Here is a 226,595-nt window from a genome sequence, read left to right as displayed (position 1 = left end):
GCAGTCGCGCCGCCACGCCCGCGCCGACCGCTGCCGCGTCGCCCGCGATCCTCGGCAGCAGGTCCATCCGCACGGTCACCCGGTCGCGGCCGTCCTCGTCCCGGTCGATGACGACCTGGTACCCGAGGCAGCCCCGGACGCCGTCGAGGACGGCGGACTCCAGCTCGGCCGGCTGCAGGGTCGCCTCGCCCAGCCGGATGCGGTCGGCCACCCGGCCGACGACCTCGACGACCGGGCCGGGCAGCGGGGAGTCCGCGGGCGCGTCCTCGATCCGTACGAGGTCGGCCGTGCGGTAGCGGATGAGCGGCTTGACGCCGTCCACGAGCATGGTCAGGACCAGCTCGCCCTCGCCGCGGTCGCCGAGCGGCGCGCCGGTGTCCGGGTCGACCAGCTCGGCGATGTAGTTCAGCTCGGACAGGTGGAGCCGGCCGGTGTCGGCGCCGGTGGCGATGCACAGCGCCTCCTGCGAGCCGTACAGGGTGGGGTGGACCGTCGCGCGCGGCCAGATCGACGCGACGTTCGCGGCGAACTGCGGGGTGCAGATCTCGCCGAGCACGAGGAACATCGCGACCGGCAGCCGGGACAGGTCGTACCCGTAGTGCAGGGCGGCCTTGGCGAGGCTCAGGCAGAGCGCCGGGGCGCAGACGATCACCTCGACGCCCAGCTCCTCGATGAGCCGCAGCGCCTTGCGGAAGCCGACGCGGGGCGACTCGGGCCAGATCTTCACGTGGCAGGCGCCGAGCGACGCGGTGACCGCGGTGAACACGTCGCCGAACGCGTACAGCTCCGAGGGCCCCATGAGCCCGACGACCGGCAGGCGGTCGCCGAACCGGGAACGGAAAAGCCGCCGCCACGACTCCTCGACCGCGGAGTTGCTGGTCAGGATGTCGCGGACGCCGCGGGGGCAGGGGGTGGACGGGCCCGTCGTGCCGGTCGTCTCGTAGAAGATGCTGGCGTCCGCCGGGCTCCCCGACAGCACGTCGTACATCTCCCTGCGCAGGTCGTCCTTGGTGGTGAACGGCAGGGCGGACAAAGTCCGCGGGGTGACCGCGCCGACGTCGATCCCGGCCAGGTGGCGCCGGTAGAACGGGGAGCGCTCGGTGACGTGCCGCAGCACGGCCCGCAGGCGCTCGGCCCGCCAGCGCGACCAGTCGCCGGGGGTCATCTCGCCGGCGTGGAAGCGGTCGAGCACGCGCTGGTAGTCCCGCCAGAACGCCTCGTCGCCGGCCGGCTGCCGCAGGACGGTGGTCTCCGCGGCCGGCAGCGCCGCCGGGAGGAGGCCCGCGGCGGGCGGGGGCGTCACAGGTGCTCCCGCAGTTCGTCGAGCGCCAGGCCGACCCGCTCGTTGCGCTCGCCGACGCCGAGGACGTCCCGCCGCCCGGTGAGACGGCGGTGCTCGTTGAGCAGGTCGATCATGTCGATCATGCGGTCGACCATGCGGGCGACGTTCGTCAGGCCCTCCTCGTCCTTGGCCGCGTCACCCCGGTGCAGGGCGTGGACCTCGGCCGGGAACCCGCTCCCGACGACGATCATGCGGTTGAGCAGCGCGTTGACGGTGAGCTGGGCCCAGACCTCGCCCGCGCTGTAGCGGCGGGCCACCGCGACGATCCCGGCCACCTTGTTGGCGAGCGGCCGGTCGAAGCGCAGGTAGCCGACGCCGGCCCGCTCGATGAACGTCTGCATGAGGCTGGCCGTGCCGAAGCCGTGCACGGGCGCGGCGTAGATGATGCCGTCGGCGGCGATCATCTTGTCCACCACCCCGGGCACGTCGTCGGTCTGCTCGCACCGGATCGTGCGGTCGTTGCAGTCGCCGCACGGGCCGCAGCGCAGCATCCTGATGTTCCGCAGGTCGACGGCCTCGAAGTCGACGCCCCGCTCGGCGGCGACCGACGCGGCGTGCCGCAGCACGTCGGCCGTGTTCCCGTCCCTCTCGGATCCGTTGATCGCGACGATCTTCGGCGTTGCGGTCACGATGGTGTGCCTCCTCGGCGAGCGCGTGCGGCGCCCGCACCGGCGGGCGCCGTGGTGGTCGTGAGCTGTCAGAGGGGATCCGGTGTCCGTGCGCCGGGGAGGTCCCCTCCCCCGGATGTGCCGCGAGGCCGCCGCCGGCTCCCGGGCGCGCCGGGAACCGGCGGCCGGCCCTCGCGATCGCGGTGTCCCGCCTGGCCTCCCGCGCGGTCAGCCCTCCGCGGGGGCGAGCGCGGCGCCCGGTTCGCGCGCCGCGCGCTCGCGCCGGCCGCGCAGCCGCTGCACCGGGCGCTCGATCAGGTAGTGGCTGGCCGTGGCCACGATCACCGTGCCCACCATCACGTACGCCAGCAGCGGCCAGAACCCGACGTCCCCGCGGAACGACTGGGAGGTGCCGGGGTGGACGCCGAAGATGCTGGCGTTCTTGAACCAGAGGTGGATGAACGGCACGTGCCACAGGTAGATGCCGTACGAGATCTTGCCGAGGTAGCGCACGGGCGGGGTGGTCAGCGTGGCGTCGATGAGACGCGACCGGGCGCCCGGCACTGTCAGCGGGGTGACGATCAGCACCGCGAACGCGAACAGCAGCGTGTGCATGATCAGTTCCTGGCCGAAGGCGCCCCAGGTGCCGGCGCCGGGCTCGCCGAGCGGCTTGGGCACGTTGACGACGAACACGACCAGGGCCCCGAGCCACAGCAGGTTGGGGTGCTTCTTGACGAACCGGTAGAGCCCGGGCGTGGTCCCGCTGACCTCCGCGTACGCGGACACGGTCGCGAGGGCCATGCCCGCGGCGAAGAACCCGATGTACCCGAACGGCCAGAAGTTGAAGTACCACACGTAGGCCGAGGTCGCGGGCAGGTAGGCGAAGGCGATCCACGCGTGGCCGATGAGGGCGATGGCGGCCAGCGGGACCAGCATGCGCAGCATCCGCGTCCGCGTGTCGGCGGCCCTGCGGGCGTACCGGTTGACGACCACGGCCAGGATCGGCAGCGACACGTAGAAGAACGCCTCGGCGGGGACGGTCCAGGTCGGCTCCATGCCGATGAGCCAGTTCGCCGGGTCGACCGTGAACAGGAAGTGGAGCAGCAGGACGGGCTTGAGGACGTCCCACACACTGCCGATGCTGAAGAAGTTGAAGATCAGCAGGGCGACGGCGGTCAGCACCCAGTAGCCCGGGATGATCCGCAGCACGCGGCCCCACAGGAAGCGGCCGGCGGACGGCCGTGGGGTGCCCGCGAGGATCGAGCGGGCGAACGAGCGGTACAGCAGCAGGCCCGACAGCACGAAGAAGGGCGGCAGGCAGACCTCCAGCCCCTCCGTGATGAAGCCCCAGATGCCGGCGCCCTTGTCGTTGATGTGGTTGCTGACCCCGGCCTCGTAGGCCACGTGGAAGACGACCACGCCGAACGCCATGAGGCCGCGCAGGCCGTCGAACCTTGGTTCCCTTCTCGCGCCGGGCGACGCCACGCGTGGCCCGCTCGACGCCTCAGTTGCCACCATTCGGTGTCTCCCGTCATGTATGCATCAGCTCGACCGACGTCGTTCCGGCCAGTCCATTCACGGGCAAAGGGGAATCTGCCGATCCTGACCTGGCCATCCTTACGTCAGAGCTGCATGACGGACATCTCCTGAAATGCTTGAATAGAGACCTTACGGAGCGCCCTATTGGCAAGTAAGGTAATGACGCTACTAATAGGAGACAATCGCTCTAAATAGCCCCAATACCGCATTTTCAGAGATGTGCGGCCGAGCCGTCCGGCGTAACGATGTCGGAGCCAGGCTCGGCGGATCGACCGTTGCCTTTCGCGGCCGAGGCCGGGTCCGGCCCTGACCTCAGGGAGACGTGATGGCATCGTTCGAGCGAGTACGCCCTGACGAGCTGGAGTACTGGAACCGCAGGGCGGAGACCATGCCGCGCCAGGACCTGGCGGAGTGGCAGTGGCGTAAATTGCGGCGCGCCCTGGAGCGCGCGAGGAAGCAGTCGAAGTTCTGGAGCGAGCGCCTCCCGGACGACATCCGGTCGCTGGACGACTACGTCGCGCGGGTCCCGCTGCTCCGCAAGTCGGAGATCATCGCCGCCGAGCAGGAGGCCCCGCCGTACGGCACGCTGCCGTCCGTGGACCCCTCGCTCGGCATCCGGTACCACCAGACGAGCGGGACGAGCGGGGACCTCCCCGTCCGGACCTTCGACACCCCCCACGACTGGGTGTGGGGCGTCGACGTGTGGTGCACCGTCCTGTACGGCATGGGGGTGCGCCCCCAGCACAAGGGCCTGGTCGCCTTCGGGTACGGCCTGTTCATCGGCTTCTGGGGGATGCACTACGGGCTGGAGCGCATGGGCTGCACGGTCGTCCCGGCCGGCGGCCTCGACTCGCGGACCAGGGTGAAGCTCCTCGTCGACCACCAGATCGAGGTGCTCGGCTGCACGCCGAGCTACGCCATGCGGCTGCTGGAGACCGCCAAGGAGATGGGCGTCGACCTCGCCGTGGACGGCAACGTCCAGATCATCATGGCGGGCGGCGAGCCCCGGCCCGAGTCGACGACGCGGGCCATCTCCGAGGGCTTCGGCGCGCGGGTGTTCAACGCGGCCGGCACCACGGAGTTCGGCACGGTGTCGATGTTCGAGTGCCCGTCGCTGCACGGCGGCTGCCACATCATCGAGACCGCCATCATCGAGGAGGTCCTCCACCCCGACACCCTGCGCCCGGTGGACTACGGCGAGGAGGGGATCCGGGTGACCACCGGCCTCGGCCGCGAGGGCATCCAGCTGTTCCGCCACTGGACCGACGACCTCGTGGTCAAGCGGCCCTGGCACGAGTGCGGCTGCGGCCGGACCTGGGACTGGTACGACGGCGGCATCCTGGGCCGCCGCGACGACATGCGCAAGATCCGCGGCGTCTCGGTCACGCCGGTGATGATCGAGGACGTGCTGCGCGGCTTCGACGAGGTCGGCGAGTACCAGACCGTGCTGCGGACCGTCCGCGGGCTCGACACCATCGTCCTGCGGATCGAGCCCAAGGCCGATGGGGGCCTCGACCTCGCGGCGCTCGGCGAGCGGGTCAGCACCGCGGTCAAGCGCGAGATCGGCATCCGTCCCGACGTGGAGTACGCCGAGCCCGGCACGCTCCCCCGTTTCGAGGTGAAGGCGGCGAGGTTCCATGATGAACGGTCGGGCTGAGCTGTCGGCGGACCAGGAGCAGCGGCTCCTTGAGTGCCACGCCGCGCTGACGCGGCTGGCCGACGAGTGCGAGGTGCCCGCCGTCCTGACGGCGGTGCGCATGGCGGCCACCGAGCTCCAGGTGGCCGTCGAGGGTCAGGGCCTGGACTGACCCGGGCCCCCGCGGCCCCTCCGGACGAGATCCCGCACCGGCCAACCCCCCGTCGCCGGTGCGGGATCTCTGCGTCACCCCCCGATCGGGCCGATCAGCCGGTCGTGCAGGCGCGGCCGTTGAGGGTGAAGGCCGTGGGAGACGGGTTGCTCCCGGAGTGCGTCCCGTTGAACCCGATGCGCACGGAGGCGCCGGGCTTGAGCGTCGCGTTCCAGCTGAGGTTGGTCGCGCTGACGCCCGTCCCCGACTGGGCCCAGGTGGCCGACCAGCCCGACGTCACGTGCTGCGTGGACAGCGGGAACGCGAACTCCAGCCGCCACCCGTCGATCGCCGTGCCGCCCGTGTTCGTGACGAGGACGTCGGTGGTGAAGCCGCTCTGCCAGCTCCACGCCGTGTAGGTGACGGCGCAGCCCGAGGAGGGCGGAGGCGACGACGGCGGCGGAGACGAGGGTGGGGGCGACGACGGCGGCGGGGACGCCGGAACGCCGGGAACGGTCAGCGGCTCCGACGGGTTGCTCAGGTCCTCGGACGTGCCCCGCGACACCACCTGGAAGGCGTAGGTGGGCTCACTGCCGGTCGACACCATGGTTCGCGGAAGGGAGGTGGAGTCCACGTGATCCCAACCGGTGGAGGAGCGGCGGAACACCTCGAAGTACGTACCGGCCGGGTTGCCGCTCGAGTTCCACGACAGGAACCCGGTGGTCGGCTCCCCCGGATACGGGTCGAACCTCAGCGCCGTCGGTGTCTGCACCGGCATTGTGGGAGTCGGGCTGGGGATGGGCGGGTAGGCCGTCGCGTTGGCGCGGACGAGGAGGCTGGCCAGGCTCCGGTTGCCTGCCGCGTCGACGGCCACCACGGAGAACAGGTAGTTGCGGCCGTGGATGAGACCGCTGACGACGGCGGTGACCTCGTCGGCCGAGGTCGTGATGCTGGCGTTGACGCGGCTGAAGTCGTTGTTCGTCTGGCCGTGCGTCCAGGCGTACACCTCGTACCCCGTGACGCCGACGTCGTCCGTGGACGGTTTCCAGGCGAGGCCGGCCGCGCCGTCGGTCTGGACGTAGCGGGAGGTGAGGCCGCCCGGCGTGCTGGGCGGGGTGGTGTCGGCGGTGACCGCCGCGACGGGGGTGCGCGCCGCGCCCGCGGCGGGGGTCAGGCTCGCGCCGGCCAGGGCCGCCGTGGCTGCGGCCGCACAGGCCGCGAGCAGCAGGCCGCCGCGCACGGCGGCCTTGCGGGGACGGTGAACGGGCATGGGACCTCTTTCATCCGGGCGGCCGTGTCCCCCGGACCGGGCCGCGGCGTGCAAGGTCGGAAATGGTGCCGTCGCGCAGGGAAGGGGCGCTCCTCGGGCCCGCCGGCCGGTGAGCCGCACGGTGCCGGGCGCGCGCGGCCGTTCTTGGCCGTCACTCCCCGTTCGTCCTCCACGCCGGAACGGTCGGCGGACCGGTGAGGACTCTCTTCAGATCATGCGATGCGCGGGTGGCGCGGTCCAGCCTCCGCGTTCCCGGATCACCGTCTCCACGGCCGTTCCCCAGGTCAGCTCCGGCTGCAGCGGATGAATGTTTCAGCCCGTCCCGCGGATTCCGTCCTCAGGCGACGCGGTCGGCGATGTGGCGACGGCCCTGGTTGCCGCGGGTGAGCAGGTCGGCGAGGCTTCCCGACCGGAGGCGGCCCGAGGCGCGCAGCGCGGAGGCCGCCTCCGCCAGGTCGCGCACCACGTCCTCCAGCACGGCGGCCACCTGGTCGGCGTTGTGCTCCAGGATGTCGCACCACAGCACGGGGGCGCCGTTCGCGATCCGCGTCGTGTCCCGCAGCCCCCGCCCGGCGAGCGACAGGACCGTCTCGTCGGCGGCCGCGAAGCGGGCGGCGAGCGCGGCCGACACCAGGTGCGGGGCGTGGGACACCTCCGCCACCACGCGGTCGTGCTGGTCGGGGGCGAGGATCCGGGCCCGTGCCCCGCAGGCGCGCACCAGTTCGGCGGCCACGCGGAGGGTCTCGGCCGGCAGCGCCGGATGCGGGCACAGCGCCCAGGGACGGCCCTCGAACAGGTCGGGGTGCGCGGCCGCCGGGCCCGACAGCTCGCGGCCGGCCATCGGGTGGCCGGGGACATAGGCGGACACGTCGCATCCGGCCAGCTCGGCCTCGGCCAGGATGCGGGCCTTGGTGCTGGCGACGTCGGTGTAGACGACGCCGAGCCCGCGGTCCTGGGCGTCGCGCAGCACGGCCGCGACGGTGGAGGGCGGGGTGGCGACGACCACCACGTCGGCGGGCGGGTCGCCGGCGGCCAGCGGCGCGCCCGCGCCCATCAGCCTCGCCTGGGCCAGGGCGGCCGGGTCGCGGTCGGCCAGCGCGACGTGGGCGCCGGCGCGGCGCATCGCGAGCGCGATCGAGGTCCCGATGACGCCGGTGCCGATGACGGTGACGCGGCGGAGGGCGGTCGTTTCCATCGGTGCTCCCGTGATCCCTCGCCCTCGCCCTCAGCCGGCCACCAGCTCGCCCGCGGGCTGCCGGCGGCCCATGAACGCGGTGAGCTCCGTCACCGACCGGGCCAGCTCCTCCAGGTCCTCGTGGACGAGGGCCTGCGGCCCGTCGCACAGGGCGATCTCGGGGTGGGGGTGCACGTCGACGATGACGCCGTCCGCGCCGGCGACGACCGCGGCCCGGCTGAGCGGCAGCACCAGGTCGCGCCGCCCGCCCGAGTGCGACGGGTCCACGATGACCGGCAGGTGCGACAGCCGCTGCACGACCGGCACCGCCGAGATGTCGAGCGTGTTGCGGGTGGACGGCTCGAACGTCCGGATGCCGCGCTCGCACAGCACGATGTCGAGGTTGCCGCGCTGGGCGATGTACTCGGCGGCCATCAGCCACTCCTCGATCGTGGCGTTCATGCCGCGCTTGAGCAGGACCGGGCGGCCGGCCTCGCCGACGGCCTGCAGGAGCGCGAAGTTCTGCATGTTGCGGGTGCCGACCTGCAGCATGTCGGCGTACGACGCGACGGTCTCGACGTCGTGCGCGCCGACGACCTCCGTGACGACGGGCAGGCCCGTCTCCTCGCGCACCTCCGCGAGAATGCGCAGCCCGCGCTCCCCCAGCCCCTGGAACGCGTACGGCGAGGTGCGCGGCTTGTACGCCCCGCCGCGCAGCAGGGTGGCGCCGGCCGCCTGCGCCATGCGGGCGGCAGCGAGGGTCTGGTCGAGGGTCTCGACGGCGCAGGGCCCGGCGATCAGCGTGACGGTCCTGGGGCCGATCGGCACCCCGGCCACCCTGACCGTGGACCGCTCGGAGTGGTGCTCCCGGCTGACCAGCTTGTACTTCGCCGATATGCGCACCACGTTGCGGACGCCGGGCATGCCGCGCAGGTTCAGCGTGGCGAACTGGTCGACGTCGCCGACCAGGCCGATGATGATCCTGCTCACTCCGCGGCTGACGAACGCCTCGCCGCCGGCCGCCTCGACGAGCTCGACGATCGCCTGGATGTCCCAGGGGGTGGCGTCCGCGGCCATCACGATAACCATATGTGCACCGACCTTTCTTCGCCTTTTCTCGCTGCCGTGTGTTTCTCGTACTTTGATTTTCTGACGCGGACGGCCGGTGGGCCAGGCGAAGGAAAGGCAGTAAGTTGCCCGCCGGCAACCGCTTCCTGTCATTTCCGCGGAGCGGCGGGCGGGCGCGCCGCCCTCCCCGTCGCCGGCCGGGCCGGGGCGCCCGGCCGGGACGCGCGAGGGCGCCGCGGTCGCGGGGTGGGGCCGTGGGGACGGCGGCGCTCAGTGCTGCAGCACGGCGAACTGACCCGGCGTGCGCCCGGCTCCCGCCGGCCCCCGGTACGCCTGAGCGATGTCGAGCCACTGGTCGGCGTCGGCGCCGACGGCCGACACGTCGAGGTCGTCGCGGTGCCGGCGCCGCGTCACGAGCAGGCAGAAGTCGGCGGCCGAGCCGACGACCCGCTGCTCCGCGTCGGCCGGCCCGAACTCCCACACCTCGCCCGAGGGGGCGGTGAGCTCGTAGCGGAACTGGACGTCCGGCGGGGTCAGGCCACGGGCCTGGTAGCCGAAGTCCCTGGTCAGCACCGCGAACAGGCACAGGTGGCGGATGCGGTCCGTCCGCTCGAAGCGGGCCCCCACGGCGTCGGCGATGTCCTGCCCGTGGGCGAAGACCTCCATGAATCCGGCGCAGGCCAGCACGGCAGGCGGGAGCGGGTTGACCAGCCACGGCACCGTGGCGTCCTCCGGGACCGCGCCCAGGGCCGCGATCGTGGACGCCCTCTGGGCGCGCCAGCGGGACACCAGGTCGTCCGGGGAGAGGCCGGCGTACTCGCCCAGTGCGGCGTTGACGGCGGCGTCGAAGCCGTTCTTGGCGCGCGCGGCGATCGCCTCGAACGCCGCGGGGTCGGCGGCCGCCGCCCCGGCGATGCGGAAGATGAAGTCCAGGTGGGCGACCTGGTCGGCCACCGTCCAGCCGGGGGCGGGAGTGGGCCGCGCCCACTGCTCGGGCTCGAGGCCGGCGACCAGCCGGTCGACCTCGTCGGCCTCGGCGGTCAGGTCGCGGAGCACGTCCTCCAGATACGTCACTTGCCCGTCCTCTCGCTCGCGAATCGTCGGTGGGCGCTCGTCGCCGCGGCGGGCGTCCGAACGCCGTCCGCGGGGTGCGGCGGCCGGGAGGGCGCGGGAGTTCCGGCCGGAAACCGCCGCCGGATTCAGCATGCGTCGCGGCGGGAAACGCGGCATCTCCGGGCGTGCCATTCCTCGCGCCTTTTCCCGTGCCCCGATTTCGGCCCGAATTCCACCCGCAATTCCACCCGAATTCCACCTGGATCGCGCCCGCACTCCGCGCCGATCCGCGGGCGAATTCGCGCGGCGGGCGGGCGCCGTTCTGCGCCGGGGCGGCTCAGGCGGTGGCGGGCGCGGTGAGGGGCGCGGTGGCGGGCGCGGCGGCGGCCAGGGTCCACGCGCCGGTACGGCGCGCCGCGGCCATCGCGGCCCAGGAGGTCAGCTCGACCAGCGCACTGTCCGAGGGCGCGGTGCGGCGGTAGTCCGCCACCACCCAGTCGTCCACCTGGTAGGAGGCCATGGCGGTCAGCAGGGCGAGCCGGCCCGCGGCCCGGTCGGCCTCCGGCAGGCCCGAGAGCGGACCGGCGGCCCAGGAGCGGCCGAGACCGGGCGGGGATCCGTCCCAGGCGGCCAGCGCCGCGCCGACGAGCGCGCGGACCGACTCCGGCACCGAGCGCTCCCCCGCCGCGTCGACGGCGGCGGCGGCCCGGGCGAACGCCTCCGCGAGCACGTCGCCGCCGGCCGTCCAGGCCAGGTCGGAGGCGGCCGGCGCGGGGGCGAGCAGCTCGACCGACAGGCCCGGGGTGGCGGCCCGGCGCGCGGCCGGGCTCATGACCAGCCCGAACAGCCGCATGAGGCCGGGACGGGCGCGCGCGGGCACCTCCGGCGGCAGCGGCGAGTCGCCCAGGAACACGTTCACCATGCGGTTGAGGTACTGGAAGGCGACCGCGACGGCCACCAGCTCCCTCGCCTCGTCAGGCGGCGACGGCAACCGGCTCGCGACGGCGGTGTCCCGCCGGCCGAGGTCGCGCGCCCATTCGGCGACCCGCCGCACACCGGGATCGGGGATGTCGGCCGGCCGGCCCTCGGCCAGCTCGGCGGCGTACCGGCCGCGGGCGAGGCCCCGCAGGGTCGCGCCGTGCACCTGCACGCAGTACGGGCAGGAGTTGCCGAGCGACACCACGGTCGCCACGACCTCCTTGAGCGCCCTGCTCGCCGCGCCGGACGCGAGCAGCGACTCGCGCAGCACGGCCCAGGCGGCCGCGAGGACCCCGGGGGCCGGAGAGTGCAGGACGACGGGCGGCGCGAGCATCCCGAAGTCGCGCTCCACCTGCGCGTACACCGCGGCCACCGGGTCCGGGGCGCCGGACGGCCGCACCGGGGTCACGTGGCGCACCTGCGCCAGGGCTCCACGCAGCGTCGCGCGGCTGAGGATCTCGCCCATCGCCGTCTCCTCTCGCTACTTGCGCATCAGGCTGGGGACCAGGTCGGCCACGCCGCGGCGGCCGCTGGTGGCGCCGGACGGCGCCGGGGCGCCGTACGTCACGTCGACGCCGCGCTCCTGGGCGGCCCGCACGATGCCGGGGACGGCGCGCTCGGCGAGGGCGGCGATCGTCATCGCGGGGTTCACGGTGAGCGCGCCCGGCACGGCGGAGCCGTCGGTGACGAAGATGCCGGGGTGGCCGCGCAGCTCGTTGCGGTCGTCCAGGGCCGAGGTGCCGGGGTCGTCCCCGATGCGGCACGACGACAGCGGGTGGACGGTGTAGGCGCCGACCACGTCGTTCGTCCACGCGGTGACCTCGGCCAGGCCGTCGCGCTCCAGGATGTCCTTGCACTCGGCGTCCGCCATCGCCCAGGCCCGCAGCGTGGTCTCGTGGGGGTCGTAGCGGAGGCGGCCGAGCCCGAGCATCTGCTGGGAGACGCGGTCGGCGTTGCCCGCGGCCGGCGGCGGGCCGAACACGCCCTCGTTGTCGTCCTCGATCATCTGGAAGATGATGAGCCACGACTGCCAGCGCTTCAGCATCTCCTTCTTCCGCGCGCCGAACCAGGTCGGGCCGCCGGTGTCGGCGACCTGGGCCAGGATCGTGCCGAGCCCCGGCGGGAAGTAGAGCTGCTCCAGCGAGTAGCGGGTGTACTCGGGCAGCGAGCCGTCGAGCCGGTCCCAGTTGGCCACGCACGGGCCCTTGCCGATCTGGTTGGCGGCGTAGGCCAGGCCGTCGTCGCGGCTGAGGCCGAGCACCTCGCGCACCCGGTCCTCGTTCAGGACGGCGGTGTTGAGCCGTTCGCCGTTGCCGGAGAAGTAGCGGCCCACGGCGTGCGGCATGGTGCCGAGGTCCGCCTCGCTGCGCTGCAGGATGACGGGGGTGGCCCCGGCGCCCGCGGCGAGCACGACCACCTTGGCGTCGATGGTCCCGCCGGCGGACCGGATGCGGTAGTCCTCCCCGTCGATGAGGTCGTAGTGCACCCGGTAGCCGCCGTCCTGCGTCCGGGTGATGCGCTGCACCTCGTGCAGCGGCCGGATCTCGGCGCCGTGGGCGAGGGCCGCGGGGAGGTAGTTGAGCAGCAGCGACTGCTTGGCGTCGAACCGGCAGCCGGCCATCATCCAGTTGCAGTTGGTGCAGCTGCCCCGGTCGATGGCGGCCGGGACGGGGTTCGCCGTGCGCCCGGCGTGGTCGCAGGCGGCGGCCCACAGGCCCCCGGCGTACGTGACGTCGTTCCAGTCCTGCTTGGTGATCGGGATCGCCTCGGCCACCCGGTCGTACCAGGGGTCGAGGGTGTCGCGGCTGACCGAGGCCGGCCACATCCGGCGCCCGATCGAGCCGTGCCGCTCGAAGACGAAGCGCGGGGCGCGCGGCATGGCGGCGAAGTAGACGACGCTGCCGCCGCCGACGCAGTTGCCGCCGAGGATGCTCATCCCGTCGCCCACGACGAAGTCGAAGATCCGGGTGTACGACGAGCCCAGCATGAAGTCGTGCTCGAAGTCCTTCGCGGCCAGCCACGGGCCGCGCTCCAGGATCACGACCTTCGCGCCCCCGGCGGCGAGGTGGTAGGCGGTGATGGCGCCGCCGAAACCGCTTCCGACCACGAGGACGTCCGTGCGCTCTGTGCTGGTCATGCGGGGCTCCCTGAGGGGGTCGTGTCCGGGTGCAGGCGGGCGAGCGGCCGGCCGTACGAGAACCGGGGGAACCGCCACAGGCCGTCGGGGCCGGGAGCGGTGACGCCCATGGCGGTCAGGCCGGGGTGCCCCGCCGCGATGGCCTCGGCGGTGTGCATGTGGGCGGCGGAGTCGTAGGCCATGTTGCTGAACAGGGTGAGCATCACCCAGAACTGCTTCTCCGGGTGACCGGGCGCGGTCAGCCGCTGCACCAGGGCCGTGCGGTGCTCGAACGGCAGCGCCACGAACGGCGGGACCGACGCGTCGAGGTCGAGGCCCTGCTCGGCGGCGTACGCGGTGGCGTGGTCGTTCAGCAGGAGGGCGAGGTCGTCGAGTCCCTCGGACACGCCGGTGGCGTCCCACTCCAGCAGCTCGATGGCGCCGGCGGCGACCGCGCCGCCCCCGGGCGCCGCGCCGGCGACCGCCCTGTCACCGGGGTGCCGCTTCTCGCCCGGGACGATCGTGTCGGCGAAGGCCTCCAGGGTGACGGTCCTGGGCTTCTCTTCGGCTGAGGTGCGCGGCGACATGGGCGTTCCCTCGTGTCTCAGTTCGACTCAGGTCCCCTTCATGGTCCGGCGGGGGTCGCGCCGGGCGCATCTTCCGCATTGCCCTCCGGGTCCCGCGGCAGCCCCGCGGCGTCCGCGGGGTCCTCGTCGGCGGCGAGCTGGGCCCGCAGGGAGGCGCGCAGGGAGGCCAGCGCCCGCACGGTCTGGCTGCGCACGGTCGAGCCCTCGCTGCCCAGGGCCGAGGCGGTCTCCTCGACCGTTCGGTCCTCCCAGTAGCGCAGCACCACGGCGGCGCGCTGCCGCGGCCCCAGGCCGGCGAGGGCGTTCATCAGCAGCAGCCGGTCGAGCACGAGCCCGTAGGGGTCGGGTGAGGGGTCGGGCTCGGGCGGCAGGTCGTGCAGGACCTCCCGCGACCAGCGGTGGGAGCGGCGGTCGCTGATGATGAGCCTGAGCATCACGGTCCGGGCGTATCCCGCGATCTTGTCGCGCTGCCGCAGCGTGTCCCACCGCCGGTGGAGCGCGATCAGCGTCCGCTGGACCAGGTCGTCGGCCTCGTGCCAGTCCGCTGACAGCAGGAACGCGGTACGCCGCAGAGCGGGCCTGGCCTCCCTCACGTAGCGCGAGAACTCGTCGTCGTGAGCCTCGGCCATCTGCTCACACTCCAAAACGGCCAACGCGTCCCAGGCACCGCACGTCGGATGGGTCGGGAATGGGTGGCGGGTGGCGGCGCTCGCGGCGGCGTGCCCGCAGTCCTGGGCCAACGCTCCCAGAATTGGCCGCGCCCACCTGGAGCCACAACCCCTATCGGGACGCCCCCCGCCCTTATCCGGAATGAGGGGTCCCTATATCCCCGCGCACCGATTCCCCGCCCTGACCGGCGCGCATACGATCGCCGAGTGGCGGCCGAGGAGACGGGCAACGGGAGATTGCTGGCGATCAGCGACCTCCACGTCGCCTACGCCGAGAACCGCGCCGTGGTCGAGGATCTGCGACCGCGGAGCGACGGCGACTGGCTGCTCGTGGCCGGCGACGTGGGCGAGCGCATCGCCGACGTCGAGTGGGCGCTCGGGCTGCTCAAGGAGCGCTTCGCCACGGTGGCGTGGGTCCCGGGCAACCACGAGCTGTGGACCACGCCCGGCGACCCCGAGCAGCTCAGAGGAGAGGAGCGCTACCGGCGGCTGGTGCAGATCTGCCGCCGGCTCGGCGTGCTCACTCCGGAGGACCCCTACCCCGTCTGGACGGGCGCGGGCGGGCCGGCGACCGTCGTCCCGCTGTTCCTCCTGTACGACTACACCTTCCGCCCGCCGCGGACGACCCGGGAGCAGGCCCTGGCCCGGGCGTACGAGTCGGGGGTGGTGTGCACCGACGAGTTCCTGCTGCACCCCCACCCCTACCCGAGCAGGGAGGCGTGGTGCCGGGCACGGCTGCGTGAGAGCGAGGCCCGTCTGGACGACCGCGACCCCGGGCTCCCCACGGTCCTGGTCAACCACTTCCCGCTGCTGCGGGAGCCGACCGAGGTGCTGCGCCACCAGCCGCTGGCGCAGTGGTGCGGCACCGAGCACACGGCGGACTGGCACCTGCGCTACCGGGCCGCCGCCGTGGTGTACGGGCACCTGCACATCCCCAGGACCACCTGGCACGACGGCGTGAGGTTCGAGGAGGTCTCCCTGGGGTACCCGCGCGAGCGGCGACCCCACCACAGACAGGGTCGCGTGCTCCGGCAGATACTCCCCGAGCGGAGGGCGGCGTGAGCGCCCCGCCTCGCCCCCGCGCGTCCCGGCGCGCCGGCCCGGGGACCGTTCCACACGGCCATAGGGAAGGTTCGCCAGGCCGTACGGAATTCTCCGCCGCCTTTGCCGGCGGAGCCTCCAGGAAACGCGCGAACAATTCCTCAGAAATCCGCGCCGCCGTGCAGCGTTCCGCGTCCCCCGCCGCGTGTAATAACCGAACAGGCGATTAGCCGGCATCGGCGACGAAGCCGGTCGATTCCGCTCGGAATTGCCCGCGGATCCGCGTGGACCCCGCACCGGCCAGCAAGTTCGCCATGCACGTGCACACCGTGACCGTCCGGTCACGGCCTATTGCCGACTGATTCCCGTCGAATTCGGCCGGCGCCTCCGATGCACAGGAGGAGCAATGGACGACGTAATAACGGAGGCCGTCCTGCGGGTTGTGGAAAGCATGCAGGAGAATCTCGGGGAACAGCTCACGATCGATGAGATGGCGCGCACCGCCATGTTCAGCAAGTTCCATTTCTCCCGGGTCTTCCAGCGGGTGACCGGCCTGTCGCCGGGGCGTTTCCTGTCCGCCGTGCGGCTCCGCGAGGCCAAGCGGCTGCTGACCGCCACCACGCTGACCGTGACCGACATCAGCCACCGGGTGGGCTACTCGAGCGTGGGGACGTTCAGCTCCCGGTTCACCAGCAGCGTCGGAGTGTCCCCCACCCGCTACCGCCACCTCGACCGGCTCACCGCTCCGGCGGCCGCCGCCAACCGGCGCCCCGCCCAGGTGCCGACCGCCATGACCGTCCGGGGCGACATCTCCTCTCCCCTGGAGGGGCGGCCCGTCTTCGCCGGGCTGTTCCCCGACCGGATCCTGGAGGGCTGGCCGGTCTCCTACACGGTCATCCACACCCCCGGGCCGTACGTGCTGGAGGACGTGCCCGAGGGGCGCTGGCACCTCATCGCGCAATCGGCGGCGGACGGCCACGAGGGCGCCCTCAACCTCCCGGCCAGCGGCGACGAGGCCCTGTGCATCGGCCGCCACGGGCCGATCACGGTCCAGGAGGGCGCCGGGCCCGAGCAGGCCGACCTGGCCCTGCGGCCCATGAGCGCCTTCGACCCGCCGGTCCTGCTCGCGCTGCGCGAGCTGCTGCCGGCCGGCCTCTCCCCCGCCCTCGCCGTGGGCCGCTGACCGTCCCTCCGGCCGGTCCCGCGCCACGCCGGGAACGGGGGCGAGCCGGTCAGAGGGGGAGGTCGACCGCGACCTCGTGGTGAGCGACGCGGTCCTCCCACCGGGTCAGGGCGCGGCGGGCGGCGTCTTCCAGGACGGCCTGCTCGGGGTCCTCCCCGGCGAACCCGCGCACATCGTCCATGCTGGCGAAGAACGTGACGGAGGTGAACGTCACCTCGTCGCCGTCCTGCCGGCGGAGCAGGCGGGCTCCGCGGAAGCCGGGGACCTGCCGGAGGTGCTCCGCCACGTCGGACTCGTAGTGCCGCTGGTAGTCGTCGGCCTTCTCCGCCGAGGCCCAGCCCCGCCAAACGCGCGCGATCATGCGCCGCACCCGACCCTTCCGTATCGACTGATCCACTCCCTCCAGCATGCCCCGGCGCTCCCCCGGCAGGTGGCCGGTTCCGGAAACGGAGACGGCCGCGGCGGGCGCCGCGGCCGTCGGGGACCGTGTCTCACTCCGTCGTCACTCCCCGGGCGGCTTCCCGGCGGAGCGGACCGTCATCGGCAGGCCGCCCTTGACCCGGAGCGAGAGCATGGGCTCCGGGACGGCCGGGCGGCCCGGCAGAGCCTCCAGGCGCAGCTCGCGGGCGACCATGGCGATCACGAACGTCGCCTCCATCATCCCGAGGTGGTTGCCGACGCAGAACCGAGGCCCGGCGCCGAACGGGATGTAGGCGTAGCGGGGGCGGGTCACCGGCCTGTCCGGGTCGAACCGCTCGGGGTCGAACCGGTCCGGGGCGTCCCAGAACGCCGGGTGCCGGTGCAGCGTGTACGGGCTGACCAGGACGTCGGCGCCCGCCGGGACGTGGTGGCCGCCCACCACGTCGTCGCGGAGGGCCTGGCGCGGCAGGATCCACACGGGCGGGTAGAGGCGCATGACCTCCTCCACCACCATGGCCGTGTACCGCAGCCGCTGGAGGTCCTCGTACCTCGGCAGGCGGTCGCCGAGGACCTCGACCGCCTCGGCGCGCAGCCGCTCGCGCACCTCGGGGTGCCGGTCGACGAGGTGGAACGTCCACGACAGCGTGCTCGCGGTGGTCTCGTGGCCGGCGAGCAGCAGCGTGACGAGCTCGTCGCGCATGCGCAGGCGGCCCACCCGCGGGTCGGTCTCCTCCCGGACGGAGGCGATGAGGCGGGACATGACGTCGTCGCCGCCGGGCCGCGCCTCGCGGTCGGCCACCAGGTGGTTCACGACCCGCTGGAGCTCCCGGCGGGCCCGGCGGAAGCGCAGCTGCTTGGGCAGCGGCACCCACATCGGGACCATGCCGAGCGACACCATCTCGAACATCGCCTGGTCCTGCACGGCCTCGAACGAGTGCCCGATCGAGCCGAAGGACCCGAGGTCGGAGTCGAGCAGCGTGTGGCCGAGGACGCCGAGCGTGAGCCCGGTCATCTCGGCGACGACGTCCACCGGGCCGCCGCCCTCGTGCGCGCGCAGCCGCTCGACGAGGGCGGCCGCCTCCCGGGCGATGGCCTCGTCCTGCCGGGCGATCCGCTTGTTCTGGAACGCCGGCTGGATCATCCGCCGCTGCTTGCGCCACAGCTCGCCCTCGCTGGTCAGCAGGCCGTCGCCGATGGCCCGGCGGGCCTGCACCAGGCCGATGCCCTTGTGGTAGTTGCCGCTGTTGTCGGCGAGGACGTGCTTGGCGTGGTCGGGGTGGTTGAAGAAGTACAGCGTCTTCGGCCCGATGGACAGCTTCACCGCGTCGCCGTACGTCGCGGCCTGGGTCATCAGCCCGAGCCGGTCGGCCACCAGCTTCCGGAACAGCCCGGGCCCCGCCCAGAAGGGCGGGCCCGGGTAGTCCTTCCGCGACTGGGGCGGCCCGTCCGGCACGGCCGCGCCGCGCCGCCGGGTGAGGGTCATGCCGTCACCTCGCTCCAGTCGGGCATGACCTGGCGGAACCTGCTCTGGTAGACGACCAGGGCGTCACCCGCCGGGTCGTGGTCGAGCCACAGGACCTTCCCGATGAAGACCGTGTGGTCGCCTCCGTCGTACTCGCGCCACAGCTCGCACTCGAAGCGGGCCAGGGCGCCGCCGAGCAGCGGTGTCCCGGTCAGCGGGCCCGGCACCCAGTCGACGCCGTCGAACTGGGCCGCGCCGAGCGTCCGGGAGCGGTCGGCGAAGTGGCGGGCCTCGGTCTCCTGGTGGGAGGCGAGCACCGACACCCCGAAGAACCCGGTCTCGGTGAGGCACCCGTGCATGACGGCGGCGCGGTCCACGCAGATCAGCAGGAGCGCCGGGTCGAGGGAGACGGAGGTGAAGGAGTTGGCCGTCATGGCGTGCGGGATGGGGCCGCCGGTCGTCACCACGGTGACGCCGGTGGCGAAGGCCCCGAACGCCCGCCGCAGGTCCTTGCCGTCGACCGCCTGACGGAGGGGGATGGAATCGTGCATGGTCACGCTGATGCCTCCTGGCTCGCTGTCTCGATTGCCCTAGGACGCGTACTGCTCGAGCGCCCTGACCAGGGACTCGGGGACCCGGGAGGGGACCGTCCTGGCGTTCGGCCCCCGCATGCAGGCCACGCGCTGCCTGCCGCGGGCGATGAGCGTCTCGCGCTCCCGCCCGTCCTCGGCGCGGTCCAGCCGGACGTAGTCGAAGCTGAACTCGATCTGGGTCTGCGTGAGGTCGACCAGGCGCATCCTGATGGACAGCTCGCTGAAGGCCGTGATCTCGGCGAAGAACTCGCAGTCGACCTTGAGCGTGAACAGCTTCAGGTCCTCCTGGACGTCGGCCAGCACGTCCGGAGCCCGCTCCTTGAGGAACATCTCCCGGCAGCGTCCCTGCCAGCGCAGGTAGTTGACGTAGTAGACGTTCCCGACGATGTTCGTCTCCTCGAACCCCACCGTGTGGAGGTATTCGAAGTACTTGCCCATGGTTACGACCGCCCTTCGGTGAGCACTGCGATCACGACGGGGTCGGGGGCGTCCCGCAGGGTCGTGACGAGCGTCGCGATCCGCAGGCCGTCCGAGGCCAGCACCGCCCAGGCGTCCCCCGCGCCCGGGAGGACGGCGAGGGGGGCGGTCGCCGGCAGGCCGGCCCTCTCCAGGCACTCGACGGCGGCGAGGACGCGGGCGCCGGCGCCGCCGGGGCCCTCCCCGGTCACCGCGGCGACCTGTCCGGTGAGCGGCGCGCGCGTCCCGAGCGCGTCCGCCCACTCCTGCTCGGTCCGGTCCGCGACCGGGACGACGGCGCAGCCCAGCGGGCCGGGCGCGGCGACCGCGAGGGTCACCCCGGACGCGTGGGCGGCCGACAGGGCGGGTCCGCCCTCGACGGCCGGCCGTCCGTCCTCGTCCCGGACCACCTCGACGGGCCGGCCCAGGGCGCGTCCGGCCGCGAGGGCCGTGCGGGCCGACCGCTCCGCCTCGCCGTCCGGGCCCGCCGGGTCGTACGGCTCGACGGCGACGGCCACGCGGGCGCCGGTGAGGTCCTCCAGCGTCCGCTCCAGGTACGACCCGAGCAGCGGGGCGATCCACGGGCCCCGGCCGTCCTTCTTCCGCACGGCCTGCAGGCGCAGGCCCTCCCACCGCTCGACGACGGCGCCTGCCGCGTCGCGGACGGCGATGTCGTAGATGTAGGTGTCGCCGTCCCGGGAGCGCTCGGTCGCGCAGTAGCGCAGCACCCCCGACTCGGCCAGCGCCGGGCCGCCGCCGTGCCCGATCGACAGGTGCAGCCGCTCGATCGCGGTCGGGAGCAGGGTGGCGTCGGGCACGCAGACCTGGTTGCCGTGCATGAGCGCGTCGCGCATGCCCGGGTCGCCCAGGAGCAGCTCGGCCGGCAGGTAGGGGGCGAACCAGCCGGGCGCGTCGAGCGCGGCGACGTCGGCGTCGACGTGCCGGGCGGCGGCCCGGTGGTACCCGAGCAGCCGGTGGAAGCGGCCGCCCTGGAACAGCACCTCGCCGTACATCTCGTTCTCCGGGTCGAGCGGCACCGGCGGCAGGCCCTCGGCCTGGTCCGGCGGCCCGTCGGGGGCCCTCTCGCCGGTGAACCGCACCCGCGCCCGGAAGTGCTCGACGTCGAAGCCCGTCTCGGCGCTGCGGATGGCGACCTCGGCCGTGTCGTCGGCGGTCAGGACGGCGCCCACGCGGATCGTGGTGCTGCCCTCCGGCGGGATGATGACGGGCCGCAGGAACTCGGCCCGCTCGATCACCGTCACCGCGCCGTCGCCACCGCGCGCGGCGGTGGCCACCTGCGACATGGCCTCCATCCCCAGGACCGCGGGGAACAGGAGGTTGCCGTCGAGGAGGTGATCGGCGAGGTAGAGGTCGGTGCCGGCGTTCATCTCGACCTCGGTGACGAGCTCGACGCCGTGGTAGCGGATGAGCGGGGTGCCGACGAAGCGCAGCAGCGGCAGCTCGGGCGCCTCCCTGCGCACCGTGCCGACGCCCTCGGCGCGTCCGCTGACGACCACCACGGCCGGCGCGTCGGGGTCGGCGACGAGCCGGCGCATGATCTCCACGCCCTGCTCCGGCGAGATCGGCGCGATGCCCTTGCGGACCAGGCCGTCGACGACGGACAGCCGCTCGCCCATGCCGACGTCCGACCAGACCGACCACTCCATGCAGATCGCCCGGCAGTCCGGGTGCCGCGCGGCGAACTCCTCGGTGAGGCCGGCCAGCCACTCGTTGGCGGTGGCGTAGTGCGCCTCGCCATGGAGGCCCGCCCGGCCGATGATGCTGCCGAAGGTGACGAACAGGCGCAGCGCGTCCGGATCGACGGCCGCGAGCACGTTGCGCAGCCCGCCCACCTTCGGGGCGAACGTCCTGCGGAAGGCGTCGGCGTCGAGGCCCGCCAGCCCGCCGGGCTCGTTGCGCCCGGCGCCGTGCAGCACGCCGGTGACCTGCCCCAGCGCCTCCTGGATCTCGTCCACGGCGCGGCGGACCTGCGCGGCGTCGGTGACGTCGGCCCGCGCGTAGTGCACGGCGACGCCGGCGTCCGCCATCCTCCGCAGGTTGGCGGCCAGCTCGGGGTCGGCGGCCGGGTCGGAGCGGCCGAGCACCGCGAGCCTCGCCCCGCTGTCCCCGGCCACCGCCAGCGCGCACTCGGCCGTGATGCCCTTGCCGCCGCCGGTCACCAGCAGCACGTCGGACGGGCCGAGCGGCTGCCGCTCCCGGGCGGGCCGCACGGGCAGGGCCCGCAGGGTCGGCACCCGGCGGGCGCCCGACTCGTCGTAGTGGACCTCGGCGAAGTCCTCCGTCGCGGCGACCTCGGTCACCACCCGGTCGGCCGCGTCGGTCCCGGCCGGGACGTGCACGATCGTCGTCCGGACGTGCGGGGCCTCCAGCCACAGCGTCTTGCCCAGCCCGGCGGCGCCGTTGCCGTGCTGCACGAGCACGAACCGGGTGCCGCGCGGCCCGGCCAGCGCCGCCTTCGCCCCGAGGTGCGCGTGCTGGACGTCCTCCTCGGCGCATTCCGGCGGCAGGCAGACGAGCACGCCGTTCCCGAGCCGCGCGCGCTCCAGCGCGGCCCGCAGGGCCTCGGCGGCCGGGGAGCCCCCGGGAGCGAACACCTGCCAGGTCCCGCTCTCCTCCGCGGCGGTGCGGGCGGGCGCGGGCACCTCGTCCAGGTCGACCGCGAACGGCCGGGCCCAGGAGGCGGCCGGGGCAACGACCTGCGCGGCCGCCTGTCCCCCGTTGCCCACCAGCGCGTCGAGCGCGTCGGCCAGCTCGCGCAGGCTCGCCGTGGCCAGGTTGGTCGGGGCCTGCCCGGCCGGGACGCCGAGCCGCTGGGTGGCCTGGTCGATGATGTGCATGACGGTGACCGAGCTGAGGTGCAGCTCGTCGAGCGGCCGGCTGTCCTCGCCCACCATCTCCAGCGGCAGCTCGGCCCGCTCGGCGGCGAGCCTGCGCAGCAGGTCGATGCTGGACGCGGCACCCTCGCCGTCCTGAACCTCGGTCGCGGCCGCCGGGGACGCCGCCGCGGCGGGCTCCTCGGCGCGGCGCACGGCGGCGCGCAGCTGCACCTGCGGGGCCTGCTCGGCCGGGCTGGCGAAGAACGAGAACTCGGCGCCGACCTCCAGCGGCCGCACGAGCCGGCCGTGGAACAGCTCCTCGTGCAGGACGGGGGCGCCGACGACGTAGGCGGCGCCGGCGACCCGCAGCAGGCCCGCGATCGACTCGTCGTCGGTGTCGAGCGCGACGGCGGGCACGTCGGTCGCGGCGGAGGCCAGGGCGGTGAGCACCCGGCCCGGGCCGACCTCCACGAACAGGTCGATGTCCTTGGCCGCCAGCTCCACCGCCTGGGTGAACCGCACCGGCTCGGTGATCTGCCGGCGCAGCAGCGCCGGGATGTCGGCGTCCGGCCGGAGCGCCTCCGCCGTGACGGTGGAGACCACGCGCCGGGCCACCCGGTCGAACGGCTCGCCGGCGAGTCGCTCCCCGAACGCCTCCGCGGCCGGCTCGACCAGCGGCGAGTGGAAGGCGTGGGACACCGGCAGCGAGGTCCAGGTGAGCCCGGCCTCGGCGGCCCTGCGGCCCACCTCCTCCACCGCCGCGACCGGTCCGGCGACGACCGTCTGCTCGGGGCCGTTGTAGCCGGCGATCACCACGGGCAGGCCCGCGACGAGGTCGGCCACCGCCGGGGGGGCGGCGCGCACGCCGGCCATGGTCCCGGCCTCGGTGCCGTGCTCGGTCATGGCCCGGCCGCGGTCGCCCGCCAGCCGGAGCAGGGCCTCCTCGTCCATCGCCCCGGCCCAGTGCAGGGCCGACAGCTCGCCGAGGCTGTGCCCCACGGCCACCTCGGCCTCGACGCCGAGCAGCGACAGGGCCCGCAGGCCCGCCGTCGACCCGGTGACGATCCGCGGCTGGGCGACCGCGGTGGCCACCATGTCGCCGGCCGTCGGCAGCGCCGCCCGGACGTAGATCTCCTCGACCTCGGCGAGGCGGCGGCGCAGCGCGCCCCCGCTGGTGCCGCGGCCGGAACCCTGCCCGGGGAACAGGAAGCCGATCCTGCCCGGCCCGTCGGCCCGGCCGAGGAACGCCCGGCCGTCCGGGGCGAACAGGCGGTTCTCCCCGCCGTCGAGGGCGTTGACGACCCGGCCCAGCTGCCGCTCGGCGTCGTCGGGAGACGACACCACCACGGCCGCCCGGTACGGCAGGTCGCGCAGCCGCCGCTGGAGGGTGGCGGCGAGGTCGGCCAGCTGGGCGTAGGACAGCGCCGGCACGAAGCCTGCCAGCTCCACCAGCCGCTCCCGGAGGTCCTGCGGGGACGCGGCGTCCACCAGCAGCAGCTCGGCGTCCTGCAGGGAGGCGGCCAGCGTCCGGGTGCGGGAGGGCAGCGACCGGCGGCGCGGGCCGCTCCTCTCCAGCACGACGTGGGTGTTGATGCCGCCGAAGCCCATGGCCGTGATGCCGGCGCGGACCGGCAGGGCGTCGGGCCAGGGCTCGGCCTTGCGCAGCACCCGCAGCGGGGCGCCCTCCTGCGTGAGCACCTGGTGGGGCTCGACGCACCCGATGGCCGGCGGGAGGACCTGCTCGTGCACGGCCATGGCGGCCTTGATGAGCCCGGCCACGCCGGCGGCGGCCTTGGCGTGGCCGATCATGCCCTTGATCGAGGTCACGGCCGCGGGCGGGGCCGCCGCGTCGGCGTCCGCCCGGGCGGTCGACAGCGCGGTGAGCTCCGTCATGTCGCCGACGGCCGTGCCGGTGCCGTGGCCCTCGAACAGGCCGACCGTCTCGATGCCGAACCCGGCCCGCTCGTACGCCCGGCTCAGGGCGAGCCGGTAGCCGCTGACCTCGGGCCGCGTCATGCCGCCCCGGCCGTCGGACGAGATGCCCCACCCGGCGATGGTGGCGTACACGCGGCGGCCCGCCTCGGCGGCGTCCTCCTCGCGCATCAGCACGACCATCCCGCAGCCCTCGCCCGGCCAGAAGCCGTTGGAGTGCCGGTCGTACAGCCGCATCTCGCCCTTCGCGAGGGCGCCCGTCTTGGCGAAGCCGATGATCTCGAAGGGGTCGATCGACAGGTCGACGCCGCCCGCGAGGGCCACGTCCAGGTCGCCGTCCAGCAGAGCCTTGCACGCCGTCGTCACCGACAGCAGCGACGACGAGCAGGCGCCGTCGACCGTGTAGCCGCCGCCGTTCAGATCGAAGTGGTTGCAGATCCGGCCGGCGATGGTGTTGGACAGGCCGCCCGCGAGGGTGTCCTCGTCCACGCCGGGGAACGGGCTCTTGTAGGTCGCCTCCAGGTCCTCCAGGAACGCGGCCAGGCGGTCGTCGTCCCAGCCCTGCTCCTTCAGCACCGCGCCGACCGTCCTGCGGACGTACGGCCAGCGCAGGCGCAGGATGTTCGCCCGGGTGAACTCGCCGGTGAGGGTGTTGCCCACCACGACGCCGGTCCGCTGCCGCGGCAGGCCCTCCGCCTTGGGGAAGCCGGCGTCCTCCAGCGCCCGGCCCGCCATGTCGAGGGCGAGCCAGTGCGTGAGGTCGGTGGACCGGTACGTGCTGCCGGCGATCTTGTAGCCGATCCGGTCGAACGTGTAGCCCTCGATGACGGCCGCGTTGCGCGCGTAGAACTTGTCCGGGACCGACGGATCGGGATCCCAGTAGTCCTCCAGGCGCATCCGTTCGTCGGGCAGACGGCGGAAGGCGCGGCGACCGGCGAGAGCGTTCTCCCACAGCTCTCTCGGCGAGGCGGCGTCCGGGTAGCGGCACGCCATGCCGACGATCGCGATCCTGCTCATACGGACGCCGCCTCTTTCCCGTTCAGCGAGGCGGGGCCGGCCGCGACGGCCACCGGGGCCGCCATCGGCGACGGGGCCAGCGCCGGGTCGGGGGCCTGCGCGGGGGCGGGCGCGGCGGCGGCCTGCTGGCGGGCCTTGTTCACGAAGTGCAGCGCCCAGAAGAAGCCGCCCCGGATGGCGCAGACGCCGGCCGTGGCGAAGAACAGCGCGTACGAGATGTGCACCGCGGTCAGGAGGCCGTACAGGAGGGCGACGCCGCTGCCGAAGGCCATCTGCGAGGCGGGCTTCGACGGGCTCGTGCCCGGGTCGGTGATCATGTAGTTGCTGAACAGCACGAACGCGACGCCGGTCATCATGCCGAGCGCGGCCGGGATCGACGTGCCGAAGAAGATCCCCCGTACGACGGCCTGGAGGGCGAAGGTGCCCACCCATCCGACGATGAGCGGCATGCGGCCGGTCAGCTTGCCGTTCAGCATCGTGCCGCCGAGGATGATGATCGACGGGACCAGCCAGTCGATCCAGGTGTCCACGTTCTCCGTGAAGTGGTACGGCGGGGCGATGCTGGCCCAGGGGAAGACCAGCAGGATGACGGCGATGCCGAAGTTCGACGGGTTCATGAAGTGCCGCATCCGGCCCTTCACCGGGGCCCGCAGCACCCACTTGGCGCCGACGGCGACCACGACGCCGAAGATCAGCACGAGGACCTGGTCGTTGACGTAGGTCAGCATGTTCATGGCCAGGCTGGTGATGTGCGCCGGGTACAGGAACTCGACGAGTCCCCGCAGGCCGTTGCCCTTGTAGCGGGGCGCGCGTCCCTCCGCCCGGGCGCCGATCCACTCGAGGCCGATCTCGGTGGTGTAGCCGGTGGCGAGGGCGAGGAAGGGCCACACCCACGGCTGCTCGAAGCCGAGGACGGTGTACCCGATGATGTTGAAGACCGAAATCGAGATCGCGAAGTTCCTCAGCGCGATGACCACTTTGGGGTCGTGGCGCGGCCCCGCGGCGGGTGGGGTGTTCTCAGCCATGTGGATCACTTCTCCTTGGCCTGCAGACCGAGCTCCAGCGAGTGGCGGCCCGGGGTCAGCTGAAGGTCCTGTTCGCGCACCTGTCCGGTGCGGTCGCGCCACTGCAGGTGCACCTTCACCGGCCCGGTGACGTTCTGGCCGAGGCCGAGGTGCACGTCGGTGGTGCGGCGGCCGGAGTGGCCGCTGCTGCCGTCCACGCGGCCGATGTACATGCGGCCGTCGGCGGTCATCGCGCAGACCTGCGCGCCCGTGGCCGGCGAGCCCGGCGCGGGGAAGCGGCCGGCGACCGGCGTCTCGGCCCTGGTCAGGTGCAGGTCGAGGTACGCGCCCTGGGAGGGGCTCTGGTTCTGGTAGAAGATCGGCGCGTCCCACTGGCGGGCCACGGCGAAGTCGAGGCGGCCGTCGCCGTCGGCGTCACCGGTCGCGATGCCGCGGGTGGGCACCGGGACGGCGAGACCCAGCTGGGGGGCGAGGTCGGCGTAGCGGCCCTCCGGGCCCTTCACGAAGAAGTGCAGGGTCTGGTTGCCCGCGATGTCGTCGCCGGCTCGCGCGTTCGGCCACCAGGTCGGGTTCTGCAGCAGCTCGTCGTTGGCCGTGGCCAGCTCCTGCAGCTGCGGCCACCGGTCGGTGTAGCCCTTCACGAAGCCGGTCGCCTGGGCGATGGCCGGCTCGCCGCCGTTGTTGAAGTCGTCGATCTTGACGTCCCAGCCCCAGCCGGACCACGCGGTCTGCGACGGCCCGCTGCGGTCCACGTACGGCGCCACGCCGTCGCGGAGGCTCGCGCGCATCTCGGTCTGGTCCTTGGCCGTGGAGACGAACTCGAAGTTGCTCTCCTCGATGCCCCAGGAGGTGGTGATGTTGCTGACGAACATGTCGTAGACGCCGTCGTGGTTGAGGTCGCCGAAGTCGACGCCCATGCCCTTGAACGAGTCGTGGCCGACCGTCTTCGACTTGGGGATCAGCGGCGAGCGCACGCCCTCGACGAGCGACAGCTTGATGTGGCCGGGCGTGGAGCGGTTGTAGAACATCCGGTCCGGGCCGAAGTCGTTGGCCAGGTACAGCTCGGGGAGCTGGTCGCCGTCGAGGTCGTTGGCGGCCGCGCCGAGCTCCCAGCCCTTCGAGGCGTCCTCGGGGAGGACGTGGTCGAGCCTCTGGTAGGCGATCGACGGCTTGTCGCCGCCCTTGGCTCCGGTCCAGCGGAAGAAGTGGTCCTCGCCGCCGTTGTGGCCGTTCGACATCGAGTGGTTCATGTGCACGCCGCCGTTGGCGGTCGGGTCGAGCACCGGGCCGTCGGCGAAGTAGTTGCCGATGAAGATGTCGTCGTGCCCGTCGCCGTCGAAGTCGGCCACGGTCGCCGCGTTGGTGTTCCACTGCGGGCCGGTGTACACGCCGTTGGTCGAGTTGGGGCCGGGCACCAGCTCGGTCGGCTGGTACGTCGTGGCGGACAGCCCGGACGCGCCCGCCTTAGCGAGGTAGACGATGGGCGTGCGGCCCCACATGTAGACGAGCAGGTCGAGCCGGCCGTCCTCGTTGTAGTCGCCGGGGACGCAGCCCATCGGCGCCATGTGGTCGTTGACGGGCAGCGGCGCCGGGTTCAGCGCGAACGGCTTGTACCGGTTCGCCTTGGCGCCCGGCGTGGGCGTGACGACGACCTGGTCGATCCGCGTGTCGACGAGGCACAGGTCGTTGGACAGGCCGTCACCGTCGAGGTCGTTCATCGCGATCGCCGCGCCGACCGAGGAGATCCAGGCGTCGATGTGCGTGTAGTCCTTGTTGACCTTGCGGATCGACTGCTGCGGGTAGCCGCTCGGCAGCGCGATGGACAGCGGCTTGAACGAGTACTTGCTCGCCATCTCCGCCGTCTGCGCGGCGGAGTACGACGGCAGGCGGGCGATCAGGAAGACGCTCGTGACCAGGACGAGCGCCACGATGCCCGGCAGCTGCCTGCGCAGCCAGCCAAGGGTCGCGGTCACTGGGTAACACCTCCAAGGGAAACGAATTCGGCGGCGATGCGCTGCCGCCACGCCTCGTAGGCGGTCCGCTCGCCGTCGTCCACCGGCTGCGGTGGCCGCACCTGCTGGGTGATCAGGGCCGCCTGCTCCGCCGTCGTGCCGCAGAAGATCTCGCTGGCGAGCCGGGTGTGGTCGCCGAGCAGCCCGGCCCGCACCCTCGCCTCGGCGGCGAAGGCCGATCCCTGGGCGACCTGGGAGCGGTGCACGCCGGCGCGCTCCCACAGCTCCCGCAGCTCGTCCTCGGGCGCCCCGCCGGCGTACGTGGCGGCCAGGCCGGCGCCCGCGTAGAGGTCCGCGTGGCGGTGCGCCGGGTACCGCTCGATGAGCGAGACGGCCACCTCGGGGTCGGTGCCGCCGACGAACCACAGCGCCCGCCCGATGCCCTGGTCGATGGCCCGGTTCGCGTACGGCCGGGTGCCGTCGGCGGGCCAGGGGAAGGCCGGGTCCTGGTACTGCCCGGTCACGTACTGCTCGGTCCTGAAGTACGCCTGGTGGAAGCCGTAGCCGTCGAGCACCAGCCAGCGCAGCAGCGGGTCGAGGGACTCGGCCTTGGGCCACAGGAACCGCGGCAGCCGGGCCATGGCCCAGCCGATGCCGACGTAGACCATGTAGACGTGCTTGTCGCCACGGCCGGCCAGGAACTCCTCCGTCTTGCGGCCGCGGCCGAAGGGCAGCGCGTCGAGGATGGCGAAGGCCATGCCCGCGCCCTCGTAGGCGAAGCCGCGGAAGCGCTCCGGCACCTGCTCCAGGCGCTCCTCGGCCTCGGCGGTCGTCCGCGCCTCGGCCGCGTACGCGTACCCGGTGAGAAAGGTCTCGCCGACCTTCTCCAGCAGGTCCCGGGCCTCCGGGCTCTTCACGTGGAATCCGCGCGTGGACATCTTCGTCTCGGAGATGTCCGGCGTCATGATTCGGCGTCTCATTGAACGCAGAAAGCTCGTCAATTCCGTACCGCCCTCCGGTCGGCCCTTTCTTCAACGGGTGATCTTTTATTATTCGAATTTATTCACACGTATCGGGCCGCGGGCCACTTCAAGAGTGCCCACTTGTGCCGATCCATAAATCGACGACATGGCGGAACGAACGCGCGGCGAATTCGCCCGCGTTTCGAGAACCGCCGTGAACGGTGTTCCGCACGGCGGAGGCGCCGTCCGCCCCCGCCGGGAGGGTCAGCCGGCGACGCGCTCGGACGCCGCGACGCGGGCGCGCACGGCGGCCCGCCACAGCTCGTACGCCGGGACGCCGCCGGAGGGGGCGGGGTCGACGGCGGTGTCGTCGGCGAGCGCGGCCGCGTCCGCGACCGACAGGTCCGCGAGCGCCGCCGTCGCGACCTCGGTGTGGCCCGGGACGAACCCGGAGTAGCTGCGGGCCTTCCCGGCGAACACCGAGCCCTGGGCGAGCTCGGCCCGGTGCTCCCCGGCATCCCTGCGCAGCTCGGCGAGGCCGGCGGCGTCGCAGCCGCCCGCGAAGGTGGCGGCCAGGCCGACGCCGCTCCACAGGTCCGCCTGGCGGTGGCTCGCGAAGCCGCGCACGGCCGCCGCCACGCCCTCGACCCGCCCGCCGTGGATGAACCACAGCGCCCGGCCGATCCCCTGGTCCACGGCCCGCAGGAAGTACTCCGGCGAGCCCTCCCAGGCGTACGGCGCGGGGACGCGCTGCTCGTCGACCCACCGGCGGGTGTCGAAGTACGCCCGGTCGAACCCGTAGCCGTCGACCGCCAGCCAGCTCATGGTCGGGTAGTACGGCGACCCGCTCATGTCGGGCACGACCTTCTTCCAGAGCGGACGGGGCAGGCGGGCCATGGCGAAGCCGATGCCGATGTAGGTGAGGAAGATGTGCGGCCGCCCCGGGCCCGTCATGAGGTCACGGGTGCGCGTGCCCCGGCCGCCGCCCATGGCGTCGAGCACGGTGAAGGCCATCGTGGCGCCCTCGTAGGCGAAGCCGCGGAACTCGGCGTCGACCAGGCTCAGCCGGCGCTCGACCTCCCACTGGTCGCGCGCGTCGATCCCCCACTCGAACCCGCAGATCACCGATTGCGGAATGGCCTCCAGCCGGCGGGTGGCGTCGGTCGGCGTGACAGGAAATCCGCGCACCTCGAATGTCACGTCGGCCAGGGACGGCGTGAGCAGGAGCCTGCGTACGGAACCGAAAAACGTTGGCATGAAAAGGCCGCCTCCTCAAGCTTCACATCGCATTCCGGCGGTCGCACGCCGGCGGCCGGACCATTCCATGGTCATATGCGAAGTCCTGGGAAACATCTCCCGGATTGCGACACCAAGACCGGGTCCCGTTTGCCGGGTGATCTTTTGTTTCGTCGTGACGACCCTCGCGGATCGGCCGGTTCCCGCTGAGTCGCGGGTCACGCCTTCTCCGCCCGGATCGAGTACGTGAGGGGGATGCGCGGAGCGCCCTCGGGATGCCGGTAGACGTCGCCGTCGTGGCGCTCGAGCGACCGGCGTTGGAGGTAGAAGGTGTGGTCGTGCTCGTGAAGAAACCGGATCCGTAGCCCGGCTCCGGCGATCGCGGAGACGACGGTCGACAGACTGTGCCGCCACTCGACGGTCTCGTTGTCCTCGGTCACCGCCGCCTCATCGGCGTACGTACCAGCGCCTCCCGAGGCTTCCGGACCTTCGTTGAAGTAGTCGTGCGTGACCGTGCTTCCGGTCTCGTCGTCGAGGACGAAGCTGAACGGGTGGAACTCCGCCAGGTACAGACACCCGGCGGGAGCGAGCAGTTCGGCGACCACCGACGCCCAGCGGCTGATGTCGGGAAGCCAGTTCAGCGCCCCGAAGCTGACGTAGACGATGTCGAAGGTCTCACCCTCGACGGCCGAGACGGCGTCGTAGACGTCCGCGGTCACGAAGCGTGCGTGGATGCCGAGTTCGGTCGCGAGTCGTGCGGCCGCCTCGATCGCGGGTGGAGAGAAGTCCAGCCCGGTGACCTGGGCTCCTCGTACCGCCCACGACAGCGTGTCCCGGCCGAAGTGACACTGCAGATGGATCAGGCGCTTGCCCCTGACATCGCCCACCTCGGCTGTCTCGAAGTCCTTCAGCGAATCGGGCCGGGCCCGGAACCCCTCCATGTCGTAGAAGGCCGCGCCCAGATGAATGGGCACCCGCTCGTCCCAGTACGCCTTGTTCAACTCCCGCCAGCGCCCTGCCTGGTCACCCATGAATCCGGACGATATACGGAGGCGGGCCGGCCTCCTACCGCCCGTCCTTCGTAGTGGCGGCGGGGCCTCGCGTCTATGTCTCCGCGTCCGTGGCCGGCGCCGTCGTCCGCGTCGCGCGGACCGATCGCAGGATGACGAACATGCAGGCCGTCCCGGCCGTACCGGCTCCACAGATGACCGCGTACGGGGGAACCCACGCGGCGACGGCGCCGCCGGCGACCACGCCGAGCCCCTGAAGGGTCATGAGCCCGGCGCCCAGCAGGGACATGGCGCTCCCCCGCACCGCCGGAGGCACCGCTTGCACGAACCACTGGTCCATGCCGAGCGTGTAGGCGGCGCACAGCCCGGTGAGCAGCAGGAGCGCGACCGCGAGCGGCCACGGCGGATGGACGGCGAACGCGACCATCGGCAGCATCGACCCCGCTGCCAGCGGCAGTGCGATCCGCTCGCGGGCGGCCGCCCCGAGCAGGGTGCCGGCCAGCACCTCGCCCACCGCGGTCCCCGCGGGCATCGCGGCCATGAGGAGCCCGAACCCCACCGAGCCCGCACCCGCGGCGTCCGCGAAAGGCGCGGCGGTTCCCTCGGCGACGATGAAGAACATCGGCGGGATCCACCACATCAGCAGCAGCGCGCGGACCCGGGGGATGCCGAGCAACCGCCGCGCGGAGGCCATCGAAGTGCGCATGATCGCCCCGCCCCCCGATGCCCGGGCCGGGCGGCCACGGGTGCCCAGACGCAGGAGCAGCGCGGAGCCGAGAAAGGCACCGACGGTCACGTGCAGCGCGGCGCGGGGTGACAGCCATACAAGGGCCAGTCCGCCGAGTCCGTAGCCGATGATCTGGGACCCCTGCGAGACCGTCCGCACCAGCGAGCGGCCCAGGACGTACAGGTCACCGGACAGGATGTCGGCCAGGCTCGCCGCCCGGGTGCCGGTGAACAACGGCGACATCATCGCGACGGCGAAGCGGAGGACGAACAATCCCGCGAGCGGAGTCGCCGGAACGGCCATCAACGTCACGCAGCCGGCCGAGAGCAGGTCGCAGGCCACCAGCACCCGGCGGGCGGGATATCGGTCGGCGATGCCGGAGAACAGGATCCCGCTGAGCGCGTAGGGCAGGAAGCCGAGGGCGAGGACGAGCGCCGTCAACGGCGCCGAACCGGTCCGCCGGAACACCAGCACGGCCAGCGAGGCGTCGGCGAGGACGCCTCCCAGCATGGAAAGGACATGGGCCGTGAAAATCGCCCGGAATTCCTTGACCGCGAACACGGCGCCGTAACCGGCTGTGACGCGTGCTCGGCTTCGTGAGGCCGCTGAGGCGTCCCGCGACTCGGCCGTGGAGGAGGGTTCTGCCATGCGGTGGTTCGCGCTTCCCTGTCATGACGGTCACGGCAGGTTCCCGCGGGCGCCGAGGCCGGGTCCGAGGGGCGGCACGTAGGCACTGCGCCCCTCGGACCCGACGCGACGATCTCGTGACCGAATCGGACTGAGATCAACTTGTTGGGTCGTGCCTGTCTACCGCGGGAACCAGCCCAGGGGGTACGAGGTCATGGCGATTCACCTCCCCACAGGTAGGAAGTCTTCTGCCGCGAGATGCTCCGGAGCAGTGCGTCAGCGGCGAGCGCGGGCGCGACATGACCTCCGGTAACCTGAACAACCATGTTCGGGTTTCACCCTAGCACTAAGTCGTACATCCGTGTTCGGAATGATGCGTGACGAGGGTCACAGCGCGCCGGTGAGGCCGGCCGGCGGCGCGGCGGGCACGCCGAAGCGCATCGGGCGAAAAGGTCTGGCGCCTTGTGACCTGGCGGTGACCGTGCCGAGCCACGGCAGGTGCGACGAGGGCTTCCCGGTGACGCCGGCGGTTACGGGGCCGGCGTGGGGACGGCCGCGCCGGGCGCGGTGAGGGCGGCGAGCAGTGTCGCCGAGACGACGCGCGCGGCGTCGCCGGCGTCCAGCCTGCCGGCGGCGGTGTCCTCCGCCGCGGCGTGCATCAGGCTGAACACGGTCGTGACGAGCCACCTCTCGGGCAGGTCGTCGCGGAAGACGCCGGCGCGCCGCCCGTTGTCGACGATCGTCTGGACCCGTTGCAGGGTCCGGTCGTGCACGGCCCGGATCCGTTCCGGGGGCAGTTCGCGCTGGGCGGCCTGAAGCACGGAGTGGAACTGGTGCACGATCTGCCAGGAGGCGCCGACGAGCCGGGTCAGCGCCTGGCCCGGGTCACCGGTGGTGTCGGTCGCGTCGAGCGCGGCGTCGGACTGCTCCATCGTGCGCGTCAGGACGGCGTCGACGAGGTCTGCCCGGGTCTTGAAGTGCCCGTAGAGCGTGACCCGGCCGACCCCCGCCGCCTTGGCGATGTCGGCGACGCTGGCGTCGGCGTCGCGGGCCAGGCAGAGCTGGGCCGCGTCCAGGATGGACCTGATGTTGCGCCGGGCGTCCGCTCGCCGCTCGGTCTGCGCCGCGGGGGCCTGCGCGGACCCCGACCTGTCGCCGGCGCCGCGCGATGTGGCTGCCATCTTCCGCTCCCGTGCTCCCCGAGCCCACGTTCCCAAACAACTCGAACAGTCTAGTTCACGTTGCCACCCGCGTGCCGCTTCCCCGCCCTGACGGCGACGTCCAGCGCTCCGCAAGGAGCACTAAGTCGGACGCAGATGTTCGATTTGATGGTAGCGTCAAAACCTGAACATATGTGTTCATGTTGGCGGCTGATCGACCTCGCCGTCGACACGCCAGGGTCCGTCCCGTACGGCCTAACCATGCCTGTGAACCGGAGACAGCGAGGAATACATGCGCACATCGCCCAGACGACCGTGACGACGCCTCCGCGCCGGCCTTCCTGACTCGCCGCCACATGCTCGGCGCCGGGACCGCCGCCGCGGCGAGCGGTCTGCTCCGATTCCCGCCCTCGGCGCATGACGGGCAGCCGCGATCGGCACCGGCCCCTCACATGAAGGTGGTGCGGACGCCGGAGTCCCGATTCCGTAACCTGGCCGACTACCCGTTCGAGCCGCACTACGTCCACGTCGACGCCGGCGACGGCTCCGGTGTCCGGCTGCGGATGCATTACGTCGACGAGCGGCCGGCTGCCGCGGTGAGGCCGTCCGGGCAGACGATCCTGCTGCTGCACGGGGAACCGTCCTGGAGTTATCTGTACCGGCACGTGATCCCGCCGCTCGTGGCCGCCGGGCATCGCTGCGTCGCCCCCGACCTGGTCGGCTTCGGCCGCTCCGACAAGCCCGCGTCCCGTTTCGCGTACACCTACCAGCGTCATGTGGACTGGCTGCGCGAAGCGGTGTTCGACAGGCTCGACCTGCACGACGTGACCATGGTGTGCCACGACTGGGGTGGTTTGCTGGGCCTGCGACTGCTGGCCGAGCACCCCGGACGGTTCCGCCGTGTGGTGGCGACGAACACCTATCTGCCGACCGGGGACCAGGACGTCGGCCGGGCCTTCCACGCGTGGACGCAGTACAGCCAGCGGGCCGACCCGTTCGACGCCGGCTCCGTCGTCGAGGCGGGCACGATCGGCGAGCTCAGTCCGGCGGTGAAGGCCGGATACGACGCGCCGTTCCCGGATGAGACCTATCGGCAGGGCGCCCGCCAGTTCCCCCTCCTGGTGCCCATCACGGCCTGGGACGAGGCCACCGTTCCCAATCGCAACGCGTGGGCCGTGCTGCAGACACTGTCCACACCGTTCCTGTGCGCGTTCAGCGACCACGTGATCCTGCTGCCGCAGGCGCCGAACACCGACGACCCGAGCTACGCCGTCCCCAATCCCGACCAGTGGTTGCGCGAGCGCATTCCGGGCGCCCACGGCCAACCGCACACCACCATCGCCGACGCGGGCCACTTCGTCCAGGAGGACCAGGGCCCCAGGCTCGCCGCGATCGTCAACGCCTTATCGAGTCGACGCTGTAGGGCCGGCCGCGACCGCCATCGTCAGGCGCTTTCACCCGTGGGGACGCGCCTGGCACACTGAGGACGCCCGGACCCGCTGAAGCCGGAGGGTGACCCCGGTCACCCTCCTGTTGGACCCAAGGGGTGAAGGATGGCGGAGGACGACGGGACCGCGCTGGTCCCGGTGCGGATCGGGGAGACGCTCGTCTATGTGACGGTGCGCGGGCGGCCGGCGGGCCAGGACCCGGCGGCCCTCGATGAGGAGGACATCGCGTTCCGCCCGCCCCGCTTGGAGGACGCCCTGGACGGTCTGATGGGCGTCGCCAGGGCCGTCGGAGAACGGCTCAGGCAGACGGAGGCGTCCTCGGCATCCGTGGAGTTCGGCTGTGACTTCACCGTGGAGTCCGGGTCGTTCGTCGCGGTGGTGGGCAAGGCGTCCGCCACCTCGGCCTTCAAGGTGACCTTGGAGTGGGCCGGGCCCCGGTCATGAGCCGGTCATGAGCTGGGAGGCGCTGCTGAGACGGGCGACCGTGGCGCTCGCGGCGCCCTCGTCCGGCGGCGCCGCGGAGGGCACCGGCTTCTTCGTCGCCCCCGGAGTGGTGGCGACCTGCGCCCATGTCGTCGCCGGCCCGGGTGAGACGCCCGCGCCGGTCGTCCACGGCCGGGTGGTCGCGCTGGACCTCGACGTCGAGCTGAGGAGCGATCCGGAACGCTGCTTCCGCGACCCCGCCACGGGTCTGGACCTGGCACTGCTGCGGGCGCACCGCGATGTGGCCGTCGCTCCCGTGGCGACCTCGTCCGCCATGCGGCCCCACGACGTCATGTGGACCTTCGGCCACCCGGCGGGCGCGTTCCGCGGCGGGCAGCACGCCACGTTCACCTACCAGGGCGACTCGCGGCGCAGCCGGGACGAGGCCTTCGAACTTCCCCGCGTGTACGGCACTCCTGTCGGCCGCGGCTACAGCGGAAGCCCGGTGGTGGACACCCGCACCGGCGGTGTGTGCGGCATGCTGTCCACCTCCGACATGGCGGGCAGCGCCCACCTGATTCCGATCTCGGCGATCCTGGCCCGCTGCCCTGAGGCTCGCTACGACGGCGAGGGCGCCGCGCCGTACCTGGACTGGCTCGCGTCCCTCACCGACGAGCAGGTGACGGCGGGCGGATGGCGCTTCCCGGGGCCCCGGCTGGCCGCCTACCTGGCCGCGGCGGCCGCCCGCGCAGAGGACCACCCCTATCCCGGAGTGCTGCCCGGCACCCCGAGGCCGCCGTTGTCGCAGGTCTACGTGCGCCACCACACGCAGCGGTTATCCGATGCGGCCCCGCCCGGCGAGGGAACCGGTGCCGAGCCGGCGGTGGACGGCACGATCCCATCGGGGCCGATCCCGCCGCGCCGCGAGCGCACGCCCGCGGAGGACGTCCTGGTCGCCGATCACGACGTCGTCGTGATCGGCGGTCCCGGTGCGGGAAAGTCCAGCCTGCTGCGCACCACGCTGATCGACCTGGCCACGCGCTGGCTGGCGCGGCGCGAGACCGGCGAGCGGGTAGGACCGTCGATCGGCGCCCCCGTGCGGCTGCTCGCCGCCGACCTGACCGGTCCCGGGGCGCTCTCCACCAGGATCGCCGCCGCCGTCGCGGCCGATCTCGGCGGACTTCTGCGCGCGGACCTGCCCGCCGAGGTCTTCGCGGCCCCGCCGCTGCCGGGCGAGCGCTGGCTGGTCCTGGTGGACGGCCTGGACGAGGTCCTCGACGCCGAGCGCAGGGCCGCGGTGCTGGCCGCGCTGCGCGCGCAACGGGAGGGACCGTACCGGTTCGCGGTCGCCAGCAGGCCCCTGCACGGGCCGGAGCTGGCGGACCTGCTCACCGTGGCCCCCGGCGACACCTATGAGCTGCTGCCCTTCGACGCCGGGCAGTTGGCCGACCTGGCGCGCGGCTGGCTGGCCGGCTCACCCGACCCTGAGACGGCCGTCCGTGACTTCATGCTCCGCGTCGCCGACATCCGCCCTCCGGCGCTGGTCCGCAGTCCCTTGCTGGCGACCATGCTGTGCCAGCTGTACATGGCCGACCCGATCCGGCCGCTCCCGAGAGGACGGCACGGCCTGTACCGCGCGTTCCTCGACCTGCTCGCCGCCCACGCCCATTCCGGCGCCTCCGGGCTGATCGCCCAGGCGCGGTCGGTCCTGGACCAGTACGGCACCGATCCCGGCGAGGTGGTGCGGCGGGTGTTCGACACGCTGCCCCGGCTGGCTCGGACGCGCTGGACCCAGGAGGACGGACGGCCGGCGGCGACGATCGTCGCTCAGTGGGTGGCGTCCTCGCGCCCGCCCGCGATGCGGCACGCCGAATGGGAGGACCTGGTCCGGGCCGTCCTCCGGCGGAGCGGCGTGCTCACGGAACGGGCGGGCGATCTGGACTTCCTGCACCAGACCCTGATGGAGTTCCTGTCCGCCCGGGCCATCGCCGCCGACCCGGTGGCCAGTGAGGAACGGTTCCGCGAGCTGTTCGGCCGCCGCGGCAAGCGGATTCCGTCGCCGTACGCGTTCGACTCCCACACGCTGTTCCTGATCGGGTTCTGGCAGGCCGATCTCGCCTACATGGTGCGGCTGGAGAAGGCCTTGCTGAACGTCGCGTCCTCGTGGGCACGGCTTCCCCCCGTCTGGCCGTTCCTCCGCACCGCGTGGCGCTCGTACTGGGAACCACGCAGGCGGTACCAACAGAGCCGGTTGAGCAAGTATGTCTCCCAGCGCGACCTCGACGCCCTCTCCGTGATCGCCGAGATCGTCGCCGACGGCTTCGTCCCGCTGGTCCCGGCCACGGTGCCGATGACTACGGACGGCCTGGCGCGGGTGCTCAACGTCCGAGACCAGAGCACCGACATGGAGGTCAAGGCAGCCCGGCTGCTGGCCGACCTGGGGGATCCGCGCGGCCGTGAGAAAATCACGAAGGTCGCGGCCAATACCGGTGTGTTCGAGCCGAGGCGCGTCGAGGCCGCGCTGACGCTGGCCCGCCAGGGCGACCCGCAGGGTTCGGAGATTCTCGCCGAGATGGCCGGCGACACCGATCTGTGGTTGTCCTGGCGGATCCAGGCGGCCGGCGCCCTGGCGGAACTCGGCGACCCCTCAGGCGTGAGCCGCCTCATGGCGCTGTTCGAGGCGTCGGAGCGCGGATTCCACCGGATCGAGGCCGCGTTTCAGCTCACGGAGCACGGTGATCCGCGTGGCCCCCGGCTGCTGGCCGAACTCGCCGCCGACTCCGCGTTCGACCGCGACTGGTCGGCCTACTACCTTCCGGTCCTGGTGAAGCTCCGTCTGCCGCGCCACAGGGAGATCCTGGAAACGCTGGCCACGCCGTCCCCGGGCACCTACCTGCCAAGGGACGAGCAGTGGCAGTCCGTCGACGCGGCGGAACTTCTCGCCACGCTGGACCCCGCGCGGGGAATGGCGAAGCTCGCCGCGATAGCGGGAGACGAGAGATTCAGCAAGATCCACCGCCAACGGGCCCGTGCCGCCGCCCAACGAACACACGAGGGCGGATAACCGTTCCGTGGCCCGGTCCGCGCCCGCGCCCGCCCGCGGCGGGTTACCGGGGGCGGTGTCCGGGGCACGCGCTGTGGCGGCCTGTCCCGTCCAGGCCGCTGTCTCGTCCGTGGTACCTGTTCTCCCGGCAGCCCCAGGACGCCGTACGGTCCCGGACGTCAGCGGATGACGGCGGCGCGCCAGGCGCCGGGGCCCGGGACGACGGGGCCGCGCAGCAGGCGGGCGCGGCGCGCCCGGTCCTCGGCCGCGTCGCGCGCGTCCTCCTCCGTCCGGGAGGCGGCCGCACCGGCGCTGATCACCATGAGCAGCGCGGCGATCTCCTCGGGCGTCGGGTTCCCGCGAACCACCCGGATCAACGGCGCGTCGTCCATCGGACCTCCCGCGACTCGGCGACGCCTCGAGCGTCGCCCGCGTGGGCGGGCGGCCGCATCCTCCCGCGTGCGCACCCCGCCCGCCTCTCACGGCCCCCGGTCGCCGCGGCCTCGGCGTCGGCGTCGGCCGAAGGGACGGGACGAAGGCGTCGCTCAGGCGACGGCGTGGTCGCCGAACTCCAGGCTGGACGGCAGGTCGGCCCGCTTGCTGATGTTGAGCTTGCGGTACGTCCGCGTCAGGTGCTGCTCGACCGTGCTGATCGTGATGTAGAGCTTCCCGGCGATCTCCCGGTTCGTGTACCCGGCGGCGGCGAGCGCGGCGACCCGGCGTTCGGCGTCGCTCAGCACCTCGACGGGCTCGGGGGACGGCGGCGCCGGCACGTGGATCGGCTCGGGCCGGCTCGGCAGCGCGAGGGTGAGCGGATCGGCGCGGCACTCGACCGCCATCGCGTGGGCCCGCGTGGCGATCAACGCCGCCCGCCGGTTCTCCCCCAGGGCATTGCAGGCGTCGACGAAGTCGCACAGCGCCCGGGCCAGCTCGTACCGGTCCCCCGCCTCCTGCAGCAGGTCGACGGCCTGGCGCAGCAGGACGGGCCGCTGGTGGAGGTCGGAGACGGCGGCGAGCAGCCGGGTCGCCACACCGCGCTCGCGCGGGCTGTCCGGGCCGCAGCGGGCGAGCTGGGCCTCCACGAGCAGGCGGGCCTGGTCGGGCCGCCCCATCCGCAGGAGAGCCTCCGCCGCCTCCGCGCGCCACGGCACCAGGCCCGGCGCGTCGAGGTCCCAGCTCGTCATCAGCTCGCCGCACAGCTGGAAGTCGCGCAGCGCCAGCGCCGGAAGACCGGCCGCCATGCCGTACCGTCCCCGGGCGTGCAGGTACTGCAGGCCGTACCGGGTCTGGAACACGGCCTCCCCCACCGGCTGGTCGAGATGCTCGCGCGCCGCGTCGTAGCGGCCCATCGCGGTCTGCGCGAGGACGAGGCTGCCGAGCGGCCCGCCCACGGTGACGCCCCAGCTCGCGGGCGGGACGGCGGCGAGCGCGGCCCGGGCGTGGTGCTCAGCCCCGGGCATGTCACCCTGACGGATCGCGATCTCGGCGCGGACCGCGGCCAACCGGGCCAGACGGCTCGGGGCCTGCGCCGGCGGCGCCTCGCCCGTCAGCAGGTCCCACCAGGAGGCGGCCCGGTCGCTGTGGCCGCCGTACGCGAGGGCGAGCAGCGCGCTCTCCACCGTGTCGGTCGCCGCGTCCGTGGCCGCGTGCCCGAGCCGGCTCGCCTGGAGCACGCGCTCGACCGCCTCCACGTCGCCGTCCCGGGACCCGTGGGACAGCGTGTCGCTCAGCGCGCGCGCCGACTCCAGCCGCCGCAGGGCCGACGGCGACAGCGCCGGCAGAGGGGGCCGCAGCGGGGCCCGCACGGAGTTCCCCAGCGGGGCCGGCACGAGCGCAGACGAGGCGTGCCCAGGGTCGCCCCCCTCATACGGCCCCGAGGGGTGCGGCTCCGCGACATGCGGCCCCGCGCCATGCGGCCCGGGAAGGTACCGCTCCGGCGTGTGCGGCCCGGAGGAGTGCGGCCCGGAGGAGTCGACGGCACACGCTTCCCCGCCGAGCAGGTTCTCCAGGAAGGGCGGATGGGTGGCGCGCAGCCACAGCCGGGTGACGGCGAGCTCCACCGTCGTCTCCATATCGGCCGCCGTGGAGGGCGCGGCCGTCTCGGAGGGGGCCGCCCACCCGGAATCCGCCGCCCCGGAAGGGGACGCCGCCCCTAAGGAAGCCGCTCCCGTGGAGGGCGGGGCCGTCGCGGACGGGGCCGCCGTCGCGGGGCCGGTGCCGTGGGGCGCGGGGGCCGCGGCGGCGCGTTCGACGCGGGCCAGCACGTCGCGTGCGTCGTCGAACCGGCCGTGCCACAGCAGCGCGCGGGCGAGGACGACGGCGTCGCTCCCCCGCAGGCCGCCGCGTCTGGCGGCGTCGGCCAGGTGGCCCAGCTGGGCCGCGGGCGTCCCCGGATCCAGCCGCCACTCGGCGGCCACGAGCAGCATGCCGATCCGGAGGCGGCGCTCGTCGTCGCACGCCCGCCACGCGAGCCGCAGATAGTCGGCGGCGGGGCGGGCCCGCCCGGCGCGAAGCGCGCATTCGGCGGCCTCGACCAGCACCGGGACGGCCCAGGGAAGGTCCGCCGTCCCGGCGTCCACCAGATGCCGCGCCACGACCTCGGGCGCGGCGCCGGCGTCGTGGGCCAGCTGGGCGGCCCGGCGGTACAAACCGGCCCGGTCGGGGGCCGCGAGCTCGGCCAGCACGGCGGCCCGGGCCGCCTCGTGCCGGAACCGGCCCCGCTCCACCAGGCCACAGGAGGTGAGCGCGTGCAGTTCCCGCATGACGTCCGCGGGTCCGACACCGAGCAGCCCGGAGAGCAGGTCGGGGCCGCCGAGCACGGCGAGGGCCCGGGCCGCCCTGAGCGTCGACGGCGCGGCGCGGTGCAGGCAGGCCAGTACGGCGGCCGTGTAGCGCTCACCCGTGACGAGCGTGCCGGGAGGGACCCCTCCCGAGGCGCGCACCGCGTCCCGGTAGTCGTCGGCCAGCGCGCCCACCAGCAGCGGGTTGCCGCCGCTGGCCGTGTGCCACTGCTCGCCGAGCCGTTCCGCCGCGTCGCAGTCCACCAGCCGGGCGACGTGGGAGACGACGCCCACCGGGGAGAGCGGGGCGAGGCGCAGCCGCCGGCAGTGCGGCTGGCGCAGCACCTCCGTCTCGAAGAACTCGTCCGGGCCGCCCTGGTCGGAGCAGCCGAAGACGGCGAGGATCCGGGAGACCCGCAGGCGCCGCGACAGGTAGGCCAGGCAGAGCAGCGAGGCCCGGTCGGCCTGGTCCACGTCGTCGACGACGACGAGCAGCGGGTAGCGCTCCGACAGCCCGAGCAGGATGCCGCACAGGCCGTCCACGATCCGGGCGTCCACCTGCTGGAGGGTGTCCGCGGCGGGCCCGGACGCCGGCGCGCTGCGGGCCCCCTCCTCCAGCAGGGCGGCCGCCCGCTCGCGCTCCCCGCGGACGAGCGGCGCGTCGCGGACGAGTTGGCCCAGCACGCCGAACGGCAGGTCGCGCTCCATGCGGGAGCCGGTCGCGGTGACGGGCAGCGCGCCGTGCTCCAGCGCCTGCTCCGCGAACGCGTGCAGCAGCGCGCTCTTGCCCGTGGCGACGGCGCCGCCGACCAGGGCGATCCTGCCCCTGCCCATGACCGCGCTGGCGAGCAGGCCCTCCAGGGCGGCGATCTCCTCGTCTCGCTCTACCAGGACCATGACCGGCCTCCGTCGCGGATGCGCGCGTGACACAACACGGGCTCAGAAGGGCAGGGTGCGGCCGGACGGGGTGCGCAGGTCGAGCGGGCCCCGCACGCGGGTCCCCCCGCCGCGCCGCCCGGGCCTCCTGCACTGGATCCGCCGCATCGCGCGCCACCTCTCCGTACGGCCTCCGTGTGGCGGAGGCGACGCAGGCAACGCTAGGGACGGCCGCCTTCCCCGCGTTATCGCCGCGCTATCGCCGGGTCCGGCCGCGTCGTGCCGCTGTTGGCGGACCCGGGGCGTCGCCGCAGGTCACGACCCGAAATAGGCCGAATAGGAGTACGGCGAGAGCATGACCTGGATCTGATAGGAGTCGGTCTCGGCCCGCATGCGGAACGTCAGCGCGACCTCCGGATAGGCGGCGCTCAGCCCGAGACCCACGAAGTAGCGGTCGCTGTCGAGGACGATCCGGTAGAGCCCGCGCTCGAACCTCCGCCCGCGCCATGCCTGGACGCGGCCCTCCCGGTCGGTCTCGGCCTCGGCGACCGAGTTCCAGCCGCCGTTGTCAGCGTGGTCGAGTCGCGTCCGGACGCCGGCGGCCGATCGGCCGTACACGCCGTCCAGCGCTTGAACAGCAATGCCCATGTCCACGCCACCTTATCCGCCCGGTACGCCCCCAGGGGCCGCTTTTGTGTGCCGAACCCGGCACCTGCGCGGCACGCACCCGCCCGGGACGCGGTCCAGCCTCACGCATTCCGCTATCGGCGTCCCATCGGCCCTCTATCGCCATATGGACGAGAGATCGGGCCGTACGACCCGGTGAATGCCCCGCACCCTCTCAACAAATCCCGATATTTATCGGAAAAGATCCGAAAAAATGCGTTTACCACGTGTGTGACCTGCGGTGATGGCGAGCGAGAAGCGCGCCGATAAGGAGCGGATGGCGGCCCCTGTGAAGGTGAGCACAGATCGACCGAACGCCCGGCAAAACCCCACTTACGCGACACGACACGAGGTAGGCAGAAATGAGCGAGACCTTCGGCAGCCCCGCCTTCCGACTCACCTTCTCCGTCGCCATCGCCGTCCTCGTGGCCTGCCTCGGCCTCGTCGCGATGAGTGCGCCGGCCGCCGCCGACTCGGGTTCGCTGACCGTCACCGGCACGCCGACCCCCGTTCCCACGCCGATCGCCACGACCGACGGCACCCCCTGGGACTGAACGCGCAGGCGGCCGGCCCGCAGCAACGGCCGGGGACGGATGTCCCCGGCCGTTTTCCATGTCCTTTTTCCGTAACTAAGTGCTATTAAGAGCAATGTCCGGAATAAACGGACGAGCATCCGCCTAGCCCTCGTCCATCAACAGGGGTACAATCCGCACGAAAGAGACATCGCGTACAGAGCGACTCTGGGTGGTGGCGGCGCCATCACTCACCCGGGGGGGAACCGGGGTCACCGGAAGGAGCTGACTCCACGGCGATTGTCGGCACCGGCGGTGCGCAACACGGTTTTCGCGCTTGATGTCTAGGGACGGCCCCAATACGGCGGAGCCTATCATTACGACGCCTTAATGTATTGGGGACATCGGCCCGCCACCTGTCGCATCCGGGGGGCGGAGACCTCGACGAGCACGACCGCGGTTGTCTTCAGGGAGATGCGGTGGAGTTTCGGGTTCTGGGGGCGCTGGAGGTCGACGCGTCGGGGAAACGCCTGGACCTTGGGGGGATCAGGCAGCAGACCGTCCTCGCCATACTGCTGCTGGACGCGAACCGGGCCGTGACCACGACCCGTCTGATGGAGGCGATCTACGGGGACGACCCGCCCACGACCTCGCGGGCCCAGGTGCAGATCTGCATCTCGGCGCTGCGCCGGATGTTCGCTACAAACGGGGAGTCGAGCCTCATCACGACGCGGCCACAGGGGTACGCGATCCACGTCGAGGACGAGCAGATCGACTCCCACCGGTTCGAGAACCTCGTGCTCCAGGCCCGGCGGGCCCGCGAGAGCCGCGCCTACGACGCGGCCGTCAAGCACTACCGGGAGGCGCTGGCGCTGTGGCGCGGCCCGGTGCTGGAGGGCATCGAGAGCAGGATCGTGCAGTCGGCCGCGGCGCGGCTCACCGAGCACCGCATCACGGCCAACGAGGACTGCGTCCAGCTGGAGCTGGAGCTCGGCCGCCACCACGAGCTGGTCGGCGAGCTGACCAGGCTGGTCGAGGATCACCCGCTGCGCGAACGGCTGCGCGAGCAGCTGATGCTGGCGCTGTACCGGTCGGGACGGCAGGCCGAGGCGCTGCACGCCTACCGCGAGGCCCGCGCCACGATGATCGAGGAGCTGGGCATCGAGCCCAACGAGCGGCTCCAGCAGCTGGAGTACGCCATCCTCACCTGCGACGAGCGCCTCGACCTGCCCGAGCAGCCGGTGCAGGTGACGCTGGACCCCCCGGTCGCGCTGCCGAGCGTGCCCGGCATGCTGCCGACCGGCATCGCCGACTTCACCGGGCGGGCCCGGCAGGTCAACGAGATCCGGCAGCGCCTGATGAGCGCGTCGACGCGGGCCGCCCGGTTCGCCGTGCCCATCATCGTCATCGTCGGCAAGGGCGGCATCGGCAAGTCCACGGTCGCGGTGCACGCCGCGCACAGCGTCGCCGACCACTTCCCCGACGGCCAGCTGTTCGCCGATCTGCACGCCGGCGTGAGCCGGCCGGTCAGCCCCGCGCAGGTGCTCGAACGGTTCCTCCGCGTGCTCGGCGTGCCGGGAAGCGGCCTGCCCGAGGGGGTCGAGGAGCGGGCCGAGATGTACCGCGCCCTGCTGGCCGACCGGCGGATGCTCATCGTGCTCGACGACGCGGGCAACGAGGGCCAGGTGCTGCCGCTGCTGCCGGGCAACCCGGCCTCGGCCGTCATCGTCACCAGCAGGAGCCGGCTCGCCGGGCTGGCCGGGGCCATCCACGTGGACCTCGACCTGTTCGACTCCGACCAGTCGATCGACCTGCTGTCGCGCATCGCCGGGGCCAAGCGGGTGCAGGGTGAGGCCGAGGACGCCGCCGAGCTGGCCGAGCTGTGCGGCCACCTTCCGCTGGCGCTGCGCATCGCCGGCGCCCGCCTGGCCGCCCGTCCCCACTGGAGCATCTTCCAGCTCGTGGAGCGGCTGAAGGACGAGACCCGCAGGCTCGACGAGCTCAAGCACGGTGAGATGGGGATCAGGGCCAGCATCTCGCTGACGTACGAGGCGGTGAGCGCGGACGCGCGGCGGCTGTTCCGCCGGCTGGCGATCCTCGACTCGCACCTGTTCTCGGCCTGGACCAGCGCCGCGCTGCTCGACCTGCCGCTTCCCGACGCCCAGGACCTGATCGACGACCTGGCCGACGCGCAGCTCGTCGAGACGACGGGGGTCGGACGGGGCGTGCACACCCGCTACCGCTTCCACGACCTCATCCGGGTGTTCGCCCGGGAGCGCCTGGCCGCCGAGGAGTCGCCCGCCGAGCGCAACGCCGCGCTCGCCCGGGTGCTCGGGGGGCTGCTCTACCTCACCGACGCCGCCCGCAGGCGCGAGTACGGCGAGGACGTCCTGGTGCAGAACGACGCGCCGAAGTGGCCGCTGCCCGAGAGCCTGGTGGACCGGCTGATCTCACCGCCGCTGTCGTGGTTCGAGCGCGAACGGCTGTTCCTCGTGTCGGGCATCCGCCAGGCGGCCCAGGCCGGGTTCGTCGACCTGTGCTGGGCGCTGGCCGCCAACGTCGTGCCGTTCTTCGAGTCGCGGGTCTACCTGGACGACTGGCGGGAGACCCACGAGATCGCGCTGGAGGCCACCCGGCAGAGCGGCAACGCCCGCGGGCAGGCCGCGCTGCTCTACTCCCTGGGCTCGCTGTGCATCAGCGAGCAGCGGTTCGTCGACGCCCAGCGCAGCTTCGAGGCGTCGGTCGAGCTGTTCCGGCAGGTGGGCGAGGACCAGGGGGTGGCCCTGGCGGTCCGCAACCTCGGCTTCCTCGACCGGATGAACGGCCGCTTCGACGCCGCGATGAAGCGCTACCAGCAGGCCCTGGAGATCTTCCGCACCACCGGCGACCAGGTGGCCGCGGCCTACGCCCTGCAGAACCTCGCCCGGCTCAAGCTGGAGTGCGACGACCTCGACGGCGTCATGCCGCTGCTGTCGGAGGCCCTGACGCTCAGCAAGGCCGGCGGCAGCAGGCGCGTGTGCGCGCAGGTGCTGCACCGCATGGGCCACCTCCACCTGCAGTCCGACGACCTCACCCAGGCCGAGGAGGCGTTCCGCGAGGCGCTGGCCGTGGTGCGGGACATCGGCGACCCGACCGGCGAGGCGTACGCGCTGCACGGGCTGGGCATGGCCCGGATGCGGCGGGGCAACTTCGCCGAGGCCGAGAGCGCGCTCCGCCAGGCGCAGACGCTGGCCGGCACGTCCCATCACCAGCTCGCCGAGGCGCGGGTCCTGGTGGGGCTCGGGGAGCTCGCGATGGCGGACGGCGACCCCGCCCAGGCCGTCACCCGGCTGCAGGAGGCCGTGACGCTGTTCCGCAAGATGCAGGCCCCGCTGGACGAGGCGCAGACGCTGGTGACGCTCGGCGAGGCGCTGCTCGCGCTCGACGAGGACGCCGCCGCCGACGCCGCGCTCAACCGGGCGATGGCGTTGAGCGAGCGCATCGACCCACGGGTCGGCGCCTCCATCCGGAAGGTGCGGCAGGGCCGGCTGGAGTCGCGGGCCGCCGTCACCGACCCCCCTTCCCGCCGGTGACCGCGGCCCCGCCCGCGGGATGGGCCCGGACTGCGGGCGTGGTCCTCGCCCTACCCCGCGGACGGTGCCCAAACGGCGAAACATTCGTAGAGGAAAAATTTTCCGTACGGTCAGTGTCAGATCCCCGGGGACGGGCAGCGCGGCAGGTATGAGTGAAATCGCCTCCGAAGTGCTCGTCCGGCGGCTGGCCGACTGGGGTGTCGACACGGTCTTCGGGCTCCCGGGTGACGGGATCAACGGGATCATGGAAGGTCTGCGCCGCCAGTCCGACCGGATCAGGTTCGTGCTGGTGCACCACGAGGAGGCGGCCGCGTTCATGGCGACCGCCCACGCCAAGGCCACCGGGCGCATCGGCGTCTGCCTGGCCACCTCGGGTCCCGGCGGCATCCACCTGCTGAACGGGCTGTACGACGCCAAGCTCGACCACATGCCGGTGCTCGCGATCACCGGCATGCAGGAGACCAGCGTGCTGGGCACCGGCTACCAGCAGGAGGTCCACCTCGAGCAGCTCTTCGCCGACGTCGCGGAGTACAACCTCGTGGTCGACAACCCCGCGCAGCTGCCCGGCGTGGTGGACATCGCGGTCCGCACGGCGTACGCCCGGCGCGGCGTGGCCCACCTGTGCCTGCCGAACGACGTGCAGGTCGCCCCGGCCGACGAGGACCCCTACCAGCACGTGGCGCCGGCCCGACCCCCGGCGACCGCGCCGATCTACCTGTCCCCGCCCGGCACGCCGCGACGCGAGGATCTCGAGGCCGCGGCGAAGGTCCTCAACGGAGGCGCGAAGCCCGCGATCCTCGCCGGAGCCGGGGCCCTGCACGCGCGCGACGAGGTGCTGGCCGTCGCCGACGCCCTGGGCGCGCCGGTCATCAAGACGCTGCCGGGCAAGGCCGTCATCCCCGACGACTCGCCGTTCGCCGTGGGCGGCATCGGCCTGCTCGGCACCCGGCCCGGCGAGGACCTGGTCGAGGACTGCGACACCCTCCTCATGGTGGGCACCAACTTCCCCTACACGAAGCACCTGCCCGAGCCGGGCAAGGTCGCCGTGGTGCAGATCGAGGCCGACCCCGTCAGGGCCGGGCTGCGGCTGCCCACCCAGGTGCCGATGGTGGGCGACGCCAAGGAGGGCCTGGCCGCCCTGCTGCCGCTGCTGCGGCGCCGGGACGACCGCTCCCACCTGGAGAAGTACCAGGACGCCATGCGCAAGTGGCGCGAGGACATGGCCGCGCTGGTGTCGCCCAAGCGCAGCCCGATCGCACCGCAGTACCTCATCGGCTGCGTCGACCGGGCGGCCTCCGACGACGCCATCCTGACCTGCGACTCCGGCACGATCGCCACGTGGGCCGCGCGGCACTGGACGATCCGCGGCCGCCGTGAGTTCTACCTGTCGGGCAACCTCGCCACGATGGCGCCCGGCCTGCCGTACGCGATCGCGATGCAGCTCGCCCACCCCGGCCGGCAGGTGATCTCGTTCATCGGCGACGGCGGCTTCGCCATGCTGATGGCCGAGTTCCACACGGCCGCCCGGCTGGGGCTGCCGATCACGGTGGTGGTGAACAACAACGACTCGCTCGGCCAGATCCTGTGGGAGCAGATGGTGCTCGGCTATCCCGAGCACGGCGTCCGGTTCGGGCTGCCCGCGACGGACTTCTCGGCATGGGCGCGGTCGTGCGGCGCGTACGGCCGCAAGGTGACCGACCCGGCCGATGTCGACGAGGCCGTGCGGCAGGCACTCGCCCACGACGGGCCGGCGCTCGTCGACGTCGACGTCGACCCGAACGAGCCGCCCATGCCGGGCAAGGTGAGCCACGACCAGGCGATCAAGTTCGCGGAGGCCTTCCTGAAGGGCCAGCCGCACAAGGCGGCCATCGCCACCACGCTGTTCAAGGACAAGATCTCCCAGCTCGGGAGGTGACCGGCCGATGACCGCCCAGGCCTTCGTCCCCACGCCGGTGACCCGGCGGCCGCGCGAGCCGTACGTGCGGGTGCGCGAGCTGGAGCGCGACCTCGCGGCCCGCGTGGACGGCGAGGTCCGGTTCGACCCGGGCACCCGCGGCGCCTACTCCACCGACGGGTCCAACTACCGGCAGGTCCCGATCGGGGTGGTGGTGCCGCGCAGCGTGGAGGCCGCGGCGGAGGCCGTGGCGGTCTGCCGGGAGCACCGGGCGCCGATCACCTCCCGTGGCGGCGGCACCAGCCTGGCCGGGCAGACCTGCAACGCGGCCGTCGTGATCGACTGGTCGAAGTACTGTCACCGGCTGGTCTCCGTGGACCGGGCGGCGCACACCTGCGTGGTCGAGCCCGGCATCGTGCTCGACACGCTCAACCTGTTGCTGCGGGACACGGGCCTGATGTTCGGGCCCCGCCCGTCCACCCACTCGCACTGCACCCTCGGCGGCATGATCGGCAACAACTCCTGCGGCTCGACGGCGCAGGCGTACGGCAAGACCGCCGACAACGTCGCCCGCCTGGAGATCCTCACCTACGACGGACTGCGCACGTGGGTCGGCCCGACCGGCGGGGACGAGTTCGAACGGATCCTCGCGGAGGGCGGGCGGCGCGCCGAGATCTACCGCGGCCTGCGGGACGTCGTCGGCGCCCACGCCGGCGAGATCCGCCGCCGCTTCCCCGACATCCCGAGGCGGGTGTCGGGCTACAACCTCGACCAGCTGCTCCCGGGCGGCGACTTCGACCTGGCCAGGGCCCTGGTCGGCTCCGAGGGCACGCTCGTCACCGTGCTGCGGGCCGAGCTGCGGCTGGTGCCGGCGCCGAAGGCCGAGAGCCTCGTCGTCCTCGGCTACCACGACATCGCGGTGGCGGGGGACGCCGTCCCGCGCATCGCCGCGCACCGCCCGCTGCAGCTGGAGGGCGTGGACGACAAGCTGGTCGGCTACGAGCGGCGCAAGGGCATGCACCCGGAGGCGCTCAAGGAGCTGCCGGAAGGCGGCGGCTGGCTGATGGTCTCCTTCGCAGGCGACTCGCGGGAGGAGGCCGACGACAGGGCGAACGCGCTCGTCGACGACCTGCGCGGCAGCGATCACGAGCCGCACGTCGCGTTCTTCGACACGGAGCTGCTGGAGAAGGAGCTGTGGGAGGTCCGCGAGTCGGGCCTCGGCGCCACGGCCCGCGTCCCCGGCATGCGCGAGACGTGGGAGGGCTGGGAGGACTCCGCGGTCCCGCCCGAGCGGCTCGGCGACTACCTGCGCGACCTGTGCCGGCTGTTCGAGGAGTTCGGGTACGGCGACGCCTCGCTGTACGGGCACTTCGGGCAGGGCTGCGTGCACACCCGCATCCCGTTCGACCTCGTCACCGCCGACGGCGTGCGCGCCTTCCACGCGTTCCTCGAGCGGGCCGCCGACCTGGTCGTGTCGTACGGCGGCTCGCTGTCGGGCGAGCACGGCGACGGGCAGTCGCGGGGGGAACTGCTGCCGCGGATGTTCGGCCCCGCGGTCATGACCGCGTTCGAGCAGGTCAAGGCCGTCTTCGACCCCGATGACCGGATGAACCCCGGCAAGATCGTGGCGCCGTACCGGGTGGACGAGAACCTCCGGCTCGGGCCCGGCTGGACGCCGGCCGAGCCGGACGCCCGCTTCGGCTACCCGGCCGACGAGGGCAGCTTCCAGCGGGCCGTCATGCGGTGCGTGGGGGTGGGCCAGTGCCGCCGGCCCTCCGGCGGGGTGATGTGCCCGTCGTACCGCGCGACCAGGGAGGAGGAGCACTCGACGCGCGGCCGGGCGCGGCTGCTGTTCGAGATGCTCGACGGTCACGCCGACTCCACCGTCCGGGACGGCTGGCGCTCCGGGGCCGTGCGCGACGCCCTCGACCTCTGCCTGGCCTGTAAGGGATGCAGCCACGACTGCCCCACGGAGGTCGACATGGCCACCTACAAGGCCGAGTTCCTGTCCCACCACTACTCCGGGCGGGTGCGCCCGGCCGCTCACTACTCGATGGGATGGCTGCCGGTGCTGGCCCGGCTGGCCGCGTTCGCGCCCCGTGCCGTCAACGTCCTCACCCACACGCCGGGGCTGGGCGCCCTCGCCAAGCGGGCCGGGGGCATCGAGCCCGCCCGTCCCGTGCCGTACTTCGCCGATCTTCGCTTCAGCGACTGGTACCGGCGCAGGGGCCCGCGCGGCGACGGCGAGCGGGGGACGGTGGTGCTGTGGCCCGACACGTTCACCGACAACCTCGCCCCCCACATCGGGCGGGCCGCCGTCGCGGTCATGGAGTCGGCGGGCTACCGGGTGGTGCTCCCGCCGCGCACCCTGTGCTGCGGCCTCACCTGGATCTCCACGGGACAGCTCGGCGTGGCCAAACGGGTGCTGCGCCGGACGCTCCGCACGCTGGCGCCCGCGCTGCGGCGGGGAACGCCCATCGTGGCCCTGGAGCCGAGCTGCGCCGCCGTGTTCCGCTCCGACGCGGCCAACCTGCTCCCGCACGACCGGGACGCCGTACGGCTGAAGGAGCAGACGCGGACACTCGCCGAGCTGCTCACGCGGACCGACGGGTGGCGGCCGCCGCGCATCGACAGGGACGCCGTCTCCCAGCCGCACTGCCACCACCACTCGGTGCTGGGGTACGACACCGACAGACACCTGCTGCGCAGCGCCGGCGTGCGCCTCGACGCGGTGGGCGGGTGCTGCGGGCTGGCCGGCGACTTCGGCTTCACGGCCGGGCACCTCGACGTGTCCCTCGCGTGCGCCGAGAGCGAGCTGCTCCCGGCCGTCCGCGACGCCGGTCCCGAGACGCTGATCCTCGCCGACGGGTTCAGCTGCCGTACGCAGATCGAGCACGCGGGCACCGGACGGCAGGCGCTGCACCTGGCGGAGCTGCTGGCCTCCGCCATCCGCGGGGACGACCTGGGCCCCTACCCCGAGCGGCGCATCGCCCGGCGGCCCGGACGCCCCCGGGTCCTGGGCCAGAGATGAACGTGGAGGAGAGCATGAGCCCCCTGATGAGCCTCCCGACCGGCAGGCCCGGCGGCCCCGCGTGGGAGGACGCTCCGCGGGAGAGCGACGACCTCGTGCCGGAGCGCGGGCCTGATGACGGCGGTCCTGAGGACCGGGCCGTATGGGAGGGCGAGCCCGAGGACGGCGGGCCGGAGGGCGCCGCGCGCGGCGGGGACGACCTGGCGGACGCGGCGTGGCGGGTCGAGAAGGCCTCGCTCGCGCTGGTGGAGATGACGCTCAACGCGGTGGCCGAGCAGAGCGAGTTGTCGCTGACCCAGCTGCGCGTGCTGCTGGCCGTGGACCGGCACGGTCCGCTCAACCTCAGCACGCTTGCCGCACGGCTCGCCATGTCGATCTCGGCCGCCGGGCGGCTGGTGGCCCGGCTCGACGCGGCCGGCCTGGTGGCCCGGCTGCTCGCCCCGCACAGCCGGCGGGAGATCAGCATCACCGTGACCCCGCTGGGCCGGCGGTCGCTGGACGAGCTCCGCGCCGCCCGCCGGCGGGACATCGCCGCGGCGCTGGACATCCTGTCGCCCGCCACCCGGCGGACGCTCGCCGACACCCTCACCGAGCTGACCGCCGCCGCCGGGTCCGTGAGGCCCGGCGGCGACGGCCGTCCCTGACAGGCCCGACGGAAGGACTGCGTCATGCGCGCACTCACGGTCGTCCCGCGGACCGGCGGCTCGCTCGCGGTCTCCGACGTGCCGGAGCCGGAGGCCGGGCCGGGTGACCTGCTGGTCGACGGGCTCGCGGTCGGCGTGTGCGGCACCGACAAGGAGATCGCCGCGGGCGACTACGGCTGGGCGCCGCCCGGGCGCGAGCGGCTGGTGATCGGGCACGAGTCCCTGGGGCGGGTGAGGCGTGCCCCGTCCGGCAGCGGCTTCTCGCCCGGCGACCTCGTCGTCGGCCTGGTCCGGCGGCCCGACCCGGTGCCGTGCGGGGCCTGCGCCCACGGGCAGTTCGACATGTGCCGCAACGGCCGCTACACCGAGCGGGGCATCAAGGAGCTCGACGGGTACGCGAGCGAGTCGTGGGCCGTGGAGCCGGAGTACGCGGTGCGGCTCGACCCCGGCCTGGCCGAGGTCGGCATGCTGATGGAGCCCACCTCGGTGGTCGCCAAGGCGTGGGAGCAGGTCGACAAGGTGGGGGCGCGGGCCTGGTTCGAGCCGCGGACGGCCCTGGTGACGGGCGCCGGGCCCATCGGCCTGCTGGCCGCGCTGCTCGGCGTGCAGCGCGGGCTCGACGTGCACGTCCTCGACCGCGTCACCACGGGCCCGAAGCCCGCCCTCGTCGCCGATCTCGGCGCCACCTACCATTCCGGCGCCTTCGACGAGGCGGTCGCCGGGGCGCGGCCGGACGTCGTGATCGAGGCGACCGGCGCGGCCGACGTCGTGTTCGACGCGATCGCCACGACCGCGCCGTACGGGATCGTCTGCCTCACGGGCGTCTCCCCCGCCGGTCGGCGGATCACGGTGGACGCCGGGACGCTCAACCGCGAGATGGTGCTGGAGAACGACGTGGTGGTCGGCTCGGTCAACGCCAACACGGGCCACTACGCCACCGCGGCCGCCGCGCTCGCCGAGGCCGACCCCGCGTGGCTGGTGCGGCTGATCTCCCGCCGGGTCCCGCTCGACCGCTTCGCCGAGGCCTTTGCCCACGAGGAGGACGACGTCAAGGTGGTCGTCACCCTCGCCGGATCGTGAGGACGAGGCGAGACGGCGGTCCGCGCGTCTACCCGAGGAACTCCCGCAGCGAACGCGGTTCGCGGCCCAGGATGTCGGCCACGGTCGTGGTCGTGCTCGCCCAGCGCCCGTCGCCGATCTGCGCCATGAGTTCGGCAAGGTCACGGGCCGCCTGGGCGGGCATGCCGCGCTTCTCCAGGTGAACGGCGGCCTCCCCCACCGACAGGTCCACGTGACGCACGGCCCGGCCGGATGCCCGGGTGAGCTCGGCGGCGACCTCGTCATGCGTGGGCGCCGACGGCCCGGTGAGCTCGTACGTGGCGTCGGCCCCGACAGGACGCGTCAGCAGCACGGCCGCGACCGCCGCGATGTCACGCGCGTCGATGTAGCCGACGCGGCCACCGCCGTACGAACCGAACATCCGCCCCTCCTCGTCGACGTCGCCCGCGAGATTCTGCATGAAGCCGACGGGCGCCAGGATCGACCACGGCACTCCCGACGCCTTGAGATGCTCGTCGACCTGCCCGTGCATGCCGAACCCGAGCAGGCTGCCCGACGTCACGCCGCGCACGGAGACGGTCACCACCTGCGCCACACCCACGGCCGCCGCCCGGTCGATGACGGCCTGGTGCGCTCGCACGAAACCCGGCCACAGCGAGCTGTTCAGGAAGAGCCTGTCACCCGGCTCGAGCGGGATGCTCTCCGGCCGCTCCAGGTCGCCGACCACGTAGTCGCATCCCAGCTCCTCGCCCTGGTCCGCGCGCCGCACCACGGCTCGCGCGGCACCGCCGAGCTCCTCGATCAGCGCGCGCCCGATCGTGCCTGTCGCACCCGTCACCACAATCATCGCGATCCCCCTAAGCGGAATGTCAGTTTCCGGTTCTATACTAAGTGGAAGCCGGTCGTCCAGTTCTGGGGGAGTTTCCATGCGCGCCGACGCCCGCCGCAATCGGGACAGGATCCTCGAGGCCGCACGCGACGCGGTGGCCGAGCGGGGCGCCGACGCGCCGATGGAGCTGATCGCCCGCCGGGCCGGCGTCGGCGTCGGCACGCTCTACCGCCGTTTTCCCGACCGCGCCGTGCTGCTCGCCGCACTGGCGGAGCAGTACGTCCACGAGCTCATGGACGGCCTCGACCGCGCCGTGGCGGCCGAGCCTGATGCCTGGGCGGCCGTTCGCGCCTTCGTCGTCCACAGCGTGGAGAAGGGCCGCGGCGCCATCGCGGCCGCACTGGCCGGGACCTCCGCGCCGCAGGCGAGGCAGGCACTGGTGCAGCGCCTCGACGCGTTGGTACGGCAGGCGCAGGCGGACGGTGCGATGCGTCCGGATGTCGGCACCGGCGACCTCATGGAGCTGCTCAACGTGTTCGCCTGCCATCCGGGCGTCATCCCGGAACGCTTCCTGCCTCTCCTGCTCGACGGCCTCAGCCGGCGTTAGCCGCGCCGCCGGCGAAGCCCCCTGTGAGCTTTCTCAGCCCATCTCAGCTTCGCCACAGGCTCTCCCTCATAAGTTGCGAAACATGACGGACGCACGGCGTATCACAGAACCGCTCCGCTGGTCGGATCATGACTGAGATCGCCCGTACGGCGGATGTGTCATCACCCGGCCGGCGGCGTCGGCGGTCGTCCTGGACCGGGTACGCGGCCTTCGGCTGGGCGGTGGTCTACGGAACGTTCGGCCTGGTCTCCGCGCTGACCGGGACCGCGCTGTTCTACCGCGCCACGGAGCCGCTGCCGGTCGGCCTGAACTGGGCCGTCGTGGCCGTGGCCGTCCCGGCGGCGACGGCGACCCTGGCCGGCCTTCGGCCGTGGGGCCGGCGGATTCCCCGGCCGGTCCTTTCCGTCACGCTGGCGGGCCTGTGCGTGGTGTGCGGCCTGGCCGCATTCGGCCTGCTGATGGACGTGATCACCTTGGTCTTCAACCAGACCGTCGACAGCTGGACGGCGACCGGCAACCGGGCGCTCGCCGCGTCCGGCGTGGTGCTGCTCATCGCCACGGCCCGCTCCCACCGGTCCTCCGCGTACGGGACCTGCCCGCGCTGCGGCGCCGTGCACACCTCCTCCACCGCACGGCGCAGGCCGGAGCCCACGGCCGCTCCACGGCGCGTCCGCCTGCTGGCCTATGCGGGCGCCGCGGCGTTCCTGCCGTACGCGGCCATGAAGACGACGTGGGCGCTGGGCGGGACCTTCGCCGGCGTCAGCGGAGCGCAGATGCTGGCGACAGCCGAGCGCAACGGCGCCTCGGGGGTGTGGCTCACCCTGGCGCACTGGGGCGTCGACGCGACGGCGCTGCTGGCCGCGCTCGGAGTGTTCCTCATCCTCGGCCTGGTACGACCGTGGGGGCAGGTGTTCCCCCGGTGGACGCTCGCCCTGCGCGGCAGGCGGGTGCCTCGCTGGCTGCCGCTCACCCCCGCGCTGATCGGCGCCGCGACGCTCGCGCCCTACGGCACGGTCGGCGCGGTCTACGCCGCGCTCGGCACGGTGGGTGTGGTGACCGTCTCCCGGGGGGACCTCCCTACCCCGGGCGACGCCCTGCTGGTGACCTGGTTCGGGCTCGGCGCCTTCGCCGTTTACGGCATCGCACTGAGCGCGGCCGCCTGGTCCTACCTCCGCCGCACCCAGCCGGTCTGCGCGAGCACCGAAGCGGAGGTCCCGTCATGAATCACGTCGTCCCGGTTGTGCTCGACGTGTAGGGACCGGCGTCACCACGCCCCGAACGGCTCAGTGGTCGCGGTCGGCGGCGAGGCGGGCGAGGGCCTCCAGCTCGGCCGCGGCCCGCGGCTCGGGCTCGGCCGCCCGCAGCCGGTCGAGGGCCTCGGCCAGCAGGTCGTCCACCGCCGCGACGCTCCACTCGCGGCCGCCGGCCTCCTCGACCAGCTCCGCGGCCCTGGTCAGGTCGCACGGCGACAGCGGCGGCTCCTGGTGGTAGAGCTCGGCGAGCTCGGCGCCGGCCGGCGTCCCGGACGTCAGCGCGGCCACGACCGGCAGCGACTTCTTCCTGCTGCGCAGGTCCGAGTGGACGGGCTTGCCGGTCACGGCGGGGTCGCCCCAGATGCCGAGCAGGTCGTCGACGACCTGGAACGCCAGCCCGAGCCGTTCCCCGAACGCCGCCAGATTCGCGGCCCGGCCGCTCGTGGCGCCGCCGTACAGGGCGCCGAGGGCGCAGGCGCACCCCATGAGGGCGCCGGTCTTGCCCTCGGCCATCCGCAGGCACTCGGCCAGCCCCACGTCGGTCCGCAGCTCGAAGTCCACGTCGGCGCTCTGGCCGTCCAGCAGCGACTGCACGCACGCCCCGAGCACACGTACCCCCTCGCCGGCCCGCCCTCCCCTCGTCACCGCGGTGAAGGCGAGCGACAGCAGGGCGTCCCCGGCCAGGATGGCGGCCGTCCGGCCGAACGCGCTCCAGGCCGTCGGCCGGTGGCGCCGGGTGGTGTCCCCGTCGATGACGTCGTCGTGGACCAGGGAGAAGTTGTGCACGAGCTCGACCGCGACGGCTGCCGGGACGGCGTCCCCGGCCTGTCCGCCGGCGGCCTCCGCGGCGAGCAGCACGAGCGCGGGACGCAGCGCCTTGCCGCCGTCGGCCTCGATCGGCCGCTCGCGCTCGTCCCACCACCCGAAGTGGTAGCCGGCCACCCGCCGCATCGGCGGGGCGAGCGTCGCCACGGCCTGCCGCAGGGGGAGGTCGAGCAGTCCCCTGGACCAGCCCAGCACCTCGTCCGCGCGCCGCACGTCCGGAACGGCGGCCGCCCGCCCGTCCGGGGCCGGGGTCTTGCGGGAGTCAACGGTCACAGCCATCACCACCCATCTGTCGGGTCAGGAAGCCGCCCGCCCCGGCCGCGTCCGCGGGCCCCGTGGCCCGATCCGGGACGCCGTGCCGGGACCTTCTACGTACCCCCGGATCCCGGCGGGGGCACCCGTACCGGGATCCGGGGGTCTCGTCGCCCTCAGCGTCGAACTCAGCGCCGAACCTCAGCGCCAGGCCCTCAGGGCCCGGCAGTCAGTGCCCGATCTCGACATTCTCCAGGACGCCGAGGGCGTCGGGCACGAGAACGGCGGCGGAATAGTAGGCGCTCACCAGATACGAGATGACGGCCTTCTCGTTGATGCCCATGAACCGGACCGACAGGCTGGGCTCGTACTCGTCCGGGATGCCGGTCTTGTGCAGGCCGATCACCCCCTGGTCGTCTTCGCCGGCGCGGAGGACCAGGATCGAACTGGTCCTGGCCTCGGTGACGGGGATCTTGTTGCAGGGCAGGATGGGGACGCCGCGCCAGGCGGGCACGGTCCGCCCGTGCAGCTCGACCGGGGCCGGGTAGACGCCGCGCTTGGTGCACTCCCGGCCGAACGCCGCGATCGTGCGGGGATGCGCGAGGAAGAAGTGGGAGCTCCTCCGCCGGCTGAGCAGCTCGTCGAGGTCGTCGGGCGTCGGTGGGCCGGTGCGGGTGTAGATGCGCTGCTTGAGGTCGGCGTTGTGCAGCAGGCCGAACTCGCGGTTGTTGACGAGCTCGTGCTCCTGCCGCTCCCGCAACGCCTCGACCGTCAGGCGGAGCTGCTGCTCGACCTGGTCCATCGGCTCGTTGTACAGGTCGGCGACGCGGGTGTGCACGCGCAGGACCGTCTGCGCGACGCTCAGCTCGTACTCCCGTGGGGTCGCCTCGTAGTCGACGAACGTGGCCGGCAGATCGGGCTCGCCGGAGTGGCCCGAGGCGAGCTCGATCGCCGCCTCGCCGTGCCGGTTCTGCGGGAGGCGGGGGCCCGACCGGTAGCGCTCCAGATGCGACCGCAGGGAGTCCGACTGGGCCATGACGCTCGCGAACACCTGCCGGGGCAGGACCATGACCGTGCACGGGGTCGTCGCCCGCACGGTGAACTCCCACCGGTCCGCCTCGCCGAGGAGCGCCTGCTCGCCGAAGTAGTCGCCGTCGGCCAGCACCCCCAGCACGACCTCGTCGCCGTACGGCCCCTCGCCGAGCCTGGTGACCTTGCCGTGCGCGATCAGCACGATCTGGTCGGCCGGGCCGCCCGCCTCGACCACGGCGTCCCCCGGCTGGAACTCCTGCTGGACGAACCGGCCCGCGAGGGCCTGGAGGACCTCCCCGTCGTCGAAGCCCCGCAGCGCGGGAAGCTCGCACAGCTCCGCGGGGATGACCTCGACCCGGGCTCCGGTCGAGGTGAAGCTGACCCGGCCGTCGCCCACCGCGTAACTGAGCCGGCGGTTGACCCGGTACGTGCCGCCGGGCACCTGCACCCAGGGGAGCATCCGCAGCAGCCAGCGCGAGGAGATGCCCTGCATCTGCGGCACGGATTTGGTCGTCGTCGCGAGATTTCGCGCCGCCGTCGTGCCGAGGCTCGTCCGCGCGCCGTTCACGGCCGGGTCCACCGTTTCCGTCACAACCCCCACCACCATTCTTTTCCGGTTACGGCATAACGGTCCGACAGCTTTTTCGCCTGCAATTTCAGGGGCACAGGGAAATCGCCGGTGAATGTCGTTTCGGGAGAGCGAGATCGCTGAACAGCTCCGATTATGTGCGGCGGCCTTTCCGCGTGTCAATTCCGAACTTCAATTCGCTGAGCTGCCCGTATGCCAAAACCCGAAATGGCGGCGTTTCCCCGGAAAAGCGCCTCTGAAATAACCCGAAATGTCAGGCGGAGGCGGTGCGTCCGGCCCTGCTCGGCACAGGGGGTTAGGGTTGGTCCCGTGGAGGAACCCACCGGCCGGCATGGCCTGAAGGTGACGACCCTCGGCCGAACGGACCTCGAGGTGACGCCCGTCGGACTCGGGCTGGCCGCCATCGGCCGTCCCGCGTACATCACGCTCGGCCGCGACGACGACCTGGGCGAGGACCGGGACGTGGCCGCGATGCGGGACCGGACGTGGGCGGTGCTCGACGCGGCAAGGGAGGCCGGTGTCCGGCACGTGGACGCCGCCCGCTCGTACGGCAGGGCGGAGGAGTTCCTCGCAGGTTGGCTCGCCGCGCGCGGCGTCGCCCCCGGCGAGCTCACCGTGAGCTCCAAGTGGGGGTACGAGTACGTCGGCGGCTGGCGGCTCGACGCCGAGCGCCACGAGGTGAAGGACCTGTCCGCCGAGCGGCTGCGCCGCCAGTTCGGGGAGACCAGGGCGCTGCTCGGCGACCACCTGTCGCTGTACCAGATCCACTCCGCCACGGTCGAGAGCGGCGTGTTCGACGACGAGGAGGTCCTCGACGGCCTGCGGGCGCTCCGGGCGGAGGGTGTGGCCGTCGGGCTGTCGACCACCGGCCCCCGCCAGGCGGACGCGGTGGACCGGGCGGTCGCGACGGGGCTGTTCGACACGGTGCAGTCGACATGGAACCTGCTGGAGCGCTCGGCCGGCGACGCCCTGGCCCGGGCCCACGCTGCGGGCCTCGGCGTGATCGTGAAGGAGGGCGTCGCGAACGGGCGGCTGACCGCGCGCGCCGCGCCCGGGCCGCTCGCGGCCGCCGCCCGCGAGCGCGGCGTGACGCCGGACGCCGTGGCGCTCGCCGCCGTCCTGGCCCGGCCGTGGGCCGGCGTGGTGCTCAGCGGCGCCGCCTCCGCCGGCCAGCTCCGCGACAACCTCGCCGCCGTGGACGTGGCATGGGACGACGACCTCGAGGAGAGGCTGGCCGGCCTGACCGAGGATCCCGGCGCCTACTGGGACCGCCGCGCCGCCCTCGCCTGGTCCTGACCCCCCTCAGTGCGGCGTCAGTGAGCCTGGCGGCGGGGACCGAGGCCGTCGAGCAGGGCGTCGAGCGCGCGGTCGAACCGCTCCTGGTGGTCCTCGGGGGTGCCGAGCCCGGCGCGGAGGGCCTCCGCCAGCACCGGGTACTCCCCCGGGTCCAGACCGCCCATCGTGCCCTCGATGTCCGGCTCGTCGTGTCCGGGCGTCCGCCCGGCCTCGGCCAGCGTGTGCCCGATGACGAACGTGGCCACCGCGTTGACGAGCTGGAGCGCCTCCAGCGCCTGGAACCCCTCGGCCCGCAGCGCCGCCGCCATCCGTTCCACGGTCGCCAGGCCGCCGGGCGCCAGGACCGGCCGGGTGGCGACCAGCGGCAGCAGGGCGGGGTGCGCCAGCAGCTCCCGCCGGATCGCGACCGCGAAGGCGCGCGACCACTCCCGCCACGGGCCCGCCGGCTCCACGGTCACCCGTGAGACCACCGCGTCGATGAGGCCGTCCAGGACGGCGTCCTTGTTGGGCACGTGGTAGTAGAGCGTCCATCGCCTCCACGCCCAGCTCCGCGCCGAGCTTGCGCATCGACAGCGCCGCGATGCCCTCCCTGTCGACCAGGGCCAGCGCGGAGCCGGGCGCCGCGTTCGACGCCATCGCGCAGCAGCTCGACGCGTTCGACCCGATGCACATGAAGGTCGAGGAGATGATCGCCGAGGGGGACCGGGTGGCCGTGCGGCTGACGATGTCGGGCGTGAACTCCGGCGCCCACCCGCGGATGCCCGAGCCCACCCATCGCGAGTTCACGGTCGAGGCGATCTTCCTGGTCACCCTGCGGGACGGCAGGATCGCCGAGATGCGGGCGGTGAGCGACCGCCTGGGGCTGTTCCTCCAGCTGGGCTGGGACTGGCCGCAGGCCGGCTGACGCCCGCCGTCCCAGGCTGAGGGCGACCGAGGCGACAGGAGGGCCGGATGCCTGCTTGGACGAGCCGTTCTTCATGAACGCCACCCTCACCCGGGACCGGTGACCCCGGGCACGCCTCACTCGGCGGCCAGGACGGTCGCCACGCGGAGCCGTCCCGCCGCCCGGCTCGGCCACACGGCGAGCAGGTTGGCGACGAGCAGGGCCGCGGGTGCGACGAGCAGCAGGGCCGCCGGCGCCGAGGGAGGCACGTACTGGAGGGGGGTCTGGTCCGCGGCCGCCCGCCAGACGGTGCGGCCGAGGGCCACGCCCAGCGGGACCCCGGCCGCCACGCCCACCGCCGCGAGCACGCTCGCCTGCGTCACCAGGATGAGGCGGGCCTGCGGACGGGTCATGCCGAGGGCGCGCAGGACCGCCAGGTCGAACCGCCGCCGGCGGACGGCCGTCGCCAGCGCGTGGCCGGTCGCCCCGGCCGACAGCAGCGCGAGGAACCCGCCGAGCAGGTCCGGCAGCGCGGCGATGTCGCGGATCTCGGTGATCTGCGGCGGGGGCGTGGCCGGGAGGCCGACCGTCACCCTGTCCCCGTCCTTCACCGTGGCCGCCGCCGCGCCCAGCCGGGGGACCACCGCGGCCGGGTCGGTCCCGGGGCGCAGCGCGATGTGCCCGACGTGCCACATGAAGGGAAGCGGAGCGCCGGCGACGAGGCGGTCGTACGTGGCGGGCGTGACCCAGCCGCCCTGCGTGTAGCCGCTCTGCAGTCCCGAAGGCAGGAAGCCGACGCCGGTGACGGTCATGACCACCGGCTCGCCTCCCCCGGCGGTCACCCGGCCGCCGATCCGCGTGCGCAGCTGAGCCGCGGTCACCGTGCCCAGTGCGATCTCGCCGGGACGTTCGGGCAGGCGACCCTCCAGCAGCACGGCCGGCAGCGGTTCGCCGACGGGATCGTAGGTCAGCACGGGGAAGGTCGCGCCGCCCGCCTGGACGACGGAGATCCTCGAGTCGTTGACGGCGGCGACCGCGGGATCGCGCGCGATCGCCGCCAGCAGCGGCGCGGCCCGGACCACGTCGTCGCCCCCGAAGCCCAGGTAGACCTCCAGGCGCTGGGTCTGCCCGAAGCGCGCGGGATTGCCCGCGGCGTCCGACACCCCGGCGGAGAAGGTGGACGCCGCCATAACCCCGAGCACCCCGGCCACCGCTCCCACCAGCGCGGGCCGCACCGGGACCGCCGTCCGTCCCCTCCCGGGCTCCAGCGCGAACCGAGCTCCCACGACCAGCGGCAGGGGCAGGCCCGCCCCCGCCGCGGCCTGGGCGATCACGGATCGCCGGCCCGCGACGGCGGGACCGGCCGCCCGCGCGATCGCCGCGGCCGCGGCGGCTCCCGCTCCCACCAGCAGGACGACGAGCGCTCCGCCGAGCGTGAGCACCGGAACGTCCGCGTCGAGCCCCGGCGCGGGCTCGTGCAGGGCGGCGCTGCCGATGGGGGTCCAGTTCGACGCGACCACGGCGGCCGCCGCGCCGAGGAGGACGCCCGCCGTCCCCGCGAGGGCGGGCCCCGCGGACGCCGCCGCCACCTGCTGCCGCGGAGTCATGCCCACGGCCGTGAGAGGGCGGAGGTCGGCCATCGCGGCCGTGCCGTAGCGGGCCATCGCCTGGCCCACGAGGACCACCGCGGCGGCCGCCGCGACCGCGGCGAAGATCATCAGGCTGGCCGACTCGTAGCCGTTCACCTGGCGCCGGTGCGCGACGACCATGGCGTCCAGGTCCTCCATGTCGGTGTACGAGCCCGTCGCCGCGGCCACGTGCGCGCGGAAGGCGGGAATCGCGGCGGATCCGCCCTTCAGCCGGGCCAGGCCCTCGAAGGGGATGTCGTCGTGGGGGCCGACGATGTCGGCGCGGTACCGGGCGAGGAGGGCGGGTGAGGCGATCACCCCGCCCGCGCCGCCGGGGCTCTCGGCGAACCAGGACGACCGCACGACGCCCACGATCCGCGCCGGGATCGCCGGTCCGCCCGGCCGCGTCCCGCCCCCCGGTCTGTCGGTGGCGGCGGCCTGCTCCGGGGTGGTCAGTCGCAGGGTGACGCGTTCTCCGACGCCCTTGCCGCTGACCTCCCGGAACAGCGGCGTGACCACGACCTCGTCGACCCGTCGCGGGTCGGGAAGCCGTCCGTCGAGGATCACCGGAACCTCGATCGTCCGGAACAGATCCGCGTCGGCCGGCGGGAGGGTCAGGCCGCTCCGGCCGTCGGGGACGTCGTCCACGCCGAACGCCATCGCGGGGAAGGTCGTGAGCGCCTCGACCTCGGGCAGGGCGCGGATCGCGGCCCAGAACCGCGCGTCCGAGTCGATGGGCCGGATCACCACGGTGGCCGACCTGGTGGCCGCCGCAAGCCGGTTGGCCGCGGTGTCCCCCCTTCTCGCCGCCGCGACGGCGGCGAGGACGGTGCCCGAGACGAAGGCGACGAGCAGCGCGAGCACGGCCAGCGACCGCAGGCGGCGGCGCAGTTCCAGTGACAGCCAGAAGGACAACCATCCGAACCCGGTCCCCCCGCCGTCCGGGAGCGGTGTGGCCGCACGGTGCATACCGGGATTACACGCCGCCGCCGAACCGCCGGCCAAGGGTGCTGGCACCCGTGAGGGACGCCCAGGACGACCGGGCTCGCCAAACCGGGACACATCAGTTACCGAGGAAAGATACGGACAGATCACCCCTTGCGGGACCAATATCCAAAGGGTGTATGTTTGCAGCCGCAAGCGACGGAAGCGGAGGAAGCCGGTGTGAATCCGGCGCGGTCCCGCCACTGTCACCGGGGAGCGATCCTCACCACGCCACTGCCCCACCGGGCGGGAAGGCCGAGGGGAGCGTCGATCCGGGAGCCAGGATACTCCGGCCGTCGACCCTTCGACCGGGGGCGCGGACCCCCAGGGAGGACACGCCATGGCCGTGTCAGGCCTGCGCGCGGGCGCCTCGCTCCCGGTGCCGCGCCCCGTTTCCTGAGATGCCGTCCGGCGGCGCCCTCGCCGCCCGTCCCCGCTCTCACTCCCTCGCCGCCCGTCCTCGCCTTCGTCGCCCCATCCGTACGGCACGGCGCGCGTCAACCGCCCGTACGGCGTCGCGGAGGCGGTCGCGATGAGCGGCGCGCTGCTGGTGGCGGGGACCACCTCCGACGCCGGGAAGAGCGTGCTGACGGCGGGGCTGTGCCGGTGGCTGGCCCGGCGCGGCGTGCGGGTGGCGCCCTTCAAGGCGCAGAACATGGCGCTCAACTCGATGGTCACCGCGGACGGCGGGGAGATCGGCCGCGCCCAGGCGATGCAGGCCGCGGCCGCGCGGGTCGAGCCCGAGGCCGCGATGAACCCGGTGCTGCTCAAGCCCGCCGGGGAGCGGCACTCCCACGTCGTGGTGCTCGGCCGCGCCCACGCGGACGTCGACGCGCTGTCCTACCGCGAGCACAAGACGCGCCTGCTCGACGTGGCCGTCGACGCGCTGAACGGCCTGCGCCGGCGGTTCGACGTGGTGATCTGCGAGGGCGCCGGCAGTCCGGCCGAGGTCAACCTGCGCGACCGCGACATCGCGAACATGGGGCTCGCCCGCGCCGCCGGCCTGCCCGTCCTCGTCGTGGGGGACATCGACCGCGGCGGCGTGCTGGCGCACTTCGCGGGCACCCTCGCGGTGCTCGACCCGGCCGACCAGCGGCACCTGGCGGGGTTCGTGGTCAACAAGTTCCGCGGCGACCCGGCGCTGCTGCGGCCCGGGCTCGACTGGGTCCGCGCGGCGACCGGCCGCCCGTGCCTCGGAGTGCTGCCCTGGCTGTCGGGGCTGTGGCTCGACGTCGAGGACTCCCTCGACCTGGAGAGCCGTCCCAGCCTGCTCACCCCGCCCGTCGGCCGCGACGTCCTGCGCGTCGCCCTCGTACGGCTGCCGCGGATGTCGAACGTCACCGACGCGGACGCCCTGGCGGCGGAGCCGGGGGTGAGCGTGCGGCTCGTGACGTCGGCCGCGGAGACTGAGGAGGCGGACCTGGTCGTCGTCCCCGGCACCCGGGCGACCGTCTCCGACCTGCGGTGGCTGCGCGAGCGCGGGCTGGACGGCGTGCTGCGCCGCCGGGCCGCCGAGGGACGGCCGGTGCTCGGGGTGTGCGGCGGCCTGCAGATGCTCGGGAGCGTCATCGACGACGAGGTCGAGAGCCGCGCCGGCCGGGTCGAGGGCCTGGGGCTGCTGCCGGTCCGGACGGTGTACGGCCCGGACAAGGTGCTGGCGCTGCCGAGGGGCCGCTGGCGCGGCCACGAGGTCGCGGGCTACCAGATCCACCACGGCAGGGTGGAGGTCGGCGGGGGCGAGCCGTTCCTCGACGGCTGCCGCGTGGGGCAGGTGTGGGGCACGACCTGGCACGGCCTGTTCGACGAGGACGGCTTCCGCCGGGCCTTCCTGTCCGAGGTCGCCGCCGTCACCGGCCGCGACTGGCTCCCCGGCGACACGACGTTCGCCGAGCGGCGCGAGGCCCGCCTCGACGCGCTGGGCGACCTGGTCGAGGAGCACCTGGACACCGACGCCGTCTGGCGCCTCATCGAGGGCGGGGTGCCCGCCGGCCTGCCCACGGTCTCCATGACCCTCACCCCCGCCAAGGAGCACGGATGACGATGCTGCTGCTGTCGGCCGCCGACACCGAGCTGCTCGCGGCGCGCCGCGGCGGCGCGGCCTGGCGGGTGGCCAACCCGGCCAGGGTCGCGCCCGGGGACGTGCCGGCCCTCGTGGAGGGCGCGGACGCCGTCGTCGTCCGGCTGCTGGGAGGCCGCCGGTCGTGGCCGGAGGGCCTCGACGCCGTGCTCGCCTCAGGCCTGCCGGTCGTCGTGCTCGGCGGGGAGCCGGCCCCGGACGCCGCGTTGATGGCGCTGTCCACCGTGCCGTCCGGCGTCGCCGCCGAGGCGCTCGCCTACCTGGCCGAGGGCGGCCCGGACAACCTGCTCGAGCTGTACCGCTTCCTGTCCGACACGCTGCTGCTGACCGGTGAGGGCTTCGCCCCGCCCCGCGCCACCCCGGCGTACGGGGTCAGGCCCGGGCGGGAGCGGCGCGGCGGCCGGCCGCTGGTGGGCGTGGTGTACTACCGGGCGCACGAGCTGTCGGGCAACACCGCGTTCGTGGACGACCTGTGCGACGCGGTGGAGGCGGCGGGCGCCGACGCGCTGCCGGTCTTCTGCGGGTCGCTGCGCGGCGCGGACGCCGGACTGTTCTCCCTGCTGCGGGAGGCCGACGCGCTGGTCGTCACCGTCCTGGCCGCGGGCGGGGCGGTGGCGAGCGAGGCCGTCGCGGGCGGGGACGACGACGCGTGGGACGTGGGGGCGCTCGCCGCGCTCGACGTGCCGGTGCTCCAGGGACTGTGCCTGACGACGTCCCGCGCCGCCTGGGCCGCGTCGGACGCCGGGCTGTCCCCCATGGACGCGGCCATGCAGGTCGCCGTGCCGGAGTTCGACGGGCGGCTCGTCACCGTGCCGTTCTCGTTCAAGGAGGACGGCCCGGACGGCGTGCCGGTCTACGCCGCCGACCCTGAGCGGTGCGCCCGGGTCGCGGGCCTCGCGGTCGCGCACGCCCGGCTGCGCCACGTGCCCAACCGGGACAAGCGCCTGGCCGTCGTGCTGTCCTCCTACCCGACGAAGCACGCCCGGGTCGGCAACGCGGTCGGCCTCGACACCCCGGCCTCGGCCGTGGTCCTGCTGCGCGCGCTGCGCGAGGCGGGGTACGACGTGGGCGACGCCCCCGACGACGGCGACGCCCTCATCCACGCGCTCATCGCGGCCGGCGGCCACGACGTGGAGTGGCTGACCGAGGAGCAGCTGAGCGCCTCCCCGGCCCGCGTCCCCCTGGCGGCGTACGACTCGTGGTTCTCGGAGCTGCCGGCGGAGCTGCGGGACGCGGTGACCGCGCACTGGGGCCCGCCGCCGGGCTCGCTCTACGTGGACGGCGACGACATCGTGGTGGCCGCGCTGCGGTTCGGCAACGTGCTGGTCGCGATCCAGCCGCCGCGGGGTTTCGGCGAGAACCCGGTGGCCATCTACCACGACCCCGACCTGCCGCCGAGCCACCACTACCTGGCGGCGTACCGGTGGCTGTCGCGCGAGTTCGGCGCGCACGCCGTCGTCCACCTCGGCAAGCACGGCACGCTGGAGTGGCTGCCGGGCAAGGGGCTCGGCCTGTCGGCGTCCTGCGCCCCGGACGCGGCGCTGGAGACACTGCCGCTGGTCTACCCGTTCATCGTGAACGACCCCGGGGAGGGCACGCAGGCCAAGCGGCGGGCGCACGCCACGGTGGTCGACCACCTGATCCCGCCGATGGCCAGGGCCGACTCGTACGGCGACCTCGCCCGGCTGGAGCAGCTTCTCGACGAGCACGCGACCGTGGCCGCACTCGACCCGGCGAAGCTGCCGGCCGTGCGCGCGCAGATCTGGACGCTGATCCAGGCGGCCCAGCTCCACCACGACCTGCACGTGGACGACCGGCCGGACGACGCCGAGTTCGACGACTTCCTGCTCCACGTCGACGGCTACCTGTGCGAGATCAAGGACGCCCAGATCCGCGACGGCCTCCACGTGCTGGGCGCGGCCCCGGCGGGCGAGGCCCGGGTGAACCTCGTGCTCGCCGTGCTGCGCGCCCGGCAGGTGTGGGGCGGCGCGGCCGGCGCGCTGCCCGGGCTCCGCGAGGCGCTCGGGCTGGCCGAGGGCAAGGAGGCCAGGGGCGAGGTCGACCGGTTCGAGGAGGAGGCGCGGCGGCTGGTCGCGGCCATGGAGGAACGGGGCTGGGACCCCGGGGCCGCCGCCGAGGTCTCCCCCGCCGCCGACGTCGCGCGGGTGCTGCGCTTCGCCGCGACCGAGGTCGTCCCCCGGCTCGACCGCACCACCGACGAGGTGGCCCACCTGCTGCACGCCCTCGACGGCGGCTACGTGCCGGCCGGGCCGTCCGGGTCGCCGACGCGCGGGCTCGTCAACGTGCTGCCGACCGGCCGCAACTTCTACTCCGTGGACCCCAAGGCCATCCCCTCGCGGCTCGCCTGGGAGACCGGCGCCGCCCTGGCGGCCTCGCTGGCCGAGCGGTACCGGGCCGACACCGGCGGCTGGCCGCGGACGGTCGGCCTCACGGTCTGGGGCACCAGCGCGATGCGCACCCAGGGCGACGACATCGCCGAGGTCCTCGCGCTGCTCGGCGTCCGGCCCACCTGGGACGACGCCTCCCGCCGGGTGACCGGCTTCGAGGTCATGACGGCGGAGGAGCTGGGCCGCCCCCGCGTGGACGTGGTCGTGCGGATCAGCGGCTTCTTCCGCGACGCCTTCCCGCACGTCGTCGCGCTGATCGACGACGCCGTCCGGGCCGTCGCCGCGCTCGACGAGCCGGCCGAGGTCAACCCGCTGCGCGCGCACGTCGCGGAGGAGGTCGCCCGGCACGGCGACCACCGCCGCGCCACCAGCCGCGTCTTCGGCTCCCGGCCCGGGGCGTACGGCGCGGGGCTGCTGCCGCTCATCGACGCCCGCAACTGGCGCGACGACGCCGACCTGGCCGAGGTCTACGCCGTCTGGGGCGGCTACGCGTACGGCAGGGGCCTCGACGGCCGGGAGGCCAGGGCGGACATGGAGGCGGCCTTCCGCCGCATCGAGGTGGCCGCGAAGAACCAGGACAACCGCGAGCACGACATCGCCGACTCCGACGACTACTTCCAGTACCACGGCGGCATGGTCGCCATGGTCCGGCACCTGACCGGCGCGTCCCCAGCGGCGTACGTGGGCGACTCGCACGTGCCCGACGCCGTGCGCACGCGGACGCTGGGCGAGGAGACACGGCGGGTGTTCCGGTCCCGCGTCGTCAACCCCCGGTGGATCGCGGCGATGCGGCGCCACGGCTACAAGGGCGCGTTCGAGATGGCGGCCACGGTGGACTACCTGTTCGGCTTCGACGCGACGGCCGGGGTGGTGGACGACTGGATGTACGAGTCGCTCGCCCAGTCGTACGTCTTCGACCCCGGGGTGCGCGAGTTCATGCGCCGGTCGAACCCGTGGGCGCTGCGCGGCATCGCCGAACGGCTGCTGGAGGCGGCCGAGCGCGGCCTGTGGGCGGACCCGTCGCCGGAGACCCTCGACGGCCTCCGGACCACCTACCTGGAGATGGAAGGCGACCTGGAGGCGGGCGCATGACCGTGACGTACCCGTTCAGCGCGGTGGTCGGGCTCGACGACCTCAAGCGGGCGCTGCTGCTGAACGCCGTGTCGCCGTCGATCGGCGGGGTCCTCGTGCGAGGCGAGAAGGGCACGGCCAAGTCGACCGTCGTGCGGTCGCTGGCGGCGCTGCTGCCGCCGGTGGCCGTGGTGACGGGGTGCCGGTTCTCCTGCGACCCGGCCGCGCCCGACCCCGCCTGCCCCGACGGCCCGCACGACTCGGCGCCCGGCGTCGTCCGGCCCGCCCGCCTGGTCGAGCTGCCGGTGGGGGCGAGCGAGGACCGCGTCGCCGGCGCGCTCGACCTCGAACGGGCCCTCACGGAGGGCGTCAAGGCGTTCGAGCCGGGCCTGCTCGCGGCGGCCCACCGCGGGGTCCTGTACGTGGACGAGGTCAACCTGCTCCACGACCACCTCGTCGACCTGCTGCTCGACGCCGCCGCCATGGGCACGGCGTACGTCGAGCGGGAGGGCGTCTCGGTGCGGCACGCCGCCCGCTTCCTGCTGGTGGGCACGATGAACCCCGAGGAGGGCGAGCTCCGTCCCCAGTTGCTCGACCGGTTCGGCCTGGCCGTCGAGGTACGGGCCAGCCGCGACCCGGGCGAGCGCGCCGAGGTGGTGCGCGGGCGGCTGGCGTACGACGCCGACCCCGCCGGGTTCGCCGCCGCCCACCGGGAGCGGGACGCCGATCTCGCCGCCCGGATCGCGGCGGCCCGCGACCGCCTGCCCCGCGTGACGCTGCCGGACCACGCGCTGCGCCGGATCACCGCGGTGTGCGCGGCCTTCGACGTGGACGGCCTGCGCGCCGACCTGGTCATGGCCCGTACGGCGGTCGCGCTGGCCGCCTGGGAGGGGCGGGACGAGGTGAACGCGGACGACGTGCGGGCGGCGGCCCGGCTCGCGCTGCCGCACCGCCGTCGCCGGGACCCCTTCGACACCCCCGGAGTGGACGAGGACGACCTCGACCGGGCGCTGGCCGAGGCGGAGGCCGCGAGCGGGCCCGAGGGCCCGGCCGGCGACGACGGCCCCGGGCCCGACGACGACGGCCCGGGCAGCGGTCCCGGCGGCGGCCCGGGCGGCGGCTCCGACGGTGGTTCCGGCGACGGCCCTGACAGTGGACCCGGCGGCGGCCCGAGCGGCGGTTCCGGCGACGGCTCCGGCGGCGGTTCCGGCGACGGCTCCGGCGGCGGTTCGGGCGGCGGGCGAGGCGTACCGGGGCCCGGCGGCGAGGCACGCGGCGAGGGGCGCTCCTCCGCTCCCGGGCAGGAGGCCGTCGCCCCCTCGGCGACGTACCGGCCGCGGCTGCTGGCCCCCCGCACGGTGGGCGAGGAGGGCCCGGCCGGGCGGCGCGGGCGCACGACAGGCGGGGCCGGACGGGCCACGGGCGCACGGCCGCCGTCCGGCCGCCTGCGGCGGCTGCACCTGGCGGCGACCCTGGCCGCCGCCGCGCCGCACCAGATCGGACGCGGACGCGACCGCGGCGGCCTGCTGCTGCGCCGCGACGACCTCCGCGAGGCGGTCCGCGAGGGACGGGAGTCGAACCTCGTGCTCTTCTGCGTGGACGCGAGCGGCTCCATGGCGGCCAGGGCGCGCATGCGGGCCGTGAAGGGCGCCGTGCTGTCGCTGCTCCTCGACGCCTACCAGCGCCGCGACAAGGTGGGCCTGGTGACGTTCCGGGGTGAGGACGCCACGGTCGCGCTGCCGCCCACGTCGAGCGTCGAGCTGGCGTCGGCCCGTCTCGCGCGGCTCCCGACCGGCGGCCGCACCCCCCTCGCCGCCGGGCTGCGGCGCTCGGCGCGGGTGCTGGCGGCCGAACGGCTGCGCGACCCGCGCCGCCGCCCGCTGCTGGTGGTGGTGACGGACGGCCGCCACACCGCGGGGCCCGACCCCGCCGGCGTCGCACTGCGCCTGCGCGCGTCCGGGGTGGGCGGCGACCCGCTCGCCAGCGTGGTCGTCGACTGCGAGCAGGGACCCGTACGGCTCGGCCTCGCGGCGCGGCTCGGGGCCGCGCTCGGCGGGATCGTGCTGCGGCTCGACGACCTGGCGGCCGACGGCCTCGCGGGCGTGGTCCGCGACGTGAGGAAGGTGGCGTAGATGCCGCAGGGCAGACCGGCGACGGTGCCCGACGACGGGCTGACCACGCGCGAGCGGCGCAACCGGCCGCTCGTCATCGTCCACACCGGGGAGATGAAAGGGAAGTCCACGGCGGCGTTCGGCCTCGCGCTGCGCGCCTGGAGCCAGGGCTGGCCCATCGGCGTGTTCCAGTTCGTGAAGAGCGCCAAGTGGCGGGTCGGCGAGGAGGCCGCGCTGCGCGCGCTCGGCCGCGTCCACGGCGAGACCGGCGAGGGCGGCCCGGTGACCTGGCACAAGATGGGCGAGGGCTGGTCGTGGATCCAGCGCCCCGGCGCCGAGGCCGACCACGCCGCCGACGCCCGGGAGGGCTGGGCGCAGATCAGGCGCGACCTCGCGGCCGAGACCTACCGGTTGTACGTCCTCGACGAGTTCACCTACCCGATGAAGTGGGGCTGGGTGGACGTCGACGACGTGGTGGCGACGCTGCGCGACCGGCCCGGCCGCCAGCACGTGGTGATCACCGGGCGCGACGCCGACCCCCGGCTCGTGGAGGCGGCCGACCTGGTCGTGGAGATGACGAAGGTCAAGCACCCCATGGACGCCGGTCAGAAGGGCCAGAGGGGGATCGAATGGTGACCGTCCCCCGGGTGGTGGTCGCCGCCCCCGCCTCCGGCGCCGGGAAGACCACGGTGGCCACCGGGATCATGGCCGCGCTGGCGGCCAGGGGCCTGCGGGTGTCGCCGCACAAGGTCGGTCCCGACTACATCGACCCCGGCTACCACGCGCTCGCCACCGGCCGTCCCGGCCGGAACCTCGACGCGTTCCTCACGGGCGAGGGCCTGGTGGGCCCGCTGTTCGCGCACGGCGCCCGGGGCGCGGACGTCGCGGTCGTCGAGGGCGTCATGGGGCTGTTCGACGGCCGGGGCGCGACCGGGGAGGCGTCCACCGCCCACGTCGCCCGGCTGCTGCGCGCGCCCGTGCTGCTGGTCGTGGACGCGTCGTCGCAGTCGTCGTCGGTGGCGGCGCTCGTGCACGGGTTCGCGACGTACGACCCGTCGGTGGAGGTGGCGGCGGTGGTCCTCAACCGGGTGGGCTCGCCGCGGCACGAGGAGATCCTCCGGGAGGCGCTCGCCACCTTGGGCATGCCGGTCGCGGGCGCGTTGCCGAGGGACGCGGGCGTCCACGTGCCCTCCCGGCACCTCGGGCTGGTGCCCGCCGCCGAGCGGGAGGCGGAGGCCCTGCGGGCGGTGGCCGCGCTCGGCGCCCTGGTGGAGCGCCACTGCGACCTGGACATGATCGTCCGGATCGCCTCCGCCGCGCCGCCCCTCGCCGTCACCCCCTGGTCCGCCGCCGAGGCCCTGCGGCAGGACGCCGGCGCGGGACGACGGCCGGTGGTGGCGGTCGCGGCGGGGGCCGCGTTCACGTTCTCGTACGCCGAGACGACGGAGCTGCTGACAGCGGCCGGGGCGGAGGTGGCGGTCGTCGACCCCCTCGCCGACGAACGGCTGCCCGAGGGTGTCCGCGGCCTGGTGATCGGGGGCGGGTTCCCCGAGATGCACACGGCCGACCTGTCGGCCAACGTCCCCCTCCGGGCCGAGGTCGCCCGGCTCGCGGCGCGCGGGCTGCCCGTCTGGGCGGAGTGCGCCGGGCTCCTCTACCTCGCCCGGTCGCTCGACGGGACGCCGATGTGCGGGGTGCTGCCGATCGAGGCCCGGATGACCGGCCGTCTCACGCTCGGCTACCGCGACGCCGTACGGGCCGACGGGTCGGCCGTGCGGGCGCACGAGTTCCACCGCACCGTCTGCTCCCCCGCCGCCGGCGAGCCCGCCGCGTACACCCTCGACGGCGGGCGGCGCGAGGGCTTCGTCCGAGGCGGGGTGCACGCGTCGTACCTGCACGTCCACTGGGCGGGCGCGCCGCGCCTGGCCCGCGACCTCGTGGCGGCCGCCGCATGAGGCCGGCGCTGGTGGGGGTCGGCGTCGGCCCCGGGGATCCCGACCTGGTCACCGTGCGGGCCGTCCGGGTGCTGCGGGACGCGGACGTGGTGGTGGTGCCGGTGGCCGACACCGGCGAGGAGGGGCGCGCCGAGCGGATCGTCCGGGCGCACGCCGAGCGCGAGGTGCGCAGGCTGGTCTTCGCGCTGACCGACGGCCCGCGGCGCGACGGCGCCTGGGACGCGGCCGGGGCGCAGGTCGCCCGCGCGTTCGCCGAGGGCAGCCGCACGGTCGCCTTCGCGACGATCGGCGACCCCAACGTCTACAGCACGTTCACCTATCTCGCCGCGACCGTGAGGACGCTCGTGCCCGAGGTGGAGGTGCGCACGGTCCCCGGGATCACCGCGATGCAGGCGCTCGCGGCCGCCAGCGGCACCGTGCTGGTCGAGGGGCGGGAGTCGCTCGCGCTGATGCCGCTGACCGCCGGGGTCGACGCGCTGCGCCGGGCGCTCGACGCCCACGACACCGTCGTCGCGTACAAGGGCGGGCGCGTGCTGCCCGAGGTCCTGGAGGCCGTGCGCGACGCGGGCAGGCTCGCCGGAGCCGTGTACGGCGCGTCGCTCGGGCTGCCGGACGAGGACATCCGTCCCGCCGCCGGCCTCGACCCCGGCGCGGCCGGGCCGTACCTGTCGGCGCTGATCGTGACCCCACCGAGGACGGGCCGAGGAGGCCGGCTGTGACGACCGACGCGACCCCCCAGGACAGCGGACGTCCGGCCCGCCCCCCTGCCGCCCCGGGCGCGACGGGGGGTGGCGGCGAGGGCGGGCGCGGGTCGGTGACGTTCGTCGGCGCCGGGCCGGGGGCGGCCGACCTGCTGACGCTGCGCGGGGCGGCCGCCATCGGACGCGCGGACGTCGTGATCTGGGCCTCCAGCCTCGTCCACCCCGGCGTCCTCGACCACGCCCGCGCGGACGCGCGGATCGTCGACTCCGCGGCGGTGCCACTGGAGGAGGTGGTCGCCCTCTACGAGGAGGCGGCCCGCGACGGCCTCGACGTGGCGCGGGTGCATTCGGGCGACCCCGCCCTGTGGGGGGCCGTGCAGGAGCAGCTCGACAGATGCGCGGCCCTCGGGCTGGCCACCGAGATCGTGCCCGGCGTGTCGAGCTTCACCGCCGTCGCGGCGGCCGTGGGCCGGGAGCTCACCGTCCCCGAGGTCGCGCAGTCGGTGGTCCTCACGCGCCTCGAGGGCGGCAAGACGCCGATGCCCGAGGGCGAGACCGTCCGGGGCTTCGCCGCGCACGGAGCGACGATGGCGCTGTTCCTGTCGGCCGCCCGCTCGGCGCAGCTCCAGCAGGAGCTGCTGGCGGGCGGGTACCCGCCGGAGACGCCCTGCGTCGTCGGCTACCGGGTGACGTGGGAGGACGAGCTCGTTCTGCGCTGCCGCCTCGACGAGCTGGCCGCCACGGTCCGCGCCCACCGGCTCTGGAAGCACACGCTCGTGCTGGTCGGGCCCGCGCTGGACGCCGAGGGGAAGCGCTCGCACCTCTACCACCCCGGGCACTTCCACGGGCACCGCCGCCCCGACCCCGTCGCGCGCCGCGCCCTGCGCTCCGGGGGCGCGTCATGACCGAGCCCCCCGGTCCGGAGCCGCGCACCGGGCACCCGGCCGAGCAGGCCGAGCCGGATGCCGCCGAGGCCGACGCCGGCCGGCCGGAGCTGCGCGAGCCGGACCTGCCGCGCACGATGCGGGTGCGCAAGCGGGCGCTGCGCACCGGGTGGACGACGGGCACGTGCAGCGCCGCCGCGGCGAAGGCGGCGAGCATCGCGCTCGCCCACGGCGACACTCCCCCGCTGGTCGACACCCCGATGCCGGGCGGCGGCCGGGTGGAGCTGCCCGTCGACTCCTACGACCTGGGCGACGGCCGGGCCACGGCGGTCGTGGTCAAGGACGCGGGCGACGACCCGGACGTGACGCACGGCGCCCACATGACGGCGACGGTGTCATGGCGGCGCGAGACCGGCATCGAGCTGGACGGCGGCGTCGGGGTGGGCGTCGTGACGCGGCCCGGCCTCGGGCTGGAGGTCGGCGGGCCGGCCATCAACCCCATGCCGAGGGCGCAGATCACGCAGGCGGTGGGCGAGGTCCTCGACCTGGAACGGCACGGCGTACGCGTGATCATCAGCGTGCCCGAGGGCGAGCGGATGGCCCGCAAGACGACCAACGCCCGGCTCGGCATCCTCGGCGGGATCTCGATCCTGGGCACGACCGGCGTCGTCCGGCCGTTCTCGACCGAGTCGTGGCGCTCGTCCGTCGTCCAGGCGATCAGCGTGATGGCCGCCCAGGGCGAGCGGACGCTGGTGCTGTCGACCGGGGGCCGCACCGACCGGGCGGCCATGCGGCTGCGACCCGACCTGCCCGAGGTGTGCTTCGTCGAGGTGGGCGACTTCACCGGCGCCGCCCTCCGGCGGGCCGTCGAGGCGGGGCTGTCCGAGGTGGTGTTCGTCGGGATGGCGGGCAAGCTCGCCAAGCTGGCGGCGGGCGTGCTCATGACCCACTACACCCGGTCGAAGGTGGACCGGGGGCTGCTCGCCTCGATCACCGGGCGGGCCGGCGGCGACGAGGCCCTGATCGGGCGGGTCGCCGAGGCCAACACCGCCCGGCACGCGTACGAGCTGTGGGAGGAGGCGGGCCTGCTGGAGCCGGCCGCCCGCCTCGTCTGCGTGCGGGTGAAGGAGGTCCTGGAGCGTTTCACCGAGGGCGCCCTGGCGGCGACCGTCGTCATGGTGGACCCCGACGGGCACGCCCCGGTGGCGTCCAGCGAGGGGGCCGTCGCGTGACCCGCGGACGGGACGCCGGGGCCGCGGGCGCGCCGGTCGCGGTGATCGGCGTGGACGGGCGGCCGCTCGCGCCGCGGGCGGCCGCGCTGCTGGCCGGGGCCACGCTGGTGGTGGGCGCCGCCCGGCACCTGGACGCCCTCCCTGTGCCCGACCGGGCGGCCCGCCACGTGCTGGGCGACGTGACGGCGGCCCTGGAGGCGACCGGCCGCCACGAGGGCCGGGCCGTGGTGCTGGCCTCGGGCGACCCGGGCTTCTTCGGCATCGTCCGCCTCCTGCGCGAGCGCGGGCTCCGGGTGGACGTGGAGCCCGCGGTGTCGTCGGTCGCGGCGGCGTTCGCCCGGGCCGGGCACTCCTGGGACGACGCGGTGGTGGTCAGCGCGCACGGCCGGGACCCGCGCCGGGCCGTCAACGCCTGCCGCGCGCTGCCGAAGGTCGCCGTGCTGACGGCGCCCGGCTGCGGCCCCGCCGAGATCGCCGGGGCCCTGGGGGACCTGCCGCGGGTGCTCGTCGTCGCCGAGCGCCTCGGCGCCCCCGGTGAGCGCGTCACCACGTGCACCCCGGACGAGGCGGCGGCGCGGACCTGGGCCGACCCGAACGTCCTGCTCGTGCTGGCCGCGGACGCGTCCCCCGGCAGGGGCTGGGCGTCGCCGCGCCGACTGACGCCGTCCCGGTGGGGGCTGCCCGAGGAGTCGTACGAGCACCGGGACTCGATGATCTCCAAGGCGGAGGTGCGGGCGCTCGCGCTCGCCCACCTCGGGCCGGGGCTCGGCGACCTCGTGTGGGACCTCGGCTGCGGCAGCGGCTCGGTGGCCGTCGAGTGCGCCCGCTTCGGCGCGGCCGTGGTGGCGGTCGACCGGGACCCGGCCCAGTGCGAGCGGGCCCGCCGCAACGCGCGCGACCACGGCGTCGAGCTGAGCGTGGTGCGCGGCGACGCCCCCGCGTGCCTCCCCGACCTGCCGGACCCGGACGCGGTGTTCGCCGGGGGCGGCGGGCCCGCCGTCGTCGCCGCCGCGGCCGCGCGCGGCGCCCGGTCCGTGGTCGCGGCGCTCGCCGCCGTCGACCGGGTCGCGCCCGTGCGGGACGCCCTCAGGGCGGCCTCGTACGAGGTGGGGGGCGCCGCGCTCACGGCGTCGCGGTTCGGCGGCCTGCCCGACGGGTCGACCCGCCTCGTCGCGGCCAACCCGGTCTTCCTCGTGTGGGGGCACCGATGACCAGGAGGGAGACGGCGTGACGACCGGACTCGTGACCGCCACCAGGGCCGGCCGTACGGCGGCGGCCCGGCTGGCGGAGCACTGGGCGGACACGCGGCACTACGCGGTGGCCGACCTCGCGCGGGCGTGGCGGGAGTGCGACGAGATCGTCTGCTTCCTGGCCGTCGGCGCGGCCGTACGGCTCATCGCGCCGCTGCTGGGCGACAAGCGGACCGACCCGGGCGTGGTGTGCGTGGACGAGGCGGGCCGGTTCGCGGTCGCGGTGGCCGGAGGGCACGCCGGCGGGGCGAACGGCCTCGCGCACCGGGTGGCCGACGCGCTCGGCGCGCAGCCGGTCGTGACGACGGCGACCGACGCCACCGGGACGAGCCCGCTCGACGCGATCGGCATGCCGGTCGAGGGAGACGTGGCCGCCGTGACGCGGGCCATGCTGGACGGCGACGAGGTGGCGCTGGCGTCCGACGCCACGTGGCCGCTGCCGCCCCTCCCCGTCACCGCCGCCGGGGAAGGCCGCGGGGCGCCGTGCGTGCTCGTCACGGACCGGCTGGTGGAGACGCCGAGGCCGGCGGTCGTGGTCCGGCCGCCGAGCCTCGTGGTCGGGGTCGGCGGCAGCCGCGGGGTGACCGCGGAGGAGGTCCTCGAACTGGTCGCGGCGACGCTGGACGAGGCCGGGCTGGCCGCCGCCTCGGTCGCGCGGCTGGCCACGGCCGACGTGAAGGCAGGCGAGCCCGGCATCGTGGCCGCGGCCCGCGCCCTCGGGGTGCCGCTGGTCGCCCATCCCGCCGGCCGGCTGGCCGAGGTGGACGTGCCCAACCCGAGCGAGGTCGTGCGGGAGGCGGTCGGCACGCCGAGCGTCGCCGAGGCGGCGGCACTGGCGGACGGCGGCGACCTCGTCGTCCCCAAGCGCAAGTCGGCGATGGCGACCGCCGCCGTCGCCCGCATCCGCCCGCGCGGGCGGCTCGCGATCGTCGGGCTCGGGCCGGGCGCCCGCGACCTGCTCACCCCGCGCGCCGTGGCGGAGCTACGGCGGGCGAGCCACGTCGTGGGGCTCGACCAGTACGTGGCCCAGGTCCGCGACCTGCTGCGGCCGGGCACCCGGGTCGTGGAGTCGGGGCTGGGCGCGGAGGAGGAGCGGGCCCGGTCCGCCGTACGACTGGCGCGGGAGGGCCACGCCGTGGCGCTCCTCGGCAGCGGCGACGCCGGGGTGTACGCGATGGCCTCGCCCGCGCTGGAGAACGCCGACGACACGTTCGACGTGGTGGGCGTGCCCGGGGTGACCGCGATGCTCGCCGCGTCGGCCCTGCTCGGCGCGCCGCTCGGGCACGACCACTGCGCGATCAGCCTGTCCGACCTGCACACGCCGTGGGAGGCCATCGAGCGCAGGGTCGCCGCCGCGGCCGAGGCCGACCTCGTCGTGGCGTTCTACAACCCCCGGTCCCGCGCGCGGGGCTGGCAGCTCCCCCGGGCGCTGGAGATCCTCGCCCGGCGGCGGCCCGCCGGGACGCCCGTCGGGGTGGTGACCGACGCGAGCCGCCCGGGCGAGAGCGTCGCGCTGTCCACCCTCGGCGACCTCGACGTGGAGACGGTGACGATGCGCAGCCTCGTGATCGTGGGCTCCTCCCGCAGCCGCGTGGTGGCCGGGCGGTTCGTGACGCCGCGGGAGTACACGTGGCAGCGGTGACGGGGACCGCCTCCCGGGGCGCGGCGGCGGGCTACGCGGTGACGGCCGCCTGCGCGGGATGCGGGGCCTGCCTGCTCACCTGCCCTGAACACGCCATCCGGCCCTCCCACGAGGGGGGCCTGGTGGTGCTCGACGCCCTGTGCAGCCGGTGCGGGGAGTGTGTCGAGGTCTGTCCGGTCGACGCGGTCGTGGAGGTGCGGTCATGAATCCGGCGACGTACGCGCATGCCAGGTGGACGGCGGGAGAGCGGATGCGGATCGGCGGCATCGTCGCCGTCGTCGCGGTGCTCCACATCGCCGGCTGGTCGCTGTACCTGTACTACGCCGACGGCCTCGCGGGGGCCGGGGCGTTCGCCGGGGCGGGGACCCTCGCCTACAGCCTCGGCATCCGGCACGCCTTCGACGCCGACCACATCGCGGCCATCGACGACACGACGCGGCTGATGCTGCAGCGCGGCCGCCGCCCGGTCGGCGTGGGCTTCTTCTTCGCCCTCGGCCACTCGACCGTCGTCCTGGCGCTGGCGCTGATCGTCGCGATGGCCGCCGGCGCGGCCGGGCACGACGTGGAGAGCTTCCGGCGCGTCGGCGGGCTGGTCTCGCAGGTGGTCGCCATGGCGTTCCTGCTGCTCGTCGCGGTCCTGAACGGCCTCGTGCTCACCGGCGTGGCCGGGCTGTGGCGGCGGATGTCCCGCGGCCGGATCGACCGCGACGAGCTGGAGCTGATGCTGCTCAACCGGGGCCTCATGAACCGCGTCCTGGGCAGCCGCGTCCGGGGGCTGATCCGGTCGTCGTGGCACATGTACCCGGTCGGCCTGCTGTTCGGGCTGGGCCTGGAGACGGCCAGCGAGGTGACGCTGCTCGCACTGTCGGCCGGCGCGGCGTCGCAGGGCGGGCTGCCGACGCTGGCCGTGCTCACGCTGCCGCTGCTGTTCGCCGCCGGGATGACGGCCTGCGACACCGCGGACAGCCTGCTCATGTCGCGGGCCTACTCGTGGGCCTACCGCAGCCCCGCGCGCCGGCTCTACTACAACGCCGCCACGACCGGGATGACCGTGCTGGTGGCCGCGTTCATCGCGACCGTGTACCTGGCCGCCCTGGTCGCCGACGCGACCGGTATGGGTGGGCCGCTCGCGGCGTACGCCTCGCTCGCCGACCACTTCGAGGTCCTCGGGTACGTCATCGTGGCGCTGTTCGTCGCCACGTGGGCGCTCGCCGCGCTGGTGTGGCGGGTGTCCGGACTCGGGCGGAGGTACGCCGAGTGAGGGCCGTCCACCCCATCGAGGCCCGGTCGTACGAGATCCTCCGCGCGCGGGTGGACACCTCGGGCCTGCCACCGCTGACGCGCGCCGTGACGGAACGGGTGATCCACGCCAGTGCGGATGTCGGCTACCTCGGCGACCTGGTGATGTCCGCGGAGGAGCACCTGCGCGCCGCCGCGGCCGCGCTGCGCGGCGGGGCGCCGGTCGTCACCGACGTGGAGATGGTGGCCGCGGGCGTGACCGCAGTTGCCCCGGTCTGCCGGGTGCGGGAGGCCGCGGCGGGCGGCGGCCTGACCCGCAGCGCCGCCGGGATCCGGCTGGCGTACGCGGAGGTCGGGCCGGGGGCGGTCTGGGCCGTCGGCAACGCCCCCACGGCGCTGGAGGAGATCCTGCGCCTGGACGTGCGTCCCGTGCTGGTCGTGGGGCTGCCCGTCGGCTTCGTCGGGGCCGCCGAGTCGAAGCAGGCCCTGCGCGAGTCGGGGCTGCCCGCCGTCAGCAACCGCAGCGAGAAGGGCGGATCGGCCGTCGCCGCGGCCGCCGTCAACGCACTGCTCTATTGGGAGGGGTCATGAACGAGGCGACCGCGCACGGGGGCCCTGCGGTGCTCCTCGTCGGTCATGGGACGAAGGACGCCGCGGGGGTGCGCGACTTCCACCGGCTGGTGGAGATCGTGGCCGGACGGGCGGGCGTCCCGGTGGCCGGAGGGTTCATCGAACTGTCCCGCCCGCCGCTGCGCGAGGCGGTCGCGTCACTGGTGGCGTCCGGGCACAGCCGGCTCGGCGTGGTGCCGCTCGTGCTGGTCGCCGCCGGGCACGCCAAGGGCGACATCCCGGCCGCGCTGCAGCGGGAGGTCTCCCGGCATCCGCGCCTCGGGTACGCCTACGGCCGCCCGCTCGGCCCGCACCCCGCGCTGCTCGACCTGCTGGAGGACCGGCTCGACGCCGTCCTCGACCCCTCCGAGCGGTCCGGCACCACGGTGGTCCTGGTCGGCCGCGGCTCCACCGACCCCGACGCGAACGCCGAGCACGTCAAGGTGGCCCGGCTGCTGTGGGAGGGCCGGGGCCTGGCGGGCGTGGAGCCCGCGTTCATCAGCCTCGCCTCCCCGTCCGTGCCCGCCGCGCTCGAACGGGCCCGGCTGCTGGGCGCCCGCAGGATCGTCGTGCTGCCGTACTTCCTGTTCAACGGCGTGCTCCCGGCCCGTACGGCCGAGCAGGCGCTGGCGTGGGCGGCCGGCCGTCCCGAGGTGGACGTCCGCTGCGCCGACGTGATCGGGCCCGCCCCGGCACTGGCCGACCTGGCCCTGGAGCGGTACCGCGAGGCGCTGCGCGGCGACATCCGGATGAACTGCGACACCTGCGTCTACCGCGTCTCCCTCCCCGGGCACGAGCACCGGGTGGGCGCGCCCCAGCACCCGCACGACCATCCCGACGACCCGGCGCACGTCCACGCCCACGTCTGATCCCCGTACGGCCCCTTGACCTGAACCTTGGTTGAAGTTGGAGGGTGGACGGGACATCCCAGGAGTACGAGGAGTGACCTGTGCACGCTGTGCGGCAGTACGCGTTCGGCCCGGCGGAGAACCTGCGCTGGGAGGAGGTGCCGGACCCCGAGCCCGGCGCCGGGCAGGTGCGGATCGCCGTCCAGGCGTCGGGCGTGCACCTGATCGACACGGTGATCCGTGCGGGGGTGGCCCGCGGGCCGATCCCGCTTCCCGACCTGCCGATGACCCCGGGCAGGGAGGTGGCCGGCGTCGTCGACGCGGTCGGCCACGGCGTGGACCCGGAGTGGCTGGGCCGGCGGGTGGTCGCGCACCTCGGCCTGGCGAGCGGCGGCTACGCCGAGCGGGCGCTCGCCGACGTGACCGCCCTGCACCGGCTGCCGGACCACCTGGACGAGACGGTCGCGGTGGCGATGACCGGCACCGGCCGCATGACGATGGGCATCCTCACCGTCGCCCCCATCGAGCCGGACGACGTCGTGCTGGTGACCGCCGCGGCCGGGGGGATCGGCACGCTCCTCGTGCAGGCGGCCGGGAACGCGGGCGCCCGGGTGGTCGGCGTGGCGGGCGGCCCGGCCAAGGTGGAGCGCGTGCTGGCGAACGGCGCCGGCGCGGCGGTCGACTACACGGTCCCCGGCTGGCCGGACGAGGTGCGCCGCGCGCTGGACGGGCGTGAGATCACGGCCGCCTACGACGGCGTCGGCGGGGAGGCCGGCCGGGCCGCGCTCGACCTGCTCGGGGCGGGCGGACGGCTGACCCTGTTCGGGTTCTCGTCGGGCGAGCCCACCCGGTTCGCCTCCGATGACCTGTTCGCGCGCGGCCTCACCGTGTCCGTCGCCCTCGGGCCGCGGATCCTGCGGCTCCCCGGAGGCCTTCGCGCGCTCGAGGAGCGGGCCCTCGCCGAGGCGGCGGCCGGGCGGCTCGTCCCGGCCGTGCAGACGTTCCCGCTCAAGGACGCCGCCTCCGCGCACGCCGCCCTGGAGTCCCGGGCCACGATCGGCAAGGTCGTCCTGGTCCCGTAACGCCCGGCCCGCGGCTGAGTCAGCGGCGGGCGGTGAGGACGACCTCGGCGCGGACGCCGACCTCGTCGCGGAGCCTCAACGCGCCGAAGAACGCCGAGTAAGGCGTGATCCCCCACTCCGACTGGACGACGGTCGCCGAGGCCACGGCGCGATCGCCCGCCAGCGAGCCGGTGACCGTGACCGGCCGCGTCACGTCCATGATCGTCAGGTCTCCCTCGACGCGGAACGCCCCGGGCCCGCCCTCGACACGAGTGGAGCGGAACGTGATGAGCGGATGGCGGCCGGCCCGGAGGATCCTGTCGCGGACGGTTCGCTCGATCTCGGCCCGGTCGCCCGCCGTCAGCGGCTTCACCCCGCCCGTCCCCTCGCGGACCTCGAACGACCCGGCCTCGGCCTCGACCCTGACCGAGGAGGCGGCCGGGTCGGCGGGGTCGACGACGGCCTCGCCGCTCCAGCGGGTGACCTCGATGAGCAGGTCGTGCCCGGCCTTCGCGCCGAAGCCCGAGCGCGCGGTGGTCACCAGGAGCCGGCCGGTCTCCGGCCCCAGCGCGTACGCTCCGGCGGCAACGCCCACGCCTCCACCCTAACCTCACGGCCGCGGGCCGTCCTTGCCCCCGCCGCCGGCCCGGTGGGATCGTGGCGGATCGGCCGACCGACGGAAGGGGATCACCGCCATGACCGACCCGGTGACGTACGCACTGGTTCCGATCGGGTTCGTCCGTTCCGGCCTGACGACGCGGGCCGAGGCCCCGCGGCAGGGACGCGAGGGGGCGCCGGAGGCGTGGCTCGAGATCGACCCGGCGTACGAGGAGGCGCTGGACGGCCTGCGCCCGGGGGCGGAGGTGCTCCTGCTCACCTGGCTGCACCAGGGCGCGCGCGACGTCCTCAAGGTCCGGCCGCGCGACGACCCGGGCAACCCGCTGACGGGGGTGTTCGCGACCCGCTCCCCGGACCGGCCCAACCCGGTCGGCCTGCACCGGGTCACCGTGCTCGACGTCGCGGCCGGCAAGGGCCTGCTGGTGCGGCCCCTCGAGGCCGTCGACGGCACGCCCGTCGTCGACATCAAGCCGGTGCTCGACTCCGCCGAGGGGTGACGACGGCCCGCGGGCCGGTCAGAGCCGGAGGAACGCGAGGTCGACGGCGTCGGCCATCGCCCGCGCTCCCGCGTCGTTGGGGTGCAGGTGGTCGCCGCTGTCGAGGTCGGGGCGGATGGCGTCCGGCTGGTCGGGGTCCTGCACAGCGTGCGCGACGTCCAGCACGGCGTCGAAGACACCGCTGGTGCGGATCCAGTCGTTGACGACCCGCCGGGTGGCCCGGCCCTCCGGCGTGTCCACGCCGGGATAGATCGTCCCCGCGTACGGGCCCATCGTCGCGCCGACGATCACCAGTCCGGCCTCGTGGGCCCGCCGGGCCAGTTCGGTGAACCCCGCGGTGAGGACGTCGGCCCCCGGCGGCCGCTCCCCGGCGAGGCCGGGCAGCCCGAGGTCGTTCAGCCCGAAGTGGGTGAGGACGTGGGTGACCCCCGGCACGGCCAGGACGTCCCGGTCGAACCGCCCGAGCGCGCGCTCCCCCACCTCGTCGGTCAGCAGGCGGTTGCCGCCGAGTCCCTGGTTCACGACCCAGCCCCGCGGCAGCCGCGCGTTCAGCAGGTTCGTGAAGCGGCGGTTGGCGCCGTGCGTGGTGCCGGTGCCCTCGAACCAGGAGTCGCCGAACGCGACGGCCACGTGAGTGCCCTCGGGCGCGAGCACGTCCACCCCGGACACGAAGAACCGGGAGTCCACCTCCTCGGCGTCCGGGAGGACGGACCGCGACACCGCGTCGCCCTCCACGACGTAGCCGGTCTCCAGCGGCGTGTGGGAGAACGTGGCCGGGCCGGTCTCCCCGGGCAGGTACAGGCTCACGGCGAGGTCCGTCCCCGCCTCGACGGCCAGCGCGACGAGGTCGCTCACGACCTCGCCGTACGCGGGGACGGTCACCTCGGCCGCCCCGCCGAACGTCAGCGGGGCGTCGGTCTCCGGCAGGATCTCGCCGCCCGCCTTCCGCACGGCGACGCGGGCGGCGGCGACCACGAGCGGCCGGTCGCCGTACCGGTTGGTGAGCAGCACGCGCAGCGCCTCTCCCCCGCCGTCGAGGTGGAGGATCTGGCGGAGCGTCTGGTCGCGGAACCCGCGGGACGGCTTGAGCACGATGGTCTCGTGCGGGCTGAGGACGGCGGAGCGGAAGGCGGCGGTCCAGGAGGGCGTCATGGCCGTCATGAACATCACCGCGGATGTTGATGTTCCCGGCGTACGGTACAAAGCCCGCACGCAGCCGTAAGACGCGGCCCGCGCCCCTCGTCTACCGTCGGGATCACCCGAACGGAGGGCGGAGCACGATGGATCACGACGACGCGGCCCTGTCTCTGGCGCCGGTGGTGCCCTGCTCGGATCTCGGCACGGCGGTCGCGGCATGGTCGGCCCTGCTGGGCACGGCGCCCACGTTCGTGGACGGCGGCCGGTGGGCCCAGTTCGACCTCGGGTCGGGGCGGCTGGCGCTGTCCGGCGACGACCGCGCCACGGCGGCCCCGTCCGTGATGGTCAAGGTGCCGGACGTGCCGCGGGCCCGGGAGCGGGCCGTCGCGCTCGGGCTCGACGTGGGCGAGGTCGAGGAGGGGCCGCACGAGCGCCGCTGCGCCGTCCGCGGACCCGACGGCTGGGACGTGGTCTTCTACGCCCCCGCGTGACCCGGATCGCCCGCCGGGAGACGCCGTACGGCTCCCGCCCCGGAGGACGGGAGCCGCAGGGTCCGGGGCGTCAGCAGTAGCCGAGCATGGTGGTCAGGGTGGACTTCTCGGCGCTCTGCAGGGTGAGGTTGTAGTACCACTTCACCTGGATCCAGGCCCGGGCGTACGTGCACCAGAACGAGGTCAGGGACGGCTTCCAGGTCGTCGGGTCCTGGTCGCCCTTGGCCTGGTTGACGTTGTCGGTCACGGCCCACAGTTCGGGGCCGCCGAGGTCGTTGGCGTACGCCTGCCGCTGGGCGGTCGTCCACGCCCACGCGCCGGACCGCCAGGCCTCGGCCAGCGGGACCATGTGGTCGATGTCGACGTCGGCGGCGCTGGTCCAGGTGGCGCCGTCATACGGGCTGTACCACCGGCCGGAGGTGGCGGCGCAGGAGGAGTCGGTCACGACGCCGGTCCCGTCCCGCTTGAGCACGGTCTCCCGGGTGTTGCACGTGCCGGAGATCGTGATCCAGTGCGGGAACAGGTCCCGGTTGTAGGTGGACTGGTGGGACTCCGCGGCCACGGTGAGCGAGGCCAGCCGGGACGCCGCGGTGCTCGCGGAGGGGATGTTGGGCGGGGTGGCGGAGGCCGGTCCGGTGGTGAGGGAGAGGGTGACGGTCAGGGCCGCGACGGCGGCGACCAGGCCGGCGAAGGCTCGCTTCACGAGCGTCTCCTTCTGCCTGCTCCTCCGGCCAGGTGGGGGGACTGGACGCGAACGGAGAAGTCAGACAGCTCGGAGAGTTGCTAAATCTGACAAGCGCTGAAATATCACCCTGTGATCATCAGATTTGACCGGATTTGTCGGATATAGACCGTAACTTAGCGACAAATCGCACCTAGCTGCCGATACCCCCGAGGGGGCGTGGAGAGCCGCCGGTTCCCCCTGCCGTACGGGATGTGAAGATCTCGTGAACCCCCGGCGATCCCGGATTTCCGCGCGTCCGGAACCCCGGCCGGGGGCGACCGTCTCCCCGCCCACCCGGGCGGGAGATCCACCAGGAAACCGGACATACTGGCCGTATGGACCGCGCAGCCGGCCTGGGCGAGTTCCTGCGCTCACGGCGTGCCCGCATCCGCCCGCACGAGCTGGGAGAGGCGGCCTCTCCCGGTCGGCGGCGGGTGCCCGGGCTGCGGCGGGAGGAGCTGGCGCGGCTCGCGGGCGTCAGCGTCGACTACTACACCCGGCTGGAGCAGGGCCGCGGCGGCAATGTCTCGCCGGAGGTCCTCGACGCGATCGCCCGGGCGCTGCGACTCGACCAGACCGAGCGGGCCCACCTGTACGACCTCGCGGCCGTCACCCACGACCGTCCCCGCCATCCGGCGGACGGCCCCCAGCGGGTCGGCGCGGAGACGTACCAGCTGCTGCACGCCCTCGACCGGGCCGAGGTCCCGGCGGTGGTGATGGGCCGGCGCCAGGACGTGCTGGCCGCGAACCTGATGCACCGCGCGCTCGTGAACGACTTCGAGAGCCTGCCGCCGCGCGAGCGGAACATGGGCAGGTTCCTCTTCCTCGATCCGCGGACCAGGGAGCTGTACCCGGACTGGGAGACCGTCGCGGGCGACGTCGCCGCCCTGCTCCGCTTCGATCTCGGCCGCCATCCCCGCGACCCGCTGCTGCGCGCGCTGATCGACGAGCTGTCCGCGGCGAGCGAGGACTTCCGGCGGCTGTGGGCCGACCACAGGGTCCACGAACAGGTCCACGGGACCAAGCACATCCGCCACCCGGTCGCCGGCGAGCTGACGGTCACCTTCCAGGCCCTGGCGCTGCCCGCCGAGAACGATCAGTGGCTGTTCGCCTACACCGCCGCTCCCGGCTCCCCCGACGCCGAGGCTCTGGCCGTCGTCGCCGACACCTTTCACCGATCTCCCTCGCCGCCCTTTACGTCGTAGATCAATAGCCTCGGGCGCGGCCGCTGAGGAGGTACCCGATCGGGCCGACGGGCTGGACGAGCGCGGGACGGGTCATCGCCCGTCCGCCGGGTGCGGGACCACGGCGACCGGGCAGTGGGCGCGGTGCAGCACGCCGTGGCTCACCGAGCCGAGCAGCGCGCCGCCGAAGTCGCCGAGCCCCCTCGTCCCGACCACCACCAGGTCCGCGACCAGCGACGCCTCGGCCAGGGCCGGGATCGGGTGGCCGCACACGGCCGACTCGACCAGGGGCACGTCGGGGTGCTTCTCCCGCCAGGGCGCGAGCCGCATGCGGGCGGCCCGGGTCTCGTTGTCGACGACGTCGTTCATCGCGCCGCCGTAGCCCACGCCGTACGGGGAGAACATGGGCATCTGCCACGCGTAGACGGCGTGGACGCGGGCGCGCCGGACCCGGGCCTCGTCGAAGGCGAACTGCAGCGCGGCCTCGGAGTGGGAGGAGCCGTCGAAACCGACCACGACCTCGTGGTACTCGTCCCGCGGCCGCCGGCGCACGACGACGACCGGGTTCCTGGAGTGGCCCGCGAGGCCGAGCCCGACAGAGCCGAGGATCAGCCCGGCGAAGCCGCCCCTGCCCCTGCTGCCGAGGACCAGCGCGTCGGCCGACTCCGACTCGCGCCTCAGCCGCTCGACGACCGAGCCGGTCAGCACCTCGGCCGTCACGGACACGCCGGGCGCCCGCTCCCACACGCGGTCGGCCGCGGCGTTCAGCACGCTCTCGCCGTGGTCCTCGTACGGCGTGTCCGGGCCGTGCCCGTGGAACGGGCGCTCGTGCGCCACCGGCTCCCGCACGTGCACGATCCGCAGGGCGGCCCTCCGGCGGAGGGCGTCGTCCGCCGCCCAGTCCAGAGCGGCGGTCGCGGGTTCGGAGCCGTCGACGGCGGCGACGATCAGTCCGGCCATGGTTGTCCTCCTCCTGCTCTCGCCCCCATCGAAGCGCCTGCGGAGGCCGCCCGCAGCGGACGAAGGTCCCGAACGGGAGGGACTTCCGCCCGCTCCGATCTTCAGCGCGACGAGGCGCCGGGAGCGCGGTCAGCCGAAGGCGACCCGGCCGAGCCGGCCGTACGTCTGCTGAAGCCGTTCGAACGGCAGGTGCGGGACGGTCGCCTCGTGGAACTCGGGCAGCGTGAGCACGAGCTCCTCGCCGTCGAGCCGCAGCCCGGCGGGGCCGACCTCGTCGTTCACCTCGCGTGGTCCGCCGTTGTAGAAGCGGCCGGTGCCGTACTGGATCCGGACGGCGCGCACGCCCGGCCTCGCGTCGGCGATGACGGCCCCCATCGGGACGCCGTCGTCGGTGGGGTCGAGCGAGGTGTGCGCGTTCCCCGCGACGACCAGCGTGCGCGCGGCGAGCCCCAGGACCCGGTGGGCCATGGCCGAGTCCCGGGCCGACCAGTCGTCCCCCGCGCGCACCGCGCCGTCGAACAGGGTCACGGTCAGCGGGTCGTCCGCGTGGAGGACGGCGAAGTGGCCCGCGGTGACCCGGCCGTCGCCGAACCACCACAGCGGATGGTCGACGGGCAGGCCGCGCCGCAGGAACCCGGCCAGCTCCTCGCTCCACTCCAGCGCGATGGCGTCGACCTCCAGCAGGCGGGTGAGCGCCCGGATCACCAGCGGGTTCTCCCGGACGCCGTGGATCTCGCCGACCAGCAGCAGTCCCGACTCCGCGAGAGACCGCCGGGCGGCGGCGAGCGCGGCGGGCTCGGCCTGCAGATCGAGGTCCTCGACCTCGAACTCGGCGATCGCACGCACCAGATCGTCCATGGTCTCCACGGAGGGCATCCTCCCGATTATGTTCGGGCAGCCGAACCGGTCAAGTCGGGACGGGCCGTCGCACGGGACGGCCAAGCCGCCGCAACCGCGGGCCGCCGTGCCCCCCCGCCGCCCTCCCGCCGCGCGCTCGTCGCCGTACGGGGCGGCGACCTCGGAGAACGTCGCTCCGGCCCACAGGAGAGGCCCTGGCGCGAAGACGACATGGCGGAAGTCCATGGGACGGGCGGCCGTTCCCGGGCATCCTCTAATCAGAGACCCGACGACAGGGCGGGAGGCGGACCATGCCGCGCGACGCACGCCCGCGGGCCGCGGCCGCCGTGGCCGCGCTCGCCCTCGCGACGACCCTCGCGACAGCCGGGTGCGGCGCGGGCGCTCCGGAGGCCGCCTCCTCGGGCGGTACTGCCGCTCCCCCGGTCACCGGGTCCCCTGCCACGCCCACCCCGGCCGCGCAGGCCACGCCCACGCCGGGGACCACCGGTCCCGCGTCCTCGTCCGGCGGGCCGTACCTGGTGGCCGGGCGCTACCAGCCGCTGTGGCCGTTCGGCGACCAGGCGGAGGCCCGCGCCTGGCAGGAGGCCTACCGGTCCGGCGGCCACCAGCCGTGGCACCTGGACGCCGACCGCACGGCCCTCGCGTTCACGCAGGGCTACCTGGGGTTCGGCGGCGTCGACACCGTGGTCCACCGGACCGTCGCCGGGGCCCACGCCCGGATCGCCGTCGGCTTCCGGCCCGAGGAGGGCGGCGGGATCTCCACGGCCGCGGTGATCCACCTCGTCCGGTACGGCTCCGGCGGCGACGCGCCGTGGGAGGTCGTGGGGACCGACGACACGACCTTCTCTCTCACGACTCCGGCGTACGGCGCCGTGGTCGTCTCGCCGATGCGGGCCGGTGGCCGGATCAGCGGTGTGGACGAGAGCATCCGGGTCCAGGTCAGGGCGCCCGGGTCGGACCGGCCCCTCGGCGAGCACTGCTGCGTCCCGGCCGGGGGGACGGACCGTCCCTGGACGGCCACCGTGGCGTTCCGGGCCGTCCCCGGCCGGACCCTGACCGTCGTCGCCGCGACCGGCGGGCACGTGGCCGCGGTCGAGCGGTTCGCGGTCACCGGCGTCCGGTCGGCGTGAGCGACCGGCCTCCCGGCCGCCCGTCGCCGCCCGTCAGTGGCCCCGGCGGATCCACTCCTCCAGGTGGGGGCTCTCCGCGCCGACGGTCGTGTCCGCGCCGTGGCCGGTGTGCACGACCGTCTCGGGCGGCAGGACGAGCAGCCGGTCCCGGATCGACGCGACGATCAGGCCGAAGTCCGAGAACGACCGGCCGGTGGCGCCGGGGCCGCCCTGGAAGAGCGTGTCGCCGGTGAACACGGCGCCCAGTTCCGGGGCGTGGAAGCAGCACGCGCCGGGGGCGTGGCCCGGGGTGTGCAGCACCTCCAGCCGGGTCCCGGCGACCTCGATCACCTGCCCGTCGGCCAGGGGGCCGTCCGGGTCCCGGTCGGGATGGGTGAGCCGCCACACGGGCAGGTCGTCCGGGTGGAGCAGGACGGGCGCGCCGGTGGCGTCGGCCAGAGCCGGGGCGACCCTTACGTGGTCGTCGTGGGCGTGGGTGGCGAGAACGGCGAGCACCCGCCGGTCCCCCACCAGCTTGAGGATCGCCTCCACGTCGTGGGGGGCGTCGAAGACGACGCACTCAGTGTCGTCGCCGACGACCCAGACGTTGTTGTCGACGTCGAACGTCTGGCCGTCCAGGCTGAACGTGCCGGACGTGACGGCGTGGCCGACCTGCGGGCTCATCGTGCGATCACCACCGAGCGGAACATGCAGACGATTATGCCCGCGCGTCCGCCGCGGGCGATCAGGGGGGCGCGACGGCGGCCCGGTACGCGGCGGCGATGCCGTCGGCGGCGGCGAGCAGCGGGTCGGCCAGGCGGCGCAGCTCCCGCACCCGCCGGGAGGGCAGCACGACGCCGACCGCGGCCACCGGCCGGCCGTCCACCAGGACGGGCGCGCCGGCCGAGCAGGAGCCGAGCGTCATCTCCTCGTGGGCGGTGGCGTACCCCCGGAGACGCACCTGGGCCAGGTCCCTGGCCAGGCGGCCGGGCTCGACGATCGTGTGCGGGGTCGGCCGCTCCAGCGGGCGGGACAGGTACGACGTCACGAACCACGCCGGCTCGTGAGCGAGCAGGGCCTTCCCGGCGGCCGTGGGATGCATGGGCAGGCGGCCGCCCCGCGGCACGATCGGGACGTCCCGGGTGCCGTACACGCTGTCGACGTACCGCACCTCGATGCCGTCGCGGACGGCGAGGTGGACGTTCTCGCCCGTGCCGGCGAACAGGTCCTGCAGCCAGGGGCGGGCGATCTCCTGGAGGGGGTCGGGGGCGAGCCGGCCCAGCTCCCAGATCAGCCGCCCCACGCGGTAGCGCCCGTCGTCGCCGCGGCGCACGGCCCGCCACGACTCCAGCTCCGCCACCAGCCGGTGAACGGTGCTCAGCGCCATGCCGCTGCGCCCGGCGATCTCCGTCAGCGTCAGGCGGGGGTGCGCCGCGTCGAACGCGCCGAGGATGGCCAGGACGCGGGAGGTCACCGAGCGTCCCGGGTCGCGGGCCCCTCCGGACATGGCCGCCCCTCCCCCGATTCGGCCGTTTCTTCCACCCAGTGGAAGCCCCAGCCTACGCCTCGCCATCCGCCCTCCGGATGCTCCTGTGCGAACGGGGAGGACGGTGGCCGCCTGCCTAGGTGTGACCGGGCCACGACGGCCGCCGGGAGCACGTCCTACCGTGAGGACATGGAGGGTGGAAGCCCACTCGGCGACTTCCTGAGGGCCCGCCGGCGGAGCACGAGCCTCGACGACGTGGGGCTGGCCCAGGTCGGGCCGCGACGCCGCACGCCGGGACTGCGCCGCGAGGAGGTGGCGATGCTGGCCGGGATCAGCATCGACTACTACACCCGGCTTGAGCAGGGCAGGGAGCGCAACCCGTCGGACCAGGTGATCACCGCGCTGGTGCGGGTCTTCCGGCTCGGCCCCGAGGCGGCCGAGCACCTGCAACAGCTGGCCCGGCAGCCCGCGTACCGGCCCAGAGGCGTCGGGGAGCACGACACGGTGCACCCCAACGTGCTGCGGATCATGCACGGCTGGGACATCGCCCCCTCGTTCGTCGTGAACCGGCGGCTGGACGTGCTGGCCAGGAACCGGGTGGCCGACGCCCTGTACGAGGGGCTGGAGCACCGGGACAACCTGCTGCGGCTGGCCCTGCTCAACCCGGCCGCCCAGGGCTTCTACCTCGACTGGGAGCTGGACACCACCTCGAAGATCGCCCACCTGAGGGCGACGGCCGGGCGGAACTGCGACGACCCCTTCCTGCTGGAGCTGGTGGAGGAGCTGTCGGAGAAGAGCGAGTTCTTCCGCCACATGTGGGCCCAGTACGACGTGCGGGCCAGGACGCGGGCGCCGGTGCGCCTCCACCATCCGGAGGTCGGCGACGTGGTCACGACCATGGAGGTGCTGAGCATCGACGGCTCTCCCGGGCAGAAGCTCGTGGTCTTCCAGGCCGACGCGGGCAGCGCGTCGGAGCGGGCGCTGTCGGTCCTCGCCGGGCGGCCGCCCCCCGCCGCCCGTGCCGCCCAGGCGGCGGCCACCCCGGTCGCGGAACGCGAGGACGCGGCGGCCACCCCGGCCGCCGGCCCGGAGCGCGAGGACGCGGCGGCGCCGGAGAAGCAGCGCTGCGCCCCCGTCAGCCGCCGAGGCCCGACAGGAGCGCCGTGAGCGTCGCGCCGAGAGGCGCGTCGAGGGCCACCAGGGCGTGCGCGTCTCCCCGGGTCGCGCCCCGGTTGACGATCGCCACGGGGATCGCCCGCTCCGCCGCGTGCCGGACGAACCGGTACCCGGACATCACGGTCAGCGACGACCCCAGGACGAGCAGCGTGCCCGCCCGCTCGGTCAGCGCGTAGCAGGCCCGCACGCGGGACGGCGGCACGTTCTCCCCGAAGAAGATCACGTCCGGCTTGAGCAGGCCGCCGCAGCCGAGACAGTCGACGACGCGGAAGTCCCTCACCTGCTCGTCGGTGAGCACGACGTCGCCGTCCGGGTTGATCTCGCCTGCCTCGGCGTCCCACCGGGGGTTGGCCGAGCGGAGGCGCTCCTCCAGCAGATACCGCGACGTGCGCTCGCCGCACGACAGGCAGACGACGCGGTCGAGACCGCCGTGCAGCTCGATCACCTCGCGGGCGCCGGCCGCCTGGTGCAGCCCGTCCACGTTCTGCGTGATGATCCCCGCCAGCAGGCCCCTGTCCTGCAGCTCCGCCACCGCGTGGTGGCCCGCGTTCGGGGCGGCGCGGGCGATCTGCCGCCAGCCCAGGTGGCTGCGCGCCCAGTAGCGCCGTCTGGCGGACTCGCTGCGGACGAACGTCTGATAGGTCATCGGGTCGGCCCGCCGCGCGCGGCCGGTCTCCCCCCGGTAGTCCGGGATGCCGGACTCGGTCGACAGGCCCGCCCCGCTGAGGACCACCACGTCGCCGTCGGACACGAGGTCCGCCAGCATCCCGAACCCGTCGCCGCCGGCCGCCTCCACCGGCGGCGCGCCGCCGGGCCCTCCGTACACCGCCCGAATCACTCCTCCATGGTGCCCGACGACGGAAGTGCTCCGCTTCGCACCCGGGGGCCCGTTCGCGAGGATTCACCAGGCAGGTAGGTTCGAGCGGTGAGCGATCTGGACATCCGACCGCAGGTGACGAGCTGTGGGGGCCGGGCCGGCGTGGCCGCGACCCCCGTGCGGGAGCTGCTCCCGGGCCGCGAGGTGCCGCTCGGGAACGACACCGTGGTGCGCCGCCTGCTGCCCACGCTGGGCCGCCGCATGGTCGGCGCGTGGTGCTTCCTCGACCACTACGGCCCCGACAACATCGCCGAGCAGCCGGGCATGCAGGTGCCGCCCCACCCGCACATGGGCCTGCAGACCGTGAGCTGGCTGCTGGACGGCGAAGTCCTGCACCGCGACAGCCTGGGCAGCGCGCAGACCCTCCGGCCGGGCCGGCTCGGGCTGATGACCGCCGGCCGGGCGATCGCGCACTCGGAGGAGTCGCCCGCCGAGCACGCGCCGATCCTGCACGGCGCACAGCTGTGGGTCGCCCTGCCGGACGCCGCGCGCGGGGTCGCGCCGCGGTGGGAGTACCACGACGCCCTCCCGGTGCTGGAGGACGGCGGCCTGCGGGCGACCGTGATCATGGGCGAGATGGCCGGCGCCGCGTCGCCGGGCACCGCGTACACGCCGCTCGTCGGGGCCGACCTCGCCCTGTCCGGCGACGCGCGGCTGCCCCTGGAGCCCGACTTCGAGTACGCCGTGCTCACCGCCTCCGGCGTCGCCTTCGTCGACGGGGTGGAGGTGCCGCCCGGCTCTCTGATCTACCTGGGCTGTGGCCGGTCCGAGCTGGCCCTGCGGGCCGCGGTCCCGAGCCGTCTGCTGCTGCTCGGCGGCGAGCCGTTCGAGGAGCGGATCGTGATGTGGTGGAACTTCATCGGCCGCAGCGGCGAGGAGATCGCCGCGGCCAGGGAGGACTGGATGACGGGCGACCGCTTCGGCGCGGTCCACGGCTACCGCGGCGCCCGCATCCCGGCCCCGGCCCTGCCCCCCTCGCCGCTCAAGCCCCGCGGCCGGGAGCGCTGACAGTGACACAAGGTTGTCCGAAAAGATCTATTTCGGGTGTCATGATGAGGTCATGCTGGAGGCGGCGGGGCTGACCCCCGTGGAGGAGGACCTTTACCGCGCCCTGGTCTCGTCGGTGGAGGCCGGCGTCGCCGAGCTCGGCGCGCGGCTCGGCCTGCCTGCCGGGCAGGTCGAGGAGGCGCTGCGCTCGATGGGCGACCGGGGGCTGACGCGGATGACCGGGCCCGGGCGCTTCGCGCCGGCCGACCCAGAGGTCGCGCTGGGCGCGGCGCTGCTCCACCGGCGGCAGTCGCTCGACTGGGCCCGCCGGGCGGTGGACCAGCTGGCGGAGCAGTACCGCGGCAACGTCCGCCGCCGCAACGCGCACGCCCTCGTCGAGCTGGTGCCCGACCGGTCCGCGATCCGCGAGCAGCTCCGCCACATCCAGGACAACGCCCGCGACGAGGTCGTCGCCTTCTGCCGGGTCGCGCCCGTCGTGATGAACGCGGAGGAGAACGACGCGGAGCTCGCCGCGCTGGGCCGCGGCGTGCCGTACCGGGTGATCTACGAACGGGCCCTGCTGGAGGAGCCCGGGATGCAGGCGAACGTGGCGTTCGGGGTGAAGCTCGGGGAGCAGGCCCGCGCCGTGCCGGTGCTGCCGGTGCGGATGATGCTGGTCGACCGGGAGGTCGGCCTGCTCACCCTGGTCCAGCAGGCCGAGGCCTCGGAGCCGACCGCGGCCCTGATCCGCGGCAGCACGCTGCTCGACGCGCTGCTCGCCCTGTTCGAGTCGTACTGGGAGCGGGCGACGCCGCTGCGGATCCTCGACGACGGCGCACTGTCGATGGAGTCCGTCTCCTGCCCGCTCGGCTCCGACGATCTCTACCTCCTGTCCCTCCTGGTGGCGGGGGTGCCGGACAAGTCGATCGCGAGCCAGCTCGGGATCAGCCAGCGGACCGTGCAGCGCCGCGTCTCCCACCTCATGGCCGAGGCGGGCGCGCACACCCGGATGCAGCTCGCCTGGCACGCCGCCCGCGAACGGTGGCTGTGAGGAGGCTGTGCGGGGCCGGGAGGTCCCGGCCCCGCACACCTCACCCGGTGCTCACCCCAGCTCGTACGCCCGGACGACGGTCTGGCGCACCTGGTCGCCCGCCGTGTCGGACGCCGTGACCCGCAGGGACGCCTGCCACCCGGCACGGGCACCGGCCGGGCCGGCCACGGCGGTGTACCTGCCGCCGCCCGCGGACCGCACGGGCAGGCGCGTCCAGGTCGCCCCGTCGTCGTACGACAGCTCGGCCGTGAGGTCCTTCACGGTGAGGCCGGGGGCCGGGCTGCGGACGGCGAACCCGAGCGTGACCGGCGCGCCCTTCGGGACACGCCCGTACAGGTCAGCCGGGACGTCGTAGTCGACCTGCAGCAGGGGCAGCGGCTCCGGCCGGGTGGTGTGGGCGGACCGGAAGGTCCACGCCGTGTCGGTGGCGACGGCGTGCGTCCACTCCTCCGACGACCGCTTCACCGACAGCTCCAGCCGGTACTCCGCGTTCTCCGGCACGGCGGGGAACGCGCCCCGGGCCTCGTCGCGCTCCTCCACCTGTGTGCCGTCCCGGTAGAGCCGGGCCGCCGTCGTGTCGGCCTCGTCTCCCGTACGGGCGTAGCCGTAGTGGCCGGCGGAGTCGGTGAACTCCGGCACGTCGACCGTCAGCGTGTCGCCGTTCCGGGTGGGGACGAGCCCCGGCACGCCCGCCGGGACGGCCGGCCGCACGACCGGGCCGAACCAGCGCTCCCCGGCGACCTTCCCGCCGGTGTAGCTCCGCGGGGGCTCGGTCAGCCCCGGCCGGAGGCCGGACATCTCCTCCCACGAGTACAGGTGCTTGACCACGTGCTGCCACTGCGTGTCGCCTGCCGTGACGTACTCGGCGCGCTCCAGGGGCGTGCGGACCACCCGCTGGATCTCCATCTGGTTGTCGAGGGAGTAGTCCTGCCACGGGCGCCAGCCGAACCGCTGCTCCTTGGCCCAGCCGAACCCGCCGGACTCCTGGTAGGCCGTGTCGATCCGGGTCGTGTTCGCGTCGGTCACCGCGTACACGACGTGGTCGGGGACGCGGCCGCTCGACACCTGCATCACGTCGTACAGGTACTGCTGGGCCGGGGGGCCGGACAGCTCGATCACGGCGTGCCCGCCGCGCGCCTCCCGCACGAGCCGCTGCCCCACGTCGTTGGCGACGACGACGGCCGGCAGCGGGTAGCGGTCGCCGACGGGCGACCACGCCTGCCAGGCGGGGAAGTCCGGCTCGCCCACCACGATCACGGCGGCCGCGCCCGCGGCCCCGGCGGCCGCGATCCGGTCCTCCCAGTAGCCCCGGTCCGGCGGCGCCACGACGACCGCGCGGCCGCGCGCCTTGACGCGGGCCAGCTCCTCCGGCGTGCCGGAGCCCGCGTAGACCAGCGGCCAGCGGTGGGCGTCCGTCACCTCGGGCGACCGGTTGAGAGGGAGCACCGGCAGGGACTCCGTCGAGCCCGTCAGCCGGGCGGACACCTGGGGCGAGCCGAGCTGCCAGCGGGAGGCGAACTCGAACGTCCCCTCGGAGACCGGCTTCGTCGGGGTGACCGCCAGCCGGTCGACCGACGGGAAGTCCATGGCGCCCTGGCCGATCCTGCGGTTCCCGGACGTCCGGTAGGTGAAGTAGGTGAACACGCCCGTCTGGACCACCGGCTTCGGCGTCGTGATCGTGACGGGGACCGCCGTGCGGGCGTCGAGCACCACGTCCATGTCGCCGGTCACCTTGAGCTCCGGCATCACGACGAGGCTGTCGACGGGATGCGGGCCGGAGCTGGGGTCGAAGATCGCCTGGGTCATGTACGTCCCCTCGGGCACCTCGACCGTCGTGCCGGCCTGCTCGTCGAGGATGTACGTGAAGACGTCGTCGAGGGACGAGGCGCCGAACATCGTGACGACGCCGACGCGTGAGGGCTTGCCGTCCCGGTCGACCGCCGTGAAGTGGACCTTGTGGACCGGCCCCCGCTTGCTCAGCCCGAGGGTGGTGTGCAGCGTGGTCGCGCCGTCGTCGGAGACCGCCGTGACGTAGCCGCCGTACCGCCCGTCGGGCAGCGCGCCGAGGTCGGCGCGCACCGCGACCTGGGCCGTGGCGCCCGGCTGCACGGTGACCTCCGGTGAGCCGAGCGTGAGCGCGCCGGCGGGCGCGGGGGCGCCGCCCGGCTCGGCGAGGGCGGCCGTGAGTGTCAGCCGGACCGGCGCCCGGCCCGCGTTGGCGTACGTCACGGTGCCGTCGACGACGGCCGGGCCGCCGGCCTCGTGCGCGCCCAGGTCGAGCGCGCCGGTCGCGGTGACCTCCTGCCGTACGGCACGGGCCACGTCGAGCCGGCCGCCGCCCTGCTCGTAGACGGTCGGCCCCTCGATGGTCTTCGCGGCGTCGACCAGGGCGTCCTTGATCCGTCCCGCCGTCCAGTCGGGATGCCGCTGCTTCACGATGGCCGCCGCCCCGGCGACGTGGGGGGTCGCCATCGACGTGCCGGACAGGGCGGTGTAGTGGTCGTCCACCGGGCTGCCGAGCGACGTCCCCGCGGCGCGGGCGGCGACGATGTCCACTCCGGGCGCGGTGATGTCGGGCTTGAGCCCGCCGTCGAGCCGCGGGCCGCGGCTGGAGAACGAGGCGAGCCGGTCCTCACGGTCCACGGCCCCGACGGTCAGCGCGGCGGTCGCGGTCCCCGGGGAGCCCACGGTGTAGTCGGCGTCGCCGTCGTTGCCCGCCGCGACGACGAACAGGGTGCCCGTCTGCTCGGTGAGCGTGTCGACGGCCACGCTGAGCGGGTCGGTGCCGTCCGTCGGCCCCCCGCCGAGGCTCATGTTGACCACGGCGGCCCCGGAGGACGCGGCCCACTCCATGCCCTCGATGACCTGCGACTCCGTGCCGTACCCCTCGTCGCTCAGCACCTTGCCGACGAGCAGCTTCGCGCCGGGCGCCACGCCCGTGAGCCTGCCGCCGGAGGCGGTCCCGAGCCCGGCGATGATGGAGGCGACGTGCGTGCCGTGCCCGAAGCCGTCCTGGACCGACGGGTCGGCGGTGAAGTTGCGGGTGCCGGCGATCTTCGCGGCCAGGTCGGGGTGGCCGAGGTCGACGCCGGTGTCCAGCACGGCCACCTCGACGCCGGTGCCGTCGAACCCGGCCTTCCACGCCTCCGGCGCGCCGACCTGCGGCACGCTGTGGTCCAGCGAGGCCCGGACCCTGCCGTCGAGCCAGATCTTCCGCACGCCCTGTCGCAGGGAGCCTCCGGCCGTCCTCGCGGAGGGCTCCACGCTCTGCCAGAAGTCCGCCAGTCTGCTCTTGTCGGCCGCCACCGCCTCGCCGTGGACGCTGCCGAGCTCCGTCCCGTCTCCCAGGCCGGGCAGCGCCGACGTCCGCGCCCCCTGGTCGCGGACCAGCACGAGCGGCAGCGTCTTCGACCGCTCGTCGTCGTAGCCCTGGTCGATCAGCTCGCCGACCTCGAACAGGCGCGGGTCGAGCACGTGCTCAGCCAGGTACGGCACCATGTCGGCGGGCGTGATCCGCAGGACGCCGTCGACCTCCTGGTAGTAGAAGCGGGTGCCCTCCCTGCCCGCGCCCGGCCTCACCTCGGCCGTGTGCCGGCCGCCGGGAAGCTGCTCGACCGTCACCACGTCGCCGGTGATCAGCGTGACGTGGTGCACCGCGTCGGGGGGAGGCGCCGCCGCGGCGGCGGCGGAGGACTGGGCCGGTGAGACGAACACCGGCAGTGCGGCCGTGGCCGCCAACAGAAGCGCGCGCCAGCGCATGGGTAGGAGCCCTTTCGTGATCAGAATTGCCGATCACGAGAGTGGGGCCCGCGGACCCGCCACCGCCATGCCCAGGACCTGCCGAAACCACGACATGTCGCCAAAACGACAGGGCGGTCGGGTCACCCGGGAAGGGGGGACGCGAGGCGCTGCTGTTCCTCTTCGACGATCTGGCGGGCGATGGCGTGCTCGGACACGTCGATCGCATCGGGGGTCGACTCGGCGACGTCGCTGCGGCGGGCGTACGCGTCGAACAGGCCGGTCTTGCGGCGGAGGATGGCGAGCAGGCGCTCGTCGACGCTGTCGGCCGCGAGCAGGCGGTGCACCTGGACCTTGCGGACCTGGCCCATCCGGTGCACACGGGCGGCGGCCTGGGTCTCCAGGGTGGGCTTGACCTGGGGCTCGCAGAGGACCACGACGGACGCGGCCTGCAGGTTGAGGCCGGTCCCCCCGGACTGGATCTGGGCGAGCAGCACGGCGTGGCCGGGGACCGCCGCGAACGCGTCCACCACCTCCTGGCGTGCCTCGGCCGGCACGTCGCCGGTGATCGGGCCGTGCGCCCGGGGCCCGAGCGCCTCGCCCACGGCGGCCAGGACGTCGCGGAAGAAGGAGAAGACGACGACCTTGAGGCCGTTGCCCTCGGCCTCCTCGACGATCTCGACGAGCCGCTGGAGCTTGGCCGACTCCTTCGGACGGGCGTAGGCGGCCCGGCGCATGGCCATGAAGTTGCCCGCCTCGACGGCCTCCCGGTAGGCGGCCCGGTCGCCCGGGCTCAGCTCCTCCCACTCGTCCGCCTGGACGAGGTCGGGCAGCTCGGCGAGCACGTCCTCCTGGTTGCGGCGCAGGTAGACCGGCGCGACGGCTCGACCGCGGGCGGTCGTGGACATGACCAGCCGGATCACTCTTTAAGCGTTTCGGAGCCCCGGCATCCATGCGCCCGGGTACGCCATGGATACGTACCTCGTGAGATCCCGCACGCTCAGCTTCCTGCCCCGGCCTCCGGCGGGTGGCCGGCGCGGGCGGCGCGGAGGCGGAGATAGCGCTGCTCAGGGAGGTTGAGCGTGCGCCGCGCGGCCAGCTCGTAATGCGCGCGCGCCGCCTCGTGGTCGCCCGCGAGGTCGAGCAGGTGAGCCCGTACGGCGTGCAGGCGATGATGGTCGGCGAGCGCGGGATCCGCCTCGGCGGCGGCCAGATGCCGGAGCCCGGCCCGTGGCCCGTACACCATGGCGACGGCGACGACGCGGTTCAGCGTCACCATCGGCCCCGGCGCGACGGCGTCGAGCAGGCCGTACAGCGTGAGGATCTGCGGCCAGTCGGTGTCCTCGGCCCGAGGAGCCTCGTCGTGCACCGCCGCGATGGCGGCCTGCAGTTGGTAAGGCCCCACCGGGCCGCGGGGCAGAGTACGGCTGATCAGCGCGACGCCCTCGGCGACGGCGGCGGCGTCCCACCGGCTCCGGTCCTGGTCGGCGAGCGGGACCAGCGCGCCGTCCGGGCCGACCCGCGCGGGGCGACGGGCGTCGGTGAGCAGCATGAGCGCCAGCAGCCCCGCCACCTCGCCGTCCCGGGCCAGCAGGGCGTGGAGCTGCCGGGTGAGGCGGACGGCCTCGGCGGTGAGCTCGACGCGGTGCAGCGCCGAGCCCGAGCTGGCCGTGTACCCCTCGTTGAAGATGAGGTACAGCACTTCGGTGACCGCCGCCATCCGGGTGGAGCGCTCGTCCGGCGGAGGCATCCGGAACGTCGCGCCGCTTGCCCGGATCGTCTGCTTGGCGCGGCTGATCCGCTGCGCCGCAGTCGCGGGAGGCACCAGGAGGGCGCGGGCGATCTCGGCGGTGCTCAGCCCGCCGACGGCCCGCAGCGTCAGCGCCACCTGGGACGCCGGGGTGAGCGACGGATGGCAGCACAACATGAGCAGGGTCAGCGTGTCGTCGGAGGCGGGCGCGGGGTCGGGCTCCGGCGGGGCCAGCAGGGCGGCGGTCTCCTCGCGGCGGCGCCGGGCCGTTTCGTTGCGCCACAACTCGGTCCACCGGCGCGCGGCGACCTTGACCAGCCAGCCCGGCGGGTTGGCCGGCACCCCCTCGGCGGGCCACTGGACGGCCGCCGCCAGCAGCGCCTCCTGGACGGCGTCCTCGCACGTGCCGAAGTCGCCGTACCGCCGCACGAGCACGCCGAGCACCGCAGGCGCCAGGGTTCGCAGCAGCTCCTCGACCCGGGCCGGCTCGCAGGTCTGACGGGCGCCGCTCACACGTCGAGGACGGCGTGCAGGTCCATGACCGGGCGGACCTCGATCTCGCCGTAAGGGGCCAGGCGCGCCGCGTGGGCGAGCGCGCGGTCCATGCTGTCGCAGTCGACCAGATAGAAGCCCGCCAGATGCTCCTTGACCTCGGCGAACGGCCCGTCGCCCGCGACCGTGCGGCCGTCGCGCACCATGACGTGCCTGGTCATCGACGGGTCGGCCAGCGCCTCGGTGACGATCAGCTCGCCGGACGCGGCCAGGTCGCCGGTGAGGGCCAGGTGACGGCGGCCGACCTCCACCTTCTGGGCCTCGGTCAGCGCGTCCCAGGCGGCGGGGTTGCTGTGGATGAGGATCACGTACTTCATCGGCGCCTCTCGTCGTCCGGAGCGGATCGCCCCCACCACCATGTCGAAACCGGCGCCCCGGTTTCTACACCCCTTCGCGAAAACCTCGCCGAACCCGGGCTCCTCGCCAGGAACTCACCACCGGACCCGAGAAGGGACGCCTTTCATGACCGCGGAGACTTCGAAGACCCCGGAAAGCCCGAAGACCACGCAGAGATCGGACGCCGGGCCGCCGCTCGCCGCGCCGGATCGCCGGCGGTGGCGGGCACTGGCCGTGCTGGGCCTCGTCCAGTTCATGCTCGTCCTCGACCTGACGATCGTGAACGTCGCCCTGCCGCGCATCCAGCATGACCTCGGCTTCTCCGGACCGGGCCTGGCCTGGGTGGTCAACGGGTACGCGCTCATGGCGGGCGGCCTGCTGCTGCTCGGCGGGCGGCTGGCCGACATCTACGGCAGGCGGCGGCTGTTCCAGGCCGGGGTGGCGGTCTTCGCGCTCGCATCGGCCGTGTCGGGGGCGGCGGCCGGCGCGGGGATGCTGGTGACGGGACGCTTCGCGCAGGGCGTCGGGGAGGCGCTGGCCGCGCCCGCCGCGCTCGGCCTGATCGCCCTGCTCTTCACCGAACCCGGCGAACGGGCGAAGGCCCTCGGCATCTGGGGCGGGCTCACCGGCCTCGGCGGGATCGCGGGGACGATCATCTCCGGGGTGCTGACCGACCTGGCATCCTGGCGCTGGATCTTCTTCATCAACCTGCCGGTCGCGTTGGTCGTCCTGGCCCTCGTGCCGCGCCTGGTGACCGAGAGCCGGACGGCCCGCGACCACCGCCGCCTCGACCTCACCGGGGCGGTCACCGCCACGACCGGCCTGGTGGCGATCGTGTCGGGCCTGCAGCAGGCCGCCACCCATCCGTGGGGCTCGTGGCAGGTGCTGGCGCCGCTGCTCGGCGGGCTCGCCCTGCTCGCGGCCACGGTCCTGGTCGAGGCGCGCTCGGTCGCGCCGCTGATCCCGCGCCGGTTCTTCGCCGACCGCACCCGGGTGACGGCCAACATCCTCAGCCTGCTCAACACGGCCGCGTTCTTCACGTTCGTCTTCCTGCTCACCTTGTACGAGCAGCAGGTGCTGGGGTACTCGCCGCTGCGGGGCGGCCTGTCGTATGTGCCGTTCGGGCTGGCCATCGGCGCGGGCATCGCCTTCGGCAGCGCCCTGCTGCCGCGCGCCGGGGTGCGTGCGCTCCTGGTCACCAGCTTCGCCGGCCTCGCCGCAGGACTCCTCATGACCCTCCGCCTCGACCCGGACGGCTCGTATGTGGGCGGGGTCCTGCCCTGCATGCTCGTGGTCGGCCTGTTCACCGGGGTGACGTTCCCGGCGCTTCTGGACGCCGCGCTGCACGGCGTCACCGGCGAGGACTCCAGCGTGGCCTCGGCGGTGCAGAACACCATGCAACAGGTGGGCGGCGCGATCGGCCTCGCCTGCCTGGCCACCCTGGCCTTCCGCCACACCGGACCCACCCCGTCCGGCGCGACTGCCGTCGACGGCTACCATTCGGCCTTCCAGGTGGCCGCCGCCGTCCTCGTCGTGGGCGCCACCGTAGCCCTGACGCTCTCCCCCCGAAAGCGAACGCCGTAAGGGCGCCGCCCGCACCCGGGGCCTGCGCCGCCGGCGCACGAGCACCTCGTCCGTCTCGTCGACGGCGGCCTGGTCGACGAGCTTGACACCGCACTCGCCCGCCAGGCCAGGCTCGGGGGCGGCGGCCGCCACATCGCCGAACAGCCTCTCGCGTACGGCCACGCCGCCGCCGAGGCTATCTGGGTCCTGCGCAACACCCTCGTCGGGTGGGTCCGCGTCCTGGAGGCCGGCGTACGCCCGACCGGCCCGGACCTGCCGTACGTCGTGCGTGCAACGGCTCGTGCGAGCTGATCCGGGCGCGCGCCCTACCGGACGACACCCTGCCCGGCATGGCGCCTGGCTCGCCCGCCGGGTCGAGACCCTCCGGCACATGCCCGAGGGCTCCGAGGCCGTCGACGAGCTCACCGTGGCCATGGCAAACGCCGAGGCCGTCGTCTTCCCCTCCGGCGACGCCCTGTACGTCGGGCCATGCGCCGGCGAGGTCGACGGCGCGGTGTGCGGGGCCGACGTGTACGCGCCGGAGGGCGCGGCCTGTTGCCGGAGGGCGCGGCCTGTTCTACCTGCCGAGCCTGCGGGTCCGCCTACCGCGTGCACCAGCGCCGCCAGTGGCTCCTCGATGAGGCCGAGGAGGTCCTCGGCACGGCCACGGAGATCGCCCCAAGCCGTCCGCGTTCGCGCGGTGCGGCGGCCCGGGCATGTCCGGCCGAACGGATCGCGCGAGCCTTCCACGAGGCCTATGAGAGCCTCGCCCCGCACTTCGGCTACCAGACGCGCGAGGAGTCCGCGGTGCCGTGAGAGCAGGTCCCCGATCGGAACAAGGCGCTGATGATCGCGGTCACCGAGGTCCTGCACGCCAACGGCACGATCAAGGTCACCTAGACCGGCGGATCGGGAGCTGAGCACCGGTCGGGCTGATGATCTCCGTCACCTCGGTCACCCGGATCCGCGTGCCCGCCGGCACCGTCCGGACGACCTCGCCGCGACGCACGAGCCGGAAAACACCGGTCTCCTGGTCCTTGACGACCTCGTCGGCGTTCACCTGCTCGGTCTTGCCGGGCGTCAATTGGAAATAGTAAGTAGGCATTTCTGACCTTTTCCTGAGTTCGCTTCCCTCCCATTATCACGGTAAACGGCGGCGAATCCTAACGGCGTATCAAATACGCGATTCACAAATTTGAGGAGAAATCGATGCCGCTGCCCAGCGGCGGCACCTGGCCGCCGAAGAACCTCGCCCCGATCTACGACCAGTTCAACGTCTGGTCGACCTGGCACGAAGGCGACCCGGATGCCCTGGCCGGCCTGTACGGCGACGGACCGGACCTACCCGATCAACCGGCCCTCGACCTACCGGGGCGGCGTCGTTGGCACCCTCGCCCGTTTCTTCTGGGGAGCGCCGACCCCGCGCGGCGAGAAGCGCACGAAGCTCCATGTCCCCCTGCCTGCCGACCTCGCAACCACCGGCGCCGACCTGCTCTACAGCGAACCCCCGTCGATCACCGTCGAGGACCACGACACCGGCACTCGGTCTCGGCCTACCAGGCGGGCATCACGAAGATCCCGACCGACACCGAGGACCCCGAGGGCGACAAAGCCGCCAGAAGCAGCGCGCTGGAGCGGAAGATCCGCGCGACGAAGGAGCAGCGGGAGGGCGCGCTCACCCCCGAGGCGAAGAAGGCCGCGAACACCAAGGTGGGCGCCGCACAGGCCGAGCTCCGCGCGCACCTCGCCGCGAACCCAAAGCTCAGAGGTTGCCATACCGCGAGCAGATCGGCGGCGGGAACGTCCCGAGGACCGGCGGACCGTCCGGCGGGCCGGTTGGCGACCTGGAGCCTCCGGCGCAGCCGACCCTGGACGGCGGGCCCGCTGCCCGGGCCGCGGCCGAGGCTGCTCCGGAGCCGCCCGCGGCGCGGCCGCGCGCGGTGCCCGGGGAGACCGCGATCGACGACGCGAAGCCCGCGCGGCGTGAGGACGCGGCCGCGCAGCAGCGGGCGGCCGAGGCCGCGGCCCAAGCTCGCCGCGAGGCCCAGCGGCCACGGATCGGCGACCTCATCCCCGCCGACGGCCCCAAGGTGTCCGCCGAGGAGCGGAGCCGCGTGAAGGACGAGTTCTTCAAGGTGATCGCCGGCAAGTATGCCGGGCTGACGGTCAAGCCCGACGCCATCGCGATCAACCGGTCGAACGAGCAGGACTGGGTGATCGTCAGCGGGGAGATCAGGAACAGCGCCGGCGAAGAGGTCGGCTTCTTCTAGCGGGTCTTCTACCGGGACCACGACAGCAGTCTGTTCGTCGAGCACTCCCTCCTGACGCTCGGCGAAGAGGTCCGCGGGCAGGGCTTCGCGTCCGGGTTCAACGCCTACCTGGAGCGCTGGTATAGGCAGTCAGGCCTCACCCGGATCCAGGTGCACGCCGACATCGACGTCGGCGGCTACACCTGGGCAAGGCGCGGATTCGACTGGGCGGACGAGGACACCGCCGACAAGATGTTCGAGGCCTTCGAGAAGTACCTCGACAAACACCCAGACGACCCGGCCGCGGACAAGGGCCGGGATATTCTGCGTTAGTGGCGCGAGGAGCCGTTCGGAACCCGCGGGTACCCCACGCCCTACCAGCTGAGCCAGGTCGGCCGCACCGAGGGAGCTGACCTGTGGCTCGGCAAGCGGTTCATGCTGGGTTCGGACTGGTATGGAGTGAAATGGCTCCGGTGAAAGCGACAAGGCCGTCGGCCGAGCGCATCGCTCTCCTCGCCGCGCTCGCTGACGTGCACGCCGAGTGGGAACGCGAGCACCTGGCCGAGGCCGAATTCCACCCCGAGGGCCGCAAGGCGGGCTCGGACTATCAGCAGCACTACCTGGACGTGAACCCGCCCGTCGAAGCCGAGGACGAGTTCCACCGGCGCGCCCGGCAGGCCATGGGGCTGTCGCCGGACGACTGATCAGCCAGCGCCTACCGGCACCACGCCTTGACCAGCGACACGATTTGCCGGGCCTGGGCCGTGGACGGACACTGTGGCGTCGCCCCCGGTGAACCTGACCTGCGCGTTGTGCACGATCATGCTGTTCGGCTTGCCTTCGAGGATGTCCGTGCAGGTCGACTGACCGCGGCGCACCACCCGGTCCTCGTTCACGACGAGTCCCTGATCGATCACGCCGAGGGCCGCGAGGTAGGCGGCCCGCTTCGTCCCGGTCAAGTCGGGCACGTCCGGCACCGCGAGCTCCGTGTTCTTCGGCTGCTGGGCGGCGCTCGTCGCGGCCGGCGCCGGCTTCCCAGATGAGTCGCCCAACGCCTGGAGGATCGCGCCGCCCAACGCGAGCACGCCGAGGACCACGATGACCCACGTCTTCGGCCCGCGCCTCTACTGCGGCTGGTGCCCGCCCGACCGGTATGCCTGTGACGGGGGGCCGTACGGCTGCTGCTGCGGCGGCTGGTGATACGGCCTGACGTGCTGTGGCTGGTGGTGCCCGGATGGCTGCTGCATGATCCGGACGGTAGATGCCGAACCGCGGATTTGTCCGGCGAACCGTTCCAATTGGGCCCCGGAGGATTTCCCGCGACCTGCCGGCCGCGGGACATCCGGGTGGTCAGGGGTTGAGCGTCTCCTGAGAGACGTACGGCTCGACCCGTTCCGTGGCGTTGCGAGGCCACCCCTGGCAGAGCCGGGGACAGAACGGACCACTGAACCTGAAGACGCGCTCGACCGTCTGGTTCGGGACCTCGACGAACACCTTGACCTGATCCGCGCCACAGCGCGGGCATTGTGCACTCATGCCGCGCAGGGTACGCACTCGAACGGCTAACGTCGCGGGCTCTCCGACCTGCGGTTTCACGCTCTTCGCTCGCCAGGGGCGAGCGATTCACCGGCTCGGCCTGGCGCCGAGCTCCACCCCGCGAGTCCCCTGGAGGGTCCGCATGACCGTGCCCACCCCGCCCGCGCCGGCACCCGCCGCTACGCCGCCGGCGGCACCTCCCGTCGCCGCCTCCTGCCGTCCCGCCCCTCCAGCCGCCAGCCCAGGCGCCCGTCCCGCAGCCGCCCACCTGGACACCGCCACAGCCGCAGAATCCGGCCAGCGACGATGAGGACCTGACCCGGCTCCCGCAGAAGTGGCAGAAGCACATCCGGGACCTGCGCGACGAGTCCGCGAAGTACAGGACGTCGGCCCGTGCGGAGACCGTGCTCCGGCACGCATACACCGCGGCGGCCGCGCACGGCGTCAACCCCGACGCGCTCCTCGGCTCGATGACGTTCGCCGAGCACGCGAAGAACCTCGACCCCAGCTCGGCCGACTTCTCGGCGCAGCTGGCCGAGGCCATCAAGGGCGCGCTCACCGCGAACCCGTGGATGGCTGCGCAGGCGGCCGCCCCGACGCCGCCGCCTGTCCCGGCCGCAGGCGGCGCGGACTTCCAGGGCGCCGGCGGCTCCGGCGCGACGTCCCTTGACCAGCAGATCGCCGAAGCCGAGAAGGCCGGCAACCACGCGCTCGCGATCAGCCTCAAGCGGCAGCGCAGCGCGCTCCCACCCCAGTAAGGAGACAGCCCCATGTCCGGAATCACCGCGATGGACACGACCTTCAACCTGCCCAACTAGACGGGCGATCACTCTTTCCTCATGATCAACCGCGATTTACGATGCTGCGGGTTGTTCACCCCAATTTCTGGTGTTTTGCGGCGTAGCAGCGGTCAGGAGAACCATGCGACAGCAGACGCAGACCGGTCCGGACGGGACGATCAGTCTCGAGGAGCTCCCGATGTCCAGGGACCGCACCCGGCCGTACGCCATGCTCAGAGAGGCAGGACCGGTCGTGCGGCTGAGGAACGGCGGCTACGTCGTCACGAGCCGGGAGGCCGCCGACCACGTGCTGCGCCACCCCGAGGTTTTCTCCTCGGAGCGGGCGTTCGCGACCCTCGGCAGCCCCGTCCCGCTGCTGCCGATCGCCTCCGACCCGCCGGCCCACACCCGCTACCGCCGGCTCCTGCAGCCGTTCTTCACCCCGCGCGCGGCTGCGCGGCTGGAGCGGTCGTCGCATGAGCAGGTGAACGGCCTCATCGACCGCATCGAGGGCCGGGACTCCTGTGAGGTCGTGGCCGAGCTGGCCCGGCCGTTCCCCGCCCAGGTGTTCCTGACCCTGTTCGGCCTGCCCGAGGAGGACCGCGACCGCCTTCTGCTGTGGAAGGACGCCATCGTCGGCGCCGCCGACCTGTCCGGGGCCGCCGCGCCGCCGCCCGAGGTGCAGGAGTCGGCCGCCCAGCTCTTCGCGTACACGGCCGCGCACGTGGCCGCCTGCCGGAACGGCACGGGCGGCGGCCTGCTCGCCGACCTGTTCGCGGCCGAGGGCGACGAGCCCCTCACCGACACCGAGGCACTCGGGATGTGCTTCCTGTTCATCATCGCGGGCATCGACAGCGTGACCTCGGCGCTCAGCCTGATGTTCGCCAAGCTCGCCGCCCGGCCCGACCTGCAGGCGCGGATCGCCGCCGACGAGTCGTTCATCCCCCTCGTGGTGGACGAGATGCTCCGCGTGGACCCCGCCAACTGCGTCCTCCCCCGCGTCGCGACCCAGGACGTCGAACTGTACGGCCACCTGATCCCGGCGGGCGCCAGCGTGGGGGTCGCCCTGGGCGCGGCCAACCGGGACCCGGCCGACCTCCGCGACCCGGACGCGTTCGACCCCGACCGCGCCTACAACCACCTCACCTTCGGCGGCGGCCCGCACCGCTGCGTCGGCGTCCACCTGGCCCGGACGGAGTTCGCCGTGGTCCTGCGCGAGTGGCACCGCCGCATCCCGTCGTACGGCCTGGCGCCCGGCTACGAGCCCGAGGTGGCCTGGCCGGCCGGCGTCATCGGGCTGGAGCGGGTCCCGCTCGTGTTCCCCGGCTGACAGCGGAGGTCGCCGGCAGCGCCCGGACCGGGCGTCACCCGGGACCGGTGAGCCAGGCGGCGAGGACGTCCACGCCGGCGCCCCCGGCGGGCAGCTCCGAGAGGCCCGCGCCGAGCGGGCGGGCGGCCAGCACCCGCCGGGCCGTCTCCGGCGACAGGCCGGCGTGGGCCAGACAGGACGCGGCCTGCCCCTCGGGAAGCGCGTTGAACCAGCGCAGCCCGGCCTCCCGCCGGGACGCGGGCTCCGGGACGCCGACGAGCCGGACACGGGAGATGCCGCCGTCCGGGTACGCGTCGACCCGGACGGCCGACACCGGGGCCGTCGGCTCGGGCAGCGTGAAGACGTGCCTGGTGTCGGGCTGGATCCGCAGCCGGCCCGTCAGCGGGAACCAGCCGTCCCCGTCGGCGCCGCCGGACGCCTGAGGCACGGAACCCACACCGGGCACGTGACCGTGCAGCTCGACCTCCGCGGTGGCGTTGTACTTGAAGTGGGCGGTGTCCACCACGATCTGCCGGAGGCGGCCGGTCGCGGCCAGCCGGACGACCGCGAAGTCGTGACCGGAGTCGCGGCGGCGGCTTGTCTCCCAGCCCTCCCCCATCGTCCGGGCCCGGCCGGGGCGGTTGAGCAGCTCCGCCGACGTGTAGAAGTCGTCGCTGCTGGCCACGACCAGGCCGCCGTGTTCCTGGCTCGCCAGGTCCACGGTCAGGCCGTCCCACTGGCGGGGGTCGGGCACCACCTCCCCGATGACCCGCAGGCGGGCGACGCCCCCGTCCGGGTGGATCGACAGGCGCACGTGGGTGAACCGCCGGGGGTCGGCGACCGGGAACACGTTGTGCGCGTCCCCGGTGAGCGGGCTCAGCGGCACGATCTCCACCCATTCGGCGTCCGGGCCCGTGAGGTCGCCCACGCCGGGGTGGCCCTCCATCCCGCAGGCCTCGATCCGGCAGCGCGGCGGGTAGTTGCCGGTGAAGAAGCTGGTGTCCACGTCGACGGACCTGACGACCCCGGGCGCGCCGAGCCGGACGACGGCCCAGTCGTGGCCGGGCTCGCCGCGCCGGCGCCGGGTCTCCCAGCCGTCCACGATCTCGCCGCGGTGGTCGTACCTGCCGGGGACGAAGTCCGCCGCCTGGGGGACCAAAAGGTTCTCCTTGAAACCGAACGACTCGTCGCTCGCGGCGACCACGCCTCCGCCCAGCCACCGTGAGGCCAGGTCCACCGCCGCGCTCATCGCGCCGCCGTGGTGAGGTACCGGGACAGGGGCCACGCGCGGATCTCCTTCGGTTCGGGCGGAGCGTAGGTGCAGACCTTGCTGGTCCGCAGGCCGAGGCCCACGACCGCCTCGGCCAGCCGGACTCCGGCGGCGACGCCGTCGACGACGGGCACGCCGAGCCGCGCGGTGATCGCCGCGTCGAGCCCGGCCATGCCGCCGCAGCCCAGGCAGATCACCTCCGCGTGGTCGTCCCGCACGGCCCGCTCCGCCTCGGCGACCACCGCCTCCGTCGCGGCGGCCGGGTCCCGGTCCACGTCCAGGGTGGACAGGCCGCAGGCGCGGACCGAGGCGCACCGGTCGGCGAGCCCGGCCAGCCGCAGCCGGTCCTCGATCGCGGCGACCGAGCGCCGCAACGTCGTGACGACCGAGTAGCTCCGCCCGATCATCTGCGCGACGTGGGCCGACGACTCGGCGATGTCCAGCACGGGCACGTCCACGATCTCCTGCACGCCCTCGCGCCCGTGCTCGCCGAACCCGGCCAGCACCACCGCGTCGTACGGCTCGTCGAAGGTGAGGACGAGGTCCATCACCGCGACGGCGGACAGGTGGCTCTCCATCGCGCAGTCGATCGCCTCCGGCCCGTACGCCGGCTGGACGGCGACGACCTCGGTCCCGGGGGAGGCGGCGCGCCGGGCCGTCTCCGCGATGGCGGCGGTCATCGACCGCGAGGTGTTGGGGTTGATCACGACGATCTTCATGGGGTGTCCTCCGGGCGGTGCGCCGTGGGGGTGAGCAGGCGGCCGCAGGGCCGGGAGGGATCCACGTCCCGCCCGCGCAGCCAGGTGCGCCGCACCACGCCGTGCAGGCGGCGGCCGGCGTACGGGGTGACGGGCTGGCGGTGGTGGAGCTCCTCGGGGCGGACCGTGAAGGTCTCCTCCGGGGCGAGCACGCACAGGTCGGCGTCGTACCCGGGGGCGATCGCGCCCTTGCCTGGGAGCCCCGCCAGGCGGGCGGGACGCGCGCTCATCCACTCGGCCAGCCGGGCGAGCGGGACGCCGCGCAGCCGGGCCTCTGTCCAGACGACGGGCAGCGCGAGCTGGAGCGAGGAGACGCCGCCCCAGGCCGTCCCGAAGTCCCCGGTGTCGCGGTGCTTGAGCCCGGCGGCGCACGGTGAGTGGTCGGAGACGACCAGGCCGAGCGTCCCGGCGGCGAGCGCGGCCCAGAGGGCCTCGCGGCCGGCCGCCTCGCGGATCGGCGGGCAGCAGGCGAACTCCGTGGCCCCGTCGGGGATCTCCTCGGCCGTCAGGGCCAGGTAGTGCGGGCAGGTCTCCGCGGTGACCCGCACCCCGTCGCGGCGGGCCGCCTCAATCAGCGGCAGCGTTCCCGGGGCGGACACGTGCACGACGTGGGCGCGCGCCCCAGTAAGCCGCGCGGCCTCGACGACGGTCGCCACGGCCGCCTCCTCCACCGCCGGCGGCCGGGACCGGAGGAAGCCGGAGTAGCGGCGCCCCGCGGCCGCCGGGCTCCGCCGCAGCTCGTCGGCGCTCTCGGCATGGACGAGCAGCGGCGCGTCGAACCGGCGCAGCTCGCGCATCACGGCGACGAGCCCGGCCGGCGAGACGGGCGGGAGATCGGGGGCGCCGGCGTCGGCCAGGAAGCACTTGAACCCCGCGACGCCCGCCCGGTGCAGGGCCGCCAGCTCCCCGAGGTTGCCCAGGTGGGCGCCGCCCCAGAAGCCGATGTCGACATGGCACCGCCCGCGGGCCGCGTCCCGCTTGGCCTCGAGGGCCGCGACGTCCGTCGTGGCCGGGACGCTGTCCACCGGCATGTCGACGAGCGTGGTGATCCCGCCCGCCGCCGCGGCCCTCGTCGCGCTGTCGAAGCCCTCCCAGTCGGCGTGCCCGGGCTCGTTCACGTGGACGTGCGGGTCGACCAGCCCCGGCAGCAGCACCTCGTCCTCGCCGGTTTCGGCGACCGCCCGCGCCGACCGGGCCGTGCCCTCGTCGTACGGGCCGACCGCGACGATCCGGCCGTCCCGGACGGACACGGCAGCGGGGGCCTCGGTGCCGCCCACCACCGCCCTGCGTGCCAGGACCACCAGGTCCGGGGGCGCCGCGTCGTCCACCGTCACCCCCGGGGGGCCGGCGCGACGCCGGGGGCGCCGGCGACCAGCCGGTCCAGTAGGCGCACGGCCTCGTCCACGTCCTCGGCCACGGGCGCGAGCCGCAGGTCGTCGGCCCCGACGACGAGGTCGGCGGCGAGAGCATCCCGCAGACGCCGCCACCGGGGACCCAGCAGCAGGAGCCGGGCCGCGCCGGGCTCGGTCTGAAGCGCGGACCAGACGACGGCGGCCTCCGCGAGCGTGCCGATCCCGCCCGGCAGCGCCACCACCGCGTCGGCGGCGAGCAGGTGGCGCAGCCGCTCGGAGTAGTCGGCGGCCCACAGCAGCTCCGTGCACCAGGGGCTCGGGTCGAGGCCCGCCCAGGCCGTCATCGGCAGCCCGACGACCGCGGCGCCGGCCTCCCGGGCTCCCCTGGCGGCGGCGCCCATCAGCCCGCCGTACCCGCCGGTCATCACCCGCCAGCCGCGGCCGCCGAGCGCGGCGCCCAGGGCGAGGGCCTCCCTCCACGCCGGGTCGGGCTCCTCCAGGCGGGCGGAGCCGACGACGGCCACCGTCGTCGCCCTGGGGCGCTCCGGACAGGCGTCACCCGGCGACGAGCTGGTAGCCACGGAGCCCCTTCTTGGTGGAGAGCGTGATGAGCGCGCCGCGCAGGACGCCCTCGGAGTACTCGCTGCCGGGGTTGATCGACCGGGAGCCGGCGATCACGGCTTCGCCGCGCGACTCGTGGATGTGCCCGTGCAGGCCGAGCAGCGGCCGGTACGTGGCCATAGCGTCGCGGACGGCGCTCGATCCCACGCCGGTGATGACCGGGCTGCCGGACCTCATGACCGGCCGGAACTCGTCGTCGAGCGCCATGGCCTGGTCGATCGGGGTGTCCTTCGGCGGCACGTGCAGGTTGAAGATCGCCTTGGACATGTCGGGGACCCTGGCCGCCTCGCGGGCGATGCGCTCGGCGAGCTGCTCCTCCGGCAGCTCGCGCGGCGAGTTCCAGGGCGTCGGGTTGGAGAAGCCCACCGAGATCATGGTGAAGCCGCCGGGCAGCTCCACGAGCCGTCCCTCGGGGTTGACGAGCATGTCGGACGAGCCGAGCACGTCGTCGACGAACAGCGGGTCGTCGTTGCCGGGCGCGAGCAGGCACATGATGCCGGTGCCGGCCAGGCGCTCCTCCGCCAGCGCCATCCACGCCGACAGCGTCTCGTGCATGTGCGTGCGGAACGTCTTGTCGACCAGCTCGGGGTGCTCCCGGAACTCGGCGATCTCGTCGGGGGTGGTGTCGTAGGCGTAGAACCCGGCGTCGGCGATCGTCTTGCGGAGCGCCGGCAGCTCCTCGGCGCCGACCTCCCTGTCCCGGCCGAACAGGTGGGAGGTGTACCGGCCGCCGGGGCCCTCGATGACGGGCACCAGCATCTTGCCGGTGATGTCCCCGCCCATGATGAGGACGTCGGCGCCGTAGAACTTCCCGGCGTTGACGAACTTGCGGAAGCAGCGGTCGGATCCATGGATGTCGGTGGCGAAGAAGATCTTCAAGTCACGGCCGCGCAGCACCGATCGGCCCTCCGATCTCGTCGGGTAGCTCGTACCAGGGGATGCGGCGGCCCACCGCGGCGCGGGCCCGCCACCTGAAGGACTTCGGCGCCGCGGCCAGGCGGTCGGCGATCGCGCCGGCCCGCGCCGTCGCGGTCTCCGCGTCCGGGGGCGCGAGCAGGTCCGCCGCGAGGGCGGGCAGCCGCGCCAGGTTGTCGGTGAACGTGGTGTACCAGCCCCAGTCGCCGCTGGTCACCTGGACGAGCCGGTCGGCGCTGACGTGGTCGCAGTCCCCGTCGGCGGGGACGTCCGGTGCCGCCACCTCGTGGGTGAGCAGGATCGTCAGCGCGTCCGTCAGGTCCTTGACGTTGACCTCCACCACCTGGAGCTTCGTGAGCAGCAGGTCGGCCGGGGACAGCGTCGCGGGATGCAGCCGGAGCCGGTCGGCCAGGTCGAGGCTGTGGCACATCTGGAAGCCGCCCACGAACACGTCGAGCTTGCGGTCGTTGGCCTCGTCGGTGAACAGCATGCGGCGGTCGCCGCGCATGTTGTTGAACCGGACGTTCGGCACGTAGCCGAGGTCGGCCAGGGCCGCCCGGAAGGCCTTGCCCTCCTTCGGGTGGACGACCAGGTCGATGTCGCCGTAGCCGCGCCGAAGGGGCTGCGGCACCTCCCGATGGCGGTGCCGGGCGACGGCGAGGCCGCCGATGAGCCGTACGGCGAGGCCGCGCTCGGTGAGACCGGCGAGGACGCGGCCCGCCTCGGCCTCGATGTCGGCCAGCGGCGTCGGGGCGCTCATGCCGGCTCTCCGATCACGACGCGGTGGATGGTCTCGTAGTGCTCCGTCCTGACCGCCTCGCTGGGGAAGTTGTAGCTCTTCTTGCCCAGCGCCTCCGCGAGGTGGAACCCGAGCAGGCTCAGCGGGAGCGCGGCGAGCAGCGGGGAGAACTCCTCGGGTAGGCCGGGAGCCAGCGGCAGGTGAAGGGCGGACGAGCCGGGGACGGCGTCGCTGACGACGACGGGGAGGGCCCCGACGAAGTCGATCTCACTGAGGATCTCCGCGGCCCGGTCGGCTCCCGCGCCCGATGGGGCGATCAGCACGACCGGCGTGCCGGCCGAGGTGACGAAGTACTCCTCGTGCGCCCATTCCTCGACGTTGGTGCTCACGCCGACGAGCTGCGGCCCCTCGAAGAGCTTGGCCGCGCCGAACTTGGCGGACGCCTCGTTGGGGCCGGCTCCGAGGAAGGCCGTCCACGCGTGCGTGGCGAGCACCCGGGCCGCCTTGTCCGCGGGGCCCGCGTTGGCCGCGAGCGTCCGCCGGGCGAGCGACGGCGCGCCGTCCAGCGCGGCGCGCGCCGCCGCGACGTCCCGCCCGCGGGCGCGGCCCCACCGAACGGCGAGGTCGGCCAGCGTGGCGACCATGCCGAGGTAGGTGCTGGTCCCGGGCGAGAAGCCCAGCGTCGGCACGTCCACCGGAAGCACCCTGTCGGCGGCCTCCGCGAGCGCCCCGCCGCGGTTGTTCGTCAGCGCGACGGCGAGGTGCCCGAACCTGCGGGCCTGGACGGCGGCCTCGGTCGTCCTGCCGACCTTCCCCGAGAACGACACGCACACCACGGCGCTCCGCTCCGGCAGGTAACGCACCTGGTAGCGGGCGAAGTCGAGGGCGTGGACGGCCCGCGCGGAGATCCCCGCGTGGCGCTGGAACGCCAGGGCCGTCGCCATCCCCGCGAAGTACGAGTCGCCGCAGCCGACCAGGAACAGGTGCTCGACGCCCTGCCCGGTCAGGGCGTCCGCCAGACCCGCCACCTCGCCGTCCGGGTCCGCGAGGTGGCGGGCGATCACATCGGGGATCATGGCGATCTCGCGGCGCATGACGTCGATGTCGTAGGGCGCCGGATCCTCCGCGCCGGGCGCGCCGTCCGCCGCCCCGGCGGTCCCGGCGGCCTCGAACCGGCGGAGGGCGGAGACCGGATCGAGCCCGGCCAGCGCCAGCGACCCGAACTCGGCGATCGCCCACGACGCCGTGGCCGCGCCCCGCCGCACCGCCTCCAGCAGGGGGAGGCCGGCGGCGAGCGCGGCGGCCGTCGCCCCGCAGAAGGTGTCGCCCGCGCCGGTGACGTCCGCCACGGCGGCGGGGACGGCGGGCACCTCGACCGGCGGCCCCTCCCCCGTGTCGACCAGCGCTCCCCCGGCCCCCCGTTTGACCACCACCGCGGGGACGCCGCGGCCGCGCAGCCACGAGGCGGCGCGCGCCGGGTCGTCGTAGCCGGCGAGCTCCGCGAGCTCCTCCCTGCTGGGCAGGAACACGTCCACGCGGGCGGCCAGGTCCAGCACCGCCTCCGTCTCGCCCGCCCAGTCCTCGTGGGTGTCCAGCGTGACGAGGGCGCCGGGAGCGCGCCCGCGGACGTGGTCCACGAGGGCGGCCGCCGCCGTCAGGGGCATCGCGGCGACGTGCACCACGGGCGGCGGGTCGTCCCCGAGCCACTCCCCCGGGATGTCCTCCGGCCGGACGGCCACCTCCAGCGACCGCTCCCGAGGCGTGCGGTAGATCCAGTGCCGGCGGCCGTCCTCCTCGTAGACCACCCAGTTGCGCACCGTCGGCCCGGGGACGGCGCGCACACCCGAGGTGTCCACCCCCAGGCGTTCCAGCTCGTCCAGGATGCCCGGCGGGAGGTCGTCCCCCCGCCGGGTGACGATCCCGGCCGCCGGGTTCCACAGCCTGGCCGCGAGCACGGCGTAGACGGCGTTGCCGCCGGGACTGCCCATTCTCACGGCTCCGTCGGACAGCACGACGTCGTCGATGGTGAGGTTGCCGATGACGAGCACTCGCCGCCTCCCGGCGGCACCGGTCGGACGCATGACAGCAGCTCCTTCGTGGATGGACGGACGCGCGGGCCGCGACCGGCTCACTCCGGCGGGATCTCGCGGTAGACCAGGCCGAGGTCGACGCCCCTGCTGCGGTTGACCAGCCGGGCGCCGACGTACCAGACGACCCCGCTCACGACCACGCCGAGCATGAACCACAGCGACAGACGGCGGGTGACCGCGAACATCGAGTTGATGGTGTCGTTGGCGACGAAGGTGATCATCAGGGCGCCGAGCGCGACGACGCCGCCCGCGCCGGCCAGCGCGACGACCGGGACGCCGAACAGCCGCCGTCCGCCCGCGGACTCCCAGACGTCGCGAAGCCGGTACGGGAAGACCACGCCCGCCAGGGCGACCACGATGAACGCGAGGATCTGCGCCAGCAGGGCGCCGAGCAGGCTCGCGTCCGACCAGTTGACCAGCGCGACCAGGGCGATCTCCCCGGTGACCACGCACAGCGCGATGGCCTTGACCGGCGTGTGGAACCGCTCGCTGACGTCGCCCAGCTTCTGCGGGACCGTGCGGTCGAGGGACCAGGCGAGCATGTACCGGGTGGACTGCATGATCGACAGCGGGGTGCCCATCACGGCCCAGATCACGAAGCCCACGCCGATCAGGAGCAGCAGGAACACGTTGTGCGTCAGCAGCGCCGCCAGGAAGTTGAACCCGGGCGGCAGTCCCGCGGGCAGGCCGAGCTTGTCAGGGGCGGACCCCGCCAGGTATCCCAGGCTGCCGAGCCAGTCGGCGCTGACGTGGCTCGTCAGCACGACGGTGAGCAGCGCGAGCGCGAGCCCGTTGATCAGTACGCCGCCGACCATGGCCCGGTACTGCGTCTTCGACGCCCGCTTGATCTCGCCGCCGATCTGCGCCGAGCCCTGGGCGTACCCGACGACGAAGAACACCCACGGCAGCATCAGCAGGGTGTCGGTCAGGCTGAATCCGGCGCCGTTGCCGGTGTACCCCGCCTGCTGTGCGGCGGGGATGATCTGGTCGAAGGTCAGCCCGTGGTTCCTGGCGGCGAAGTCGTCCCAGCCGCCGGTGATGTTCCCTCCGGCGAACAGCAGCAGCAGGAAGGACACCAGCAGGCTGACGCCCGCGATCGCGAACAGGACCTTCTGCCAGCGCCAGTACCGCTGGCCGCCCAGCACGATGAGGACCCCGAAGCCGACCGTGATGACGGTGCCGAGCCCCAGCACCCACCACTGGGTGGTGACGCCGAGGAGGTCGTGCCGCCCGAGCAGGGCGTTGCTCATGTCCAGCCAGACCTGCTGGCCGGTGACCGACGTCAGGGTGGCCAGCGCGGCGGGGACCGCGAACGTCAGCGCGAAGTAGGCGTTGAAGCCGATCCAGAAGAAGATCATCCACAGGCCCTGGCTCCACGAGAGCAGGAAGCCGAGAACCGGGTGCAGGGTGCGGCTGACGAACACGTAGTCGCCGCCGGAGCGCGGCATCGCGGCCGAGAACTCCGCGTACACGCGGAGCAGGGTGAACGCCATCAGCAGGGTGCCGACGACGACGGCGAGCAGCATGTTCCCGCCGGAGAACGCCGTCTGCGCCTGGAGGAAGAGGAAGACACCGCCGACGGCGACGTTCATCCCGAACGTGTTCATGACGAAGGCGTCGAAGAACGACACCTCGCGGATGAGCCCGGTGGCGTTCCGGACGAAGACGCCTGCGTGACGGTCGGAGGGGGAGGCGGGCAGGTGACTCGGTGCGGCCACGGCGATGGCCCCTCTCTGCGGAGCGGGTGGAGCTAGGGAGTAGTGCCGTCGGGGGGTGTCGTGGGGGCGGGCCGGAAGCCCACTCCGTGCCGGGGGTGACTTTCGATCTCGAATCGGAACCGGTCGGCCTGGTAGAGCACCTGGGAGAACTCCACCGGCGTCCCGTTCTGGTCGAGGGTGACCGCCTCCACGCGGAGCAGTGCCTCGCCGACGGGCACCTGGAGGTGGCCGGCGTGCTCGGGGAGCGCGCGCACGACCTCGATGACGTTGCGGGCCGAGGTCATCACGGTGCCGTACCGCCGCTCGAGGAGCCCGTAGAGCGAACCCTCGAGGTCGGCCTCGGCCAGGCCGGGGAACAGGGCGGCCGGCAGGGAGGCCGACAGCAGCACGACCGGCTCGCCCGACAGGTAGGCGACCCGCCGCAGCCGGAACAGCTCGGCGCCCTCCGCCACGCCCAGCGCGGCGCTGAGGCGCTCGTCGGCGGGGACCGTCTCCGCGGACAGCACCCGCATGGCGACGGGCAGCCCGGTCGCGCTCAGCGTCGCCGTGAAGCTGGACAGCAACTGGATCTCGGCGCCGACCTTCGTCTCCCTGACGTAGGTCCCGCGGCCCCTGGTCCTGGTGACGTACCCGTCCTTGGCGAGCGCCAGGATGGCCTGCCGCACCGGCGCCAGGCTCACCCCGAGCCGGGACGCGTACTCCTTCTCCTGCAGGAGCTTCTCGCCCGGCGCCAACCGGCCCGACACGATCAGGTCCAGCAGCAGCCGGTAGATCTGCTCGTGGTACGGGAGGGCGGACGCCCGGTCGAGTCCCGGCAGGGGTTCGGCGGAGGGGGCCTCGGGTGACCTCATGCCCACGACCGTAAAGATTATAAGTTTCTAATTTATTACTGCGAGGTTGCGTTTCGGGGCACGGTCATCACCCGTGCCTGCCCTGTGAGCTGCCCGAATGCAGATCTTCGTACGTTCCCCACCGTGTCCCGGCGGTGCGCACACGGGTCGCGGATAAGGCGACCCGCGTGCGGCGCCGCGACCGGGGTGTGCGATCGTCGCACCGGCGAGGGGAGGACCTGTGACGTTCCTGGTGGTGGGCGAGAGCATCGCCGATCTGATCGGCACGCCCGGCTCGTGGCGGTTCCGGGCCGTCCCGGGCGGCAGCCCGCTCAACGTCGCCGTCGCGCTGGCCGCGCTGGGGCGGCCCGTCCGGTTCGCGAGCGAGGTGGGCGACGACCTGTTCGGCGGTCTCCTCCGCGACCACCTCGCCCGGCACGGCGTCGGCGCGTCGGAGCTCGCCGCCGCCCCCGCGACCAGCCTCGCCTTCGCCCGGGTGGGCGCGGACGGCTCGGCGTCCTACGACTTCCGGTTCGACTGGCGCTTCCCGCAGACCCCCCGGCTCGCCGGGGTCTCCTGCCTGCACACCGGCTCACTGGCCGCGCTGACCGGTCCCGGCGGGCCGCGCGTCCGGTCCCTGATGGAGGCCGCCGCCTCGGCGGGGGTCACCGTGTCGTACGACCCGAACATCCGGCCGTCGCTGCTCGGGGAGCGGGACGCGGCGCGGGCGGCCGTGGAGGAGTGCGTGCGGCTCGCCCGCCTCGTCAAGGTCAGCGCCGAGGACCTGGCCTGGCTCTATCCGGGCGAGCCCGACCTCGCCGCCGCGCGCCGCTGGGCCGCCTGGCCCCTCCACGCCGGGCCGGCCGCCGCCTGGTCCGGCGGCGCGGGGGACGCCGGAGACGCCGGCGCGGGCCGGCTCGTGGTGGTCACGCGCGGCGCGGACGGCGCGGTCGCGGTGTTCGGGGACCGGCTGGTGACCTGTCCCGCCCCCGCCGTGGAGGTCGCCGACACGGTCGGCGCGGGCGACATGTTCACCGCCGCCTATCTGGCGGAGCTCGACGGCGTCGCCGTCCTCACCGCCGAGGACGTCGCCCGCGCGCTGCGGCACGGCTGCGCCGCGGCGGCCGTGGTCTGCACGCGGGAGGGCGCCTCGCCGCCCACGCCGGGCGAGGTCGCCGCACTGCTCCCCCGGGTGGCGGCGACCGTCGCCTGACACGCGGCCGCCGGGAGGCGCCCGGCATGACATGCCGGCCGCGGCGGCCGCCTCCAGGAGGCGTCGCTCATGCGCCGCGCTCCCGGCGACGGCCGCCGCGAGACCCTCAGCCGACGGTCAGTTTGTCGACGTTCGGGCCGCCGGTCGCCGCGGTGGCGGTGGCCCGGATCCGGTTCGTCCCGGCGGCGAGGGTCACCGGGACGGAGACGGTCGCCCAGGTGTCCCAGTTGGTCGTGGCCGCGAACGAGGTGCGCGCCGCCACGACCGTGCCGTTGACCGCGATGTCCATGGGCCGGTCGGCCGTCGTGCCGTTGGCGTACCGGAAGGTCAGGGTCGCGGGCCCGGCCGACGCGGCGTTCACCGTCCACTCGACGTACGATCCGGCGACGTTGGTGTAGTCGACGAAGCCGGTGCCGGTGTAGCCGGTGTGGTTGGTGAAGACGCCGGCCTGGGAGAGCGTCGCGTCCTCGGCCTGGTAGTCCCGTGCGGCCGAGGACCCGAAGCTCGCCGTCGCGGTGGCGGTGTTCCACCCGGCGACCCGGACGCCGGTCGCCGCGCCCCGGAAGGTGACCGTGAGCGTCTTCGACTCCCCCGGCCAGAGGCTGATGGCGTTGTCCGACCAGATGGCCGGCAGGACGGGCTTGCCCGCCGCGTCGACCACGTGGGCGTCCAGGTAGAACGCGGGGAGCTTGCCCGTGCCGGTGTTCGTCACCGTGACCGTGGCCGTGCCCGGGCCCGGCGACGTCGCGGTCACCGAGATCGGCGCCCGCGCCATGCCCGCCAGCCCCTTGAGGTCGGCGTACGACGTGGTGGGCGTGTAGTACCAGTCGCTGTTGCCGTAGTCGAGGACGTCCTTGGCCGTGGACAGCCAGTAGACGTTCCTGTCGATCTCGCCGCTCGCGTCGCTGAGCGTGAGGCGCAGCAGGTAGGTGGTGTTCAGCCCGCTGACGGACGAGGGGATGGTCACGGCGGTGACCCGGCCGCCGTCGGCGGGGGCGGTGACCGTGGCCGTGTTGCTGTACTTGTTCGTCCCGTCGAGGTTGAACGCGTCGGTCTTCACGGTCAGCCCCGAGGCCGCCTTGTGGGTGGAGTTGACCACGACCACCGAGCGGTTGTCGTAGGAGTACTGCACGTGGAGAGGGGTCATCGCCTTCCTGGTGCCCCAGTACGAGCCGCCCTGGTCGAGGTAGGTGTCGAACAGCTGCCAGTGCAGGGAGCTCCAGCCGCTGTTCAGCATCCAGTAGATGACGCCCGTGGCGGGGTTGGCGGAGTCGGTGAAGTTGCGGCCGAACGCCTCGAACTGGGCCCGTGTGTTCTCGTACTGCGCGAGCTGCGCCTTCCGCACGTAGTCGTCCAGGCTGGAAGGCGCGCCGTACCGGCCGGTGAGCGCGTCGTCGAACAGCTTCAGCGTGCCGAACGTGTCCGACGGCGACCGGTGGTACTGCGTGGCGCTCGCGTTCTGCCACAGCGTGTTCAGCTCGCTCGACGACATCATGCGCTTCAGCGAGTCGAGCGTCGGCACGTCGGGCCCGGCGCTGACCTCCGAGGCGAAGCCGGACGCGCCGCCGAGCTGCTTGGTGTACCAGTAGTTCGGCGGGATCCAGTCGTACGGCCCGTCCATCTTCATGCCGGAGCTTCCCAGCTGCGGCGAGGAGTTGTCGGACGCCGCGGCGACGACCGGCGTCTTCCAGTCGGCGGCGTTCAGCGCGTCGAGGTAGCCGCTCTCCTGAGTGCCGTTGGGGGCGAAGTCGCTGCCGATGAGGAACGTGAAGACGCTCGGGTGGTCGCGCAGGCGGGCCGCCTCGGCGGCCATGGAGGCCTTGGCCACCGTGTAGTCGGCCGAGGTCCACTTGTCGCCCGGCTCGCTCCCGTTGGTCTCGCCCTCCCACTTGTCGCAGCACTCCCAGCCGGCCATGACGAGGATGCCCATCCGGTCGGTCAGGTCGAACAGGTCGTCCGGCTCAAGGTGGCCCTCCAGGCGGATGGTGTTGAGCCCGAGGTCGCGGACGTACTCCAGCTTGTCCCGCACGTACTGCGGGTCCCAGCGCAGGAACAGGTCGGGCGACCAGCCGCCGCCGCGCACCAGCAGCGGACGGCCGTTGATCTTGTAGAGCCGGTGCCCGCTGCCGTCGAGCGAGGAGGTGACCGACCGCACGCCGAACGTGGAGGACGCGGTGTCGCTGACCGTGCCGCCCACGGTCGCGGTGACCGACAGGTCGTACAGCGGCTGCCCGCCCATCCCGTACGGCCACCAGACCTTGGGCGAGGCGATCGTGAGCGGAACGGACACGGTCTTCGTCTGGTGCGCCGCGAGCGAGACGTCCTGGCTGAAGCCCATCCCGGCGGCGGTGCCGGCGACCGTCGCGGTCACGGCCGAGGCGCCGTCGTTGCGCGCGTTCACCTTGACCGTGAGGTCGGCACGGTCGAGGGCGGCGGTGAGGGACGTCACGACGTGCGCGTCGCGCAGGGCGACCGGGCCGCTGCGCCGGACGACGACGTCGCGGAAGATGCCCATGTTCTTGTCCGGCGGGGTCTGCACCCAGTCGATCCAGCCCATCGTGAGCTGCTTGTTCGGGTCGTTGGGGCTGACCTTGAACGCGACGCTGTTGACGCCCGCGTGGACGAGCGACGTCACGTCGATCTCGTTCCTGGTGTAGGCGCCGGTGAGGCCGGCGGCGACCTGGGCGCCGTTCACCCACACGTCCCCACCGGAGATGAGGCCGGTGACGTCGAGGTAGGTGCGCAGCCCGGTCTCCGAGCCCAGCGTGAAGTCCGACCGGTACCACCAGGGCACGGTGAAGTCGGCCGCCGGGATGGACTTCATGTTCGTGGAGTAGAAGGGGTCGGAGTAGACGCCGTTCTTCAGCAGCGCGGCCAGGACCGTCGAGCGCGGCCCGGCGGCGTACCAGCCGCTCGCGCCGTAGCCCGGCGTGGAGATCGCCGCACCGCCGTCCGAGACCTTGGCCGACGACTGGATCTTGTACCCGGGCAGCACGATGGGCTGCTGCGCGGCGGCCTGCGAGGCGGCCGCGGGCAGGGCCGTCACGCCCGCGGCCGTCAGCGCGAGCGCCGCCAGCAGTCGGATCAGGGAGCGCACCGATGACCTCCTGGGTTTGTTAATAAACCTTATTAACAAAGTGACCAGATAGTAGGCCGGTCAAGACCCGCGGTCAAGGGAAAGATCTCTTACCGGCGAGGGGCGCCGTCCCCGAGCCGTCCCCGGGCGGGAAGGCTCGCGGACGGCGCCCCTCCGGCGGGGTCAGAACGTCAGCCGGGTGATCCTGGTCCCCCAGTTGGCCAGGGCCGTCCGGGTGCCGCCGCAGGTGAGCAGCGGCGCGGCGGTGTACTGGGCCAGGGAGCACGACTGGCCGATGTACTCGGAGGCGATCCAGACGGCGTCGCCGTCGGCCGCCGCGGCGCCGTAGTCGCCCCACCGCGGACGCGGCGGGTCGTTGAACGCCTTGTATCCGGAGAAGCCGTCCTGCGGTCCCTTCCCCGGCGCCGCGATCTGCACGTCCCCCGCGCCGGTACGGGCGTCGAGCGAGGCGAATCCGGCGCTCGGGTAGTAGTCGGCGCCGGCGACGGTGAAGGCGATGACGCCCCGCCCGCTCCGGTTCACGCCGACGGCCGGGTAGACGAGGTTGTTGTGCGCCAGCGCCAGGTATCCCTGCTTGTCGGCGCGGGCGGTGCGCGGGTCGACGACGAACCACTCGACGCCGGCCTTGTCCTGCCCCGCCACCGTCACCGCGGTGTCGAGCGCCGCCCACAGCTTCCCGCCGGCGTACACGACCTGCTGCATCCGGGTGTCGTTGGAGTCGAGGGGCGCCTCGGCCTCGTCGTGTTCGGGCTCGTCGGCGAGGAGGTACCTCCAGCACCCCGGCCCGAGGGGGGTGGGCGTGGTGGTGTCGTTCACGCACTGCCCCAGCGGGAAGTCGCCCGGCTTCTGGTCGGCCTTGGGCGGGATCGAGTAGGCGCCGACCGGGACGATCTTCCTGCTCAGCGTGGGCGTGCCGCCCGTGTTCAGGAGGAACGTGCCGGACAGGCGCCACTGGATGACGTGGTCGCTCGTGCCGGTGCCGTTCGCCTCCTCGGCCGCGTCGGACGACAGGAGATACTCGGTGTCCGGCGCGTACTGGGAGCTCGGGGACTGCGCCGGCCAGATCGTGAAGCCGGGGGCGCCGCCGGCGCCGAGGCCCGTCGTGTCGTACTGCACGACCGGGACTGAGGCCGGGGACGTGACGAACCGCAACTTGGGGAAGGCGTAGATCTGGGCGGAGTTGTACCCGTCGCCGAAGAACTCGTACTCGTTGGTCGTGACGTAGAAGCCGAAGGCGTCGGCGCCGATGTGGGGGTAGTCGCCGAGGCAGGGGCAGCCGGGGTGCGCGGGGGTGCCGTCGGTCCCGTCGTCCTGCGCCGCGACCCGGTAGACCGTCCACTTCCCGAGCGGGCTGGCCGACGTGCTCACCGCGACGTCGAGGTGGTTGACGCCGGTGAAGTCACCGGTGTCGGCGTCCACCTCGAGGGTGAGGGCTACCTGGAACCAGCGCCTGCTGTCGGGGTCGTAGTAGCAGGACGGGTCGGTGACGAACGGCCCCTGCGCGCCGGTGGCCCGGTCGATGGCCGCCGGGTACCCGTAGAAGGTGTTGAGGTCGGCGACGCCGATGAGCGCCCTGCCCGAGGAGTCGAACACGCGCAGCGCGTCGTTGACCGACTCGAGCACGAAGCCGTTGCCCGCGCACAGTCCCTGGTCGGGCGGCTCGGTGGAGAACTGGTTGCCGCCGTTGGCGAGCCGCTGGTCCCGGTGGCTGATGCCGTCGAAGGACAGGGCCACCGTGGGGTTCGACCTGGGGGGACGGGAGCCGACGACGACGCCGTGGTGCCCGGAGTGGCGGGACAGGCTGCGGTTGACCGGCGGGAGCTTGGGGGCCGCACGCCTGGCGTCCTGCTCACCCGGTTCCGCGCCGCGGATCTCCGGGACCTGGACGCCGGTGTCCAGGCCCGCCGCCACCGGCTGGATGGCGGTGCTGCCCGCCGCCGGGATCTCCCGGTTGGTCGCCGCGGCCGCGCCCGTGGCGGCCCCGACCGCCGGCAGACCGGCCAGTACCAGGACGAACGTCAGCTTCAGGGGGAGGATGCTTCTCATGACCACCTCACTGGAGGCACCGCTACGTGCCCAGTCAGGGAATTTCAGGACTTGCTCGTCGTACATCCGGCATGTGGTCATGAGAAGACGCATGTCCGCATGCGGACACGCGTCCTGATCGCCCGGCGCCGCGCGGCGGGGGATCAGGCGGACGCGCAGACGCGGCGCCACAGCACGGGACCGGGCGGACGCGCAGACACCGGCGAGGCGATATGAGGCCGGGCGCGGAGGCGGCGCACGCGCGGCAGGGGGCTGGGCGATCGGCGGGCGCGGGGTCAGGACTCCTGGCCGGCGCCGGCGATGATGGGGTCGAGCGTGAGGCCGGGGTGCTCGCGCTGGATCGAGCGCATCCGCCACTGGTCGGTGAACACGGCGAGCAGGGCCTCGTCGCGGCTGCGCACGAGCACCTCCGCCCCGCGCTGGCGGCGCAGCGTCTCCGCCGACTGCGGGTCGGTCCGGAGGGCCAGCGTGTACTCCAGCCGGTCGAGCACGGTCTCCGCGCCGAACTCGGCGGCCAGGCGGTGCTGGACGACCTCGAACTGCATCGCCCCGACCGCCGCCAGCACGGGGGCCTGGTCGCCGCGCAGGTCCGACCTGAGCACCTGGACGACGCCCTCGGCGTCGAGCTGGTCGATCCCCCGGCGGAACTGCTTGGCCTTGCCGGTGTCGCGCACCCGGGCGACGGCGAACAGCTCGGGGGCGAAGCTCGGAATGGGCGGGAACTCGACCGCCGTGCCCTCGTAGAGCGTGTCCCCCGGGCGCAGCGCCGAGGCGTTCACCAGGCCGACGACGTCTCCCGGATGGGCCTCGTCGAGGGTCGTGCGCTCCTGGCCGAACACCGACTGGGCGTACTTCGTGGCGAACGGGCGGCCGGTCGCCGCGTGCGTCAGCACCATGCCGCGCTCGAAGCGGCCGGAGCAGACCCGGACGAACGCGATCCGGTCGCGGTGTGCCCGGTCCATGTTGGCCTGCACCTTGAACACGAGCCCGGAGAACGGCGCGTCCAGCGGCCGGAGGGCGCCCTGCACGTCGGGCCGGGGCGCCGGCGCCGGGGCCAGGGCGACCAGCACGTCGAGCAGCCGGGCGACGCCGAAGTTGGACAGCGCCGCCCCGAACAGCACCGGCGTCGTCTCGTGCGCCTCGAACCGCTTCTGGTCGTGGTCGGCGCCGATCGCCGTCAGCAGGTCGGCCTCCTCGCTCGCCCGCGTCCAGTCGGCGCCCAGCTCCCGCGCCGCCTGCTCCGGGGTCAGCTCCGTCTCCAGGGCCCTGGTCGCGCCGCCGGGGGTGCGGGCGTAGCGGACGATCCGGCCGTCCAGCCGGTCGACGACCCCCTGGAAGGCGTCGGCCGAGCCGATCGGCCAGGTGACGGGCGTGGGCCGCAGGCCCGTGCGCTCCTCGATCTCGTCGAGCAGCTCCAGGCCCTCGCGGCCCGGCCGGTCCCACTTGTTGACGAACGTGATGACGGGGATGCGGCGGTGGCGGCAGACCTCGAACAGTTTCATGGTCTGCGGCTCCATGCCCTTGGCGGCGTCGAGCAGCATGACCGCGCAGTCGACGGCCGCGAGGACCCGGTAGGTGTCCTCGGAGAAGTCGGCGTGGCCGGGGGTGTCCACCAGGTTGAAGACGTGCCCGCGGTACTCGAAGCGCAGCGCGGCCGAAGTGATCGAGATGCCGCGGGCCCGCTCCATCTCCATCCAGTCGGAGGTCACGCCGCGCCGCCCGGCCTTACCGTGGACGGCTCCCGCCTGGGTGATGGCCGAGGCGTGCAGGGCGAGGGCCTCGGTCATCGTCGACTTTCCGGCGTCCGGGTGGCTGATCACCGCGAAGGTCCGCCGCCGCCGCGCCTCCGCGAGGATCTCGCCCTCGGCTCCCATTTCCGCTCCCCCCACCCGCCGCCGGCGTCCCGGCGCCGGTCCGACGTCCGCACGATTCGCTCGGGCGAATCTACCGTGCCGGCGCCGGTGCCTCTCACCGCCGCACCGGCCCTGTGGACGAAGGCAGGCCCGGCGGCCGTACGGCGCGGGACGCGTCAGAACGCGCGGGCGATCTCCCGGGCGCTCTCCTCGGCCCGCTTGCGGGCGAGGTCGGCGTCCCCCGTGAGCGTGGGGTGGAACCTGATCTCCCGGATGTCCGTGATGCCGGTCCAGCGCAGCCAGTCGTTGAAGAACCCCGACTGGTGATCGGCCCCGAACTCCGGGCCGAGCCCGGGCCCCCACACCGAGCTCGTGTAGACGACGGCCGCCCGCTTCCCGGTCAGCAGCGACGAGTACCCGGTCTCGGGGTCCACGCCGAAGATCAGGCCGGGCTGGCTGACGACGTCGATGAACTGCTTCAGCTTGTACGGCACCGTGGAGTTCCACATCGGCACGCTGAACAGGTAGCGGTCGTAGGCGTCGAACCGCTCGAACGTCGCCACGGCGGCGGCCCAGGCCTCGGCCTGCTCGCCGGTGGGGGTGCCACCGCCGATGACGGTCATCTTGGCCGTGGCCGCGGCCGGGCCGAACTCGGGCAGCGACCCGTCCCACAGGTCGAAGTGGTCGACGACCTCCTCCGGATGCGCGGCACGGTAGGCGTCGAGAAAGACCCCGGCGATGGCGAGCGACGCCGAGGCGGCGCCCCGGGGCGAGGCGGAGATGTGCAGCAGACGGCTCATGACGGTCCTCCTTCGAAACGTAGCGGACTGCGGTCCGGTACGCTCACCATCATGCGGACTGTGGTCCGATTAGTCAAATCCCCGTCGCCGCCAGGCCTCTCCCCCGTCAGCCCTCCGGCCGGGCGGCGCCCAAGACGAAGAAGGTGAACGGGCTGCGGATCCCGCCGAACGCGAACCGGTCGAGACGCTCGACCGCGAAACCGGCCCCCTGGACCTCGGCGACGGCGTCCCGGGACAGGTGGCAGCCGCCGGCCAGGACCGGCCAGGGCCCGGCGTCGAGCAGCCGCTGGACGCGGGCAACGCCGGGCAGGGGGGCGCGGACGTGCTCCAGGAACACCAGCCGGCCGTCCGGCCGGAGCACCCGGCGCGCCTCGCGCAGCGCGGCGGGAACGTCGGGCAGCGAGCACAGCACCAGCGAGAACACCACCGCGTCCGCGGCCCCGCTGGGCACCGGCAGCCGGTCGGCCAGGCCGTCCACCACCTCGATCGTCACGGGGGCGGACCGGGCCGCCTCCCGGGCCGTTCGGCGCAGCCGCGGCTCGGGCTCCACGGCGATGACCCTCTCGACGGAGGGCGGATAGTGGGCGAAGTTGAGCCCGTTGCCGGCCCCGACGTCGACGACGTGGCCCGACAGGCCGCCGAGCAGCGCCCGGCGGCGCTCGGCCAGCCCGTGGCGCTCCAGCGCCTCGCTCAGGCGGGTGTAGACCCGCGCGAACACCGGGTGACTCACGCCGCCGGCCGCCATGGCGTCTCCTCCCTCTACACGCCGGCCGGCGGAGGACCGGCCAGCACGATGCCGTTGCCGTCGGGGTCGTCGAAGGTGGCGAACCGCCCCCACGGGGCCTCCTGCGGCCCCTCGACGGCGACGCCGGCACGGCGCAGCCGCTCGATGTCTCCATCGACGTCCGCCGTCTGCAGCACCAGGCCCTTGGAACTACCCGGCGGCATGCTCGGGAACCACGTGACCAGCGTGATCGCGGTCTGCGCCCCCGCAGGGGCGACCTCCACCCACCGCTGGTCGGGGCCCATCGGGTTGTCCCGCACCAGGTCGAGGCCGAGGGTGCCGACGTAGAAGTCCTTGGCCCGCTCCTGGTCCGACACCGGCACGGAGACGAGCTGGATCCGAGTGATGTTCATGAGGTCATTATAGGTAGGAAATTTCCTACCTATTCGTCCGGACACTCCCGGGTGCGGGAACGGGGCCGGCCCGGCCCGCGGGCGCGCGAGATAAGGTCACGACATCGCTGTGCGTTTCCGGACAATGACGGACACGACGGAGGGCGGATGGAGCTGCGCCACCTGCGGTACGCCCTGGCTCTGGCCGAGCACGGGCACGTCGGACGGGCGGCGCAGGCCCTCGGCGTCCACCAGGACTGGCTCCGCGAGCAGGTCAAGGCACTCGAGGCCGACGTCGGCCAGGAGCTGTTCGAGCGCGCCGGCGGCGGGGTCCGCCCCACCGCCGCCGGTCGCGTCTTCCTCCGGCACGCCCGCGACGTCGTCCGCCATCTGGAGCTGGCGGCCGCCGAGGCCGCCGACGCCGGACGGGGCGACGGCGGCACCCTGGCGGTCGGCTTCACCGGCACCGCCCTCGCCGCCGTGCTGCCCGAGACTGTCTCCGCGTTCGCGGAGCGCCGCCCGCGCGTACGGCTGGAGCTCGTCGAGGCGCCGGCGTCCGAGCAGTTCGCCCAGCTCATGGCCGGGCACCTGGACGCCGGCTTCGTCACCGGACCGGTGCCAGCCCCGGCGCGCGAGCACCTGGCGAGCGTCCCCCTGATCCGCGAGCGCCTCGTCGCGGTCGTCTCCCCCGGGTCTCCCCTCACGGGTGACGCCGCGGGAGCCGGACCCTGGGCCACCACCGAGCGGCCATCGGGGTCGCCCCTCGCGGGCGACGCCGCGGGAGCCGGGCCCTGGGCCACCACCGAGCGGCCGGCCGGGCCGCGCCGCCGGGCGCCGGTCCCGGTCGCCGCGCTCGCCGGACATCCCCTGGTCCTCACCGCACGGCAGGCCGAGCCGGCGCTCGCCGAGGCCGTCCTCGCCATGTGCCGTACGGCCGGGTTCGAGCCCCGGTCGATCATCGAGGCGAGCGGGCTGCACACGCTGCTCGGGCTGGTGGCGTGCGGGCTCGGCGTCGGCGTGGGACCCGAGAGCCTGCGGCGGTTCGGGTACGCGGGGGTCGAGGTGCTCGATCTGGCGCCGCCCGCGCCCCTGGTCGCCGTCCACCTGGTCCACCGCGCCGCCGACACCGACGCCGTGCTCCACGAGTTCCGCCGGACGGCGGAGGCCGCCGCCCACCACCGCTGACCCGACTCCCACCCAGGGCAGGCCCCGCCGCGTCCGGCGGCCGGCAGGTCCGCGCATCCCAACCCGCCCATCGGACATCCTTTAATTGGTATTTCGGATGCAAGTTTGTTAGCGTGACGGTGTGCGGTTGACGAAATTCACCGACCTGGCGCTGCGCGTGACCATGCGCCTGGCGGTCCTGGAACCGGGGGCGTCGCTCACCACCAGCCAGGTGGCGGAGGCGATGGCGATCCCGTACACGCACACGGCGAAGGCCATCGCGCGGCTGCGCCACCTCGGCGTCGTCGAGGCCCGCAGGGGCCGCGGCGGCGGGCTCGGGCTCACCCGTTTCGGCAGGTCGGCCTCGCTCGGCTGGCTCGTCAGAGAGCTGGAGGGCGAGGAGGAGGTCGTGACGTGCGAGGGCGAGACGCCCTGCCCGCTCCGAGCGGCCTGCCGCCTGCGGGGCGCGCTGCGCGCCGCGCAGCAGGCGTTCTACGCCTCGCTCGACTCCGTCACCGTGGGCGATCTCGTCGCCTCGCCGACGGGCCCGCTGCTCGTGGGCCTGGCGCCCGCGGCCGAGTGAGCCCCGTGAATCCGGCGCCGTTTTAATTCGTATCTGCTTCACCTGTTTGGAGGTCGCCGTGCTCTCACCGGAGTCGGCCGCGACGGTCCGCGCCACCCTGCCCGCCATCGGCGGTGCGATCGACGACATCAGCGCCCGCTTCTACGAGGGGATGTTCGCCGACCATCCCGACCTGCTGCGGACCCTGTTCAACCGCGGCAACCAGGCCAGCGGGAGGCAGCGTGCCGCGCTCGCCGCCTCGATCGTCGCCTTCGCCGCGGGCCTGGTGGAACGTTCCGGCCCGCCCCTGGACGCGATGCTCGCCAGGATCTCGCACAAGCACGCCTCCCTCGGCGTCACGGCCGAGCAGTACGACGTGGTCCACAAGTACCTGTTCGCGGCCATCGATGAGGTGCTCGGCGGCGCCGTCACCCCCGAGGTCGGCCAGGCGTGGGACGAGGTCTACTGGCTGATGGCCGACGCGCTGATCCGAAGCGAGGCACGGCTGCGCGGCGCCTCTCCCGGCGGCGGCGCGTGGAGGCGGGCGACGGTGACCGAGCGGCGGGACGAGACCCCGGACGTCGTCTCCTTCACACTGCGGCCGGAGGTCCCCGCCGCGTTCGCGCCCGGTCAGTACGTCAGCGTCGCCGTGACGCTGCCCGACGGCGCCCGGCAGATCCGGCAGTACAGCCTGTCGGGCGCGCCGAGCCGGGACCGGTGGCGCGTCAGCGTGAAGCGGGCGCGCGGCGGCGGCCCGGACGGCGAGGTGTCCGCCTGGCTGCACGCGAACGCCCGGCCCGGCGACACGCTCACGGTCTCGGCGCCGTTCGGCGACGTGACGCTGCCCGAGGGGGAGGCGCCCCTGCTGCTCGCCTCCGCGGGGATCGGCGTCACCCCGGTCGTGTCGATGGCCGCCCATCTCGCGGCCACCGGGTCGCGGCGGCGCGTCGTGGTCGTCCACGGCGACCGCTCCCCCGCCGACCACGCCCACCGCGAGGAGCTGGAGTCTTTGGTCGCCGCGCTCCCCGGCGCCACGCTGCACCTCTTCTACCGCGAGGCGCCCGGCGCCCAGGCGGGACACCGCGTCGGCCGCGTCGACCTCGGGGCCGTCGACCTGCCCGGCTCGCTGGTCGCCTACCTCTGCGGGCCGCTGCCGTTCATGCGCGACGTCCGCGCCCACCTGCTCGCCCGGGGGATCCCGGCCGGCGCGGTGCACTACGAGGTGTTCGGACCCGACCACTGGCTCGGGCGGTCCTGACCGTCCGGAGACGGGCCCCGCGGGGGTGAGCGTGCACGTGCGCCGGCGTACGGGCTCCGGCCTGCTCAGAGGGCCCGGGAAGGCCGATCAGGACGGCTCGGCGTCGGTGAGCGGGATCCGCAGCGACACGGCGCCGCGCAGGTCGAGCCAGGCGGCGTCCGGTCCCCGTACGACGCGGAGCACGACCTCCTCGCAGCCCGGGCAGCGGGCCGTGAACCCCGGTCCCGGGCCGTAGACGTGGAGAGTCGCGAGAGGACCGGTCAGCCCGCAGCCCGCGCACCGCCCCACGGCGGCGGTCATGTCGACGGCGAAGATCTCCCGCAGCGGGCCGGCCAGCGCGTTGCCGTCGAGGTGGTCGTCTGTCATGTCAGCCTCCCGTGGGGCCGAAGCGTTCGGTCCGGACGCGGCCCGGGTCGTGCCCGAGCGACAGCAGCAGGTCGGCGGCCCGCTCGACGAACCCGGTGGGGCCGCAGACGTAGCTGTCGGGCGCGAACTCGGCGGGCCATCCTCCCGCCGCGAGGTCGTCGAGCATGAGCCGCCCCGGCGGTCGGGACCAGCCCTCAGGGACCGCGCGGGTGTAGACGTAGGTGACGTCCAGCCCCGGGTCCGGGCGCCGCAGCTCCTCCGCGTAGTAGCGGCGGCCGGGGTCCCGGGTGGAGTACAGCAGACGGAACGGCGTCCGGCTCCCCGCGCGGCGGCGCTGCCTGACCATCGCCATGAGCGGCACGATGCCCGAACCCCCCGCGACCAGCAGGACCGGCGCCGCGCCGTCGGGACGCCAGACGAACCAGCCGCCCACGGGCCCGCGGATCTCGACCTCGTCCCCGATCTCCAGCACGTCGGCCAGGTACGGCGAGACCTCGCCGTCGGGCACGCGTTCGACGGTCAGCTCGACCCGCTCCCCGTCGGCCGGGGCGGCGATCGAGTAGCTGCGCTGGGTGCTGTAGCCGTCCTCGGCCGTCAGCCGCACGTCGACGTGCTGGCCCGCCAGGTGACCCGGCCACCCGGGCACCTCCAGGACCAGCGTGCGGGCGCTGTCGTTCTCCCACCGCGACTCGGCGAGCCGGGCGACCCGCCATGGCAGCCGGCGCACCCTAGTCGCCCTCGTAGCGCTGCTCGCGCCACGGGTCGCCGTAGTTGTGGTAGCCGGCGGTCTCCCAGAACCCCGGCTCGTCCTCGTCCAGCAACCGGATGCCGCGCACCCATTTGGCGGACTTCCAGAAGTACACGTGCGGGACGAGCAGCCGGGCAGGCCCGCCATGCTCGGGAGCGAGGTCGTCCCCGTCGTACCGGTAGGCGAGCCACGCCTTGCCGTCGAGCAGGTCCTCCACCGGGAGGTTGGTCGTGTAGCCGCCGTACGAGTGGATCAGGGCGTACTCGGCGGCGCTCTCGACCTCCTCGAACAGGACGTCGAGCGAGACGCCCTGCCAGGCGGTGTCGAGCTTCGACCACTTCGTCACGCAGTGGATGTCGACGGTCGGCGTCTCGCTCGGCAGCTTCATCAGGTCCTGCCAGGACCACCGGTGCCGCCGGCCGTCCTCGGTGTCGATGGTGAACTCCCAGCGGTCCAGCGGGACCCGCGGCGTCGGGCCCGCGGACAGCACCGGGAAGTCGTGGACGAGGTACTGGCCGGGAGGGAGTCTCCCGTCGCTGCCGCGGCGCCGGCCCTGGAAGCCGCGCGAGATGATCCCCATGATGTCTCCTGACGTCTCAGACGTGATTATGGCCCCTTCGAGGCGGCGGTTTCCCACCGCCCGTATCCGCCGGCGGCCAAGAGGACGCCCGTCGACGGCCTAGGGGACGCGCAGGAGCGCCTGCCGCGCGGAGGCGGCCAGCCACTCCTCGGCCTGGTCGAACGTCCATTCCCGTTCCCCCACCAGGACCAACCAGGCGCGCTGGCCGAGGTAGAACCACAGCAGGTCGACGGCCCGGGCCCGGTCGAGCCCGGGCCGCAGGGCGTCCAGGGTCACGAGACGGCCGGCGACCGTCGACAGCGCCGCGACGTACGCGTCCATGGCGGCCCTGACCACGTCGGCGGCGGCGGGCTCCCCCACGCCCTCGTGCAGCAGGCCGAAGACCAGGGACCAGTGCCGCTCATGGGTGCGCCGGGTGCCGGCGGCCGTCAGCCCGACGATCTCCCGCGGATCCGTGGCCGCCACGATCGCGTCCATGACCTCGTTCACGGCGGGGTCGTTCACCACGGGCTCCAGCAGCGCCGACAGGATCGCCGCCTTGCTTCCCGCGCTGCTGTACACGGTCTGGACGGCCACCCGGGCCGCCGCGGCGATCTGCGCCACCGTCACGCCGGAGTAGCCGTGGGCGAGGAACAGGTCCCGGGCGCTGCTGATGATCGCCTCGCGGGTGGCGGCGGCCGCGTCCTCGCGGCGGGGGGAGCGGTACCTGGTCACGCGATCAGCATCCCACCTTCCGATGAACAATGCATTGAATAGAGGTATCTCTATTGACCATAACTACCATTCCTCAGTAGCGTCGGAACGTGACAGACATCCGGACGGAACCCACGGCGGTCGTCGAGACCGATCTGACCCACAAGATGCACCGCGCCGCCACGACGCTGCTGACCGAGGCCGCCGGACGGCCCTCGGTTCCGGCCGGGGCGCTGGCCGAGCTGCGCGACTTCCTCGTCGCGAACCTGCATCACCACCACGAGAGCGAGGACGGGCAGCTGTGGCCCCTGATCACGGCAGCCGCCCCCGAGACCGCCGCTGAGCTGGCCGCCCTGAGCGAGGACCACGACCTGCTGGACACCGCGCTCGACGCCCTCGCCGGCGTGCCGATCGGCGACACCGGCCGCGCCGCCCTGGCCGAGGCCGCCTCCGCCGTACGCGACCTCGTCCACGACCATCTGGAGCGGGAGGAACCGCTGCTGTTCCCGGCCCTGCGCGCGCACGTGTCCCCGGAGGCGTGGGCGGAGTTCTCACAGCAGGTCGTCGCGACGGCCCCGATGGAGGGCGCGCATCTCATGATCGGCCTGTTCGACGAGGTGGGCTCGCCGGAGGAGGTCGAGCTCGTCCTGTCGGGCCTGCCCGAGCAGGCACGGGCGTTCGTGCCCGGCATGCGGCAGGCGGCCCGGGGCAGCCTCGCCGTCCTCCGCGGCGAGAACGACGCCACCTGACCCACCGGTCCCCCGAGGCGGCGTCCTGCCGGACACCACGCACCACCGGCGCCACCACGGCACCGCCGGGAGGCGTCCGCACAGCTCGGAGGTGGTGTGGGCGCGGCCGCCGGACATGTTGTGGACATGGTGTGCACGATGCCGGCACCACCGCGCAGCGGGACGCCGCAAGGTTCCGTCCGGGGCGGCGTCGGAGGCGGGCGGCTGTGGCGGCTGTGGCGGTTCTGTCGGACGTGGCGGATAGGGTCGGCGGCATGCAGACACTCCGAGCCCGGACCTGCCCCGGGCCCGACGGGTCACGTCTCGAGCCTCACCCCGGACCCGACGGGTCGCGTCTCGGGCCCCGCGCCGGGCTCCATCGGATCAGGGGCCGGCGACGCGCGGGCGGCGGTCGTGGCTGACGCCCGGCGCGGGCGGATCGCGCCGCTCACCGAGAGCGTCATCCGCTCCGCCGACTGGGACGGGCGGGACCTGTCCGGCGAAAGCCACCACCGGGTCTCGCTGGTCGACGTGGACATGACCGAGGCGTCCGGGCGGGGGGCCGAGTTCGTCGAGTGCCATTTCCGCGACGTCCGGTTCAACGCGTCCGTCCACGAGGACGCCGCGTTCGTCAACTGCGCCTTCACCCGGTGCACGTTCTTCGACGCCGCCTTCACCGGGTGCAAGCTGGTGGGCAGCGTGTTCGACGACTGCACGTTCGACCTGCTCAAGGTCGAGGGCGGCGACTGGTCGTTCACCTCGCTCCCGGCGGCCGACCTGCGCCGCGCGACGTTCAACGGCGTCCGGATGCGCGAGGCCGACCTCTCCGGGGCGCGGTGCGCCGGCGCCGTGCTCCGCCGGGTCGACCTGTCCGGCGCCCGGCTGGAGAAGGCCGACCTGTCCCGCTGCGACCTGCGCGGCAGCGACCTGTCGTCGCTCGACCCGTACACGGCCGTGCTGGCGGGCGCGGTCATCGACCCCTACCAGGCGATCACCGTCGCCGCCACTCTGGGCCTCGACGTCCGGGACGGGTAGCCCCGGCCCTCGTCGTGCGGTGGCGGAGGCGGGACAATGGCGAAGTCGGACCGCCCCCAGCAGAGGGATTCCTCATGCCAGCGCAACCGCAGCCGCTCCGTCCACGGGCGATCCGGCTGCTGATCGTCGAAGACCACGGCATGGTGGCCGAGGCCATCGCGCTGGCGCTCGGAAGCGCCGAAGGCGTCGAGGTGGTGGGCTCCGCGCGGTCGATCGCCGAGGCGGTGGAGGAGGCCGCCCGCGTGCGTCCCGACGTCGTGATCCTGGACCGCCGGCTTCCGGACGGCGACGGGATCGCGGCGATCGAACCCCTGACGGCCGCCGCTCCCGGCGTCCGGGTCCTCATGCTCACGGGCGAGGCCACGGTGTCGGTGGCCGCCCGGGTGGCGGAGGCGGGCGGAGCCGGGCTGATGCTCAAGTCCGCCCCACTGCGGGAGCTCGAGTCGGGGGTGCGCGCGGTCGCCGCCGGTTCCGTTGTGTTCTCCCCCGACCTGCTGGCGGGCGTGCTCGACCGGCTCACCGGACGCGTCCAGCGATCGGGCGCCCGCCTCACCGAGCGGGAGCGGGAGACGCTGTTCCTGCTCGGCGAGGGCGCGAGCACCGACCAGATCAGCGACCGGCTGGGCGTCGCCCGCAACACGGCGCGCAACCACGTGCAGCGGGTGCTGGAGAAGCTCGGCGCCCGGTCGAAGCTGGAGGCGGTCGTGATCGCCCGCCGCGAGGGCATCATCGACTGATGCAGACGCACCAGACAGAAGTCTGCATACGCACCTGAGGACGCGGCCCGCATGCGTCTCGCGCCCGCCCCGTCCGTCGCGGAGAGTGGACGGATGGGCATCGGGCCTCGGTCGTACCGGATCGAGCATCAGCTACCGGAGCGACTGGACAGCATCCGCATGTCCAGGGAGATGACCTGGCGCGCCCTCACCACCTGCGGCTACCGCGGACACCACGAGGATGTGATCTTCGTCGTCTCCGAGCTGGTCACGAACGCGCTGCGGCACGGAAGCGGCGCGCCGACCCTGTGCCTGACCGGCGGCTCCTCGATGGTGCGCGTGGAGGTCGGCGACGCCGGTGCCGAGCTGCCGCCGCTGGGAGCGGAGCCCGGCCCGGGTGGGACCGGGCTCGACGTCGTACGAAGGCTCTGCTCCGGCTGGGGGGTGTCCCCGCTGCAGCGGGGGAAGGTCGTGTGGTGCGAGCTCGAGGCCTACCTCACCGTCGTCGTCGGCGGCCACGACCCCGCCATCGCCTGACGCCCGGCATGCCCCGCCCCGCGCTCCGGCCCGGCATCGCCATCCGGCCCCGCCCCGCCACTCCGCGCCGCCGCATCTCCGAACCGGACTCGGCCACTCCGCCCGGCCCCGTCACCGTGCCGAGCCCGGCCGCCTCGGCCGGCTTCGCCGTCTCCCGTGGGCTCCGGCACGCGGAGGCGTGGCCGTACGTGCGAAGCTGTGGTATGCCCGATCCCCTGTCAGCCGGCCAGGAACCCCCCGCGTACGCGTCCTACGATCCTCGGGATCTGCGGCTGCTGGTCGACAAGGTCATCGATTACGCGATCTTCATGCTCGACCCCACAGGCCGCGTCGTGAGCTGGAACGCGGGTGCCGAGCGCATCGCGGGGTACGCCGCCGAGGAGATCATCGGGCGCCACTTCTCCGTCTTCTACCTCCCGGAGGACACGGCCGAGGGCAGGCCGGGCCGTGAACTGGAGGTCGCCGTCGCGGAGGGACGGGTCGAGGACGAGGGCTGGCGGGTCCGCAAGGACGGCACCCGCTTCTGGGCCAACTCCGTCATCACCGCCCTGTACGACGCGGACGGCACCCTGCGCGGCTTCGGCGAGGTCGTCCGCGACGCGACCGAGCGCCGCATGGCCGAGCAGGCGCTGCGCGAGAGCGAGGAGCGCTTCCGCCTGCTGGTGCACGGCGTCCTCGACTACGCGATCTTCATGCTCGACCCCACGGGCCGGGTCGTGAGCTGGAACGCGGGCGCGGAGCGCATCAAGGGGTACGCCGCCGAGGAGATCATCGGGCGCCACTTCTCCGTCTTCTACCCGCCGGAGGACAAGGCCGCGGGCAAGCCCAACCGCGAGCTGCGGACCGCCACCGCCGAGGGACGGCTGGAGGACGAGGGCTGGCGGGTCCGCAAGGACGGCACCCGCTTCTGGGCCAACGTCGTCATCACCGCCCTGTTCGACGAGGACGGCACCCTGCGCGGCTTCGGCAAGGTCACCCGGGACATGACCGAGCGCCGCACGGTCGAGCGCGCCCTCGACGAGCGCGGCAGGCTGGTGGCCCACCTGGTCAGGGCACAGGAGCTGGAGCGCCGCCGCATCGCCTGGGACGTGCACGACGACACCATCCAGTCCATGGTCGCCGTCGGCATGCGCCTGCAACTGCTGGCCTCCCGGCTGCCCGCGGAGCACGCGGCGCCCGTCACCCGTCTCGACGAGGCCGTCGCCGCCGCCATCGGCCGGCTGCGTGACCTGACCTTCCGCCTGCGCCCGCCGGGCATCGACCAGAACGGCCTGGTGGAGGGCCTGACCAGCTACCTGGACGAGATCACCCCGGGGGCGGGCCTCGCGTACACGCTGCAGCACCACCTGGACCGGGAGCCGCCCCGCGAGACCGCCATCACCGTCTTCCGGATCTGCCAGGAGGCGCTGGCCAACGTCCAGAAGCACGCCCAGGCCCAGAGCGTGGCCGTGTCGCTGACGTCGGTCGACCACGGCGTCCTCGTCCGGGTGTCGGACGACGGGATCGGGATCGGCGAGGCCGCCGACGGGGTGACCCGGCCCGGCCACTTCGGCCTCATCGAGATGCGCGAGCGGGCGGAGACGGCCGGCGGCTGGTGGGGCGTGCGGCGCAGGCCCGGCGGCGGCACCAGCGTCGAGTTCTGGCTGCCCGCGCTCAGGTACGGAGAGGAGGACCCGCTGCCGTGACCGCCGGGGCCGGCCCACTGACCGTCCTGATCGGCGACGACGAGCCGATCATCCGCGAGGTTCTCCGCGAGGTGCTGGAGGCCGAGCCCGACCTGTCCGTGGTGGCGGAGGCGGCCGACGCCGACGAGGCCATCGCCCTCGCCGTGCTGCACGCGCCGGCCGTCGCCATCCTCGACGTGCGGATGCCCGGAGGCGGCGGCGCTCGGGCGGCCCGCGAGATCCGGCGGCGCTGCCCCGGCACGCGGATCATGGCGTTCTCCGCCCACACCGACGCCCGGTCGATGAGCGAGATGCGCGACGCGGGCGTGAGCGCCTACCTGCTCAAGGGGCTGCCCAACGCCGCTCTCGTCGCCGCCGTCCGCCACGTCGCCGCCCCCTGATCGCACGGCCGGTCAGGCCCGGGACGGCTGCTCCAGCGGGTAGTCGGCTGACCTGCTGAGCCAGGCCCACCGCTCGGCCTCCTCCGCCCGGGACGCCGACGAGCGGGCCGCGGCCTCCACGGCGTCGCTGCCGAGCAGCAGGCGCAGCGGCGCGTCCTCCATGCCGACCACCTGGGTGATGATCCGCGCGGCGCGGGCCGGGTCTCCGGGCTGGCGGCCGTCGGAGGCGTCCCGGTAGCGGTTCATGGCGCCGACCGTCTCCTCGTAGTCGGGGCCCACGGCCGGCCTCCGCATCGACGACCCCTGCCAGTCGGTGCGGAACGCCCCCGGCTCGACGATCAGGACCCTGATGCCCAGCGGGCGCACCTCGTTGGCGAGCACCTCGGAGAAGCCCTCCACGGCGAACTTCGCGGCCTGGTAGGCGCCCATCCCCGGCGTGCCGCCCACGCGGCCGCCGACCGAGGAGACCTGCACGAACGTGCCGGAACGCCGCTCGCGCAGCACCGGAAGCGCGGCCTTCGTCACGTTCACCAGCCCGAAGAAGTCCGTCTCGAACTGCGCGCGCAGGTCCTCCTCCGAGGTCTCCTCGATGGGCGCGGAGTCGGCGTAGCCGGCGTTGTTCACGACCACGTCGAGTCCGCCGAACTCCTCGACCGCCGTCGCGACGGCCGCCCGCGCGGCGGCGGCGTCGGTGACGTCGAGGGCGACGGTCCTGACCCGGTCGCCGTACGCCCGTACGAGATCGCCGAGCCGCTCCGGACGGCGGGCCGTCGCCACGAGCCGGTCGCCCTGCTCCAGGACCGCCTTCGCCAGCTCGTGCCCGAGCCCCCGGGAAGTGCCGGTGATCAGCCAGGTCGTCGCCATGTCCGCCTCCTAAATAACTGGTTGTTTAGCTAGCACGCTAGCCCACGACGCCGACGGCAAGCAAATGAACAGTTAGTTGGTTATGCTGATCGCATGCCGGACGACGAGCGCGGGAGGACCCGCGATCCCGACGCGACCAGGGCGCGCCTGCTCCGGGCGGCGACCGACGAGTTCGCGGCCCACGGGATCGCGGGGGCCAGGGTCGACCGCATCGGCGCCGCGGCGAAGGCCAACAAGGCGCTGATCTACACGTACTTCGGCAACAAGGACGGGCTGTTCGACGCGGTGATGGACGCCCACGTCACCCGCCTGCTCGACGAGGTGCCGTTCACGCCGGACGACCTGCCGGGCTACGCGGGACGGCTGTTCGACTACCTCCTCGGCCACCCCCACCAGCTCAGGCTGGCCACCTGGCACCGCCTGGAGCGCGCGGGCACCGGCCGCGCGCCGGAGGGCCTGAGCGACTCGATGCGGCGCAAGACCGAGGCCCTCGCCCAGGCCGCGCGGCCGCGGTCAGGGGACTTCGCCCCCGAGGACCTGCTGGTCTTCGTCCTCGCCCTCGCGAGCGCGTGGACGCCCGCCAGCCCCCACGTCCCGCCCGGCTTCCGCGCGGAAGAGGCGGCCGGGCACCGCGCGGCCGTCGTCGAGGCCGTACGGCGGCTCGTGGGGGCCTGACCGCGACCGGAACCACGACCGGGACCGCGACGGGTGACGCGGTCAGAGGCGTTCGAGGATCGTCACGTTGGCCTGGCCGCCGCCCTCGCACATCGTCTGCAGGCCGTAGCGGCCGCCGGTGCGCTCCAGTTCGTGGAGCATGGTGGTCATCAGGCGGGCCCCGGTCGCGCCGAGGGGGTGGCCGAGCGCGATGGCCCCGCCGTTGGGGTTGACCAGTCCCGGGTCGACGTCGAACTCCTTCAGCCACGCCAGCACCACGGAGGCGAACGCCTCGTTGATTTCCACGTGGTCGAGGTCCCCGATCGTCATGCCCGCCTTCTTCAGCGCGTACGCGGTCGCGGGGATGGGGGCCGACAGCATGCGGACGGGGTCCTCCCCCCGGGCGGACAGGTGGTGGATCCGGGCGCGGGGCGTCAGCCCGTGGGTCCGCAGCGCCCGTCCGGACGCCACCAGCAGGGCCGCCGCGCCGTCGGAGATCTGCGAGGCGACCGCGGCCGTGAGGCGGCCGCCCTCGACGAGCGGCCGCAGCGCCGCCATCTTCTCCGGCGAGGTGTCGGGTCGCGGCCCCTCGTCGGCCGTCACGCCCTCCAGCGGCGCGATCTCCCGGGCGAACCGCCCCTCGCCGGCCGCCCGGACGGCCCGGACGTGCGAGGCGTAGGCGAACTCCTCCATCGCGGCCCGTGTGATCCCCCACCGATCGGCGATCATCTCGGCCCCCCGGAACTGGGACACCTCCTGCTCGCCGTACCGCGCCCGCCACCCGCGCGAGCCCGCGAAGGGACCCTCGGTGAGCCCCAGGGACTCGGCCGCGCCGAGCGAGGCGTACGCGATGGGGATCTGCGACATGTTCTGCACGCCGCCCGCCACCACGAGGTCGGCGGTGCCGGACATGACGGCCTGCGCCGCGAAGTGGACGGCCTGCTGCGACGACCCGCACTGCCGGTCGACCGTGACGCCGGGCACCTCCTCGGGCAGCCCGGCCGCGAGCCAGCAGGTGCGGGCGACGTCCCCGGCCTGGGGCCCGACGGCGTCGACGCAGCCGAAGACGACGTCGTCCACGGCCGCCGGGTCGATCCCCGTGCGCTCCACGAGCGCGGCCAGCACGTGGGCGCCGAGGTCCGCGGGGTGGACCAGGGACAGCCCCCCGCCGCGCCTGCCCACGGGCGTGCGCACGGCGCCGGCGATGTAGGCCTCGGGCGTCGCGGCCATCGGACCTCCTCAGTCCTTCAGGATCCCCTCCAGGACCATCGCGACGTACTGCCGGGCGATCTCGCCCGCGGGCAGGCGCCCGTCGCTGCGGTACCAGCTCGCGGCCACCCAGACGGTGTCGCGCACGAACCGGTAGAGCAGCCCCGTGTCGAGGTCGGCGCGGAAGACGCCGTCCATCACGCCCCGGTCGAGCACCGACAGCCACATCTCGCGGAATCGGCGCTGCGACTCGGCCAGATAGGCGAAGCGCGGGCTCTCGCCCAGCAGCTTCGACTCGTTCTGGTAGATGACGACGGCCTCGCGGTAGCGGTCGATGCACCGGAACGACTCGGCGACCAGCGCCTGGAAGGTCTCCCGGGCGCTCAGGTCGGACGCGAGGACGCGGTCGTAGGCCGCCCACATGTCGGTGAGGAACGTCGAGAGGATCTCGTCGACCATCGACTCCTTCGAGTCGAAGTGGTAGTAGAGGCTGCCGCCGAGCATGCCGGCGGCGTCGGCCACCTCCCGGACCGTGGTGGCGGCGTACCCCCGGGACGCGAACACCTTCGCGGCGGCGCCGAGCAGCTCCGCCCTCCGCTCGGCGCGGGCGGCGGCGGCGCTCTCCGAGTCGCGGCGTCGTGGGCTCATGGACGGGCGGACCTTTCAGGGATGCTGGCCGGAGACCGAGACGGTCTCCCCGGTCATGTACGAGGAGTAGTCGCTGGCGAGGAACACGACGACGTTGGCGACCTCCCACGGCTCGGCCGCCCGCCCGAACGCCTCCCGGGCGGTGAGCTCGGCCAGCGTCCCGGCCGAGGTCGCCTTCACCAGGTGGGGGTGCATGGCCAGCGAGGGCGCGACCGCGTTGACCCGCACGCCGTACGGCGCGGCCTCGAGGGCGGCGCACCGGGTCAGCGCCATGACGCCGGCCTTGGCCGCCGCGTAGTGCGCCTGGCCCTCCTGGGCTCGCCACCCGAGCACCGACGCGTTGTTGACGACGACCCCGCGCCCGCGGGGCTGCATGCGCGCGAGCGCGGCCCGTGTGCAGCGCATCGTGCCGTTGAGGGTCACGTCCAGCACGCGGCTCCACTGCTCGTCGGTCATGTCGACGAGGTTCACCGTACCGCCGAGGCCGGCGTTGTTGACCGCCACGTCGACCGGGCCGAAGCGGTCCTCGGCCGCCGCGAACATCCCCTGGACCTGGTCCTCGCGGGTCACGTCGCACGGCGCCGCGGCGACCGTCCCCGGGCCGAACTCCTTCTCCAGCGCGGCGAGGGCGTCGGCCAGCCGCCGTTCGTGGGCGTCGCTGATCAGCACCCGCGCGCCCTCCTCCAGCAGGCGGCGGGCGCAGGCGCCGCCGATGCCGGTGCCCGCGGCGGCGGTGACCACGGCCACCCGGCCGCGGAGCAGGCCGTGCCCCGGGACATAGGACGGGCGCATGACCCGGCTCCTCCAAACCGGCCGCGGGGCGGCCCTCCTCGACGGACCCTCGATGAGTTACTCTACCAAACGATTGTTAGAAACAATGAGAGGGTCGCCATGTCCGTCGTGCGGTACGCGCGGCGCGGGCCGGTGGCGGTCGTGACCATGGACCGCCCCGAGTACCGCAACGCGCAGAACTCGGCCATGACGTACGCGCTGGACGAGGCCTTCTACCGGGCCGCGGCCGACGACGACGTACGGGTGGTCGTGCTGGGCGGGGAGGGCCCGCACTTCTCGGCGGGGCACGACATCGGCACGCCCGGCCGCGACGCCGGCGTCACGTTCGAGCGCAGGGCCGGGCTGTGGTGGGACCACGTCGGCAAGCAGGGCGCGGAGAGCAGGCTCGCCCGGGAGTCCGAGGTGTACCTCGGGATGTGCCGCCGGTGGCGGGAGCTGCCCAAGCCGATGATCGCGATGGTGCAGGGCGCCTGCGTCGCGGGAGGGCTGATGCTCGCCTGGGTGTGCGACCTGATCGTGGCCTCCGAGGACGCGTTCTTCGCCGACCCGGTGGTGCGGATGGGCATCCCCGGCGTCGAATACTTCGCGCACCCGTGGGTCATGCCGCCCCGGGTGGCCAAGGAGCTGCTGTTCACCGGCGACCGGATGCCGGCCCGGCGGGCGTACGAGGTGGGGATGGTGAACCGGGTCGTGCCGCGGGCCGACCTGGAGGCGGAGACGCTGGCGCTGGCCGGGCGGATCGCCGCCATGCCGCGCCTCGGCCTCGCGCTGGCCAAGAAGGCCGTCAACCAGGCCGAGGACCTGCAGGGCATGCACGCAGGCATGGACTCGGCCTTCGGGCTGCACCACCTCGCGCACGCGCACAACGCGGAGACGGGGGCCGACCCGCTGGGCGGCATGGACGCCCGGAGCATGCGGGCGGCGGCCGATGGATCTTGATCTGTCGGAGGCCGAGCCGTTCCGGGCGGAGGTGCGCGCGTGGCTGCGGGAGCACGTTCCGGCCGTCCCGCCGCCCTCCCTGGAGACCGCCGAGGGCTTCGCCGCCCACCGCGCCTGGGAGCGCACCCTGCACGACGCGGGCCTGTCGGTGGTCTCCTGGCCCGCGCGGTACGGCGGCCGGGACGCCACCCCACTGGAGTGGCTGGTCTTCGAGGAGGAGTACTGGGCGGCCGGCGCGCCGGCCAGGGTGAGCCAGAACGGCGTCAACCTGCTCGCGCCCACGTTGTTCCGGCACGGGACGCCCGAACAGCTCGACCGCGTGCTGCCGGCTATGGCCTCGGGCGAGGTCGTGTGGGCCCAGGCGTGGTCGGAGCCCGGGGCGGGCAGCGACCTGGCCGCCGTACGGGCCACCGCGACGCGGTGCGACGGCGGCTGGCTGCTCGACGGCCAGAAGACGTGGAGCTCCCGTGCGGCGTTCGCCGACCGGGGCTTCGGCCTGTTCCGCTCCGATCCCGGGGCCGGGCGGCACCGCGGGCTGACGTACGCGATGTTCTGCCTGGACGCCGAGGGCGTCACCCGCCGCCCGATCGGCCGCCTGGACGGCAAGCCGGCCTTCGCCGAGCTGTTCCTCGACCGGGTCTTCGTGCCCGACCGCGACGTCGTCGGCGCGCCCGGGGACGGGTGGCGGGTCGCCATGAGCACGGCGGGCAGCGAGCGGGGGCTGGCCCTGCGCAGCCCCGGGCGGTTCACGGCCGCCGCCGACCGGCTGGTGTCCCTGTGGCGCGAGCGCGGCGACCCGTCCGACACCGCGACGGCGGACCGGGTCGCGGACGCCTGGATCCGGGCCCGCGCGTACCGGCTCAAGGGGTACGAGACGGTCTCCCGGGCCGAGGACCCGGGGGCCGCCGCGAGCATCAACAAGATCTTCTGGTCGGAGCTGGACCTCGCGCTGCACGAGACCGCGCTCGACCTCCTCGGCCCCGGCGGCGAGCTCGCCGGCCCGTGGCTGGAGGGGTACGTCTTCGCCCTCGCCGGGCCCGTCTACGCCGGGACCAACGAGATCCAGCGCACGATCGTCGCCGAACGCGTCCTCGGCCTTCCCCGCCCCGCCGACGCGGGCGGGGGCGGGGGCGGGGGCGGGGGCGGGGGCGGGAGGCAGGGGTGAGGCGCGGCATCCCCGCGGAGCGCCGCGCGGCGGGTGACGCCGGAACAGGGCGGGGGATCAGCGCGAAGCGCCGCCCGGCGGGTGACGCCGGAAGGAGGGCCCGGGTGAGGCGCGGATGAGGTTCGTCCTGGACGCGGAGCAGCGGATGTTCGGGGAGACGGTGGACGCGGTGCTCTCCCGGTCCGGCCGGCCCGAGACGATCCGCGCCTGGGCGGCCGGGACCCCCGGGCCCGGGCTCGCGCTGTGGCGCGCCCTCGCCGAGGCCGGGGTCCCCGCGCTGGCCGTCTCCCCACGACACGGCGGCGCCGGGCCGCTCCCGGTCGAGCTGGTCACGGCCTTCCACGAGCTCGGCCGCCACGCCGCGCCCGGGCCGTACGTGGAGACGGTCGCCGCGGCCGTCCTCCTCGACGCCCTCGGCGACGCCGGGCCGGCCGCCGCGTGGCTGCCCCGTGTCGCGGACGGCACGGCCGTCGTCACGCTGGCGCTCGCCCCCGTCGTCCCGCACGCCCTGGACGCGGACGCGGCGGACCTCACGCTCGCGGTCGACGGCGACCGGCTGTGCCGGGGTGAGCCGGGAGTGCCGCTCGCGTCGCTGGACCCCGCGCGGCGCCTGTTCCCCGTGGCCGCCGGGACCGTGCTCGCGAGCGGGCCCGCGGTCCGCGCCGCGGCCGCCCGCGCGTATGACACGGGGGCGCTGTCCTGCGCCGCCCAGTTGGTCGGGCTGGGTCACCGGCTGCTGGAGGCCACGGTCGCCCACGCGCGGTCGCGCCGGCAGTTCGGGCGGCCCATCGGCGAGTTCCAGGCGGTCAAGCACCGGCTGGCGGACGTCCTCGTCGGCCTGGAGTACGCCCGGCCGCTGGTGCACGGCGCCGCCCTCACGTACGGCATGGCGAGCTTCCCGAGGGACGTCTCCGCGGCGAAGGCGGCCGCCTCGGACGCGGCGTACGCGGCGGCCCGGGCGGCGCTGCAGATACACGGGGCGATGGGCTACACCGACGAGTACGACCTGAGCCTGTGGATCCGCAAGGCCACGGCGCTGCGGCAGGCCTGGGGTGCGCCCGCCGGGCATCGGGCCCGGGTGCTGGCCGCACTATCGTCAACCCCAGGTTGACGATCGCCCCATCGTCAACCTATGGTTGACGCATGTCGAACCCACAACCCATGGACGTCCCGGTCCGCCTGGACGACCTGATCCAGGCCATCAAGAGGGTCCACACGGACGCGCTCGACCAGCTCACGGACGCGGTCATGGCGGCCGAGCACCTCGGCGAGGTCGCCGACCACCTCATCGGGCACTTCGTGGACCAGGCACGCCGCTCCGGCGCGTCCTGGACCGACATCGGCAGGAGCATGGGCGTCAGCAAGCAGGCGGCCCAGAAGCGCTTCGTCCCGAAGGGCTCCGCCGAGCCCCTGACGTTCGACCCGGGCCAGGGCTTCACCCGCTACACGCAGCGGGCCCGCAACGTCGTGATGGCGGCCCAGACCGAGGCCCGCGCCGCCGGCAATGCCGAGATCCGGCCCGAGCACATCGTCCTCGGGCTGCTCAGCGAGCCCGAGGCCCTCGCCGCCGCCGCGATCACCGCCCAGGGCGTGACGCTGGAGGACGTACGGCGGGCCGCGGCCGCCGCGCTGCCGGAGCCGGCCGGCGAGGTGCCCGAGCTCGTCCCGTACGACGGCCAGGCGCGCAAGCTGCTGGACCTGACGTTCCGGGAGGCCCTGCGCCTCGGGCACAACTACATCGGGACCGAGCACATCCTGCTCGCCCTGCTGGAGCAGGAGGACGGCGCCGGCGTGCTGTCCGGCCTCGGTGTCCGGAAGGGGCCCGCCGAGGCCGCCATCGCCGAGGCCCTGGCCGTCGTCGTCGCAGCGGCCGGCCGGAAGCAGGAGTAGAGCGGCCGGCAAGGGCCGCGCTCATTCCGCGGACTGAGCGCCGTCGTCGTCGAGGCGGGCCGACAGGCGGCGCAGGACGGCGGCGGCGTCGGCGACGACGCGGTCGATGAGCTCCTCGCAGGTGGGCAGGTCGCCGAGCAGGGCGACCACCTGTCCCGCGGCCATCACGCCGAGGTCGGGGCGGCCGTCCACCATGGCCGACCTGAGCAGCATCGGGGTGTTGGCGGCCATCAGGACCTCGGCCCAGCCGAGCCGCCGGGCACGCCGCATGGCCCGCCCGTCCCTGACGAGGGCGGGCCACGACATCCCGGAGATCCCGCGGAAGCGGTGGGCGTTGCGGAGCGCCCTGGCCAGCCCGGCAAGCCGGCCCGAGCGCTCCAGCGCGTCCACCAGCGGTGTGCGCAGGACCCGGTGCGGCGTCCCGTCCACCCGCCGGGTGACGACGGTCTCCGACGCGCCGAGGTAGACGGCCTTCACCGCGTCGGGGACCGGGCTGTCGGCGGTCAGCAGGAAGCGGGTGCCCATGGCGACGCCGGCCGCGCCGTACGACAGGGCGGCGGCGAGCCCCCGCCCGTCGAAGAAGCCGCCGGCGGCGATGACGGGGACCCCGACGGCGTCCACCACCTGGGGCAGCAGCAGCGTGGTGGCGAGGGGCCCGGTGTGGCCGCCGCCCTCGCCGCCCTGGACCATGACGGCGTCGGCGCCCCACGCGGCGACCTTCTCCGCGTGCCGCCGTGCCCCCACGGTGGGGATCACGACCACGCCGGCCTCCTTCAGCCGGTCGATCAGGTCGCGGCGGGGGGCCAGGGCGAACGAGGCGACCTTCACCCCCTCGCGGATGAGCAGCCCGGCCCGGGCGTCGGCGTCCGCCGCGTCGGCCCGCAGGTTCACCCCGAACGGCGCGGAGGTGCGCCGCCGCACCTCGGCGACGGCCGCGGCGAGCCCGTCGAGGGACATGGTGGCCGACGCGAGGATGCCGAGGCCGCCCGCCTCGGCCACGGCCGACACCAGCCGCGGCCCGGCCACCCATCCCATCCCGGTCTGCACGACGGGGTGGCGGACCCCGGCGAGCCGGGTCAGCGGCGTGCGGAACACCTGGTCGATCACGGCCCGCGGACCTCGCGGTCGCGCAGGGCGCCCGGGTCGAGGACGTCGCGGATCAGGCGGAGCTCCTCCGCCGTCGGGAGCCGGGTGACCGCCACGTCGCCGCCTATCGCGAGCGGGAATCCCGTCGCCGCGACCACCCGGTCCGGCTCCACGCCCGGGTGGACCGAGACCAGCCGCATCGCCCCCTCCGGGCCGCCGAAGTCGAGCACCGCGAGGTCGGTCACCACCCGGCGCAGCTCGTGGAAGCGGCCGGACGGCCCCAGCGCCGCCGCCCGGTCGCCGCCGACTCCCGAGACGACGTCCACCTCCGGCACGAAGACTCGGGGCGAGTGCCGGGGGATCCAGTAGCTGGTCGGCCCGCAGACCGTGTTGCCCGGGGCGCCGCGCATGCCGAGGAGCTGGGCGGCGGGCCGGGCCGGGTCGCCGATGGCGGAGATGTTGGTGCCGCCGTACCGGTCGATCTGCGAGGCGCCCATCATCACGTGCCGGCGGCCGTTCAGCACCAGCCACAGGTGGTCGCGGAACGGCAGCCAGCCCTCGACGTCCCCCGCGGGCGCGCCCAGGGGGACGGCCTCCGCTGTGAGCAGCGCGCCGCCGTCGGTGGTGAGCAGCCCGGGCTCGAACGTCAGCCGGGCGAGGCGCGCGCCGAGGACCGAGCAGGTGCCCATGGCCGCGGCGAGGATCTCGCCGTCCCCCCGCCACGCCTCGGCGCAGGCCACGACGCACACCTCGGCCCGCGTGGCCTCCCCCGCCGTCACGCCCCCTCCTCGTGCCAGCGGCGCACCTCGCGCTGGTAGGCGGCCTCGCTTCCCGACAGGAAGCGGCCGGCGAAGCCCGCCCAGGCCCGTTCGTCCGCCGCGCACGACGCGTAGTGCCGCTGGAACGCCTCGTCCCGCGCTCGGTCGGGGCCGCAGTCGGTGAAGTGGCCGCCGTTCGGGGTCTCGACCACGCCGGTCACGTGCATCCGGCTGACCAGCAGCGTCTGCGGCGGGCCCGGCAGCGCGCCCGGCGCGACCACCCGCTCCGCCGACACGTACGCCCGGGCGGCCGCCTTGACGAACAGGTCGTCGAGGTACGGATCCGGGCCCAGGTACTGCCCGTTCCCCCGGGTGTCGGCCCGGTCGAGGTGCACCAGCGCCACGTCGAGCGTCAGCGCGGGCACGGCGACCAGGTCCTCCCCCTCGCCGTACGGCGAGCGGACGGTGGCGAGGCCGGAGCCGGCCCGCAGGACGTCGGAGCCGAGCCCGGCCCGCGTGGGCAGGAACGGCAGCCGGTGGGCCGCCGCGAGCAGCCCGAACATGAACATGCCCTCGTCGTACTCGGTGAACTCCACGGCCCCCCGCTGCCGGGCGGCCCGGAAGTGCGGCTCCAGGGGGATCGAGTCGAGCGTCACGAACGGGGCGACCACCCGGCGGACGGCGCCCGCGGCGCACAGCAGGCCCACGTCCGGCCCGCCGCACGAGACGACCGTGAGGTCCCGCAGGCCGGACCGGCACAGCGCGCGGACCAGCGCCATCGGCTTGCGCCGGGAGCCCCAGCCGCCGACGCCGACCGTCATGCCGTCCTCCAGCGAGGAGACGACCTCCTCCACGCTCGTCACCTTGTCCATCGGGCGGCTACCCCTCCCCCGCCGCGAACGCGTCGCGCAGGCGTCCGCCCGCGCCCATGAGGGTGAGCTCGTACGTGAGGCCCTGCTCGAAGCGGTAGCTGCGGTGCACGTCGACCGGGTCGATGCCGTTCAGCGCCTCCTTGGCCCTGCGCACGACGTACGGATCCTTGGCGGCGACGGCCTCGGCGACCGCGAGCGCGGCCGCCCGCAACCGGCCGGGCGGGACCACCTCAAGGACCGACCCGTGGGCGTGGAGCTCGGCCGCGGTCACGGTGCGGCACGTGTACACCATCGCGCGGGCGAGGTGCCCGGGGACGAGCCGGGCCAGGTGGGTGGCCGCGCCCAGCGCCCCCCGGTCGACCTCGGGCAGCCCGAAGTAGGCGTCGTCGGCGGCCACCACGATGTCGGCGTTGCCGGCCAGCCCGACGCCGCCGCCCAGGCAGAAGCCGTGCACCGCCGCGATCACCGGCACCTCGCACTCGTAGACGGCCCCGAACGCGGCGTGGCAGCCGCGGTTGGCGCCCACCAGCGCCTCGAAGCCGGCGTCGTCGCGGATCTCCTTGATGTCCACGCCCGCGTTGAAGCCCCGCCCCTCGGCGCGCAGCACGACGGCCCGGGTCGCCGGGTCCCGCCCCGCCTCGCGCACGGCCCCCGCCAGCTCGAACCAGTCCCGTACGGCGAGGGCGTTGACCGGGGGCACGTCCACGACGACCTCGACGACACCCCCGGAGTGGACGACGGCGGAGATACCCATGGGCCACCTTTCCACCAAACATTTGTTAGAAACACGCTAACAGAAGGCCTCCGCGAAGGCCCGGGTCGTTCCGGCGCGACCACGGGTTCGGGGCGGCGCGGGCGGTTCTCGGCGGGCGGTCAGGGGAGGCGGGAGCGGACGACCTTGCCGGCCGCGTTGCGGGGCAGGTCCGCGACGAAGACGACCTCGCGGGGCACCTTGAAGTTGGCGAGCCTGCTCCGGCAGTGCGCGATGAGGTCCTCGGACGTCGCCGCGGCGCCGGGGCGGACCCGCACGTAGGCCCGTCCCACCTCGCCGAGCCGCCGGTCGGGGATTCCCACCACGACGGCCTCGGCGACCGCCTCGTGCCCGGCGAGCACGTGCTCCACCTCCGCCGGGTACACGTTGAACCCGCCGACGGTGAACATGTCGGTGGACCGGCCGGTCACGGTGAGGTGGCCGCGCGCGTCGAGGCGGCCGCGGTCGCCGGTGGCGAGCCAGCCGTCCCGCACGGCCGCGGCCGTCGCCTCCTCGTCGCCGAGATAGCCCTTCATGACGTTGTGGCCGCGGACGAGGATCTCGCCGTCCTCCCCCGGCGGGACCGGCGCGCCGCGGCCGTCGACCACGGCGACCTCCACGCCGTCGATCGGGCGTCCTGAGGTGGCGGCCACGGTCGCGTCGTCGTCCCCGACCGAGCAGGACGTGACCGTCCCGCAGGCCTCGGTCAGCCCGTACGCCGTGACGACCTGCGGGAACAGCTCCGACCGCAGACGCCGGACGAGCTCGATCGGCACGACGGCGGCGCCGGTCACCGCGAGCCGCAGCGAGGACAGGTCGTGACGGTCGCGGGCGGGCGCGTCGAGCAGGGAGACGTAGACCGTGGGCGGCCCGGGCAGGACGGTGATCCTCTCGGCCTCGACGAGCCGCAGGGTCTCACCCGCGTCGAACACCGTCTGCAGGACCATCGTGGCCCCGCGCAGCAGGCAGGCGAGGATGCCCGCCTTGTAGCCGAAGCAGTGGAAGAACGGGTTGACCACGAGGTAGCGGTCGCCGCGGCGCAGACCGGTCCGGTCGCACCACGCCTCGTAGGTCCGCACGTCCTGCGCGTGGGTGCACATCACCCCCTTCGACCTGCCGGTGGTGCCCGAGGTGAACAGCACGTCGGCCACGTCGTCCCCGGTCACCGAGCTCCACCGGGAGCGCGCCTCGTCCTCAGGCACGGCGTGCGCGCCCTCCAGGAACCGGGTCCAGCCGATCACACCCGGGCCCTCCACCTCGTCGTACGTGACGACCGTCCGGAGGGCCGGCAGCCCCGGCGCCCGAGGTGCCTGCGCGGGCCCCTCCCCGGTGCCGGCGCCGAGCATCGCCAGGTAGCCGTTGCCGAGGAAGCCGTCCTCGACGAACAGCACGCCCGCCCCGCTCCGGGCGAGGGGCCAGTGGGCCTCGTCCCCCTTGTACCGGGTGTTGAGCGGCACCAGCACGGCCCCCGCGCCGAGGGCCCCGAGCGCGGTCAGCACCCAGCGGACGCCGTTCGGCGCCCAGATCGCGACCGGGTCCCCCCGGCCGACGCCGAGGGCGGCGAAGGCCCGCGCCACCGCGCGGACCCGGTCCCGCAGCTCGCCGAAGGTCAGCCGTACCGGCCCGTCCACGACGGCCTCGACGTGGGGGAAGTCCCGCGCGGCGCGGTCCAGGGCGGCCGGAATCGTCGGTGCGTCGATCTCGCTCATCGCTGCCTGCCTGCGGCCGGGGGTGCGTGACGGTCCGGCCATGGTGCCGCCGTACGGCGGCCGGGCGCCCGGGCGGGTCCCGGTCATCGGTACGGCGCGCCCGGTGCCGGGCCGCCGGCCCCTACCCTCCCTGGGGCCGGCCGTCGGAGGGAGCGGGATGGGCATCGACCTCACCGGGCGCGCGGCGCTCGTCACCGGGGGCACCCGGGGCATCGGGTTCGCGATCGCCGAGCGGCTCCTCGCGGCGGGCGCCGAGGTGGTGGTCGGCGGACGGACCGAGCCGGCCGCGCTCCCGAGCGCGGGCGGCAGGACGGCCGGGTTCGCCGCGGCCGACATCCGGGACGCGGCCGCGGCGGCCGGGCTGGTGGAGGCGGCGGCCGCCCGTCTCGGGCGGCTCGACGTGCTGGTGAACAACGCGGGCGGGTCCCCCTCCGCCGACGCGGCGGCCGTCTCCCCCCGGTTCGTCGAGAGGATCGTCGCCCTCAACCTGCTGGCGCCCTTCTACGTGGCCCAGCCGGCCAACAGGATCATGCAGGCCCAGGAGGGCGGCGGCTCGATCGTCAACATCGGCAGCGTCGCCGCCCACGATCCGCAGCCGGGTGTCGCCGCCTACTCCGCCGCCAAGGCGGGGCTGCTCGCGCTGACCCGGGCGCTGGCCCTGGAATGGGCGCCCCGGGTGCGGGTCAACCACATCACGACAGGCCTCGTCCTCACCGAGGCGGCGGCCGGCGTGTACGGCGAGGACGGCGGCGCCGCGGTCGCCGGGGTCGTCCCCCTGGGACGGCTCGCCGCTCCCGGCGACGTGGCGGACGCGTGCCTGTTCCTCGCGAGCGACCTCGCGTCGTACGTCACGGGAGCGGACCTGGCCGTGCACGGCGGGGGCGAGGTGCCGGCCCGCTATCTGGTGACGCGCCCGCCGGGCTGACCGGGCTGACCGGGTGGCCGCCCCCGCCCGGCCCGCCACCTGGTGACGCGCCCGCCGCCGGAGTGATCCGGGCGGCCGGCCCTCTCACGGCCGCTCCCCGCGCGGCCCGCTCCCGCCGTGAGCGGTCCGCGCGCGGGCGGCGAGCACGGCGCCGAGGCGGTCGAGCCCGGCGGCGGCCCCGCCGAGGGTGCCGGCGATCTGTCTGCCCCACAGGAGGTGGCGGTGCACGGGGTGGGAGACGTCGACGCCCGAGCCGCCGTGGAGGTGCTGCACGCGGTGCACGACGCCGGGCCCGGCCTCGTCGGCCCACCACCTGGCCACGAGGACGGCCGCGTCCGCGTCCCCCTCCTCCAGCGCGCACACGGCCTGCCACAGGCACGCCCGCAGGGCCTCGATCTCGATGTAGCAGTCCGCGACCTGGTGCCGCACGGCCTGGAACGCCCCCAGCGGACGGCCGAACTGCACCCGCTCGCGCACATGGGCGACCGCGTGGTCGAGCGCGCCCTCGGCCACGCCGAGCTGGAGCGCCGCCAGCGCGACCGACGCGACGTCCAGGGCCCGGGCGAGCGCCTCGCCTCCCGGGACGCCGACCGCGGCGGCCGGAGCCCCGGCCAGGACGAGGGTGCCCGCCAGGTCGCGGGTCGTGGTCTCGGCCCGCTCCCACGCCGCGCCCTCCGCGCCGGACGCGACCAGGAAGAGCCCGGGGCCCGCGTCCGTACGGGCCGAGACCAGCACGTGGCCGGCCCCGGACGGCGCCGGGACGACGGCCTTGGTCCCGGTGAGCCGCCACCGGCCGCCGTCGCGCTCGGCGCGGCAGGCGGGCGAGCCAGGGTCGTCCGGGCCGAACTCCTCCAGCGCCACGGTGAGCCGCGACGAGCCGTCCGCGAGGGCGGGCAGCAGGCCGCGCCGCTGCTCCTCGTCGCCGTGGCCGGCCACCGCGAGCGCCCCCACGACGGCGGGCCACACCGGCGCCGGCGCGACCCGGCGTCCCTGCTCCTCCAGCAGCACGCACAGGCCGGCCGGGCCGAGCCCGGCGCCGCCATGCCGTACGGGGAGCGCGACGCCGAGCAGGCCCGTCCTGCCCAGGTCGGCCCACAGGTCGGCGTCGATCCGGTCCGCCGAGGCGTCCACCGCGTCGAGCCGTTCCGGCCGGGTGTGGCCGGCGAAGACCTTCCGGGCCAGGTCGCGCACCGCCTCCAGCTCCTCGCCGAGCGTGAAGTCCACGGTCACCTCTCCGTCCGGGGCAGGCCGAGCCCCTGGGTGGCGATCATGTCGCGGAGGACCTCGTTCACCCCGCCGCCGAACGTGTTCACGACGCCCTGCCGGGACAGCTGCTCGATCTGCCCGCCCAGCACGGCCCCCGGAGACTCGGGGCGGATCCGCCCGGCGGCCCCGAGCACGCCGGTCAGGGCCCGCTGCACGTGGATGTGCGTCTCGGTGCCGTAGACCTTGGCCGCCGCGGCGTCGGCGCCGGTCAGCTCGCCCCGGGCGGCCGCGCCGGCCATCTTCCAGTTGAGCAGCCGCATGGCCTCCAGCCGGACGTGGCAGAGGGCGAGCTCGCGCCGGACCCAGGGCAGGTCGAGCCGGCCGTCGCCGGCGGCCCAGTCCAGCACGCCCTCCCACAGCTCGATCATGCGGCCGCCGAGCGCCGCGAGGCCGACGCGCTCGTGGTTGAGCTGGGTGGTGATGAGCCGCCAGCCGCCGTTCACCTCGCCGACCACGTCGCGGGCGGGCACCCGCACGCCGCTGTAGTACGTGGCGGTCACGACCGTGCCGCCCACCGTCCTGATGGGGCTCCAGGAGAAGCCGGGAGCGCCGGTGGGGACGATGAGGATCGAGATGCCGCGGTGCCGCGGGGCGCCGGGGTCGGTCCGGCAGGCGAGCCAGACGTAGTCGGCGGTGTTCGCGCCGCTCGTGAAGATCTTCGCGCCGTCGACCACGAACTCGTCCCCCTCCCGGACGGCGCGGGTGGTCAGGGACGCCAGGTCGGTGCCGGCGCCGGGCTCGGTGTAGCCGATCGCGAAGACGATCTCCCCGGCGAGGATCCCGGGCAGGAACCGCCGCCTCTGCTCCTCGGTGCCGTGGCTCATCAGCGTCGGGCCGACGGTGTTGACGGTGACGAACGGGAACGGCAGGCCGGCCCGCTGCACCTCGTCGAAGAACACGTACTGGTCCTCCAGGGAGCGTCCCCGGCCGCCGTACTCGACCGGCCAGCCGAGCCCGAGCCAGCCGTCCGCGCCGAGCCTGCGGACGATCTCCCGGAACCGGTCGCCGCCCACCCCCGCCTCGCCCGCCCGCCGCCGCTCCTCCTCGGGGAGCAGGTCCGCGAAGTACGCGCGGAGCTCGGCGCGCAGGCGCCGCTGGTCCGGGGTCTCCCGCAGGTCCACGCCGCCTCCGCTCAGCCGAAGTTCGCCTGGCCGCCGTCCAGCGGGACGGTGGCGCCGGTCAGGTACCTCAGATCGGGGCCGACCAGCGCGACCACGGCCCGCCCGATGTCCTCCTCGCAGTCGCCGACGTACCCGAGGGGGATCGTCCTGCGGAACTCCTCGGCCCGCGCCGGGTCGGCCTCGGCCCACCGCCTCAGCGACGGCGACAGCGCGTGGGGGGCGACGCAGTTGGCCCGGATGCCGTCCCTGCCCCACTCCGCCGCGGCCGTCCGGGTCAGCGAGCGCAGCGCCTGCTTCGCCGCGGCGTAGGCGCCGTACGTGCTGGGGTCCCAGCGGACCATGGCCGAGGTCACGAGGTTGACGATGCTGCCGCCGCCCCGGGCCTTCATGTGCGGGTGACAGGCCTTCATGAACGCGAACGCCGCGAACGGGCCGCTGAGGAAGCCCCGGCGGAAGTCGGCGTCGCTCATCGACAGCAGCGGCCCGAACGCCCCGGAGTAGGCGTTGTTGACCAGCACGTCCACGCCGCCGAGACGGGCCGCGACCTCCTCGACCACGGCGGGCACCGCGTCGGTGTCGGCGACGTCGCACAGGAACGGCTCGGCCCGGCCGCCCCGGTCGCGGATCATGCCGCACGTCGTCTCCAGTTTCCGCATGGTGCGGCCGAGGACGGCGACGTCCGCGCCCTCGGCGGCGAGGGCGAGCGCGATGCCCTGCCCCACGCCCTGGCCTGCGCCGGTCACGATCGCGGCCTTCGAGGCGAGCGTTCCCATCGGTCTCCCCTGGCGAGCGGTGCGGTGACGGCCATGATCGGCACGGCGGGCGCGACGTGGTAGGGACGTCCCGCTCACCGGGAGCCCGCGGCCGGGCGGGGGCCGTCCCGATCACCGGGAGACGCCGCCGCGCCGCGGGCGTCGCGGCCGAGAATGGGCCCCCGGTGGAGACGGGAGGGGCGCGATGGCCACGTCCACGGATCCCGCGGCGGCGGCGAGGGCGGCGGCCGCGGTCGTGGCCCGCCTGACCGGGCCCGGCGGGGAGTTCGAGATCGCCGAGGAGGACGTGCTCGGCGCCCGGACGCCGTCCTTCCGGCGCCGCCACCGGAACCTGGGCGAGATCCTGGCCCGGTCGGCCGCGTACGGCGAGCGCGACTACGTCGTCACGGCGTCGGAGCGGCTCAGCTTCGCCGGGCACGCCGCGCTGGTCGCGTCGCTCGCGGCGGCCCTGCGCGACGACTTCGGGGTGCGGCCCGGCGACCGCGTGGCAGTCAACGCGGCCAACTCCCCCGAGTGGATCGCCGCGTTCTGGGCGGCGGTGGCGGCGGGCGCGGTGGCGGTCGGATACAACGCCTGGTGGTCCCGGCGCGAGGTCGGGTACGCGCTGGACCACACGACGCCGGCGGTCGTGGTGGCCGACGCCGAACGGGCGGAGCGGTCGTCCGGGGCCGCGCGGGTTCTCACGATCGAGGAGGACCTGCCGCGCCTGGCGCGGCGGCACGAGGGGGCGCCGCTGCGGGTGCACGACGCCGGGGAGGACGACCCGGCCGTCATCCTCTACACGAGCGGGACGTCCGGGCGGCCGAAGGGGGCTGTCCACTCCCACCGCAACCTCACGTCGGTCGTGGAGTACCACCGGCTGAACGACGCGCTCGCCCGAGCCCTGGGCGACCCGCTGGAGCCGGCCGACCGCCGCCACCTGCTGGCGCTGCCGCTGTTCCACATCGCGGGCCTGCACAACCTCGCCGTGCCGCGCCTGGCCACGGGCGGCGCGGTCGTCATGCACCAGGGCGCCTTCGACGTGGACGCGGTGCTGGGCCTGATCGAGCGCGAGCGGGTGACGAACTGGGGAGCCGTGCCCACCATGGCCCACCGTCTGGCCGAGCGCGGCGACCTGTCGTCGTACGACCTGTCGTCGCTGACCGCGTTCTCGCTGGCGTCGGCGCCGTCCTCGCCCGCGTTCAAGGAGCGGCTGCGGCGGGCGCTCCCGGCCGCCCGGCGCGCGCTCGTGGACAGCTACGGCCTGACCGAGTCGTGCACGGGCATCACGGTCGCCTCGCCGGCCGACCTCGCCGAGGCTCCGGACACCGTCGGCCGGCCGATCCCGGCCGTGCGGGTGGAGATCCGCGACCCCGAGGGCAGGGCGCTGCCGCCGGGCGAGGAGGGCGAGATCTGCGCCCGCGGCCCGTACACGATGCTCGGCTACTGGGACGACCCCGAGGCCTCGGCCCGGGCCCTCGACGCCGGCCGGTGGCTGCGCACCGGCGACATCGGGACGCTCGACGGGCAGGGGCGGCTGCGGCTGACCACCCGCAGGACCGACCTCATCCTGCGCGGGGGCGAGAACGTCTACCCGGCCGAGGTGGAGGCCGTGCTGGGCGAGCACCGGGGCGTGCTGGAGTGCGCGGTCGTCGGCGTCCCCCATCCCGACCTCGGCCAGGAGGTCGCCGCGGTGGTGGTGACCGCCCCCGGCCGCCCGGTCGGCGAGGGCGACCTGCGGGCGTACGCCGCGGAGGCGCTCGCGTACTACAAGGTCCCGTCGCGGTGGCACCTCACGACCGAGCCGCTGCCCCGTAACGCGACCGGCAAGGTGGTGCGTCCCGAGGTGCTGCGCGCGCTGGGCGACCCCGCTCACCGGGACACGCGCTGACCCGGACGGGCCGCCCGTACTAGTTTCACCGTTCCGGACCATGGGAACGGGGAGCGAGCCGATGAGCGGACACACCGGCCTGGACGGCAGGGCGGCGATCGTGACCGGCGCGGGCGGCGGCATCGGCCGCGCGGAGGCGCTGGCGCTGGCCGCGCGCGGCGCGAGCGTCGTCGTGAACGACGTGGGCCCGGCGGCGGACGAGGTCGCGGCCGAGATCGGGAAGCTGGGCGGCACGGCGGTCGCCGTGACCGGGGACGTCGGCGACTGGGCCACCGGCGACCTGCTCGTCCGGGCCGCCGTCGACACGTTCGGCCGGCTCGACGTCGTGGTGAACAACGCGGGCGTGCTCCGCGACCGGATGGTGTTCAACCTGGGCGAGGACGACTGGGACACGGTCGTCCGCGTCCACCTCAAGGGACACGCCGCGCTGTCCCGCGCCGCGACCGCGTACTGGCGGGGGGCGAGCAAGGCCGCCGGCGGGCCCGTGTACGGCCGGATCGTCAACACGTCGTCCGAGGCGTTCCTGTTCGGCTCGCCCGGCCAGGCGAACTACGCCGCCGCCAAGGCGGGGATCGTCGCGCTGACGCTCGCGACCGCCCAGAGCACCGCGAAGTACGGCGTGACGGCCAACGCCATCTGCCCGCGGGCGCGCACGGCCATGACGGCCGGCGTGTTCGGCGAGAGCCCCGCGCCCGTCTCCCCCGGGTCCTCCGGCGGCTCTGCGGGCTCCTCCGGGGGGCTGGACGCCCTGGCCCCCGAGCGGGTCGCCACGTTCGTGAGCTACCTCGCCTCCCCCGCCTCGGCGCGGATCACCGGCCAGGTGTTCGTCGTGTACGCCGACCTGGTGGCGCTGATGGCCGCGCCCGCCGTGGAGCGGACCTTCCGGGCCGAGGGCGGGGCGTTCGACGTCGCGGAGATCGACACGCTGCTCACGCCGTACTTCGGCGGGCGCGACCCCCGGCGCGGGTACGCCGCGCACGCGGTGGCCGCCCTCGACACGACAGGCGTCCCCAACGCCGCCCTGGAGGTGACGGGCGTGCCCAACGCCGCGCAGGACGGGTGAGCGTCAGCCGGGGACGGCGTTCGAGCGGGGCGCGAGCAGGAGGCGGCACGCCGTGCGGATGTCGTCCTCGGCGTCCTCGATCGGGACCCGGCCGTTCAGGCTCGACTGCAGCAGGCCGTACCAGCACTGCAGGAGCAGCCGCACGAGGGTCAGGTCCTGCGCGGTGGGGGTCTCGATGCCGAGCGTGTCCAGCACGATGCCGCTGAAGGTGGCGTCGATCCTGATCGCGTCGGCCACCGAGGCGGCGTGGGCCGCGCTCATCGACTGGATCATGGCGACCGCCAGGGCGGGGCGGCGCACCAGCTCGCGGCTGGCCCGCACCATCAGATCGGAGACCGCGTCCTCGGGAGCGGTGCCGGGCCGCGGGCGGGGCGCGCCCTCCCTGAACCGGTCGATCTGCTCGGCCATCACCGCGGTGAACAGGTGGATCTTCGAGGGGAAGTACCGGTAGAGCGTGGCGATGGCCACACCGGCCTCCTTGGCCACGTCGTGCATCTGGACCCGCTCGAGCCCCTTCTCGGCCCCCATGCGCGCGGCGGCCCTGAGGATGCGCAGGTGCCGGGCCCGCTGCTCCGGCGAGCTGGGCTCGGCCGGCGACCTCGCCTCGGCGATTCTCGGCACTGTCCCCCCTGGTCGTTGCGCGTCTCCACGACGATACACACGGGCCCGGGGCGGCCCGCGAGGCCCGATACCGGTGGCCGGGACCACGTCCGCCTCACACGAGGTTGTCCTCGACCGTCAGGCCGAACTCGCCCCTGCCGTACATCGCGAGGGCCCGCTCGACGTCGTTGGCGACGTGCACGCTGCCCGCGTGCGCGTCCCGCCAGGCCCGTTCGATCGGGTTGCCCCGGCTCAGCGAGTTCCCCCCGGCCGTCTTGAAGAGGATGTCGATGGCCGAAAGGGCCCGCTCGGTCCCGCGCACCTGGTCGCGGCGCACCCGCAGCCGCAGCTCCATCGGGATCCGGTCGCCCCGTACGGCGTGCTCGTACACCTCGCGCACGTTGCGGTCGGTCTGCAGGATCGCCGCGTCGATCTCGGAGGCCGCCCGGGCCACCGCCACCTGGGCGAACTGGTCCTCCGCGAACCGGCCGCCGCCGAGGCTGAGCCGCACGCGCTCGCGCATGGCGGAGATGTACGACCGGTAGCACCCGGCCACGGCCCCGATCACGGGAGCGGTGATGGCGGTCGTGAAGACCGTCGCGAACGGCATCCGGTAGAGCGGGCCCGGGTTGACCTTCTGGCCGGGGCCGCGCAGATGGGCCTGGTCGTAGTTGCGCACGACCCGGTGGTCCGGCACGAACGCGCGCTCGACGACGATGTCGTTGCTGGCCGTGCCGCGCAGGCCGATGACGTCCCAGACGTCCTCGATGCGGTAGTCGGCGCGCGGGACCAGCACGGTCATGAAGTCCACCGGGCGGCCCCTGGCGCCGACGACGAGGGCGCCCACCAGCGCCCACGACGCGTGCTCGCAGCCGGAGGAGAACCGCCACCGGCCCGACAGCTCCCAGCCCCCCTCGGCCGGGGCCAGCCGTCCCGCCGGGGCGTAGGAGGACGAGACGAGCGCGCCGGGGTCGCCGCCCCAGACCTCGTCCTGGGCGTCCTCCGCGAACAGCGCGACGTGCCAGGGATGCACGCCGAGCACCGATGCCACCCAGCCGGTCGAGCCGCAGACGCCGGAGATCTCCCGCACCGCCTCGAAGAACGCCACAGGGTCGCTCTCCGCGCCGCCGTACCTCTTGGGCTGGAGCATCCGGAAGACCCCCGCGGCGGCGAGCTCCCCGATCGACTCGGCGGGCACCCGGGCGCTCTCGTCGGCGAGCGCGGCCCGCTCCGCGATGGCGGGCAGCAGCCTCCGGACGCGCTCCAGGACGTCGTCGCTCATCGTGGGGCCGCTCCGTTCCTCGGTCCTCGGGTCCTCGGGGGTGCGCCTCCCGGGGGCCGGCGGCCGCCGTTCCCCGCCCGGGACCGATGGTGCGCCGGGAGGGCCCGCCGCCGCCGGAGGCATCCCGGCCACCGGGACTCGCGGTCCCCGGCCGGACCGACCGGCCTACCGTTGCGCCGGAGGGAACGCGCCTGCGAAGGGACGGGTCGAGGTGACTGCGGTCGATGCGGAGCGCGGCGGAGTCCGCGCCATCGGGGCGGAGGCGGCGCCCACGCGGTTCGCCCGGGGGTGGCACTGCCTGGGGCTGTCGGAGCGGTTCCGGGACGGCCGCCCGCACGCGGTGGACGCCTTCGGGCAGCGGCTCGTGGTGTTCGAGAGCGGCGACGGCCGGCTCAACGTCCTCGACGCCTACTGCCGCCACATGGGCGGCAACCTCGCCGAGGGCACGGTCAAGGGCGACGAGATCGCCTGCCCGTTCCACGACTGGCGGTGGGGCGGCGACGGCCGCTGCAAGAGGATCCCGTACGCGCGCCGGGTCCCGCTGCGGGCCCGTACGGCGTCGTGGACGACCCTCGACCAGGACGGCCTGCTCCTGGTGTGGAACGACCCCGAGGGCAACCCGCCGCCGCCGGAGGTCGCGATCCCCCGGATCGAGGGCGCCACCCGCGACGACTGGACCGACTGGGTGTGGGGCGAGACCGTCGTCCACGCCAACTGCCGCGAGGTCATCGACAACGTGGTCGACATGGCGCACTTCTTCTACGTGCACTACTCGTTCCCGACGTACTTCAAGAACATCTTCGAGGGGCACGTGGCGACGCAGGTGATGAAGGGCGTGCGGCGGCCCGACGTCCGGCCGCCGAAGGCCGGGGAGGGCGGCCGGGTCATGACCGGCAACTCGTCCGTCGCCTCCTACCACGGGCCGTCCTTCATGATCGACGACCTGACGTACCACTACGACACGATGGACGTCGAGTGCGTGCTGATCAACTGCCACTACCCGATCGACGCGAACTCGTTCGTGCTGCAGTCCGGCATCATCGTGCGGCGCGGGGAGGGCATGGAGGGCACGGCGGCGGACGAGACGGCCACCAAGCTCGCCGCCTTCATCGCGATGGGCTTCGAGCAGGACGTGCGGATCTGGAAGAGCAAGACCCGCATCGACAACCCGCTGCTGTGCGAGGAGGACGGCCCGGTCTACCAGCTGCGCCGCTGGTACGAGCAGTTCTACGTCGACGTGGCGGACGTCCGGCCCGAGATGGTGGAGCGGTTCGAGTTCGAGCTGGACACCTCCCGGACGACCGAGGCGTGGCAGGCCGAGGTCGAGGCGAACATCGCCCGCAGGGCGGCCGCGGGCCGGCCGGCATGACGGTCCGGAGGGACGACCGCCTGGCCGACGGTCCCGGCATGCGCCCGGTGCGCTGCGACCGGTGCGGCGCGGGCGTCGAGGCGCGCAAGGCGAGCTGGCAGCAGACCAGCGTGCAGTGGACCGCCGCCGCCGCGGCCGCCTGCGCCGAGCGCCGCGCGGCGCCCGGCGGCCAGGACGGCGGGCTGTTCCTCGGCTGCGAGGCCCTGCGCGCGTCGATCACGAGGGCGGCGCTCGACGGCGCCCTCGTCGTCCCCGACCCCTGACGGGCCGGCGTCAGCTGTGCGAGCCCCCGTCGACGCGCAGCTCGACGCCGTTCAGGTACGCCCCGTCGGACGAGGCGGCGAAGGCGATCGCCCCGGCCACGTCCTCCGGCCTGCCCTGCGCGCCCCACAGCGGGTGGATGCGGGCGAACCACCGGACGTCGATGCCGGCGAAGGTCTGCCTGTCGCGGGTGAGCGGCGTCGCGACGCCGCCGGGCGAGACCGGGACGACCCGGATGCGGCGCGGCGCGAGCTCGGCGGCCAGGCTGATCGAGAACGCCAGCAGGGCGCCCTTCGACGCGGCGTAGCCCGTCATGCCGGGGTGCGCCCGGGTCGCGGCCGTGGAGGTGACGTTCACGATCACCCCGGTGCCCTCCGGGATGTGCGGCAGCAGCTCGCGCACCAGCGTGACGGGGGCGAACAGGTTGACCGCGAGCAGGTCGCGGTAGTCGTCGAGCCGGAGCGTGGCGACCGGGGTGGTCCGCAGGAACCCCGCCACGTTGACCAGGGCGTCGATCCGGCCGAGCGCGGCGACGGCGGCCGCCGCGGCCCCGGCCGCGCCCTCCTCCGACGACAGGTCGGCCACGTGCGCGAGGAGGCGCTTGGGGTCGTCCACGATCTCGCCGGTGGCGGCCAGCCCGGCCTCGTCCTTGTCCACCGCGAACACCGTGGCCCCCTCGGCCACCAGCCGCGCCGCCGTCGCCCGGCCGATGCCCGACCCGGCGCCGGTCACCAGCGCCCGCTTGTCCTCGAAACGGTTCATCGGCCCTCCACTGCCGCCGCCCGGCCGGCTCTCCGGCCGAAGAACGTGCCGTCGCCCAGCGACGTCCCGCTGACGTACCCCTCGCCGTGCAGCCCGGCCGTGGTCCGGCCCGCGGCGTACAGCCCGCCGATCGGCCGTCCTGAATGGCGCAGGACGGCGCCGTCCGGGGTGGTGCGCAGCCCGCCCAGGGTGAAGCCGGACACCCCGGTCCCCCGGCCGGCCGACCAGAACCCGTCCCGGGGGTCCAGGGCGGCGAACGGCGGCGCCAGCGGCCTGAGCCACCGGGCGTCCTTGTGGAAGAGGGGGTCCTCGCCACCCGCGGCGTGCCGGTTGTACAGCTCGACGGTGGCGGCGAGCGCCCCCGCCGGCATGCCGAGCGCGGACTCCAGCTCCGCGACCGTCCCGGCGATGTGCCGGGGGCGGACGCCCCAGCGCTCGGGCTCGGGCACGGCCTCGTAGCCCTCCTCGTCCACGACCGCCCACAGCGGCGCGGGCTGCCGCAGCACGGCCGCGGAGCTCAGCAGGCCGGGGTACACGTCCTCGTTGAGGAACCGCTGGCCGGCGGCGTTGACCAGCATGCCGCGCACGACGACGCCGGGCACCACGGCCAGCGCGACCTCGACGGACGACATGCGCCGGGTGGCCGCCCCGAGGGCCGCCGCCATCCGGATGCCGCCGCCGTCGTCGCCGCCCGACGTCAGCCGGGCGTGACCGAGCAGCGCGGGAGCGTGCTGCTCCAGCATCTCGTCGGAGTCGGCGAAGCCGCCGGTCGCGAGCACGACGCCGCGGCGGGCGCGGTAGGCCACGCGCTCGCCGTACCGGGTGGCCAGGACGCCGATCACCCGCCCGCCGACGTCCAGCGCCAGGTTCACGGCCTTCGTGCCGGTGTGGCAGGCCGCGCCCGCCGACGTCGCGGCGGACACGAGGGCGTCCATGAGCAGCCGCCCGGCGAAGCCCGGCGCGGGCGGGCGGTGGCCGCGCGGCGCGGGGCGGGCGAGGGTCCGGTACGGCCAGGCGTTCTCCCCCAGCCACATCAGGCCGTCGCCGGTCGGCGGCATCCAGCAGGGCTCGCCGTACAGCCGCTCGGTGAACGTCACCCCCCGGTCGGTCAGCCAGCGGAAGTGCTCCAGGCTGCCGTCGCAGTACAGGCGCAGCTTCTCCTCGTCGGCGTGCGGGCCGAGCGCGGCCCGCAGGTAGGCGAACATGTCGCCCGGCGTGTCGTCGAAGCCGCACGCCTTCTGCACGGGGGTGCCGCCGCCGAGGTAGATCTCGCCGCCGGACAGCGCGGAGGTGCCGCCGGGGGCGTCCGCCCGCTCCAGCACGATCACGCGGGCTCCGGCGGCCGCCGCCTCGTACGCCGCCGCCGCGCCGGCGCATCCGAAGCCCACGACGAGCACGTCGCACTCGTGGTCGAACCGCCGGGGGGCCGCGACCGGCTCGCCCGGGGGGACGTCAGGCAGGGTGGGAGGGCCGGCGGTCACGGGCGCGGGGAGAACGCGGCCAGCGGCTCGGAGCCGGACCAGTCGTGACCCCAGTAGCTGTCGCTCGTGATCTCCTCGGCCGTGTAGTAGGCCTCGTCGACGAGGGCGCCGTCGGTGCCGTACTCGATGTCCCAGCCGCCGGGGGCGCGGACGTAGAAGGAGACCATCTTGTCGTTGGTGTGCCGTCCGAGCGTCGAGGAGATGGAGAACCCCAGGCCGCGGACCCGGTCGTAGGCCATGCCCACGGCGTCGAGGGTGTCGACCTCCACCATCAGGTGCACCAGGCCCGGGTCCCCGCCCCGGGGCGCCGGGCAGACGGCCAGGCTGTGGTGGCGGCGGTTCACGCCGAGGAAGCGCACGCGCGGCGCCCGTCCCCGGCCGGCCGCGGGCCGGAACGCGCCGCGCGGCAGGAACCCCAGCACCTCGGTGTAGAAGGCCACGGTCTCGTCGATCGCGGGGGCGGGCAGGACGACGTGGCCCATCCCCTGGACGCCCGTGACGAACCGCTGCCCCCTCCCGGTCAGGACCGGGCGGTGGTCGAGGACGGGCCCGAAGAAGACCTCGACCGGGGTGCCGGCGGGGTCGGCGAAGGCGATGACCTGCTCGGCGTCGCGCTCGGCGGCCTCGGCCTCCGACAGCACCTTCACCGGCGTGCCCGACGCCTCGACCGTACGGCCCACGGCGGCCAGGGCGAACTGGTCGCGGACCTCCCAGCCCACGGCGAGCACCCGGTCCGCGTCGCCGGGCAGCACGGCGAGCCGGGCCCGTCGCTCGTCCATGCGCAGGTAGAGGCCGTCCGGGTCGGGTCCCGATCCCTCGGCGAACCCGAGCCCGTCGAGGACGAGGTCGCGCCAGCGGGGGAGGTCGCGCGTCTGGATCTTCAGGTAGCCGAGGCCGCGGATCTGCGTCACAGTCGTCCGTCCCATCTTCCGCCCGCCGAGAACGGTCGCACGGGCGCGGAGGCGGACGCCCGCGGCCTCCCGCTCAGTGAGAGTCCCGCACCGGACCCAGAGGGACGCCCCCGTCCTCGTCAAGGTGCCGGCTCCGGCGGGACGCCCGTCTCGTCCCGGCGTGAGCGGGCGGCGTCACAGGGGCGGGGGTTTCGTACCATCGTGTCGTGCCGGGCCTTCTTCGCTCCGTGTGGAACGAGCCGCCTCCCCCGCACCCGCCGCGGCGGGTGTGGCGTGACTGGGCGCTCGTGGGCGTTCTCGTGCCGCTCGCGATCCTCGAAGGGGTCCTGCGGCCGGATCTCCCCTGGCGGACGGTCTCGACGGCCGTGACCGCCGCGCTCGTGCCCATGCTGCTGTGGCGCCGGACGCGGCCCCTGCTCATGGTCGCGATCTGCTTCGTCGTCACCGGCCTCGTCCCGCTCCTGCTGGGCGGCGGCCCGCTGGGCAACTACACCCTCGCGTTCATGCTGCTCCTGCCGTACGCGTTGTTCCGCTGGGGGTCGGGGCGCGACGTGGTGACGGGGACGGCGCTCATGCTCGCCGCGGTCTGCCTGTCGGTGACGGTCGACCACGCCACCGCCGGCGACGTGATCGGCCCGTTCGCCGTGCTGTTCGCGTCCACCGCCCTCGGCGGGGCGTTCCGGTACCGGGCCGGGGAGCGGATGCGCGAGCTCGACCGGATCAAGCTGCTCGAACGGGAGCAGCTCGCCCGCGACCTGCACGACACGGTCGCCCACCACGTTTCGGCCATGGCCGTGCGCGCGCAGGCGGGCCTCGCCACGTCGGCGTCCCGGCCGGACTCGGCGGTGGAGGCGCTGCGGGTGATCGAGGCGGAGGCCGCGCGCGCCCTGGACGAGATGCGCGCCATGGTCCGCGTGCTGCGCAAAAACGAGCCCGCGGAGCTGACGCCCGGCCGGCAGATCGCCGACCTCGGGGAGCTGGCGAACGACGGCCACTCAGGCCCGCCGGTCGACGTGGAGATCGCGGGCGACCTCGACCGGCTGCCTCCGGCGGTCGGCGCGGCGGTCTACCGCATCGCCCAGGAGTCGGTCACCAACGCGATCCGGCACGCGCGGCACGCCACCCACATCGAGGTTCGGGTCAGCGCCGGCGAGAGGTCGGTGCGGCTGCGCGTGAGCGACGACGGGGACGGCGGCCTCATCCGCCCGGCCGGGGCGCCGGGGTACGGCATCGCCGGCATGGTCGAGCGCGCCGGGCTGCTGGGCGGCACCTGCGTGGCCGGCCCGGACCCGCAGCGGGGCTGGACCGTCAGCGCCGAGCTGCCGCTGACCGGGGGCGCCCCATGAGCGTCCGGGTGCTCGTCGCCGACGACCAGGAGATCGTCCGCACCGGGCTCGCGATGATCCTCGACGCCCAGCCGGACATCGAGGTCGTGGGCCAGGCCCCCGACGGGCGGCGGGCGGTGGAGCTCGCCCGCCGACTGCGGCCCGACGTCTGCCTGTTCGACATCCGCATGCCCGGTCTCGACGGCATCGAGGCCACCCGGCTCCTCGCGGGGCCCGGCGTGCCCGACCCCCTCGCCGTGGTCGTCATCACGACGTTCGACCTCGACGAGTACGTCTACGCCGCCCTGCGGGCGGGCGCCCGTGGCTTCCTGCTCAAGAACGCCGGGGCGCAGATGCTCTCCCAGGCCGTCCACGCCGCGGCGGAGGGCGACGCGCTCATCGCGCCCAGCGTCACCGCGCGGCTGCTCGGGGCCTTCGCCCGCACCGGACCTGCCGCGCCCCCGGCCCACCCGGTCGAGGCGCTGACGTACCGGGAGGAGGAGATCCTGCTCACCGTCGCCCGCGGGCGGACCAACAGCGAGATCGCCGACGAGCTGCACATCTCGCTGAGCACGGTCAAGACCCACATCGCGAGCCTCATGGCCAAGCTCGGCGCCCGCAACCGGGTCGAGATCGCGATGTGGGCGTACGAGACCAACCGCGTCAAGGCCTCCGGATGACCCACTCGGCCACGGCGAGGTTGAGCATCCAGGCGGCGGCCATGAGGAACGCCCGGGTGGTCTCGCCGGGCAGGCCGGCGACCAGGATCCAGGGCAGCTGGGTCAGCGCCTGCGTGCCCGCCCCCTGCCCGATCGCGTAGCCGCGCATCATCCACGCGCGGTGCCGGCGGACGTCGCGCCGCAGGATCGCGACGAGGCCGAGGACGAGGGACACGGCCATGGCCGTGCCGAACACGAGCCGGAACACCTCGGTCAGGTCGCCGTCGCCCACCGGGCGGGGATAGTAGACGGCCATCCACAGGCCGCTGAGCGCCGCCGTGAGCCCGCACGGCACCAGGACCCGCCCGGCTACGCGGTGCCAGCCGGGCCTGCGGCGGCGGAAGCCGGGGGCGAACTGGAAGGCGCCCGCCACGGTGTAGAGGGAGGCGCCGACGATGTGCAGCACCACGGGCAGCGGCACGGCGAAGAACCGCGCGTTGTCCGGCGTGACGGCGGCGCCGCCGGCGAGCTGGGTCAGGCGGAAGGCCCCGGCCGCGACGGGCACGGCGCCGAGCGCGATCAGCGCGGCGGGCACGAACCGGGCTCGGGAGCCCTTCGGGTGCGGCGGGACGGCAGGCCGCGTTCGGGGGAGGCGCCGCACGGCGCTCTCGTCGGTCATGCCCCGATCGTGGCGCGCGGCCCGGCCCCGGCTCATCGGGAAGAGGGCCGGACCCGCACCGGCCGATCGACCGGCAAACGGGCGTACTTTCGGCCGATGAGCCCGCCGGTCCCGCCTTTTACGCTCCTGCTCCATCGGCCCCCACCGGATCGGGAGGAACGTGATGAAGGCGTTCGTCTTGCGCTCGTACGGCTCACCGGATGTCCTGGAGCTCACGGAGGTGCCCACGCCCGTGCCCCGCCGCGACGAGGTCCTGGTCCGGGTGCGCGCCACCTCCGTCCAGCCCTACGACTGGCACCTCATGCGGGGGCAGCCGTACGTCGCACGGCTGATGGGCGGCACCGTCGGCGTGCGCGCGCCGAGGCTCCGCGTCCTGGGCGCCGACGTCGCCGGCCGGGTGGAGGAGGTCGGCGCGGACGTGACGGGGTTCCGGCCCGGCGACGAGGTGTACGCCATGCCGAAGCAGGGCGGCTTCGGCGAGTACGTGTGCGTCCCGGAGAGCGAGCTGGCGCGCAAGCCGCGGAACCTCTCGTTCGAGGAGGCGGCGGCGGTCCCGCTGGCGGCGAACACCGCCCTGCTGGCTCTGCGCGACCGGGGACGGATCGAGGCGGGCCAGAGCGTGCTCGTCGACGGGGCGTCGGGAGGCGTCGGCACGTTCGCCGTCCAGCTCGCCAAGGCGTTCGGCGCCAAGGTCACCGGCGTGTGCAGCGGGCGCAACGCGGACCTGGTCCGGTCGATCGGCGCGGACGAGGTGGTCGACTACACCCGCGAGGACGTCACCGGGTCGGGACGGCGGCACGACCTGCTGATCGACATCTGGGGCGGCCGCTCCCTGCGGACGTGCCGGCGGGCGCTGGCCCGCGGGGGGACGCACGTCCTGGTCGGCGGGCCGGGTGGCCGGTGGGTGCAGCCCGTCGGCCGCATCGCCGCGGCGCTCGCCACCGCGCCGTTCGCGTCCCGCAGGACGGTGACGGCGGACGTGATCGGCTGCGCGGAGAACGGGCGCAACCTCGCCACGTTGACCGGGCTCATCGAGGACGGCCTGGTCAGGCCGGTCGTCGACCGGTGCCATCGGTTCGAGGAGATCCCGGAGGCCGTGCGGTACCAGGAGGAGGGCCGGGCCCGCGGCAAGGTCGTCGTCACCGTCTGGGACGGCACGCTCCCCTAGCCGCGGCGACGGCCGGACCGGCGGGCGTCAGATCATGGCGCGTCCGGCGCCGGGCGGCGGGTCCATCCCGAGCTGCGCGGACGCGGCGATGTGGAACACCGCGCCGGGCACGTGGATGGCGTGCGCGAGCCCCATGTGGGCGTCCCGCCAGAACCGCTGGATGGGGTTGGCGGACCGCATCGCGTTGCCCCCCGACCGGGCCATGATCTCGTCGACGGCCCGGACCGCCCGCCAGGCGGCCCGCACCTGCGTGCGGCGGCCCACGGCCCGCTCCTCGAACGTGACCTCCCGCCCGGCCGCCACCGCGTCGTACATGCGGCAGGCGTTGTCGAGCAGCGCCGCCCGCGCCGCGCCGATCTCGGCGGCCGCCTCGCTGATCGCGTACAGCGCGTACGGGTCGTCCGCGGCACGGGTGCCGGTGATCTGCACCCGGTCGCGCTGGTAGGCCAGGTGGTGCGCGAGGGCGCCCTCGGCGATGCCGACGACCGCCGCGGTGATGCCGAGGGGGAAGGCGCAGGAGAACGGCACGTGGTAGAGCGGGTTGGTGAGCCCCGCCTCCCGCGCGGCCGTCCCGTCGGCGACCTTCGCGAACGGGATGACCCGGTAGCCGGGGACGAACGCCCCCGCCACCGCGATGTCCTTGCTGCCCGTCCCGCGCAGGCCGACCACGTCCCAGGAGTCCTCCACGATCTCGTAGTCGGACCTCGGGAGGATCAGGTGCAGGGAGGTCGCCGGCTGGACCGGCCGCCCCTCGGCGTCGCCGAGCAGGCCGCCGAGGAAGATCCAGTCGCAGTGGTCGGTCCCGGACGAGAACTGCCAGCGGCCGGTGAACACGTAGCCGCCGTCGACCGGCCGGGCCACGCCCATCGGCGCGTACGGCGAGGCGACCCACGTGTCCCGGTTGCCGCCCCAGACCTCCTCCCGGACCCGGGGGTCGGCGAACGCCATCTCCCACGGATGCACCCCGACGATGCCGGCGACCCACCCGGTCGAGCCGTCCAGGGCGGCCAGGGCCATGACGGCCTCGGCGAACTCCCGGGGGTGGGCCTCGAAGCCGCCGTACGCCGCGGGCTGCAGCAGCCGGACGGCCCCCGACTCCCGCAGGACCTTGGCCGCCTGGTCGTCGAGCCGGCCGAGCGTCTCGTTCACCGGCCCGAGCGCCCGGATCTCCTCCGCCCGCCTGCCGATCGCGTCGAGCACCTCGTGCGCCATGGGCGCCGTCACCTCCCCGCCAGTTCGACGGCGATCTCGATGAGCTGGTCCTCCTGGCCGCCGACGAGCTTGCGCCGCCCGGCCTCGACGAGGATCTCGACGCCGGACACGCCGTACCTGGCGGCCTGCCTCTCGGCGTGCCGCAGGAAGCTGGAGTAGACGCCGGCGTAGCCCATGGTGAGGGCCATGCGGTCGAGCAGGCACTCGCCGTCCATGATCGGGCGGACCACGTCCTCGGCGGCGTCGATGATCTTCACGACGTCGATGCCGGTGCGGATGCCGAGCCGGTCGGCGACCGCGGCGAACGCCTCGACGGGGGTGTTGCCCGCCCCCGCGCCGAACCGTCGGGTCGAGCCGTCGATCTGCAGGGCGCCGGCCCGGACCGCGATGACGGAGTTGGCCACGCCGAGCCCGAGGTTCTCGTGGCCGTGGAAGCCGACCTGGGCGTCGCCGCCGAGCTCGGCCACGAGCGCGGCGACCCGGTCGCCGACCTGGTCCATGACGAGCGCACCCGCCGAGTCGACGACGTACACGCACTGGCAGCCGGCGTCGGCCATGATCCGGGCCTGCCGGGCGAGGGCCTCGGGCGGGCTGCTGTGGGCCATCATGAGGAACCCGACGGTCTCCAGGCCGAGGTCCCGGGCCAGTCCGAAGTGCTGGACCGCGATGTCCGCCTCGGTGCAGTGGGTGGCGATCCGGCAGACGGACGCGCCGTTGCCTGCGGCCTCCCGGATGTCGTCCCGGACGCCGACGCCGGGGAGCATGAGGAAGGCGATCCTCGCCCGCTTCGCGGTCTCGACGGCCGTCCTGATGAGGGTCTGCTCGGGTGTGTGGCTGAAGCCGTACGTGAACGACGAGCCGCCGAGCCCGTCGCCGTGGGCGACCTCGACGACGGGGACGCCGGCGTCGTCGAGGGCGGCGACGACGGCCCGCACGTCCTCGGCGGTGAAGCGGTGCCGCTTGGCGTGCGACCCGTCCCGCAGGGAGGAGTCGGTGACCCGTACGTCGAGGCCGGCGCTGTGGGGCATGGGTGGGTCTCCTGTCATCGGGCGGCGAGCAGGCGGCGGGCGAAGCCCTCCCCGACCCGGGCGGCGGCGGCCGTCATGATGTCGAGGTTGCCCGCGTACGGCGGCAGGAAGTCGCCGGCCCCCTCGACCTCCAGCAGCACGGCCACGCGGGCCGCGCCGCCGGTCGCGGCCGACGGCTCGTCGAACTGCGGCTCGGCGCGCAGCCGGTAGCCCGGCACGTACGCCGCGACGGCGGCGGCCACCTCCTTGATCGAGGCCGCGATCGCCGCCCGGTCGGCGTCCGCGGGGATCGAGCAGAACACGGTGTCCCGCATGATCATGGGCGGCTCCGCCGGGTTGAGGATGATGATGGCCTTGCCCCGGCCCGCTCCGCCGACCGTCTCCAGGCCGCGGCTCGTGGTGAGGGTGAACTCGTCGATGTTGGCCCGCGTCCCCGGGCCCGCCGACGGCGAGGCGACGCTGGCGACGATCTCGGCGTACGCGACCTCGGTCACCCGGGAGACGGCGTGCACCATCGGGATCGTGGCCTGGCCGCCGCAGCTGACGAGGCTGACGTTCGGCTCGTCGAGGTGGGCGCCGAGGTTGACCGCGGGCACGACCGGCGGCCCGAGCACGGCCGGGGTGAGGTCGACGGCCCGGATGCCGAGCGCGGCGTAGCGCGGCGCGTTCTCCCGGTGCACCCGCGCCGAGGTGGCCTCGAAGACGATGTCGGGACGCTCGTCCAGCCCGAGCAGCCAGTCGGCGCCCCCGGCGGAGACGGCCAGCCCGGCCGCCGCGGCCCGGGCGAGTCCCGGGCTCTCCGGGTCGGCCCCGGCCATCCAGCGCGGCTCGACGAGGTCGGAGCGCAGCAGCTTGCACATCAGGTCGGTGCCGATGTTCCCCGAGCCGACGATGGCCGCGGTCGCCTTGCCCACCTGTGGTCCCCTCACTCGAATCGCGCGGTCACGGAGCCGAGCCCGGCGAACTCGGCGTGGAAGACGTCCCCCGGCCGGACGTCCACGGCCCGGGTGCAGGACCCGGGGAGGATCAGGTGCCCGGCCTCCAGCTTCACGCCGAACGCCGCCACCTTCCCGGCGAGCCAGGCCACCGCGGTCGTCGGGTTCCCCAGCACCGCGCTGGTGTTCCCCCGCGCGGCCTCCTCGCCGTTGCGGCGCAGGACGGCCTCGATGCCGGCGAGGTCGAGGGCGTCCGGCCGCACGCGGGCCGCGCCGAGGACGACACCCGCCGACGACGCGTTGTCGGCGATCGTGTCGGCGAGGGCGATCCGCCAGTCCCTGATCCGGCTGTCGATCAGCTCGATGCTCGGCACGACGTACTCGGTGGCGGCGAGCACGTCGGCCTCGGTGCAGCCCTCGCCGGGCAGGCTCGCCCCGAGGACGTAGCCGACCTCCACCTCGACGCGGGGATGGCAGTACGCCGCCGCCGGGACGGGCACGTCCTCCCGCAGCAGCATCGTGTCGAGCAGGTGGCCGTAGTCGGGCTCGTCCACGCCCATCATCCGCTGCATGACGGGGGACGACAGGCCGACCTTGTGCCCGAGCACCCGGGCGCCCGCGGCGAGGCGGCGCCGGATGTTGATGAGCTGGATCTCGTACGCCTCGCCGGCGCCGAGGCCGGGCTCGGCCGCGGTCAGCGGCTCGATCGGCGCGCGGTCGCGCTCGGCGGCCCGCAGCCGGCCGGCCGCCTCCTCCAGCACGGCCGCCCGCCGCGCCTCCTCCAGCATCCGGACCTCCTCCGCTCGGCTCCACGCTCCCAGTGGCCCCGGCCCCGCGCGCCGGGCCTCCCGCTGAGTGGGAGCCGTCCGCGGAGGCGGGGGTCAGCCGTCGTAGGTGACCCTGACCCGCTCGCTGACCGGGAGCGCCTGGCAGGCGAGCAGCAGGCCGTCGGCCACGTCCCGCCGGTCGAGCACCTGGTTGCGCTCCATCGCCGCCTCGCCCTCGACGAGCACGCAGGCGCACGCCGCGCAGGAGCCCTCGCGACAGGAGTACGGCGCGTCCAGCCCGGCCGCGAGGAGCACGTCGAGGAGACGCCGGTTCCTGGGCCAGGGCAGGGTCGTGGTCTCGCCGTCGAGCACCACCTCGACCTCGGCCGCCCCGGCGGGCTCCCCGTCCGGCTCACTGTCCGGCTCCTCGTGGGGCGGCGCGGCGAACGGGTCGCCCTCCAGGGTGGTGAACCGCTCCAGCCGCACGCGCGGCGCGCCGAGCCCGGCGAGCACCCCGGTCGCCACATCCATGAACGGCTCGGGGCCGCAGACGAACGCCTCCCGGCCGGCGTACGGGCGGGCCAGCGCCGTCAGGCCCGCCGCGCTCGGCAGCCCCTGCACCGACTCCAGCCAGTGGACCACGCTCAGCCGCTCCCCGTGCCGGCCGGCCAGGGCCGCCAGCTCGTCGCGGAAGATGACCGAGCGCTCGTCGCGGTTGGCGTACACGAGCACCAGTGAGCCCGTCCCGGCCGCGAGGCACGACTTCACGATCGACATGACCGGGGTGATGCCGCTGCCCGCGGCGAGCAGCAGGAGGTCCGCGTCGAGCGAGCCCGGGGTGAAGGCGCCCGCGGGCCGCAGGACCTCCAGCACGTCTCCCTCCGCCACGGTGTCGCACAGCCAGCTCGACCCGGGCCCCGCGCGCTTCACCGTCACCTTCAACGGCTCGTCGCAGTGCGGCGAGCTGCTGAGGGAGTAGCAGCGCGCGAGGCCGGGGCCGAGGGGCACCCGGAGGGTGAGGAACTGGCCGGGCCGGTAGCGGAACGCCTCCCGGTCGCCGGCCGCGGGTTCGAGCACGAACGAGCGGGCGTCCGCCGTCTCGGCGACCACGCCGGCGACGCGCACCTTGTACGGACCCCGCACGGCCGCCTCCCGGGACGCCGGTCAGGCCGGCCGCTCGGCGGCCCGCTCCCGGGCCCGCGCGGCCACGTGGCGGGCGGCGACGTACCCGAAGACGATGGACGGCCCGATGGTCGCGCCGGGACCGGCGTACTCGTTGCCCATGACCGAGGCCGAGGTGTTCCCGGTGGCGTACAGTCCCTCGATGGCCGAGCCGTCGGCGCGCAGGACGCGGCTGTGCTCGTCGCAGACGAGGCCTCCCTTGGTGCCGAGGTCGCCGACCTCCAGCCGGAAGGCGTGGAACGGCGGGCGGTCGATGACGTCGAGGTTCGGGTTCGGCAGCGTGGGATCGCCGTAGTAGCGGTCGTACGCGCTGTCGCCCCGGCCGAAGTCCTCGTCGCGGCCGGCCCTGGCGAAGCCGTTGAACCGCTCGACCGTCTCCTCCAGCGCCGCCGGCGGGACGCCGATCAGGGCGGCCAGCTCCGCCAGCGTGTCCGCGCGGAAGGCGAGCCCCGCGGCGTAGAACTCGTCCGGCACGGGCGCGCCGGGCAGGAGCCGCGCGAAGGGGTAGCGGGCGCGCGCCTTGGCGTCCATGACGACCCAGGCCGGCACGTGGCCGCCCGCGAGCTGGTCGTGCACGAAGTTCACGTACGGCGACGACTCGTTGGCGAACCTCCTGCCGTCCCCGGACACGATGATCGACGGCGGGATGCACCGCTCCGACACGAGCGGGATGGTGGCCCCCGCCGGGTGCCGGACGGCGGGCATCCACCAGGCGTCGTCCATCAGATCGAGGGCGGCGCCGGCCCGCTCGCCCGCGAGGATGCCGTCGCCGGTGTTCTCCCGCGCGCCCATGCTGAAGTCGGCCCGCCCGCCCTCCGGCAGGTGGGCGGCCCGCAGCGCCGGGTTGTGGTCGAAGCCCCCGGTGGCGAGCAGCACCCCGAGCCTGCCGCGGATCCGCAGCGTCCGCCCCTCGCGCTCGGCGGCGACGCCGCGGACCCGGCCGCCGTCGTCGAGGACGAGGTCGGTCATGGCGGTGCGCAGCCACACGGGGACGCCGGCGTCCCTGAGCGCCATCCGCAGCCGCGCGACCAGCGCCCGGCCGCCCGTGGACATGTGGCGTCGGCGGATGAGGTTGGACGAGACCCGCCACGCCGACACGACCGTGGCCCAGCGGCCCCGCCAGGTGCGCCTGGCCATCGCCAGGTCGTGGTAGTCCTTCGCCGTGATCCACAGGCCCAGCGGGCCCGCCATGCCGTTCGGGCGCTGGTGGCGCTCGTCCGGGCCCAGCGCCCGGGTGTCGAACGGCGCCGCCTCGATCGAGCGGCCCATCGGGCTGCCGCCCTCCAGCTCCGGATGGTAGTCGGGGTAGCCCTTCGTCCAGAGGAAGCGCATCCACCTGCTGCGGCACAGCACCTCCATCGCGGCGGGGCCGTTGTCCACGAACGCGTCGAGCCGCGCGGCGGGCACCCGGCCACCCGTGATCAGGTCGAGGTAGCGCCGCACCTCCCGCGGGTCGTCGTGGACCCCGCTCGCGCGCAGCGCCGGATTGCCGGGGATCCAGATCCCGCCCCCCGAGATGGCGGTGCTGCCGCCGAACCTCTTGCCCTTCTCCAGCACGACCGCCGTGAGGCCCGCGTCGGCGGCGGTGAGCGCCGCCGCCATGCCGCCGCCCCCGCTTCCCACCACGACGAAGTCGAACTCCTCGTCCCACGGGGTCTCGGTCATGCCGGGTCCTTCCTGGTCAGGAACGCGAGCACGACGCTCTCCCAGGCGGCCCTCTGCTCGATCATCACCCAGTGCCCGCAGTCGGGGAACACGTGCAGCTCGGCGCCGGGGATCGTGCGCATCGGCACGATGGCCATGTCGAGCGGGCTGACCCGGTCGTCGCGGCCCCACGTGATCAGCGTCGGCGCCTGGATCCGGTGCAGCGTCGCCCAGTACGGCGGCCGGTCGGAGGCCGCGGCGGCGGCGGCCCGGGCGGCGACCGCGGCCCTGCCGTACATCCTGCGGGCGCTCGCGAGGGCGGCCTCGTCGGTGGCCTGGGCCCAGCGCTCCTCTACGAGCTCCTCGGTGACGAGGGCCGGGTCGTACACCATGGAGTGGAGCCACCGGACGAGCGCCTCCCGGCTGGGCCGTTCGGCGAACTCCGTCAGCAGGGTGATCCCCTCGCCCGGCGAGGGGCTGAAGAGGCCGACCCCGATCCCGCCCACCGTGACCAGCCGCCGGATCCGCTCGGGATGGGCGGCCGCCACCTGGGCGGCGACGATGCCGCCCATCGAGTTGCCGACCACGTCGACCTGGTGGAGCCCGAGCCCGTCGAGGAGGCGGAGCACCGCGGCGGGGGCCGCGGCCATCGGGTGGCCGTCCACCGGGTCGCTCACCCCGAACCCGGGGAACTCCAGGATCAGGCAGCGGAAGTGCTCGGCGAAGGCAGGCAGGTTGCCGCCGAAGTTGCGCCAGCCGGTGACGCCGGGCCCGGAGCCGTGCAGGAACAGCAGCGGGGGGCCGTCGCCCGCCTCGTGGTAGCGCAGCACGCCCGTGCCGGTCGCGAGCTCGCGCGCCGTCGAGTCGTGCGTGGGCCGCGTCGTCATCGTCCGCCCCCGTCCTGAAGGAGTGCCGGCTCGTCGGACCGTAGCCAAGCGGCGGGCCGGGCGGCGGCGGCCTCCCGATCAGCGGGACGGGTCCGCTCGACGGGGCTCACTCACCGGGGCCCACTCAACGGGACCGGGCGGGCCGGGCGGCCGGCGGGGCGCCTAGCGTCGGAGGCCGGTCGCGGGACCCGCGGACGTCCGGGCCCGCGCGACCCGCAGAGCCGAGCTGAGCCGAGGTGAGGTGAGCCCATGACGGCCGATCCCGTCCGTACGGCGGCCCGGCCGGCGGCCGCGCCGGGGCCGCCGGAGTTCCGCCGGGCGATGGGGCTGTTCGCCAGCGGGGTGACCGTGGTAACCGGCAGCGACGACGGGGAGCCGGTGGGGTTCGCCTGCCAGGCCTTCGCCTCGGTGTCCCTCGACCCTCCGCTCGTGCTGTTCTGCGCCGACAGAGGCGGGCGCGCCTGGCCGAGGATCAGGAGGTCGGGCCGGTTCTGCGTCAACGTGCTGGGCGAGGACCAGGTCGAGATGTGCGCCCGGTTCGGGTCGAGCACCGGCAGGAAGTACGACGGGCTGGAGTGGGACCCCTCCCCGTGGGGCGTCCCCGCGCTGCGCGGCGTGCTGCTGCGGGTGCACGCCGAGATCGAGGACGTGCACCCCGCCGGGGACCACGACGTGGTCGTCGGCCGGGTGGTGCTGCTGGAGGCGGGCGACGGCGAGCGACGGCCGATGATCTTCTACGGGGGGCGGTTCGGCGTGGACCCCGGCGAGCCCCAGGCGGCCGGCCTCTGGGGCTGGGGCGACCACTGGGGCTGACTCCGGCGCTCACCGTGGGGGCTGACACTGGGGCTGACCGCGCCCGGGCTAGAGCCAGTCGCCGTTCTGACCGGCGGCGAGGAGCCGGTTCATGGTCTCGGCCGACCAGGCGCCGTCCAGGACCGGCCGCACGAACCGAGCGCGCCGGGCGCCCTCCGCGTCGGGGAACAGGTCGAGCGCGACCTGGCGCGCCGCGTCGGCCACAAGCGGCGCGACCCGCTCCAGCGGCGTCCGCGCGTCGCCCACGAGGGAGATGCTCGCCACCGGCCCCTCCCTGCCGCGGACCGCGGCCGCGACGCACGCGATGCCGGGGAAGCACTCCCCCCGCTCGTACGCGACCCCGTGCCGCCGCCGGATGCGGTCGAGCTCCTGGTGGAGCACGCCGAGCTCGCCGATGGTGCGGTCGGTGAGCCGGCTGAGCGAGCCGCCGACCAGGGCGTCCACCCGCTCGGGCGCCAGCCAGGCGAGCATCGACTTGCCGAGGGCGGTGCAGTGGGCCGGCGCCCGGCCGCCCACCCGCGAGGGCACCGACAGCGCGAACCGCCCGCCCACCTTGTCGAGGTAGAAGACGTCGGCCGTGTCGAGCACGGCCAGGTGGACGACCATCCCGGTGCGCATCTGCAGGCCGTGCAGCAGGGGGGCGGCGGCCTCGCGGATCTCGCCGTACCCGCCGTCGCGGCCCCCGAGGCCGAGCGCGCGCTGTCCCAGGCTGTAGCCGAACGACGTGTGCTCCAGCCAGCGCAGGCGGACGAGCTGGTCGAGGATCCGGTGCGCCGTCGACCGCGGCAGGTGTGTGCGGCGGGCCACGTCCTCCAGCGTGAGCCGGGTCGACCGGCCCGGGAACGCGTCCATGATCAGGGTCATCCGCTCCACCATGGACGGCGGCAGGTCGCCCCGCTCGGGGGCGGCCGGCTCCGGCGACGGGCTGACGGCGGCCATCGCACCCTCCCACCAGAATTGAAATCAATTCTCGTTCTGGAATCTAACAACGGGAGCCGTCTTCGGGAAGGGCCGCCCGCGGTCTCGCTCCAGGGGTTCTCAGCCGCGCGGCTCCCTCGGCAGCCCGAGCACCCGTTCGGCGATGATCTGCCGCTGGATCTCGTTCGAACCCGCGTAGATGGTGTCCGCCCGGGAGAACAGGAAGAGCCGCTGCCACTCCCCCAGCTCGTACGGCGGGCCCTCGGCGACCGTGCCCGCCGCGCCCAGCACGTCCATGGCCAGCTCGCCCAGCTCCTGGTGCCAGGTGGCCCACGAGATCTTGGATATGGACGACTCGGGCCCGGGCGCGCCCGCGGCGACGCCGGCCATCGTGCGGACCGCGTTCAGACGGAGGACCTGCAGGCCGATCCACGCCCGGACGAGCCGGTCGCGCAGCAGCGGGTCGTCGACGGCCCCGGTCCGCCGGGCCAGCCGCACCACGCCCTCGAACTCCCTGCGGAACCCGACCTGCTGGCCCAGCGTCGCCACCCCGCGCTCGAAGCCGAGGGTGGCCGTCGCGATCCGCCAGCCGTCGCCCGGGGCCCCCACGATGTTGGCGGCGTCGGTCACCGCGCCGTCGAAGAACACCTCGTTGAACTCCGAGGTGCCGGTGATCTGGGTGATGGGCCGCACCTCCACCCCGTCCTGCCGCATCGGCACGAGCAGGAACGACAGGCCGCGGCTGCGGGCCGAGCCCGGCTCGGTGCGGCAGAGCGCGAAGCACCAGTCGGCCTCCAGCGCGAGCGAGGTCCACACCTTCTGCCCGTCGATCCGCCACCGGCCGCCGTCGAGCCGGGCCCTGGTCCGCACGCCGGCCAGGTCGGATCCGGCGTCGGGCTCCGAGTACCCCTGGCACCACAGCTCCCGCACGGCCGCGATCTCCGGCAGGAACCGACTCCGCTGCTCCCGCGTGCCGTACGCGATGAGCGTCGGGCCGAGCAGGTTCTCGCCGATGTGGTTGACACGGGCGGGGGCGTCGGCGAGCGCGTACTCCTCGTGGAAGGCCACCTGCCGCTCCACGCTCGCGCCGCGCCCTCCGTGGCGCTCGGGCCAGCCGACGCAGGTCCAGCCGGCCGCGGCCATGTGCCGCTCCCACGCCAGCCTCAGGCCGAACGCCTCGTGCTCGCGGCCGGGCCCGCCGAGCCCGCGGGCGTTCGCGAACTCTCCGGTCAGGTTGTCCTCCAGCCACGCCCGCACCTCGGCGCGGAAGGCCTCGTCCGGCTCCACACCCCGGGACCCTACCAAACGCTTGGTGGAAGGAAAGAGGCCCGATCACTCCCGGAGAGCGGGAGGGGGCGGGCGCGCACGCCGGGGCCGCCCTACCCTCGCATCGCCGACGTCGGAGGGACCGGGTGACCGAGGAGCGGGAGGAACTGCGCCGGACGGTGCGGGCCGTGCTGGGGCGCGCCCCCGCGCCGCGCCCCGCCCCCGACGCCCCCGCGCCGTACGACGAGGCGGCCTGGCGATTGCTGGCCGGGCAGGTGGGGGCGTTCGGGCTCGCGGTGCCGGAGGAGCACGGCGGGGCCGGCGCGACCCTGGCCGAGGCCCTCGTCGTGTGCGAGGAGCTGGGTCGGGCGCTGACCCCCCTGCCGTACCTCGGCTCGGCCGTGCTCGCCACGCAGGCCCTGCTCGCGTGCGGGGTGACGGAGTGGCTGCCCACGCTGGCGGACGGCGCCCTCGTCGGCGCGCTCGCCTGGGCGGAGGGCGGCTCCTGGGACCCGGCCGCCGTTCGGTGCCGCGCCGAGGGCGGCCGGCTGACGGGGGTGAAGGAGCACGTGCTCGACGGCGAGGCGGCCGGCCTGCTCGTGGTCCCGGCCCGGACGGACGGCGGGGACCTGGCCGTTTACGCCGTCGAGCCGGCGGCCCCCGGAGTGCGGGTCGAGCCGCTGGCCCCCCTCGACCGCACCCGGCCGCAGGCCCGCGTCCGCCTGGACGGGGCCCCGGCGCGGCTCCTCTCCGCCGACGGGGAGCGGGTGCTCGGCCGGCTGCTCGCGGTGGCGGCGGCCGCGCTCGCCGCGGAGCAGGTGGGCGGCGCGCGGCGGTGCCTGGAGATGACGCTGACGCACGTGACGAACCGGCGGCAGTTCGGCCGGCCGATCGGGTCCTTCCAGGCCGTCAAGCACCGGCTGGCCGACCTCTACGTGCTCGTCGAGTCGGCCGGGTCGCTGGGCGACGACGCCGCCCGCGCGCTGGCCGAGGAGGCGCCCGGCCTGGAGGTGCGGGCCGCGGCCGCCCAGGCGTACTGCTCGGAGGCGTACCGCGCGGCGGCCGCGGAGACCGTCCAGCTCCACGGCGGGATCGGCTTCACCTGGGAGCACGAGGCCCACCTGCACCTCAAGCGCGCCCACGCGGCGGCCGAGCTGTTCGGGGACGCGGCCTGGCACCGCGCCCGGCTGGCCCCCATGGTGCTCGGCCTCACGAAATGAGAGAAATGAAAATGTGATTCACCGGAAATCGAAAAGATTTATGCCGCTGATATGATTGCGTTTAGGTAAGATATTTTCTCCGGCATGGACAGCAATGGAGAGCCGAGCCAGACCGCGATGACCGCGGCGGCCGCCCGCGCGGCGCACCTGATCGTCGACGACGAGCCCCTCATCTTCCGCGACACTTTGGCGTACCGGCTGCTGGGCGACCTGGCCGAGACGCTGGTGGGCTACCACCGCGCGAAGGGCACGCACCCGGTGCTCGTGGGCGCGCGAGCGGCGGTGGTGACGCGGAGCCGCTACACGGAGGACCTCCTGGAGGAGGGCGGGTTCGCCCAGTACGTGATCCTCGGCGCGGGCCTGGACACCTTCGCCTACCGGTCGCCGCTCGCGGGGCGCGTCCGGGTGTTCGAGGTCGACCACCCGTCGAGCCAGCGGTGGAAGCGCGGCCTGCTGGAGGCGGCCGGCGTGCCGGTGCCGCCCTCGCTGGCGTTCGTCCCCGTGGACCTCGAGGCGGGGTCGCCGCTGGACGCCCTGGTCGCCGGCGGGTTCGACCCCGCCGTTCCGGCCCTCGTGGGCTGGCTGGGCGTCACGATGTACCTGACCCGGGAGGCCATCGGGCGGACCCTCGACACGGTGGCCGGCCTCGCCCCGGGCACGGAGATCGTCCTGGACTACATGCTCCCCGAGGGGCTGCGCGACGCCGCCGGCCAGGCGTACGTCGAGGCCGTCGCGCCGGTGGCGGCGGAACGCGGCGAGCCCTGGCTGACGTTCCTCAGCCCGGAGGAGATGTCGTCCCTGCTCCGCGAGCACGGCCTGGAGGTCGTCCGGCACTCGGGCCAGCGCGACAGCGTCGACCCGGCGCTGTGGGACAGGTCGGACGCGCTGCGCCCCTCGCACCTGTCCGTCCACGCCCGCGCCCGGGTCCCCGGGGTCTGAGCCTCCCGGCCCGGTCAGCCCGCGGCGGCCGGGGTGGGCGTCAGGGCGACGGCGGCCTCGGACGTGTGCACGAGGAAGGTCAGCGTCTCCTGGAAGTACAGCTCCACGCTGCCGGCGTCGTGGGACAGGTAGCCGATCGACAGGTCCTGGCCGATGCACAGCTCGAAGTCGCCGCCGCGGCTGGACACCAGGAAGGCGCCGTCGATGGCCGGCGCCCAGATGATCTTCCCGCTGAGCAGCCGGGCGATGTGCTCGTGGACGGGGTAGCCGTACACGCTGGTCTCGTTCACGGCCGTGTAGGCGGCGGCGCTGAGGACGAGGTCATAGGGCCCGCCGACTCCGGCCAGGCGCAGGGCGGAGACGGCCTGGCTGATGGCGTCGGGGTAGTCGCCCGCCTCGGCCGGGAGCGGCACGACGGGGTTCGAGGAGCCGTCGCGGATTCCGGCGATGCCCGCCGCGGCGTACCCCTCGAACACCGCCCGGTCCTCGGCGAACGCGATCCGCTTGGCGGCGTCCTTCACCGGCTGCCAGTCGGCGTCCTTGGCGCCCCGCTCGACGTCGTCCACCTGCCGGCGGTCGACCGTGAACGGCACCCGCAGCTCAAGAATCGGCTGCGAGCGGCGGGTGTGGGCGACGACGCCGGGGGCGGGCGGCTCCACGGAGTCGAGGTGGCCGGTGGAGACGGCGGACAGCGCGAGACCGGCCGGCTCGGGGACGTCGACCACGCGGCGGCCGGCCACGTGCCGCTTGAACGTGCGCCGCGCCTCCTCCTCGAGGTCGGCCCACGCCGCATCCGAGATGGGCGCCAGCTCGCGGTGCAGGTTGTTCATTGCGAGGTGCTCCTCTTCAGGTCGCCGATGCCGAGAGACCCGTCGCGCCGGGCCGGGGCATCGGTGGTCGTACCGGCCCCGGCCGTGCCGCCGGCGCCCGGAGGGTCGGGAAGGTCGTCGAGGAAGTCGACGGTGGGGACGAAGAACAGCGTCCCGGTCACCGGGGTGGAGAAGTCGAGGATCCTGTCGGTGGTGCCGGGCGGGTCGCCCAGGAACATGTTCTCCAGCATCGTCTCGGTGACCTGCGGCGTGCGGGCGTACCCGATGAAGTAGGTGCCGAACTCGCCCCTGCCCACGTTGCCGAACGGCATGTTGTCGCGCAGGATCCGCCGTTCCGTCCCGTCGGGGTCGGTGATCGTGGTCAGCGCGACGTGCGAGTCGGCGGGCTTGACGTCGTCGTCCAGCTCGATGTCGGACAGCTTCGTCCGCCCGATCACCTTCTCCTGCTCCTCGACGGTCAGGGCGTTCCACGCCTGGAGGTCGTGCAGGTACTTCTGCACGATCACGTAGCTGCCGCCGGCGAACTCCGGGTCCTCCCCGCCGATGAGGACGGCCTCGTCGGCGACCGGGCCGACCGGGTTCTCCGTCCCGTCGACGAAGCCGAGCAGGTCGCGCATGTCGAAGTACACGAAGCCCTGGACCTCGTCCCTCACGACGACCGCGCCGCGGAGCCGATCCATGATCTGCGAGGCCAGCTCGAAGCACAGGTCGAGCCGCGTGGCCCGGATGTGGAAGAGCAGGTCGCCGGGCGTGGACACCGCGTGGTGGACGGGCCCCCGCAGCTCGCGGAACTCGTGCAGCTCGGCCGGGCGCGGCCCGGCGAACAGCCGGTACCAGGCGGCCGAGCCGATGCCGGCCACGCAGCTCAGCCTGCCCTCGGGCACCCGGAAGCCCACGGACCGCTGGAGCGCCGGCAGGTCGGTCAGCAGCTCCCGCGCGATCGGCTCGCCGCCGGCGTCGACGGTGACGACCAGGAAGACCGCCGCGGTGGTCAGCGGGCTCAGCACCGGCTGCGGCACCGGCGGCCGCCCGGGTCCCCCGTCAGGCACCTGCTGCGTCATCGTCACGTCCTCCCCCGCGATCGCGCCCTGGAGGACAAGCCTGTCAGGCCGCGACCACGGGTCCGCGGCGGGGTCGCCCACGGCCGGGCAGGGCTGTTTCGCGGGCAGGGCTGTTTCGCGGGCAGGGCTGTTTCGCGGGCAGGGCTCATTCGCGGGCCGGGCTCATTCGCGGGTCGGGCTCATTCGCGGGTCGGGCCGGGCGGGTCAGCCGGGCGGGTCAGCCGCGCAGCTCGGGGAACTGGTCGTCGCGCCACTCCCCCTCGGGCGAGCCGCCCGCGCCGGCCACGTCGTTCTCGCGGGCCCGCAGCTCCACCCGGCGAATCTTGCCGGAGATCGTCTTGGGCAGGTCGGCGAACTCGATCCGGCGTACCCGCTGGTAGGGCGCGAGGTTCTCCCTCGCGTGCCGCAGGATCGCCGCCGCCGTCTCCCGTCCGGGCTCCCAGCCCGCCGCCAGCACCACGTACGCCTTGGGGACGGCGAGGCGGATCGGGTCGGGGGCCGGCACGACGGCCGCCTCGGCCACGGCCGGGTGCTCGATGAGCACGCTCTCCAGCTCGAACGGCGAGATCTTGTAGTCGGACGCCTTGAACACGTCGTCGGTCCGCCCGACGAACGTGATGTGGCCGTCGGCGTCCCGGACCGCCACGTCGCCGGTGTGGTACAGCCCGTCCGCCATGACCTCCTCGTGCCGCGCCGGGTCGCCGAGGTAGCCCGTCATGAGGTTGGCCGGCCGCGCGGCGAGGTCGAGGCAGATCTCCCCCTCGTCGCCGCGGCGTCCGGTCACCGGGTCGACGATCACGACGGGCACGCCGGGCAGCGGACGGCCCATCGAGCCGGGCGTGAGCGGCGCGCCCGGCGTGTTGGCCACCAGAGCGGTCGTCTCCGTCTGGCCGTAGCCGTCGCGGACGGTCAGCCCCCAGGCCTCCTGGACCCGCGCGATCACCTCGGGGTTCAGCGGCTCGCCCGCGGCGACGGCCTCGCGCAGCGTCCCCGGCCCGCCGGACAGGTCGGCCTGGATCAGCATGCGCCACACGGTCGGCGGAGCGCAGAACGTGGTGATCCCGGCCTGCCGCATCCGGCCCAGCAGGGCGGCGGCGTCGAAGCGGGAGTAGTTGTACACGAACACCGTGGCCTCGGCGTTCCACGGCGCGAAGAAGCAGCTCCAGGCGTGCTTGGCCCAGCCGGGCGAGCTGATGTTGAGGTGCACGTCGCCGGGGCGCAGCCCGATGAAGTACATGGTGGTCAGGTGGCCCACCGGATAGGACACCTGCGTGTGGCCCACGAGCTTGGGCCGGCTGGTCGTGCCCGAGGTGAAGTAGAGGAGCAGCGGGTCGCCGGGCCGCGTGCGGGCCTCGAAGCTCCGCGGCCCGGCCACCTCGTAGGCGTCGGCGTACCGCAGCCAGCCGCCGGCCGCGCCGCCCACGCAGACGCGGCCGTAGTCGCCCTCGATGGCCGCGAACTTGGCGGTGTCGGCGGCGTTGGCGATCACGTGCCGGGCCCCGCCCCGCACGACGCGGTCGGCGAGGTCGGCGCCGCCGAGCGCCGTGGTCGCGGGCATGATGACCGCGCCGAGCTTCATCACGGCCAGCATCGACTCCCACAGCTCGACCTGGTTGCCGAGCATCATCAGCACGTGGTCGCCCTTGCCGACGCCGTTCGACTCCAGCCAGGTGGCCACCTGGTCCGAGCGGCGGGCCATCTCGTCGAACGAGTACCGGCGCTCGGAGCCGTCCTCCTCCACGATCCACAGAGCGGTGCGGTCGTTGCCCCGGGCGATGGCGTCGAACCAGTCGGTGGCCCAGTTGAACGACTCCCCGAAGGACGGCCAGGAGAACGAGGCGAGCGCCCGGTCGTAGTCGCCGTACAGGCCGAGCAGCAGGTCGCGGGCGTCACGGAAGACGGTGGTGCTGGTCACGCGGGGAACTCCTCGTCGGGTCGGTACGGCACGGCACGGCAGCAGGCCGGCGAGGCGGGCCCGCGCTCCTGGTGGGTCTGTGCGGCCACACCCGACCTTCTCCCATTTCCCGCTCTCCCTGCCACCCCCCGGCGCCTCGGCCTGGCCCCCCACACTCCTGAGGGCTCAATTTTCATTTCTTATGAATAGTTATTGACGACGCGCGGCCGGGGGTGCGAGGGTGTGCTTCGGCTTGGCCGCCCCTTACCCCCTGGTCCCACCGGAGGCCACCCTTGAATCACCCCACTGTGAGCCGCCGCGGCTTCCTGTCCGGCGTCGGAGCGCTCGGCCTCGCGTCGGCGCTGAGCGCGTGCGCGACGAGCACCCCGGCCGCACCGGCCGCCACCGGATCGGGCTCGTCGAAGGCCCTGCTGCTGAAGTCCCGCGAGACCAGCGACAAGAGCCGCAAGGCGATGCAGGCGCTGCTCGACGAGTTCGTGAAGGCCAACCCGCAGTACAAGCCGACGCTGAACACGATGGAGGCGGCGGCCTTCCAGCAGCAGATCCGCGCCGACCTCACGCTCTCGACGCCGCCCGACGTGCTGACCTGGTTCGCCGGGGAGATCGCGAGCAACTTCGCCAAGCAGGGGCTCCTGCTCGACGCGACCTCCGCGTTCCCCGCGCAGGGATACAGCGACCAGTTCGCGAAGCTGTCCGCGGACGCCTCGGGCAAGAAGATCTTCATCCCGACCAACTACTACTGGTGGGGCATGTTCTACCGGACGTCCCAGTTCGAGAAGTGGGGCGTGTCCGAGCCGAAGACCTGGGACGAGTTCGTCGCCCTCTGCAAGACGCTGCAGGGCAAGGGCGTCAGCCCGCTCGCCCTGCCGCTGGCCGACGCCGCGTGGCTCACCGCGTCGTGGTTCGACTACCTCAACCTCCGGATCAACGGCGCGACCTTCCACCGCGCCCTGCTGGCCGGCCAGGAGAGCTACACCGATCCCCGGGTGGCCAAGGTCCTGGACGTCTGGCGGGAGGTGCTGCCGTACCTCGACCCGGCGGGCAAGGGCCTGTCCTTCCAGGAGGGCTCGGCGAAGTGGCAGCAGGGCAAGGACGCGATGTTCCTGTGCGGCCCCTTCCTCGCCGACTCGATGCCGGACGACGTGAAGGCCGACATCAGCTTCTTCCAGTTCCCCATCGTCGACCCGGCCGTCCCGGTGGCCGAGGAGGCGCCGCTGGACGGGTTCATCGCGAGCGCCCGCAGCGCCGACCCTGACGGCGCGCTGGCGTTCCTGAAGTACGCGGCGACGCCGGCGGCGCAGGAGCTCTACCTGAAGATCTCGCAGAACACGGTCATCCCGGCCAACAGCCAGGCGAAGTCCCCCTACTCCACGCCGTTGCTGGAGAAGGGCCGGGCGATGGTGGCGGCCGCGGCCGACGTGACGCAGTTCTTCAACCGCGACTCCAACGACGACCAGCTCAACGCGCTCACGACGGCCCTGGTGAAGTTCATCGACAAGCCCGGGGACGCCGCCGGCATCCTCGCCCAGTGGCAGGACGACTCCGCCAAGGCGCGCGGTAACTGACCATGACCGCCCTCCCCGAGGCCGTCTCACGCGGCTCCCGCGGCACCGGCGCCCCGTCCCGGGGCGGCCGGAGGGGGTCGCGTGAGGCGGCCGTCCTCCTCGCGTTCGTGCTCGTGCCGTTCGCCGTCGAGATGTTCTGGACCTTCTGGCCGGCGCTGAACAGCGTCTACATCTCCCTGACCCGCTGGGACGGCATCTCGCCGCCGGTGTTCGTCGGGCTCGGCAACTACACCCGGATGTGGTCCGACGAGACGTTCCGGACGGCGCTCCGCAACACCGTCGTCTGGCTGGTGCTGTTCGGCGGGCTGTCGGTGCTGGGCGGGCTGGGACTGGCGCTGCTGCTCGACCGGCCGCGACGGGGGATCGGGATCTACCGGGCCGTGTTCTTCCTGCCGGTGGTGTTCTCCATGGTGGTCTCCGCGCTGGTCTGGCGGATGATCTACCAGCCGGACGGCGTGGTCAACGGCCTGCTCACCGCGGTCGGGCTGAAGGACCAGGCGCGGATCTGGCTCGGCGACCCGGACACGGCCCTGTACGCCCTCATCGTGCCCGCGCTGTGGCGCCAGGTGGGCTACATCATGGTGCTGTTCCTGGCCGGGCTGAAGACGGTGGACCCGCTGCTGCACGAGGCGGCCAAGACCGACGGCGCGGGCGCGCTCGCGCGGTTCCGGCACATCACGCTCCCGCAGCTGCGCCCGGTCAGCACGGTCGTCCTCGCGGTGACCGTGATCGACGCCCTGCGCTCGTTCGACATCGTCTGGGCGCTGACGAAGGGCGGGCCGTACCACTCCTCGGAGCTGCTGAGCACCTATCAGTTCTCCACCGGGGTGCTGGGCTCCCAGCTCGGCTACGGCTCGGCCCTCGCCGTCGTGATCTTCCTGCTGACCGTGGCCACCATCGTCGTCTACCTGGTCCGGAGCCTGCGCGATGAGGAGGCCGCATGAGAACCGCGAACGCCCGGCTCAGGCCCTGGCTGTTCCACGGCGGGATGGGCCTGCTGGCCGCGCTGTGGCTGCTCCCGCTCGCGCTGGTCCTGGTCACCTCGCTGCGCACGTTCGACGACCTCGCCGCGAAGGGGCTGGCGAGCCTGCCCGCGGGCCTCACCCTCGAGCCGTACGGGCAGGCCCTCGCCAACGGTGAGCTGCGGGCGGTCGGCAACAGCCTGCTCATCACGGTTCCCGTCGTCGTCGCGACGCTCGTCCTCGCCTCGATGGCGGCGTACGGCCTGGCCAGGTACCGCATCCCGTTCCGCAGGACGCTGCTGCTGCTCATGCTGGCCGGCAACCTGCTGCCCGCCCAGTTGCTGCTGATCCCGGTGCTGAAGCTGACCGAGCGGTTCGGCGTGTTCGACAGCCGCATCGGCATGATCGTGGTGCTGACCGCGGTCGGGCTCGGCTTCTACACGTTCGTGCTGCACGGCTTCATGCGGGGCATCCCGCAGGAGGTCACCCAGGCCGCCAGGATCGACGGCGCCTCCGCCGCCGGCGTCTACCTGCGCATCGTGCTCCCGCTGACCAAGCCGGCGATGGCCGCCCTGGGGTCGCTCGCCTTCACGTGGACGTTCAACGACCTGCTGTGGGCCATCACGCTCCTGCGCGACGAGACCAAGCTGCCGGTGACCCCGGCCATCCTCGGCATGCAGGGGCAGTACTTCTCCTCGTGGAACGTCATCGCCGCCGCCACGGTCGTCGCGGCCGTCCCGACGGTGGTCGTGTTCCTGCGCTTCCAGCGCTACTTCATCTCCGGCCTGCTGATCGGATCCTCCCGATGACCGACACGACGACCGGCCCGGCCGGGCCGGCCGCGGGCACCCGGTGGACGCTGCGCACCGCCACGACCGTCTACCAGGTGCGCCTGGCACCGGGCGGCGGCTGGGCCGAGCTCGCCTACTGGGGCCCGGCCCTCGACGACCCCCCGGTCCCCGGCCCTCTGGAGTACGCCGGGCCCACGCCGTACTCGACGCCCGCGGACGCCGCGGCCTGCGAGTACGCGCCGCTGGGCGTGCGGCACTTCGCGCAGCTCGACCTGGTCGCCGAACGGCCCGCCCCCGGCGGGGAGGGCCTGCGCGGAACGGTCTGGCAGCACACGGGCGACGAGCTGACGGACAAGGACGGCGGGACCGAGCTGCGCGTCCACTTCGCCGACGACCTGCAGCGGCTCACCGCCACCCTCTGCTACCGCGTCCATCCCGGCCACGACGTCGTCGAGCGGTGGGCCGAGATCGGCAACCAGGGCGACACCCCGCTCCGGCTGGAGCGCGTCCGGTCGGCCGGCTTCACGGTCCCGACCCCCGGCGGCGCCCTGGTGCACCACCTGCACGGACGCTGGGCCCAGGAGTTCCAGGCCGGCCGGGTCGAGCTGCGCCACGGCCGGTTCACGCTGGAGAGCCGCCTCGGCCTGACCGGGCTGTCGCACTCCCCCTGGGTCGCCGTGCAGCCCCTCGCCGAGCCCGACGGACCGACCTGGAGCGCCGCGCTGGCCTGGAGCGGGTCGTGGACGATCGACGTGGACGCCGACGCGGCCGCCGGGACGACCAGGGTCGGCCTCGGCCGGCTGCCGAACGAGGCGGCGATCGTGCTGGCCCCCGGCGAGACGCTCGCCACGCCTCCCGCGTGCGGGCTGTACAGCGGGGACGGCCTGCAGGGCGTCGCCCGGGCCTGGCACGCCTATCAGCGGACGCTCCGCCGTCCTGTCACCCCGCCCGTCGTCTACAACTCGTGGTTCGCCACCGGGTTCGACGTACGGGCCGATCGGCAGCTGGAGCTGGCGAGGACCGCCGCCGCCATCGGGGTCGAGACGTTCGTGGTGGACGACGGATGGTTCACCGGCCGGGACGACGACCGCGGGGGGCTCGGCGACTGGGAGCCGGACCCGGCGAAGTTCCCCGGCGGGTTCGCCGAGTTCGTCGCCGGGGTGCGGGCGCTCGGTCTCGGGTTCGGCCTGTGGATCGAGCCGGAGGGCGTGAGTCCCCGGTCGCGCCTGTTCGCGGAGCACCCGGACTGGGTCTACCGGATCCCGGGGCGGCCGATGACGACGATCCGCAACCAGTACGTGCTCGACCTCGGCCGCGACGACGCCGCCGCCTGGGTGTGGGAGACCGTCGACGGCCTGCTCCGGCGCTACGACATCACCTACCTGAAGTGGGACATGAACCGCCCGATGACCGAACGCGGGCCGGGGCCCGACCGCGACGGGCGGCACGTCGCGAACTTCCACCGGATCCTGGAGCGGCTCCGCCGCGACCACCCGCACGTGGTCGTCGAGGGCTGCGCGGCGGGCGGCGGACGGGTCGACCTGGCCACCGCGGCCCGTTGCGACGTGCTGTGGCCGAGCGACAACACCGGCCCGCTCGACCGCCTCGCCGTCCAGGACGGCTTCCTGCACGGCTACGCGCCCCACCTGATGAGCTCGTGGGTGACCGACGACCCCGGCCTGTTCGACACCGCGCCGCGGAGCCTCGCCTTCCGGTTCGCCGTGGCGATGTCCGGCGCCCTCGGCATCGGCGCCGACATCGGGGCGTGGGGGGAGGCGGAGCGGGCCGAGGCCGCCCGGTGGGTCGCCCTGTACAGGTCGATCAGGCACGTCATCCGGGACGGCGAGGTCCACCGGCACGGCGACCCGTCCCTGCCGGTGTACGCGGTCGAGTACGCGCTGGAGGACACCGTGGTCCTGCTGGCCTGGCGCACAGGACCGGCCCGCGGGTCGGGCACCCACACCGGGCGCCCCGTCCGCGTCCGGCTCCGCGGCGTGGACCCCGCGGCGGCGTACCGGCGAAGGGACGACGGCGGTGCACACAGCGGTGGACACGGCGGTGGACAGGGCAGACGAGACGGCGGGCGACACGGCGGGGCGGCCCTGGCGGCGGCCGGCCTGGTCCCGCTGCCGGACGACGCCGCCGACGCGGCCGTCATCGTGCTGGACAGGGAGTAGGGGATGGGACGGGAATCGCTGACCGGCAGGGTGGCCGTGGTGACCGGCGCCGCGTCCGGGATCGGGGCCGCGGTCGTCGACCGCTTCCTGGCCGAGGGCGCGCACGTGATCGCGGTCGACGTGACGGACCCGGCGACCGGCCGCTGCGAGGCGCTGGGCGTCACCGGCGACGTGTCCGCGGCCGCCACGTGGGAACGCGTCGAGGCTCTGGCCCGGGCGGAGTTCGGCCGGCTCGACGTGCTGCACTCCAACGCCAGCGTGGTCGTCCGGGCCCCGGCCCACGAGCTCGCCGAGGACGACTGGGACCGCCAGATCGCCGTCAACCTCAAGGCGGCCTACCTCGCCGTGCGCGCGTGCATGGGCCTTCTGGAAGCCGGGTTCCCCGAGCGGGGGGCGGGCTCGGTCGTGCTGAGCTCCTCCGTCCACGCCCTCGCGGGGCTGCCCGGGCATCCGGCGTACGCCGCCGCCAAGGGCGGGCTCGTCTCACTCGGCCGCCAGCTCGCGGTCGAGTACGGCCCCCGGGTGCGCGTCAACGCCGTGCTCCCCGGCCCGATCCTCACGCCCGCCTGGGACGGCATCGGCGAGGAGGACCGCCGCCGCAGCGCGGCCGGCACCGCAGCCGGGCGCCTCGGACGGCCGGAGGAGGTGGCCGCCGCGGTCGCCTTCCTCGCCTCCGAGGAGAGCTCCTACATCACCGGGGCGTGCCTGCTGGTGGACGGCGGGTGGACGGCGGTGAAAGATTCCGCATGATCACAAATTCCCGACCACGAGGACGGCGAAATTGAGCGTCTATCCGGGCCGCGGCGTACACGGGCAGGTCGTCGAGGCGATCGGCAGGCGGATCATCACGGGCCAGGAGGCGCCGGGCGCCACCCTCGACCTGGACGCGCTGGAGATCACCTACGACGTCAGCAAGACGGTCGTGCGTGAGGCGCTCAAGGTGCTCGCGGCCAAGGGACTCGTGGACGCCCGGCCCAAGCGCGGCACGTTCGTCCGGCCTCGTTCCGAGTGGAGCCTGCTCGATCCCGACCTGCTGCGCTGGCAGTTCGAGGACCCGGCGGGGTCGGGGATGCTCGACGACCTCTACGAGGTGCGGATCATCGTCGAGCCGGCGGGCGCCCGGCTGGCCGCGGCCCGCCGTACGGACGAGGACGTCGCGCGGCTCACGGCCACGCTCGACGCGGTCGGTCCGGACGCGGGCGCGAAGGAGATCGTCGAGGCGGACCTCGCCTTCCACCGCCAGTTGCTGGAGGCGTCGCACAACGAGCTGCTGATCCGCATGGAGTACATCATCGAGGTCGGGCTGCGGGCCCGCGACCTGCTCGTCCACGGCGAAGGCCACCAGGACGACTTCCTGCCTCCCCACCGGGCCGTGCTCGACGCCGTGCGCGCCGCGGACGCCGACGGGGCCGAACGGGCGATGCGGGCCCTGCTGGAGCAGGCGGCCAAGGACGAGCAGGAGATCAAGAACCGGGGGCGACAATGAAGATCGTCAAGGTCGAGACGTTCCTCGTGCCTCCACGCTGGCTGTTCTGCCGGGTGGAGACCGACGAGGGGCTGATCGGCTGGGGCGAGCCGGTGGTGGAGGGCCGCGCCGAGGCGGTGCGGTCGGCCGTCGGCATCATGGCGGAGTACCTGATCGGACAGGATCCGCTGCGCGTGGAGGACCACTGGCAGGTCCTGGCCAACGGCGGCTTCTACCGTGGCGGGCCGGTGCTGTCGAGCGCCCTGGCCGGCCTCGACCAGGCGCTGTGGGACATCGCGGGCAAGACGTACGGCGCTCCCGTGCACGCGCTGCTCGGCGGCCCGGTCCGCGACCGGGTCCGCATGTACGCGTGGGTCGGCGGCGACGACCCCGGCGAGCTGGCCGAGAGCATCGCCGCCCGGGTGGACGCCGGCTTCACCGCGGTCAAGATGAACGCGGCCGGGCGCATGCCCGCGCTCGCGACCGCGGCCGACATCGGCGCGGTGGTCGAACGGGTGGCGCTGGCCAGGGACGTCCTCGGGCCGGCCCGCGACGTGGCCGTCGACTTCCACGGCCGGACCAGCGCGGCCGACGCCCGGCGGATCCTGCCCCTCATCGCCGGGCTGCAGCCGATGTTCGCCGAGGAGCCGGTCCTGCCCGACCGGCCCCACCTGCTGCGTGACGTCGTGACGGCCAGCAGCGTGCCGATCGCCACCGGCGAGCGGCTGTACTCCCGGTGGGACTTCCGGCAGCCGCTGGAGGCCGGGGTCGCGGTCGTGCAGCCGGACCTGTCGCACGCGTGCGGCATCTCCGAGACCCGCAGGATCGCCGCCCTCGCCGAGGTGTGGGACGCGAAGCTGGCCCCGCACTGCCCGCTCGGCCCGATAGCGCTCGCCGCCAGCCTCCAGGTCGCCTTCGCCACGCCGAACTTCCTGATCCAGGAGCACTCGATCGGCATCCACTACAACGAGGGCGCCGACCTGCTCGACTACGTGCTCGACCCCGAGGTGTTCCGCTTCGTCGACGGGTACGCCTCCCGTTCGCAGGCCCCGGGGCTGGGCGTGGAGGTCGACGAGGCCGCGGTACGGCGGGCGGACCGCACGGGGCACGCCTGGCGCAACCCCGTCTGGCGGCACGACGACGGCGGGCTGGCGGAGTGGTGACCCCGGTCCCGCTCGCCGCCCGCATGGACCTGGCGCGCGGCGGCCGGTGGACCTCGCTCAGCGGGGGCGGCCGCGAGTGGCTGTGGTCCCGCCCCGACCCCGCCCGGACGGGCGTCGTCCCCGGTTCCGGCTTCGTGGACGCGGGGGGCCTGGAGGAGTGCGTCCCCACCGTGCGCGGCCTGCCCGACCACGGCGACGCCTGGAGCCGGCCCTGGTCGGGCTCCCCCGCCGCGGCGGTCGTCACCTGCGACGAGTTCGAGCTGACGCGCGAGGTGGGCGAGGAGGGCGGCGCGCTGGTCGCGGCCTACCGGCTGTCCGCCGACCCCGGGTACCGCTTCGTCTGGGCCGCGCACGCGCTGCTCCACCTGGGGGCGGAGGCGAGGCTGGAGGCGCCCGCGGGCGCCGCCGTTCGGGTCTTCCCCGAGGCCGCGCCGCTGATCGGCCGACCGTGGCCGGACGGCGCCCCCTTCCTGGAGGGCGTGTGGCCGACGCCGCTCGATCTCCCGCTCGACCGGCTCGGGCCGGACGACGGGACGGCCGTCGGCGCGGTGATCCGCTGCCCGGCGGTCCGGGTCGTCGACGGCGCCGACGCCCTCGTCCTGCGCGTGGAGGCGCCGCCGGAGGTCCCGGTCTCCACCGCGCTCTGGCGCAACCTCGGCGGGTTCCCCGCCCACGCGCCGTACCGGAGCCTGGGCGTGGAGCCCATGCTCGGCGCGGTGTTCGACCTCGCGGAGGCGGGTCCCGGCGACGCCGCCGCGGTCCCCGCCTCCGGCGAGCTGACCTGGCGGCTGGTCCTGGCCGCGGAACGGATGGACGATGACTGAGGGCGAGCGGTTCCTGGAGACCCTGGCCGAGCGGCGGCTGCTGGCCATCGTGCGCGGCGCCGACCCCGAGGCGGCGCTGCGCGCCGTGACGACGCTGGCGGAGGAGGGCGTCGACCTGGTCGAGGTCTCCCTGGTGACCCCCGGCGCGCTGTCGGTGATCGCCCGCGCCCGCCGGAAGCTGGGCGACGCCGCCCTCCTGGGGGCCGGGACGGTCCTCACCGCCGACGACGCCCGGCGCGCGGCCGACGCGGGCGCCGCCTACCTCGTCACGCCCGCCGTGAGCGAGGCGGTGGCCGCCGGGCACGCGCTCGGCCTCCCCGTCCTGGCGGGCGCCCTCACGCCGACCGAGGTCGTGGCCGCGCTCGCCGCGGGGGCGACCGCGGTCAAGCTGTTCCCCGCGTCCCTCGGCGGCGTGCCGTACCTGCGCGCGCTGCGCGACCCCTTCCCCGCCGTGCCGTTCGTGCCGGTGGGCGGGGTGTCGGCCGAGGACGCGGTGGCCTACCTGCGGGCGGGGGCCGTGGCGGTCGGCGTCGGCTCACCCCTGGTGGGCGACGCGGCGGCCGGCGGGAGCCTCGACGCGCTCAGGTCCCGCGCCGCGGCCTTCCGGGAGGCGCTGTGACCGGGGAGACGCCGTGACCGACGTCGCGACCTTCGGGGAGACGATGGCCGCCCTGCGGGCGGCCGACCCGATCCGGCTGGGCGGCGCCTTGCGCCTGTCGGCCGCGGGCGCCGAGTCCACCGTGGCCATCGGCCTCGCCCGGCTGGGTCACACCGTGCGGTGGACCGGGCTCGTCGGAGACGACGAGACGGGGGCGCTCGTCGTGCGCACCCTCCGGGCCGAGGGCGTCGACGTCTCCCACGTGCGGACGGACGACCGGGGGCCGACCGGGCTGATGCTCCGGGAGCGCCGGGTGGGCGACGTCACCCGGGTGATCTACCACCGCTCCGGGTCGGCGGCGTCGTTCCTGTCGCCCGCCGACGTCCTGCCCGCGCTCACCCCCGCGCCGAGGATCCTGCACGTCACGGGTATCACGCCCGCGCTCGGCCCGGGTCCGGCCGCGGCCGTTAGGGCCGCGGTCGAGGCCGCGGCCGCCACCCCCGGCGTCCGGGTCTGCCTGGACGTCAACCACCGCTCACGGCTGTGGGACCGGGAGCGGGCGGCCGGCGAACTGCGCCCGCTGGCGCGGCTGCTGGACGTGGTCGTCGCCTCGGACGACGAGCTGGACCTGGTCGCGCCCGCCTCCGCGGCCACCGAGCGCGACCGCGTCGAGGCCCTCCTGGACGCCGGCGTGGCCGAGGTCGTCGTCAAGCGGGGCGCCGACGGCGCAGACGCGCACACCCGCTCGGGGTCGGCGCACGCGCCGGCGCGGCGGGTCGGCGTGCGGGACGTCGTCGGGGCCGGCGACGCCTTCGTGGCCGGCTACCTGTCCGGACTGCTCGACTCCCTCGACCTCGCCGGCCGGCTGGACCGCGCCGTGACGACGGGAGCCTTCGCCGTGGCCTCCGAGGGCGACTGGGAGGGCCTGCCCACCCGCGCCGAGCTCGCCCTGCTCGACTCCCCGCCCGGCTCCACCCTGCGCTGACGAGGTGAGGAACACGTGAACGTCTGGAGCCCGACCTCCTGTGAGCTCGGCGAGGGCGCCCGGTGGGTCGACGGGCGGCTCGTCTTCGTCGACATCCTCGCCGGGCGGCTGCTCGCCGCCCCGGCCGACCGTCCCGGCCCGGCCGAGGTCCTGGCCACGGTGGGGACGCCGCTCGGCGCCGTCGCCCCGCTGGCCGGCGCTCCCGGCCGCTGGCTGGCCGCCGCCGGGCAGGGGTTCGCCCTGCTCGACGAGGCGTCCGGCGCGCTCGACTGGATCGCGCGGCCGCTGCCCCCCACCTCGCGCATGAACGACGGCGTCTGCGACCCCGCCGGCCGCTTCTGGGCCGGGTCCATGGCGTACGACGCGGCGCGCGGGGCCGGGGCGCTGTACCGGGTCGGTCCCGATCTCTCCGTCACCGTCGTCAGGACCGGCCTGACGATCCCGAACGGCCCGGCGTTCACCGCCGACGGCCGCACCATGTACCTCGCCGACAGCGCCGCTGGCCGGATCGACCGTCACCCGGTCGACCCGGACACCGGCGACCTCGGCGAGCCGTCCGTCTTCGCCACGATCGCGGACGGCGATCCGGACGGGATGACGGTGGACGACGAGGGTCACCTGTGGGTCGCGGTGTGGGGCGGGTCGGCCGTCCACCGCTACGCCCCGGACGGCCGTCTCGTCCGCGTCGTCCCGCTGCCCACCCCCCAGCCGACCAGCGTCTGCCTCGCCGGCGGCCGTCTGCTCGTCACGTCGGCCGCGTACGGCCTCGACCCGGCGCCGCCCGGCGCGGGCGCGGTGTACGCGGTGGACGGGGTCGCGCCCGGCCGGCCCGCGAGCCGCTTCGCCATCGGCTGACCCTTCCCCCCGGAGGTTCACCCACATGACCCGACGACCACGCGGCCTGGCGGCGATACTCTCCGTCGTCGTCGCGGCACTCCTCGTCACGACGACGGCGGCCGCCGCGGACCAGGGAGCCGACCAGGGCGCCCCCGCCTACTACGACAGCGGCCTGGCCCCCGTGCCGTACATGGGCTGGAACACCTACTACGGCGGGTTCCTGCCGTACACCAGCGACCCGGACAAGTACCTGGGCGCGCAGGCGATCAAGAGGGTCGCCCGCCACCTGGTGGACAGCGGGCTCGCCGCGGCCGGGTACACGATCGTCTGGATCGACGGCGGGTGGAACCTCGCCGCGGACCAGTCGGGCGGCGACCCCGTGTCCCACTCCATGGGCCGCGACGCGCGGGGCGACCTGCGCTACGACCCCGAGCGGTGGCGCTTCGACCCGGCGCGGCCGGCCGACGCGGAGACCAACGGCCTGCGGCAGCTCACCGGCTACTTGCACGCGCTCGGCCTCAAGGCCGGCATCTACACCGACGCCGGGCCGGACATCCCGGGCAGCTGCGGCGTCTCCAGCGGCGGCCACTACCAGCAGGACGCCGACCGGTTCGTGTCGTGGGGCTTCGACGCCGTGAAGGTCGACTTCCTGTGCGGCGTGGCCGCCGGGCTCGACCCCGCGACGACGTACCGGCAGGTCAGCCAGGCCGTCGCGGGCCGGATGATCCTCAACATCTGCAACCCCGTCACCACCGACTGGGGGAACTACCCGGTCGAGCGCACGGCCGTCCACTCCTACAGCTTCGGCGCGACGATCGCCGACTCGTGGCGCACCGGGACCGACAGCGCCTTCTTCGACAGCGACGGCAACGAGTGGGCGTACTTCCGGCGGACGATCGGCGTCAACTCCTACCATCCCGAGGCGAACGGCCCCGGCCACTACAACGACCCCGACTACCTGCTGCCCGGCCACGGCCTGACGTTCGAGGAGGGGCGCGCCCAGTTCGGCATGTTCGCCATCATGGCGGCCCCGCTCGTCATCGGCACCGACGTCACCGCGTTCGACGCGGCCACCACGCAGATGCTGTCCAACCCCGAGGTCATCGCGGTCGACCGCGACCCGCTCGGGATCCAGGGCGTCCGGGTGGCGTCGCCCGGCGACGGCCTGGAGGTGTGGAGCAAGCGCCTGTCGGCGCGCGGCACGCGGGCGGTCGCCCTGCTGAACGCGTCGGAGTCCGACGCGTCCATGACCCTGAACTTCTCCGACGCCGGCCTCGGCGGCCCGGTCCGGGTGCGCCGCCTCTGGGAGCGCCAGGACGCCGGGACCTTCACGACCTCCTACACGACCACGGTGCCGCGGCACGGCGTCGTCCTGCTCACGCTGGCCGGAGCGGAGTCGGTCCTCGGGACGGACCTCGGCGGCGACGCCACGGCCAGCCCGGCGTTCGCCTGGCAGGACGCGACCCACGCCGTCGCGTTCGTCCGGGGCGGCGACGGCGCCCTCTACGAGCAGCGCTCCACCGGCGGCGCCTGGTCGCGGCAGTGGACCAGGCTGGGCGGCCCGGTCGGCGACGCGATCCTCGGGCAGCCCGCCGTCGTCGCCCGCCGCAATCGGCTCGACCTGTTCGTACGGGGGACCGACAGTGCCGTGTGGCAGCGGACGTACACGGGCGGGAAGTGGGGCCGCTGGCACAGCTGGGGCGGGACCGCCGCCGACGGACCGGCGGTCGCCTGGCGGAGCCCCGACTCCTGGACCGTGTTCGTCACCGGCCCCGACGGGCGGGTGAGCTACCGCACCGGCACGTCGGGCTGGGCCGACCTCGGCTCCCCCGCCGGCGGCGTGGTCTACGGCCGGCCGTCCGCGGCGGCGCGGCCCGACGGCGGCGTCGAGCTGGCCGTCCGCGGCAACGACGACCACCTCTACCTGCGCACGCTGTCCGGCGGCCGGTGGGACGGGTGGCGGCCGGGCGACGGCACGATCAGCGGCAGCCCCACGGTGACCGCGACCCCCGCCGGGATGTCGCTGTTCGCCCGGGCCGCCGACTACAAGCTCTGGCGGCGCGACTTCGCGGACGGGCAGTGGGGCGGCTGGTACCAGCCGGCGAGCTGGGCCGGTGACACCTTCACCGGCGCGCTCGGCGCGGCCGCCGCGCCCGACGGCCGGGTATCGGCCGCCGTCAACGGCACGGACGGCCACGTCCACCTGACGACGCTGTGACCGGAGGCGTGATCCGGCGCGCGCCCCGCCGGCGCCGGATCACGCCGCGCCGGATCACGCCACACCGGATCACGGGCTCAGGCGGCGAGGTGCCGGCCGAGGAAGGCGAGCTGGGCGGGGAGGCGGCCGCGCCAGAACGCGTAGTCGTGGCAGCCCTCGCCCATGCCGCCCTCGGGCCGGAGGCGTTCCAGCAGGCGGCGCGCCATCGGGGCGAACGGGTCGCTTGCCCCGCAGTCGACCCGCACGGGCACGCCGCCGAGCGCGTCCAGCCGGGCGAACACGTCGTTGCGGGCGAAGTCGGCGGCGTCGTCGAACGCCAGCCGGTTGGCCGCGCGGGCGTCGGCGTACCCGGAGAACAGGGCCGGTGAGGACGCCACGACGGCGGCCGCCCGCGGCCCGCCGCCGCCCGCGAGCGTCTGGGCCAGCAGCAGGGCGCCGTACCCGCCCATGGACCAGCCGATGACGCCGACGCGGCCGGTGAGCGCGCCCTGCCCGCGCAGCCACGGCAGGATCTCGGCGCGGATCATCGCGAGCGGGTCGTCCCCGTTCGCCCGGCGGTGCCAGTACCCGGCGGCGCCGCCGTCCACCGCGACCAGCGCGTACGGCGGGACGCCGCCGCGGGCCACGGCCTCGGTCAGGTAGTGGTCGAGCGCGAGGGAACCCACCACCGACGAGGCGGTGGCGCCGTAACCGTGCAGCGCCACGGCGACGCCCAGGCCCCGCACCGACGGGACCCCCGCGGGCAGCACGGTCACGACGGTGACGTCCGTCCCGCGCCGGCGGGAGGCGAACGTGCGGGTCCGCAGGACGCCGGGGGCCGGCGGCGCGGACGGGAGCCTCCCGCAGCGGCCCAGGGTGCGGTCGAGCCAGACCTTCCCCGGCAGCACCTCCGCCTCGACCAGCGCCGCGCCCGCGCCGCCCGTCAGGGCGAGCGCCCCGAGCGCGCCCAGCCCTCCGGCCAGCGCTCCCCGCCTGGTGACCATCCGGTGCCTCCTCGTGTCGTGGACACGAGGTTGGACGACACGATCGCCGGGGCGGTTCGCGCCCGGGGCGGGGGCGTCAGATCACGCGGCGGGAGACGATGCCGCTCCCGACGTCGTGGCCGCACCACAGGCGGAAGCGCAGGCCGGGCCGCAGGTAGTCGACCGCGTCGTCGTCGTTGGTCGCGATGGTGACCACGTGCAGCCGCTCACCGGGGACCAGGGGCTCCTCGTCGTCCGCCGTGATGGCCGCCTGGAACGGCCGGTCGAGCTCCCTGCCCTCCCGCGCCGTGTGCGCGCAGATCACGAGGGACTGCGTGCGGAAGGGCAGCTCGTGGGCGAGGCCGCCCTCGTCCGGCGGATAGAGGGTGATGAGCGCTTTGGCCCTGACGGTCATCGCGACCACGACCTTTCAGAGGCGATGTCCGCATTCTCCTCTATTGTCTCCTTTATTCAGGTTCCGACCCCCGCCGAAGGCGGTCAGGAGGGGCACAGCAGGCACGCGAGCGCCCGTTCGAGGGCCGCGGGGGTGGCGGCGAGGGCGGGCCAGGGGACCCGGACCAGGCCGTCCTCTCCCATCCGGACGGTGGCGCCGTACCGGTCGAGCTCCCACAGCCACGCGTCGCCCACCGGCTCACCGGTCAGCCGCGCGACGGTCCCGGCCAGCCGGTCGCGGTGGGCCTCGTTCACGTGGCGCACCATCCGCTCCGCCGCGCCGAGCAGCGGGTCGGGGGTCGCGGCGAGGTAGTCCTCGGCGTCGAGGACGCCGGACTCCCCGCCGGTCAGGTAGACCACCTGGCACACGTCCACCCGGACGAGCTCCGGCCCGCCGCCCTCGACGACCGCGAACAGATCCTCGTCGGGGCACCTCTCGGCGATCGCGACGGCGGTGGCGCGCGCCTCGGCCGCCGGCACCGGCTGCGTCCACCCCCGCACCTTGAGCAGCCCTCTCGGCCGCTCCACCCCGCCGTACGCGCGGACGGCGGTGAGGTCGACGGTGACGAGCGTCTCCGGGGGGAGGCCGTGCAGGACCTCGGCGGGCCCGACCAGCAGCACGGGGCGGCCAGTGGCGTCGACCCCGCCGCGGGCGGCGGACGCGGGGATGCCGCTGCCGGCGACGGATACGTGGGTCGGCGCCGCGAGGGCGGCGAGGGTCCGCACGCGCTCGGGTACGGGCGGTGCCGTGACGGGGTGCTGCATGGCGCTCCTTGAGCCTCAGGGTTAGTTAGGTTAGCCTTACCTTAATAAGGATGACCTCACTTGGAAAGGCGGAACCATGCGCTACACCGGACCGAAGGTGCGGCTGTCCCGGCGGGCGGGCGTCCCCCTGACCCGCAAGGCGGTCAGGTACTTCGAGGCCCGGCCCTACCCGCCCGGCCAGCACGGCCGGGCGACCGACCGGCGCAAGACCGGCGATTACGGCGTGCGCCTGCTGGAGAAGCAGAAGCTCCGCTGGTACTACGACGTGTCGGAACGCCAGCTGCGGCGCTACTGGGACCTGGCCGTGCGCCGCCCGGGACGGTCGGGCGAGGAACTGCTCACGCTCCTGGAGACCCGCCTCGCGTCGCTCGTGCTGAGAGCCGGCCTCGCGCCCTCGATCTACGCCGCCCGGCAGTACGTGAACCACGGCCACATCACGGTCGACGGCCGCACGCTCGACATTCCCAGCTACCTGGTGCGGCCGGGGCAGTCGGTCGGCGTCCGGGACAGATCGCGCCGGATGCAGCCCTTCGTGGCCGCGTCGGAGGGCGTGTACGCCGACGACCGGATCGCCCCCTACCTCGACGTGAACCACGGCGACCTGCGCTTCACGCTGCTGCGGCGGCCCGCGCGCGAGGAGATCGCCGTCCCCGTCGACGAGCAGTTGGTCGTCGAGCACTACTCCCGCTGAAACCCCCCGCGGCTATCATCGGGCTCAGGCCGCCGCGACCGTCGCCGCCGCCGTTCGCCTAGTAGCGGGAAGCTCTTGATGGCAGATCCCACCACAGTCGACGCGCTCTCCCTCGGCGACCACGTCTGCTGGACCTTCGACGACCACGAGCGGCACCTGGAGGCTTTGGCCCGTTTTGTCCGTGCCGGACTGGCCCAGGACCAGAAGGTGCTGTACCTCACCGACACCTTCCTGCCGGCGGCGTTCCTGGCCGCCGTCGAGACGTACGGCGTGGACGCGGACGACGCCCGGCGCTCCGGCCGCCTGGTCGTGAGCACGGCCGACGAGTCCTACCTGGCCCGGGGCGCCTTCGACCCGGAGCAGGCGCTGCGGGGGTGGACGACGGCCGTGGAGGAGGCGCGGCGGCAGGGGTACGCCGGGCTGCGGGTGGCGGCCGACATGGGATGGACCGTGCGGCCGATCCCCGGCATCGACCGCCTGGCGTGGTACGAGGCCCAGGCCAACCGCATCTTCTCCCAGGGCGAGGCGCTCGCCCTGTGCTGCTACGACCGGCGGCTGTTCACGGCCAGGGAGCTGGAACGCGTCGGCATGGCCCACCCCGGCACGGCGCAGGCGGACGCCGGATCCGGCGACGAGTGGCGGCCGCTGCTGCGCATGCGCCGGACCTCCACGGGGCTGTCGCTGAGCGGCGAGGCCGACATGACCAACCGCGACGCGCTCGCGACCGTCCTCCGCCACCTGGTCGAGGACGTGCCCACCGGGAACGATCCGGTCGTCGTCGACGTGTCCGGGCTGACCTTCGCGGACCTCGGCGCCGCCCGGGCGCTCGCGAGCGCCGTCACGTCCTCCGGCGGCCGCATGCGGCTGGAGGGCTCGGGCCCCTTCCTGGTCGACCTCCTGGCCTTCCTCGACCAGCCGGACGAAGAGGCGGCCACGGCGGACGGGAGGGTCGCGTGAGCGCCGGGGCGTCGCCCGCCCTTCCCGAGGCGGACCCGTTCGAGCACATCGGCCTGCTGTACTCCGCGCCCGGCGACTACGCCGAGGGGTGCGCGGCGTTCGCCCGGCGGGGACTGGAGGCGGGCGACCCTGTCCTGGTCGCCGTCCCCGGCGGCAACGGGAGCCTGATCAGGGAGCGTCTGGGCGACCGGGCCGCGGAGGTCCGCTTCGCCGACATGGCGGTCGCCGGCCGCAACCCCGGGCGGATCATCCCCCGCGTGCTGCTCGACTTCGCCCGCCGGAACGCGGGCCGCCGGGTGTGGATCATCGGCGAGCCGATCTGGCCCGGTCGGAGCGCGGTCGAGTACCCCGCCTGCGCGGCGCACGAGGCGCTCATCAACGCGGCCTTCGCCGGGCGCGACGCCGCCATCCTGTGCCCGTACGACACCACCGGGCTCGACCCGGACGCCGTGCGCGACTCCCACCGGACGCATCCGATCATGTCGGACGGCACAGCGAGCTGGGAGAGCCCGGACTACACCGACCCGGCGGAGGCCGCCGCCCTGTTCGACCGGCCCCTCCCGCCGCCGCCCCCCGGCGCCCACCGGGAGGGCTTCGCGAGCCTCACGGACCTGGCGCCGCTGCGCGCGTCCCTCGCCCGGCACGCCGGCGCCGCCGGCCTCGCCCCCAAGCGGGTGGCCGAGGTCCTGATGGCGGTCAACGAGCTGGCGGCCAACGCCGTCGAGCACACCGGGTCCGGGGGCACGCTCACCGTCTGGGCCGAGCCCGGCGCGCTGGTCTGCCAGATCGACGACACCGGCCACATCCGCGACCCGCTGGCCGGGCGCGTCCCGCCCGAGCGGTCCCACGAGCGCGGCCACGGCCTGGTCCTGGTCAACGAGCTGGCCGACCTGGTGCGCTGGCACGACCACGCCGGCGGCACCACGACCCGCCTGTACGTCACCCGCCCGTAGCCGCCGTCACCTGGGGAGCCGGCGGTCCGCCCGGCCCGGCGAACGCCCTCCGCGCGTGTCCGAGGAACGCCCGCACGGCCGGCCCGGAGGGGCTGCGCCAGACCAGGGCGAGCAGGGCGGGCGTCTCGACGTCCTCGATCAGGGACGTGGTGAGCCGGTCGCGGTGGAGGGAGGCCATCGACTCGCTGAGGACGGCGACGGCGAGGCCCCGGGCGGCGAGGTCGGCGACGGCGTCCGCGGCGCCGGCCTCCAGGGCGACCACCGGCCGCAGCCCCCGCGCCTCGCATGCCCGGTCGAGCACGGCCCGCAGCCCGGTGCCGCGCGGCATGCACACGAGCGGGTGGTCCAGCAGGTCGGGCAGGGTCACCCGATCCACCGCGGCCAGCGGATGCCCCGGGGGAGCCGCCGCGACGAGCCGCTCGCTGACGATCGTCAGCGCCTCCAGCCCCTCCGGTGCCGCCGCCGTCCCCACCAGGGCGAGGTCGGCCGTCCCGGCGCGCACGGCCTCGACGAGCCGGTCGGAGTTGTCCTCCGTCAGCGCGATCTCCACGCCGGGATGGGCCCGGTGGAACGCGGCCAGGGCGTCGAACAGCGGCGTGATCGTGCAGCCGACGACCATCCCGACGGTCAGCCGTCCCCGGATGAGGCCGGTCACCTCTCCCACCGACTGGGCGAGGGCGCCGGCCGCGGCCAGCGCGGCGCGGGCGTGCTCCAGGGCGGCCTTGCCCGCGACCGTGAGCGTGGCCGTGCGCGCCGACCGGTCGAACAGCTCGGCGCCGAGCTCGCGCTCCAGGTGCCGGATCTGGGCGCTCACGCCCGACTGGCTGATGTGCACCCGCTGGGCCGCACGGGTGAAGCTGCGCTCCTCCGCCACCGCCACGAAGTACTCGAGCTGCCGCAGTTCCATAACTGCTGATTCTAGTTCCCATCAGAACCATCTGTTGGACTTCTGGACGTCGGTCGACCAGGGTGGGTCGTGGACGAGATCCCACCGAGGAGGAACCCATGACGGAACACGAGAAGGCCTGGCGGCCCGAGGACATCACCCGCCTGTTCGTCGAGCGGTCGAACGCCGGGGACGCGGCGGGGGTGGCCGCGCTCTACGAGGAGGACGCGGTGCTGGCCTACCCGCCGGGCTCCCGGACCGTGGGCCGCGAGGCCATCCGCGCGCTGTGGGAGAAGGTGCTGGCCGACCGGCCCCGGTTCGAGCCGGAGGAGCCGCTGCCCACGCTGGTCCACGGGGACATCGCCCTCACCTCGACCCCGCCGAAGGACGGGGCGGGCGCCCGGGCCCAGGTCGTCCGCCGCCAGCCGGACGGGAGCTGGCTGCGCCTGATCGACCAGCCCGAGTTCGCCCCGCCCACCCGCTGATCGCCGCCGCGGCCGGGCCGGGGACGCCGCCGCGGCCGGGCCGGAAGAGTTACCGCCGCTCGGGGTCGGGCCGCTCGGACCGGCCCTGTTCCGACTTTGCCAGGAACGGCGACCTGCCGAGGACCACGATGCCGGCCACGAGCGCGATCAGGCCGAGGACCTCGCCGGCCAGGGCGTCGGGGGCGACGCGCAGCCGCTCGCCGAGGATCGCCACGCCGAGCACGATGCCGGTGATCGGCTCGGCCGCGGTGGTCGCGGGCAGCGAGATCCGCAGCGGGGCCGCGTCGAACGCGCTCTGGTTCAGCAGGATCCCGGCCGCCGCGATCAGCGGCACAAGATACGGCTGCCAGGTCGTGAACAGCGCCGCCGGCCCCTCCCTGAGCGACAGCAGGGACCCCCGGGTCAGCACGTCCTGCAGCCCGTACAGCACTCCGGCCGCCGCTGCCAGCAGCATCGCCTTGGTCTGCAGGGCGACCCGCAAGGCCACCGCGACCAGCACCGCGGCCACCGCCAGCACGGCCAGCACGCCGAACCACACCAGGGAGGCGGGACCCGGCAGCCCTCCCCCGTGCGGCTGCGCCGACAGCAGGAACCCGGCCACGCCGCCGCTCACCAAAATGGCGCCCAGCCACTCCCCCGGGCCCAGGCGCTCCTGGTACACGACGGCCGCCGTCCCCAGCGCGAACAGCAGGTTGGTGGCCAGCAGCGGCTCGACGCGCGTGACGTCGGCCTCCCGCAGGGCCAGCGCGCCCAGCACCTGACCGCCGACCATGGCCGCCAGGCCGCCCAGCCACAACCGCTTGTGGATCAGGTCGGCCAGCAGGCTGAGGTGCAGCATCCGTCTGAGCGGCTCGGTGTAGGCGGCGTGCTGCTGGGCCACGAACCCGACGCCCAGCAGCGCCGCCCCGGCGAGGGCGACCAGGATCGTGACGGTCACGGCGTCCGGTCCCGGTCGCCCCTATGAGGCCGCCGAAAGCTCACGCCCGGATCTCCGGGGTGACGGGGCGACGCCCGGCTGCCGGGCTCGGCGTCACCACTCGCCGGGGTGCGTCTCCCCGGTCGCCCGTGGCGCGCGCGCGGGCATCCGGTGCCGCAGGGCCATAGCCATCGCGCCCGCGCCGAGCACGAGGATGACGGCCCCGGTGACCACGTTGTTCCAGATCGTCGCGGTCGTCGCCGGCTGCCCCCTGATCACCCAGGGCGCGACGATCGTCCAGATGCCCAGCAACGGCGTCACCCAGCTCACGCCGTACGTGCGGCCGAACGCGGACGCGTACCCGAGGGCGAGCGCCGCGACGGCCAGGCCGACGATCAGGTTGTTGACGAGCAGGCTCCGGAACCCGGTGAACCCCACGACCCACGGCGAGATGGCCAGATACAGGCCCGCGAGGCAGGTGAGTCCATCCATGACCTGCGCGGGCGCGGCCGACCCCACTCGGTCGTACGTCTGCCGCAGCTCCATCACGTCGGGACGGTTGAGACCTGATCGCACCATGATTCGTCACCTCTTCCCACAGTGCTCGATCCCTCCGTACCCGGTCGCCGGAGATCATGGCCAGAGGGCGGCCAGGAAACGGTCATCTCTTCCCCAAGGCCGCCCGCCTCTTCTTCCGGCGCTCAGCCGTCCGTCCCGTCCGCGGTCACCGTGAAGGCGGCCGTGTGGACGGACCCGCCGTGCCGGAAGTCGAGGAACAGCCGGTACGCGCCCCCGCTGGGGACCTGCGCGTGGAAGGTGATCGCCGGCCCGGCCGGGGTCACCCCGTCGCCCGGGGCGCCCTGGGGATGCACGTGCAGGTAGGCCAGGTCCCCGGCGCGCAGGGCGACCAGGTGGCCGTACGCCTCCAGATAGGGCTGGAGGTCGGTGACGGGCCGCCCGGCCCGGGTGACGGTGGCCGTGAGCGGGGCGGCCCTCCCCGGCGTGAGCGCGCCGACGAGCGTGACCGTGTAGCCGTCGACCGTCGCCGTACGGGACGGGGCCGGCAGCGGACGCGGGGTGTAGCCGCCGGGGGCCTGGAGGTCGACGCCCAGGGTCAGCGGGTCGTGCCCCTCCGGGGCGAAGTCGGCGAAGGCGCGGTACGGCCCGGCCGACGGCGGCGTCAGCCGGACCGACCACAGGCCCGAGCCGTCGAGGGCGGGGTGGACGTGCCGGAACGTGCCGAGATCCCGGCTCACGACGATGAAGTGGAGCTTCTTGCCGTGTTCGGTGCGGTAGCGCGTCACCGGTGCGCCGTCGGGCCCGATGACGCGGAAGGTGAACTCCGTCTCCCGGCCGGGCTCGAGGGTCGTGGTCGTCGGCCGCAGCGTGTAGCCGTCCTGCGAGATCTGGAGCCCCTCCGGGAGGGCGCTCTCGTGGGCCTGGTGGCCGGCGGCGCCGTGCCCGACGACACCACCGGGCATGCTCATGCCCCCGGAGGCCGCGTCGCCGTCGGCGCCGTGCCCGGGCACTCCACCCGGCATGCTCATGCCCCCCGAGGCCGCGTGGCCGGTCGGGGCCGGCGCCGGGCCGAGGCCGTCGGCGTCCCCGACGGCCCTGCCGGCGCCGAACGCGGCCGCGAACGCGACGCCGAGGCCGAGGGCGTACACCGCGGTTCTGGTCGCGGCGCTCACGGCGCCCCGGCCGTCCCAGTCCCGGCCGTCCCAGTCCCGGCCGTCTCGTACCCGGCCACCTCGTACCCGGCCACCTCGTACCCGGCCACCTCGTACCCGGCCTCGCGGACCGCCGCCGCGATCAGAGCCGGGTCGACGGGTTCGCCGCTCCGCACGGTGACCAGGCCCGTGGCCAGGTCGACCTCCACGCCGGTGACGCCCGGCACCTCCCCGACGTCCTCCTTCACGGAGCTCACGCAGTGTCCGCAGGTCATGCCCGTGACGGTGTAGGCGGCGATGGTCATCCCGTCTCACTCCTTTGCCAGATATTTACCCATAGGGGGTATGCACCGGTGCGACCATAACATACCCCAGCAGGGCATCAGGTCCGAGTCAGGGGACCATCCAGGACAGGACCGGGGAGGCCTGGAGCCCGGAAAGCACGCAGAGGGCGACCAGGAATGCCAGGCTCCAGCCGATGACGCGCCGGAAGATGTCCCCCTCCCTGCCGTGCAGGCCGACGGCCGCGGCCGCGATCGCGAGGTTCTGCGGGGAGATCATCTTGCCGAGCACGCCGCCCGAGCTGTTCGCGGCGGCCAGCAGGGTCGGGCTGAGCCCCGCCTCCCTGGCGGCGGCCACCTGCAGCGCGCCGAACAGCGAGTTGGACGAGGTGTCGGAGCCGGTCACCGCCACCCCGAGCCAGCCGACGATCGGCGACAGCAGCGCGAAAACGTCGCCCGCGCCGGCCATCCAGGCGCCGAGCGTGGTGGTCTGCCCCGAGGCGTTCATCACGAAGGCCAGCGCCAGCACCGCCATCACCGTGACGATCGCCCACCGCAGCCGGTGGAGCGTCGCTCCGTACGCCCTGACGGCGCGGGCCGGCGTGCGCCGGAGCGCGAGCATCGTAAGCAGCCCCGCGGCGAGCATCTGCGTCCCGGGGGTGGTGAGGAGGTTGAGCGTGAACGACGCCGGCGACAGCGGTTCGCCCTTCACGCCGAGCAGGTGGAGCCCGGGCCACCTCACGATGCTCGTCGCGCGGTCGAGGAGGCTCCTGACCGGGGGGATCTGGCAGACGACGAAGACGGCGACGATGATCGCGTAGGGGGCGTAGGCCCGGATCACCTCGGCCCGCGAGTCGGGGCGGGTGACGCCTCCCGTGAACTCAGCGGTGGGCTCGTCGGCCGCGCCGCCCGCGATCACTGCGGGCCCGGCGGGGGCCGGGCGTGAACCGGTCACCCGGACCAGGGCGACCACGGCGGCCGCCGACAGGAGGGACGCGACCACGTCGGAGAGCGGCACCGAGACGAAGTTGGAGGTGGCGTACTGCGCGACGGCGAAGACCAGCCCGCACGTCAGCGCCACCGGCCACGTCTCCCTCAGGCCGCGCGGGCCGTCCGCGATCACGACGAGCGCCAGCGGCACGAACACCGCGAGGACGGGGGTCTGCCTGCCGGCCATGGCCCCGAGGGTGTCGCTCGGGATGCCCGTCACCTTGCCCAGCGTGATGATCGGCGTGGCCATGGCCCCGAACGCCACGGGGGCCGTGTTGGCGCTGAGCGCGAGCACGGCGGCCCGGAGCGGCTGGAAACCCAGGGCGATCAGCATGACCGAGGTCACCGCCACCGGCGTCCCGAAGCCGGCGAGGGCCTCGAGGAGCGCGCCGAACGAGAACGCGATGATGATCGCCTGGATCCGCCGGTCGTCGCTCACCCGGGCGAACGAGCGCCGCAGCACGTCGAAGTGCCCGGTCTCGACCGTCATCTCGAACACCCAGATCGCGTTGACGACGATCCAGAGAATCGGGAAGAACCCGAACGCCGCGCCCTCGGTCCCGGCCAGCAGCGCCTGCCCGGCGGGCATGCCGTACACCGCGACGGCGACCAGGAGGGCGAGCGCGAGCGACACCAGCGCGGCGACCCACGCAGTCAGGCGCACCAGCCCGAGCAGCACGAACAGCAGGAGCAGCGGCAGCGCCGCGACAACTGAGCTCCAGGCGAGCGAGTGGGCGACGGGATCGAGGACCTGCTGGTACACGGCGACCACCCCGCCTGTGTGGATCGGCCGACGAACACTCCGGGTTTTCTCCCCATCACGGCGTCCGTGAAGCCCGCGCCCTGCCGTCCGGCCTGGACGGACGCCGGTGACGACCGCACCGGCCCCGGCCGCCTCCGCCCGTACGCGCGTCCGCGCCTCAGGAGGGGTAGCCGTACCGGCCGTGGAGGCGGACGAACCGCGCCAGGCTCAGCACCTCCCGGGGCTCCAGCCCGATGACGGTGCGTTCGAACAGGACGACCTCCTCCTGGCCGCCGGTCCCGATGGGCTGCACCAGGCGGCCGCCGGGCCGCAGCACCCCGACGAGCGGCGCGGGGACGGTGGGGAACGCGGCCGACACCAGCACCGCGTCGTACGGCGCGCGCTCCGGCGCCCCCTGGCCGCCGTCCCCCACGAGCACCTCGACGTTGCCGATGCCCCGCCGGGCGAGGTTGCGCCGCGCCCGGGTGACGAGATCGGGCCACAGGTCGACGCTCACCACGCCGCCGGCCAGCCGGGCGAGCAGCGCGGTCTGGAAGCCGAGCCCGGTGCCGACCTCCAGCACGTGCTCGCGTCCGGTGAGCGCGAGCCCCTCGATCATCCGGGCGGACAGCGAGGGCTGCGTGGTGACCTGCCCGTGGCCGATGGGCAGCGGCACGTCCTCGTACGCCCGTGCCGCCTGGCCCGCCGCCACGAACCCCGCCCGGGGCGTGGCGCGGACCGCCTCGATCAGGCGCTCGTCGCGGACGCCCGCGGCCCGTACGGCCCGGGCGAGGTCGTCGGGGCCCGGTCGTGCCACGTCCACCACGCTCGCGTCGGAGCGGGCGGGCCGTCCGGCCGTTCCCGGCGCGGTCGCCGCTCCCGTAGGCGGTGATGCCCTCCGCGCGGCGCGGGAACCGCCCGCGGCGCGCTCTCGCGCGGCGGCGGCCCTCACGTCGTCCGCACCGCCTCGCGGGCGGGGCCGCGCCGCCCGCTGTCGCCGTCGCGCCCCTCCAGGCCCTCGGGAGCCCCCTCCGCCCGGGGCGGCGGGCCGGCGTCGAACAGCGGGAGCCGCAGGACGAAGCGGGCGCCCCGCGGGGAGTCCTCGATCGTCAGGGTGCCGTCGTGGGCCAGGGCGATCGCGCGGCTGATGGCCAGGCCGAGCCCGCTGCCCTTCGGGTCCCGGCGGCGTCCGTCCTGCAGCCGCACGAACGGCTCGAACACGCGCTCCCGGTCGCGTAGCGCGATGCCGTCGCCGTCGTCGGTCACGGCCACGACGGCGTGGCCGCCCGACCTCCGTACCGTGACCTCGACGGACGTGGCCGCGTGCCGCTGCGCGTTGACCATCAGGTTGCTCACCACGGCGGCGAGCTGGATGTGGTTGCCGAGCACCCGGACGCCGGGTTCCGCGTCGGCCCGCACCGGCACCCCCGTCGCCCGGGCGACCACCTCGTCCCGTACGAGCCGGGTCAGGTCGACGGGGGCCGGCCCCTCCGGCGACACGTTGCGGACCCGGGCGAAGACCAGCATGTCGTCGATGATCGCGCGCAGCCGGGTGGCGGTGGACAGCGCCGACCTGATCGTCTCGTCGCGGTCGACCTGGCCGGGGTACAGCAGGGCCTCCTCCAGCTGGGTCTGGAGGCCGGCGACGGGGTTCTTGAGCTCGTGGGAGACCATCGAGGCGAAGTGCCGCTGGTAGGCGACGGACTCCTCCAGCTGGGCGAGGGTCCGGTTGGCGGTGCGGGCGAGCTGGCCGATCTCGTCGTCGGAGCGCGGCTCGGGCACCCGCAGGCTCAGGTCGCTGACGGTGATCTCGGCGATCCTCGACCGGATGGCGGCGACGGGCCGCAGCGTGCGGCCCACCAGGAGCCAGGTCGTGAGCGCCACCAGGCCGACGCCGACCAGGACGAGCCCCGCGGTCACGAGCTCGAGCTCGCGCGTCGCCAGGACCGGTGGCTGCCGCATGGCCGCGTAGACCACGTGGGTCTCGCCGCCCCACAGCAGGCCGACCTCCTGGGGGAAGATCCGGACGGCCGTGAGCATGAGGCATCCGGTTCCGGGGGAACACCGCGTCCCGCTCTGGATGCGGTCGTCCGTGGGGGGCAGCAGCGTGCTCAGCGGGGGCCTGCCCGCCGCGGCCGCGCTGGCGGCCACGACGTGCTGACGGGAGTCGACGAGCTGGAGGAGGTCGATACGCGGGGTGGTGATCGGAGGCGGGATGCGGTCGGGCCGCATCGAGGCGATCCAGTCGGTGGCGACGCGGCCCGTCTCCTTGTAGATGTGATCCTCGATCATGTTCCGGATCGAGTAGTCGACCCCGGCTCCGATCACGGTGAGGGCCACCAGCGCGAGCGCCGCCGCGGCGATGGTGAAGCGGGCGCGGATCGAGCGCGGCAGGAGTGATGACAAGGGGCCTCTCACGGCGCACCCTCCCTCCATCCGTCCATTTTGGGGCAAATGAACAGGTCAAAGCCTATGCAAGGGGAAGCCCACGAGCCCATTGCCGAGACCCGACCAGGGCATAGCCGAACCAAAACCTTGCACGCCCATGACCCGCGGAGGCGGTCGTGCGCCCCCCCGAGAGGGCGCGCCCCGCGGTCCCGGGAGACCGGACCGCGGTGAGCGGTGCCGCGGCCGGGCGCGGCCGGAACCATGCCGGCCGCGCCCGGGATCCACGCGTCACCGCAGGGCGGCGATGATCTCCGCGGCGGCGCGCTGGCCCGACTCGACGGCGCCGTTGAGGTATCCCTGGAAGTCGACAGAGGTGTGCTCGCCGGCGAAGTGACAGGTGCCGACGGCCTCGCGCTCCACGCCGACGACCGTGGTGTACTGGCCCACGCCCCAGTAGGAGTAGGAGCCGCGGGTCCACGGGTACGACGCCCAGTGGTTCAGCAAAACCCGCCCGTTCCAGAGCGCGCCGATCCCGGGCACGACCGGTTCGAACTGGCCGAGGAACCTCGTGGCGTACTGGGCGGGCCGGAGCGTTCCAAAGTCCGCGCCGATCGCGCCGCCGGTGTAGTTGACCAGGATTCCCTCCGTGCCGCTCTGCCCGCGCGTGACGTCCCAGGTGTTCTGGTAGCCCGTGTCGGCGTACGTCTCCCCGTTGGACCCGATCTCGTTCCACAGCCGCCGGCTGAACTGGAGGTGCAGCTTGGAGTTGGTGCCCATCAGGGACCCGGCGATCGCCGCGGCCTTGCGGGCGGGGAACCGGGCGCCGGCGAGGTCGACGTCGCGCAGCAGCGAGAAGGGCAGCGCCAACACGACGTGGTCGGCGACGACGGTTGTGGACTTCGCCGCCCCGGGCGTTCCCGCGGTGACCGCCCAGGTGCCGTCACCGCGGTCGGCGAGCGCGCGCAGCGCCGTGCCCAGCGCGACCTGGCCGGGGAGGGCGGCCGCCAGCCGCTGGGCGACCTGGTCGTTGCCGCCCGTCACGTGGTACTTCTCGTTCGACTTCCCGAACATCCGGATGTTTCCGGGCCCCTGGTAGGCCAGCAGGTAGATGAGGTTCAGCGACGACTGCCGCGTGGTCTCCGCGCCGTACTCGATGTTGTACGCGACGTCGAGGAGCTGACCGAGGCGCGAGCCGGACCCTCCCGGGACGTACGCGTCGATCCAGTCGCGCACCGACATGTGGTCGAGTTCGTAGCCGCGCTGGGTGTAGCCGGAGTAGAGGGTGGGGTAGCTCGCCGCCGACGCGTCGTCGTGCAACTGCTGCCAGATGCCCTTCAGGTCGGCCTTGGCGGTGTCGTAGTCGTAGCGGGCGCCGTCGAAGTGGAAGACGGGCTCGGAGCCGCTGGGCTCGGCGGCGAGCAGGTTCTGTGTGGTGAGGCCGAGCTCCTGGGTGAGCTGGAGCAGCGCCGTGTGGCCCTGGTCGATGAGCTCGCCCCCGTGCTCCACGACCTGGCCGGACGCGAACGTGCCCCGGTCGCTCCAGCAGCGCCCGCCGACCCGGTCGGCGGCCTCGTAGACGGTCGCAGTGTAGCCGGCCTGCCTCAGCCGGTACGCGGCGGTGAGCCCGGCGAGGCCGGCTCCGATGACGACGATCCGCGGCTGCGCCGCGCGGGCGCGGACGGGAGCGGTGAGGCCGTACGCGGCGGTGGCGCCGAGGCCGGCCGCCGCGCCGGCCGCCTTCATCAGGGTGCGGCGGGAGACGGCCGGCCCGGACGCTGCGGACGACGGTGTGGGCGACGGTGCGGGCGCCGCGTCCGGCGCGGCCTGGTCGACGAGGTGACGGAGTGCGGCGAACAACGGCGTGCGTGCCATGGCTCTTCCTACCCTGGCGGACGGCCGCCCGGCCGTCCGTCCCTAGTGCACGGGGGGTGACGAGCGCGACGGTATATGGGGGTCCGGTGGTCGAACAGAGATCAACATGTAAGGGAAAAGGCCGCCCTGACCTCCTGTCCGATCTCACCCGGACATGCCCTCACCTGTGATGACGCGCTCGCCCCTTGCCGCCCCCCGGTGAAACCGGTATTACTGGTTACATGTCCGCCACACCGGGTCTCACCAAGGACGCGGGATGGGAGCTCGGCGTGCGCCGAACGGTCCCGGTCCCGCTCGACGCCGTCTGGGACTACCTCCTGGGCGATGGACTGGCGCTGTGGCTGGGCGCCGCCGAACTGGGCACGCGCAAGGGCGACGCCTACGTCACCGGCCACGGCGTGCGCGGGGAGCTGCGCAGCCGCACCGAGCGGGTCCGCGTGCGCCTCACCTGGCGTCCGCCGGACTGGACGCACGACTCCACGCTGCAGATCACGGTGTCGCCCGCGGCGACGGGCACGACGATCGGCATCCACCAGGATCGGCTGGCGAGCGCGTCCGAGCGGGAACTCATGCTCGCCCACTGGCGGGAGGTCGCCGAGCGGATCGCCGCAGCGCTCTCCCCGGGATGACACACGGCCGCCCCCCGTGACGGTCGTGCGCAAAATCCCTCTGAAGGCGTCTAGATCAGGATGTAACTGAAAGATCCCGAAATCAGGTGGTATGAGGCCTTGACGATCATTTGGCGCTGATTGACACTGCCTCCAACTCGCGTGATCAACGGCCGGTCGACCTCCCCCGCCCGGCCGGGCACGCCGACTGGAGGAAACTCGATGAGGAGCTCTCCCAGAAGAGCCAGGCGCCTGGCGGCGGTCCTCGCGCTGCCGCTGGCGATCACCCTGAACGCCCTTCCGGTGCTCGCCGCCCCTTCTCCGCAACCGAGCGAGATCGCCCCCGACCGACCGTCCAGCACCGCCCAGAACGGCGTGGCCCTCATGCGGGTCGTCGTCCCCGACCAGGCCGCCGTGGACCGGCTCGCCGCGCTCGGGGTCGACCTGGCCGAGTACACCAAGCCGGTGGACGGCGGCATCGAGGTGCACGCCGTGCTGAGCCCCGAGGAGACCCGCGACCTGCGGGACAAGGGCTTCGACGTCCGGGACGCGATCTCCGACCAGAGCGACTACGCCGCCAACACGGCCGAGCGGAGGCAGGCCCTCGCGTCGGCGTCCGCGGACGCGGCGGAGACCGACACGCTGACCCCGCTGCGCGCGGAGTGGTTCACCAGCCTCGACGGCCGGCGCTTCCTGTCCGTGGAGGTGAAGACGAGCGCGACCGACGCGGAGACCGTGCTCACCGCCACCTGGGACAGCGGCCCCGGCACGGCTCCCGGCTCGGGCGGCACGGCGACGATGTCGCGCTTCACCGACGCCGGGCAGTACATGTACCACCGCTTCAACACGCCGCTGCCGGTCGACCAGACCCCGGCGAAGGTCACCGTGACCAGCAGCCGGGGCGGCTCGGTCACCGTCCCGGTGACGAAGTGGCTCGGCGAGCCGCGCAAGGCCCCCGGCGCGCACTACGTGCAGGACTTCGTGGACCACTACATGGACCCGACGGAGGTCACCGGCCGGATCACGGCGCTGGCCAAGGAGTTCCCCGCGATCTCCCAGATCGTCGACCTGCCGTACAAGACGAACGGCTACCGCCGGGCGGCGCAGGCGCAGTTCGGCACGGCCGCCGCGAGCACGTTCTACGTGACCTCCAAGGCGTACGGCGCCGAGGGCGGCAACGAGGTCAGCGTGGCGCTGGCGCGCCCGTCCACGGCCTCGGCTCCGCTGTCGGTCGCGGTGAACGGCAAGGCCGTGACGGTCAGCCTGGCCACCGACGCGTCCGGCGCGATCGTGAGCACCGCCGCCCAGGTCGTGGCCGCGCTCAACGGGGACTCCGCCGCGTCGGCCCTGCTGAGCGCCGCCACCTACCGCGGCAACGCCGGGGCCGGGGTGGTGGCCGAGGCCCCCGCGACGAGCCTCACCGACAACCTCAAGGCGCCGGCCACGGTGTCGCGGCAGCCGTTCCAGATGAAGGTCCTGCGGATCGGCAAGCACCGGGACGGCTCCAGGACGGGCGTCTTCCTGTACTGCCAGGAGCACGCCCGCGAGTGGGTGACCCCGATCACCTGCGTGGAGACCGCGGAGCGGCTGCTGCGCAACTACGACACGGACGCCGCCACCCGCAAGCTCGTCGACAACCTCGACATCTTCATCCTGCCGACCGTGAACCCCGACGGCGGCCACTACTCGATGTACGACTACAACATGCAGCGCCGCAACATGACGAACTACTGCCCCGCGGCGAACGGCGACCCGGCGCGGCGCAACTCGTGGGGCGTCGACCTCAACCGCAACTTCACCGTGGGCTCGGTGTTCGACGGCTACACCGGCGCGTCGACGAGCTGCACGAGCGACACCTTCGGCGGCCCGGCCGAGCTGTCGGAGCCGGAGACCCGCAACGAGGTGTGGCTGACCGACACGTTCCGCAACATCAAGTTCGCCATGAACACGCACTCCTACGGCGGCTACTTCATGTGGCCCCCGGGGGCGTACAAGACCGCCGGGCGCGAGGTGCTGCCGCGGGCCGACTTCGGCACCGAGAACTACTTCTGGGACGCCTCCGGCCACATCCTGTCCGCCGTCCAGGCGTGGCGCGGCACGGCCATCTGGCCCGGGCGCACCGGCCCGGTGACGGACGTGCTCTACTCGGCGGCCGGCAACAGCGCCGACGAGCACTGGTACAACCGGGGCATCATCGGCTGGGACTTCGAGGTCGGCGCCGACGTCTACGACCCGGCCACCAAGCAGTACCAGGCGGTCGGCTTCCAGCCGCCGTTCAGCGAGGGCCACGAGGAGGCGATGGAGTTCGCCAACGGGCAGATCGCCATCCTGGAGGTCGCCCGAACCTACGCGGACGACCACGACCGCCCCGACTCGCGCCTCGAGGTGACCGGCACGACCGCCACCTCGGCCACGTTCACCTTCTCCACCGACGAGCCGGCGAACGTGTACTACACGCTCGACGGCAGCCGGCCGACGCTGAGCTCGCCCAAGCTGGCCGCCGCCGGCATGCGGGAGGGCGCCCAGAAGATCACCGTGGACAGGACCACCGAGGTGCACTGGTTCTCGGTGGACATCGCGGGCAACGTCGAGAAGAACTACAAGCCGGACGGCAACGGGAAGAACTACGACAAGGAGACCGTCCAGGTCGGCGACGCCCGCTGACCGTGAGCCCGAGGCCGCCGGCTCCCCCGCCGGCGGCCTCGTCCCGCGGCACGTCGCCGTTCCGGACACGTGAGCGCCGGCGCGGCGGGCACGATGACCCTGACGGCGACGCCGACGAGGGTCACGACGATCACGAGGACCGGCACGACGACGGGGAACGGGAGGGCACGATGAACCGCGCACCGGTCATCGCGGGGCTCGGCATCACGGAGCTGGGCAAGGTCTACGGCCGCAGCGCTCCCGAATTCGCGGCCGAGGCCGTGCGGCTGGCCGCCGCCGACGCCGGGCTGGACCTCGCCGAGGTGGACGGCCTGCTGACCAACACCGGGCTCAGCCGCGACGTGGGGCTCGGCCTGCAGCGCGACCTCGGGCTGCGCGACCTGCGGCTGCTGTCGGAGGTCCAGGCGTACGGGTCCTCGGCGGGCGCCATGGTGCAGTACGCGTCGATGGCCGTCTCCTGCGGCATGGCCGACGCCGTGGCCTGCGTCTTCGCCGACGCGCCGCTCAAGGAGAGGAGCCCGGGCGGGTCCGCGTACGCGTCGGCGGGCCGGGCGCCGAAGGGCTGGCAGGGGCTGGCCGCCGCGTCGGGCATCTCCAGCGCCACCACGATGTACGCGCTGGCCGCCCGCCGGCACATGACGACGTACGGCACGACCAGCGAGCAGTTCGGCGCGATCGCGGTGGCCCAGCGGGCCTGGGCGGCGCGGAACCCGCTGGCCCAGCTGCGCGAGCCGATCACCCTCGCCGACCACCAGGCCTCCCGGTGGATCACCGAGCCGTTCCACCTGCTGGACTGCTGCCTGGTGAGCAACGGCGGCGTCGCCGTGATCGTGACCTCGGCCGACCGGGCCGTCCACCTGCGGCAGCCCCCGGTCCACGTGCTCGGGTGGGGGCAGGCCCATCCGGGTCACGTCATGGGGCGCGGCAGCGAGTTCGGCCTCGTCAGCGGGGCGGCGATCTCCGGGCCCGCGGCGCTGAAGATGGCCGGGGTGACGCTGTCCGACGTCGGGGTGGCGGAGCTGTACGACTGCTACACCTACACCGTGCTGGTCAGCCTGGAGGACTACGGCTTCTGCGCCAAGGGCGAGGGCGGCGACTTCGTGACGAGCGGCGTGCTCGGCCCGGAGGGCTCACTCGCCGTGAACACCGGAGGCGGCCAGCTGTCCTCCTACTACATGTGGGGCATGACGCCGCTGTCGGAGGCCGTCGTCCAGGCCCGCGGCCAGGGCGGCGACCGCCAGGCGGCCAGGAACGACGTCGTCCTGGTGAGCGGGAACGGCGGCGTCCTCGACCACCACTCCACCCTCGTCCTCAGCCCGCACGCGCGTTAGGAGCAGCCCGGATGCCCGTGGGAATCGTCCACCGCGACGCCGCCGCCGCCGCCTTCTTCGACGGCGCCGCTCGTGGCGAGCTGCTCGTCCGGCGGTGCGCGTCGTGCGGCGGCTTCAGCGCGCCGCAGGCCCGCGCCTGCGCCCACTGCGGGACGCCCGAGCAGGAGTGGGCGCCGTCGGCGGGCGCCGGAACCGTGATCACCTGGGCGGTGGTGCACGGCCGCCCGGCCGACGGCGAGGCCGCCCCGCGGACGGTCGTCGCCGTCGTCGAGCTCGACGAGGGGCCGTGGCTCCAGGCCCAGCTCACCGGCGTCGCACCGGAGGAGGTGTCCGCCGGGCTGCGCGTCCGCGCCGGGTTCGAACACCCGGAGGGGGGCGAGGCGGTCCCCGTCTTCCACCCGGCCTGACCGCCTCCGTTGTCCCACGTGGCCGGAACGGGCCTTGCGGGGCGCCCCTACCGCGGCCGGCAGGCTCCGCCGCCGAGCGGCGGATCGCCGTCCGGGGGGCTGACGGCCCGCGCCTCGTCCTCGTCGTCGAACTCGATCCGGCAGCCGCACATGACCCTGGTTACGGCCGGGTCGAGACCGCGGAGGTGCTCCAGGGAGATCACCACCGTGGTCTGTCCGGCCACCCGCAAAAGGTGCCTGTTGGCCTCGCTGAACGCGGCCGCCCTGGTGAGCATCCCTCGGAAGCGGTCCGTGAGCGGAAGCGTGAGCTCGTAGACCCCGCCGGTCTCGCGCAGGACGTCGCCGAGGAGCCGGCCGGGCAGCCTGGGGATCGAGCCGTCCCGGAACGCCCGCGTCGCCCAGTGATCCTCGTCGACGGCCTCGGCGTGGGACGTGAACCTCGCCATCGCGCGCACCTCCTCTCGGAGAAGGATCGCAGCATCCGGCGGTACGTGTCCCACTTGGCCGGAACGGGCCTTGCGGGTAGAACAGGTTCTCGTACGCTCGGAGGATGCGGTTCACCTATGCCGAGGCCATGACGGACCCGGCGTACCACATCCCTCTGGCTCGGGCCGCCGAGGCGGCGGGCTACGCGGGCTTCAGCGTGGCCGACTCCCTCGTCTACCCGAAGGACTCCGGCACGAGCTACCCGTACACACCGGACGGCGACCGGGAGTTCCTGGAGGACAAGAGCTTCGTCGAGACGTTCGTCCTGATCGCGGCCATGGGGGCGGTGACCTCCACGATCCGGTTCACGCCGTTCGTGCTCAAGCTGCCGGTGCGGCCGCCCGTGCTGGTGGCCAAGCAGGCCGCCTCGATCGCGTACCTGACCGGCAACCGGCTGGCGCTCGGGGTCGGCCTGAGCCCGTGGCCGGAGGACTTCGCGGCGATGGGCGTCCCCTGGCCGCGGCGCGGCAGGCGGATGGACGAGGCCATCGAGGTGGTCCGCGGGCTGACGGGCGGCGGCTACTTCGAGTACCACGGCGAGTTCTACGACCTGCCGCCGGTGAAGATGTCGCCGGTGCCCACCGAGCCGATCCCGATCCTCGTGGGCGGGCACAGCGACGCGGCGCTGCGCCGGGCCGCCCGGATGGGCGACGGGTGGATGCACGGGGGAGGCGACCCGGCGGAGCTGGACGCCCTGCTCGCCCGGCTGGCGGCCCTGCGCGCCGAGGAGGGCACGGCCGGCCGGCCGTTCGAGATCCACGCGATCTCGCCCGACGCGTACAGCGTGGACGGGGTGCGGCGGCTGGCGGACAAGGGCGTGACCGACCTGATCGTGGGCTTCCGGTGGCCGTACGCCAAGGGACCGGACACCCAGCCGCTGGCCCGCAAGATCGAACTGCTGGAGCGCTTCGCGGAGTCGGTGATCGCCAGGGTCTCCCCTTGACCCAGGACTAGAACGCGTTACAGTCCGGGTATGACCGCCGCCGTCACGTGGCTCGCGCCCGACGCCGACCACCCGGCGCGGCGGGCGGCGCGGCTGTCCATGTCCGCGGTCGCCGAGGGACGCCGGGACGACTGGCTCGCCCTGTTCGCCCCGGACGCCCTGGTGGAGGACCCCGTCGGCCCCTCGATGCTCGACCCGGACGGGGCGGGGCACCGGGGGCGCGACGGGATCGGGAGGTTCTGGGACGCGAACATGGCGGCGGCCCGGGGGTTCCGCTTCCGCGTCACGGACTCCTTCGCCAACGGGCCCTGCTGCGCCAACGTCACCGCGATCACCGTCCTGTTCGGCGGCGGAGCGGCCATGACCGTGGACTGCGTGATCGTCTACACCGTCGACGCCGGAGGACTGATCACGTCGCTGCGCGCCCACTGGGAGCCGGACCGGGCGGCCGCCACGATGACCGCCCGCCGGCCGGAGTAGATCAGGCCCGCCAAGCCTCCTGCCGCCCGCCGAGTCCGCGTCGTCGCGGGGGCTCAGGCGGCGGAGTGGTGGAGCGCGATGAGGGTCGCCGTGGTGTCGAAGCCGAGCACGGGGTCGGGACGGCCGGAGAGCAGGCTCTCGTACAGCGGCCGGTAGTGGGCGACCTTCCGCGGGGTCCGGCCGTCGTCGCCGTGGGAGGCGAGCAGGTCGCGGCCGCGCGCGGCGAAGCCGGTCATCGCCGTGTGGTCCATCCAGACCTCCACCCCGGAACGGCCCAGGACGAGGACGGTCTCCTTGCTGCTGGATCCGGTGAGCCAGCTCGTGCGCAGCCGGGCCGTGCCCCGCTCGCCCCGGGACCGGTACTCGCACGTGCACCAGGCGCTCGCGCCGCCGTCCAGGTCGTACGCGGAGCTGAGCCCGGCGAGGTCGACGAAGCGGGCGAGCATGCTGAGCTGGTTCACCCCGGAGTCCGTCCAGGCCGAGCCGTACGAGGCGAAGGCCTGCTCGCCCCGCTGGACGTACGGGTCGTGGAACGCCGAGGTGATGCTCGTGATCGGACCCCACTCGGGGTGCTCGGCGATCTGGCGCTCGGCCCAGCGCACCTCGGGGGAGAACGCGAAGTGGTGCGCGGTGAAGACGCGGCCGCGGACCCCGGCGGTCTCGTCCAGCGCCCGCAGCCGGTCGAGGGACGCGAGGTCGTGGACGAGTGGCTTCTCCACGAGCACCCGGGCGGTGGACGTCGTGAGGGCCCGTACGGTCAGGTCCGCGTGGGTCGCCGTCGGGGTGGCGATCACGACCAGGTCCGGGTCGTGCGCGGCGAGGGCCTCGGCGAGGTCGCCGTAGTGCGGCGGCGTGGACCCGCGGAAGTCCGGCGGCCCGGCCCGCCCGGGGTCGGCCGTGAACTCCAGGGACACGTCGGCGCGCTCGGCCAGCACGTCGAGGTGGGTCCGGGCGATGATCCCCAGCCCCGCCAGGCCGACGCGTACGAGGTCGCTCATCGTGCTCCGCCCTCCCCCGTACGCACGTCCGCCGCCTCAGGATAGTGGGCGGCGGAATACCTTTCCCTTCGGCCGTGCTTGCGATGTAATCAAGTAAGCATTCTCGTAGGGAGGCTTCATGGCGCTCGACGCGTACTCCCACATCGTGTCCTCGGTCGCGGCCGAGCTCACGCCGAAGGTCGCCGCCCTCAGGACCCGCAGGGGAAGCGGGTCGGCGGTCGTCTTCACGGCCGACGGGTTCCTCCTCACCAACGCGCACGTCGTGGGCGAGGCCACGCGCGGCACGGCGGCCTTCTCCGACGGCACGTCGGCCGACTTCTCCGTCGTCGGCTCCGACCCGCTGTCGGACCTCGCCGTGGTCCGGGCGCTCGGCGCCACTCCCCCGCCCGCGGTCCTCGGCGACAGCGACGGCCTCGTCGTGGGGCAGCTCGTCGTGGCCGTCGGCAACCCGCTCGGCCTCGCCGGGTCCGTCACGGCCGGCGTCGTCTCCGCCCTGGGACGGTCGCTGCCCGCCCGGATCGGCTCCGCCACGCGCCTCATCGAGGACGTCATCCAGACCGACGCCGCGCTCAACCCGGGCAACTCGGGAGGCGCGCTCGCCGACGCGGAGGGCCGGGTTGTGGGGATCAACACCGCCGTCGCGGGCGTCGGGCTCGGGCTGGCGGTGCCGATCAACACGACGACGCGTTCGATCATCGCCACGCTGATGAACGAGGGACGGGTCCGGCGCGCCTACCTGGGCCTGGTGACCGCCCCGGCGCCGCTGCCGCCGGCGCTCCAGGAGCGCGAGGGCCGGCGGAACGCGCTGCGGGTGGTCGAGGTCGTGCCCGGCTCGCCGGCGGCGAAGGCGGGCCTGCGGGTGAACGACCTGGTGCTGACGGCCGGGGGCGAGCCGGTGGGCGACGCCCAGGGCCTTCAGCGGCTGCTGTTCGCCGAGGCCATCGGCCGGCGGCTGCCCATCACGGTCTTCCGCAACGGCGCCCTGGTCGACGTCATCACCGAGCCGGTCGAGCTCGGCCTCTCCTCGATCTGACCCCGCCCCGGAAACCGGTTGGTGCGCCCCGGCCCTCCTGTGGCACGGTGGGAGCGTGTCCGATCATGTGGTCCCGCCGGCGCTCCGCAGCGTGGACGAGGCGATTACGGCGGAACAGGCGGGCCACGCCCTCCGCTACCTGTACTTCTGGGGCCACCAGCCGGCCCGCGACGGCGGCGTCGGCCCCGGGTGCCTGTCCCAGTGGTGGCCGGCCGCCTTCTCCGAGGACGGCCGCGCCTTCGCCTCGGCCGAGCACTACATGATGGCGCACAAGGCGTGGCTGTTCGGGGACGACGCCACCGCCGAGCGGGTCCTCGCGGCCGGCCACCCCGGCGAGGCCAAGACGCTCGGCCGCGCCGTACGCGGCTTCGACGAGGACGTGTGGCAGGCCCGCCGCTTCGACATCGTGGTCCGCGGCAACGTCGCCAAGTTCGGCCAGGACGCCGGCCTGCGCGAGTATCTGCTCACCACCCGGAACCGGGTCCTGGTCGAGGCCAGCCCGTACGACCGCGTCTGGGGCATCGGCCTGGCCGCCGGCGACGAACGGGCGGCCTCCCCGGCGACCTGGCGCGGGCTGAACCTGCTGGGCTTCGCCCTGATGGCGGCCCGCGACCTCCTGACCCCGGCCCCCTGACCCCTCAGCCGGGGCCTCGTCGCCCGAGGACCTCCAGGTAGTGCCTGTTGTACATGACACCTAGG

General features: G+C 74.2%; 204 protein-coding genes, 2 pseudogenes and 1 riboswitch (1 of these 207 running past the window's edge). Of the genes and pseudogenes, 97 read left to right on the top strand and 109 right to left on the bottom strand.

Features of this window, described 5'->3' with window-relative positions:
• The 3 genes from Mco01_RS14675 to Mco01_RS14665 form a co-directional block, all read right to left on the bottom strand.
• A protein-coding gene (locus Mco01_RS14675; protein ID WP_204057442.1) for a phenylacetate--CoA ligase family protein crosses the window boundary here: on the bottom strand, window positions 1-1,303 show its 5' portion. It extends 176 nt beyond the left edge of the window; only the first 1,303 of its 1,479 coding nucleotides appear in the window; it begins with the start codon at window positions 1,301-1,303; its stop codon lies off the left edge, out of view.
• On the bottom strand, window positions 1,300-1,971 hold the full coding sequence (locus Mco01_RS14670; protein WP_204057441.1) for a flavodoxin family protein: 672 nt from the start codon (window positions 1,969-1,971) through the stop codon (window positions 1,300-1,302). The genes Mco01_RS14675 and Mco01_RS14670 overlap by 4 nt, the downstream gene beginning before the upstream one ends.
• A gap of 207 nt (window positions 1,972-2,178) precedes the next feature.
• On the bottom strand, window positions 2,179-3,468 hold the full coding sequence (locus Mco01_RS14665; protein ID WP_204057440.1) for an acyltransferase family protein: 1,290 nt from the start codon (window positions 3,466-3,468) through the stop codon (window positions 2,179-2,181).
• Between the two features lie 346 nt (window positions 3,469-3,814).
• Here Mco01_RS14665 and Mco01_RS14660 point away from each other — a divergent pair, with 346 nt between their 5' ends.
• On the top strand, window positions 3,815-5,146 hold the full coding sequence (locus tag Mco01_RS14660) for a phenylacetate--CoA ligase family protein (RefSeq protein ID WP_204057439.1): 1,332 nt from the start codon (window positions 3,815-3,817) through the stop codon (window positions 5,144-5,146).
• A complete protein-coding gene (locus Mco01_RS14655) occupies window positions 5,130-5,297 on the top strand; it encodes a DUF6052 family protein (protein WP_157099297.1) in 168 nt (55 codons plus the stop codon). Before Mco01_RS14660 ends, Mco01_RS14655 begins: the two co-directional genes overlap by 17 nt.
• A gap of 94 nt (window positions 5,298-5,391) precedes the next feature.
• Here Mco01_RS14655 and Mco01_RS14650 read toward each other — a convergent pair whose 3' ends face one another.
• The 8 genes from Mco01_RS14650 to Mco01_RS14615 form a co-directional block, all read right to left on the bottom strand.
• Window positions 5,392-6,546, bottom strand: a complete 1,155-nt coding sequence (locus tag Mco01_RS14650) for a cellulose binding domain-containing protein (protein WP_204057438.1) — start codon at window positions 6,544-6,546, stop codon at window positions 5,392-5,394.
• 337 nt (window positions 6,547-6,883) lie between these two features.
• On the bottom strand, window positions 6,884-7,741 hold the full coding sequence (locus tag Mco01_RS14645) for a prephenate dehydrogenase (protein WP_204057437.1): 858 nt from the start codon (window positions 7,739-7,741) through the stop codon (window positions 6,884-6,886).
• A gap of 30 nt (window positions 7,742-7,771) precedes the next feature.
• On the bottom strand, window positions 7,772-8,809 hold the full coding sequence (gene aroF / locus Mco01_RS14640) for a 3-deoxy-7-phosphoheptulonate synthase (protein ID WP_204057436.1): 1,038 nt from the start codon (window positions 8,807-8,809) through the stop codon (window positions 7,772-7,774).
• A 249-nt stretch (window positions 8,810-9,058) separates the two neighbouring features.
• Complete coding sequence (locus Mco01_RS14635) at window positions 9,059-9,862, bottom strand: TIGR03084 family metal-binding protein (RefSeq protein ID WP_204057435.1); 804 nt, start codon at window positions 9,860-9,862, stop codon at window positions 9,059-9,061.
• 316 nt (window positions 9,863-10,178) lie between these two features.
• Window positions 10,179-11,285: a carboxymuconolactone decarboxylase family protein gene (locus tag Mco01_RS14630; RefSeq protein WP_204057434.1), complete on the bottom strand. Its 1,107-nt coding sequence runs from the start codon at window positions 11,283-11,285 to the stop codon at window positions 10,179-10,181.
• Window positions 11,286-11,300: 15 nt separating this feature from the next.
• The gene (locus tag Mco01_RS14625) at window positions 11,301-12,956 is read right to left on the bottom strand and encodes an FAD-dependent oxidoreductase (RefSeq protein ID WP_204057433.1); all 1,656 of its coding nucleotides are present in this window, start codon (window positions 12,954-12,956) and stop codon (window positions 11,301-11,303) included.
• Window positions 12,953-13,522 (bottom strand): DUF5987 family protein, encoded by a 570-nt coding sequence (locus tag Mco01_RS14620; protein ID WP_204057432.1) that lies wholly within the window; start codon window positions 13,520-13,522, stop codon window positions 12,953-12,955. The genes Mco01_RS14625 and Mco01_RS14620 overlap by 4 nt, the downstream gene beginning before the upstream one ends.
• A 38-nt stretch (window positions 13,523-13,560) precedes the next feature.
• Window positions 13,561-14,151, bottom strand: a complete 591-nt coding sequence (locus Mco01_RS14615; RefSeq protein ID WP_204057431.1) for a SigE family RNA polymerase sigma factor — start codon at window positions 14,149-14,151, stop codon at window positions 13,561-13,563.
• Between the two features lie 246 nt (window positions 14,152-14,397).
• On the opposite strand from Mco01_RS14615, the gene Mco01_RS14610 reads away from it, so the two are divergent.
• The gene (locus tag Mco01_RS14610) at window positions 14,398-15,252 is read left to right on the top strand and encodes a metallophosphoesterase family protein (protein ID WP_239103609.1); all 855 of its coding nucleotides are present in this window, start codon (window positions 14,398-14,400) and stop codon (window positions 15,250-15,252) included.
• 385 nt (window positions 15,253-15,637) lie between these two features.
• Entirely contained in the window at window positions 15,638-16,414 is a 777-nt protein-coding gene (locus tag Mco01_RS14605; protein WP_204057429.1) for a helix-turn-helix domain-containing protein, read from the top strand.
• A 49-nt stretch (window positions 16,415-16,463) separates the two neighbouring features.
• On the opposite strand, the gene Mco01_RS14600 is transcribed toward Mco01_RS14605, so the two are convergent.
• From Mco01_RS14600 to Mco01_RS14545, 12 genes are all read right to left on the bottom strand, one after another.
• A complete protein-coding gene (locus Mco01_RS14600; RefSeq protein ID WP_204057428.1) occupies window positions 16,464-16,775 on the bottom strand; it encodes an antibiotic biosynthesis monooxygenase family protein in 312 nt (103 codons plus the stop codon).
• Window positions 16,776-16,916: 141 nt separating this feature from the next.
• Window positions 16,917-18,317 (bottom strand): cytochrome P450, encoded by a 1,401-nt coding sequence (locus Mco01_RS14595; RefSeq protein WP_204057427.1) that lies wholly within the window; start codon window positions 18,315-18,317, stop codon window positions 16,917-16,919.
• The gene (locus Mco01_RS14590; RefSeq protein ID WP_204057562.1) at window positions 18,314-18,847 is read right to left on the bottom strand and encodes a flavin reductase family protein; all 534 of its coding nucleotides are present in this window, start codon (window positions 18,845-18,847) and stop codon (window positions 18,314-18,316) included. The genes Mco01_RS14595 and Mco01_RS14590 overlap by 4 nt, the downstream gene beginning before the upstream one ends.
• A gap of 39 nt (window positions 18,848-18,886) precedes the next feature.
• On the bottom strand, window positions 18,887-19,327 hold the full coding sequence (locus Mco01_RS14585) for an acyl-CoA thioesterase (protein WP_036320378.1): 441 nt from the start codon (window positions 19,325-19,327) through the stop codon (window positions 18,887-18,889).
• 2 nt (window positions 19,328-19,329) lie between these two features.
• Window positions 19,330-25,131 carry a type I polyketide synthase gene (locus Mco01_RS14580; RefSeq protein WP_204057426.1) on the bottom strand — a complete coding sequence of 1,934 codons (5,802 nt, stop codon included), beginning with the start codon at window positions 25,129-25,131 and terminating at the stop codon, window positions 19,330-19,332.
• Window positions 25,128-26,156 carry an enediyne biosynthesis protein gene (locus Mco01_RS14575; protein ID WP_239103608.1) on the bottom strand — a complete coding sequence of 343 codons (1,029 nt, stop codon included), beginning with the start codon at window positions 26,154-26,156 and terminating at the stop codon, window positions 25,128-25,130. The genes Mco01_RS14580 and Mco01_RS14575 overlap by 4 nt, the downstream gene beginning before the upstream one ends.
• 5 nt (window positions 26,157-26,161) lie before the next feature.
• A complete protein-coding gene (locus Mco01_RS14570; RefSeq protein WP_204057425.1) occupies window positions 26,162-28,129 on the bottom strand; it encodes a CRTAC1 family protein in 1,968 nt (655 codons plus the stop codon).
• Entirely contained in the window at window positions 28,126-29,088 is a 963-nt protein-coding gene (locus Mco01_RS14565) for a DUF1702 family protein (RefSeq protein WP_275410498.1), read from the bottom strand. The genes Mco01_RS14570 and Mco01_RS14565 overlap by 4 nt, the downstream gene beginning before the upstream one ends.
• Window positions 29,089-29,334: 246 nt before the next feature.
• Window positions 29,335-30,327 (bottom strand): DUF1702 family protein, encoded by a 993-nt coding sequence (locus Mco01_RS14560; RefSeq protein ID WP_204057424.1) that lies wholly within the window; start codon window positions 30,325-30,327, stop codon window positions 29,335-29,337.
• A 197-nt stretch (window positions 30,328-30,524) separates the two neighbouring features.
• Window positions 30,525-31,337 (bottom strand): class I SAM-dependent methyltransferase, encoded by an 813-nt coding sequence (locus Mco01_RS14555; protein WP_204057423.1) that lies wholly within the window; start codon window positions 31,335-31,337, stop codon window positions 30,525-30,527.
• A 73-nt stretch (window positions 31,338-31,410) separates the two neighbouring features.
• A complete protein-coding gene (locus Mco01_RS14550) occupies window positions 31,411-32,691 on the bottom strand; it encodes an MFS transporter (protein WP_275410497.1) in 1,281 nt (426 codons plus the stop codon).
• A 509-nt stretch (window positions 32,692-33,200) separates the two neighbouring features.
• Complete coding sequence (locus Mco01_RS14545; protein WP_204057422.1) at window positions 33,201-33,851, bottom strand: TetR/AcrR family transcriptional regulator; 651 nt, start codon at window positions 33,849-33,851, stop codon at window positions 33,201-33,203.
• Between the two features lie 431 nt (window positions 33,852-34,282).
• On the opposite strand from Mco01_RS14545, the gene Mco01_RS14540 reads away from it, so the two are divergent.
• The 3 genes from Mco01_RS14540 to Mco01_RS14530 all read left to right on the top strand — a co-directional run bounded on the left by Mco01_RS14540 (window position 34,283) and on the right by Mco01_RS14530 (window position 38,765).
• Window positions 34,283-35,314: a haloalkane dehalogenase gene (locus Mco01_RS14540; protein ID WP_204057421.1), complete on the top strand. Its 1,032-nt coding sequence runs from the start codon at window positions 34,283-34,285 to the stop codon at window positions 35,312-35,314.
• A 69-nt stretch (window positions 35,315-35,383) separates the two neighbouring features.
• Window positions 35,384-35,722 carry a CU044_2847 family protein gene (locus tag Mco01_RS14535; RefSeq protein ID WP_204057420.1) on the top strand — a complete coding sequence of 113 codons (339 nt, stop codon included), beginning with the start codon at window positions 35,384-35,386 and terminating at the stop codon, window positions 35,720-35,722.
• 7 nt (window positions 35,723-35,729) lie between these two features.
• Window positions 35,730-38,765: a trypsin-like peptidase domain-containing protein gene (locus Mco01_RS14530; RefSeq protein ID WP_204057419.1), complete on the top strand. Its 3,036-nt coding sequence runs from the start codon at window positions 35,730-35,732 to the stop codon at window positions 38,763-38,765.
• Window positions 38,766-38,923: 158 nt separating this feature from the next.
• Here the strand turns inward: Mco01_RS14530 and Mco01_RS14525 are convergent, their stop codons facing one another.
• The 3 genes from Mco01_RS14525 to Mco01_RS14510 all read right to left on the bottom strand — a co-directional run bounded on the left by Mco01_RS14525 (window position 38,924) and on the right by Mco01_RS14510 (window position 43,048).
• Complete coding sequence (locus Mco01_RS14525) at window positions 38,924-39,136, bottom strand: acyl-CoA carboxylase subunit epsilon (RefSeq protein ID WP_204057418.1); 213 nt, start codon at window positions 39,134-39,136, stop codon at window positions 38,924-38,926.
• 153 nt (window positions 39,137-39,289) lie between these two features.
• On the bottom strand, window positions 39,290-42,421 hold the full coding sequence (locus tag Mco01_RS39095; protein ID WP_239103605.1) for an AAA family ATPase: 3,132 nt from the start codon (window positions 42,419-42,421) through the stop codon (window positions 39,290-39,292).
• A 294-nt stretch (window positions 42,422-42,715) separates the two neighbouring features.
• Window positions 42,716-43,048 (bottom strand): hydroxyisourate hydrolase, encoded by a 333-nt coding sequence (locus Mco01_RS14510; protein ID WP_204057417.1) that lies wholly within the window; start codon window positions 43,046-43,048, stop codon window positions 42,716-42,718.
• Between the two features lie 380 nt (window positions 43,049-43,428).
• Here Mco01_RS14510 and Mco01_RS14505 point away from each other — a divergent pair, with 380 nt between their 5' ends.
• The 6 genes from Mco01_RS14505 (at window position 43,429) to Mco01_RS14480 (ending at window position 53,799) form a co-directional block, all read left to right on the top strand.
• Entirely contained in the window at window positions 43,429-43,620 is a 192-nt protein-coding gene (locus Mco01_RS14505; RefSeq protein WP_036320392.1) for a hypothetical protein, read from the top strand.
• A 437-nt stretch (window positions 43,621-44,057) separates the two neighbouring features.
• On the top strand, window positions 44,058-47,150 hold the full coding sequence (locus Mco01_RS14500) for an AfsR/SARP family transcriptional regulator (protein WP_204057416.1): 3,093 nt from the start codon (window positions 44,058-44,060) through the stop codon (window positions 47,148-47,150).
• A 148-nt stretch (window positions 47,151-47,298) separates the two neighbouring features.
• A complete protein-coding gene (locus tag Mco01_RS14495) occupies window positions 47,299-49,065 on the top strand; it encodes a thiamine pyrophosphate-dependent enzyme (RefSeq protein ID WP_204057415.1) in 1,767 nt (588 codons plus the stop codon).
• Window positions 49,066-49,072: 7 nt separating this feature from the next.
• Entirely contained in the window at window positions 49,073-52,075 is a 3,003-nt protein-coding gene (locus Mco01_RS14490; protein ID WP_204057414.1) for an FAD-binding and (Fe-S)-binding domain-containing protein, read from the top strand.
• A 14-nt stretch (window positions 52,076-52,089) separates the two neighbouring features.
• Complete coding sequence (locus tag Mco01_RS14485; protein WP_204057413.1) at window positions 52,090-52,719, top strand: MarR family winged helix-turn-helix transcriptional regulator; 630 nt, start codon at window positions 52,090-52,092, stop codon at window positions 52,717-52,719.
• Between the two features lie 24 nt (window positions 52,720-52,743).
• Window positions 52,744-53,799 (top strand): glucose 1-dehydrogenase, encoded by a 1,056-nt coding sequence (locus tag Mco01_RS14480; RefSeq protein ID WP_204057412.1) that lies wholly within the window; start codon window positions 52,744-52,746, stop codon window positions 53,797-53,799.
• 28 nt (window positions 53,800-53,827) lie between these two features.
• On the opposite strand, the gene Mco01_RS14475 is transcribed toward Mco01_RS14480, so the two are convergent.
• Entirely contained in the window at window positions 53,828-54,625 is a 798-nt protein-coding gene (locus Mco01_RS14475) for an NAD(P)H-binding protein (protein ID WP_204057411.1), read from the bottom strand.
• A 79-nt stretch (window positions 54,626-54,704) separates the two neighbouring features.
• On the opposite strand from Mco01_RS14475, the gene Mco01_RS14470 reads away from it, so the two are divergent.
• Window positions 54,705-55,214 (top strand): TetR/AcrR family transcriptional regulator, encoded by a 510-nt coding sequence (locus tag Mco01_RS14470; RefSeq protein WP_204057410.1) that lies wholly within the window; start codon window positions 54,705-54,707, stop codon window positions 55,212-55,214.
• A gap of 128 nt (window positions 55,215-55,342) precedes the next feature.
• The gene (locus Mco01_RS14465; protein WP_204057409.1) at window positions 55,343-56,437 is read left to right on the top strand and encodes a hypothetical protein; all 1,095 of its coding nucleotides are present in this window, start codon (window positions 55,343-55,345) and stop codon (window positions 56,435-56,437) included.
• A gap of 60 nt (window positions 56,438-56,497) precedes the next feature.
• On the opposite strand, the gene Mco01_RS14460 is transcribed toward Mco01_RS14465, so the two are convergent.
• Window positions 56,498-57,571 (bottom strand): family 2 encapsulin nanocompartment cargo protein polyprenyl transferase, encoded by a 1,074-nt coding sequence (locus Mco01_RS14460; RefSeq protein WP_204057408.1) that lies wholly within the window; start codon window positions 57,569-57,571, stop codon window positions 56,498-56,500.
• Window positions 57,572-57,773: 202 nt separating this feature from the next.
• Window positions 57,774-59,183, bottom strand: a complete 1,410-nt coding sequence (locus tag Mco01_RS14455) for a family 2B encapsulin nanocompartment shell protein (RefSeq protein ID WP_204057407.1) — start codon at window positions 59,181-59,183, stop codon at window positions 57,774-57,776.
• A gap of 291 nt (window positions 59,184-59,474) precedes the next feature.
• Here Mco01_RS14455 and Mco01_RS14450 point away from each other — a divergent pair, with 291 nt between their 5' ends.
• The gene (locus tag Mco01_RS14450; RefSeq protein ID WP_239103604.1) at window positions 59,475-60,461 is read left to right on the top strand and encodes an aldo/keto reductase; all 987 of its coding nucleotides are present in this window, start codon (window positions 59,475-59,477) and stop codon (window positions 60,459-60,461) included.
• A 17-nt stretch (window positions 60,462-60,478) separates the two neighbouring features.
• Here Mco01_RS14450 and Mco01_RS14445 read toward each other — a convergent pair whose 3' ends face one another.
• Window positions 60,479-60,973 carry a TetR/AcrR family transcriptional regulator C-terminal domain-containing protein gene (locus tag Mco01_RS14445; protein ID WP_204057406.1) on the bottom strand — a complete coding sequence of 165 codons (495 nt, stop codon included), beginning with the start codon at window positions 60,971-60,973 and terminating at the stop codon, window positions 60,479-60,481.
• A gap of 47 nt (window positions 60,974-61,020) precedes the next feature.
• Here Mco01_RS14445 and Mco01_RS14440 point away from each other — a divergent pair, with 47 nt between their 5' ends.
• Window positions 61,021-61,365: an ester cyclase gene (locus Mco01_RS14440; protein WP_204057405.1), complete on the top strand. Its 345-nt coding sequence runs from the start codon at window positions 61,021-61,023 to the stop codon at window positions 61,363-61,365.
• Window positions 61,366-61,481: 116 nt separating this feature from the next.
• On the opposite strand, the gene Mco01_RS14435 is transcribed toward Mco01_RS14440, so the two are convergent.
• Window positions 61,482-63,941 carry an ABC transporter permease gene (locus Mco01_RS14435; protein ID WP_204057404.1) on the bottom strand — a complete coding sequence of 820 codons (2,460 nt, stop codon included), beginning with the start codon at window positions 63,939-63,941 and terminating at the stop codon, window positions 61,482-61,484.
• Window positions 63,942-64,080: 139 nt separating this feature from the next.
• Window positions 64,081-64,268, top strand: a riboswitch (cobalamin riboswitch).
• 220 nt (window positions 64,269-64,488) lie between these two features.
• Between Mco01_RS14435 and Mco01_RS14430 the strand changes: the two genes are divergently transcribed.
• The 15 genes from Mco01_RS14430 (at window position 64,489) to Mco01_RS14360 (ending at window position 83,065) form a co-directional block, all read left to right on the top strand.
• Window positions 64,489-65,994 carry a cobyric acid synthase gene (locus Mco01_RS14430; RefSeq protein ID WP_204057403.1) on the top strand — a complete coding sequence of 502 codons (1,506 nt, stop codon included), beginning with the start codon at window positions 64,489-64,491 and terminating at the stop codon, window positions 65,992-65,994.
• Window positions 65,991-69,533, top strand: coding sequence for a cobaltochelatase subunit CobN (cobN, locus tag Mco01_RS14425; RefSeq protein WP_204057402.1), 3,543 nt, complete (start codon window positions 65,991-65,993; stop codon window positions 69,531-69,533). Before Mco01_RS14430 ends, cobN begins: the two co-directional genes overlap by 4 nt.
• On the top strand, window positions 69,530-71,644 hold the full coding sequence (locus tag Mco01_RS14420) for a putative cobaltochelatase (protein WP_204057401.1): 2,115 nt from the start codon (window positions 69,530-69,532) through the stop codon (window positions 71,642-71,644). Before cobN ends, Mco01_RS14420 begins: the two co-directional genes overlap by 4 nt.
• Window positions 71,645-72,259, top strand: a complete 615-nt coding sequence (gene cobO, locus Mco01_RS14415) for a cob(I)yrinic acid a,c-diamide adenosyltransferase (RefSeq protein WP_204057400.1) — start codon at window positions 71,645-71,647, stop codon at window positions 72,257-72,259. It abuts the gene before it with no gap.
• Window positions 72,253-73,578 (top strand): cobyrinic acid a,c-diamide synthase CobB, encoded by a 1,326-nt coding sequence (locus Mco01_RS14410; RefSeq protein WP_204057399.1) that lies wholly within the window; start codon window positions 72,253-72,255, stop codon window positions 73,576-73,578. The genes cobO and Mco01_RS14410 overlap by 7 nt, the downstream gene beginning before the upstream one ends.
• Entirely contained in the window at window positions 73,575-74,297 is a 723-nt protein-coding gene (gene cobI / locus Mco01_RS14405) for a precorrin-2 C(20)-methyltransferase (RefSeq protein WP_204057398.1), read from the top strand. Before Mco01_RS14410 ends, cobI begins: the two co-directional genes overlap by 4 nt.
• On the top strand, window positions 74,294-75,184 hold the full coding sequence (gene cobM / locus Mco01_RS14400; protein ID WP_204057397.1) for a precorrin-4 C(11)-methyltransferase: 891 nt from the start codon (window positions 74,294-74,296) through the stop codon (window positions 75,182-75,184). Before cobI ends, cobM begins: the two co-directional genes overlap by 4 nt.
• Entirely contained in the window at window positions 75,181-76,395 is a 1,215-nt protein-coding gene (locus tag Mco01_RS14395) for a cobalt-precorrin-5B (C(1))-methyltransferase (RefSeq protein WP_204057396.1), read from the top strand. Before cobM ends, Mco01_RS14395 begins: the two co-directional genes overlap by 4 nt.
• Window positions 76,392-77,606: a precorrin-6y C5,15-methyltransferase (decarboxylating) subunit CbiE gene (gene cbiE / locus Mco01_RS14390; protein WP_204057395.1), complete on the top strand. Its 1,215-nt coding sequence runs from the start codon at window positions 76,392-76,394 to the stop codon at window positions 77,604-77,606. Before Mco01_RS14395 ends, cbiE begins: the two co-directional genes overlap by 4 nt.
• A 16-nt stretch (window positions 77,607-77,622) precedes the next feature.
• Complete coding sequence (gene cobJ, locus Mco01_RS14385; protein WP_204057394.1) at window positions 77,623-79,287, top strand: precorrin-3B C(17)-methyltransferase; 1,665 nt, start codon at window positions 77,623-77,625, stop codon at window positions 79,285-79,287.
• Window positions 79,275-79,493 carry an ATP-binding protein gene (locus tag Mco01_RS14380; RefSeq protein ID WP_239103603.1) on the top strand — a complete coding sequence of 73 codons (219 nt, stop codon included), beginning with the start codon at window positions 79,275-79,277 and terminating at the stop codon, window positions 79,491-79,493. Before cobJ ends, Mco01_RS14380 begins: the two co-directional genes overlap by 13 nt.
• On the top strand, window positions 79,490-80,548 hold the full coding sequence (locus Mco01_RS14375; RefSeq protein WP_204057393.1) for a HoxN/HupN/NixA family nickel/cobalt transporter: 1,059 nt from the start codon (window positions 79,490-79,492) through the stop codon (window positions 80,546-80,548). Before Mco01_RS14380 ends, Mco01_RS14375 begins: the two co-directional genes overlap by 4 nt.
• A complete protein-coding gene (locus Mco01_RS14370) occupies window positions 80,545-81,117 on the top strand; it encodes a precorrin-8X methylmutase (RefSeq protein ID WP_204057392.1) in 573 nt (190 codons plus the stop codon). Before Mco01_RS14375 ends, Mco01_RS14370 begins: the two co-directional genes overlap by 4 nt.
• Entirely contained in the window at window positions 81,114-82,004 is an 891-nt protein-coding gene (locus Mco01_RS14365) for a sirohydrochlorin chelatase (RefSeq protein ID WP_204057391.1), read from the top strand. The genes Mco01_RS14370 and Mco01_RS14365 overlap by 4 nt, the downstream gene beginning before the upstream one ends.
• 80 nt (window positions 82,005-82,084) lie before the next feature.
• Window positions 82,085-83,065, top strand: a complete 981-nt coding sequence (locus Mco01_RS14360; protein ID WP_204057390.1) for a zinc-binding dehydrogenase — start codon at window positions 82,085-82,087, stop codon at window positions 83,063-83,065.
• A 19-nt stretch (window positions 83,066-83,084) separates the two neighbouring features.
• Here the strand turns inward: Mco01_RS14360 and Mco01_RS14355 are convergent, their stop codons facing one another.
• A complete protein-coding gene (locus Mco01_RS14355) occupies window positions 83,085-83,639 on the bottom strand; it encodes a YceI family protein (protein ID WP_204057389.1) in 555 nt (184 codons plus the stop codon).
• A 100-nt stretch (window positions 83,640-83,739) separates the two neighbouring features.
• On the opposite strand from Mco01_RS14355, the gene tsaA reads away from it, so the two are divergent.
• Window positions 83,740-84,159 (top strand): tRNA (N6-threonylcarbamoyladenosine(37)-N6)-methyltransferase TrmO, encoded by a 420-nt coding sequence (gene tsaA / locus Mco01_RS14350; protein ID WP_239103602.1) that lies wholly within the window; start codon window positions 83,740-83,742, stop codon window positions 84,157-84,159.
• A gap of 18 nt (window positions 84,160-84,177) precedes the next feature.
• Here tsaA and Mco01_RS14345 read toward each other — a convergent pair whose 3' ends face one another.
• Entirely contained in the window at window positions 84,178-85,320 is a 1,143-nt protein-coding gene (locus Mco01_RS14345; protein ID WP_204057388.1) for an SGNH/GDSL hydrolase family protein, read from the bottom strand.
• A gap of 119 nt (window positions 85,321-85,439) precedes the next feature.
• Here Mco01_RS14345 and Mco01_RS14340 point away from each other — a divergent pair, with 119 nt between their 5' ends.
• A complete protein-coding gene (locus Mco01_RS14340; RefSeq protein ID WP_204057387.1) occupies window positions 85,440-85,787 on the top strand; it encodes a VOC family protein in 348 nt (115 codons plus the stop codon).
• A gap of 70 nt (window positions 85,788-85,857) precedes the next feature.
• Here the strand turns inward: Mco01_RS14340 and Mco01_RS14335 are convergent, their stop codons facing one another.
• Window positions 85,858-86,490 (bottom strand): HNH endonuclease family protein, encoded by a 633-nt coding sequence (locus tag Mco01_RS14335; protein WP_204057386.1) that lies wholly within the window; start codon window positions 86,488-86,490, stop codon window positions 85,858-85,860.
• Window positions 86,491-86,846: 356 nt separating this feature from the next.
• On the opposite strand from Mco01_RS14335, the gene Mco01_RS14330 reads away from it, so the two are divergent.
• Window positions 86,847-87,716, top strand: coding sequence for a helix-turn-helix transcriptional regulator (locus Mco01_RS14330; RefSeq protein WP_204057385.1), 870 nt, complete (start codon window positions 86,847-86,849; stop codon window positions 87,714-87,716).
• A gap of 72 nt (window positions 87,717-87,788) precedes the next feature.
• Here the strand turns inward: Mco01_RS14330 and Mco01_RS14325 are convergent, their stop codons facing one another.
• Together Mco01_RS14325 and Mco01_RS14320 are read right to left on the bottom strand one after the other, a co-directional pair.
• Entirely contained in the window at window positions 87,789-88,655 is an 867-nt protein-coding gene (locus tag Mco01_RS14325) for a universal stress protein (RefSeq protein ID WP_204057384.1), read from the bottom strand.
• 129 nt (window positions 88,656-88,784) lie between these two features.
• On the bottom strand, window positions 88,785-89,531 hold the full coding sequence (locus tag Mco01_RS14320) for a TraB/GumN family protein (RefSeq protein ID WP_204057383.1): 747 nt from the start codon (window positions 89,529-89,531) through the stop codon (window positions 88,785-88,787).
• Between the two features lie 272 nt (window positions 89,532-89,803).
• On the opposite strand from Mco01_RS14320, the gene Mco01_RS14315 reads away from it, so the two are divergent.
• Window positions 89,804-90,643: an SPOR domain-containing protein gene (locus tag Mco01_RS14315; protein WP_204057382.1), complete on the top strand. Its 840-nt coding sequence runs from the start codon at window positions 89,804-89,806 to the stop codon at window positions 90,641-90,643.
• Between the two features lie 33 nt (window positions 90,644-90,676).
• On the opposite strand, the gene Mco01_RS14310 is transcribed toward Mco01_RS14315, so the two are convergent.
• Together Mco01_RS14310 and Mco01_RS14305 are read right to left on the bottom strand one after the other, a co-directional pair.
• Window positions 90,677-91,306: an MBL fold metallo-hydrolase gene (locus Mco01_RS14310; RefSeq protein ID WP_204057381.1), complete on the bottom strand. Its 630-nt coding sequence runs from the start codon at window positions 91,304-91,306 to the stop codon at window positions 90,677-90,679.
• A 61-nt stretch (window positions 91,307-91,367) separates the two neighbouring features.
• Window positions 91,368-92,129, bottom strand: a complete 762-nt coding sequence (locus Mco01_RS14305) for an IclR family transcriptional regulator (RefSeq protein WP_204057380.1) — start codon at window positions 92,127-92,129, stop codon at window positions 91,368-91,370.
• Window positions 92,130-92,297: 168 nt separating this feature from the next.
• Here Mco01_RS14305 and Mco01_RS14300 point away from each other — a divergent pair, with 168 nt between their 5' ends.
• Window positions 92,298-93,275 (top strand): helix-turn-helix transcriptional regulator, encoded by a 978-nt coding sequence (locus Mco01_RS14300; protein ID WP_204057379.1) that lies wholly within the window; start codon window positions 92,298-92,300, stop codon window positions 93,273-93,275.
• Here Mco01_RS14300 and Mco01_RS14295 read toward each other — a convergent pair.
• Window positions 93,244-94,050 (bottom strand): NAD-dependent protein deacetylase, encoded by an 807-nt coding sequence (locus Mco01_RS14295; RefSeq protein WP_036323349.1) that lies wholly within the window; start codon window positions 94,048-94,050, stop codon window positions 93,244-93,246. The genes Mco01_RS14300 and Mco01_RS14295 overlap by 32 nt on opposite strands.
• Before the next feature lie 159 nt (window positions 94,051-94,209).
• On the opposite strand from Mco01_RS14295, the gene Mco01_RS14290 reads away from it, so the two are divergent.
• Both Mco01_RS14290 and Mco01_RS14285 read left to right on the top strand, forming a co-directional pair.
• Window positions 94,210-95,169, top strand: coding sequence for a pirin family protein (locus Mco01_RS14290; RefSeq protein WP_204057378.1), 960 nt, complete (start codon window positions 94,210-94,212; stop codon window positions 95,167-95,169).
• A 52-nt stretch (window positions 95,170-95,221) separates the two neighbouring features.
• The gene (locus Mco01_RS14285) at window positions 95,222-96,199 is read left to right on the top strand and encodes a helix-turn-helix domain-containing protein (protein WP_204057377.1); all 978 of its coding nucleotides are present in this window, start codon (window positions 95,222-95,224) and stop codon (window positions 96,197-96,199) included.
• 51 nt (window positions 96,200-96,250) lie between these two features.
• Here Mco01_RS14285 and Mco01_RS14280 read toward each other — a convergent pair whose 3' ends face one another.
• From Mco01_RS14280 to Mco01_RS14265, 4 genes are all read right to left on the bottom strand, one after another.
• Window positions 96,251-99,958: a S8 family peptidase gene (locus Mco01_RS14280; protein ID WP_204057376.1), complete on the bottom strand. Its 3,708-nt coding sequence runs from the start codon at window positions 99,956-99,958 to the stop codon at window positions 96,251-96,253.
• A 122-nt stretch (window positions 99,959-100,080) separates the two neighbouring features.
• Window positions 100,081-100,860: a helicase-related protein gene (locus tag Mco01_RS14275; RefSeq protein ID WP_239103601.1), complete on the bottom strand. Its 780-nt coding sequence runs from the start codon at window positions 100,858-100,860 to the stop codon at window positions 100,081-100,083.
• Window positions 100,861-100,937: 77 nt separating this feature from the next.
• Window positions 100,938-102,200: an RNA polymerase sigma factor gene (locus Mco01_RS14270; RefSeq protein ID WP_204057375.1), complete on the bottom strand. Its 1,263-nt coding sequence runs from the start codon at window positions 102,198-102,200 to the stop codon at window positions 100,938-100,940.
• Window positions 102,197-102,556 carry a YciI family protein gene (locus Mco01_RS14265; RefSeq protein ID WP_204057374.1) on the bottom strand — a complete coding sequence of 120 codons (360 nt, stop codon included), beginning with the start codon at window positions 102,554-102,556 and terminating at the stop codon, window positions 102,197-102,199. Before Mco01_RS14265 ends, Mco01_RS14270 begins: the two co-directional genes overlap by 4 nt.
• A gap of 145 nt (window positions 102,557-102,701) precedes the next feature.
• Between Mco01_RS14265 and Mco01_RS14260 the strand changes: the two genes are divergently transcribed.
• A complete protein-coding gene (locus Mco01_RS14260) occupies window positions 102,702-104,159 on the top strand; it encodes an MFS transporter (protein WP_239103600.1) in 1,458 nt (485 codons plus the stop codon).
• A gap of 588 nt (window positions 104,160-104,747) precedes the next feature.
• Complete coding sequence (locus Mco01_RS14255; protein ID WP_204057373.1) at window positions 104,748-104,954, top strand: hypothetical protein; 207 nt, start codon at window positions 104,748-104,750, stop codon at window positions 104,952-104,954.
• A 76-nt stretch (window positions 104,955-105,030) separates the two neighbouring features.
• Here the strand turns inward: Mco01_RS14255 and Mco01_RS14250 are convergent, their stop codons facing one another.
• Window positions 105,031-105,222, bottom strand: a complete 192-nt coding sequence (locus Mco01_RS14250) for a hypothetical protein (RefSeq protein ID WP_204057372.1) — start codon at window positions 105,220-105,222, stop codon at window positions 105,031-105,033.
• A 125-nt stretch (window positions 105,223-105,347) separates the two neighbouring features.
• Between Mco01_RS14250 and Mco01_RS40510 the strand changes: the two are divergent.
• From Mco01_RS40510 to Mco01_RS14230, 4 genes and pseudogenes are all read left to right on the top strand, one after another.
• A pseudogene (locus Mco01_RS40510) lies at window positions 105,348-105,824 on the top strand (hypothetical protein); the annotation flags it as partial.
• Window positions 105,825-105,907: 83 nt separating this feature from the next.
• Entirely contained in the window at window positions 105,908-106,408 is a 501-nt protein-coding gene (locus Mco01_RS14240) for a hypothetical protein (protein WP_204057370.1), read from the top strand.
• A gap of 150 nt (window positions 106,409-106,558) precedes the next feature.
• Window positions 106,559-106,720 (top strand): hypothetical protein, encoded by a 162-nt coding sequence (locus Mco01_RS14235; protein ID WP_204057369.1) that lies wholly within the window; start codon window positions 106,559-106,561, stop codon window positions 106,718-106,720.
• Window positions 106,721-106,860: 140 nt separating this feature from the next.
• Window positions 106,861-107,091, top strand: coding sequence for a hypothetical protein (locus tag Mco01_RS14230; RefSeq protein WP_204057368.1), 231 nt, complete (start codon window positions 106,861-106,863; stop codon window positions 107,089-107,091).
• Here the strand turns inward: Mco01_RS14230 and Mco01_RS14225 are convergent, their stop codons facing one another.
• Both Mco01_RS14225 and Mco01_RS14220 read right to left on the bottom strand, forming a co-directional pair.
• Window positions 107,092-107,484 carry a hypothetical protein gene (locus Mco01_RS14225; RefSeq protein ID WP_204057367.1) on the bottom strand — a complete coding sequence of 131 codons (393 nt, stop codon included), beginning with the start codon at window positions 107,482-107,484 and terminating at the stop codon, window positions 107,092-107,094.
• Between the two features lie 253 nt (window positions 107,485-107,737).
• A complete protein-coding gene (locus Mco01_RS14220; RefSeq protein WP_204057366.1) occupies window positions 107,738-107,923 on the bottom strand; it encodes a hypothetical protein in 186 nt (61 codons plus the stop codon).
• Between the two features lie 404 nt (window positions 107,924-108,327).
• On the opposite strand from Mco01_RS14220, the gene Mco01_RS14215 reads away from it, so the two are divergent.
• Together Mco01_RS14215 and Mco01_RS14210 are read left to right on the top strand one after the other, a co-directional pair.
• Window positions 108,328-108,681, top strand: coding sequence for a hypothetical protein (locus tag Mco01_RS14215; protein ID WP_204057365.1), 354 nt, complete (start codon window positions 108,328-108,330; stop codon window positions 108,679-108,681).
• Window positions 108,682-108,844: 163 nt separating this feature from the next.
• A complete protein-coding gene (locus tag Mco01_RS14210; protein WP_204057364.1) occupies window positions 108,845-110,032 on the top strand; it encodes a cytochrome P450 in 1,188 nt (395 codons plus the stop codon).
• A 34-nt stretch (window positions 110,033-110,066) separates the two neighbouring features.
• Here Mco01_RS14210 and alc read toward each other — a convergent pair whose 3' ends face one another.
• Genes alc through Mco01_RS14165 form a run of 9 tightly spaced genes read right to left on the bottom strand, consistent with a single transcriptional unit; the run spans window position 110,067 to window position 120,325 of the window.
• Window positions 110,067-111,296 carry an allantoicase gene (alc, locus tag Mco01_RS14205; RefSeq protein ID WP_239103599.1) on the bottom strand — a complete coding sequence of 410 codons (1,230 nt, stop codon included), beginning with the start codon at window positions 111,294-111,296 and terminating at the stop codon, window positions 110,067-110,069.
• Window positions 111,257-112,000, bottom strand: a complete 744-nt coding sequence (locus Mco01_RS14200; protein ID WP_204057363.1) for an aspartate/glutamate racemase family protein — start codon at window positions 111,998-112,000, stop codon at window positions 111,257-111,259. Before Mco01_RS14200 ends, alc begins: the two co-directional genes overlap by 40 nt.
• The gene (allB, locus tag Mco01_RS14195; protein ID WP_204057362.1) at window positions 111,997-113,367 is read right to left on the bottom strand and encodes an allantoinase AllB; all 1,371 of its coding nucleotides are present in this window, start codon (window positions 113,365-113,367) and stop codon (window positions 111,997-111,999) included. Before allB ends, Mco01_RS14200 begins: the two co-directional genes overlap by 4 nt.
• A gap of 2 nt (window positions 113,368-113,369) precedes the next feature.
• Complete coding sequence (locus Mco01_RS14190; protein ID WP_204057361.1) at window positions 113,370-113,972, bottom strand: LOG family protein; 603 nt, start codon at window positions 113,970-113,972, stop codon at window positions 113,370-113,372.
• On the bottom strand, window positions 113,947-114,909 hold the full coding sequence (locus Mco01_RS14185; protein WP_204057360.1) for a metallophosphoesterase family protein: 963 nt from the start codon (window positions 114,907-114,909) through the stop codon (window positions 113,947-113,949). Before Mco01_RS14185 ends, Mco01_RS14190 begins: the two co-directional genes overlap by 26 nt.
• Complete coding sequence (locus Mco01_RS14180; protein WP_204057359.1) at window positions 114,893-115,687, bottom strand: nucleotidyltransferase family protein; 795 nt, start codon at window positions 115,685-115,687, stop codon at window positions 114,893-114,895. The genes Mco01_RS14185 and Mco01_RS14180 overlap by 17 nt, the downstream gene beginning before the upstream one ends.
• Window positions 115,684-117,747, bottom strand: coding sequence for a PfkB family carbohydrate kinase (locus tag Mco01_RS14175; RefSeq protein ID WP_204057358.1), 2,064 nt, complete (start codon window positions 117,745-117,747; stop codon window positions 115,684-115,686). The genes Mco01_RS14180 and Mco01_RS14175 overlap by 4 nt, the downstream gene beginning before the upstream one ends.
• Window positions 117,748-117,794: 47 nt before the next feature.
• Window positions 117,795-119,474, bottom strand: coding sequence for an APC family permease (locus Mco01_RS14170; protein WP_204057357.1), 1,680 nt, complete (start codon window positions 119,472-119,474; stop codon window positions 117,795-117,797).
• 32 nt (window positions 119,475-119,506) lie between these two features.
• Entirely contained in the window at window positions 119,507-120,325 is an 819-nt protein-coding gene (locus Mco01_RS14165) for a GntR family transcriptional regulator (protein WP_204057356.1), read from the bottom strand.
• Window positions 120,326-120,545: 220 nt separating this feature from the next.
• On the opposite strand from Mco01_RS14165, the gene Mco01_RS14160 reads away from it, so the two are divergent.
• On the top strand, window positions 120,546-121,517 hold the full coding sequence (locus Mco01_RS14160) for a carbohydrate kinase family protein (protein WP_204057355.1): 972 nt from the start codon (window positions 120,546-120,548) through the stop codon (window positions 121,515-121,517).
• A gap of 106 nt (window positions 121,518-121,623) precedes the next feature.
• Here the strand turns inward: Mco01_RS14160 and Mco01_RS14155 are convergent, their stop codons facing one another.
• From Mco01_RS14155 to Mco01_RS14130, 6 genes are all read right to left on the bottom strand, one after another.
• The gene (locus Mco01_RS14155; RefSeq protein ID WP_204057354.1) at window positions 121,624-124,614 is read right to left on the bottom strand and encodes a glycosyl hydrolase 2 galactose-binding domain-containing protein; all 2,991 of its coding nucleotides are present in this window, start codon (window positions 124,612-124,614) and stop codon (window positions 121,624-121,626) included.
• A 162-nt stretch (window positions 124,615-124,776) separates the two neighbouring features.
• Window positions 124,777-126,660, bottom strand: a complete 1,884-nt coding sequence (locus Mco01_RS14150; protein WP_204057353.1) for a hypothetical protein — start codon at window positions 126,658-126,660, stop codon at window positions 124,777-124,779.
• 275 nt (window positions 126,661-126,935) lie between these two features.
• Window positions 126,936-128,534 carry a peptide chain release factor 3 gene (locus tag Mco01_RS14145; protein ID WP_204057352.1) on the bottom strand — a complete coding sequence of 533 codons (1,599 nt, stop codon included), beginning with the start codon at window positions 128,532-128,534 and terminating at the stop codon, window positions 126,936-126,938.
• Window positions 128,535-128,689: 155 nt separating this feature from the next.
• The gene (locus tag Mco01_RS14140) at window positions 128,690-129,313 is read right to left on the bottom strand and encodes an FMN-dependent NADH-azoreductase (protein ID WP_204057351.1); all 624 of its coding nucleotides are present in this window, start codon (window positions 129,311-129,313) and stop codon (window positions 128,690-128,692) included.
• A gap of 106 nt (window positions 129,314-129,419) precedes the next feature.
• Window positions 129,420-130,058, bottom strand: a complete 639-nt coding sequence (locus tag Mco01_RS14135; protein ID WP_204057350.1) for a class I SAM-dependent methyltransferase — start codon at window positions 130,056-130,058, stop codon at window positions 129,420-129,422.
• A 14-nt stretch (window positions 130,059-130,072) separates the two neighbouring features.
• The gene (locus tag Mco01_RS14130; RefSeq protein WP_204057349.1) at window positions 130,073-130,450 is read right to left on the bottom strand and encodes a VOC family protein; all 378 of its coding nucleotides are present in this window, start codon (window positions 130,448-130,450) and stop codon (window positions 130,073-130,075) included.
• A 147-nt stretch (window positions 130,451-130,597) separates the two neighbouring features.
• Between Mco01_RS14130 and Mco01_RS14125 the strand changes: the two genes are divergently transcribed.
• From Mco01_RS14125 to Mco01_RS14115, 3 genes are all read left to right on the top strand, one after another.
• On the top strand, window positions 130,598-131,614 hold the full coding sequence (locus Mco01_RS14125; protein WP_204057348.1) for a LysR family transcriptional regulator: 1,017 nt from the start codon (window positions 130,598-130,600) through the stop codon (window positions 131,612-131,614).
• A 121-nt stretch (window positions 131,615-131,735) separates the two neighbouring features.
• Window positions 131,736-132,176, top strand: coding sequence for an RrF2 family transcriptional regulator (locus Mco01_RS14120; RefSeq protein WP_036320495.1), 441 nt, complete (start codon window positions 131,736-131,738; stop codon window positions 132,174-132,176).
• 58 nt (window positions 132,177-132,234) lie between these two features.
• Entirely contained in the window at window positions 132,235-133,413 is a 1,179-nt protein-coding gene (locus tag Mco01_RS14115; RefSeq protein ID WP_204057347.1) for a globin domain-containing protein, read from the top strand.
• Window positions 133,414-133,500: 87 nt separating this feature from the next.
• Here the strand turns inward: Mco01_RS14115 and Mco01_RS14110 are convergent, their stop codons facing one another.
• The 4 genes from Mco01_RS14110 to Mco01_RS14095 form a co-directional block, all read right to left on the bottom strand.
• Window positions 133,501-133,779, bottom strand: a complete 279-nt coding sequence (locus tag Mco01_RS14110) for a DUF6510 family protein (RefSeq protein ID WP_204057346.1) — start codon at window positions 133,777-133,779, stop codon at window positions 133,501-133,503.
• A 1-nt stretch (window position 133,780) separates the two neighbouring features.
• Window positions 133,781-134,506: a ferredoxin reductase gene (locus Mco01_RS14105; protein WP_204057345.1), complete on the bottom strand. Its 726-nt coding sequence runs from the start codon at window positions 134,504-134,506 to the stop codon at window positions 133,781-133,783.
• Window position 134,507: 1 nt separating this feature from the next.
• Entirely contained in the window at window positions 134,508-135,107 is a 600-nt protein-coding gene (locus tag Mco01_RS14100) for a sulfite oxidase-like oxidoreductase (RefSeq protein WP_204057344.1), read from the bottom strand.
• A 99-nt stretch (window positions 135,108-135,206) separates the two neighbouring features.
• Complete coding sequence (locus Mco01_RS14095) at window positions 135,207-135,821, bottom strand: TetR/AcrR family transcriptional regulator (protein ID WP_204057343.1); 615 nt, start codon at window positions 135,819-135,821, stop codon at window positions 135,207-135,209.
• Window positions 135,822-135,910: 89 nt separating this feature from the next.
• On the opposite strand from Mco01_RS14095, the gene Mco01_RS14090 reads away from it, so the two are divergent.
• The 6 genes from Mco01_RS14090 to Mco01_RS14065 all read left to right on the top strand — a co-directional run bounded on the left by Mco01_RS14090 (window position 135,911) and on the right by Mco01_RS14065 (window position 140,881).
• A complete protein-coding gene (locus Mco01_RS14090; protein ID WP_204057342.1) occupies window positions 135,911-136,549 on the top strand; it encodes a hemerythrin domain-containing protein in 639 nt (212 codons plus the stop codon).
• Window positions 136,550-136,942: 393 nt separating this feature from the next.
• A complete protein-coding gene (locus tag Mco01_RS14085; protein WP_239103598.1) occupies window positions 136,943-137,563 on the top strand; it encodes a pentapeptide repeat-containing protein in 621 nt (206 codons plus the stop codon).
• Between the two features lie 74 nt (window positions 137,564-137,637).
• Window positions 137,638-138,300 (top strand): response regulator transcription factor, encoded by a 663-nt coding sequence (locus tag Mco01_RS14080; protein ID WP_204057340.1) that lies wholly within the window; start codon window positions 137,638-137,640, stop codon window positions 138,298-138,300.
• Window positions 138,301-138,393: 93 nt separating this feature from the next.
• The gene (locus Mco01_RS14075; RefSeq protein ID WP_204057339.1) at window positions 138,394-138,816 is read left to right on the top strand and encodes an ATP-binding protein; all 423 of its coding nucleotides are present in this window, start codon (window positions 138,394-138,396) and stop codon (window positions 138,814-138,816) included.
• Window positions 138,817-139,019: 203 nt separating this feature from the next.
• Complete coding sequence (locus Mco01_RS14070; protein WP_204057338.1) at window positions 139,020-140,501, top strand: PAS domain-containing sensor histidine kinase; 1,482 nt, start codon at window positions 139,020-139,022, stop codon at window positions 140,499-140,501.
• Entirely contained in the window at window positions 140,498-140,881 is a 384-nt protein-coding gene (locus Mco01_RS14065; RefSeq protein WP_204057337.1) for a response regulator, read from the top strand. The genes Mco01_RS14070 and Mco01_RS14065 overlap by 4 nt, the downstream gene beginning before the upstream one ends.
• A gap of 12 nt (window positions 140,882-140,893) precedes the next feature.
• Here Mco01_RS14065 and Mco01_RS14060 read toward each other — a convergent pair whose 3' ends face one another.
• Entirely contained in the window at window positions 140,894-141,745 is an 852-nt protein-coding gene (locus tag Mco01_RS14060) for an oxidoreductase (RefSeq protein WP_204057336.1), read from the bottom strand.
• Between the two features lie 93 nt (window positions 141,746-141,838).
• Between Mco01_RS14060 and Mco01_RS14055 the strand changes: the two genes are divergently transcribed.
• Window positions 141,839-142,420 carry a TetR/AcrR family transcriptional regulator gene (locus tag Mco01_RS14055; protein WP_204057335.1) on the top strand — a complete coding sequence of 194 codons (582 nt, stop codon included), beginning with the start codon at window positions 141,839-141,841 and terminating at the stop codon, window positions 142,418-142,420.
• A 42-nt stretch (window positions 142,421-142,462) separates the two neighbouring features.
• Here Mco01_RS14055 and Mco01_RS14050 read toward each other — a convergent pair whose 3' ends face one another.
• Genes Mco01_RS14050 through Mco01_RS14040 form a run of 3 tightly spaced genes read right to left on the bottom strand, consistent with a single transcriptional unit; the run spans window position 142,463 to window position 145,048 of the window.
• On the bottom strand, window positions 142,463-143,629 hold the full coding sequence (locus Mco01_RS14050) for an acetyl-CoA C-acetyltransferase (RefSeq protein ID WP_204057334.1): 1,167 nt from the start codon (window positions 143,627-143,629) through the stop codon (window positions 142,463-142,465).
• Between the two features lie 9 nt (window positions 143,630-143,638).
• Complete coding sequence (locus tag Mco01_RS14045; protein ID WP_204057333.1) at window positions 143,639-144,256, bottom strand: TetR/AcrR family transcriptional regulator; 618 nt, start codon at window positions 144,254-144,256, stop codon at window positions 143,639-143,641.
• A gap of 15 nt (window positions 144,257-144,271) precedes the next feature.
• Window positions 144,272-145,048, bottom strand: coding sequence for an SDR family oxidoreductase (locus Mco01_RS14040; protein WP_204057332.1), 777 nt, complete (start codon window positions 145,046-145,048; stop codon window positions 144,272-144,274).
• Between the two features lie 99 nt (window positions 145,049-145,147).
• On the opposite strand from Mco01_RS14040, the gene Mco01_RS14035 reads away from it, so the two are divergent.
• The 4 genes from Mco01_RS14035 to Mco01_RS14020 all read left to right on the top strand — a co-directional run bounded on the left by Mco01_RS14035 (window position 145,148) and on the right by Mco01_RS14020 (window position 149,042).
• The gene (locus tag Mco01_RS14035; protein ID WP_204057331.1) at window positions 145,148-145,987 is read left to right on the top strand and encodes an enoyl-CoA hydratase; all 840 of its coding nucleotides are present in this window, start codon (window positions 145,148-145,150) and stop codon (window positions 145,985-145,987) included.
• Window positions 145,977-147,152: an acyl-CoA dehydrogenase family protein gene (locus Mco01_RS14030; RefSeq protein ID WP_204057330.1), complete on the top strand. Its 1,176-nt coding sequence runs from the start codon at window positions 145,977-145,979 to the stop codon at window positions 147,150-147,152. Before Mco01_RS14035 ends, Mco01_RS14030 begins: the two co-directional genes overlap by 11 nt.
• A gap of 115 nt (window positions 147,153-147,267) precedes the next feature.
• Window positions 147,268-148,263 (top strand): acyl-CoA dehydrogenase family protein, encoded by a 996-nt coding sequence (locus Mco01_RS14025; RefSeq protein ID WP_204057329.1) that lies wholly within the window; start codon window positions 147,268-147,270, stop codon window positions 148,261-148,263.
• Window positions 148,264-148,295: 32 nt separating this feature from the next.
• Window positions 148,296-149,042, top strand: a complete 747-nt coding sequence (locus tag Mco01_RS14020) for a Clp protease N-terminal domain-containing protein (RefSeq protein WP_204057328.1) — start codon at window positions 148,296-148,298, stop codon at window positions 149,040-149,042.
• A gap of 21 nt (window positions 149,043-149,063) precedes the next feature.
• On the opposite strand, the gene Mco01_RS14015 is transcribed toward Mco01_RS14020, so the two are convergent.
• The 5 genes from Mco01_RS14015 to Mco01_RS13995 all read right to left on the bottom strand — a co-directional run bounded on the left by Mco01_RS14015 (window position 149,064) and on the right by Mco01_RS13995 (window position 154,218).
• A complete protein-coding gene (locus Mco01_RS14015) occupies window positions 149,064-150,077 on the bottom strand; it encodes an NAD(P)H-dependent flavin oxidoreductase (protein ID WP_239103619.1) in 1,014 nt (337 codons plus the stop codon).
• A gap of 68 nt (window positions 150,078-150,145) precedes the next feature.
• Window positions 150,146-150,907 (bottom strand): CoA-transferase subunit beta, encoded by a 762-nt coding sequence (locus Mco01_RS14010; RefSeq protein ID WP_204057327.1) that lies wholly within the window; start codon window positions 150,905-150,907, stop codon window positions 150,146-150,148.
• The gene (locus Mco01_RS14005; RefSeq protein WP_204057326.1) at window positions 150,904-151,758 is read right to left on the bottom strand and encodes a CoA transferase subunit A; all 855 of its coding nucleotides are present in this window, start codon (window positions 151,756-151,758) and stop codon (window positions 150,904-150,906) included. The genes Mco01_RS14010 and Mco01_RS14005 overlap by 4 nt, the downstream gene beginning before the upstream one ends.
• 7 nt (window positions 151,759-151,765) lie before the next feature.
• Window positions 151,766-152,512 carry an enoyl-CoA hydratase family protein gene (locus Mco01_RS14000; protein WP_204057325.1) on the bottom strand — a complete coding sequence of 249 codons (747 nt, stop codon included), beginning with the start codon at window positions 152,510-152,512 and terminating at the stop codon, window positions 151,766-151,768.
• A gap of 119 nt (window positions 152,513-152,631) precedes the next feature.
• Window positions 152,632-154,218, bottom strand: coding sequence for a FadD3 family acyl-CoA ligase (locus Mco01_RS13995; protein ID WP_204057324.1), 1,587 nt, complete (start codon window positions 154,216-154,218; stop codon window positions 152,632-152,634).
• 157 nt (window positions 154,219-154,375) lie between these two features.
• Here Mco01_RS13995 and Mco01_RS13990 point away from each other — a divergent pair, with 157 nt between their 5' ends.
• On the top strand, window positions 154,376-155,143 hold the full coding sequence (locus Mco01_RS13990; RefSeq protein WP_204057323.1) for an SDR family oxidoreductase: 768 nt from the start codon (window positions 154,376-154,378) through the stop codon (window positions 155,141-155,143).
• A gap of 84 nt (window positions 155,144-155,227) precedes the next feature.
• Here the strand turns inward: Mco01_RS13990 and Mco01_RS13985 are convergent, their stop codons facing one another.
• Genes Mco01_RS13985 through Mco01_RS13975 form a run of 3 tightly spaced genes read right to left on the bottom strand, consistent with a single transcriptional unit; the run spans window position 155,228 to window position 158,303 of the window.
• Window positions 155,228-156,373, bottom strand: a complete 1,146-nt coding sequence (locus Mco01_RS13985; protein WP_239103597.1) for an acyl-CoA dehydrogenase family protein — start codon at window positions 156,371-156,373, stop codon at window positions 155,228-155,230.
• Window positions 156,370-157,530: an acyl-CoA dehydrogenase family protein gene (locus Mco01_RS13980; protein ID WP_204057322.1), complete on the bottom strand. Its 1,161-nt coding sequence runs from the start codon at window positions 157,528-157,530 to the stop codon at window positions 156,370-156,372. Before Mco01_RS13980 ends, Mco01_RS13985 begins: the two co-directional genes overlap by 4 nt.
• Before the next feature lie 11 nt (window positions 157,531-157,541).
• Window positions 157,542-158,303, bottom strand: a complete 762-nt coding sequence (locus Mco01_RS13975) for an SDR family NAD(P)-dependent oxidoreductase (RefSeq protein ID WP_204057321.1) — start codon at window positions 158,301-158,303, stop codon at window positions 157,542-157,544.
• 184 nt (window positions 158,304-158,487) lie between these two features.
• On the opposite strand from Mco01_RS13975, the gene casG reads away from it, so the two are divergent.
• Both casG and Mco01_RS13965 read left to right on the top strand, forming a co-directional pair.
• Window positions 158,488-160,173, top strand: a complete 1,686-nt coding sequence (gene casG / locus Mco01_RS13970; protein ID WP_204057320.1) for a steroid-24-oyl-CoA synthetase — start codon at window positions 158,488-158,490, stop codon at window positions 160,171-160,173.
• A gap of 61 nt (window positions 160,174-160,234) precedes the next feature.
• Window positions 160,235-161,236 (top strand): SDR family NAD(P)-dependent oxidoreductase, encoded by a 1,002-nt coding sequence (locus Mco01_RS13965; RefSeq protein WP_204057319.1) that lies wholly within the window; start codon window positions 160,235-160,237, stop codon window positions 161,234-161,236.
• 3 nt (window positions 161,237-161,239) lie between these two features.
• Here the strand turns inward: Mco01_RS13965 and Mco01_RS13960 are convergent, their stop codons facing one another.
• Both Mco01_RS13960 and hsaA read right to left on the bottom strand, forming a co-directional pair.
• Complete coding sequence (locus Mco01_RS13960) at window positions 161,240-161,857, bottom strand: TetR/AcrR family transcriptional regulator (RefSeq protein ID WP_204057318.1); 618 nt, start codon at window positions 161,855-161,857, stop codon at window positions 161,240-161,242.
• Between the two features lie 94 nt (window positions 161,858-161,951).
• On the bottom strand, window positions 161,952-163,118 hold the full coding sequence (gene hsaA, locus Mco01_RS13955) for a 3-hydroxy-9,10-secoandrosta-1,3,5(10)-triene-9,17-dione monooxygenase oxygenase subunit (protein ID WP_204057317.1): 1,167 nt from the start codon (window positions 163,116-163,118) through the stop codon (window positions 161,952-161,954).
• 211 nt (window positions 163,119-163,329) lie between these two features.
• On the opposite strand from hsaA, the gene Mco01_RS13950 reads away from it, so the two are divergent.
• Window positions 163,330-164,487, top strand: coding sequence for a 3-ketosteroid-9-alpha-monooxygenase, oxygenase component (locus tag Mco01_RS13950; RefSeq protein WP_239103596.1), 1,158 nt, complete (start codon window positions 163,330-163,332; stop codon window positions 164,485-164,487).
• Entirely contained in the window at window positions 164,484-164,750 is a 267-nt protein-coding gene (locus Mco01_RS13945) for a ferredoxin (RefSeq protein WP_204057315.1), read from the top strand. The genes Mco01_RS13950 and Mco01_RS13945 overlap by 4 nt, the downstream gene beginning before the upstream one ends.
• Window positions 164,751-164,760: 10 nt before the next feature.
• Here the strand turns inward: Mco01_RS13945 and Mco01_RS13940 are convergent, their stop codons facing one another.
• Genes Mco01_RS13940 through bphC form a run of 3 tightly spaced genes read right to left on the bottom strand, consistent with a single transcriptional unit; the run spans window position 164,761 to window position 167,902 of the window.
• On the bottom strand, window positions 164,761-165,510 hold the full coding sequence (locus Mco01_RS13940) for an SDR family NAD(P)-dependent oxidoreductase (RefSeq protein ID WP_204057314.1): 750 nt from the start codon (window positions 165,508-165,510) through the stop codon (window positions 164,761-164,763).
• Window positions 165,507-166,991, bottom strand: coding sequence for an FAD-dependent oxidoreductase (locus tag Mco01_RS13935; protein ID WP_239103595.1), 1,485 nt, complete (start codon window positions 166,989-166,991; stop codon window positions 165,507-165,509). The genes Mco01_RS13940 and Mco01_RS13935 overlap by 4 nt, the downstream gene beginning before the upstream one ends.
• The gene (bphC, locus tag Mco01_RS13930) at window positions 166,988-167,902 is read right to left on the bottom strand and encodes a biphenyl-2,3-diol 1,2-dioxygenase (protein ID WP_204057313.1); all 915 of its coding nucleotides are present in this window, start codon (window positions 167,900-167,902) and stop codon (window positions 166,988-166,990) included. The genes Mco01_RS13935 and bphC overlap by 4 nt, the downstream gene beginning before the upstream one ends.
• A 206-nt stretch (window positions 167,903-168,108) precedes the next feature.
• Between bphC and Mco01_RS13925 the strand changes: the two genes are divergently transcribed.
• Window positions 168,109-169,248: a sensor histidine kinase gene (locus Mco01_RS13925; RefSeq protein ID WP_239103594.1), complete on the top strand. Its 1,140-nt coding sequence runs from the start codon at window positions 168,109-168,111 to the stop codon at window positions 169,246-169,248.
• Entirely contained in the window at window positions 169,245-169,907 is a 663-nt protein-coding gene (locus Mco01_RS13920) for a response regulator (RefSeq protein ID WP_204057312.1), read from the top strand. The genes Mco01_RS13925 and Mco01_RS13920 overlap by 4 nt, the downstream gene beginning before the upstream one ends.
• Here the strand turns inward: Mco01_RS13920 and Mco01_RS13915 are convergent.
• The gene (locus Mco01_RS13915; RefSeq protein WP_204057311.1) at window positions 169,891-170,565 is read right to left on the bottom strand and encodes a DUF2306 domain-containing protein; all 675 of its coding nucleotides are present in this window, start codon (window positions 170,563-170,565) and stop codon (window positions 169,891-169,893) included. The two genes, Mco01_RS13920 and Mco01_RS13915, sit on opposite strands and share 17 nt — an antisense overlap.
• A 163-nt stretch (window positions 170,566-170,728) precedes the next feature.
• Here Mco01_RS13915 and Mco01_RS13910 point away from each other — a divergent pair, with 163 nt between their 5' ends.
• A complete protein-coding gene (locus tag Mco01_RS13910) occupies window positions 170,729-171,733 on the top strand; it encodes an NAD(P)-dependent alcohol dehydrogenase (protein ID WP_204057310.1) in 1,005 nt (334 codons plus the stop codon).
• A gap of 27 nt (window positions 171,734-171,760) precedes the next feature.
• Here the strand turns inward: Mco01_RS13910 and Mco01_RS13905 are convergent, their stop codons facing one another.
• The 7 genes from Mco01_RS13905 to Mco01_RS13875 all read right to left on the bottom strand — a co-directional run bounded on the left by Mco01_RS13905 (window position 171,761) and on the right by Mco01_RS13875 (window position 179,388).
• A complete protein-coding gene (locus tag Mco01_RS13905) occupies window positions 171,761-172,945 on the bottom strand; it encodes an acyl-CoA dehydrogenase family protein (RefSeq protein ID WP_204057309.1) in 1,185 nt (394 codons plus the stop codon).
• Window positions 172,946-172,953: 8 nt separating this feature from the next.
• On the bottom strand, window positions 172,954-173,973 hold the full coding sequence (dmpG, locus tag Mco01_RS13900; RefSeq protein ID WP_204057308.1) for a 4-hydroxy-2-oxovalerate aldolase: 1,020 nt from the start codon (window positions 173,971-173,973) through the stop codon (window positions 172,954-172,956).
• 14 nt (window positions 173,974-173,987) lie between these two features.
• A complete protein-coding gene (locus tag Mco01_RS13895) occupies window positions 173,988-174,887 on the bottom strand; it encodes an acetaldehyde dehydrogenase (acetylating) (protein ID WP_204057307.1) in 900 nt (299 codons plus the stop codon).
• Between the two features lie 11 nt (window positions 174,888-174,898).
• Window positions 174,899-175,696, bottom strand: coding sequence for a 2-keto-4-pentenoate hydratase (locus Mco01_RS13890; protein ID WP_036320570.1), 798 nt, complete (start codon window positions 175,694-175,696; stop codon window positions 174,899-174,901).
• A gap of 93 nt (window positions 175,697-175,789) precedes the next feature.
• Window positions 175,790-176,818, bottom strand: coding sequence for a ferredoxin--NADP reductase (locus tag Mco01_RS13885; RefSeq protein ID WP_204057306.1), 1,029 nt, complete (start codon window positions 176,816-176,818; stop codon window positions 175,790-175,792).
• A gap of 21 nt (window positions 176,819-176,839) precedes the next feature.
• Complete coding sequence (locus tag Mco01_RS13880; protein ID WP_204057305.1) at window positions 176,840-178,522, bottom strand: FAD-binding protein; 1,683 nt, start codon at window positions 178,520-178,522, stop codon at window positions 176,840-176,842.
• Window positions 178,519-179,388, bottom strand: coding sequence for an alpha/beta fold hydrolase (locus tag Mco01_RS13875; RefSeq protein ID WP_204057304.1), 870 nt, complete (start codon window positions 179,386-179,388; stop codon window positions 178,519-178,521). Before Mco01_RS13875 ends, Mco01_RS13880 begins: the two co-directional genes overlap by 4 nt.
• A 249-nt stretch (window positions 179,389-179,637) precedes the next feature.
• Between Mco01_RS13875 and Mco01_RS13870 the strand changes: the two genes are divergently transcribed.
• Window positions 179,638-180,201 (top strand): flavin reductase family protein, encoded by a 564-nt coding sequence (locus tag Mco01_RS13870; protein ID WP_204057303.1) that lies wholly within the window; start codon window positions 179,638-179,640, stop codon window positions 180,199-180,201.
• Window positions 180,202-180,249: 48 nt separating this feature from the next.
• On the opposite strand, the gene Mco01_RS13865 is transcribed toward Mco01_RS13870, so the two are convergent.
• Both Mco01_RS13865 and Mco01_RS13860 read right to left on the bottom strand, forming a co-directional pair.
• Window positions 180,250-181,140, bottom strand: a complete 891-nt coding sequence (locus tag Mco01_RS13865) for an IclR family transcriptional regulator (RefSeq protein ID WP_204057302.1) — start codon at window positions 181,138-181,140, stop codon at window positions 180,250-180,252.
• A 99-nt stretch (window positions 181,141-181,239) separates the two neighbouring features.
• Window positions 181,240-182,406: an acyl-CoA dehydrogenase family protein gene (locus tag Mco01_RS13860; protein ID WP_204057301.1), complete on the bottom strand. Its 1,167-nt coding sequence runs from the start codon at window positions 182,404-182,406 to the stop codon at window positions 181,240-181,242.
• A 125-nt stretch (window positions 182,407-182,531) separates the two neighbouring features.
• On the opposite strand from Mco01_RS13860, the gene Mco01_RS13855 reads away from it, so the two are divergent.
• Both Mco01_RS13855 and Mco01_RS13850 read left to right on the top strand, forming a co-directional pair.
• Window positions 182,532-183,605 (top strand): acyl-CoA dehydrogenase family protein, encoded by a 1,074-nt coding sequence (locus tag Mco01_RS13855; protein ID WP_204057300.1) that lies wholly within the window; start codon window positions 182,532-182,534, stop codon window positions 183,603-183,605.
• Window positions 183,606-183,689: 84 nt separating this feature from the next.
• A complete protein-coding gene (locus Mco01_RS13850) occupies window positions 183,690-184,544 on the top strand; it encodes a class I SAM-dependent methyltransferase (protein WP_239103593.1) in 855 nt (284 codons plus the stop codon).
• 14 nt (window positions 184,545-184,558) lie between these two features.
• Here Mco01_RS13850 and Mco01_RS13845 read toward each other — a convergent pair whose 3' ends face one another.
• The 3 genes from Mco01_RS13845 to Mco01_RS13835 all read right to left on the bottom strand — a co-directional run bounded on the left by Mco01_RS13845 (window position 184,559) and on the right by Mco01_RS13835 (window position 188,350).
• Complete coding sequence (locus tag Mco01_RS13845; RefSeq protein WP_204057299.1) at window positions 184,559-185,374, bottom strand: family 1 encapsulin nanocompartment shell protein; 816 nt, start codon at window positions 185,372-185,374, stop codon at window positions 184,559-184,561.
• Window positions 185,371-186,435: a Dyp-type peroxidase gene (locus Mco01_RS13840; protein WP_204057298.1), complete on the bottom strand. Its 1,065-nt coding sequence runs from the start codon at window positions 186,433-186,435 to the stop codon at window positions 185,371-185,373. The genes Mco01_RS13845 and Mco01_RS13840 overlap by 4 nt, the downstream gene beginning before the upstream one ends.
• Window positions 186,436-186,652: 217 nt before the next feature.
• Window positions 186,653-188,350 carry an AMP-binding protein gene (locus Mco01_RS13835; protein WP_204057297.1) on the bottom strand — a complete coding sequence of 566 codons (1,698 nt, stop codon included), beginning with the start codon at window positions 188,348-188,350 and terminating at the stop codon, window positions 186,653-186,655.
• Window positions 188,351-188,622: 272 nt separating this feature from the next.
• On the opposite strand from Mco01_RS13835, the gene Mco01_RS13830 reads away from it, so the two are divergent.
• From Mco01_RS13830 to Mco01_RS13775, 12 genes are read left to right on the top strand one after another with little or no spacing between them, the layout of a single operon-like run.
• Window positions 188,623-189,915 carry an ABC transporter substrate-binding protein gene (locus tag Mco01_RS13830; RefSeq protein WP_204057296.1) on the top strand — a complete coding sequence of 431 codons (1,293 nt, stop codon included), beginning with the start codon at window positions 188,623-188,625 and terminating at the stop codon, window positions 189,913-189,915.
• 2 nt (window positions 189,916-189,917) lie between these two features.
• Window positions 189,918-190,859 carry a carbohydrate ABC transporter permease gene (locus tag Mco01_RS13825; RefSeq protein ID WP_204057295.1) on the top strand — a complete coding sequence of 314 codons (942 nt, stop codon included), beginning with the start codon at window positions 189,918-189,920 and terminating at the stop codon, window positions 190,857-190,859.
• Window positions 190,856-191,686 (top strand): carbohydrate ABC transporter permease, encoded by an 831-nt coding sequence (locus tag Mco01_RS13820; protein ID WP_036320600.1) that lies wholly within the window; start codon window positions 190,856-190,858, stop codon window positions 191,684-191,686. The genes Mco01_RS13825 and Mco01_RS13820 overlap by 4 nt, the downstream gene beginning before the upstream one ends.
• The gene (locus Mco01_RS13815; RefSeq protein ID WP_204057294.1) at window positions 191,683-193,845 is read left to right on the top strand and encodes an alpha-galactosidase; all 2,163 of its coding nucleotides are present in this window, start codon (window positions 191,683-191,685) and stop codon (window positions 193,843-193,845) included. The genes Mco01_RS13820 and Mco01_RS13815 overlap by 4 nt, the downstream gene beginning before the upstream one ends.
• A gap of 3 nt (window positions 193,846-193,848) precedes the next feature.
• Window positions 193,849-194,595 (top strand): SDR family NAD(P)-dependent oxidoreductase, encoded by a 747-nt coding sequence (locus Mco01_RS13810; protein ID WP_204057293.1) that lies wholly within the window; start codon window positions 193,849-193,851, stop codon window positions 194,593-194,595.
• Between the two features lie 31 nt (window positions 194,596-194,626).
• A complete protein-coding gene (locus Mco01_RS13805; protein WP_204057292.1) occupies window positions 194,627-195,331 on the top strand; it encodes a FadR/GntR family transcriptional regulator in 705 nt (234 codons plus the stop codon).
• Window positions 195,328-196,473: a galactonate dehydratase gene (dgoD, locus tag Mco01_RS13800; protein ID WP_204057291.1), complete on the top strand. Its 1,146-nt coding sequence runs from the start codon at window positions 195,328-195,330 to the stop codon at window positions 196,471-196,473. Before Mco01_RS13805 ends, dgoD begins: the two co-directional genes overlap by 4 nt.
• A complete protein-coding gene (locus Mco01_RS13795) occupies window positions 196,470-197,297 on the top strand; it encodes a hypothetical protein (RefSeq protein ID WP_204057290.1) in 828 nt (275 codons plus the stop codon). The genes dgoD and Mco01_RS13795 overlap by 4 nt, the downstream gene beginning before the upstream one ends.
• Window positions 197,290-197,916, top strand: a complete 627-nt coding sequence (locus tag Mco01_RS13790; protein WP_204057289.1) for a bifunctional 4-hydroxy-2-oxoglutarate aldolase/2-dehydro-3-deoxy-phosphogluconate aldolase — start codon at window positions 197,290-197,292, stop codon at window positions 197,914-197,916. Before Mco01_RS13795 ends, Mco01_RS13790 begins: the two co-directional genes overlap by 8 nt.
• A 13-nt stretch (window positions 197,917-197,929) precedes the next feature.
• Window positions 197,930-198,880 carry a sugar kinase gene (locus Mco01_RS13785; RefSeq protein WP_239103592.1) on the top strand — a complete coding sequence of 317 codons (951 nt, stop codon included), beginning with the start codon at window positions 197,930-197,932 and terminating at the stop codon, window positions 198,878-198,880.
• A 15-nt stretch (window positions 198,881-198,895) separates the two neighbouring features.
• Window positions 198,896-199,735: an SMP-30/gluconolactonase/LRE family protein gene (locus Mco01_RS13780; RefSeq protein ID WP_204057288.1), complete on the top strand. Its 840-nt coding sequence runs from the start codon at window positions 198,896-198,898 to the stop codon at window positions 199,733-199,735.
• A 25-nt stretch (window positions 199,736-199,760) separates the two neighbouring features.
• Window positions 199,761-201,935, top strand: coding sequence for a DUF8189 domain-containing protein (locus Mco01_RS13775; RefSeq protein WP_204057287.1), 2,175 nt, complete (start codon window positions 199,761-199,763; stop codon window positions 201,933-201,935).
• Between the two features lie 77 nt (window positions 201,936-202,012).
• Here Mco01_RS13775 and Mco01_RS13770 read toward each other — a convergent pair whose 3' ends face one another.
• The 3 genes from Mco01_RS13770 to Mco01_RS13760 form a co-directional block, all read right to left on the bottom strand.
• The gene (locus Mco01_RS13770) at window positions 202,013-202,918 is read right to left on the bottom strand and encodes an alpha/beta hydrolase (protein WP_204057286.1); all 906 of its coding nucleotides are present in this window, start codon (window positions 202,916-202,918) and stop codon (window positions 202,013-202,015) included.
• Window positions 202,919-202,994: 76 nt separating this feature from the next.
• Window positions 202,995-203,312: a hypothetical protein gene (locus Mco01_RS13765; RefSeq protein WP_204057285.1), complete on the bottom strand. Its 318-nt coding sequence runs from the start codon at window positions 203,310-203,312 to the stop codon at window positions 202,995-202,997.
• Between the two features lie 83 nt (window positions 203,313-203,395).
• Window positions 203,396-204,115, bottom strand: a complete 720-nt coding sequence (locus tag Mco01_RS13760; protein WP_204057284.1) for a DUF2470 domain-containing protein — start codon at window positions 204,113-204,115, stop codon at window positions 203,396-203,398.
• Between the two features lie 76 nt (window positions 204,116-204,191).
• Between Mco01_RS13760 and rpsD the strand changes: the two genes are divergently transcribed.
• From rpsD to Mco01_RS13745, 3 genes are all read left to right on the top strand, one after another.
• Window positions 204,192-204,806 (top strand): 30S ribosomal protein S4, encoded by a 615-nt coding sequence (gene rpsD / locus Mco01_RS13755; RefSeq protein ID WP_204057283.1) that lies wholly within the window; start codon window positions 204,192-204,194, stop codon window positions 204,804-204,806.
• A gap of 78 nt (window positions 204,807-204,884) precedes the next feature.
• Window positions 204,885-205,763: an MEDS and STAS domain-containing protein gene (locus Mco01_RS13750; protein ID WP_204057282.1), complete on the top strand. Its 879-nt coding sequence runs from the start codon at window positions 204,885-204,887 to the stop codon at window positions 205,761-205,763.
• Window positions 205,760-206,716, top strand: coding sequence for an anti-sigma factor RsbA family regulatory protein (locus Mco01_RS13745; protein WP_204057281.1), 957 nt, complete (start codon window positions 205,760-205,762; stop codon window positions 206,714-206,716). The genes Mco01_RS13750 and Mco01_RS13745 overlap by 4 nt, the downstream gene beginning before the upstream one ends.
• Here the strand turns inward: Mco01_RS13745 and Mco01_RS13740 are convergent.
• Entirely contained in the window at window positions 206,703-207,623 is a 921-nt protein-coding gene (locus Mco01_RS13740) for a LysR family transcriptional regulator (protein ID WP_204057280.1), read from the bottom strand. The genes Mco01_RS13745 and Mco01_RS13740 overlap by 14 nt on opposite strands.
• A 98-nt stretch (window positions 207,624-207,721) precedes the next feature.
• On the opposite strand from Mco01_RS13740, the gene Mco01_RS13735 reads away from it, so the two are divergent.
• Window positions 207,722-208,087: a YybH family protein gene (locus Mco01_RS13735; RefSeq protein ID WP_204057279.1), complete on the top strand. Its 366-nt coding sequence runs from the start codon at window positions 207,722-207,724 to the stop codon at window positions 208,085-208,087.
• Window positions 208,088-208,136: 49 nt separating this feature from the next.
• On the opposite strand, the gene Mco01_RS13730 is transcribed toward Mco01_RS13735, so the two are convergent.
• From Mco01_RS13730 to Mco01_RS13695, 8 genes and pseudogenes are all read right to left on the bottom strand, one after another.
• Window positions 208,137-209,024, bottom strand: a complete 888-nt coding sequence (locus Mco01_RS13730; protein WP_198166963.1) for a DMT family transporter — start codon at window positions 209,022-209,024, stop codon at window positions 208,137-208,139.
• Window positions 209,025-209,117: 93 nt separating this feature from the next.
• Complete coding sequence (locus tag Mco01_RS13725) at window positions 209,118-209,582, bottom strand: SPW repeat protein (protein WP_204057278.1); 465 nt, start codon at window positions 209,580-209,582, stop codon at window positions 209,118-209,120.
• A gap of 122 nt (window positions 209,583-209,704) precedes the next feature.
• Window positions 209,705-210,694 carry a DUF8832 domain-containing protein gene (locus tag Mco01_RS13720; RefSeq protein WP_204057277.1) on the bottom strand — a complete coding sequence of 330 codons (990 nt, stop codon included), beginning with the start codon at window positions 210,692-210,694 and terminating at the stop codon, window positions 209,705-209,707.
• A gap of 83 nt (window positions 210,695-210,777) precedes the next feature.
• A pseudogene (locus Mco01_RS13715) lies at window positions 210,778-210,978 on the bottom strand (heavy-metal-associated domain-containing protein); the annotation flags it as partial.
• 88 nt (window positions 210,979-211,066) lie between these two features.
• Window positions 211,067-212,707: an L-lactate permease gene (locus tag Mco01_RS13710; protein WP_204057275.1), complete on the bottom strand. Its 1,641-nt coding sequence runs from the start codon at window positions 212,705-212,707 to the stop codon at window positions 211,067-211,069.
• 157 nt (window positions 212,708-212,864) lie between these two features.
• Entirely contained in the window at window positions 212,865-213,503 is a 639-nt protein-coding gene (locus tag Mco01_RS13705) for a protein-L-isoaspartate O-methyltransferase family protein (protein WP_204057274.1), read from the bottom strand.
• Between the two features lie 131 nt (window positions 213,504-213,634).
• Window positions 213,635-215,104 carry a sensor histidine kinase gene (locus Mco01_RS13700; RefSeq protein WP_204057273.1) on the bottom strand — a complete coding sequence of 490 codons (1,470 nt, stop codon included), beginning with the start codon at window positions 215,102-215,104 and terminating at the stop codon, window positions 213,635-213,637.
• A 258-nt stretch (window positions 215,105-215,362) separates the two neighbouring features.
• Complete coding sequence (locus Mco01_RS13695; protein WP_204057272.1) at window positions 215,363-216,946, bottom strand: flavin monoamine oxidase family protein; 1,584 nt, start codon at window positions 216,944-216,946, stop codon at window positions 215,363-215,365.
• A gap of 221 nt (window positions 216,947-217,167) precedes the next feature.
• Here Mco01_RS13695 and Mco01_RS13690 point away from each other — a divergent pair, with 221 nt between their 5' ends.
• The 4 genes from Mco01_RS13690 to Mco01_RS13675 all read left to right on the top strand — a co-directional run bounded on the left by Mco01_RS13690 (window position 217,168) and on the right by Mco01_RS13675 (window position 221,956).
• Window positions 217,168-217,575: an SRPBCC domain-containing protein gene (locus Mco01_RS13690; protein WP_204057271.1), complete on the top strand. Its 408-nt coding sequence runs from the start codon at window positions 217,168-217,170 to the stop codon at window positions 217,573-217,575.
• Between the two features lie 201 nt (window positions 217,576-217,776).
• The gene (locus Mco01_RS13685) at window positions 217,777-220,218 is read left to right on the top strand and encodes a M14 family metallopeptidase (RefSeq protein WP_204057270.1); all 2,442 of its coding nucleotides are present in this window, start codon (window positions 217,777-217,779) and stop codon (window positions 220,216-220,218) included.
• Window positions 220,219-220,388: 170 nt separating this feature from the next.
• Window positions 220,389-221,549, top strand: coding sequence for a thiolase family protein (locus tag Mco01_RS13680; RefSeq protein WP_204057269.1), 1,161 nt, complete (start codon window positions 220,389-220,391; stop codon window positions 221,547-221,549).
• A gap of 11 nt (window positions 221,550-221,560) precedes the next feature.
• On the top strand, window positions 221,561-221,956 hold the full coding sequence (locus Mco01_RS13675) for a Zn-ribbon domain-containing OB-fold protein (RefSeq protein ID WP_204057268.1): 396 nt from the start codon (window positions 221,561-221,563) through the stop codon (window positions 221,954-221,956).
• 47 nt (window positions 221,957-222,003) lie between these two features.
• Here the strand turns inward: Mco01_RS13675 and Mco01_RS13670 are convergent, their stop codons facing one another.
• Window positions 222,004-222,402 carry a hypothetical protein gene (locus Mco01_RS13670; protein ID WP_204057267.1) on the bottom strand — a complete coding sequence of 133 codons (399 nt, stop codon included), beginning with the start codon at window positions 222,400-222,402 and terminating at the stop codon, window positions 222,004-222,006.
• A 104-nt stretch (window positions 222,403-222,506) separates the two neighbouring features.
• On the opposite strand from Mco01_RS13670, the gene Mco01_RS13665 reads away from it, so the two are divergent.
• The gene (locus Mco01_RS13665) at window positions 222,507-223,385 is read left to right on the top strand and encodes a TIGR03619 family F420-dependent LLM class oxidoreductase (RefSeq protein WP_204057266.1); all 879 of its coding nucleotides are present in this window, start codon (window positions 222,507-222,509) and stop codon (window positions 223,383-223,385) included.
• A 30-nt stretch (window positions 223,386-223,415) separates the two neighbouring features.
• Window positions 223,416-223,865: a nuclear transport factor 2 family protein gene (locus tag Mco01_RS13660; protein ID WP_204057265.1), complete on the top strand. Its 450-nt coding sequence runs from the start codon at window positions 223,416-223,418 to the stop codon at window positions 223,863-223,865.
• 53 nt (window positions 223,866-223,918) lie between these two features.
• On the opposite strand, the gene Mco01_RS13655 is transcribed toward Mco01_RS13660, so the two are convergent.
• The gene (locus tag Mco01_RS13655) at window positions 223,919-224,863 is read right to left on the bottom strand and encodes a Gfo/Idh/MocA family protein (protein ID WP_204057264.1); all 945 of its coding nucleotides are present in this window, start codon (window positions 224,861-224,863) and stop codon (window positions 223,919-223,921) included.
• A gap of 118 nt (window positions 224,864-224,981) precedes the next feature.
• Between Mco01_RS13655 and Mco01_RS13650 the strand changes: the two genes are divergently transcribed.
• Both Mco01_RS13650 and ybiA read left to right on the top strand, forming a co-directional pair.
• Window positions 224,982-225,896: a S1C family serine protease gene (locus tag Mco01_RS13650; RefSeq protein ID WP_204057263.1), complete on the top strand. Its 915-nt coding sequence runs from the start codon at window positions 224,982-224,984 to the stop codon at window positions 225,894-225,896.
• A 55-nt stretch (window positions 225,897-225,951) separates the two neighbouring features.
• The gene (ybiA, locus tag Mco01_RS13645) at window positions 225,952-226,530 is read left to right on the top strand and encodes a riboflavin biosynthesis intermediates N-glycosidase (protein WP_239103591.1); all 579 of its coding nucleotides are present in this window, start codon (window positions 225,952-225,954) and stop codon (window positions 226,528-226,530) included.
• Window positions 226,531-226,595: the final 65 nt, after the last annotated feature.

Origin of the sequence: Microbispora corallina (assembly GCF_016863035.1) — a bacterium.
In the GTDB taxonomy this organism is placed as follows: Bacteria; Actinomycetota; Actinomycetes; order Streptosporangiales; family Streptosporangiaceae; genus Microbispora; species Microbispora corallina.
This window is presented reverse-complemented; position numbering and strand designations above follow the sequence as displayed.

Coding starts and splice junctions, on each gene's coding strand:
- Mco01_RS14665 (WP_204057440.1), bottom strand. CDS start 3,468: ATGGTGGCAACTGAGGCGTCGAGCGGGCCACGCGTGGCGTCGCCCGGC.
- Mco01_RS14660 (WP_204057439.1), top strand. CDS start 3,815: ATGGCATCGTTCGAGCGAGTACGCCCTGACGAGCTGGAGTACTGGAAC.
- Mco01_RS14655 (WP_157099297.1), top strand. CDS start 5,130: ATGAACGGTCGGGCTGAGCTGTCGGCGGACCAGGAGCAGCGGCTCCTT.
- Mco01_RS14650 (WP_204057438.1), bottom strand. CDS start 6,546: ATGCCCGTTCACCGTCCCCGCAAGGCCGCCGTGCGCGGCGGCCTGCTG.
- Mco01_RS14645 (WP_204057437.1), bottom strand. CDS start 7,741: ATGGAAACGACCGCCCTCCGCCGCGTCACCGTCATCGGCACCGGCGTC.
- aroF (WP_204057436.1), bottom strand. CDS start 8,809: ATGGTTATCGTGATGGCCGCGGACGCCACCCCCTGGGACATCCAGGCG.
- Mco01_RS14630 (WP_204057434.1), bottom strand. CDS start 11,285: ATGGGCGAGATCCTCAGCCGCGCGACGCTGCGTGGAGCCCTGGCGCAG.
- Mco01_RS14625 (WP_204057433.1), bottom strand. CDS start 12,956: ATGACCAGCACAGAGCGCACGGACGTCCTCGTGGTCGGAAGCGGTTTC.
- Mco01_RS14620 (WP_204057432.1), bottom strand. CDS start 13,522: ATGTCGCCGCGCACCTCAGCCGAAGAGAAGCCCAGGACCGTCACCCTG.
- Mco01_RS14615 (WP_204057431.1), bottom strand. CDS start 14,151: ATGGCCGAGGCTCACGACGACGAGTTCTCGCGCTACGTGAGGGAGGCC.
- Mco01_RS14605 (WP_204057429.1), top strand. CDS start 15,638: ATGGACGACGTAATAACGGAGGCCGTCCTGCGGGTTGTGGAAAGCATG.
- Mco01_RS14600 (WP_204057428.1), bottom strand. CDS start 16,775: ATGATCGCGCGCGTTTGGCGGGGCTGGGCCTCGGCGGAGAAGGCCGAC.
- Mco01_RS14595 (WP_204057427.1), bottom strand. CDS start 18,317: ATGACCCTCACCCGGCGGCGCGGCGCGGCCGTGCCGGACGGGCCGCCC.
- Mco01_RS14590 (WP_204057562.1), bottom strand. CDS start 18,847: ATGCACGATTCCATCCCCCTCCGTCAGGCGGTCGACGGCAAGGACCTG.
- Mco01_RS14585 (WP_036320378.1), bottom strand. CDS start 19,327: ATGGGCAAGTACTTCGAATACCTCCACACGGTGGGGTTCGAGGAGACG.
- Mco01_RS14580 (WP_204057426.1), bottom strand. CDS start 25,131: ATGAGCAGGATCGCGATCGTCGGCATGGCGTGCCGCTACCCGGACGCC.
- Mco01_RS14575 (WP_239103608.1), bottom strand. CDS start 26,156: ATGGCTGAGAACACCCCACCCGCCGCGGGGCCGCGCCACGACCCCAAA.
- Mco01_RS14565 (WP_275410498.1), bottom strand. CDS start 29,088: ATGAGACGCCGAATCATGACGCCGGACATCTCCGAGACGAAGATGTCC.
- Mco01_RS14560 (WP_204057424.1), bottom strand. CDS start 30,327: ATGCCAACGTTTTTCGGTTCCGTACGCAGGCTCCTGCTCACGCCGTCC.
- Mco01_RS14555 (WP_204057423.1), bottom strand. CDS start 31,337: ATGGGTGACCAGGCAGGGCGCTGGCGGGAGTTGAACAAGGCGTACTGG.
- Mco01_RS14550 (WP_275410497.1), bottom strand. CDS start 32,691: ATGGCAGAACCCTCCTCCACGGCCGAGTCGCGGGACGCCTCAGCGGCC.
- Mco01_RS14545 (WP_204057422.1), bottom strand. CDS start 33,851: ATGGCAGCCACATCGCGCGGCGCCGGCGACAGGTCGGGGTCCGCGCAG.
- Mco01_RS14540 (WP_204057421.1), top strand. CDS start 34,283: ATGAAGGTGGTGCGGACGCCGGAGTCCCGATTCCGTAACCTGGCCGAC.
- Mco01_RS14535 (WP_204057420.1), top strand. CDS start 35,384: ATGGCGGAGGACGACGGGACCGCGCTGGTCCCGGTGCGGATCGGGGAG.
- Mco01_RS14530 (WP_204057419.1), top strand. CDS start 35,730: ATGAGCTGGGAGGCGCTGCTGAGACGGGCGACCGTGGCGCTCGCGGCG.
- Mco01_RS14525 (WP_204057418.1), bottom strand. CDS start 39,136: ATGGACGACGCGCCGTTGATCCGGGTGGTTCGCGGGAACCCGACGCCC.
- Mco01_RS39095 (WP_239103605.1), bottom strand. CDS start 42,421: ATGGTCCTGGTAGAGCGAGACGAGGAGATCGCCGCCCTGGAGGGCCTG.
- Mco01_RS14510 (WP_204057417.1), bottom strand. CDS start 43,048: ATGGGCATTGCTGTTCAAGCGCTGGACGGCGTGTACGGCCGATCGGCC.
- Mco01_RS14505 (WP_036320392.1), top strand. CDS start 43,429: ATGAGCGAGACCTTCGGCAGCCCCGCCTTCCGACTCACCTTCTCCGTC.
- Mco01_RS14495 (WP_204057415.1), top strand. CDS start 47,299: ATGAGTGAAATCGCCTCCGAAGTGCTCGTCCGGCGGCTGGCCGACTGG.
- Mco01_RS14490 (WP_204057414.1), top strand. CDS start 49,073: ATGACCGCCCAGGCCTTCGTCCCCACGCCGGTGACCCGGCGGCCGCGC.
- Mco01_RS14485 (WP_204057413.1), top strand. CDS start 52,090: ATGAGCCCCCTGATGAGCCTCCCGACCGGCAGGCCCGGCGGCCCCGCG.
- Mco01_RS14480 (WP_204057412.1), top strand. CDS start 52,744: ATGCGCGCACTCACGGTCGTCCCGCGGACCGGCGGCTCGCTCGCGGTC.
- Mco01_RS14475 (WP_204057411.1), bottom strand. CDS start 54,625: ATGATTGTGGTGACGGGTGCGACAGGCACGATCGGGCGCGCGCTGATC.
- Mco01_RS14470 (WP_204057410.1), top strand. CDS start 54,705: ATGCGCGCCGACGCCCGCCGCAATCGGGACAGGATCCTCGAGGCCGCA.
- Mco01_RS14465 (WP_204057409.1), top strand. CDS start 55,343: ATGACTGAGATCGCCCGTACGGCGGATGTGTCATCACCCGGCCGGCGG.
- Mco01_RS14460 (WP_204057408.1), bottom strand. CDS start 57,571: ATGGCTGTGACCGTTGACTCCCGCAAGACCCCGGCCCCGGACGGGCGG.
- Mco01_RS14455 (WP_204057407.1), bottom strand. CDS start 59,183: ATGGTGGTGGGGGTTGTGACGGAAACGGTGGACCCGGCCGTGAACGGC.
- Mco01_RS14435 (WP_204057404.1), bottom strand. CDS start 63,941: ATGCACCGTGCGGCCACACCGCTCCCGGACGGCGGGGGGACCGGGTTC.
- Mco01_RS14430 (WP_204057403.1), top strand. CDS start 64,489: ATGAGCGGCGCGCTGCTGGTGGCGGGGACCACCTCCGACGCCGGGAAG.
- cobN (WP_204057402.1), top strand. CDS start 65,991: ATGACGATGCTGCTGCTGTCGGCCGCCGACACCGAGCTGCTCGCGGCG.
- Mco01_RS14420 (WP_204057401.1), top strand. CDS start 69,530: ATGACCGTGACGTACCCGTTCAGCGCGGTGGTCGGGCTCGACGACCTC.
- cobO (WP_204057400.1), top strand. CDS start 71,645: ATGCCGCAGGGCAGACCGGCGACGGTGCCCGACGACGGGCTGACCACG.
- Mco01_RS14410 (WP_204057399.1), top strand. CDS start 72,253: ATGGTGACCGTCCCCCGGGTGGTGGTCGCCGCCCCCGCCTCCGGCGCC.
- cobI (WP_204057398.1), top strand. CDS start 73,575: ATGAGGCCGGCGCTGGTGGGGGTCGGCGTCGGCCCCGGGGATCCCGAC.
- Mco01_RS14395 (WP_204057396.1), top strand. CDS start 75,181: ATGACCGAGCCCCCCGGTCCGGAGCCGCGCACCGGGCACCCGGCCGAG.
- Mco01_RS14375 (WP_204057393.1), top strand. CDS start 79,490: ATGAATCCGGCGACGTACGCGCATGCCAGGTGGACGGCGGGAGAGCGG.
- Mco01_RS14365 (WP_204057391.1), top strand. CDS start 81,114: ATGAACGAGGCGACCGCGCACGGGGGCCCTGCGGTGCTCCTCGTCGGT.
- tsaA (WP_239103602.1), top strand. CDS start 83,740: ATGACCGACCCGGTGACGTACGCACTGGTTCCGATCGGGTTCGTCCGT.
- Mco01_RS14345 (WP_204057388.1), bottom strand. CDS start 85,320: ATGACGGCCATGACGCCCTCCTGGACCGCCGCCTTCCGCTCCGCCGTC.
- Mco01_RS14340 (WP_204057387.1), top strand. CDS start 85,440: ATGGATCACGACGACGCGGCCCTGTCTCTGGCGCCGGTGGTGCCCTGC.
- Mco01_RS14330 (WP_204057385.1), top strand. CDS start 86,847: ATGGACCGCGCAGCCGGCCTGGGCGAGTTCCTGCGCTCACGGCGTGCC.
- Mco01_RS14325 (WP_204057384.1), bottom strand. CDS start 88,655: ATGGCCGGACTGATCGTCGCCGCCGTCGACGGCTCCGAACCCGCGACC.
- Mco01_RS14320 (WP_204057383.1), bottom strand. CDS start 89,531: ATGCCCTCCGTGGAGACCATGGACGATCTGGTGCGTGCGATCGCCGAG.
- Mco01_RS14315 (WP_204057382.1), top strand. CDS start 89,804: ATGCCGCGCGACGCACGCCCGCGGGCCGCGGCCGCCGTGGCCGCGCTC.
- Mco01_RS14310 (WP_204057381.1), bottom strand. CDS start 91,306: ATGAGCCCGCAGGTCGGCCACGCCGTCACGTCCGGCACGTTCAGCCTG.
- Mco01_RS14305 (WP_204057380.1), bottom strand. CDS start 92,129: ATGTCCGGAGGGGCCCGCGACCCGGGACGCTCGGTGACCTCCCGCGTC.
- Mco01_RS14300 (WP_204057379.1), top strand. CDS start 92,298: ATGGAGGGTGGAAGCCCACTCGGCGACTTCCTGAGGGCCCGCCGGCGG.
- Mco01_RS14295 (WP_036323349.1), bottom strand. CDS start 94,050: ATGCTGGCGGACCTCGTGTCCGACGGCGACGTGGTGGTCCTCAGCGGG.
- Mco01_RS14285 (WP_204057377.1), top strand. CDS start 95,222: ATGCTGGAGGCGGCGGGGCTGACCCCCGTGGAGGAGGACCTTTACCGC.
- Mco01_RS14280 (WP_204057376.1), bottom strand. CDS start 99,958: ATGCGCTGGCGCGCGCTTCTGTTGGCGGCCACGGCCGCACTGCCGGTG.
- Mco01_RS14265 (WP_204057374.1), bottom strand. CDS start 102,556: ATGAAGTACGTGATCCTCATCCACAGCAACCCCGCCGCCTGGGACGCG.
- Mco01_RS14260 (WP_239103600.1), top strand. CDS start 102,702: ATGACCGCGGAGACTTCGAAGACCCCGGAAAGCCCGAAGACCACGCAG.
- Mco01_RS14220 (WP_204057366.1), bottom strand. CDS start 107,923: ATGAGTGCACAATGCCCGCGCTGTGGCGCGGATCAGGTCAAGGTGTTC.
- Mco01_RS14210 (WP_204057364.1), top strand. CDS start 108,845: ATGCGACAGCAGACGCAGACCGGTCCGGACGGGACGATCAGTCTCGAG.
- Mco01_RS14200 (WP_204057363.1), bottom strand. CDS start 112,000: ATGAAGATCGTCGTGATCAACCCCAACACCTCGCGGTCGATGACCGCC.
- Mco01_RS14180 (WP_204057359.1), bottom strand. CDS start 115,687: ATGAGCGCCCCGACGCCGCTGGCCGACATCGAGGCCGAGGCGGGCCGC.
- Mco01_RS14175 (WP_204057358.1), bottom strand. CDS start 117,747: ATGCGTCCGACCGGTGCCGCCGGGAGGCGGCGAGTGCTCGTCATCGGC.
- Mco01_RS14165 (WP_204057356.1), bottom strand. CDS start 120,325: ATGAGGTCACCCGAGGCCCCCTCCGCCGAACCCCTGCCGGGACTCGAC.
- Mco01_RS14150 (WP_204057353.1), bottom strand. CDS start 126,660: ATGAGAAGCATCCTCCCCCTGAAGCTGACGTTCGTCCTGGTACTGGCC.
- Mco01_RS14145 (WP_204057352.1), bottom strand. CDS start 128,534: ATGGGAGCCGAGGGCGAGATCCTCGCGGAGGCGCGGCGGCGGCGGACC.
- Mco01_RS14140 (WP_204057351.1), bottom strand. CDS start 129,313: ATGAGCCGTCTGCTGCACATCTCCGCCTCGCCCCGGGGCGCCGCCTCG.
- Mco01_RS14135 (WP_204057350.1), bottom strand. CDS start 130,058: ATGGCGGCCGGCGGCGTGAGTCACCCGGTGTTCGCGCGGGTCTACACC.
- Mco01_RS14130 (WP_204057349.1), bottom strand. CDS start 130,450: ATGAACATCACTCGGATCCAGCTCGTCTCCGTGCCGGTGTCGGACCAG.
- Mco01_RS14125 (WP_204057348.1), top strand. CDS start 130,598: ATGGAGCTGCGCCACCTGCGGTACGCCCTGGCTCTGGCCGAGCACGGG.
- Mco01_RS14110 (WP_204057346.1), bottom strand. CDS start 133,779: ATGACAGACGACCACCTCGACGGCAACGCGCTGGCCGGCCCGCTGCGG.
- Mco01_RS14100 (WP_204057344.1), bottom strand. CDS start 135,107: ATGGGGATCATCTCGCGCGGCTTCCAGGGCCGGCGCCGCGGCAGCGAC.
- Mco01_RS14080 (WP_204057340.1), top strand. CDS start 137,638: ATGCCAGCGCAACCGCAGCCGCTCCGTCCACGGGCGATCCGGCTGCTG.
- Mco01_RS14075 (WP_204057339.1), top strand. CDS start 138,394: ATGGGCATCGGGCCTCGGTCGTACCGGATCGAGCATCAGCTACCGGAG.
- Mco01_RS14070 (WP_204057338.1), top strand. CDS start 139,020: ATGCCCGATCCCCTGTCAGCCGGCCAGGAACCCCCCGCGTACGCGTCC.
- Mco01_RS14060 (WP_204057336.1), bottom strand. CDS start 141,745: ATGGCGACGACCTGGCTGATCACCGGCACTTCCCGGGGGCTCGGGCAC.
- Mco01_RS14055 (WP_204057335.1), top strand. CDS start 141,839: ATGCCGGACGACGAGCGCGGGAGGACCCGCGATCCCGACGCGACCAGG.
- Mco01_RS14050 (WP_204057334.1), bottom strand. CDS start 143,629: ATGGCCGCGACGCCCGAGGCCTACATCGCCGGCGCCGTGCGCACGCCC.
- Mco01_RS14045 (WP_204057333.1), bottom strand. CDS start 144,256: ATGAGCCCACGACGCCGCGACTCGGAGAGCGCCGCCGCCGCCCGCGCC.
- Mco01_RS14040 (WP_204057332.1), bottom strand. CDS start 145,048: ATGCGCCCGTCCTATGTCCCGGGGCACGGCCTGCTCCGCGGCCGGGTG.
- Mco01_RS14035 (WP_204057331.1), top strand. CDS start 145,148: ATGTCCGTCGTGCGGTACGCGCGGCGCGGGCCGGTGGCGGTCGTGACC.
- Mco01_RS14030 (WP_204057330.1), top strand. CDS start 145,977: ATGGATCTTGATCTGTCGGAGGCCGAGCCGTTCCGGGCGGAGGTGCGC.
- Mco01_RS14025 (WP_204057329.1), top strand. CDS start 147,268: ATGAGGTTCGTCCTGGACGCGGAGCAGCGGATGTTCGGGGAGACGGTG.
- Mco01_RS14020 (WP_204057328.1), top strand. CDS start 148,296: ATGTCGAACCCACAACCCATGGACGTCCCGGTCCGCCTGGACGACCTG.
- Mco01_RS14015 (WP_239103619.1), bottom strand. CDS start 150,077: ATGGGATGGGTGGCCGGGCCGCGGCTGGTGTCGGCCGTGGCCGAGGCG.
- Mco01_RS14005 (WP_204057326.1), bottom strand. CDS start 151,758: ATGGACAAGGTGACGAGCGTGGAGGAGGTCGTCTCCTCGCTGGAGGAC.
- Mco01_RS14000 (WP_204057325.1), bottom strand. CDS start 152,512: ATGGGTATCTCCGCCGTCGTCCACTCCGGGGGTGTCGTCGAGGTCGTC.
- Mco01_RS13995 (WP_204057324.1), bottom strand. CDS start 154,218: ATGAGCGAGATCGACGCACCGACGATTCCGGCCGCCCTGGACCGCGCC.
- Mco01_RS13990 (WP_204057323.1), top strand. CDS start 154,376: ATGGGCATCGACCTCACCGGGCGCGCGGCGCTCGTCACCGGGGGCACC.
- Mco01_RS13975 (WP_204057321.1), bottom strand. CDS start 158,303: ATGGGAACGCTCGCCTCGAAGGCCGCGATCGTGACCGGCGCAGGCCAG.
- casG (WP_204057320.1), top strand. CDS start 158,488: ATGGCCACGTCCACGGATCCCGCGGCGGCGGCGAGGGCGGCGGCCGCG.
- Mco01_RS13965 (WP_204057319.1), top strand. CDS start 160,235: ATGAGCGGACACACCGGCCTGGACGGCAGGGCGGCGATCGTGACCGGC.
- hsaA (WP_204057317.1), bottom strand. CDS start 163,118: ATGAGCGACGACGTCCTGGAGCGCGTCCGGAGGCTGCTGCCCGCCATC.
- Mco01_RS13945 (WP_204057315.1), top strand. CDS start 164,484: ATGACGGTCCGGAGGGACGACCGCCTGGCCGACGGTCCCGGCATGCGC.
- Mco01_RS13940 (WP_204057314.1), bottom strand. CDS start 165,510: ATGAACCGTTTCGAGGACAAGCGGGCGCTGGTGACCGGCGCCGGGTCG.
- Mco01_RS13920 (WP_204057312.1), top strand. CDS start 169,245: ATGAGCGTCCGGGTGCTCGTCGCCGACGACCAGGAGATCGTCCGCACC.
- Mco01_RS13915 (WP_204057311.1), bottom strand. CDS start 170,565: ATGACCGACGAGAGCGCCGTGCGGCGCCTCCCCCGAACGCGGCCTGCC.
- Mco01_RS13910 (WP_204057310.1), top strand. CDS start 170,729: ATGAAGGCGTTCGTCTTGCGCTCGTACGGCTCACCGGATGTCCTGGAG.
- Mco01_RS13905 (WP_204057309.1), bottom strand. CDS start 172,945: ATGGCGCACGAGGTGCTCGACGCGATCGGCAGGCGGGCGGAGGAGATC.
- dmpG (WP_204057308.1), bottom strand. CDS start 173,973: ATGCCCCACAGCGCCGGCCTCGACGTACGGGTCACCGACTCCTCCCTG.
- Mco01_RS13890 (WP_036320570.1), bottom strand. CDS start 175,696: ATGCTGGAGGAGGCGCGGCGGGCGGCCGTGCTGGAGGAGGCGGCCGGC.
- Mco01_RS13880 (WP_204057305.1), bottom strand. CDS start 178,522: ATGACCGAGACCCCGTGGGACGAGGAGTTCGACTTCGTCGTGGTGGGA.
- Mco01_RS13875 (WP_204057304.1), bottom strand. CDS start 179,388: ATGACGACGCGGCCCACGCACGACTCGACGGCGCGCGAGCTCGCGACC.
- Mco01_RS13870 (WP_204057303.1), top strand. CDS start 179,638: ATGACGGCCGATCCCGTCCGTACGGCGGCCCGGCCGGCGGCCGCGCCG.
- Mco01_RS13865 (WP_204057302.1), bottom strand. CDS start 181,140: ATGGCCGCCGTCAGCCCGTCGCCGGAGCCGGCCGCCCCCGAGCGGGGC.
- Mco01_RS13850 (WP_239103593.1), top strand. CDS start 183,690: ATGGACAGCAATGGAGAGCCGAGCCAGACCGCGATGACCGCGGCGGCC.
- Mco01_RS13845 (WP_204057299.1), bottom strand. CDS start 185,374: ATGAACAACCTGCACCGCGAGCTGGCGCCCATCTCGGATGCGGCGTGG.
- Mco01_RS13840 (WP_204057298.1), bottom strand. CDS start 186,435: ATGACGCAGCAGGTGCCTGACGGGGGACCCGGGCGGCCGCCGGTGCCG.
- Mco01_RS13825 (WP_204057295.1), top strand. CDS start 189,918: ATGACCGCCCTCCCCGAGGCCGTCTCACGCGGCTCCCGCGGCACCGGC.
- Mco01_RS13820 (WP_036320600.1), top strand. CDS start 190,856: ATGAGAACCGCGAACGCCCGGCTCAGGCCCTGGCTGTTCCACGGCGGG.
- Mco01_RS13815 (WP_204057294.1), top strand. CDS start 191,683: ATGACCGACACGACGACCGGCCCGGCCGGGCCGGCCGCGGGCACCCGG.
- Mco01_RS13810 (WP_204057293.1), top strand. CDS start 193,849: ATGGGACGGGAATCGCTGACCGGCAGGGTGGCCGTGGTGACCGGCGCC.
- dgoD (WP_204057291.1), top strand. CDS start 195,328: ATGAAGATCGTCAAGGTCGAGACGTTCCTCGTGCCTCCACGCTGGCTG.
- Mco01_RS13790 (WP_204057289.1), top strand. CDS start 197,290: ATGACTGAGGGCGAGCGGTTCCTGGAGACCCTGGCCGAGCGGCGGCTG.
- Mco01_RS13775 (WP_204057287.1), top strand. CDS start 199,761: ATGACCCGACGACCACGCGGCCTGGCGGCGATACTCTCCGTCGTCGTC.
- Mco01_RS13770 (WP_204057286.1), bottom strand. CDS start 202,918: ATGGTCACCAGGCGGGGAGCGCTGGCCGGAGGGCTGGGCGCGCTCGGG.
- Mco01_RS13765 (WP_204057285.1), bottom strand. CDS start 203,312: ATGACCGTCAGGGCCAAAGCGCTCATCACCCTCTATCCGCCGGACGAG.
- Mco01_RS13760 (WP_204057284.1), bottom strand. CDS start 204,115: ATGCAGCACCCCGTCACGGCACCGCCCGTACCCGAGCGCGTGCGGACC.
- rpsD (WP_204057283.1), top strand. CDS start 204,192: ATGCGCTACACCGGACCGAAGGTGCGGCTGTCCCGGCGGGCGGGCGTC.
- Mco01_RS13750 (WP_204057282.1), top strand. CDS start 204,885: ATGGCAGATCCCACCACAGTCGACGCGCTCTCCCTCGGCGACCACGTC.
- Mco01_RS13740 (WP_204057280.1), bottom strand. CDS start 207,623: ATGGAACTGCGGCAGCTCGAGTACTTCGTGGCGGTGGCGGAGGAGCGC.
- Mco01_RS13735 (WP_204057279.1), top strand. CDS start 207,722: ATGACGGAACACGAGAAGGCCTGGCGGCCCGAGGACATCACCCGCCTG.
- Mco01_RS13725 (WP_204057278.1), bottom strand. CDS start 209,582: ATGGTGCGATCAGGTCTCAACCGTCCCGACGTGATGGAGCTGCGGCAG.
- Mco01_RS13695 (WP_204057272.1), bottom strand. CDS start 216,946: ATGGCACGCACGCCGTTGTTCGCCGCACTCCGTCACCTCGTCGACCAG.
- Mco01_RS13690 (WP_204057271.1), top strand. CDS start 217,168: ATGTCCGCCACACCGGGTCTCACCAAGGACGCGGGATGGGAGCTCGGC.
- Mco01_RS13685 (WP_204057270.1), top strand. CDS start 217,777: ATGAGGAGCTCTCCCAGAAGAGCCAGGCGCCTGGCGGCGGTCCTCGCG.
- Mco01_RS13680 (WP_204057269.1), top strand. CDS start 220,389: ATGAACCGCGCACCGGTCATCGCGGGGCTCGGCATCACGGAGCTGGGC.
- Mco01_RS13675 (WP_204057268.1), top strand. CDS start 221,561: ATGCCCGTGGGAATCGTCCACCGCGACGCCGCCGCCGCCGCCTTCTTC.
- Mco01_RS13670 (WP_204057267.1), bottom strand. CDS start 222,402: ATGGCGAGGTTCACGTCCCACGCCGAGGCCGTCGACGAGGATCACTGG.
- Mco01_RS13665 (WP_204057266.1), top strand. CDS start 222,507: ATGCGGTTCACCTATGCCGAGGCCATGACGGACCCGGCGTACCACATC.
- Mco01_RS13660 (WP_204057265.1), top strand. CDS start 223,416: ATGACCGCCGCCGTCACGTGGCTCGCGCCCGACGCCGACCACCCGGCG.
- Mco01_RS13655 (WP_204057264.1), bottom strand. CDS start 224,863: ATGAGCGACCTCGTACGCGTCGGCCTGGCGGGGCTGGGGATCATCGCC.
- Mco01_RS13650 (WP_204057263.1), top strand. CDS start 224,982: ATGGCGCTCGACGCGTACTCCCACATCGTGTCCTCGGTCGCGGCCGAG.